Genomic DNA, 227,537 nt, shown 5'->3' with positions numbered 1-227,537 from the left:
TCAACAACAGCTGGGCGACGGCGTCGTCCGTACCATTTGTCTGGGTGCATCGGACGGTCTGCGCCGCGGTACGACGGTGAAGAACACCGGCAAGCCGATCAGCGTGCCGGTCGGCAAGCCGACCCTCGGCCGGATCATGGACGTGCTGGGTCGCCCGATCGACGAAGCCGGCCCGATCAACTCGGACGTGGTTCGCGGTATTCACCAGAAGGCTCCGGCGTTCGACGAACTGTCGCCGTCGACGGAACTGCTCGAAACCGGCATCAAGGTTATCGACTTGATCTGCCCGTTCGCGAAGGGCGGTAAGGTTGGCCTGTTCGGTGGCGCCGGCGTGGGCAAGACCGTGAACATGATGGAACTGATCAACAACATCGCTAAGGAACACGGTGGTTACTCCGTGTTCGCCGGTGTTGGCGAGCGTACCCGCGAAGGGAACGACTTCTATCACGAAATGAAGGACTCGAACGTTCTCGACAAGGTCGCGCTGGTGTACGGCCAGATGAACGAGCCGCCGGGCAACCGTCTGCGCGTCGCGCTGACCGGTCTGACGATGGCTGAGCACTTCCGTGACGAAGGTCTCGATGTGCTGTTCTTCGTCGACAACATCTACCGTTTCACGCTGGCAGGCACGGAAGTGTCGGCACTGCTCGGCCGTATGCCGTCGGCAGTGGGCTATCAGCCGACGCTGGCTGAAGAAATGGGTAAGCTGCAAGAGCGTATTACGTCGACCAAGACCGGCTCGATCACGTCGGTTCAGGCCGTGTACGTCCCTGCGGATGACTTGACCGACCCGTCGCCGGCCACGACTTTCGGCCACTTGGACGCAACGGTCGTGTTGTCGCGTGACATCGCTTCGCTGGGTATCTACCCGGCGGTCGACCCGCTCGATTCGACCTCGCGTCAGATCGACCCGAACGTGATTGGCGAAGAGCACTACGCAATCACGCGCGGCGTGCAGCAAACGCTGCAGCGCTACAAGGAACTGCGCGACATTATCGCGATTCTGGGCATGGACGAACTGGCGCCGGAAGACAAGCTCGCCGTGGCGCGCGCTCGTAAGATCCAGCGTTTCCTGTCGCAGCCGTTCCACGTCGCTGAAGTGTTTACGGGTTCGCCGGGCAAGTACGTGCCGCTGAAGGAAACGATTCGTGGCTTCAAGATGATCGTTGAGGGCGAGTGCGACCACCTGCCGGAACAAGCGTTCTACATGGTCGGCACGATCGACGAAGCCTTCGAAAAGGCCAAGAAGATCCAGTAAAGGTCGGGTGTAACGAAGCGGGCGCCGGCGTCTCGCGCGGAACGGATACCATCACGGTATTGAATCGCAAAACCGGCGCCTCTTACTACGCTCAACCCAGCCTTGCATGTGACGAGAGTAAGCACTAAAGCGCTAACTCTCGTCGAGCTTTGCATGGGACCAGAGTAAGCGCTAAAGCGCTAACTCTGATCGGCACAGGAGTCGACACTTATGGCAACAATCAAGGTAGACGTCGTCAGCGCGGAAGAGCAGATCTTCTCGGGCCAGGCGAAGTTCGTCGCGCTGCCGGGCGAAGCAGGTGAACTCGGCATTCTGCCGGGCCACACCCCGCTCATCACGCGGATTCGTCCGGGTGCGGTGCGCATCGAAGCTGAAAACGGTGAGGAAGAGTTTGTCTTCGTCGCCGGCGGCATCCTCGAAATCCAGCCGGGCGCTGTGACGGTTCTCGCCGACACGGCTATCCGCGGCAAGGATCTCGACGAAGCCAAGGCTGAAGATGCACGCAAGCGTGCGGAAGAGGCGCTGCAGAACACGGGTTCGAACCTCGAATACGCAACCGCGCAAGCGGAACTGGCGTACGCGACGGCTCAGCTCGCTGCGATTCAGCGTCTGCGCAAGCTGCGCGGTCAGAACTAGGCAATACGTATCAGAAAGAAAGCAGCCTTCACGGCTGCTTTTTTTTGACCTCGACTTGACGTTTACGGAAAGGTCAGCAAAATCGTGCTTTTGAATCGTTGGCGCCACGCCTTGGCAGTAGGGAAACGCGCTGCGGGTAAGACTTGATGCCGGACAGACACACGCCGGTGGCACAATCGATTTCAAATTCATTTCAATAGGCGAGCTTCTGCTCAGCTCACGGAGACAACACCATGGCAACGCACGTGTCAGGCGAAGGTGCACTCATCGAACCCAAAGACGGACTGTCGTATGTCCGTGGATCGACCGACATTCCGCTGAGCGAAGCGACGGTCGGCCAGTTTTTGCGCGATACGGCGGCGCGCTTTCCGGACCGTCCGGCCGTGGTGTTTCGCGAACAGCGTATTCGCTGGACATGGAAGGAGTTCGCCGAAGAAATCGACATATTGGCGGCCGGTCTGCTCACGCTCGGAATCGAGAAGGGCGACCGCGTCGGCATCTGGTCGCCGAATCGCGTGGAATGGTTGCTGACCCAGTTTGCGACCGCGCGCATCGGCGCCGTGCTGGTCAATATCAATCCGGCGTATCGGCTTGCGGAACTGGAGTACGCGCTGAACAAGGTCGGCTGCAAGGCAATCATCGCGGCCGAGCGCTTCAAGACTTCCATGTACTTGGAGATGTTGCAGGAACTCGCGCCCGAGCTGGCCACGCAAGCGCCCGGTGAACTGCACGCGGCAAGGTTTCCCGAATTGCGTTACGTGATTCGCATGTGCGACACGGAAACGCCGGGTATGTTGAGCTTTTCCGACGTGATCGAGCAGGGGCGCGTGTCGCTCGACGTGGCGAAGCTCGACGCTATCGGTGCCACGCTCTCGTGCCACGAGCCGATCAATATCCAGTTCACCAGCGGTACGACAGGCAATCCGAAGGGCGCGACGCTGACCCACCGCAACGTGGTGAATAACGCGCGTTATATCGCGATGGCGATGCGGCTGACCGAGCAGGACGGCTTATGCATCCCCGTCCCGCTGTACCACTGCTTCGGCATGGTGCTGGCGGTGCTGGCATGCGTGTCGGTCGGCGCCAATATGGTGTTTCCGGGCGAGGGCTTCGACCCGGCTTCAACGCTGGCCGCGGTCGCGGAAGAGCAGTGCACCGCGTTGCATGGCGTGCCGACCATGTTCATCGCCGAACTCGATCATCCCAACTTCGCCACCTACGACTTCTCGCGCTTGCGCACCGGCATCATGGCCGGCTCGCCTTGCCCGATCGAGACCATGAAGAAGGTCGTTTCCAGAATGCATTTGAGCGAAATCACCATCGCCTACGGCATGACGGAAACCAGCCCAGTCTCGTTCCAGAGCTCGACGACCGATCCGCTCGACAAGCGCACGACAACGGTCGGCCGCATCCAGCCGCATCTGGAAGTGAAAATCGTCGATCCCCTCGGCGAGATCGTGCCGGTGGGCGAAACCGGCGAGCTGTGCACGCGCGGCTATTCAGTGATGCAGGGCTATTGGGGCGACGAGGCGAAGACGCGCGAAAGCGTTGTCGACGGTTGGATGCATACCGGCGATCTGGCGACGCTCGATGCGGAAGGCTACTGCAACATCGTCGGCCGTCTAAAGGACATGCTGATTCGCGGCGGCGAGAACATCTATCCGCGTGAGATTGAAGAGTTTCTGTTCCGCCACCCGAAGATCCAGAGCGTGCAGGTGTTCGGCGTGCCCGACGCGAAGTACGGCGAAGAGGTGTGTGCGTGGGTCGTATTGCGCTCCGGCGAGCAGGCAACGGCTGAACAGATCCAACAGTTCTGCCAAGGGCAGATTGCGCACTATAAGGTGCCGAAGTACATCCGCTTCGTCGACGAACTGCCCATGACGGTGACCGGCAAGGTGCAGAAGTTCATCATGCGCGAGCAGATGATTAGAGAATTGAAGCTGCGAGAAGATAAGACGGCGTGACGCTCAATGGCTGGTCCGCGCCGGCAAATCATTGCGCAACGCGGGCCAGCCAATAAGGCACAAAGGATAAAACCAGAAGGACGAACCGTTTGCCGTGCAAGTCGCTAAAAGACCGCGAACGTGCCCGAAACAGCGCGCGACCGAACCGCGCAAACGTTTGGCCAGACGAAAAAAAAGCGGGCCTGGAGCCCGCTAAAAACCACACGCTACGGGGTTAGCGCGAGGAGACCAAAGAAGGAACCGACTGAGACGACGACCCTGCGTCGACTACGGCCCCAGCAGGGATGCCCCTTCACAGGGCTTCGGCATACGCCGACCGGCAAGTGCATCGTATCCGCTCACACCACGCACCCAGCCACATCCGTGTTGAAACCGTTGAGGGCATTGTGGGCGAATTAATCTACGAGCGCGGTAACAAAGTGTTTCAGGTTGTAACGCCCGCCAGATAAGGCGCTGCAGGATATATTGCCAAAAAGAAACGATTGAAACGTAATTTTTACCGATGACTCGCTCGCAATTTCATACGCGTGATTGATGCTATTCGCGACGCATAATGCGGCGTAATCCGTTAAGTCGATTCCGCATGAAATGGTTGCACGTTCATCTTTTGGACCAAGCACCCCCGTGTCACAGGTGCTTGCCCGCCGTCACAAACTTCCACAATCCAAATCACGCAGTCGCATTGCGTCGCAACATCCGTCCGGATGCGCAATTGGGGCGCAAAGAACGGGTTCACCGACTGTTGCGGCGGCATTATTGTTCAGGTGTTACTTAACAGCGCCCCGTGCCGTTACATGATTGGCGCGTGAACGAGGGCATTTGGCGTTTCTCGACCGCCGCCGCCTCACAGTGAAAATGAAGAAACGAGGCGGCCTAAAAAACGCATCACGCTACTTCAGCCACTTGTCCGAAATGGCTTGGTATTCGCCTGTTGCCCGCGCAAGGTGCAACCACTGGTCGACGTATTGCTGGAACGACACATCGCCGCGCGGCAGCAGCCAGGCCTTTTCACCATACTGGAAAGGTTTGTCCGGATGAACCGAGCAAAGGCCGGGATTCAGCTTCTGCTGCAACAGGGTTTCGGACGCGTCCGTCACCATCACATCCGCCTTGCCGGCGAGGATCTGCTTGAAGATCGTCACGTTATCCGGATAGACGGTCAGGTTCGCATGCGGAAAGTACTGTTTCGCGAAGCGCTCGTTGGTGCCACCCGGATTGACGATCGCGCGTGTCGCCGGCTGGTCGATCTGCGCGACGGTCTGATATTTGTTGACGTCGTCGCACCGAACGATCGGCGTCTTGCCGTCGACCATGTAGGCCTCCGTGAAAAACGCGCGCTTCTGCCGCTCCAGCGTCGGCGACACGCCGCCCACGCCGACGTCGCATTTAGCGACAAAGTCGTTCATCAGATTCGACCACGACGTCTTGACGTACTCCGTCTTCACGCCGAGCGACTTGGCGAGCGACTCCGTCATGTCGATATCGATGCCTTCGAACTGGCCGTCCGCCTTGTAAAACGAGTACGGTTTGTAGTCACCGGTCGTGCAGGCGCGCAGCGTGCCGCGCGCGAGGATTTCGTCGAGCCGCGAGGGCGTTGCGGTGGTGGCGCTGTTCTGTGCCCCGGCCACGCCTGCGTGCATCAAAACGCCGGCCAGCGCGCCGAGCAATGCGAGTGCTGCCTTGTTCATCGAGTCTCCTTGGTTGTATGTAATTGTTTGGTAAGTCCGTTGGATAATAGCCCGGCAATTCGCGCTTGAACATTGGCCGTTCAGCCAGGTCATGACGCCGCGGCGAGCCCACGGAAAACCCGCCGCGAGCGACGCGCACAACAGTTATTGGCCGGATCAAGCACGATGCGGCGAGCCGGGTCCGGTAAAATGCCCCTTTGCCCTCAGTCGTACGCAACGTGGCCCATAAACTCCTGAACGACACTTTCCTGCGCGCGCTGCTGCGCCAGCCGACCGACTACACGCCGATCTGGCTGATGCGGCAAGCTGGCCGCTACCTGCCCGAATACAACGCCACGCGTGGCCGCGCGGGCAGTTTCCTCGGTCTGGCGAAGAGCCCGGCGTACGCGACGGAAGTCACGTTGCAGCCGCTCGAGCGTTATCCGCTCGACGCCGCGATCCTGTTCTCCGACATCCTCACCGTGCCCGACGCCATGGGTCTCGGCCTCGAATTCGTGACCGGCGAGGGTCCTAAGTTTGTTCGCCCGGTTCGCACGGAAGACGACGTCGCGCGCCTCGCGGTGCCGGACATCGACGCCACGCTGCGCTACGTGACCGACGCCGTGCGCGAAATTCGCACCGCGCTGACCGACGCGCAAGGCCGTCAACGCGTACCGCTGATCGGCTTTTCGGGCAGTCCGTGGACGCTCGCGTGCTACATGGTCGAAGGCGGCGGTTCGGCGGATTTCCGTACGGTCAAGTCGATGCTCTACGCGCGGCCGGATCTGATGCACCGCATTCTCGACGTCAACGCGCGCTCGGTCGCGGCGTATCTGAACGCCCAGATCGAAGCCGGCGCGCAAGCCGTGATGATTTTCGACACGTGGGGCGGGGCGCTGGCGGACGGCGTGTATCAACGTTTCTCGCTGCACTACATCCAGCAGGTGGTGAGCCAGTTGAAGCGCGACCACGACGGCGAAAAAGTGCCGGTGATCACCTTCACGAAGGGTGGTGGCCTGTGGCTCGACGAGATCGCCGAGACCGGTGTGGATGCGGTCGGCCTCGACTGGACGGTGAACCTGAGCAAGGCGCGCGAGCGCGTGGGCGGGAAGGTGGCGTTACAGGGCAATATCGATCCCTCGGTGCTGTTCGCGCCGCCGGCTTCGATCCGCATGGAAGCGCGCGCGGTGCTCGACAGCTTCGGGAATCATCCGGGCCACGTGTTCAACCTCGGCCACGGCATTTCGCAGTTCACGCCACCGGAGAATGTCGCCGAACTGGTGGACGAGGTGCATCGTCACAGCCGGGCGATTCGCAGCGGCGCTCATGCACCGACATGACGCCGTAATCGTTACCATTTTTTGTTGCATTGCAGCGAACTGGGCTCTCGGCCTAAGGGAAAATTTGCAGCCAGCAGGCCGTCAGATGGCGGTCCTGCGAAAGTCAAGACTTGACTTATGCACATTCATCACGCTGCGGCGCGGTAGAAGCTTTAGTCGTGTCCTGGCCCTTGCACATTGCCGGCGCATTTGATCTAAGCCTTGTCTGGCAAGGGTTTCACGGGTCCAGTACAGACTGTGCGGAATCCCACAGAAGGCCGCTGTGGCGCGGTTCTCGGGCCGTCCGGGCAAAGTTCTCAACAAAGTTATCCACAGGCACGCGGACCGATTGCAATTGTTCAGCCGAATCCAAAACTTAGCGCCGAAATTGAAGTTTTACTTTAACTTCGACGGGTTCGCCGTCTGCGCAATGGGCACCACGATGTGGCATCGTGTCGCGCTCATTCCTCTGAACTCTGCAGACGCGTGAGCGACGTGTTCGTCCGCGTCGCGCTGGACCATCCGCTGCCGACCCTGTTCGACTACCGTTGCGACACGCCTGAGCCCGTCACGCCGGGCTTGCTGGTTAGCGTGCCGTTCGGTAAGCGCCATGTCGTAGGGCTCGTCTGCGAAGTGACCGCTCACAGCGACGTGCCGGCAGATCGGCTTCGCTCGGTGAGTGGCGTGTGCACCGCTTGTCCGCCGGTGTCGTCGGAATGGCTGAAGTTGGCCGCGTTCGCCGCCGACTACTACCAGCGTGGTCTCGGCGAAGTCGCGTTGCCCGCGTTGCCGCAGGCGCTGCGCGATGCGTCGCGCTGGTCGCGTCTGTTCGCGCCGGAAGAGCGCTACAGTCTCACGCCCGCGGGCCGCGCCGCGTTGCCCGATGCCCTGCCGGCTCGGGCGAGCGCCTTGCGGAAACTGGCGCAGGCGTTGGCCGAGACGGAGTTCCTGCTCGCCGCCGACGCTCGCGCGCTGCACCCCAAAGCGATTGCAACGCTCGACGCCTGGCAGGCGGAAGGCTGGGTCGCGCTGGACATCATCGAAGCCGCGGCGGCGCTGGCCACCGCCGCCTCGCCTGACGCGCCTGCGCCCACGCTGCCCACGCTCACCGACGAGCAGGCGGCCGCCGTCGAAGCGATCCGCGACGCCGACGGCTTTGCGCCTTTCCTGCTGCACGGCGTGACGGGCAGCGGCAAGACCGAAGTTTATCTGCGCGCACTCGCCGAGATTCTGGCCGCGAAGCCCGACGCCCAGGCGCTCGTCCTCGTACCTGAAATCAATCTGACGCCGCAGTTCGAAGCGGCCTTCCGCGCGCGCTTCGCCGCGCTCGAAGGCACGTCGATCGTCACGCTGCACAGCGGACTTGCGGAAGGCGAACGCGCCCGCAACTGGTTCGCCGCGCACACCGGCCGCGCGCGCATCGTGCTCGGCACGCGGTTGGCGGTGCTCGCGTCGCTGCCGAAGCTCGCGATCATCGTCGTCGACGAGGAGCACGATCCGGCTTACAAGCAGCAGGAAGGCTTGCGCTATTCGGCGCGCGATCTGGCGATCTATCGCGCCAAGCAACTCGGCTTGCCGGTCGTGCTCGGTTCGGCCACGCCGTCGCTGGAAAGCTGGTGGCAGGCCGACCAGGGGCGCTACAAGCGGCTCACGTTGTCGCGCCGTGCTGTCGCCGAGGCCGTGCTGCCCACCGTCAAACTGATCGATCTGGAAGAGGAGCGGCGACGCGGGCGGGCATCGGTGGAAGGTTTGTCGGGGCCGTTGATCGCCGCACTGAAGGCGCGGCTCGAACGCGGCGAGCAAAGCCTCGTGTTCCTGAACCGCCGCGGTTACGCGCCGCAGCTTGCCTGCGACGCCTGCGGCTGGGTTGCCGGCTGCCCACGTTGCAGCGCCTATGTCGTGTTGCATAAGCCCGAGCGTGCGCTGCGCTGCCACCACTGCGGCTGGGAGGCGCGCATCCCGCGTTCGTGCCCGGAGTGCGGTAACGTCGACATCGCGCCGATGGGCCGCGGCACGCAGCGGGTCGAAGAAACGCTGGCGAGCGCAGTGCCCGGCGCCCGCATCTTGCGTATCGACGCCGACAGCACGCGCCGTAAAGGCAGCGCGCAGGCGCTGTTCTCCGACGTCCACGCAGGCGAGGTCGACATCCTCGTCGGCACGCAGATGATAGCCAAGGGCCACGACTTCCAGCGCGTGTCGCTGGTCGGGGTGCTGAACGCCGACACGGCGCTGTTTTCTCACGACTTCCGGGCGAGCGAGCGGCTCTTCGCGCAACTGATGCAAGTGAGCGGGCGGGCAGGCCGCGGGGGTTTGCCCGGCGAAGTGCTGGTGCAAACACGCTATCAGCGCCACGCGCTCTACCACGCGCTGGGCCGCCACGACTATGTCGGCTTCGCCAACTCCACGTTGGCCGAGCGGCGTGACGCGCACTTGCCGCCGTTCGTCTATCAAGCTTTGCTGCGCGCCGAAGGCCGCACGCTTGAGGCAGCGCTCGCCTTCCTGCAACACGCGGCGGCCGAGTTGACCGGCATTGCGGCCGCCGAACGCGTGACCGTGTACGACGCCGTGCCGCTCACCATCGTCAAGGTGATGCACGTGCACCGTGCGCAATTGCTGATCGAGAGCGCGTCGCGGGCCGCCCTGCAGGCGACCTTGCGTGCGTGGCAGCCACTGCTGCGCGGTTTGAAAGGCGTACTGCGCTGGAATCTGGAAGTCGATCCGCTTGACATCTAAGGCGCGCCGCGAAGCCGTCGTCGCCGTTACTCCTTTCAGTCATATTCTTAGAGCGAATGGTCGTTTCGTTTTGCGACGCCGCTCGCCTATATTTCGCCGAATCGGCGCGCTTTCAAGCAAAACTCCAACATTCCCGCGCCGATGCACCTCAACTTCCTCGGGGCATGGCGATGAGCGATAGCAATCCGACGCTGCAAGCCGGCGCGGCGCCGACAAACCGGCAAAGCACGCACGGTGGCGGACTTTTTTCGACTGAAGACTGGTGGGCGGTGTGGGTCGGCCTGCTGGTGATCGTGGTCGCCTGGGCGCTGTTCGCGTCGGGTAGCAGCATCAAGTGGCTGGCGGTGGCGCCGGCCAAATGGTCGAGCGTGGCGCAGGCCGCGCAGGACGTCCGCAAGCATTTGCCGAACTATGCCGCGCTGTTTATCGCGTTCGCGTTGCTATTTGGCGTGAGCCTGGCAGCGCTCAAGCAACGGGTTGGCGCTTTCCTGGCGTCGTTCCTGATCCTGTTCATCGCGTCGGCGCTGATTTTCACGCTGGGCGCGTGGGTCAACGCGTCGAAGTACAACCTCGAGCCGCCGCTCGTCGCGCTGGCGCTGGGGCTGCTCATCTCGAACGTGTTCAAGCTGCCTGAATGGTTTTCGGCCGGCTTGCGCGTCGAGTTCTATATCAAGGTCGGCATCGTGCTACTCGGCGCGACGTTGCCGTTCACGTTGCTGGTGTGGGCGGGACCGGTGGCGGTCGGGCAGGCGACCATCGTCTCGCTCGTCACGTTCTTCGTGATCTTCTTTGCCGCGAAAGCGTTCGGCCTCGACCGGCGTTTTGCCGCTGTGCTCGGCGTCGGCGGCGCGGTGTGCGGCGTCTCGGCGGCCATCGCGATTGCTGGCGCAGTGCGGGCCAAGCGCGAACAGGCTTCGGTGGCGATCACGCTGGTGGTGCTATGGGCGATCGTGATGATCTTCGTGTTGCCGTTCGCATCCCGCTCGCTCGGACTGTCGACCGCGGTCGCCGGCGCCTGGATCGGCACGTCTGAATTCGCCGACGCCGCCGGCATCGCGGCCGCACAGGCCTATGGCGACTTCGCGAAGCACGCGGGCGGCGCGATCGCGGGTGCGCCGGAGGCGTCGTTGCAGGCGTTCACGCTGATGAAGGTGGTCGGCCGCGATATCTGGATCGGCATCTGGGCGTTCGTGCTGGCGATCGTCGCGACGACGCGCTGGGAATCGCAGGACAGCGGCGTCAAAGCCAAGGCCAACGCCGGCGAGATCTGGGCGCGCTTTCCGAAATTCGTGATCGGTTTCGTGATCGCGTCGGCGCTGGTGACGTGGATCGCCAGCCACTATTCACTGGCCGACTACCGCAAAGTCGTGACGCCCGAATTCGTCGCGCCGATCACGGCGTTGCGCACGTGGGCGTTCACCTTCTGCTTCCTGAGCATCGGGCTGACCACGCGCTTGCGCTCGCTCACTGCGACCGGTCTGAAGCCGTTCCTGGCGTTCACGGTGGGCGTGGTGGTCAATATCGCCATCGGTTACGCGCTGTCCGCGCACGTGTTCGCACCGTACTGGAATAGCTTGGGGCAGGGCTCGTGATGAGGCGCGCGGTCCGCATCGACAGTACGACGGATGCGCGCGAAGAGACGCGCGCGCGGTGCTGCGAGGGATGCCGGTACCGCGCGGAGAATCGGGATTCGTTGGAGCAGGACGTTCCGGGTCTCGCCGTGTTCGGTTCCGCATTCGGCGCGAGCGTAGCGGACAGCCGGCTTTGCCGGCTGCACGACCAACTCGTTTCGCCCGGCGACGCCTGCGCGCAGTTCGAGCCGATTCAGCGGCACTGACGCGACGCCTGCGCGCCGTTCAAGCCGAGTCGACAGCGCTGACGCGTCAGCTGCGCGCAGTTCGCGCCGATCCAACGGCGCCGACACGATACCCGTGCGCAGTTCGCACCGATCCAGTAGCGCTGACACGACACCCGCGCGCAGTTCAAACCGACCCACCGACATTGACGCGTGCCGACACCACGCCGCGGCATGAAGCCGGGCGTTGCATTCGTCCTGTCACTGAGTCAGCGGGAAGAGCGGCGCCGCTGCGGCCGGCACGGAACACCGGACGCTACCGTTCAACCGCTCAATCGTTCAATGCGGCCCGCGCGTCGCCCGCCGATGCGCGCGATGCGGCCGGCGTGCGTTCGTCGGCGAGCTCGCGCCTGCCCGGCCCGCTCGTCGCGCCGCGGATGAAGAGGATGGCGCAAGTCGCGCACATCGCCCAGATGCCCAATATCACCAGCCACTTTTCCATTTCGCCTGTCCTCTAAAACCCCGTACCGTTTTTTTGTGCGTGCCCGGAGGCCGCGTGCCGCATGTTCCGTATAACGGCGCGCCGACCTGTTCTGATAAGGGTAAAAGCAAAAAGAATCACGCCAGGGAAAGTACTAGGCGCAACCGCCGTGCCCGCGCCCAGCGCCATCTAGCGCAAACCCCCGCCGCACAAGGCTCTCAACAGGGTGCAACCATGCGCCGAACATGGTTGCACCTTTTTATTGGGAGGCGTACGATTCGCCCAACTTTTAGTCTTTCCCAGCGCATTCGTTTGGTATCCGAAGAAGGAAACATGGCTAGCACCACCCTTGGCGTCAAGGTCGACGACCTCCTGCGTTCCCGGCTGAAAGATGCCGCTACCCGTCTCGAACGCACTCCGCACTGGCTCATCAAGCAGGCCATCTTCGCGTACCTCGAAAAGATCGAGCACGGTCAGTTGCCGCCCGAACTGTCGGGCGTGGCGGGCTCGGCGGATCTCGCCGACGGCGCCACGGTCGAGCAGGAAGAAGACGGCGCGTCGCATCCGTTCCTCGAGTTCGCGCAAAACGTGCAACCGCAGTCGGTGCTGCGCGCGGCGATCACGGCCGCTTATCGTCGTCCTGAGCCGGAATGCATGCCGTTCCTGCTCGGTCAGGCGCGTTTGCCGGCCAACCTCGCGGGCGATGTGCAGGCGATGGCCGGCAAGCTCGTCGAAACGCTGCGCACCAAGAGCAAGGGCGGTGGCGTCGAAGGACTGATCCACGAGTTCTCGCTGTCGAGTCAGGAAGGCGTGGCGCTGATGTGCCTCGCCGAAGCGCTGCTGCGGATCCCCGATCGCGCGACCCGCGACGCGCTGATTCGCGACAAGATCAGCAAGGGCGACTGGAAATCGCACATGGGCCAGGCGCCGTCCATGTTCGTCAACGCCGCGACGTGGGGCTTGATGATCACCGGCAAGCTGGTGACTACCAATAGCGAAACGAGTCTCTCGTCGGCGCTCACGCGTCTGATCGGCAAGGGCGGCGAGCCGTTGATCCGCAAGGGCGTGGACATGGCGATGCGCCTGATGGGCGAGCAGTTCGTCACCGGCGAGAACATCTCCGAAGCGCTGGCCAACAGCCGCAAGTATGAAGCACGCGGCTTCCGCTACTCGTACGACATGCTCGGCGAAGCGGCCACCACCGAAGCCGACGCGCAGCGCTACTACGCGTCGTACGAACAGGCGATCCACGCGATCGGCAAGGCCGCCGGCGGCCGTGGCATCTACGAAGGCCCGGGCATTTCGATCAAGCTCTCCGCGCTGCACGCACGCTACTCGCGTTCGCAGCAGGAACGCACGATGAGCGAACTGCTGCCGCGCGTGCGCTCGCTCGCGATCCTCGCGCGCCGCTACGACATCGGCCTGAACATCGACGCTGAAGAAGCCGACCGCCTCGAAATCTCGCTCGATCTGCTCGAAGCGCTGTGCTTCGATCCGGAGCTGGCCGGCTGGAACGGCATCGGCTTTGTGGTGCAGGCGTATCAGAAACGTTGCCCGTTCGTGATCGACTACATCATCGATCTGGCGCGCCGCAGCCGTCACCGCATCATGGTGCGTCTCGTGAAGGGCGCGTACTGGGATACCGAAATCAAGCGTGCGCAAGTGGACGGCCTCGAAGGCTATCCGGTCTACACGCGCAAGATCTACACGGATGTGTCGTACGTCGCTTGCGCGAAAAAACTGCTGAGCGCGCCCGACGCGGTCTATCCGCAGTTCGCCACACACAACGCGCACACGCTGTCGGCGATCTATTACCTCGCGGGCAACAACTACTACCCCGGCCAGTACGAGTTCCAGTGCCTGCACGGCATGGGCGAGCCGCTATACGAGGAAGTCACCGGCCGCGACAAGCTGAACCGTCCGTGCCGCGTGTACGCGCCGGTCGGCACGCATGAAACGCTGCTCGCGTACCTCGTGCGCCGTCTGCTGGAAAACGGCGCGAACACGTCGTTCGTGAATCGCATTGCCGATGAAACCGTCGCGATCAAGGACCTGATCGCCGACCCCGTCGACGAAGCCTCGAAGATCGTGCCGCTCGGCGCGCCGCACGCGAAGATTCCGCTGCCGCGCAATCTGTTCGGCGCTGAGCGCCTCAACTCGATGGGCCTCGATCTGTCGAACGAGCATCGGTTGGCGTCGCTGTCGTCGGCGTTGCTGGCGAGCGCGCATCATCCGTGGCGCGCCGCGCCGATGCTCGAGGACAACGAAATCGCCGTGGGCGTCGCGCGCGACGTGCGCAATCCGGCCGATCATCGCGACCTCGTCGGCACGGTCGTCGAAGCGACCCCGGAACATGTGAGCGCCGCGTTGGCGCATGCCGTCGCCGCTGCGCCGATCTGGCAAGCCACGCCGGTCGATGCGCGCGCCGATTGCCTCGCGCGCGCCGCCGATCTGCTCGAAGCGCAGATGCATACGTTGATGGGTCTGGTGGTGCGTGAGGCCGGCAAGTCGCTGGCCAATGCGGTCGCGGAAATCCGCGAAGCGATCGACTTCCTGCGCTACTACTCCACGCAGATTCGCGACGAGTTCTCCAACGACACGCATCGCCCGCTCGGTCCGGTGGTTTGTATCAGCCCGTGGAATTTCCCGCTGGCGATTTTCATGGGCCAGGTGGCCGCGGCGCTTGCCGCCGGCAACACCGTGCTCGCGAAGCCGGCCGAACAGACGCCGCTGATCGCCGCGCAAGCCGTGCGCATTCTGCGCGAAGCCGGCGTGCCGGCAGGCGCGGTGCAACTGCTGCCGGGCAATGGTGAAACGGTCGGCGCTGCGTTGGTGGCCGATCCGCGCACTCGTGCCGTGATGTTCACCGGTTCGACCGAAGTCGCGCGCCTCATCAACAAGACGCTGTCGAGCCGCCTCGATCCGGACGGGAAGCCGATTCCGCTGATCGCCGAAACCGGCGGCCAGAACGCAATGATCGTCGACTCGTCGGCGCTCGCTGAACAGGTCGTGGCGGACGTGCTGCAATCGTCTTTCGACTCCGCCGGTCAACGGTGTTCCGCGCTGCGCGTTCTTTGTCTGCAGGACGATGTCGCTGACCGCACGCTGGAGATGCTAACGGGCGCGATGCGCGAACTGGCTGTGGGCAATCCGGACCGTCTGTCGATCGACGTCGGCCCGGTGATCGACCTCGACGCAAAGCGCGGTATCGACGCGCACGTCGCGGCGATGCGCGAAAAAGGTCGCAAGGTCGAACAGCTGCCGATGCCGGACGGTTGCGCGCAAGGCACCTTCGTTCCGCCGACGCTGATCGAACTCGACAGCATCGACGAACTGAAGCGCGAAGTGTTTGGCCCAGTGCTGCACGTGGTGCGTTATCGCCGCAGCCAGCTCGACAAGCTGCTCGAACAGATCCGCACAACCGGCTACGGCCTGACGCTCGGCATCCATACGCGGATCGATGAAACCATCGCTCACGTGATCAGCCGCGCGCACGTCGGCAACATTTATGTGAACCGGAATGTGATCGGCGCGGTGGTGGGTGTGCAGCCGTTCGGTGGCGAAGGTTTGTCGGGCACGGGTCCGAAAGCGGGCGGCGCACTGTACCTGCAGCGTTTGCTCGCCACGCGTCCGGCCGGTTTGCCGAAGTCGCTCGCCCAGGCACTGGTCGCGGATGTACCGCACGGAGCCGAAAACAGCGACAATCCGTCCGCTGCATTGACGGCTTACCGCGACTGGCTGATCGCCGAACAACAGCCGGTGCTGGCCGCGCGCTGCGATGGCTATTTGTCGCATGTGCCTGCCGGCGCCACGGCGGTATTGTCGGGACCGACGGGCGAGCGCAATACGTACACGCTGGGCGCGCGCGGCACGGTGCTGTGTATCGCGTCGACGGCAAGCGGCGCGCGCGTGCAGTTCGCCGCGGCGCTGGCTACGGGAAATCGCGCGTTGTTCGAAGGCGCCGCTGGTGAACAATTGGTGGCGCAGTTGCCCGCCACGCTCAAGTCGCATGCGAGCGTGAAGAAGAGCGCCGATACACCGTTCGACGCCGTGCTGTTCGAAGGCGATAGCGACGAATTGCTGGCGCTGGTGAAGGAAGTCGCGAAGCGTCCGGGCCCGATCGTTTCGGTGCAGGGCGTCGCGGCACGTGCACTGGAAAGCGGCGATGAAGATTACGCGCTCGAGCGTCTGTTGACGGAACGCTCGGTCAGCGTGAATACGGCAGCTGCAGGCGGTAATGCGAATTTGATGACGATCGGTTGAGCGAACCTCATTGATCTTTTCAAAAAAGAAGGAAGCGGTACGGCGACCCCGAAACCGCTCCATCCACACCTGGTACCAAGGAGAAGCTATGCAACACAAGATGAAACAGCTGGCAGGCGCTGCACTGGTTGCGGCGATGTCGCTGGCGGGGACGGCCAATGCTCAATCGACGGAAGATGTGAAGGTCGGCTTTGCCGGCCCGATGACAGGCGCGCAGGCGCACTACGGCAAGGACTTCCAGAACGGCATCACGCTGGCAGTGGAAGACATGAACGCGACCAAGCCGGTAATCGGCGGCAAGCAAGTTCGCTTCGTGCTGGATTCGGCCGACGACCAGGCTGACCCGCGCACCGGTACGACGGTTGCGCAGAAGCTGGTGGATGACGGCATCAAGGGCATGCTCGGCCACTTCAACTCGGGTACCACGATTCCGGCTTCGCGCATTTACGCGAACGCGGGCATCCCCGAAATCGCAATGGCGACGGCGCCGGAATACACGCAGCAAGGTTTCAAGACCACGTTCCGCATGATGACGTCCGACACGCAGCAAGGTTCGGTCGCCGGCACGTTCGCGGTCAAGACCTTGGGCATGAAGAAGATCGTGATCGTCGACGACCGCACGGCCTACGGCCAGGGTCTGGCGGATCAGTTCGAAAAGGCAGCGAAGGCAGCAGGTGGCCAGATCATCGATCGTGAATACACGAACGACAAGGCCGTCGACTTCAAGTCGATCCTGACCAAGCTGAAGTCGGTCCAACCGGATCTGATTTACTACGGCGGCGCGGATTCGCAAGCGGCACCGATGGTCAAGCAGATGAAGGCACTGGGCATCAAGGCGCCGTTGATGGGTGGCGAAATGGTCCACACGCCGACGTTCATCCAGATCGCGGGTGCAGCGGCGAATGGCACGGTGGCATCGCTCGCCGGCCTGCCGCTGGAAGAAATGCCGGGCGGCAAGGACTACGTCGCGAAGTACAAGAAGCGTTTCAACGAAGACGTGCAAACGTACTCGCCGTACGCCTACGACGGCGCAATGGCCATGTTCGACGCAATGAAGAAGGCGAACTCGACCGATCCGGCCAAGTACCTGCCGATGCTCGCGAAGACCTCGATGCCGGCGGTGACGGCGTCGAACCTCGCGTACGACAGCAAGGGCGACCTGAAGAACGGCGGCATCACGCTGTACAAGGTTGTCGATGGCAAGTGGACGACGCTGCAAAGCGTGGGTGGGAAGTAAGTAGCTTTCCTGCTAGTACACTCGGCTGCCGCGTGATGGTGTGACACGGCAACTGGCGCAAAAAAGCCCTGCGGTTTTCGAACACGCAGGGCTTTTTGTTTGATATTTCGCGACGTTGCGTGCCAATTGCACGACAACGCAATTACTCCCCTCGCATCTTCTTCCCCTGCTCACGAATCTGTTCCAACGTCGCGCCCGGCGTACTCGCTTCCTGCGGCATGCGAATCTCGATCACCGCCGCACGCTTCGCTTCAATCGAACGCTTGAGCGCAGGCAGAAACTCCTCAGTTCGTTCCACCGTTTCACCATGCGCGCCGAACGATCGCGCGAACGCCGCGAAGTCTGGATTGGTCAGTCCGGTGCCATATACCCGTCCAGGATAATGCCGTTCCTGATGCATGCGAATCGTGCCGAAGTGACTGTTATTTACCACGATGAAAAGCACGTGCAGGTCGTACTGCATCGCCGTCGCGAGTTCTTGCGCAGCCATCATGAAGCAGCCATCGCCGGCCAGCGCGACGACGGCGCGTTGCGGATACATCGACTTCGCCGCGATCGCCGCCGGCACGCCGTAGCCCATTGCACCACTCGTCGGCGCGAGTTGCGAACGGTAATGGCGATACGAGAAGTGCCGATGCAGCCACGTCGCGTAATTGCCCGCACCGTTGGTGAGAATCGCGTCGTCCGGCAGATGCGCGCGCAACTGCTGGATCACTTCGCCCATCTGCACGTCGCCGGGAATTTGACGCGGTTTGCGCCATTCGAGATACGCGCGATGCGCCTCGTCCGCGGCGCCCGACCAGGCGAGTTTGTCGGATGAAGGCTTCAGCTCCGCAAGCAGCGCTGCCAGCTCCGGCATACCGGACACAATCGGCAGATCCGCCGCATACACGCGACCTAATTCTTCCGCACCTTGATGCACATGCACGAGCATCTGCTTGGTCTTGGGAATGTCGAGCAACGTGTAGCCGTTGGTCGTCGCTTCGCCCAAACGCGGCCCGATTGCGAGCAGCACGTCGGCATCGCGGATGCGCTGCGCCAGCGCGGGATTGATGCCGAGGCCGACGTCGCCGGCATAATTCGGATGCTCGTTGTCGAGCGTATCCTGAAAGCGGAACGCGAGCCCGACCGGCAGTTGCCAGTTCTCGACGAAGCGCTGAAAGTCCGCGCACGCAGCCGACGTCCAACCGCTGCCGCCCGCGATCACCATCGGCCGTTGCGCGCCTTCCAGCAATACGCGCAGCTTCTCGATCTGCGCCGCCGACGGTGACGCCGCGACGCGCTGATAAGCCGGCGCGCCGGCCACCGCGTCGCATGCATCGCTCAACACATCTTCCGGTAACGACAACACCACGGGCCCGGGCCGTCCGGATGTCGCCGTGTGAAACGCATGGCTCAGATACTCGGGAATACGCTTCGGATCGTCGATTTGCGCGACCCATTTCGCCATCTGACCGAACATGCGCCGATAGTCGATCTCCTGAAACGCTTCGCGGTCGAGATGCTCGCGCGCGCATTGGCCGATCAGAAGGATCATCGGCGTGGAATCCTGAAACGCCGTGTGCACGCCGATCGACGCGTGCGTGGCGCCCGGTCCGCGCGTCACGAGCGCGACACCCGGTCGGCCGGTCAATTTGCCAACCGCCTCCGCCATATTCGCCGCGGCTGCTTCGTGACGGCAAACAATGGTCTGGATGCGTTCGGTTTCGTCGTGCAGCGAATCCAGTACAGCGAGAAAACTCTCGCCAGGCACACAGAAAACACGTTCGACACCGTGCGTGAGCAAAGCATCGACGACGAGACGCGCGCCGGTGGTTTGAGCGGCGGCAAATCCGGAAACGGGAGCATTCGGCTGCGACATTGCGATGAAGCCTCCAGGCAGTGCATGAGTGCGGTATGAGGATGCCGCATCGGCAGGACGCAAACCGACGCGGCGCTTCGACAGCTTACGCCGAGCGCGCCTGCGCTGTCACGGCGCAGCGCAACCGTAGTGCTCGCGCGTAACGTGGCACGCAAATAAAAAACGCGGGCCTGATAGCCCGCGTCGTCACTCGTCGTGAAGCCCGTAAAGCACGCGACTCAACACTCGACGATATTCACCGCCAACCCGCCGCGCGACGTTTCCTTGTACTTGGTCTTCATATCCGCGCCGGTTTCACGCATGGTCTTGATCACCGAATCGAGCGACACATAGTGGCTGCCGTCGCCGCGCAACGCCATGCGCGCCGCATTGACCGCCTTCACCGATGCCATCGCATTGCGTTCGATACACGGAATCTGCACCATGCCGCCGACCGGATCGCACGTCAGCCCGAGGTTGTGCTCCATGCCGATTTCCGCGGCGTTCTCGACCTGCCGCGGCGTGCCGCCCATGACTGCGGCGAGCGCGCCCGCCGCCATCGAACAGGCGACGCCCACTTCGCCCTGACAGCCCACTTCGGCGCCCGAAATCGACGCGTTCAGTTTGTACAGAATGCCGATCGCCGCGGCGGTCATCAGGAAGTCCATCACGCCTTGCTGATTCGAGCCCGGCATGAAGCGCGTGTAGTAATGCAGCACGGCCGGGATGATGCCGGCTGCGCCGTTGGTCGGCGCCGTCACCACGCGTGCGCCGGCGGCGTTTTCTTCGTTGACGGCGATCGCGTAGAGATTGATCCAGTCGATCATCGACAGCGGATCGCGCAACGCCAGCTCAGGATTGCCCGACAGCGCGCGATACAGCTGCGGCGCGCGACGCTTCACCTGGAACGGACCGGGCAAGTTACCGTCGGCATCCGGATTGTTGATGCCGCAACCCCGCGATACGCACGATTGCATCACGTCCCAGATCTTCAGCAAGCCCGCGCGCGTCTCCTCTTCCGTGTGCCAGACGCGCTCGTTTTCCCACATCAACTGGGCGATGCTCTTACCGGTCGATTCGCACAGCGCGAGCAACTCGTTGCCGCTGCGAAACGAGTACGGCAGTTGATCGACGGCGGCCAACACTTTCGTGTTCGGCGCGCCGGCGGTCACCACGAAACCGCCGCCCACCGACAGATAAGTCGACTCGCGCAACGTCTCGCCTTGCGCGTCGAACGCACGCAACTTCAGGCCGTTCGGATGCTCGGGCAGCGCCTGACGATAAAACGAAATGTGATCTTTCTGCACGAACGGCACCTCGTGCATGCCGAGCAGCGCCAGCTTGCGGGACACGCGCACGGTTTCGAGCCGCTCAACGATCGTGTCCGGGTCCACGGTGTCGGGCGCGTCGCCCATCAGGCCGAGCATGACGCCGCGATCGGTGCCGTGCCCTTTGCCCGTCGCGCCGAGCGAGCCATACAGATCCACTTTCACCGATGCGGTCGCAGCGAGCAGCCCGTCACGTTCGAGCCCTTGAGCGAACATCAGCGCCGCGCGCATCGGCCCGACCGTGTGCGAACTGGACGGACCAATGCCGATTTTGAAGAGGTCGAACACGCTGACTGCCATTTACTGCTCCCTGCTATTGATAAAGTTGGTTTACCGTGCCGGCAGCGGCAAACACACGGCGAGCCACGCGGGCGGCGTCGGTGCGAGCTGTAGCGCGATCGGCGTATAGCGCCCGTCGAGGCGCGCCGCCAGGTGAAACAGTTCCGTCGCGTTCTTCGGGTCCCACTGACCCGAATAGCCGGGCAAGCCGGCCTCGCGACGTCTTGCATCGAACGGAACGCTCGAATGCACGAATTCTTCATGCGTCTTGCTGCCGGCCGCATACGGCGCCAGCCAGTTGAGCGCGGCTTCCAGCGACGCGCCGTCCGCACCCCTCTCGGGCAGCCAGTTGCGGTTATGGCGACGCGCAGAGAGCGCGGCTGTCACGAGCGGCTGCAAGTCGTAGGTGACGTAATGCAAGGCGTCGCGTTCGCTGAAATCGATCGTCGAACCATCCGGCTCGATGTTGTCGCCGATATGTTCGACGAACAGACGCTGGGCCGCATTGATCATCTTGCGGTTGTCGAGCGTGAACGCGGCCATGGCAATCAGTTTGATCCGATGGCTCTGCCAGTTGTTCCTGAACGTCCCTTTGAGCGGGCGCGGCTGCGCGTCGATTTGCCCGATGTAGCCGTTCGCGAGTTTCGTCAGGAACGCCATCGACGCATTGCGCGTTTTCACCGGCAACGCGCTCGCCGTCATGTCGTACGCGAGAATCAGTCCCTCGAAACGGGTTTCGTCGATGGGATTGAAGCTCGGTTGATAGGTCGTGACCCAGGCGAACAGCAAGCGATCGACAAGCTTGAGATAGCGGTCGTCGCTGGTGGCGCGCCAGGCGAGCGCGGCGTCGCGTAATAGATCGAGATCTTTCTCCGCTTCCACGCTCTGGTCGTAAATGCCTTCGTGCGGCAGCGTGCCTTCGGTATGCAATTTCGCGACCGCATGCGGCTGGTCGTTCAGATGGGCTTGCACATTGCTCACCAGCGCTTTTACGCCGGGATCGGCGTTCGTGCGTTCGCTGGTTTGCAGCGCGGGCGCCGCACAAAAATTCATCGCGGCCTGCGCTTGCCCCAGCGGCAGCAGCACGGCTGCGCCAGCCAACAGCAGCGTGCAGGCTTGCCGCCACTTCGGCGCTCGCGTTGCTTCGGTCCGGCTTTGCATCAATCGCACCTTTCGCGCCATGCGAAACTCCTCGTTAGGCTGATTCGGTGTGTGATGTTAGCCGTTTGCGGCCAGGAGCGACAGAGAACTCAGGACTGAGCGCCGCACCGCCCTACCGCCTCTATTCAAGACAGTGGGCGATGCGCGGCAGTGAGCCTGCTTACTCGTAGTCGGCGATCGGCACGCAGGAGCAGAACAGATTGCGGTCGCCGTACACGTTGTCCGCGCGGCCGACCGGCGGCCAGTACTTCTTCGCGATCAGCGTGGGCAGCGGATAGGCCGCCGTTTCGCGCGCATACGCGTGCTTCCAGTCATTCGCGATGACCACCGCCGCCGTGTGCGGCGCGTGCTTCAGCGGATTGTCCTCGCGGTCCGAGCGGCCTTCTTCGACGGCGCGGATTTCCTCGCGGATCGCGATCATCGCTTCGATGAAACGGTCGAGCTCTTCCTTCGATTCCGATTCGGTCGGCTCGACCATCAGCGTGCCTGGCACCGGGAAGCTCATGGTCGGCGCGTGGAAGCCGTAGTCGGCGAGACGCTTGGCGACGTCGTCGACGGTGATGCCGCTGGTTTCCTTGATCGGACGCAGGTCGAGAATGCACTCGTGCGCGACCAGTCCGCCCGGGCCCGAATACAGCACCGGATAATGCGGCGCGAGTTTCTTCGCGACGTAGTTCGCGTTGAGGATCGCGGTTTCGGTGGCGGCGGTGAGGTTCTTCGCGCCCATCATCGCGATATACATCCACGAGATCGGGAGGATCGACGCCGAGCCGTACGGTGCGCCCGACACCGCGCCGATGCCGTTTGGCGCGCGTTCATAGCCCGACGAAATCTGGTTCGGCAGGAATTGCGCAAGATGCGCGCCGACCGCAACCGGACCGACGCCCGGTCCGCCGCCGCCGTGCGGAATGCAGAAGGTTTTGTGCAGATTCAGGTGCGACACGTCGCCGCCGAACTGGCCCGGCGCGGTCAGGCCGACCATCGCGTTCATGTTCGCGCCGTCCACGTACACCTGGCCGCCGTGCGCATGCACGATCTCGCAGATTTCGCGGACGTTCTGCTCGAACACGCCATGCGTGGACGGATACGTGATCATGATCGCCGCGAGTTTGTCGGCGTGCTGATCGGCTTTCTTCTTCAGGTCTTCGATATCGACGTTGCCTTGCGCGTCGCACGCCACCACGACGACCTGCATACCGGCCATCTGCGCCGACGCCGGATTCGTGCCGTGCGCCGAAGCGGGAATCAGGCAGACATTGCGATGCGCTTCGCCGCGCGACGCGTGATACGCGTGGATGATCAACAGGCCGGCGTATTCGCCTTGCGAGCCGGCATTCGGTTGCAGCGACACGGCCGCGTAGCCGGTGGCGGCGACCAGCATCTCTTCGAGCTGATCGATCATTTCGCGGTAACCGACGGTTTGCTCGGCCGGTGCAAACGGATGGATCTGGCCGAATTCAGGCCACGTGACGGGCAGCATTTCCGAGGTCGCGTTCAGCTTCATCGTGCACGAGCCGAGCGGGATCATCGAACGGTCGAGCGCGAGGTCCTTGTCCGACAGGCTGCGCAGATAGCGCAGCATTTCCGTTTCCGAATGATGACGGTTGAACACGTGATGCGTGAGGTACGCGCTGGTGCGTTCGAGCGCGGCCGGCACCGATGCGGTGTTCGACGCGGCGAGCTTTTCGTCGAGCGTGTCGACTTGCGGCACGTCTTTCGCGCCCGCGGCTTGCGCAAACACTTCGAGCAGATCGGCCAGATCGCGGCGCGTGGTGGATTCGTCGATCGACAGGCCGACTTGCGTGTCGCTCACGCGGCGCAGGTTGATGCGCTTTGCTTGAGCCGCGTCGTGCAGCGCTTGCGTGCGCGCGCCGGATTCGATCGTGAGCGTGTCGAAGAACGTTTCGTTGGTGAGCGTGTAGCCGAGCTGTTTCGCGCCTTCCGCCAGCAACGCGGCGATGCGGTTCACGCGCAGCGCGATGGTTTTCAGACCGTGCGGGCCGTGATAGACGGCGTACATGCTGGCCATGATCGCGAGCAGCGCTTGCGCGGTACACACGTTCGAGGTCGCCTTCTCGCGGCGAATATGTTGTTCGCGCGTTTGCAGCGCGAGACGCAGCGCGGGATTGCCTTGCGCGTCGACGGTCACGCCGACGAGGCGGCCCGGCATCTGACGCTTGAATTCGTCGCGCACGGCCAGATAAGCCGCATGCGGGCCGCCGAAGCCGACAGGCACGCCAAAGCGCTGCGTATTGCCGACGGCCACGTCCGCGCCCCATTCGCCCGGCGGCGTGAGCACGGTCAGCGCGAGCAGGTCGGCGGCGACCACCACGTGGCCGCCCGCTGCATGGATCGCTTCGGTGAGCGCGCGATAGTCGCGCACGTCGCCGTTCACGCCCGGGTATTGCAGCAGCACGCCGAACGCATTCGCGTTTGCCGCTTCAGCAGCCGGGCCCACTTTCACTTCGATGCCGACCGGCGTGGCGCGCGTCTTTACTACTTCGATGGTTTGCGGCAGCACGTCGTCGGCGACGTAAAACACGTTCGACTTCGGCTTGCCGATGCGTTGCAGCAGCGTCATCGCTTCGGCCGCAGCCGTGGCTTCGTCGAGCAGCGACGCATTCGAGATTGCCAGACCCGTCAGGTCGACGATCATCTGCTGGAAGTTCAGCAGCGCTTCCAGACGGCCTTGCGAGATTTCCGGCTGGTACGGCGTGTACGCGGTGTACCACGCCGGATTTTCCAGCACGTTACGCAGGATTACCGTCGGCGTGTGCGCGTTGTAATAGCCCTGCCCGATGTACGAGCGGAACACCTGGTTCTTGTCCGCGAGTTCGCGCAGCGCGGCGAGCGCCTCGGCTTCGCTTTTCGGTTGCGCGAAAGGGCCGAGCGGCAGCGTTTCGGTGCGGCGGATCGTCTTCGGAATAACGGCGTCGATCAGCGCGGCGCGCGACGCGAAGCCGAGGGCTTCGAGCATCGCGTGCTGGTCGGCCGCGTCCGGGCCGATATGCCGTTCGGCGAAGGCGTCATGCACTTCGAGCGCGGCGAGCGAGAGAGGAGTGCGGGTCATCAGACGATCCGGGTGTTCGAGCTTCATGGGTGTTCCTGGCGGTGCGGCGGTCCGTTCGAAAAGGAGGCCGCACCTGTCGGGTTAAACGTAAAGGTAAATCAGGCGCCGATTGACTTGGTGTACGCGTCGGCGTCGATCAGACGGTCCTGCGTGGCGTCCGCGGCCGGCTTGATCTTGAAGAGCCAGCTTTCGTACGGCGTGGTGTTGACCGAATCAGGCGTATCGGCCACGGCGGTGTTCGCTTCGATGATTTCGCCCGAGACCGGTGCGTAGATATCGGAAGCGGCTTTCACCGATTCGATGACGGCAACGGTGTCGCCTGCCGTGACGGTCTTGCCCAGTTCCTGGACTTCGAAGAAGACGATATCGCCGAGCGCTTCCTGCGCGTGGTCGGTAATGCCGACCGTCAGCGTGCCGTCCGCCTCGGTGCGGACCCATTCGTGCGATTCGGTGTATTTCAGATCGGCCGGGATGCTCATCGGATGCTCCTATGCGGTGTGATTCGGGAATAACTTAAAAGGGGCCCCCAAACCTGTCGCTTCGCGCCAGGTCCCCCCGAGGGGGAACAAGAAAACTTGGGGCGGCCCGGCGTTTTCTTGTGAAGGTTTGCGCACGCGCCGGTTTGCTTAAACCGCGAGCACTTTGCCGTTGCGCACGAACGGCAGTTTTACCACGCTTGCAGGTACGTTTTTGTCACGAATCTGAACGTGCACAGTGTCGCCCGGCTGCACGCCTTTCGGCACGCGCGCGAAGGCGATCGATTCCTGCATGGTCGGGGAAAACGTACCGCTGGTGATTTCGCCGTCGCCTTGCGGCGTGACGACTTTCTGGTGAGCACGCAGCACGCCTGCTGCCTTGCCGTTTTCCTTCAGCAGGATCAGGCCGACGAACGCAGCTTGCGAACCGTCCGCTTCCAGCTTGCCCTTGCCGACGAAGTCGCGCGGCGAGGTGAGGTCGACGGTCCAGGCGAGGCCGGCGTCGAGCGGCGAGACGTTGTCGTCCATATCCTGGCCGTACAGGTTCATGCCGGCTTCGAGGCGCAGCGTGTCGCGCGCGCCGAGACCGGCCGGGCGCACGCCTTGCGCTTGCAGCGCGTTCCACAGCGCGTCGACGTGATCCGCCGGCACGATGATTTCGAAGCCGTCTTCGCCGGTGTAGCCGGTGCGGGCGACGGTCAATTCGCCGAACGGCGTATCGTCGATGCGGGCGGCGTTGAAGGGCTTCAGCGCTTCCGTGGCGGCGCGCGCGGCCGGCACGGTTTGCCAGACTTTGTCGCGCGCGTTCGGACCTTGCACCGCGACGATCGCGTAATCGCGGCGCGGCGTGATGGTCAGGCCGAAGCCGCCTTCGGCGTTGAGCTGGCCGAACCAGGCGATGTCTTTATCGGCGGTGCCGGCGTTGACGACCACGCGGAAGTGTTCTTCACCGAAGTAATAGACAATCAGATCGTCGATCACACCGCCGTTCGGATTCAGCAGACAGGAGTACAGCGCACGGCCCGGCGTTTGCAGTTTGCCGACGTTGTTCGCCAGCGCATATTCGAAGAAAGCGCGCACGCGCTCGCCGGTGAAATCGACGACGCACATATGCGAGACGTCGAACATGCCGGCGTCGGTGCGCACGGCGCGGTGTTCGTCGATCTGCGAGCCGTAATTGACAGGCATGTCCCAGCCGCCGAAATCGACCATGCGGGCATTGAGCGCACGATGGGTGGCGTTGAGCGGGGTGTGTTTGAGTTCGGTCATGGGGCCTCGGGCATCTCGCGAAACAAAAAAGGCCATGCGGCGCTACGCCTCCCGGCCTGATGCCTGCGAGCGTGGTGCTGCATGACCCCTCTGTCCTCGATACCTGAGAGATTGCGCTGCCGTGAGAACGTGAGTCCGTCACGGTGAAACGCGCGCCCCTTCGGTGGGCAGCCTGCCCGATCTGCACGCGATTGACAACACGTGCGATGCAGACGGCTACTGCCGCTCTCCAGAGTGCGAAAAACCGGTGCCTCGATGTTGCCTGGACGCGGGTTCTTCGACGCGGTCGGTCCTTTTGCCTGAGAGTTTGCGGGTGTGCCCCTTCGGCGGCGCGGCCTGCGATTTTCTGCGGCCAGCACGCTCTCCCGACGCGTGCGGCGAATGTACGCGAGGGCTGGGGGCTTGTCAAATAAAGGCCTGCGAGCGGTGCGGCGGTTGACGGAGCGTCTCCGCACTTGTCAAAAAAAAAGCGCGGGACGTGATGCCCGCGCTCGTGCTGCTTAGGTGCTGAAGTTGGAATTGATTCTGGCGCGATTATTCGCCGATGGCGCGTGCCGCGTTGTCCAGTTCCTGATTCAGCACGCGCTGTTCGTCACCGGACAGACCGCCGCCATGTTGCGCGGCCATGTCGTGCGCTTCCTGACGAATCACGTCGAGGCGATGGTGCAGCGCGCCGCCTTGGGGCGGCGGGTAATAGCCCTGATTCACGCGGTTGTCGATCCGGCGGCTGAGATTGTCGATGCGGCCGTCGACCTGACGCAGGCGCTGATCCGCGATCTGCTGCGGGTTGGGACGAGGCGCTGGCTGGGGTTGAGGCGCCACCACACAGGCGGCGACGGAACTAAGCAAGGCGCACGCGGCGAGCGCGCGGATAGTACGGGGCATGGACACTCCGGAAGTCATTGTCGTTTTGTGGTGCTACCCGGGTAGCAACGGATGACTACCGGGCCGCGCTGACCGGCAGCGCGGCCTGATTTGTAACGTTATGTTCCTTTCGGGCTTGTCAGGGTTTCTGCCCCGTGTCGCGTGCACGGCGAGTGCTGTTTTAGGTACACAAGCCGTTTCGACGCGTAGGCCAAACCGTCAGCGAATCCGCTCGAACGGCAGCCGGACGCCTTCGTCCGAGCTTCGGCCGGCAAGCTCGATAACCGTCATTACGTCGACGGCGTCCTGTGCGCTCACCGGGAATTTCACGCCGTTCTGGATCGCGTCGGCCACCGCGACATAGAACCCGGTGTAGTCGCCATTGCGCGTCGGCAACTCGCGCTCGACTTCCTGATCGCCTTCCAGCACGCGCAGCACACCTGCGGCATTGCCCGCGCCGAAGCCGTCGTCGCCCGGACGCAGGCCCGCCTTCAACTGATCTTCCTGCGTGTCGAGGCCGCACTTCATATAACTGCCGCGCGTGCCGTGGAGGGCGAAGCGCGGTGCCACCAGCGCCGTCAACGCGCTGGCGTGCAGCACCACTTCAAAATCAACGTAGCCGAGCTGGATGTGCACGTAGTCGGGCGCGCCGGCGTCGTCGCGATGCGTGCGCACCGTTGCCGACACGGTTTGCGGTGTGCCGAACAGCGCCAGCGCCTGGTCGATCAGATGCGGTCCGAGGTCCAGCAGCAAGCCGCCGCCTCGCGACGCTTCTTCGCGCCAACGCTGCCGCACCTCCGGCCGGAAACGGTCGAAGTGCGATTCGTATTGCGTGATCCGTCCCAATTCGCCGCTCGCGAGCAGATCGCGCACGGTCAGAAAATCGCCGTCCCAGCGACGGTTGTGAAACGGCATGAAGAGCTTGCTTCGGGCGAGCGCGATGTTGGCCAGCGTGTGAGCGTCGGCGGCGTTCAGCGTGACCGGTTTGTCGACCACCACGTGCTTGCCCGCTTCCAGCGTGCGGCGCGCCAGGTCGAAGTGCGTGTCGTTCGGCGTGGCGATCACGATGCAGTCGAGTTCATCGAGTGCAAGCAGCGCGTCGAGGTCGGCCACCACCTTCGTATGCGGATAGTCGGCGAGCGCGCGCTCGGGCTGGCTCGTGGCAATGGCCGCGACGCTCGCGCGGCCGCAGTGCTCGATCATCGGCGCATGAAAGGTCGCGCCGGCGAAACCGTAGCCCATCAATCCAATCTTCAGCGATGCGGACATGCGTGTCTTCCTGCAAAAACGGCGCGCCGCTTTGCCACGGCGGCGACGGCGCGCAACACCGCAATTGTGGCATGTCCTGAAGGTGGACCGTCAGCGTCGTCGTGGGCGTGGGTCGCCGCTATCCGTCAGCACAATCGTGTTAACATCGCTCCTCTCGCGCGTTTGCCCAGCGGGGCGGAACACCCTCGCACCGCGCGGGGCGCCCGTTCCAGTCGCCGGGGCCGCGCAGCATGCCCCGAGCCTTCGGCCGGCGAAATTGCGCCGCCACGCCCTCAACCGCATTACCCATCCACAGACGATGTCCGCAGGCCTGAACCCCGCTCAAAATGAAGCGGTCCGTTATCTTGACGGTCCGTGTCTCGTGCTCGCCGGCGCAGGTAGCGGCAAGACGCGCGTGATCACGCAGAAGATCGCGCACCTGATCGAAGCCAAAGGCTTCGAGCCGCGCCACATCGCTGCCGTCACGTTCACGAACAAGGCCGCGCTGGAAATGCGCGAGCGCGTGGGCAAGCTGCTCGAAGGCAAGACGCTGACCACGCCCGGCAAGGAAGGCCGCAAAGTGCCCGTCAACCAGTTGACGGTCTGCACCTTCCACTCGCTCGGCGTGCAGATTCTGCGGCAGGAAGCGGAACATGTCGGTTTGAAGCCGCAGTTCTCGATCATGGATTCCGACGACTGCTTCGGCATGATCCAGGAGCAGGTCGGCTCGACGGACAAGGGCTTCATCCGCAAGATTCAGTCGATCATCTCGCTGTGGAAGAACGGCATGATCATGCCCGAGCAAGCGATCGCGATCGCCGCGAACGAGGATGAACATCAGGCCGCGATCGTCTACCGCAATTACGTGGCGACGCTGCACGCGTATCAGGCAGTCGATTTCGACGACCTGATCCGTCTGCCCGCCGAACTCTTCGAGAAGAACGAGCAGGTGCGCGACCGCTGGCAGAACAAGCTGCGTTATCTGCTGATCGACGAGTATCAGGACACCAACGCCTGTCAGTACGAACTGGTGAAGTTGCTGGCCGGCAAGCGCGCGGCATTCACGGCGGTCGGCGACGACGATCAGGCGATCTACGGCTGGCGCGGCGCGACGCTCGAAAATCTCGGCCAACTTAGCAAGGATTTTCCGAAGCTGCACCTGATCAAGCTGGAGCAGAACTACCGCTCGACCGTGCGCATTCTGACTGCCGCGAACAACGTGATCGCGAACAATCCGAAGCTGTTCGAAAAGAAGCTGTGGTCCGAACACGGCATGGGCGACACGATCACCGTCACGCCGTGCAACGACGAAGAGCACGAGGCCGAGTCCGTGGTGTTTCGCCTGTCGGCGCACAAGTTCGAGCGGCGCGCGAATTTCCGCGACTACGCGATTCTGTATCGCGGCAATTTCCAGGCGCGCATCTTCGAACAGGTGTTGCGGCGTGAACGCATTCCGTACGTGTTGTCGGGTGGCCAATCGTTCTTCGACAAAGCCGAGATCAAGGACATCTGCGCTTATCTGCGTCTGATCGCCAACGCGAACGACGACCCCGCGTTCATTCGCGCGATCACCACGCCTCGCCGCGGCGTCGGCAATACGACGCTCGAGGCGCTCGGCTCGTTCGCGGGCCAGGCCAAGGTGTCGTTGTTCGAGGCGGTGTACATGGGCGGCATCGAGGCGCGTCTGTCGCCGCGGCAGATCGAACCCATGCGCGTGTTCTGCGACTTCATGCAGCGCCTCACCGATCGCGCCGAGAAAGATGCCGCCGGCACGCTGCTCGACGAACTGATGGACGCGATCCACTACGAGGCGTATCTGTACGACGCGTTCGACGAGCGTCAGGCGCAGTCCAAGTGGCAAAACGTGCTGGAGTTCATGGAATGGCTCAAACGTAAAGGCACCAAGGCTGAGCCCGCGGGCGCGGCGAACGACGAAGCCACCGGCTACGACACCGCCGACGGTCTCGGCGACACCGGCAAGAGTCTGCTCGGCCTGATCCAGACCGTGGCGCTGATGTCGATGCTCGAAGGCCGCGAGGAAGATCCCGACGCGGTGCGGCTTTCGACGGTGCATGCGTCGAAGGGTCTGGAGTATCCGCACGTGTTTCTGGTGGGCGTCGAGGAAGGCATCATGCCGCATCGCGGCGGTCCAGACGACGAGCCGATCGACGATGCGCGCATCGAGGAAGAGCGTCGCCTGATGTACGTGGCGATTACGCGTGCGCAGCGCAGTCTGCATCTGAACTGGTGCAAGAAGCGCAAGCGCGCGAGAGAGACGGTGGTGTGCGAGCCGTCGCGCTTCATCCCCGAAATGCTGCTCGACGACGCGCCGCCGCCGACGCCCGAAGAAGCGCCGATGTCGCCGAAAGACCGGCTCGCGAGTTTGAAGGCGCTGTTGCAGAAGCCTTGAGCGGGCGCTGCGAACGTTGAGATCGAGTGGGCCTGTTTGCCAGCCGAAATATAAAAAAATCCCTGGACCGCGTCGCCGCAGTCCAGGGATTTTTTCTGATGCGGCAAACGCCGCGAGCGTTTTACTTCGCCGCGGTGACCATGTAGTCGACGGCGGCCTTCACGTCCGCGTCGGAAGCAGTCGAGCCGCCCTTCGGAGGCATCGCGCCCTTGCCGTGCAGCGCGTAGTTATAGACCGTGTCCATCGGCTCCTTCAGACGCGGCGCCCAGGCGTCCTTGTCGCCGAACTTCGGTGCGTTCAACACGCCGGCCGCATGACAGGCCTGGCAAACCTGCTGATACAACGCCTTGCCGGCTTGCGACGCGTCCGCGCTTTGCGTGCCGCCCGCTGCTGGCGCCGCCGCTTGCGGCACGCTGGCCATGGCGGCCATTGCTGCGGCGGCCTGAGCCGCACCCGCGTCGGAAGCGCCGGCCGGCGCCGCGGCTGCTACGCCGGATGCCGCCGCTGCTGCGCCCGCTGCCGGCTGAGCCGGTTCAGGGAAACTTCCGCCAGAATTGTTCGCCATGTAGGTGACCGCGCGGGCGATTTCGAAATCGCTGTAATCGTCCGGGCTGGTGCCGCCGCGCGGGGGCATCGCGCCTTTGCCGGAGAGCGCCGTGTGAAGCAGCATGTCGAAGCCCTGCGCGATGCGCGGCGCCCAGTCGGCGGTATTGGTGAATTTCGGCGCGCCTGCCGCACCCGACGCGTGACACGCGGAGCACACCGCCTTATAGACTTCCTCGCCGCTCTTGTAGACGCGCGGCGCGTTGGCGTCGCGAATGTCGACCTGGGCGAACGGCTTGATGCGGGCGGTCACCTCGGCTTCGGAGAGAGAGTCGGTGCCGGCGCCGGTGCGCGTCGAATTGTCGACGTAGATCACTAGCAGAACGATGATGACGATCGGTACCGCAAAACTGGCGATGATCGCGGCGACGAGCTGCCCGGGGGTTTTGATCGGGGCTCCGTGTGGTGCTTCGCTCATGCTTGTCTCGTCTCCGTGGGTATGTGAGCGGTACAGCGTGACGGCAACTTCTTGTTCTTTATTCAGCCACGGACGATTATAGACGGAACATTTCGACGGCGGCGAGGGGCGTGGCGAGGTGTTCAGCAGGCGTTTACCCGCATCGCGCGGGTTGTCCGAAAGACGCCGGATACCGCCGTTCAGGCCGTCCGGTGGACGGTATGGCGGAAACCGGGTATCCTTTCGGTCTCGCTTTGGCGTCGCATCCGTTCTGGTGCCGCGCTTTCGTGTGGAAGCGCCCGTAGCTCAATGGATAGAGTACTGCCCTCCGAAGGCAGGGGTTGCTGGTTCGATCCCAGCCGGGCGCACCATAAAGAGTCGATCTCGCTGAAGGGCTTACGCAATCTGCGCTAAGCCCTTTTGTTTTTTTACGGTCCTGTCGTGTTCAGACGAGCGCCGCCTAGGCTCCCACATTCCTGCAATTAGCTGTTCCGCGACGCACTACGTACGCTCGCGTGCGCTCTGCAAAAATCATCCTAAAACGTGCGCTTTATTTCTATTGAAAATTAAGAAGCAGACGTTTGAATGTCTGCATGCGGAAATTTCGCATTGCCCCATTCTATCCGATTAATTAGCATGTTTTGGTCATGCAACTTGCGTCGCGCGTGAATATCCCCGGAGCGGCATTTCGGCATCGCTTCACTGATTAATAAGGTGTCGCGCTTTATTCGCGCGCCAATCGTTTTATTGCAGGTCATGCACAAAATAACCCGGCTGATTTTAACTGCATCGATCATGATGCTATCCAATCTCGTCCACGCGCAATCGGTGGCGCCTCAAACGGGCGCAAGCGAGTTTGCCGGTCCCTATGTGGGTTTCAAGATGGGTGTGAATACCTCCGATGCCTCAGGCGTCGTCAATAAAGCATCGCATACCACGGTTTTTCCGGGTTTCACGGCGGGGTATAACTTCGACGTCGACCGCTTTGTCGTAGGCGCCGAAGTTTTTGCCGATCTGCATCATGGCTCAACAACCTATAAAGACGGCGGAATCGATGCGAAATTCGGCATGCCGTTCAATCAATTCATGCCATATGTACGCGTTGGATTGACCACGGATTGGCCGGATGTACGCGCCCACTGGGGTTTAGGCGTCGAATATAAATTCGCTAAACACGTGAGCACGGTGGGCGAATGGACAACCGACACCAGCAATCACGACGGCACCCGAAGAACAAATAACAGTTTCACAATCGGCTTGCAATATCACTTCAACTAACGCGCTGGATTCGCGACCGCGTAGCTAACCGATTGAGCTTGAACAACCGCCTTCACCGCAACAAGGTTGTTGAAAGCGCCCCCTGCCGTTAGAATCCCCCGGTCACTGGGGAGTAGCCTTCCTTCATCCTTTGAAGGAGAGCGCGTCAACATACTTGGCCTGCGGGTCATGGCGCGTTCGACCGGGTCGGTTTGGCGAGACCATTGACGCACTGCCTCGTTCTGGTCGGACGGGCGGCGGTGCGTCATTGGTTTGTTCATCTACGTCCGACCGCGGAGCAATCCTGTGGAACATCGTCGTACCCTCCGAGTCTCCCCTTCTGCCCGTCCGCCGCGCCGCTGCCTCTGCGTGGTTGCGGAGCGCCGCGCATGACCGGTCTTCTGTTAGAACTTGCCATCATGCTGGTCGTCATTCTGGTGGCGGCCGAGCTCTTCACGAATGCACTCGAGCATCTGGGCGAACGCCTCAAGATTTCCGAAGGTGTAACGGGTTCGCTATTCGCCGCCGTCGGCACCGCGTTGCCCGAGACGCTCGTGCCGCTGCTCGCGATCGCCGGCGGCACGGCCGATAGCGCAGTCAATCAGGAGATCGGCGTCGGCGCGATTCTCGGCGCGCCGCTGATGCTCTCCACCCTCTCCACTTTCCTCATGACGCTAGCGATTCTCGGCTCGCGCGGCGCGCGCGGCTGGGTCTCGCCGGAACGCACGGGCTTCACGCGCGACCTCAACTATTTCCTGTTTGCGTTCCTGCTGGCCGCCGCTGCGATGTACGTGCCGCATGAGCAGATGATCGTGCGCGCGCTCTTCAGCGTGGCGCTGGTCGGCGTGTACGTCACCTATGTGGTGATGACCTTCCGTGCATCGAATGAATTGGTCGATGCCGGCCACGGCACCGAAGCGCCGGGCAAGATGCTGATCTCGCGTCTCGGCGTGCCGACCAACCTCGCGACGATCGGCGTGCAACTGGCGCTCGCCGTCGCGTTGCTGGTGTGGGGCGCTGAAGGCTTCATCCACGGTGTGCGCGGCGTGTCGCAGGTGCTCGGCGTGTCGCCGCTGCTGCTCTCGCTGCTGATCATTCCGATCGCTACCGAGCTGCCCGAGAAGGTCAACAGCATTCTGTGGATTCGCCGCGGCAAGGACACGCTCGCGTTCGGCAACATCACCGGCGCGATGGTATTTCAGGGCACCTTGCTGCCCGCGATCGGCATTCTGCTGACGCCGTGGGTGCCGCGTATCGAAGTGGTGACCGGCATCGTGATCACGCTCGCCGCCGCGGCGTGGCTGCGGCTCAATGTGCGTGAGCGCGGCGTGCCGGTGTGGGCGTTGCTGGTTTGCGGCGTGCTCTATGCCACGTATCTGGCGATCACGCTGAGCCGCTAGACGAGCCATCGTCAACGGTAAAAACAGTCGCGGAAGGCCGCTTGCCCGACGGCCTTCTGCGTTTCAAGCTTAGTTCGCTGGGCTCTTCGTCGCCGCTGCGGCCGTTGTCGCGCTGTCCGGCTTGAACATGGTTCTCCAGTCATTTTTCATATCGACGACAAGCCAGCCTTTCGCGCCAGCCTCGTCCAGACCTTTATCGAGCTTGCCGCTTTTCGCCGCGCGGTCGTACGCGTATTCGCGTTCCGCGTCCGTGTGATGCACGAGCGCGGCGAGGCGTGGGCCATCGCCTGCCGAGGTCCATTCGAGCATCGGCGCGTCGCCATCCGCGTTACCGAATGCGATCACCGGACGTCTGCCGATCACTCGATCGATGGCAAGCGGTTTGGCCGAGCCGTCGACCAGCGTGTCGACCTGCGCGAGGCGCGTCAGCGAGACCGAACCGTTGCTCTGGCCGTACCGGTATTTGACGGTGCTGCCGGTCACCTGCTCGGGCGGAATGCCGTACATGCGCTGAGCCACGTCGCGGACGAACTCGACGTCGCCGCCCGTCACCAGATAGGTCTTGAAACCATTCGCGCGCAGATAGGCGAGCAACTCGAGCATGGGCTGATACGCGAGATCGGCGTAAGGCCGGTTGAAGCGCGGGTCACTCGCGGAATCGAACCATTCGTGCACGAGTGCGGCGAACTGATCGCCCGTCATGCCGGCGTGGGCCGCCGCCAACACCCGCATCGAGCCGGTGTCGCCGCTTGCCGCCACATTCCTGAGATTGCCTTTGAGGATCGAGCGGAACGGCTCCTGGTGCTTCCATTCCGGATGCCGTCCGGCCACCGTCTTCACACGTTGCAGCGCAAACACCAGTTGCACCGAGGCCGGTTGCTCGGGCCACAGTGTGCCGTCGTTATCGAATACGGCGATCCGGTCGGCTCGTGGGATGAAGTCCCTGGACTCGGGCGTCGTCACCAGCGTCACGAAGTCGACGATCGAGCGTTTGGTCTTCGTGTCGTTCCATGACGCCAACGCGGCGGCCGTCGATGCGCCGGTCTGCGACATGCCGTCCTGGCGCGGCGTCACGGAGCAAGCGGAAAGAAGGACAACGGTGAAGGCAATGCAATACCGGTGCAGCGTGCGAATCATGAAAGCCTCATCGAAAGCGGTGGGTCGAATTCAAGCGAGCGCCAGTCTAATGGGCCAAAGCGGTTATCGCAGCCGTTGTGGGATTTTTTCGACATTGACGGTCGAGCCTGTCTCGGCAAAACACAATGCCAATTGAATAAGCGGGCAAGTCGGTCGCGACTGACTAGGCTTTCGGCCGTGTTACAAATTTATCTCTGTAATTTCTGAAATCGTTGCTAGTATTCCCAACGATGCCAGCGTGGTGAATCTTCTCCTTTCCGCATGCTTCGTTTGATGCGGCGTCTCTCGTTTCAAGGAGCGCTCATGCAAGCCCCGTATTCAGCTGCGCCACTTTGCCAGATTGTTCGAGTGACATAACGCGCGTTATTTGTGTGATATCGCGTCCGGCTGCTCATGGCTGCCCGGACGCGCGAACACGCGCGTGAAATGAATTTGATTTAGATCGGTCGCCCGAACACCACTCCTTCGAAATGATTTTGCGTCAGGCAAAGGCAAGTGATCGCCTATAAGAAATACCCATAAAACGAGGCTCGATAATGGGGTACAGCTGCGCGTTTCGGTTGGGGGCGTTAAGCGCCTCCGCGTTCGTGTCGTCGCCGGTCTTCGGACAGGCATCTGCCGCCGACGCCAATAAAAGCAATAACCCGCTCAATCTCGCCGCCTCTTTCAATCTCCAGAATTACTACATGCCGAGCGTGTTCGGCACCATGCACGACGGCAGCTGGACGTTTCCGACACCCCAGAAGCGCTGAGGCTCGCATGGACGACCCGGACATCGACATGCACAAGAAAGCGGCGACATGGGTGACGGCGGCCGTGCTGGCGTCGGTCGCCGCGCCGATCCTTGCGAAGACGCAGCAGCGTCCGTGGTCTGCCGCGACGGCCGGCGCGGCGTTCGTACCCGGTCCGGTGGCCGGCGACGCAATCTCCGAGGAATACGCGCGGCTGGTGGCGCGCCAAACCTACTTCTGGGCGTGGCCGCTGGTGAACGTCTACAACCGTTTGCTGGCGATGCAGCGGGTGCCGCGGCCGGGGCTGAACGGCGGCGTCGCGCCGGTCGCACCGCCCAACCGCCTGGCGATGTTGCGTGACTACGTCCGGCCTCCCGCGCGTCATGTCACGTACCCGAATCGCGAATTGATCGACGGTTGCTCACTCCTCGACTTGCGCACCACGCCGGCGATCGTCCAGGTGCCGGATTTCGGCAGGCGCTTCTGGGTCTATCAGGCCATCGATCTGCGCACCGATAGTTTCGCGAGCCTCGGCAAAATGTACGGGTCGCGGCCGGGCTTTTATCTGTTGGCCGGTCCGGACTGGCACGGCCACGCGCCGAAGGGTATCCGCCAGATGTTCCGCTCGCCCACTCCGATAGGCATATTGATTCCGCGAGTGTTCATGGACGATACGCCGGAAGACCATGCGGCGGTGCAGTCGCTGATCAGCAAAATCGGCGTGTACCCGCTCGCGGACTACGACGGCGAGTTCAAGGAAACGGACTGGTCGGCACTGCCCGGTTTCGGCGCGGCCCACCGCGCCACGCATGCAAGCGCGGAAGAGATCAAATGGGTCGATCCAAACCGTTTCTGGGACCTATTGCCCGCCGTGCTCGACCAAGCGCCGCCGCAGCATGGCGAAGAGGCGCTCTATGCGCAGGCGCGCGCGCTGATCGCCGCCGCGCGCCACGACGAGGCACTCAGGAACGCCGTCATCGACGAAGCGGCGAGAGCCGAAGCGGATCTGATCGCACCGCTCTCCAACTTCAATCTGTTCGGCAAGCGGCTTCCGGGAAACTGGAACACCTTCAGCAACGGTGCAGCCTTTGGTACGGACTACTACTCCCGAACGGCAATAGCGGCGTCGCATATCTTTGTCAACAAGGCCAACGAGATAAAGTGTTTTTATTCGGATACCGATGCATCTGGCCAATTTCTTGATGGCGACGGCCGCTATACCGTGACTTTTCATAAAGACCGGTTGCCGCCTGTCAAAGGCTTCTGGTCGCTGACCTTATATGACTCGCACCACTTTCTTTCAACCAACACGCACAACCGCTACACGCTGGGCACCAGGAACAAACACCTGAAGTTCGACGCAGACGGCTCGCTCACGCTCCACGTGCACAACGCGAGACCCAGCGACGACAACTTCGCCAATTGGCTGCCGGCGCCGGCCAACGAGGTGTTCTCCCTGCACTTGCGCGCCTACTGGCCGCAGCAAGCGCTGCTGGATGGCAACTGGACGCCGCCGCCAATCGTGCGCGAAGCCTGACTGCCCAGATGCGGTTCCGGAGGACTGAGAATGCCGAATTTCCATTCGATGAGGACGACTATGAGTCAACCTAACTGTTTCTTCGCAGCCAGGCGGCTCGTTGCCGGATTGTGCAAAGGCGCGCTTCTGACCACCGTCGGCGTGAGTCTCTCCCAGACGGCGTGGGCGACGGAAGGCGGCATCGGCCGTCCGATCACCGGCCAGCAGGTCACGCCGTACGGCGGCGTCGTGCCGCCCACCGACGACTGGATCGTGTCAGCCGCCACGATCTATTACGAAGGCTCGCTGGGGGCGAGCAAATCGATCCCCATTGCCGGACAGGTGACGGCCGGCATCAATGCGACGGCCGAATACACCATCCTCGCCGCGGTCAAGACGTGGGGAATTACCGTGGGCGGTTGGAACTTTGCGTCGTCGTTCGGTGTGCCGGTTCAGTACACCAACATCTCGTCGTTTCACGGCCGCTTGCCGAACGACCACGGCACGCAGTTCGCCGATTTCTTCGTTACGCCAGTCATTGCCGGCTATCACCTGACCAAGACCGACCACGTCGCGTTGAGTGTGCAGATCTACGCGCCGACTGGTGCGTACAATCCGAACCGGCTCGCCAATGCCGGACAGAACACGTGGACCTTCACGCCGACGATCGCCTATACGAAATTGCTGCCGAAGGAGAACATCGAGTTGTCGTTGAATTACGGCCTCGAGTTCTACACGCCCAATAACGACACCCACTATCACAACGCGCCGGTCAGCGTGCTCGATCTGCTCGCGCTCAAGCGCTTCAGCAGCGGCTGGGGCGTCGGCGTGGTGGGCGGCTATATCCAGCAGATCGGCCATGACAGCGGCGGCATTGCGGACATCGTCGGCGGCAGTCAGGGCCATTCCGTGGGCCTCGGGCCGATGGTCACGTGGTCCGGCAAAGTGCAGAAAACCCCTGTGTCGGCTGCGCTGCGCTGGGTCAACGAATTCAACACCAGCAACCGGCCGAAGGGCAATGCCGTGCAACTGTCGGTCAATGCGACCTTTCAGTAACGCCGCTGCATGTGACGTGTGACAGGCGCGGTGCCGGACGAACCACGCAAAGAGATTGAGCTGTAAGAGAGACGGCGGCGTCGCCCGGCGTTTGTCATGACGCCGGGGCCGGCGCATCGGCAACGCGCGCGCGAGCGGGCCATTTCAGCCACAGCGCCGATTCGGCGGCGGGGGCGGGCGGTTCAGACGGTGAGAAGCGGGCATCCATGGGAGACCCTCCATCCGGACAAAAATCGATCAGTTGGCTATGCCGCGCTCGCATATCGCGTACACGCTGGAGCACAAGTCGGGATAAACGCGCCCCAGCTCAAAACAGCCATCAAGATACTCTCTGGATATGATGCCGGCCTGTAATGCCGCATCGATCTGGAAGTTGGCGAGACCCTTGAAAAAGACCCCGCCTTCGGTGACCGGGCGGAGCTTTGCCGCACGCAGATCGGCTCGCAGCGTGTCGATCGAATAGGTCACGCGATGACCGTGTGCGGCTTCAGCCGCCGTCACGGCTGCGTGATGGTCGATTAGCCCCATATTGACCGCGATTTGCCGGGATCCGGCGCGCGCATTCGGCGCAGCCACGAATAGGCGGCCGCCGTCCGATAGCCAGCTACCGATCCGGCTCAGGACTTCGATCGGATGATCGAGGTGTTCGAGCGTATGGATCAGGAAGATGTTGTCGTAGCGTCGCGCGGGTTCAAAAGTCTCGAACGTCGCGTGATGGAATTTGACGGCGCCTTTCGTCTTATCCGACGCAACGGCAATGCAGTCTGCCGATGCCTCGACCACTTCCAGTGAATCGAACCGCTGCGCCAGGAGTCGCGTGAAGTTACCTTCGAAGCATCCCAGTTCGAGCGCGTTGCCGCTCACGAGAAACGGTGCAAACGTCCGAAGCATGTATTCATGCATCAGGTAATCGAAGTCATAAGCGTAGCGATGTTCGGGATGATCTTTCGCTTCCGCGTTGTAGTCTCTGCTCATGGTCGTCAATCCTGTCCGCGTTGATAGAACCGCTGCTCCACCGGCACGTAAAACTCATCGAGCGATTCAGGCACCCGGGCGTTGAAGCCGAGCACCTGGCGCATCCATGCGTTGCAGCGGTCGAGATTGCGGTATCCGAATTGCCGCGCGTAGTCGAGCTGCGGCTTGAAGAAGGGGCTGGTGAACGTCAGTGTCAGCGCACGGCGCGGCGCATCGGTGGTGTTGCGGCCGGTGGCGTGCCACATGCGTGAATCGAACAGCAGAACCGAGCCGCGCTTTCCGGTAGCCCGCGACGCCTGCGCGTAAAAATGCTCATTGGCGGGTTGCTGCTGGAGGTTTTGCGAGTGCGAAAGAATATGCGTCGCGCCATTGTCCAGCGTGAAATCGTCGAGCATCACCAGCGCGTTCACCATGAAGCGTCGCGTGTCGGAGCCGAAGCGGATATCGCGATGCACGTTCTGCACGTAGGAGCGCGAGTCGCGCTCGTTGATCACGCCGCCGTAGGAATTCAGAACAAAGTTGCCGTCAAAGTATCCTTTGAAAACCGGCTCCAGCGCTGAGAGTTCCGCCAGCAATTCGACGTAGCACGGCTCATCCATCAGAAGATGATGCAAGGTGCCGGCGCTGTTTTCCAGCACGCCGTTGCGTCGCCTGATTTCGTCGCGCAACGCGAGCGAAGGACCGAGCGCCTCGACCAGCGAATCGAGCAGTTCGCTGCGAATCAGTCCGGGAAGCACCGTCCAGCCCGCCGTGGCGAGCGCGGTGTGGTGTTGAGCGTCAATCGTGTTCATGAGTGGAGCGAGGCAACGGCAAAAGTAAAAGGCTCAGCGTCGATCGGCAGCCAGGATGGCCATCGGCATGACGTCGAGATAGCGGCCGCCTTTGAAGGCGGCCTGGCGCGAAAGACCTTCGGCGCGAAAGCCCACTTTCTCGTAGAGCGCGATGGCGCGCGCATTGGACGCGAGCACGGTCAGCGAAATACGGTTGAGGTTGAGGTCGTCGAATGCATGTTCGAGCGTCTGGCGCGTGGCGGCCTCACCGATGCCCCGCCCGCGTGCCGTCTCCGCGCCAATCTGAATCGAGAACTCCGCGTTGCGGTTCACCCAGTCGATGCCTAGCAGATACGTCACGCCGACCACTTCCTGGGTAGACGCGAGGCACACGGCGAGACGCACGTTATTCGCCCGGGAGCCGAGATAGCTATCGAACCATTTGTTGTCGATCTCGGCACCCACGTACCGGAAGGCGCCGCCCAGCAGGCCGACCAGCGCCTTGTCGGCGCGCCACGCATTGATCGTCAGCAGGTCGCCGCGTTCGATCTCGCGCAGGAATATTGTGTTGTCGCTCATGCGAGCCGTTCCAGTAAGTGTTGCACCATCGGCGCCAGATCGTTGCGCGTCAGCCGCTGATCGCACGGCAGGCACAAGGTCGAATCAGGAAGATTGCGCTCGAAGTCCGGCGCGCCTTCAGCGGCCGCAACGTCCGGCCAGTAAGTGGGCGTATAGATGCGTTGTGCTCGAAAGGCCTCGCGTACGCCAGGCGGCGCACCGAAAAACGGGTAGCAGAGCGGCACCGCATCTTCGTCGTGACGAAACGTGAAGCGGTTATAGCGCTGCAATTTGTCGTGCAGGAAGGCGAAATTTTCGATTCGTCGCGCGCGGACGCTGTCGTAGTCGACGCCGGCGAGTAGCCGTTGAGTCAGTGCCGACATGCGCAATGGCTCCTGATGTTTCAGGCTCTCCTCGGCCGCGGCGTAGTCGGCGTAACCTGCTTCCGCGTCTTTCGCGAGCCGGGTCAGCAGATGCCCGCTGCGTTGCAACGAGGCGTCGTCGGTCGCTTCCGGCATCGCGATCGGCTGCTGTGTGACGAGGTATCCGCCATCCGGCACGCCAAGGAATTTGCGCGGCGAATACAGTGTGGCGAGGCAATCGGCGGGCTGCGCGAACAACGCCTGCGCATTGTCGATCACGACGCGCTCGCGTGGGAACCGGTTGAGCACGTCGTCGACCTGTCGAGCGCACAAGCCGAAATAGTTGACGTAAACGAGCCATTCATCGTGCGCGATATCGACAGATTGCACGCGCAATTCGGCGTCGAGCTGATAGCGTTTGACCAGCGTGCCGGTCATGCGCAGAGGCTCGATCATCGCGTCGCAAATGTACCAGGGCATCCAGACGGCAGCCGGTCGCATCGCGCGAAGCAGAGCAAGAAACGCCGCTCGCGACGACTGAAAACGCAGCGCGTCGTCGTGAAGCGTCGCTTCGGCCGGCGGCAGTTCGAGTTCGAAATAGCCGCCGATTGCGCGCGGCTCGCGCGGGATCATGCGTTCACCTCGACGCACAGCATCTCTCTGACGTTGTCTTTGCTATTGAACATGAGGACGTCGAGAATCGATAAAGCAGGGTGAAAAGCGTCGTTGAACTGCGCATAGGGACACAGGTTCGGTTCAATGAAGGCGAGCTCTACGCCGCGCGCTGAGAATGCCGCGCTATCGTAAAGTGCGCGGCCACCCGGCAGGTTCACGTAGGTGCTGGCCTGTTCTCTCGCGCAGATGTCGATAACCCGTTCGGCGCCTTTGAGTTGCGCATTGCCGTACTTCGTCGAAGACCGGACGAACTCGGTCTCGATCTCGAGGTACCTGCAGACCTCCATGACGGTGTGCGACGCGAGCAGCGAAACCGGCGCAAGAGGCTCCCCGAGGATCCGTTCGATCAATGCGCTGACCTGCGCGTAGTGAGGCGCTTTGGCATAGGCATGCCGCATCGATTCGAGCAGCTTGCGTAGCCAGCGCTCGCGCGGTTCGACCAGTACCTCATTAATCTTCAACGAAGGACTCGCACCGCTGAGCGGCACGGTGAGATAACGCACCTCGTCGCCCAGCAGCATCCGGTTGCGGTTGATCCAGCCATTCTTGATGAAATTCACATCGTCGTAAAAGACGAACTTGTCGACGGCCGCCGCCAGTTGGAAATACCCGATGTACGGAAACAGGTAGGGCTGCATGATCGCGAGCTTCATGACGTTCAGCTACCCGCGATGATCCCGACGATGCGATCGAGCATGCCGTCCGTCAGTGCCGGGAAAATCGGCAGGCACAGTATCTGTTGCGAAGCGGCGTGTGCGATCGGCAGGTTATCGGGGCGCGCGGAAGGCAGGCCGCGATAGATCGGAAAGTCCGAGATCAGCGGATAGAAATAGCGCCGTGCGTAAATGTTCTCGTCGCGGAACTTCTGATACAGCGCGTCGCGGCTGATCGGGTAGTCCGGGCCGACGAGAATCGGAAAGTACGAATGGTTCGCCACTTTCTCGCCCGCTTTCGGCACGCAACTAATACCACGCACGTCGCTCAGCCGTTCGCGATAAATCGCGTCGATCCGCGCGCGCCGTGCCAGCGCTTCATCGATGTGCTGTAGCTGAAGCAGCCCGAATGCCGCGTTGATCTCGCTCATCTTGCCGTTGATGCCGGATGCAACCACGGTCACTTCATCGACGAAACCGAAGTTCTTCAGATGGTCGATACGCTGCTTCGTCTTGGCGTCCTGACAGATGATCGCGCCGCCTTCGAACGTGTTGAAGACCTTGGTCGCGTGGAAGCTCAGAACGGCGAGGTCGCCGTGCTCGAGCACGCTGCCGGTTTCGGTCTGCACGCCGAAAGCATGGGCCGCGTCGTAGATCACCTTCAGATTGTAGTTGTCGGCGATCTTCTGGATCGCGTCGACGTCGCACGGCTTGCCGTAGCAATGCACCGGCATGATCGCGGTGGTCTGCGGCGTGATCGCTGCCTCGATCTTGGCAGGGTCGAGATTCAGCGTGTGCGGATCGACGTCGACGAATACCGGTTTAATGCCGTTCCAGACCAACGAGTGCGCGGTGGCAACGAACGAATAGGGCGTCGTGATCACTTCGCCGGTCACGCGCAGCGCTTGCAGTGCGGTGAGCAGCGCCAGCGTGCCGTTGGTGAACAGCGCAAGATGCTTGACGCCGAGATACTTGCACAGCGCCGCTTCGAACTGTTGGTGAAACGGACCGGCATTGGTCAGGATCTTGCTGTCCCAGATCTGTTGAAGATAGGGAATGAATTCTTCGAGCGGCGGGAGATGCGGCTGGGTAACGTAAATGCGCTCGTCGATCTGCGGCGCGACGGCCCCAAGCGGTAAGGCAGCGTTCATTGGCTTTCCCCTGTTTTGGACGGCACGGTGATGTCGCCCGTCGCGGCAATGGCTTCTTCCGCCGTGACTTCAAATGCGACGGGCGGCTGATCGTCGCACCAGCGTTGCCACATGATTCTCAACGCGCGTGACAAACCTGCAGCGACCACTTCAGGCCGGAATGCCGCCGACGCCATGCAGCGTTCGCGCAAACCCGTGCGCAGCGCGGCGAGCGTGGCGATATCGGAAGACAGCGCGACGCCCTTGGCGACGAAGTCCGCCTTATCTGTGGCGAGAAACTGTTCCAGTCCGACATGCGACATCCAGGTGGTGCCGGCGCGACTGGGCAATGTGTCGCCTGCAATCGTCAAGGTCGGCACGCCCATCCACAATGAGTTCAGCACGGTGGTCGAGCCCGTGTACGGGAACGTGTCGAGGCAAATGTCGACGTGGAAATGCTGTTGCAGGTAGACCGGAATACTCGAACGGCGGCGGAACATCAGGCGCTCGCGCGAGATGCCTGCGTTGGCAAACCAGTCGATCAGAAGCTGTTCGTCCTCGTCGGTTGCAATCGCGCCCAGCAACATTCGCGACGACGGTTGGGCCTGCAGCAATTCCGCCCAAAGAGCGATCACGTCGGGACGCAATTTGTTGAGACGGTTGAAGCTGCCGAACGTCACATAGCCGTTGTGCATGGCCGGCAGGATATTGACTGGCGGCGCGCTTTCTTCCGGCAGGAAGGGCGCGTTCGCCGGCAAATGCACGATCTTTTCGGAGAACATGCGTTCCGCGGGGCCGAACGGCACCCCGAACCGGTCCACGAGGTAATAGTCCATCGCACTTAGCCCGGTCGTGGCGGGATAGCCGAGCCAACTGACCTGGATCGGCGCGGGCTTGCGCACGAACGTGAGAAGGCGATTGCGGCCCGTATGACCGGACAGATCGAACAGAATGTCGATTCTGTCGTCGCGGATCCTGTTCGCCAACTGCGCGTCCGGCATGCCGGTGACCTGGTGCCACTCATGGGCGCATTTGCGTAGCAGATGGGTGTAGTCGTCTTCCGCGATGTGGTTGTTGTAGACATGCAGCGAGACGCCGGGATCGGTCGCGAGGCGCTCCATGATCGGCAGCAGATAGGAGGCGACCGCGTGACGGAACAGATCGCCGGAAACAAGGCCGATTTTCAGCTTGCGGTTAGGCGTGCGCTTGTTCACATGACGCGGCCATTGCGCGCGCACCGGCGCTTCGTGCTGTTGAGCGAATTTGACGTGTTCGGCGAACAGCGTGTCCTGCTTGACCGCGGGATTGTGAGTGAGCGAGAACAGATAGTTATCCGCCGCGATCGCATCTTTCGGCTCTTTCTCCAGCGCGGCGCGAAAGTTTTCCTCGGCCTCGGTCACCCGGCCCAGATCGAGCAGTAGCACGCCGAGCGTGTTGTGCATGCCGGACGTGTCCGGCGCCAGTTCGATCGCGCGCCGCGCAGCTGCCAGACCCTCGGCCACGCGTCCCTGGTGAACCAGCGACATGCCGTAGATCCGTTGCGCTTCGGCGTACGCCGGATTGATGGCGAGGATCGCGCGGCAGACTTCTTCGGCATCCTTGTGCAGGCCTTTCAGGCGCAGCGTATCCGCGAGGACGGTGCGGCTTTCCAGTTCCTCCGGCAGTAGTTCGGCAGCTTTGCGCAAGGGAATGAGCGCGTCGTCGTACCGCCCCAGACGATGCAGGGCAATCCCGAACCAGCGCCACGCGTTACCGTCGGCGGGAAACCGCTGAGTGAGCGTTCGTGCAAGTTTGACGGCGTCGGTGATTTGGCCTTTGTTGTACAGCGACGTGAATCGCGTCGTTTCCTGTTGGCTCACGCGACGTCCGGCCGCGATCGTGGATTTGCCCGTTTCCGCCGCCGTATTTGCCGCGCCGGTATCTGTCTCGACAGCGGCGCTGCCGCCGGCCTGCGAGTTCTGCACTGCCACAGGCAGCGTCGCGATGACCTTGCCGGGATTGGCCATTCGTACGATCAGGCCGTCTACCGCCGAACCCTTCAGACCCTGCTTCTGGCCCATTTCCAGTGAAAGCCACGCAGCGGCGCTTTCACCGGCGTCGATCAACGCACTGATATATGCCGCCCAATACTGGCCGTTCTGCGGCTGTTGGCCCAGCGCTAACTCGAGCACGGGCACGGCGTTTTTGGGGCGGCCCGTTTGACCGAGCAACACACCCAGGTCATACAGGGCATCCGCGTGCTGCGGTTTTGCGTCGAGGATCGCCCGGTAAAGCGCTTCGGCGTCGTCGAATTCGCCCTTGTGGTGATGGTCGAGCGCCGTTTGCAACACGAGCGCAATGTCCTGCTCGAGTTGTTGTTCGGGCGTCAGGGGTTCAGCAGGCGGCTGCTCGTACAGGAGAGTCATGGTCTCGGCGCAAAATGTTCTATAGAGGAAATTGTGCGACGAGGCCGGTCTTTCCGATGCGCGGAGATGACGGTAAAAAGGCCGCCTGTTTAGCGTATGGCGGAAGGGGGCGGAAAGCCGAAAGGCAAGAAAAAAGCCCGCACGAGGCGGGCTGAGGGAACGAGCGCGCCTCACTTCGGCACGTAGTTCTTATTATCGGGTCGGCCGGCTGAACCGGCTTCCTGGGAGTGGATGCCGCCTTGCGCGGCCCCGCTCTGGGTGATTTTTACAGGCGGGCCATCCGCTGATATTCGCCGGCGGCCTTGGTGCGTCCGATCGCCGCTTCGAACTCGACATGCAGTTCGTTCTGGGTGACTGCCGCGTCCGCGAGCAGCGCCGCGTCGATCGCCTGGATCTGGCGGATCATGTCCAGCGCCGCCGGTTCCTGATCCGCGGTGAGCGACATCAGCAGCGGCGAGCGCGTTTCGGTCAGGCGGGCGGCTTCCGGCCAGTCCGCCAGCAAGGCGGCCTGCTCGATTTCCCGCGTGACGGAAAGCACGCGTTCGACCAATTCCATCTGGGTCATGTTGTGCGCGTTCATGGCTTAGCTCTTGCCCGTGGCCAGCGCGCCCGCGCTGTTGGTGCCGCCGAACAGCGCGGTCAGGTATTGCGAATTGTTGTTCATGGTCGCCATCAACGTGTTCAGGGCGGTGAACTGTGCCTGATACTGGTTCGTCAATTGTGTCGTGTAATCGGCGAGCGCGGTTTGTTGTGTGGTGATGCTTTTCAGGTCGGCGTTCAGCGCGGTGTTGCGCGTGTCGATGATGCCGCCGGTCTGCGTGAACGTGGTGATGCTGGCGTTCAACTGCTCGGCAATGCCGTTGGTCGAGTTAAAGAGCGATGCGACCGTGGCCGGGCTGGTCGTCAGCGCCGTGTTCAGCGCGTTGTTGTCGACCACCATCGTGCCGTCGGCCGGATCGTCCTTCAGCGTGATGCCGATCGCCGCCAGCGTGGTGCCGGTGCTGCCCGAGCCGACCGCGCCGCCGACGATATTGGCTAGCGTGTTCTTGATGGTCTGCAGCGTGGAGTCGCCTAGCAGCGGACCTTGCGACGTCGAGCCGGAGCTGAACGACGTGAGCGTGCTCATCGTCGTGACGACGGTGTTGTACAGGCTCACGAAATTATTGATCGCGGTGTTCTGCGAGGTGGTGTCCTGCGCAATCGTCAGCGTCTGCGGGGTGCCCGCGGGCGTGCCCACGGCCGCGGCCGTCAGGTTGATCGTCACGCCCGAAATGGCGCCGGTTACCGCGTTGCTCGCGCTGCTGCCTGCGATTCCGCCGATCGTGTACTCCGCGTCCTGCGCGAAGCCGCTCTGCGTCCAGGCGCTGCTCGAATTGGCCGATGTAATGGACGACTGACCGCCGGTGGTGCTGGCGGTGGACGTCACGCCGAGGCTCGACAGGCCGGTGTCGCTGGTGATGTTGCTGGTCGAAACGTTGATGACGTTGGCCGCCCCTGTGTTCGCCGCGCGCAGCACAAGGTGGGCGCCGTCCGTGCCGGTCACGATGGTCGCCGTGACGCCGGGGTTGCTGCTGCTCGCGTTGATCGCCGACGCGATGCCCGAGAGCGTGTTGTTGGTGCTGTCGACGCTGATATCCATCGACTTGCTGCCCAGTGAGATGGACAGCGTGCCGGTGCCCAGTTGCGTCGTGGCGCCGAAGGCTGCCGACGACAAGGCTTGCGAGCTGGCGATCTGCGTCACCGCGACCGAGTAGCTGCCGGCCACGGCGCCGACGCCGGCTGTCGCGGTCAGCCCGGTGCCGCTCGTGGTCGCCGCGAAGGTTGCCAGCGTATTGCCGTTGGCGAGATTCGCGATGCCCGACTGCAGGGCGCCGAGCGCGGAGCTCAGTGCGCCGTACGCGGACAGCGTGGTGGTGTCGGTGGTTTGCTGTGCCGCCAGAGCCGAAGTTTGCCCGGCGACCTTCGCGTTCACGAGTGCCGTGACGAGCGTCGACACGTCCATCGACGAATTGCCCGTCGAGCCGCTGATGATCGATTGAGCAGCCGACTGCAGCGCGGCATTGGCGCTTGCTGTAGAAGACGAGGTTGAGATCGAGGACATGCAGAGGCTCCGGGCGTCTGGAAATCGGTATTAGGTGGTGCGCGATGCTACATCACTACGTGATGGAAATGCACAGCGGGAGGCATGCCTCCCGTCGCTTGAAACCCGGCGATGCGCCCCGCTTGCGCGCGACGCATCGCCGTTACCGCGTCAGCTCTTACTGCAGGAGCTTCAGAACTTGCTGCGGGTTCGAGTTAGCTTGCGCCAACACCGAGATACCAGCTTGTTGCAGCACTTGCGCCTTGCTCAGGTTCGCCGTTTCTTGTGCGAAGTTGGCGTCCGTGATTTGCGATTGTGCCGACGACAGGTCGGTCGATTCAGCTTGCTGCGCCGTCGAGATTGCCGTGAAACGGTTTTGCGCGGCGCCCAGTGCAGCTTGCAGCGTGTTGACCGTTTGCAGTGCGTTGTCGATGGAGACCATCGCTTCGTTCGCGCCCGTGACCGTGCTGATGTCGAGGCCCGAAACCGTCGGCGGTGCGTTGATCGCGTTGATCTGATTGACGGCGGCGATGGCGGCCCCGGAAGCTGCGCCGGTCGTCGGCAGAGCTGCCGCGGTGATGGCGAGGGAGGTGATGGCCGTGCCGGAGCCCGCGCCCGTGCCTGCGCTGAAGATTGCGTTTGCAACGCCCGACGTGATGGCGGTGTTGTTCTGGTCCGTGAAGGTGTAGCCGCCCTTGCCGTCGGACAGAACGTTGATAGACGTGATCGTCGCGCCCGTGCTGGTGTACGTGCCGGTCGCCGACAGGCTGACGGCGATCGTGCCGACCGTTTGACCCGTTTGCACCAGACCGCCGCCGATCTGCGCTGCCGACATCGATTGGCTCAGGTTCAGGCTGACCGTCTGACCGACGTTCGCGCCGACCTGGAACGACACGCTGCCTGCCGAGCCGTCCAGAATGTGCGTGCCGTTGTACGTCGTTTGCGAAGCGATACGGTTCACTTCAGCGATCTGCGCCGAAACTTCCGTCTGCAGCGCTGCCTGGTCGCTCGACGACAGCGAACCGGTCGATGCTTGCACCGCCAACTGACGGATACGTTGCAGGCTGGAGGTCAGCGAGGACAGTGCGCTCGATGCGGTTTGAATCATCGACACGCCGTCATTCGCATTCGACACGCCCTGGTTCAGGCCGTTGATCTGCGTTTGCATACGCGTCGAGATTGCCAGACCTGCTGCATCGTCAGCCGCGCTGTTGATGCGCTTGCCCGACGACAGGCGGGTGATGGCTTGCGAAAGGGCGCTTTGCGAGCCATTAAGGTTTTGCTGTGCAACCAGCGAGTTGATGTTGCTATTGATTCCGAGCATGGAAAATCTCCTAAATAAGCCTTGAGCCCAATACGCCACGTTGGCATCGGCGGAAGCACTCGTTCATTGCTGGCCGCCTCAGTGAAGGTTGACGGCCCCATTAAAAAAAACTTGAGGAACTTTGTGCAATGGCGATCCCAATGCTTTCCATGCCGGGCATATTGCAATGTGGCTGAAAGCCCCTTGCAGCCTTATTCGGCAGATGCACTGCAGGTATTGAAAAGACGGCGTATTCTCGTTTTTTCTTGTGACAAACCCTGGAGAAATCATGCAAAAGCGCAGGATTGGGCGTTCGGAATTAGAGGTCGCGCCGCTTATGTTCGGCGGCAATGTTTTCGGCTGGACCGCCGATGAAGCCACCTCGTTTTCGATTCTGGATGCGTTTGTCGACGCCGGTCTCGACTTTATCGATACCGCCGATGTCTATTCTGCGTGGGTGCCCGGCAACCAGGGCGGCGAATCGGAAACGATCATCGGCAAGTGGTTCCGTCAGAGCGGCAAGCGCGACAAGATCGTGATCGCCACCAAGGTTTCGAAGCATCCGCAGCGCAAGGGGCTGTCGGCGGCCAACATTCAGGCGGCCGTCGAGGATTCGCTGCGGCGCTTGCAGACCGACTACATCGACGTCTACTTTTCTCACGACGACGACACCGAAACGCCGCTCGCCGAAACACTCGGCGCGTATCAGAAGCTAATTGAGGCGGGCAAGGTGCGGGTGATCGGCGCGTCGAACTACAGCGGCGCGCGAGTTGAGGAAGCGCTGGCCGTATCCCGCCAGCACGGCCTGCCCGAATACCAGCTGCTGCAGCCGGAATACAACCTGTATGACCGCGCGGAATATGAGCGCGACATCGAACCGGTGGCGCTCGCCAATCAGCTCGGCGTGGTGGTGTACTACAGTCTGGCGAGTGGCTTTCTGTCCGGCAAGTACCGCTCACAGGCGGATCTGGCCAACAAGGCGCGCGGCAGCCGGGTCGAAAAATATCTGAATGAACGCGGGTTGCGCATTCTCGCTGCGCTAGACCGGGTTGCCGAGGCGCATGGCAGCACGCCGGCCACCGTCGCTCTGGCATGGCTGATCGCGCGGCCCAGTGTTACGGCGCCCATTGCCAGCGCGACGTCGGTCGAGCAGCTCAAAAGTCTCGCGGCGGCCGTTCATCTGATGCTGACGGGCGCCGATATCCGAGAACTGGACGAAGCGAGCGCCTGAGCGTGCAATAGGTGACCTGGCGCAATCCCTAAACCCCTGGTAGGATGGGGAGTTTCCTGATATCATCGGGAGTGAATTGAGATCTTTGCCTGTTTCGTCAATGTTTTTTCGTTGATGAAAGGTTGGCGAAACAGCAGCAGACGCGGCTTTTGCATTATGTCTGTCCGCGTTCCGCGGTGAACTCCCCACCTCTCTTTTCCGGCCTCCGTGGCCGCTTTGCCTCTCGTTTCATTCGTGGTTTGGCCGGGTTCTGCCCGCGTTTGCCTGTTACTGGCCATGAACTGAAACGACCGGAGGGCCGGCGCGTGAGCGGTATGCCGCCACGCAATTTACCCCCTATCAAGTGATTGAGTTAGGAATTAAATGACGACGATTCTTCTGAAAGAAAACGAGCCGTTCGAAGTGGCGATTCGCCGCTTTCGTCGCGCAATCGAAAAGAATGGCCTGATCGCTGAACTGCGTGAGCGCCAATCGTACGAAAAGCCGACGACGGCACGTAAGCGCAAGAAGGCTGCTGCTGTGAAGCGCCTGCACAAGCGCCTGCGCAGCCAGATGCTGCCGAAAAAGCTGCACTAAGCACGCTTTTCCCGCACGGCCGAACGGCGGTGTGAGCTTCGAAAGAAGCCACATCGCCGTTTTGCTTTTTGGGCGTCAGGTGGGAGCGCTCAGTCCTGAATGGGCCAATGCGAGCTACGCGCCTCGGGGCGCTGGCTTGTGGATCCGCTGGCGGTGCGCACCGCGACGTCGGAGTGCGGCCTTTGGTATCCAGGCGAGTTCTATCCTGCTTACGCCGCGCTCTTCAGCCGGTCAGCGGACAGACTGAACTGGCGGGCGATCGAGCCCAGACGCTCAAGCCATTCCCAGGTGCCGAATACGTCGTGCACGTTTTGCAGGCAGCTAAGCAGCTCCACGGTGGCCGCGTCGTACACATTGATGCGCGAGCGCAGCAACGCCTTCTTCAGCGCGGACACGCCGACGTCCATATACGCAGGCATCTCCGCAGGCGTTTTGCCGATGAAGCGCACCGGAATGCCTTCCATCGCGGTCATGTAGTCGCGCGGTTTGATGAAGCTGCCGACCGGGCAGCCGCCGCAGTAGCCGCGATAAGCCCCGCCGCCGCGCGGCAGCAGCGCGGCGCGCTTCTGGCCTAACAAGTGGCCCACGGCCTGATCGAAAATCTCCTGATGCATCAGGAAGCTAAGAGTTTTCATGGTTGGTCTCCCATGCGTTACGCAGCGGTTATTCGTTGTTCGAGCGCATGACTAGCAGTATCGAGCGTGCTCCATTCGGCGAATCCCGGACTAGCGCGGCGAAAAACCGCCAATTCCCGGATTTGGCTCGTTTTCCGCGATGCTCCCCATGCCGCAGGTTTCGCCGACTGCCGCAGCCGCAACTCATAACCGTATAACGACCGACATGCCTCGGAAGCGCAGCAGGGCTTTACCGGATGGGCCCATCGCGCCGAACCCGGCGTCGTGGCGCGTCGTGTTCCGGTCCTCCAGGCCTTGCGCCGCGAGGTGATGGCCGGACACGCGCTGTGGTGCCTGGGAGTTTCCCTGAGCCGCCGTCCTTTGTTAGAACTGCGGCACTAAGCGCGGACGAATACCGGGCCGCCTCAGCCCGCTTTGCGATTACGTCCTTTCTTGCCAAGCGCCGTGCATCGCGCGCGGCACATGCAACTCGCCTCGTGGTCGTTCACCATGCCGACCGCTTGCATGAACGCGTAACAGATCGTCGAGCCGACGAACTTGCAACCGTAGCGCTTCAGCCCCTTGCTCAGCGCGTCCGAAATGTCGGTCGACGCAGGCGCCTGTTTGTAAGAAGCCCAATCGTTCTGGATCGGCGTTTGGTCGACGAACGACCACACGAAGTTGGCGAGCGAGCCGTGTTCGGTCTGAATCTGCTGGACGGCGCGAGCGTTAGTAATGGCCGCTTCGATCTTGCCGCGATGACGCACGATACTTTCGTCCGTCACCAACGCCTCGACGTGCTTCGGCGTAAATCGCGCGACCTTGCCGATATCGAAGTCGGCAAAGGCGTGGCGATAGCCGGCCCGTTTGTTGAGAATCGTCGACCACGACAAGCCGGCCTGAGCGCTTTCCAGCACGAGCATCTCGAACAGATGCTGGTCGTCTCGCGAGGGGACGCCCCATTCGGTGTCGTGATACTGTGCGAGCGCTTCGCTCGATACCCAGTTGCATCGCTGTGTCACTGTCGCGCTCCTGCGTTGTGATGTCGCCCGCCAGCATAGCCGAAGCCGTGCGCACTGCAAGCTAGCCATTCGGCCGATTGCCGGATTTAAACTGACCTGCCACGCTATGCACTATTCATCCACGGAACTCATTCGATTCCATGAACAAAGACTTCCTTCTGATCGGCATTGACGGCGGCGGCAGCGGCACGCGGGTCGTGCTCGGCGACGCGCAAGGCCGCGAGCTGGCGCAGGCGGCAAGCGGGCCGTCGGGTTTGGGGCTCGGCGTCGAACGTGCGTGGCAGGCCATCGCGGCCGGCTGCGGCGAAGTATTTGCAAGTGCCGGCGTGGCGTTGGACTGGTCGCGCTGCGTGCTCGGCTGCGGACTGGCAGGCGTCAACAATCGCGACTGGCTGGCCGCGTTTCGCGCACAAGCGCCCGCGCTAGCGGGACTCGCCGTGGAAAGCGACGCCTACACCACCCTGCTGGGCGCACACGGCGGCGCGCATGGTGTGATCGTCGCGCTTGGCACCGGCAGCGTGGCGGCCGTGCTGGATGGCGAGGGCGAATGCCGCCAGGTCAGCGGCTATGGCTTCCCATCGGGCGACGAAGCGAGCGGCGCGTGGCTCGGACTGCGAGCCATCGTGCATGCCCAACATGCGCTGGACGGCCGCGGTCCCATCGACGACCTGGCGCAGGCCCTTGTCGCGCACACCGGCGCGCATGACCGCGACAGCCTCGTCGTCTGGCTCTGCGAAGCCAACCAGACGGCTTATGCGAGGCTCGCGCCGATTGTCATCGCCCACCGCACGCATCCGTTCGCGGCGCGCTTCCTCGGGGACGCTGGCGTGGAAGTGGGCAAGATGATTGCCGCGCTGGACCCGTCGGCGAGCCTGCCGGTCGCGTTGTGCGGCGGCCTCGGCGCGCCGTTGCGCGAGTACGTGCCGCAGATCTATCAGGCGCGTTTGCGCGAACCGCTGGCCGACTCGGCGCACGGTGGATTGCAGTTGGCGCAACGCGAAGCGGTCCGCGTCGGCGGCTGAAACGGCGAACCGCGGCATGCGCGAGTCGCGCGCTTGCGGTTGAGAATAGTCGTGCACGGCCAACGCGTTCCGGCGAATGCGGCCGACAACGGTAAAATACGCAGCTTCGACGCTGCCCGCCTGCTCAAACTATGTACAAAGTCATCGCCACGGATCTCGACGGCACGCTGCTCAACGCGGATCACCAAGTGGACCCGTTCACGGTCGCCACCGTGCGCAAACTTGAAAGCGACGGGCTACGGTTCGTGATTGCAACGGGCCGCCATTATTGCGATGTCGCCGGCATCCGCGACGTGCTGGGCATCAATCCGTATCTGATTACATCGAATGGCGCGCGCATCCACGCACCGGACAACACGGTGATCCACGCCGACGACCTGCCTCCAGCTATCGTGCAACGACTGGTACAGCCGGAAATCGCCGGCGCGCATGGCCGCGTGATCGTCAACCTGTTCGCCGATCAGGCGTGGCTGATCGACCGCGACGCGCCGGATCTGCTGAAGTTTCACCAGGACTCGGGCTTCACCTATGAAGTGACCGATTTGCCGAAACACGACGGCGTCGACATCGCGAAGGCTCTCTACATCGGCGAGCCCGCCGATCTCGCGCAGGTCGCGGCGAATCTCGCGCGCGAATTCGGCGACGCCCTGTACGTGACCTATTCGCTGCCGGACTGTCTGGAAGTGATGACGGCGAACGTATCGAAGGGCCGCGCGTTGCAGATCGTGCTCGAGCGCCTCGACGCGGATGCCTCGCAATGCGTCGCTTTCGGCGACAACATGAACGATATCGATCTGCTGGAAACGGCCGGCCATCCGTTCATGATGAACAACGCCAATCCCGACCTCATCACGCGCCTGCCGAACGTGCCGCGTATCGGCAACAACTTCGAAGCGGGCGTCGCGCACCATCTGCGCAAGCTTTTCTCGCTCGACGACGAACTGATGTCCTGAGCGGAAATGGAAACGGCCCGCATCCAGTTTCATGGATGCAGGCCGTTTCCTTTAAGTGAGCGCGCCGGTTGGTTCAGGCTACTAGTGACGGCGTTGCACGACCAAGGTCCATCAAGGTCGGCAATCCGCCCCATTCGCCGACGTCAGGCGCACCAGGAAGATTACCCGTGCCATCCGCCACGGCGGTCGCCATGGTCGCCCCCGTTATCGTGGCCCCAGCCACGCTCATTGTGGTTCCAGTTGCGATCATATCGATGGTCGCCACGGTAGTAGTCGCCGCGATCGTAGCGGTGGTCCCACCCGCCGTTGCCGTAGTAGACCGGCTGCGGCGCCGCATAGACCGGGGCTGGGCGGGCATAAACCGGTGCGCCGAGCGACAGGCCGATGTTCAGATCCGTATGCGCTTGCGCGACGCCGCATGCGCCCGCCGCGAGTCCTGCAGCAACCAGCAAGTGAGTGACGATGCGTTTCATGTTTGTTCTCCTGTGAGGCGACGTATGTGTGTCGCACAGGACCAATCTACGCATTCCCGTCGATGGGTACTGCGACGAGATGTTACGGACTGCAAGCATCGCCGCAGGGTTTGAACGTTGTGAGCAGCCGTACATAGGTACACCACTCGTCAAGCACCGCTCGGTCAAAGCCCCACCCGATAGGGATTCGCGGCCCATTGAGCCGCGCCGAATCGCGCCCGCCGTCACGCTGTGCCCAAATCACATGGCCGCGTGCGTAATTGCGGCTTACATCTGTATTACCCGATTAATCTGCCGCGCTCGACGAAACCGCCGACGCAGCCGCTGACGAAGCCCCTTGCAACTGCGCGCAAGGGCAATCGGTCGCACGTCCATCCAGCCCCTGACGATCATGTTTGAAGTTGGCGCGCGCGGTGCCGTTCTGCCAGTTGAGGCGAACAATATAAATACTGTCGAAGTCGTCGCTCTTCCAGTTCGGGACATCGGCGGCATTGCCGCCGTGCGCGCTCATCATCTGGCGCAATAGCTTCACGATCAGCTTGTGTTCCCACGCCACGACGATGAGCTTGTTGCGATTGGCGGGATTGACGAGCGCGGTGCCGAGCTGGTCGATCTGAGCGAAACCATAAGGCGTTTGCACCGGCATCTGGAACTGGATGGCGGTCGGCTCGATCGTCGCAAGCGGCCGGATGTAGTAGTAGGGCTTGCCGCTGTCGTCTTTTTGCTGGCCGGGATCGGGTGCGTAGATCGCATCCGGTTTGCCGAACTTGGCCGCGATCACTGCCGGCAACGCCAGCGCGCGGTTGAGTCCCTGGCAGTTGAGTTGCCCATAGCCTTGGGCGGGTTTCTCACCGTGCCGCACGAACACGAGCGTTTCCGTCTGGCCGTCGGCCGCATGCGCGGTGGGTAGCGCCAGCACACCCGCGCACAAGCCGCCGATGGAGAGTGCGACGCCATGCAGGAATCCGCGGAAACGCTTCATAGGGAGCACCTGTGCGAGCTTGGGAAGTCGCACGATTCTAGCAGCGGGCGCGAGTTAGCTAGCGCGGCGATATCGAGGTGCCGACGCCGTCCGCCGCAAAACAAAGCGGGCGCCGCAGCGCCCGCTTTGTTGCCTGAATGACAGCGCGCGAATTAGTCGAGCGCCAGCTTCTGCGAATTGCCGCTGCGGCTTTCAGCGATGACCGGGTACAACACGCCCGCGATCACTGCGCCGAGGATCGGCGCAACCCAGAACAGCCACAACTGATCCATGGCCGCGCCGCCGACAAAGAGCGCGGGGCCAGTGGAACGCGCCGGATTGACCGACGTGTTGGTGACCGGGATCGAAACCAGGTGAATCAGCGTGAGGCACAGGCCGATGGCGATCGGTGCGAAGCCGGCCGGCGCGCGCTTGTCGGTCGAGCCGAGAATGACGAAGAGGAAGAAGCCGGTCATCACCACTTCGCAGATGAATGCCGCGGCGAGCGAGTAGTGGCCCGGCGATCGCTCGCCATAGCCGTTGCTGGCAAAACCGCTGGCGACGAGATCGAAGCCGGGTTTGCCCGACGCGATGAGCGACAGCACCAGCGCACCCAGCACCGCGCCGATCACCTGGGCGACGATGTACGGCAGCAGGTCGCGCGCCGGAAAGCGCCCCGCGACGGTCAGGCCGACGCTCACCGCCGGATTCAGATGGCAGCCGGAGATGTGGCCGATCGCAAAAGCCATGGTCAGCACGGTCAGGCCGAACGCGAGCGACACGCCCACGAAGCCGATGCCCAGACCGTGAACCGGGCCGGCGAAGTTGGCGGCGAGGACAGCGCTGCCGCAGCCCCCGAGCACGAGCCAGAAAGTGCCGAACAATTCGGCAGCGAGGCGCTTTGACAACTGCATGATTGGTAATCCTAAAAAGATTGAGCCTTCCGCCAGCACACGCGGCTAAGTCCGTCCGCATGCCTTGAACGCGCAATTCTAGGGAAAGGCCGCCAAATCAGGTGTCAAGAATTGTCAATGTGGTGTCGCCTTTACCTTTTTATTGCGAGATAAAGATGCCGTTTTACAATTCACCGATCTTATTAATTATCAGAGGATATCTTGCTAAATCGGTATTCTTGTCCATTGCGAATTTTTATAATTGCAGTTAGTCTGCGAGCCAATGAGTTCTAGAAAAGGGGAGAACCGGAATGTCTCAATATGCAGACCTCAAGGCGCAGATCGCCAAATTGCAGGCACAAGCAGAAGAAGCGCGGCGTACTGAAATCGACAATGTGGTCGCCGACATCCGCCAAAAGATCGCTGAATACGGTCTGACGGCTCAAGACCTCGGCTTTGCGGTCGCCGCCAAGCGTGGCCGCCCGCCCAAGAAGGCACCGCTGCCGGCAAAATACCAGGATCCTAAGTCGGGCAATACGTGGAGCGGGCGCGGCAAACCGCCCAAGTGGATCGTCGGTAAGAATCGCGAGCGCTTTCTGATTGGCGCGGCTTGAGCCGATTGCCGGTCGAGGCGAAAGCCAACTGAAGGTTTATTGGCATTCGGTGTTTATTCGCTGAGTGCTAATCCGCGATGGAAGCGCATCCATACCCGTATTAAAAAAGCCGCCCTCGAGGGGCGGCTTTTCTGAACAAAGAAGCGGGATAACTTGGATTTTCCGCTCGCGCAAACGATTCACACGACAAATGATCTCACTATTGACCTGCAAATCGGAAACGCTGTGAGCGGCGGATTCCGATACTCAAGCGGCTGAGCAAAAAACTGCCACAGCCGCTTAAGCGCGGCGTTTAACCCACCGCGACTCGACGCAACACCGGGCGGCGCGTGGCTTCGATCAGTGCCGAATAGCCATCCACGTAATTCTGGGCCATCGTCTTCGAGCTGAAGCGGCGCTCGAACTGGGCGCGGATTTCGGTGCGCGACAGTTCATCCAGGCGTTGCAGTGCAGCGACCGCGCCTTGCACGTCCTCGACGATGTAACCCGTCACGCCGTGGTCGATCACTTCCGGCACCGAACCGCGGTTGAACGCGATCACCGGTGTACCGCACGCCATCGACTCGATCATCACGAGGCCGAACGGCTCCGACCAGTCGATCGGGAACAGCAGCGCCTTGGCGCCGGACAGGAATTCGGGCTTCTGCGCTTCATTGATCTCGCCGACGAATTCCACATGCGCCAGCGACAGCAGCGGCTCGATTTCGCGCTTGAAGTATTCCTGGTCGACCTTGTCCACCTTGGCGGCGATCTTCAGCGGCAAACCGCTTTGTGCAGCGATCTTGATAGCTGTATCGACGCGCTTCTCGGGACAAATACGGCCGAGGAACGCCAAATATTCCGGCTTCTTGTGGGTGTGCGGCGTGAGCAGTTGCTCCGGCAGACCGTGGTAAATCGTGTTGAGCCAGTTCGCTTGCGGCAGCGGTGCACGCTGCGAATCGGAGATCGAGACCACCGGCACGTTGGAGAACGCATCGAACACCGGTTGGAGTTCCGGCAGGTCGAGGCGGCCGTGCAGCGTCGTCACGAACGGCGTGTCCATCGTCGTGAAGAGCGGGAACGGCATGTAGTCGAGGTGGAAGTGCAGCACGTCGAACTCATGCGCGACCTTGCGCACCTTTTCCATCATCAGGACGTGCGGAGCCAGCGAATCGCGAATCGTCGGATCTAGACGCAGCGCACGAGGCCAGCAGGCGTCGAGGTTCGCGGAGGTGACCGAGTCGCCGCTGGCAAACAGCGTGACGTCGTGGCCGAGGTCGACCAAGGCTTCCGTCAGATACGACACGACGCGTTCGGTGCCACCGTAAAGTTTCGGCGGGACAGCTTCATACAACGGCGCAATTTGTGCGATTCGCATGCGTTTTCTCCTAATCAGAACGGCATCCCACAGCGACGCTCGAGTAGAGCGAGGAGCGAATGCCTGACGGACGGTTGGGCGCGGTAAGCCGCCGCCCGGGGGTGTTCCGAACCTGCATCGGGTAATCCCTTAGCTTCATTATCGGGATTGGCCGCGCTAATTCGAGTTATTTTTCAAACACTTAATGTTGTTACAGCGCGAAACATGGCGCGTTACAGGTCGTCTGGAAGCTCAGCTCCCTAATCGGGAAGCGCCGCCGGATGATTATTCGAACGCTGAGAAGCCATCAGCAAGGCGCGGGCCCGAAACGTGGAGCGCGGCGCCTACACGGTGCGCATTGCAGAGAAGTGAAAACGTCTTATAATTCTCGCTCACCGCTGTAACGGTGCGGGCCATGAGTCAATCAGACTCACCATCTGGTTCACATCGTTGAAAGCAGCGTGTTCAACGCGCATGGAAAATTCCAGATCGCGCGCCTCCGCTCCCCGCAAACCCGCTCTCCGACTCGCCTTTGTAGGAAAAATTCCTACACGAATGACGGATTAATCCGTCAACAAGGCTGGGTGTCTGTCCGATTTTCGTCCGCTCCCCCTTTCGACACAATGCTCGCAAGACCAGAAACGAGCCGTTTCGTGCGGTTTCAGTGCGCGCGTTCGAGCAAACGTTTCCGTAACGGCCTGACCAGCCAGATACACCCGGGGGAATCATGAGCGCGACAAGCGAAATGCTCAATGAGATCAGAGAAGTCAACCTGTCTTATCTCCTGCTCGCCCAGCGACTGCTGCGCGAAGACAAGCCGATGGGCATGTTTCGCATGGGGATTTCGGACCAGTTAGCCGATGTGCTTGCCAATCTGTCGTTGGCGCAGACCGTCAAGCTGGCGGCGTCCAATCAGGTGTTGTGCCGTTTCCGTTTCGACGACCATGCCGTACTGTCCGCTTTGGCGGACAAAGGCAAATCCAGCGCCGTAGCCCAGGCGCATTCCGCGATCCTGATGGCAAGCCAGCCAGTCGAACACCTCGGCTGATGGCACGTTGTAATTCAAACAAAGCGATCAGGACGGGGGAAACGCAAACGGATGGCCTATAAAAGTGTTGTGCTCGAAGTCAGGGAAATCACCCTGGCGATCGAGCTGATCGAGCTTGGCGCGCGTTTGCAATTGCTGGAAGCAGAAACCAGTCTGTCGCGCGACCGGCTCATCAAGCTATACAAAGAGCTGAAAGGGGTCTCGCCGCCCAAGGGCATGTTGCCGTTTTCGACCGACTGGTTCATGACCTGGCAGCCGAACTTTCACTCATCGCTGTTCTACAACATCTACCGGTTCATGGCCGATCATGGCGGCTGCCTGACGATCCAGTCGATCGTGAAAAGCTACCGGCTCTATCTGGAACACGTCCAGTTGCACGACGACGAGCCCGTGCTCAGTCTCACGCGCGCCTGGACGCTGGTGCGCTTTTTCGACTCTGGAATGCTGCAAATGACCGCCTGCTGCCGCTGCGGGGGACATTTTGTCGCGCATGCGCACGATCCGCAGCACGCGTTCGTCTGCGGCCTGTGCCAGCCGCCTTCGCGCGCCGGTAAGACAAAGAAATTTGCCGACGCCCGGGCCCGCGAGAGCCTCGCTGCTCTCGAAGCCTGACCTGGAAGGCGGCCGCCGGTGCGCGGCGCGCCTTCCATCGCCCATGCGGCGGGGCTTCCAGCCCGCCCGCGCTATGGCCGGTCCCGCCGGGCCAGCCGCATCCGCCTCTGGTTTACACCGGAGCGACGAGCCGCTTTTCCGCCAAAGTTTTCCGCTTCGTTGCCGTAAACCTTATTAACGACGGTCACCGTCGCTTCTTTGTGAGGGCTCGGCAGTGCTGATTTTCGTGGGAACACTCGTGACGCTTTTGTCCGTTTTCGGCGGTTACGCGCTGGAAGGCGGCCATCTCGGCGCGCTGCTGCAGCCCGTTGAAGTGCTGATGATCGTCGGCGCCGGTGTCGGCGCATTCATTCTGGGTAACGGAATGAAGACGATCAAGGCCACGCTGCGCGTCATTCCAACCCTGTTCAAGGGCGCGAAGTACAACAAGGACGTCTATATGGAGCTGATGGCGCTCCTCTACGTCCTGCTGGCCAAGGCGCGCAAGGAAGGCACGCTGACGCTGGAAGCGGACATCGACGATCCGTCGAAAAGTCCGATCTTCACCCAATATCCGAAGATTCTCGCGGACCATCACATCATCGAATTCCTGACCGACTACCTGCGTCTGATGGTGGGCGGCAACATGAACGCGTTCGAGATCGAAAGCCTGATGGACGAGGAAATCGAGACGCATCACCAGGAAGGCGAAGCGCCCGCTCACGCGCTGAACAAGGTCGGCGACGCAATGCCGGCGTTCGGTATCGTGGCCGCGGTGATGGGCGTGGTGCACACCATGGCCTCCGCCGACAAGCCGCCCGCGGTGCTCGGCGAGATGATCGCGCAGGCGCTGGTCGGCACCTTCCTCGGGATTCTGCTTTCGTACGGGCTGATCGGGCCGCTCGCGAGCGTCGCCGAACAGCGCGTGACCGAGTCGACCAAGATGTTCCAGTGCATCAAGGTGACGATTCTGGCCAGCCTGAACGGTTACGCGCCGGCGATTGCCGTCGAGTTCGGCCGCAAGGTGCTCTTCTCGACCGAACGCCCGTCGTTCGCCGAGCTGGAAGAGCACGTGCGCCGCGTGAAGGCCAAGTAAAGGTCAGATAAAGGGCACCGGGAACCGAACCGATGAGCAAGGACAAAGACCGCGCCATTATCGTCAAGCGCGCCGCGCCGAAGAAAGCCGGCCATCACGGCGGCGCCTGGAAGCTCGCGTATGCGGACTTCATGACCGCGATGATGGCGTTCTTCCTGCTGATGTGGCTGCTGAGTTCGGCCTCCACGGTGCAGTTAAAGGGGATTGCCGATTACTTCAACCAGCCGTTGAAGATCACGCTGTGGGGCGGCGACCGCAGCGCCGAGGACTCGAGCATTCTGAAGGGCGGCGGCCGCGATATCTCGACCGACGCGCAAGGCGTAACGCGCTCCACCGACGGTTCGAACAACCGCTCCGAGCGCAGCGTCTCGCACAACAACGAAGACTCGATGAAGCAGTTGCAGGGCGAGCTGGAGCGTCGTGAGCAGGTCCGCCTGCACGATCTGCAGGTCAAGCTGATGGCCGCGATCGAAGCGAATCCGGTGCTGCGCCAGTTCAAGCAGCAGATCCGCATCGACTCGACGCTGACCGGCCTGCGCATCGAAATCGTCGACTCGCAGAAGCGGCCCATGTTCGCGACCGCGAAAGACCAGGTCGAGCCGTATATGCGCGACATCCTGCGCGAAATCGGCCACACGCTGAACGACGTGCCGAACCGCATCATCGTGCAGGGCCACACCGACGCGGCGCAGTACGCCGGCGGCGAGAAGGGCTACAGCAACTGGGAACTGTCTGCGGACCGCGCCAATGCGTCGCGCCGCGAGCTGATCGGCGGCGGCATGGACGAGGCGAAGGTGATGCGCGTGCTCGGCCTCGCGTCGACGCAGAACCTGAACAAGGCGGATCCGATGGATCCGGAGAACCGCCGCATCAGCATCATCGTGTTGAACAGGAAGTCGGAGGAGGCGCTGAATCATGACGACTCCACCACGACCACCTTGTCGGACGATGCAGCCGGCTCCAAGCCGTTGCTGCAAAAGCTTGCGCAGCCGGTAACGGTTGCACCGAAGTTGCCGGCGGCAGTGCCGTCGGCCCAGTAACAGACAGCGATTGCCCCGCTGATTCGCGCGCCCTGCCGGCGCGGACGGCGGGACGATCCCTAGCGTACGTGCAGCGAGGTTTTCATGATCAGGCACATCCTGGCAATCGACGATTCGGCATCGATGCGGCAGATTCTCGCCGCCACGTTGACGACGGCAGGCTACGAGGTGACGCTCGCGGCGGACGGCAACGAAGGGCTCGAAAACGCGCTCGCCATGTCGTTCGACCTCGTGCTGACCGACCAGTACATGCCAGGCAAGACCGGCCTCGATCTGATCGCCGCGCTGCGCAACAACCCGGCTTACCAGGCGACACCCATCCTCGTCCTCACGACGGAATCGGGCGAGCCGTTCAAGGAAGCAGCACGGGCTGCGGGCGCGACCGGCTGGATCGAAAAGCCGCTCGACCCGGACATGCTGACCGAACTGGTGGCGGCGCTAGCCGAGCCAGACCACGCGTAAGCGCCACACATAGACCCAGTTATAGAAGCTCTCGACGCGGCGGCACGGCAGCCCAAGCCAAGACAGGAACTCTCGCGGTGACCCAGGCATGACACTCGACATCACTCAGTTCTATCAGACGTTCTTCGACGAAGCGGACGAACTGCTCGCGCAGATGGAGCAGTTGCTGCTCAATCTGGATATCGCTCACCCGGACCCCGAAGACCTCGCGGCAATTTTCCGCGCGGCGCATTCGATCAAGGGCGGCGCGGCGACGTTCGGTTTTACCGCGCTGACGGAAACGACGCACATTCTCGAATCGCTGCTCGACCGCGCGCGCAATAACGAACTCGTGCTGCGCAAGGACATGATCGACACGTTCCTCGAAACCAAGGACGTGTTGTCCGGCCAGCTCGCCGATTACCGCGCGAGCGCCGAGCCGGACGCGGCCACCGCGAAGGCGATTTGCGCGAAGCTCGAACGCCTGAACGCGGAGAGCCGCGACGGCGCGGCACCGGCTGCGGCTGCAGCACCCGTTGCCGCGAGCGTGGCATCCGTTGCAACACAGGCAGTACAAGGCGGTACCCCGCCGGAGCACGTCGTCGAACAGGCGGTGCAGGCGGCGGGTGAATGGATTGACGGCGAACCGGCACAGACCGGGCAAGCCGCGGGAGCCGGTGAAGATACCGGTCCCCATCTGAAAATTACGCTACGGGGCGTTGGTGAGAAGGACCAGGAACTGCTGGCCGAAGAGCTCGGCAACCTGGGCAACATCGTCGGGCAGGTCAAGAGCGGCGGCGATCTGACGCTGTGGCTCGCGACCGATGTGACCTCCGACGACATCATCGCCGTGTGCTGTTTCGTGATCGACGAAAGTCAGATCGTGATCGGCCGCGGCACCGCACCGGCGGACGACACGCAGCAAGGCGAACCTGGAACGCCCGACGCTGCCGATTCGTCCCCGGCGCAAGCAGTACAGGCAACTCAGGCGGACCACGCAGCATCGCCGGCACCGGCGGCCGGCACCGCTGCACCCGCATCAACAGCCACGCACGGCCTGTTCGACGCACCGGCCGCGCCGGCGCCAGCCGCGGCTCAACCCGCGGCGGCCACGAGCGCACCGGCGCCAGCGCAGGCGAGCGCAGCCGCACCCGCCGAACCGGACCGCAAGGCGGCACGTCCGGCTGTGGCAGCGGGCGGTGCAGAAGGCAGCTCGATTCGCGTCGGCGTCGAAAAGGTTGATCAGCTGATCAACCTGGTCGGCGAACTGGTGATCACGCAGGCCATGCTCGCGGAAACCACCAGCACGTTCGACCCGGCACTGCACGACCGGCTTTTCAACGGCATGGCGCAGCTCGAGCGCAATGCGCGCGATCTGCAGGAAGCGGTCATGTCGATCCGCATGATGCCGATGGATTACGTGTTCAGCCGCTTCCCGCGTCTGGTGCGCGATCTGGCGGCGAAACTCGGCAAGGAAGTGGAACTCGTCACCTTCGGTCAGGCGACCGAACTCGACAAGAGCCTCATCGAACGGATCATCGATCCGTTGACTCACCTCGTGCGCAACAGTCTCGACCACGGCATCGAAACCGTGGAAGCGCGGCGCGCGGCGGGCAAGGATTCGACCGGCCAGCTGGTGCTGTCGGCGGCGCATCACGGCGGCAACATCGTCATTGAAGTGAGCGACGACGGCGCGGGCCTGCGCCGCGACAAGATTCTCGCGAAGGCGGCCAAGCAGGGCATGCAGGTCAGCGAGACCATGAGCGACGAAGAAGTCTGGAACCTGATCTTCCTGCCGGGTTTCTCCACGGCGGAACAGGTCACCGACGTGTCGGGCCGCGGCGTCGGCATGGACGTGGTGAAGCGGAACATCCAGTCGATGGGTGGTCACGTGGAAATCACCTCGCACGCCGGCAAGGGCAGCACCACGCGCATCATGCTGCCGCTCACGCTGGCCATTCTCGACGGCATGTCGGTCAAGGTCGGCAACGAGATTTTCATTCTGCCGCTGAACTTCGTGATGGAGTCGCTGCAGCCGCAAGCCGAGGACATCTACACGGTAGCCAACGGCGAGCGCGTGGTGCGGGTGCGCGGTGAATATCTGCCGCTGGTGGCGTTGCACGAAGTGTTCAACGTCGAAGGCGCGAAGCAGGAACCGACGCAAGGCATCGTCACCATCATGCAAACCGAAGGGCGCCGCTTTGCGATGCTGATCGACGAACTGGTGGGCCAACAGCAGGTCGTCGTGAAGAACCTGGAAACGAACTACCGCAAGGTGCACGGCATTTCCGCCGCGACCATTCTCGGCGACGGCAGCGTCGCGCTGATCGTGGACGTCGCGGCGCTGAACCGCGAAACACGCCACGCGCATGGCGCGCTGAGCCTCGCATGATGTCCGTCACACTCGTCGTAACACTTACTCAACTCAATTCATCCCAACCGTTTGGGGGCTAACGTGGCAGAAGTCCAATCCATCAATTCGAGCGTCGCGAACGCGAGCGGTACGAATGGCCGCCGCGACGCGCAGCAGGCAGACGCCGGCGGTCAGGAGTTCCTCGTCTTCACGCTCGGCGCCGAAGAGTACGGCATCGACATTCTCAAGGTGCAGGAAATCCGCGGCTACGACAACGTGACGCGCATCGCCAACGCACCCGAGTTCATCAAGGGCGTGATCAATCTGCGCGGCATCATCGTGCCGATCGTCGACATGCGCATCAAGTTCCATCTGGGCCGTGTCGAGTACGACCACCAGACGGTGGTGATCATCCTGAACGTCGCGCATCGCGTGGTGGGGATGGTGGTGGACGGCGTGTCGGACGTGCTGACGCTCGCCACCGACCAGATCATGCCGGCGCCGGAATTCGGCGCCACGCTGACGACCGAGTACCTCACGGGTCTGGGCACCGTCGACGGCCGCATGCTGATCCTGATGGACATCGAGAAGCTCATGACCAGCCGCGAAATGGCGCTGATCGAAACGCTCGGCGCCTAACGGCGCCAGCTTTCACGAAACGATTGGGATAGGGAGCATCGAAATGCTGAGCAGGTGGTCGATTCGCGCGTCGTTGACGATGGTGGGGATCATTTTGGTCGCGCTGACCGTGGTGGTCGGCGTACTTGGGCTGACCGCGCTGAATCGCGCGAGCCAGTCGCTCGACCGCATTGCGCGCGGCGATCTGGTCGCCATTCATGCACTCGACGATGCCTCGGCGTACCTGCTGCGCTCGCGCGTGTCGCTGGACCGCTTCAATGCGTTGAGCGCGTCGGGCGACACGGAGCAGGCGAAGAAGGTGCTCGATCGCGCAGAGGAGTTGTACGGCAAGGGCAATCAGAGCTGGCAGACGTATCTCGACGCGCCCAAGAGCGGCGTGGAGCAGGCGCAGCTCGACGAACTGCTGGCGCGCCGCACGGCGGTGATGCGTGACGGCCTGGAGCCGGAGTTCGCCGCGCTGCACGCGAACGATCTGGCCGCGTATCACGCGATCGCGGATACGAAGATCAGCCCGATGTTCGTGTCTTACGACAACGCGGCATCGGCGGTCATCAACAGCTTGCAGCAGCAGGCCGTGGATCAGCAGGCGAGCACGCAATCGAACATCTCGCTGATGACGACGCTGATCATCGCCGTCACCGTGCTCGCGCTGCTGCTGGTGGTGGGTATCCGCTTCGCGCTGCGTGGCCTGATCGTGCAGCCGCTCGCCGACGCGACGGCGTGCTTCGAACGCATCGCCGCGGGCGATCTTTCCGAGACGATCAACGTCTTCAGCCGCAATGAAATCGGGCGGTTGTTCGCCGGCATCAAGCGCATGCAGGACAGCATGTCGACGATGGTGAGGGCGGTTCACAGCAGCACGGAATCGATTGACACCGGCGCGCGCGAAATCGCCATGGGCAACACCGACCTGTCGCAGCGCACGGAACAGCAGGCCGCCTCGCTGCAGGAAACCGCGTCGAGCATGGAGCAGTTGACCGGCACCGTGCGGCAGAACGCCGAGAACGCGCGTCAGGCGAGCCAACTGGCCGTCAACGCATCCGACATCGCCACGCGCGGCGGCGACGTGGTGAGCCAGGTCGTCACGACCATGCAGGACATCGCGAGCAGTTCGAACAAGGTCGTCGACATCATCGGCGTGATCGAAGGGATTGCCTTCCAGACCAATATTCTCGCGCTCAACGCGGCGGTCGAAGCCGCGCGCGCCGGCGAACAGGGCCGCGGCTTCGCGGTGGTGGCCGGTGAAGTGCGCAGCCTCGCGCAGCGCAGCGCGAGCGCCGCGAAGGAAATCAAGGAACTGATCGGCGACTCGGTCGACAAGGTGCAAAGCGGCTCCGCGCTAGTCGGCCGCGCCGGTACGACGATGGACGAGATCGTGCAGGCCGTGCGCCGTGTGACCGACATCATGGGCGAAATCAGCGCGGCGTCCGAAGAGCAGTCGGGCGGCATCGAACAGGTGAATCGCGCGGTCGTGCAGATGGACGAAGTCACGCAGCAGAACGCCGCGCTGGTCGAACAGGCGGCGGCTGCGGCGGCCTCGCTCGAAGACCAGACGCGTCAGTTGCAGGCCGTGGTGAACGGCTGGAAAGTGGCCGGCGGCACGGCGCACAGCAGCGCGGCGGCAACGCGCCCACATCCGGCGGCGTCCCGCGGGACGAGCAGCAAGAGCAAGCCGGCGGCCAAAGTTGCGCCGCATGCATCCGTGAACGGCGGCGCAGCGCACCCGGCGGCAGGCACAGCAGCAACGAACACTGCATCGGCGTCGGCCAATCACGACACAGGCGCTGCACGCGTCGAGCCGGCACTCAGGCCGAAGACGGCCCGCGCGGCATCCGAATCCGCAGCACGCCCGGCCGCGGTCAACGCGGCCACGGCGGGCTCGGATGCGGACTGGGAAACATTCTAGGAAGTGGCACAAAGACATGCAGTCATTCGGCATCTCGCTCCATGAGGGGCGAATCATCGAAGCACGCTTTATCAGCGTGTCGCGGGCCGACTGCATGGTGGCGGAACTCGCGGGCGGGCGCGACCCCGCGAACACAATCCCTTCTTCTCAGGACGATTCCCTGGGCGGAAAGCGGGATGGCTCGTATCGCAGGCAGGAACTCTCATGATGGCAACGCGCGCACAGCAACGTCCGGACCGGGCGGACCCGGTTAGATCCGGCGAACAGGCACGGGATTTCGAATTCACGTCGACGGACTTCGCTCGCATTCGCGAACTGATTCACCGCAGCGCGGGCATTTCGCTGTCGGATCACAAGCGCGACATGGCGTACAGCCGTCTGGCGCGCCGTCTGCGTGCCCGTGGGCTCGACACCTTCAAGCAATATCTCGATCTGCTCGAAGCGGAAAACGATCCCGCCGAGTGGGAAGCGTTCACCAATGCGCTGACCACCAACCTGACGGCGTTTTTCCGCGAGGCGCATCACTTTCCGATCCTCGCCGAATTCGTGCCGCGCCGCGCGCAGCCGGTTTCGGTCTGGTGCTCGGCGGCTTCGACCGGCGAAGAGCCGTATTCGATTGCGATGACGCTGATCGAAGCGCTCGGCGACAGTGGCGCGCGCCAGGCCTCGGTGCTCGCCACCGACATCGACACCCAGGTTCTGGCCAAAGCCGAAGCCGGCATGTACCAGTTCGACCAGGTCAAGCATCTCTCGCCCGAGCGGCTCAAGCGCTTCTTCCTGAAGGGCACCGGCGCGCATGCGGGCATGGTCAAGGTGCGCCCGGAAGTGCGCGCGCTGGTGCGCTTCGAGCAACTCAATCTCACTGACCGCGATTACCAGTTGCGCTCGCAGTTCGACGCGATCTTCTGCCGCAACGTGATGATCTATTTCGACAAGCCGACGCAAGCGCAAGTGCTCGCGCGCTTCGAGCCGCTGATGAAGTCGGGCGGCCTGCTGTTCGCCGGCCACTCGGAAAATTTCACGTATGTCACGCAGGCGTTCAAGCTGCGCGGCCAGACCGTCTACGAGCTGACGCGTGACGCGACCGGCGTGCGTACGCCGGCGCGCGCGACGGCAACGGCGTCGCATCACACGGCGAGCGGGGTCACGGTATGAGCAGCGCCCTGCCGATCGCCACCAATCTGTATTTCGACAACCACTTCCAGCGCCCCGGCGTGAAGTTGTTGCCGAACGAGTTCTACACCACGCACGAAGACATGGTGCTGGTCACCGTGCTCGGTTCCTGCGTCGCGGCCTGCATCCAGGATCGCACAGCCGGTATCGGCGGCATGAATCACTTCATGTTGCCCGACGATGGCGCGGACGTCGCGCAGGCCGCATCGGATTCGATGCGCTACGGCGCTTACGCGATGGAAGTGCTGATCAACGAACTGATCAAGGCCGGCGGCCGGCGCGAGCGTTTCGAAGCCAAGGTATTCGGCGGCGGCGCGGTGCTCGCCGGCATGACGACGATGAACATCGGCGACCGCAATTCGGAGTTCGTGCGTCGCTATCTGGCGCTGGAAAAGATCCGCATCGTCGCCGAGGACTTGCAGGGCTCGCATCCGCGCAAGGTGGCGTTCATGCCGCGCACGGGCCAGGTGATGGTGAAGAAGTTGCGCCTGCAGCAGGAAGCGGGCGTGGCCGAGCGCGAACAGGCGCTGATGCGGCAAAGCGCCGAAGCGCGCGCCGAGCGGCTCGCCGCGGCGCGCAAGCGGGTGGAACTGTTCTCGACGCCGGCCGCATCGAGAGCCAAGGTCGAACTGTTTTCGACTTCCGCAGGCGCACGCCCGAAGGTCGAACTGTTCGGCTCGTCTGCGGGCGGAACAGCGGCCACAGCAGCAGGCAGTCCGGGCGCGGCGAAGCCGCGCATCGAACTGTTCGGCGCAGGCACGCGCCCGATTAATTCAAACAACGCCAGAACTACAGAGGAGGCGTGAGCGCTGTGCAAAAGATCAAAGTACTGTGCGTCGACGATTCGGCGCTGATCCGCAGCCTGATGACGGAAATCATCAACGGCCAGCCGGATATGACGGTGGTGGCGACCGCACCTGACCCGCTGGTCGCGCGCGACCTCATCAAGCAGCACAATCCCGACGTGCTGACGCTCGACGTCGAAATGCCGCGCATGGATGGCCTCGACTTCCTCGAGAAGCTGATGCGCCTGCGGCCGATGCCGGTCGTGATGGTGTCGTCGCTGACCGAGCGCGGCAATGAAATCACGCTGCGCGCGCTGGAACTCGGCGCGGTCGACTTCGTCACCAAGCCGAAGGTCGGCATTCGCGACGGCATGCTCGATTACTCGGAAAAGCTCGCCGACAAGATTCGCGCCGCCGCTCGCGCACGCGTGCGCCAGGCCGCGCCGGCGCAGCACGCGGCGGCTCATGCGACGCATGCGCCGGTCGGCGCCGCGCCGCTCTTCAACAATCCGCTGCTCAGTACCGAGAAGCTGATCATCGTCGGTGCGTCGACGGGCGGCACGGAAGCGATCCGCGAAGTGCTGGTGCCGCTGCCGCCGGATGCGCCCGCGGTGCTGATCGCGCAGCATATGCCGCCGGGCTTCACAAAATCTTTTGCACAACGCCTCAATGGTTTGTGCCGGATTACCGTTAAAGAGGCAGAGCACGGCGAACGCGTGCTGCCGGGACATGCGTATATCGCGCCCGGCCACGCTCATCTGTTGCTTGCCCGCAGTGGTGCGAACTATATTGCTCACCTGTCGGACGAGCCGCCGGTCAACCGGCATCGTCCGTCGGTGGACGTGCTGTTCCGTTCGGCCGCGCAGCATGCGGGCAAGAACGCGGTCGGCGTGATTCTGACCGGGATGGGGCGCGACGGCGCAGCCGGACTGCTGGACATGAAAAAGGCAGGGGCATACACCCTTGCGCAGGACGAAGCGAGCTGTATTGTGTTCGGCATGCCGCGTGAAGCGATTGCGCTTGGCGCGGCGGACGAGATCGCAGCGTTGCCGGAAATGAGCCGACGTGTGATGGCGCGTCTCTCGGCAATGGGCGACCGCGTTCAGCGGGTATGATGCGGGCCGGTAGGATTTGAGGCGCTGGTTTGAGGCGCGAGTTGAGCGGTCAGGCGCCGCACCATGGATCAAGCAAAGGGAATGAAATGGATAAGGGAATGAAGATTCTGGTTGTTGACGACTTTCCGACGATGCGCCGGATCGTCCGCAACCTCCTCAAGGAGCTCGGCTACTCGAACATCGACGAGGCGGAAGACGGCCAGGCCGGTCTTGCGCGTCTGCGTGGCGGTACGTACGACTTCGTGATCTCCGACTGGAACATGCCGAACCTCGACGGTCTGGCCATGCTCAAGGAAATTCGCGCCGACGCCCACCTCACGCACCTGCCGGTGCTGATGGTGACGGCTGAGTCGAAGAAGGAAAACATCATCGCGGCGGCTCAGGCCGGCGCGAGCGGTTATGTCGTCAAGCCGTTCACGGCCGCGACGCTCGACGAGAAGCTCACCAAGATTCTCGAGAAGATGGCGAAAGCCGGGAGCTGATGTGAATCTGCCGACCAACGCGCAAGACGCCGAAGCGGGTAGCGAGAGCGGCGGCTTCGCGTCCGACCGTATCCTCGCCCGCATTGGGCAATTGACGCGCACGCTGCGCGACTCGATGCGCGAACTCGGGCTCGACAAGCATGTCGAGCGTGCGGCGGAAGCCGTGCCCGATGCCCGCGACCGTCTGAAGTACATCGCGAACATGACGGAGCAGGCCGCCGAGCGCGTCCTGTCCGCCATCGACGTCGCCAAGCCGATCCAGGAGCAGCTGCAGAAAGACGCGGGCGAACTCGACGCGCGTTGGGAGCAGTGGTATACGGCGCCGATCGAGCGCGAGGAAGTGCGCGCGTTGATGAACGACACGCGGACCTTCCTGCGCGGCGTGCCCGACGCGACCAGCGCGACCAACTCGCAGCTCATGGAGATCATGCTGGCGCAGGACTTCCAGGATCTGACCGGCCAGGTCATCAAGAAGATCACGGATGTCGTGTACCTGATCGAGCAACAGTTGCTCGGCGTGCTGGTCGAGAACATCGCGCTCGAACGGCGCGAGCAGTTCGCGGCGAACGCGGCGGCGCTGGCGGCCGAAGTCTCGCCGACCGGCAGCCCCGAACATCTGCTGAACGGTCCGCAAATCAATCCGGAAGGCAAAACGGACGTGGTGCAGGACCAGTCGCAAGTCGACGATCTGCTGGCAAGCCTCGGCTTCTGACCTGCCGGCGCGACACCACGTCGCGCCCGCCCGCTAGGGGCGTCGGGTCGAACCAGTCCGCATAGCAAGCCACGCGCCCGCGTGTGCTTGCTGTCTGCCGACACAAACCACAGGCATACTACGAACTCAAGCAGCGGCACGGCGCTCCGGTGAAGACACACGCCGGTCGGTGGCACGATGGGGAAAAACCCTCCGCAGTGCGACCGCAGCGGTGCCGTATGATCTGCATACATGCAGCCGGTTTGCACCACGTGCGAATCGAGCAGCAGCTCGGGAGGAGCCTTGTCATGTGGAGTCGTGTACGCCGCGCCGGGATCGTTACGGCGCTTGCCTTGCCCTGTTCGTTAATCGTCGTGCAGTCCGCTCATGCGGGACTGGGCGGCGCCCCCATGACACCGCCCACGGGCGCGTCAGTCTCGTCCCGTACCGTTCAGCCCGGCAGCAGCGCCGCCAACGCGGCGCAGGGCGTGATGCACTCCGCGTCCAACGCCGCGTCGTCCACTTCATCTTCCACGTCTTACACCGTGCGTGAGACGTCGCTCGGCAACGGCACTGTGGTCCGCGAATATCTTGCCTCGGACGGCTCCGTGTTCGGCATTGCATGGCGCGGCCCGCAAATGCCGGATCTGAACGATCTGCTCGGCAGCTATTTCCCGCAGTACGTGGCCGGCGTGAAGGCAGTGCGCGCGGCGCGCGGCGGCAGCCGTGGCCCGGTCGCGGTCGACCAGAGCAGCCTCGTGGTGCGCTCTGGCGGCCACATGGGCGCGTTCAATGGCCAGGCGTGGTTGCCCCCGGCGCTGCCCGCCGGCGTCAGCGGTTCAGACATCCAGTAATAGCGAGGACGAGACATGCGAACCAAGCATATTGCTGTGAAGCTCCAGGGCTGGATGCAGGCCGTCGTGGCCGTGGTGTTGGTGTCCGCGCTCGTCGCGTGCGGCGGCGGTGGCGGCTCCAATAACAATTCATTGAGCGCGCTGAACGGCGGCTCGCTGCCGCCCAGTCCCACCCAACAGCCGATCGCCGCGACCGCGTCAAATACCGTGCCCATCACGGTCGGCCAGGGCGTGAACGGCGTCATCAATATTCCGGCGGTCAGCGTCAGAATATGCGCGCCCGGCTCGACCTCGAATTGTCAGACTATTGACAATATCCAGGTCGATACCGGTTCGTACGGGCTACGCGTGGTTAGCTCGGTCCTGAACGCCTCGCTGCTCAATGCGTTGCCGGTCAGCACCATCAGCGGCAGCGGCGCGCAGCTCGCCGAGTGCGCGACCTTCGCGGACGGCTTCACGTGGGGCACGGTGCGCACTGCGACCATCGCCATCGGCGGCGAGACGACGACGGCGGCAATTCCGATGCAGATCATCGGCGACAAGGATTCGAGCACGGTGCCGACGCGCGGCTGCGGCAGCGGTTCGGCCGAAAATACCGTCAGCGATCTCGGCGCTAACGGCATTCTCGGCATCGGCACGTCGCCCACCGATTGCGGTTCGACCTGCGCGGACCCGTCGACGGCGGCCAACTTCAGCAATTACTTCGCCTGTCCGGGCGGCGTGTCGTGCGCCCGCACGGCGGTGCCGCTCGCGCAGCAGGTGGCCAATCCGGTCCCGTACTTCCCAGTCGACAACAACGGCGTGATCGTGCAGATGCCGCCGGTGTCGGATACCGGCGCACCGTCGGCCACCGGGACACTGGTGTTCGGCGTCGGCACGCAGGCGAACAATGCGCTCACCGGGGTCCAGCGCTTTACCACCGACGCCTTCGGCGACATGGACAACAGCGTGTTCAACGGCACGACGGTGCAAGCCTTCCTCGATTCGGGCTCGAACGCCTACTTCTTCGGCGATAGCTCCCTCGCGCAGTGCGGCAGCAACTTTGCGGGCTTTTACTGCCCGTCGTCGGCGCAAACGCGGACGCTGACGCTGGTCGGGCTGAACAACACCCAGGCGACCGCCAGCATCGGCATCCTGAGTGCGGCGACGTTGTTCAGCAACGGCGGAAACTACGCGTTCAATGACCTGGCAGGGCAGATCGGCGGCAACAGCAGCTTCGATCTCGGGTTGCCGTTCTTCTACGGGCGCCACGTGTATTACGGCATCGATCAGACCGCGAATGGCGGTCAGACGCCTTTCGTGGCGTTCTGAACGAAGCGCCGCACTGAAGCCTGAAGCCTGAGGCCGGACCGGCGCTCGCGCGCGACCGCGCGGGTGTCCGGCCCGGCCGCCGAGCGGCCATTTCGCGTCAGCAAGGCCGACCAGCCGGCTTCCCGGCTGTTCCATCCCTCGAAATACCCCCCTTTCTCCGCCCTTATCCGCCGATCGGTGCTTGCGTCGAGCGGGAATAATCGCTCTCACTGGAAAGAGGCGCCGTGCCTCAGCCGACTGGAGAGCGTTTGTGGCAGAGGATAGCGACCTCGAAAAAACCGAATCAGCCACTCCCCGGCGCCTGCAGAAGGCGCGCGAGGAAGGGCAGATCGTGCGTTCGCGGGAGCTGTCCACGTTTGCCCTGCTGGCGGCGGGGTTCTTCGGCGTGTGGGGCATGTCCGGCAGCATTGGCGAACATTTGCAGAGCATGCTGCGCGCGGCCTTCACGTTCGATCACGCCGGCGCGTTCGAAACCCGCCGCATGATGATCGGCGCGGGCGTGGCGAGCCGTGAAGGGTTCTACGCGCTGCTGCCGATTCTCGCTTTCACCGGCGTCGCCGCCTTGTTCGCGCCGATGGCGCTGGGCGGCTGGCAGTTGTCGGCGAAAGGGCTCGAGCCGAAGTTCAACCGCCTCAATCCGATCGCCGGCCTCGGCAAGATGTTCTCGATCAACGGACCGATCCAGCTCGGCATGTCGCTCGCGAAGACGCTGGTGGTGGGTGTGATCGGTGGCACGGCGATCTGGAATCGCCGAGAAGAGATTCTCGCGCTGGCGACCCAGCCGCTGCATCTCGCGCTCGCCAACACCGTGCATCTGATCGCCGTGTGCTGCGGCATGACGGTGGCGGGCATGTTCGTCGTCGCCGCGATGGATGTGCCGTATCAGCTATGGCAATTCCACAAGAAGCTGCGCATGACGAAGGAAGAAGTGAAGCGCGAACACCGCGAAAGCGAAGGCGATCCACACGTCAAAGGCCGGATTCGCCAGCAGCAGCGCGCGATGTCCCGCCGCCGCATGATGACCAACGTGCCGAAGGCCGACGTGGTGGTGACCAACCCGACGCACTTCGCCGTGGCGCTGCAATACACCGACGGCGAGATGCGCGCGCCGAAGGTCGTCGCCAAGGGCGTGAACCTGGTGGCGGCGCGAATTCGCGAAATCGCCGCCGAAAACAATGTGCCGTTGCTGGAAGCGCCGCCGCTCGCGCGGGCGCTGTATCACAACGTCGAACTGAACCGCGAGATTCCGGGCCCGCTGTATGGCGCGGTCGCCGAAGTGCTCGCGTGGGTGTATCAGTTGCGGCGCTTCAAGACCGAAGGCGGCGACGTGCCGCTTGCACCGACCGAACTCGACGTGCCCGCGGACCTCGACAAAGGGGGCGTATCCGACGACGAAGCCGATCAGGAAGCCGCCGACACGCTCAACCCCGCTGTTAATTCAGATAACGACGACGCTTCAGGAGCCTCCGCATGAACGCTCGCGCCGGTTTCCTCGCTCGACGGCCGGATGCCTTGAGCAGCACCAATTTGCGCGCCCTCGCCGGGCCGGTGCTGATCTGCATGATCCTCGGCATGATGATTTTGCCGTTGCCGCCGTTCCTGCTGGATCTGCTGTTCACCTTCAACATCGCGCTTTCGGTGATGGTGCTGCTCGTCAGCATGTACACGATGAAGCCGCTCGATTTCGCGGCGTTCCCGAGCGTGCTGCTGTTCTCGACCTTGCTGCGTCTCTCGCTGAACGTGGCGTCCACGCGGGTCGTGCTGCTCGAAGGCCACACCGGTCCGGACGCGGCCGGCCAGGTGATCGAGTCGTTCGGCCACTTCCTCGTGGGTGGCAACTTCGCGGTCGGTATCGTCGTCTTCATCATTTTGATGGTGATCAACTTCATGGTGATCACCAAGGGCGCGGGGCGGATCGCGGAAGTGTCCGCGCGCTTCACGCTCGATGCGATGCCCGGCAAGCAGATGGCGATCGACGCCGACCTGAACGCCGGCCTCATCAACGAAGAACAGGCCCGCAAGCGGCGCTCCGAAGTTTCGCAGGAAGCTGAGTTCTACGGCTCGATGGACGGCGCGAGCAAGTTCGTGCGCGGCGATGCGATTGCCGGTTTGCTGATCATGGTGATCAACATCGTCGGCGGCCTGATCGTCGGGATGGTTCAGCACGGCATGGACTTTGCGTCCGCGGGCAAGAACTACACGCTGCTGACGATCGGTGATGGTCTCGTCGCGCAAATCCCGTCGCTGGTGATTTCGACGGCGGCCGGTGTGATCGTGTCGCGCGTCGCGACCAACGAGGACATCGGCACGCAGCTCACCGGCCAGTTGTTCACGAATCCGCGCGTGCTGGCGATCACCGGCTGCATTCTCGTGCTGATGGGCCTGATTCCGGGCATGCCGCACTTCGCGTTTCTGATTCTCGGCGGCGGTCTGATCCAGCTCGGCCGCACGATGAAAAAGCGCGCCGAGGATCGCAAGAACACCACGGCGCTCGTCGATGTCGCACCGGCCGCGCTGACGCCGGTCGAAAACACCGAAGCGAGCTGGGACGACGTGACGATGATCGACACGCTCGGCCTCGAAGTCGGCTACCGGCTGATTCCGCTCGTCGACAAGAATTCGGACGGCGAACTGCTCAAGCGGATCAAGAGCATCCGCAAGAAGTTCGCGCAGGAAATCGGCTTTCTGCCGCCGGTCATTCATATTCGCGACAACCTGGAATTGCGGCCGAACGGTTACCGCATCGCGCTCAAGGGCGTCGAAGTGGGCGTCGGTGAAGCGTATCCGGGCCAATGGCTGGCGATCAATCCAGGCCAGGTGTCCGCCGCGCTGCCGGGCACGCCGACGCAAGACCCTGCCTTCGGTTTGCCGGCCATCTGGATCGATACGAACCTGCGTGAGCAGGCGCAGGTGTACGGCTACACGGTGGTCGATTCGAGCACGGTGGTGGCGACGCACCTGAATCACCTCGTGGTCACGCATGCGTCTGAACTACTCGGCCGCCGGGAAGTACAGGCATTGCTCGAACGGATGCAGAAGGACACGCCGTCGCTGGTCGACGACCTGGTGCCGAAGTCGCTGCCGCTCACCACGCTGCAAAAGGTGCTGCAAAATCTGCTGGAAGAAGGCGTGCCGATCCGCGACATGCGCACGATTCTCGAAGCGCTCTCCGAACACACGCCGAAGATCACCGACGCGCACGATCTCACCGCCGCCGTGCGCCTCGCGCTGGGTCGCGCGATCACGCAGCAGTGGTTCCCGGGCATCGGCGATATGCAGGTGATGGGCCTCGATTCGAATCTCGAACGGGTGCTCTCGCAGGCGCTCTCGACCGGCTCCAATCCGGGTCTCGAGCCAGGACTCGCGCACACGCTGCTGAACGAAACCCAGAAGGCGATGACGCGTCAGCAGAATCTCGGGCTCGCGCCTGTGCTGCTGGTGCAGCATGCGTTGCGGCCGATGCTCGCGCGCTTCCTGCGCCGCAGCCTGCCGCAGCTCAAGGTGCTGTCGTATGCGGAAGTGCCCGACACGCGCAATATCAAGGTGGTGAATCTGATCGGCGCGCACGGCTGACGCGCCTGGTTCATAACGGCCCGCTTCACGTCGGGCAGATGGCTTTTGCCGGCGCTCATCGAGCGCCGGTTTTCATTTCGGCGCCTAACTCTTGATACCGCAAGCGGACGGCGGAGTACATGCTGCGTCCGCGAAAGCGCCGTCGGACGCCGCCGCAGAGCGTGTTTCAAACCGGCGTGCGGGTGAATCGAAGCACGTTTCCATCGGCCGAATTGCCTACGTTTAACGGTCTTTATCCATCGATCGTGACTCGACGGGTTTCGCAATAATGATCTCAATGGGAAGCGGTATGTTGCCGGTCCGTTAGTCCGTTTACCTCATCGGGGGTCCAGCTTGAACATTCGTAAATTTGTCGGTGCTACCAGTCGTGATGCGCTGCGTCTCGTGCGCGAAGCGCTGGGCTCGGATGCCGTCGTACTGTCCAATCGCACGATGGACGACGGCAGCGTCGAGATCGTCGCGCTGGCCGACAGCGACCTCGCCGCCATCTCGCCGAAAGTCCCGCGCGCACCGCAGGCTGGATCGATGAATGCGATGGCTGGACGGCCCGCGCTGGCCGCACCGCGCGCCATGCCGGCTGCAGCGCCGATGCAGGCGAATCCGTATGCGAGCGGCATGCCCGATGTGTTCTCGTCGGTGTTCGGCGCAAGCCCGGAAGCCGGCGCGGAGAATCTGGGCAACAACGCTGGCAACCACGCTTCCAACTCCGACCACACCGACCACACCGACGATGACGCGAGCGACGCACCGGCCGCCGCCATGAAGCCGGCCGCGAGCGCGCCCAAAGCGCTGCCCGCCGCGCCGGTCAAGGCAGCGGCACCGATCAAGGCAGCCGCGGCGTCGCCGTCGAAACCGAACAGCCTCGAGCAACCGAGCGCCCGTGCTGCGGCCTCGCGTCTCACCGAAGACATCCGCGCCGATCTGCTGAAAGCGGCCGGCGTGCCGGCTGCGTCCGCCGCGCCGGGCGCCGACGCGCAGACGCCGCGTACGATGGCCGAATCGAATCCCTGGTTGATCGACCACGCTCGCCGCATCGCCGCCGAACAGCAGACGGAAGGCGCATACAGCGCGCGTCCCGCCGCGATGACGCCGGCTGCTGCGATGGCCAAGGGCCTTGGCGCCGCCGTCGAACCGGGCAAGGCCGCCGCGCCGCAAGCCGTCGACACGCCCGACTGGGCCCGCGAAGGCGCGCAAGCCGCCGCACGCCGCGCCGCGCAGAAAAACGCACCGCCGCCGTCGTCGAACGACGACGCCCGCACGCCCGCTTCGGTCGCCGAAGCGATCAAGGCGCGCATGGAGCAGGTCGTCAACGACACCGTGATGAGCGAGCTGTCGTCGATGCGCGGCATGATGGAAGAACACTTCGCCGGTCTGCTGTGGGGCGAGCGCCAGCGTCGCAACCCAGCGCGCGGCGCGCTCACCAAGCATCTGTTCGCCGCTGGTTTCTCCGCGCAGCTCGTGCAGATGATGGTCGACAACCTGCCGGACGACGTCGAGAACACGGAAGGCGGCATGGACTGGGTCCGCTCGGTGCTCGATTCGAACCTGCCGGTGATGGAAGACGAAGACGCGCTGATGGAGCGCGGCGGCGTGTTCGCGCTGATGGGCCCGACGGGCGTCGGCAAGACGACGACCACCGCCAAGCTCGCCGCGCGCTGCGTGATGCGCTTCGGCGCCAGCAAGGTCGCCTTGCTCACCACCGACAGCTACCGGATCGGCGGCCACGAACAACTGCGCATCTTCGGCAAGATTCTCGGCGTATCGGTGCACGCGGTGAAAGACGGCGCCGACCTGCAACTCGCGCTCTCCGAACTGCGCAACAAGCACATCGTGCTGATCGACACGATCGGCATGAGCCAGCGCGACCGCCTCGTCTCCGACCAGATCGCGATGCTGTGCCACGCCGGTCAGCCGGTGCAGCGCCTGTTGCTGCTCAACGCGACCAGCCATGGCGACACGCTCAACGAAGTCGTGCAGGCCTATCAGCGCGCGCCGGATCAACAGCCGCTCGCCGGCTGCATTCTGACCAAGCTCGACGAAGCCACCAATCTGGGCGGCGTGCTCGATACGGTGATCCGCTACAAGCTGCCGGTGCACTACGTGTCGACCGGGCAGAAGGTGCCGGAGAACCTGTACGTCGCGACGAAGAAATTCCTGATCAAGAGCGCCTTCTGCATACCGCGCGACAACTCGCCATTCGTGCCACACGACGACGACATTCCGGCGTTGCTGTCCGCATTGTCCGCACGTTCCACGGCCGAATTGCACGAGGTCCGCTTTGGATAAGCTCATCTCCGATCAGGCAGAAGGACTGCGGCGGATGTTGGCTCGCAGCGGCTCGCGTGTGATTGCGGTGACGAGCGGCTCGGCCGGCGTCGGCTCGACGACGACGGTGGTGAACCTCGCCGCCGCGCTGGCGCAGCAGGGTAAGGACGTGCTGGTGATCGACGAATGCCTCGGCGTGAAGTCGGTGAGCACGATGCTCGGCGGCGTGCGCGGCGCGGGCAATTTCGCCGCCGTGATGCGCGGCGAGATGACGCTCGACGACGCCGCTGCTCGGCACGCGCTCGGCTTCTCGGTGCTGGCTGCCTCGCGTCCGAACCGGGAAGGCCATACGGCCGCGGAGTTCGGCGTGGTGTTGCGCGGTTCCGCCGACGTCGTGCTGATCGACGCGGAACTCGATGCGCAAGGCCATCTCTCGGCGCTCGCCAGGCAGGCGCACGACGTGATGATCGTCACGCGCATGGCCGCGCACGCGATCACCGACGCGTACGCATGCATGAAGCGCCTGCACTACGCGCACGCCATCGCGCAGTTCCGCGTGCTGGTGAATCACGTGCAGAGCGTGAACGACGCGCATACCGCGTTTGCAAACCTGGCCGGCGTGGCCGGGCGCTACCTGACGGTGGCGCTGGAAGACGCCGGTTGTATTGCCGCCGATGCGCGGATGGCGCGAGCCCTGGAGTTGTCGCGTTGTGTCGTCGATGCGTTTCCATCGACACCGGCTGCGCGCGACTTCCGGCATCTCGCCGCCGAATTGCAGTACTGGCCGATGCGGCCAGCGATGTCGTCGCAAACGCCGTGGATGGCGCCTGCGACAGTTACAGCGGCGCAACACGCCGACCAACCGTCTGCGCAGCACGCCTGAGTGGCGGCACAAGGACAAGGGGAGCACGATGTATAACGCTCAGGGAAAGATTTCCCAAGCCGAAGTTTTGACGAAGTACGCACCGCTCGTGCGTCGCCTCGGCTTGCAGCTCGTCGCCAAGATGCCGGCGAGCGTCGATCTCGACGATCTGATCCAGGCCGGCATGATCGGACTGCTGGACGCGGCAGGCCGTTACAAGGAAGACCAGGGCGCGCAGTTCGAGACTTACGCCAGCCAGCGGATTCGCGGTGCGATGCTCGACGAGTTGCGCAGCAACGACTGGTTGCCGCGCAGCTTGCGGCGCACCTCGCGTGAAGTGGAAACGGCGGTGCACAAAGTGGAGCAGAATCTGGGCCGCTCGGCGAGCGAAACGGAGATTGCCGAGCACCTGCAAATGCCGCTCGACGAGTATCAGTCGATGCTGCAGGATCTGCACGGCAGCCAGCTGATCTATTACGAAGACTTCGACCGTTCGGCGGACGACGAGCCGTTCCTCGACCGCTACTGCGTCGATCACTCGGACCCGCTGTCGGCGCTGCTCGACGACAGCCTGCGCTCGGCGCTGGTGGAGGCGATCGACCGCCTGCCGGACCGCGAGAAGCTGCTGATGTCGCTGTACTACGAACGCGGCATGAACCTGCGCGAAATCGGCGCGGTGATGGAAGTCAGCGAATCGCGAGTCTGCCAGTTGCACAGCCAGGCCGTGGCCCGTTTGCGTACGCGCTTGCGCGAGATGGCCTGGGCGAACGCCGAGGCGACCTGAAGTACGAGTATTCGATGGTGTGAATCAGCGGTGAGCGGGGCGTCGCGCATCCGCTTTCCTCATACCTCGGCCATTTCATGTTCCGCGGCGAGCGCCAGAAAGGCCGAGCGCGACATGCCACGCGCCTGGGCGTAAGTGTCGATCTCCTGGACCAGCGCTTCGGGCAGCGAGATATTGATACGTACCGCCTTCTTCAAGGCGGGAATATTCCGGGTGGCGACAAGTCCCCACGTGAAATCCGCATAGTCGGGATTACGCCGGTGCTCTTCCAGCGTGAGTCGCCCGGGGATCGGCAAGCCCTCGTCGAGCAGCACGTCCAGATGCGCCTCGATAGCCTCCTTCGCATTGGCGTAGGCTTCTTCCAGCGTATCGCCCGCGGCATAACAGCCCGGAATGTCGGGCACGATTACGCCGAACGCGTGATCCGCGTCGCCCGGTTCAATGGCGATCGGGAAAGTCAGGTTTTTCATTTCAGGCCCGCCTGTTTCAGGATGCTGTTCAATGTGCCGGGAGGAAGATCTTTCTTCGGATGCGGGATGGTCACGAGACCGGCTCTTGCCGCGTGACGATAGTGATGGTGGCTGCCCGTTATGCGGACCAGCCGCCAACCCGCCGCTTGAATGAGTTTCACGACCTCGACGCTTTTCATGCTGCAGTCCTCGAATCATACACACGATTACACAACCTCGCTATTGGTTAGCACTCCGCTGATGCACGTCCGGATAGCCTTGAAAAAGCTCGGGACGGCGGAGCAACTCAGTAAGGGGGAAACCATGATTTCAACGCGGCTGGCGATTCCGCGCCACCTGGCCGGATGGCTAACGTGTGCGAGAAGGAGTGCGGCGCGCCCGAAACGGGATGCCTGAAAAGCAAAAAGGGCTCGTCAAAAGACGAGCCCTTTTCAATACATCTGTTTCAACCAGACCCGCGCGTCAGGCCATGCGGGTCCAGCGACAAACTTTACACGGCGGGACGCGCCGGAATCCGGCCATCCGGACCATAAAAACCGACCTTCTGGGGCACGGCCACCTGCAGCGCCGTCAGCGCCCGCTGGTTGTAGTCCATCCGCACGCGGATGAGTTCACCGTTGCTGGTATTGCAGCGTCGCGCACGTTCGGCGGCTTTCTGCAGCAGCAACCACTGCTCGGCGACGCGCGCGTCGGTGCTGGCCGCGAGCTCCATGCCGGGCCAGCCGGCCGGAAAGCCCATTTCGGCGAGCAGCCCGTCACGCGTGGCTTCGAGCTTGGCGAGCGCGCCGATCAGTTCGGTTTTCTTCTCGACGATCGGCGGCAGCAATTCCAGCGGCGACAAGGCAGTCAGCGCCTTGGTCTCGAGCGTCAGAATCGAGGCAAATGCCTCGACGGCCGAATATTCTTCGATGAGGGTGGCAAGCAGGGCGTCTTTCATCTCAACAACTCGCTGAACACGACGGCTCGCGCATGATCCGCGAGCCGGGTTTGTCGAACGCCGCCCGGCACTTCACCGTACTTCGATGCGTCGATTAGTTGCCGGTCGACGAGGTTTTGCTTTGCAACAGTTCGCGTGCGGTGTTCAGCACGCCGTCGGCGATCTTGCCGGAATCGATCTTCAGCGAGCCGTCCTTGATGGCCTGCTTGATCGACTCGACGTGCGCCGTGTCGATGTCGGCCGAGCCCGACGCCGCGAGGCTGCGCAGATGCTGCGACAGACCCGACAGGCTGACGCTGGCGTCGCCCGAACCGCTGGTGGTGGTCTGCGAGGCCGTGCCCGCACTCTGCGCGTTGCTGTTCGCGGTCGTCGCGTCGCTTTGTTGCGAACGGGACAGGGCGTCTTTCAACGTCGGCAGATTCGAATTGGTTGTGGAATCGACTTTCACGATTGGCTTCCTGAACGATTTGATCCTTATAACGGCTACCACTGATCAAAACTTTAGCGCAATCGATCAAGGCGTTACCTTTCCTTACATGTCTACCCGGCCCGTTGGCTGGCCTGATTTTGGTGCTGCCCGTCGCGCCGCTCGCGGCCGCCAGAACGGGCGTAGCGCAGGAATCCGTCATGGCGTGCGCGCCGTAGCGGTTCACAGCTGAATCTCCACGGTCGAGCCATCTTTCACGATGCCGGAAATGATCTGGCCGTTGGCCGTCTTGACCCGCACCTGCTGGCCCGGTGACGCGTTGTTCATCGCGCTGCCTTCCGCCGAAATCGCGAAACCGTCGCCGGCCGCCACGACCCGCACCGTCTGTCCGATCGATACCGCCGACGCGCTTTTCAGCATGTCGCGGCGCAGCGGCATGCCGCCGGCGACCCGCGTAAGCGTGACCGAGCCGACCGCCTGCGACGGGTCCGTGACGATGGCTTGCGGCAAGCCGGTCAGGTCGCCGTCACGCGCGACGAGGTCGGCGGCGGTGAGCACTTCGCCCGGCGCCATCGCACGGGCGGCCAGATAGTAGGTGGCATGCAGCGAGATGCGCGCCTGCAGATAAATGGTCCACGGACGCTCGCCCGCGCAGCGCACGCCGACGGTCATGCGGCCCCACAGGCGCGCGCCGCTCGGCATGAACGGTTCGAGCATCGTGCAGTCTGCGAGACCGCGCGGAAACGCCGGCGCCACGGTGATATCGACCTTGCCGGGCAAGCCGGCGGACTGCTGCTGCAGGAACGCAAGCGCGGCGCTGCGGATCGCTTCCGAATCCTGCTGGCCGGGTAGCGGTGCGGCTGGCGCGAGTGTCGCGGGGCGCAGATTCTGTTGCGCGACGGCCGGGGCGACTTGCCGCATGGTCGGCGTGCGGGCGATGGTGGCCGGCGCGGGCGTAGGCGCAGCCGTTGCAACTGGTGCGACAGCGGCACGGGTCACGACCGGCTTGCCGCTCGCGCCCAACTGCGGCGGCTCACCGCGCGACGCCAAACTGTCGAAACCTGCCACCGTGGATGCCCCAGCGGCTGCGTTGAGCGGCACATTGGCGGCCACCGGCTGAGCGCCTGCGGCTTGCCGAGCGCCATTGACCTGCGGCGCGGGCGTCACCACGACCGGAACCACCTGACGCGAACCCGGCACGACATTGGCCCGTACGACGCCGTCCATGGCGTTGGCATTGGCGCTGCCCGGCGCGGGAATCGTCACGACGCCGTTGGCGTCGGGCCTGAAATTGGTGCGGATCATTTGCGGCGCGGTCGGCGGTTCGCTCGCGCCCGGAATGACGATCGAGCCGCTTGCATTGGCGGCGCGCGTGAATGAATCGGCGTCGCGAGCCGTGGGATTCGGCGTGAGCGATTGCGCGGTGGCCGCGGCCAGCGTGGCGGCGGAGCCGGCGCGTTTCGCAGGCGCGGCTTGCATATGCTCGGCCAGATCGGCGAGCGCGGCCGGATTCTTTTCTCCCGGACCGGGAATCACGATCGGGCCGCCGGCTTCCTGGGCCTGCGTGCTGGCCGGCAGCAGCACGATACCGCCGGCAACCCACACCGCCAGGCTCACGACGAGGCGAGTCAGTAGACGTGAGGCCGCGCGCGCAACACGCCGTGCGACGCCAGCGCCCGCACCCACGCGATGCGCCGCCGCGCAATTCGCGCGGTGCGTCGGATCGAAAGTGGGCTGGTCCATCGTGTTTCTCCATCGAATGCATCGGTACGCCTTGCATTCTAGTGAGCGCCCCCTTTGCGCAAACGTTGAATAGAAGCCCCCTTTCCCGGTTATTCGTCCGATTGCCGCTTGCGTTCGGCCCATAAGATGCACCTCATGCAAAAAGGTCTTCCCGCCTGGTGCAGTCCTCACGCGAGGCATGCATGGGAAGCCTCGGGAACGTTCTCCGGAGATTCTTATGCTGGACAAACTCGATGCCGAATTCGCCTTTGGCCGTCAAGCGCTCGATGTGCGCGCCTACCGGCAGGAGCTGTTGTCGTCGAATATCGCCAACGCCGATACCCCTGGGTATAAGGCGCGCGACGTCGACTTCGCCTCGTCGCTCGCCGGCGCGCTGAAGAAGAGCGGCGGTGCCACCGGCACTGCGGCGTCGAACAACGCGACGCTGGCGATGACGCGGCCCGCGGGGGTGACGAGCGGCATGTCGATGGTGTCGACCGCGCCGGGCCACATGGCCGGCAAATCGACGCTGACGCCGACCGGCGGCCCGTCCGATGACTACGGCAATCTGCAATATCGCGTGCCGACGCAACCCGCGCTCGACGGCAATACGGTTGACATCGATACCGAGCGGGTGCAGTTCGCGGACAACACGCTGCATTTCGAATCGGGCATGACGGTGCTGTCCGGCCAGATCAAAACGATGATGTCGGCGATCCAGTCGGGCTCGTAAGAAGCCACGCCGACAGACTCAGCAGTACGCAAGAACAATCGCTACGGGATTAACACTTGAGCCGGATCAAACCGGTTAGGAGAGGTCAGGAAACATGCCATCCCTGATGAACATTTTTGGTGTTGCAGGCTCCGCGATGTCGGCGCAGTCGCAGCGGCTCAACGTGACGGCGTCGAATCTCGCCAACGCGGACAGCACGACCGGCCCGGACGGCCAGCCGTACAAGGCCAAGCAGGTCGTGTTCGCGGTCAGCCCGCTCGGCGGCGCGCGCACGGCTTCGGGCCAGCAGGTCGGCGGCGTGCAGGTCACCGGCGTGGTCGACGACCCGACCCCGATGAAGACCGCCTACGACCCCGGCAATCCGGCGGCGAATTCGGACGGCTACGTCACGTTGCCGAACGTCGATCCGGTGCAGGAGATGGTCAACATGATCTCGGCCTCGCGCTCGTACCAGGCCAACGTCGAGACCCTGAACACCGCCAAGACACTGATGCTGAAAACGCTCACGATCGGAACCTGAGGAGAGCTCCTTGACCACCAACACCACCATCGGCGGCAGCGGCACGAATGTGTCGCAAACGCTGCTCGATACGATGAACGGCACGAACAGTGCCTCGAGTTCCACGAGTTCGACAGGCAGCACGTCCGGCACCTCGGCAACCGATCTGCAGAACACCTTCCTGCAACTGCTCGTCGCGCAGTTGAAGAACCAGGACCCGACCAATCCGATGGACAGCTCGCAGATGACCTCGCAGCTGGCGCAGATCAACACGGTCTCGGGCATCAGCCAGTTGAACACGACGCTCAGCTCGCTCGCCACGCAGATGTCGGCGGGCCAGCAGTCGCAAGCCGCGCTGCTGATCGGCTCGACCGTGCTCGCCCCGGGCAGCTCGGTGGCGGTCGCGAGCGGCAAGGCCGGCGCGTTCGGCGTGCAGCTCGCCAACTCGGTGGGCGATCTGCAGGTGGTCGTGAAGAACTCGGCAGGTCAGATCGTCAACACGATCGACCTCGGCAAGCAGTCGGCCGGCACGATTCCGGTGGGCTGGACGCCGACCGACACGGCCGGCAATGCGCTGCCGGATGGCAACTACACGATCAGCGCGGTCGGCTCGATCAACGGTCAACAGGCCACGGCCACCACGCTCACGGGCGCCACGGTGCAAAGCGTCGTCATGCAGACCAACGGTACGCCGGGCCTCGTGCTCTCGAACGGCTCGACGGTCGGTTTGACCAGCGTCGCCGCGATCCTCTGATTCAGATTCTGTCAGTTACGACTTTCCAGATACGGAGACCGTCATGGGTTACCAACAAGGTTTGAGCGGTTTGTCAGCATCGTCGAGCGACCTCGACGTGATCGGCAACAACATTGCCAACGCGAATACGGTTGGCTTCAAGAGCGGCGCCGCGCAGTTCGCCGACATGTACGCCAATTCCGTGGCGACCGCGGTGGGCAACCAGATCGGCATCGGCACCAAGCTCGCCGACGTGCAGCAGCAGTTCTCGCAAGGCACGATCACCAGCACCAACCAGGCGCTCGACGTCGCGATCAACGGCAACGGCTTCTTCCAGCTGTCGAACAACGGCTCGCTGGTGTACTCGCGCAACGGCGTGTTCCAGCTCGACAAGAACGGCAACATCACCAATGCGCAAGGCCTGCAACTGATGGGCTACGCCGCCAACAGCTCGGGCATCATCAACACCGCGCAGACCGTGCCGCTCTCGGTGCCGACCGCGAACATCGCGCCGCAAGCGACCACCAAGATCACCGCCGGCCTGAACCTGAACGCGCAGGATCCGCTGATGCTCGGCACGCCGGCCGTGACGCCGACGCTCGTCGCCGGCAGCACGCTGACGACGCCCGGCGCGACCATCACGAACACCGCTTCGGGCACGAACAACGACAGCTATACCGTCAACTTCACGAGCCCCACGACCTACACCGTTACCGACACCACGCTCGGCACGACGACTGCCGCCGCGACGTACACGGCCGGCACGGCGGTCTCGCTCGGCAACGGCCAGACCATCACGCTCAATGGCGTGCCGGCGACCGGCGACAAGGTCGCGATCGCGCCGACGCCGGTGGCGTTCAACCAGAACAGCTCGACGACGTACAACTACTCGACCAGCACGACGGTCTATGACTCGCTAGGCGGCTCGCAGACGGTCAACATGTACTTCGCCAAGACCTCGGCCGGTACGTGGAACGTGTACGCCGGCACGTCGACGGGCACGGCGCAACTGGTCGGCCACGCGAACTTCAACTCGTCGGGCACGTTGCTCGGCACGACGGACGCAGCCGGTGTCGCCACCGCCACGCCGTTCGCCTACAACTTCTCGATCCCGACCACCGACGGTTCGTCGACACCGCAGAATCTGACGCTGAACATTGCCGGCACGACGCAATACGGTGGCAAGGACGGTGTGAACTCGCTGCAACCCGACGGCTACGCAGCCGGCACGCTGACGAGCTTCACGATCGGCGCCGACGGCACGCTGACCGGTAACTATTCGAACCAGCAAACCGCGGCCCTCGGCCAGATCGTGCTGGCGAACTTCTCGAACCAGAACGGTCTGGTGAACCTCGGCAACAACGAGTTCCAGCAGACCTCGCAATCGGGCGTCGCGCAGATTTCAGCGCCGGGCTCGACCAACCACGGCGTGCTGCAAGGCGGCGCGGTGGAAAACTCGAACGTCGATCTGACGAGCGAACTGGTGAACCTGATCACCGCGCAACGCAACTATCAAGCGAACGCGCAGACGATCAAGACGCAGCAGACCGTCGACCAGACGCTGATCAACCTGTAAGCGACCGGGACCACCCATCATGGATCGGCTGATCTACACCGCGATGTCGGGCAGTACGCAGGCGCTCGAACAGCAGGCAATCGTCGCGAATAACCTGGCCAACGCATCGACCACCGGTTTTCGCGCGCAACTGGCGACTTTTCGCGCCGTGCCGATGTCGTTCGGCGACGGCAGTTCGATCAACGACAACACCACGCGCACCTTCGTGCTGTCGTCGACGCCGGGCGCGGACTATACGCCCGGGCCGATCCAGCAGACGGGCAACCCGCTCGACGTGGCGATTCAGGGGCCGGGCTGGCTGGCGGTGCAAACCGCCGACGGCGGCGAAGCCTACACGCGCGCCGGCAATCTGCATGTCGATGAAAACGGCCAACTGGTGAACGCCACCAATCAGGTGGTGCTCGGCAACGGCGGCCCGGTGTCGGTGCCGCCGGGCGCGGAAATCACCATCGGCAAGGACGGCACGGTGTCCGCGCTGACGCCGGGCGATCCGCCGACGGCCGTGGTGACGGTCGATCAGCTGAAGCTGGTGAATCCGGATCCGCAAACCATGACGCGCGGCGATGACGGTCTCTTTCGCACCGCCGACGGCAATGCCGCCGACGCCGATCCGGCCGTCACGATCGCGCCGGCCTCGCTCGAAGGCAGCAACGTGAATCCGGTCAGCGCGATGGTCTCGATGATCACCAACGCGCGCCAGTTCCAGATGCAGACGAAGCTGCTGGAAAGCGCCGACAAGAACGACCAGTCGGCCAACCAGCTGCTGAGCTTTAGCTAACGGGTCGCTCGCGCGCCCAAAGGAAGAAACATGAATCGCTCACTCTACATCGCCGCGACCGGCATGAATGCGCAGCAGGCGCAGATGGACGTGATCTCGAACAACCTCGCGAACGTCAGCACCAACGGCTTCAAGGGCTCGCGCGCGGTGTTCGAGGATCTGCTGTATCAGACCGTCCGCCAGCCGGGCGCGAACTCGACGCAGAACACCGAACTGCCGTCCGGCATCCAGCTCGGCACGGGCGTGCAGCAGGTCGCCACCGAGCGTCTGTACACGCAGGGCAACCTGCAGCAGACCGGCAATTCGAAAGACGTCGCCATCAACGGCCAGGGCTTTTTCCAGGTGCAGATGCCCGACGGCACGACCGCCTATACCCGTGACGGTTCGTTCCAGACCAACGCGCAAGGCCAGCTCGTGACGTCGAGCGGCTACCAGGTGATCCCGGCGATCACGATCCCGAACAACGCGACCTCGCTCACCATCGGCAGCGATGGCGTGGTGTCGATCACGGTGGCGGGCTCGACCAACAGCCAGCAGCTCGGCTCGATGCAGATCGCGACTTTCATCAACCCGGCCGGTCTGGATGCGAAAGGTGAAAACCTGTTCTCGGAAACCGCTTCGTCGGGCGCGCCGAACGTCGCGCAGCCGGGCCTGAACGGCGCGGGCACGCTGAATCAGGGCTACGTGGAAGCATCGAACGTGAACGTGGTGCAGGAACTGGTGAACATGATCCAGACGCAACGCGCTTACGAAATCAACAGCAAGGCCGTGACGACCTCCGACCAGATGCTGCAGACCCTGAGCCAGATGCAGGTTTAAGGCGTAAGGGACTGGCAACAAACAGGTGGTCAATCAAGATGTCGCACTTCACTCGTAATCCGGTTCATTCGCGCACCGCTCAGGCGCTCGTGCAGCTCACGCTGCTCGCGGCCCTGGGTGGCTGCGGCCTCGTGCCGAAGCAGCCGATCACGCAGCAACCGATGACGGCGCTGCCGCCGATGCCGCCGTCGGTGCAGTCGCCGGGCTCGATCTTCAATCCTGGTTACGCGGGCCGTCCGCTGTTCGAAGACCAGCGGCCGCGCAATGTCGGCGACATCCTGACGATCGTGATCCAGGAAAACGTCAATGCGACCAAGTCTTCGGGAGCGGGCGTCAATCGCAGCGGCAACACGAACTTCGACGTGCCGACCGCAGGCTTTTTCCCCGGCCTGTTCGGCAAGATCAACCTGAGTGCGAACGGCGCCAACAAGTTCGCCGCGACGGGTGGCGCGAATGCGTCGAACACGTTCAGCGGCGTGATCACCGTGACGGTGACGGGCGTGCTGCCGAACGGCAACCTGATGGTCAGCGGCGAGAAGCAGATGCTGATCAACCAGGGCAATGAATTCGTGCGCTTTTCCGGTGTGGTGAATCCCAACACGATCTCCAACCTGAACGCCGTGTACTCGACCCAGGTGGCCGACGCGAAGATCGAATATTCCGCGAAGGGCTACATCGACGAATCCGAGAACATGGGCTTCCTGCAGCGCTTCTTCCTCAACGTGTCGCCGTGGTGATCATGCGTACCGTCCCCTTCCGTACACGCATCCGCACCCGCCTCGCGCGATTCGCCGCTTTCGGCCGTGTGCTGGCCTTCGTCGCGCTCGCCTGCGCGGCGCTGCCGGCGGCCACGCCTGCCCATGCCGAACGTCTGAAGGACCTCGTGCAGATCCAGGGCGTGCGCGACAATCCGCTGATCGGCTACGGCCTCGTCGTCGGCCTCGACGGGACGGGCGACCAGACCACGCAAACGCCGTTCACCACGCAGACGCTCGCCAACATGCTGGCGAACCTCGGCATCTCGATCAACAACCAGGCGGCGGGTTCGAGCAATTCGCAGTCGTCGCTGTCGAACATCCAGCTGAAGAACGTCGCCGCGGTGATGGTGACGGCGGTGCTGCCGCCGTTCGCGCGTCCGGGCGAAGCGATCGACGTGACCGTGTCGTCGCTCGGCAATGCCAAGAGCCTGCGCGGCGGCACGCTGCTGCTCACGCCGCTGAAGGGCGCCGACGGCCAGGTGTATGCGCTCGGCCAGGGCAATCTCGCGGTCGGCGGCGCCGGCGCGAGCGCCAACGGCAGCAAGGTGCAGGTGAACACGCTGGCCGCGGGCCGCATTTCCGGCGGCGCGATCGTCGAACGTGCGGTGCCGACCTCGGTGTCGCAAGCGGGCACGATGCAGATCGACCTCAACGAAATGGACTACGACACCACGCAGCGCGTGGTGGCCGCGGTGAACAACGCATTCGGCGGCGGTACGGCCACCGCGCTCGACGGCCGCACGATTCAACTGCGCGCACCGAGCGATCCGGAGCAGCAGGTCGCGTTCATGGCGCAATTGCAGAACCTCGACGTCAAGCCGGCCCAAGCCGCCGCGAAGGTGATCCTGAACGCGCGCACCGGCTCGATCGTGATGAATCAGATGGTCACGCTGCAGAACTGCGCGGTGGCGCACGGCAACCTCTCGGTCGTGATCAATACGCAGCCGGTGGTGAGCCAGCCGGGCGCGTTCTCGAACGGCCAGACCGTGGTGGCCAAGCAGTCGCAGATTCAGATGAAGCAGGACAACGGTGCACTGAAGCTGGTGACCGCCGGCGCCAATCTCGCCGACGTGGTGAAGGCGCTCAACGCATTGGGTGCGACGCCCGCGGATCTGATGTCGATCCTGCAGGCGATGAAAGCGGCGGGCGCTTTGCGCGCCGACCTGGAAATCATCTAAGGAAGACACAGGATGAATTCGGATACGACCAATTCCGCCGCTTCGGCGAACGACCTGACCCAGCGTTTCGCGCTCGACGTGCAGGGTTTCGCGAAGTTGAGCGCACAGGCCAAGGCGTCGCCGCAAGCCGGCATGAAGATGGCCGCGCAACAGTTCGACGCAGTCTTCACGCAGATGATGTTGAAGAGCATGCGCGACGCGACGCCGCAAGACGGTCCGTTCGATTCTCACGACAGCGCCACCTTCACGTCGATGATGGATCAGCAGTTGTCGCAACAGATGTCGCAAAAGGGCATTGGCGTGGCTGACGCCATGCTCAAGCAACTGATGCGCAATCAGGGCATGCAGGTAGGCGGCGGTGCGGGCGGCGCAGGCGGTCTCGCGGGCATGGCCAACGCGTTGGGCGGCGGCAGCGGCGGCAGCGGTGGCGACGAAGGCCAGACCGCGGCGCTGAACGCGCTCGCCAAAGCGTACGGCAATGCGCAAGCCAACGGCCAACTGGCGATGGGCAAAGGCTACTCGGCCAACAGCGCGCTGACTCCGCCGCTGAAGGGCGACGGCAGCTCGCCGAAGGTCGATGCTTTCGTCGACAAGCTTGCCGAACCGGCGCAGGCCGCCAGCGCGGCGACGGGCATTCCGGCGCGCTTCATCATCGGCCAGGCGGCGCTCGAATCGGGCTGGGGCAAGAGCGAGATCAAGAAGTCGGACGGCTCGAGCAGCCACAACGTGTTCGGCATCAAGGCGACCAAGGACTGGACCGGCAAGACCGTGTCGACGGTCACGACCGAATATGTGAACGGCAAGCCGCAGCGCACGGTAGAAAAATTCCGCGCGTACGACTCGTATCAGGAAGCGATGACCGACTACGCGAGCCTGCTCAAGGGCAATCCGCGTTACGCGCAGGTGATCAATTCGGCGCACGACGTGAACGGTTTTGCCAATGGCATGCAGCGCGCCGGTTACGCGACCGATCCGCATTACGCGAAAAAACTGATGTCCATCATGCAGAAGATGGGCTGACCTGCCGTGACCGCCGTTCGAATCAGCTGATCATTTAACCGAATCAAAACCATGCACGCGACGGGGCCAGGTGCATAACAGGACGGACGAGGCCGGCCGCCCACGGGCGGCCGGTCCACCCGCGAAAGAGACGACGCGTTTTAACGTTTGCGGCAAATAATTCATGGCAGGCCCCTAAATTTTGGCCGGATGCTGCCGCTAATCAGTTAGACCCAATACCGGAAAGCGTTGTAATGTCTGGTTGGGATGCGCGTGCTGCGGCTTCGATGAAGACCGCGCGAAAGCCCCGGCAGGAGCTCTGGCACGCGCCCGCAAGAACAAGCATACCGGCAAGCCCATGGATACTACCCAGTCGAACGGCCAGACCGACACACACGGCCAGCTGCACGCTGCGACAGACGAAGGCGGCAACGATTTTGGCCGTCGCAATCCGCTGGAGATCGGCGTTCAGTTGCGCAATCTCGTCAATCGCGGCGATTTCCTCACCGCTCAATACGCAGGCGGACAGCTCGTTACGCGTCTTCTCGACGTCGACGTGCGCGGCCGAACCTTCACGTTCGATTGGGGCGCCTTGTCCGATCAGAACAAAGGCTTGCTGGGCGCACCACGCTGCCAGTTCCACGCGCAGCCGGACGGCGTGCGCGTCGAATTCGCCACCGGCACGCCGCGCGAGACCCGTTTCGAAGGACTGCCCGCATTCGAGGCCGACTTCCCCGAGGTGCTGTTCTACGTGCAGCGCCGCGAGTACTTCCGCGTCGATGCACCGATTCTCGATCCGTACGTATGCTCCGGCCGTTTGCCGGCAGGCGACACGTTCCGTTTCGAGGTGCACGACCTGTCGCTCGGCGGCGTCGGCATGCGCACCACGGACGAACGCGTGGCCGAATTGCCGATGGGCACGCGCCTGCTCGATTGCGAGCTGGTGCTCGGCGCGCTCGGCCGACTCTCGCTCGATCTGCAGCTCGTGTCGCATCGCTCTACCGCGTTGCCGAACGGCACGCAGCGTTTCCAACTCGGCTTCCGTTTTCTGACGCTGCCGGGCAGCGCGGAAAACACGCTGCAACGTCTGATCACGCAGCTCGAGATGAAGCGCCGTTCGCTGGTTCGCTGATTGAACTGTTGGATCCTCGGTGCGTGAGCGGGGTTGCTCGCGCATCGTGTTCGCTTGCCGGTTCATCGTCACTTCCTTGTCACCTGTGTTCCGCACCGGCGCGCGTTCCTGCGCGATGAGTGACAAGCCCGGCAGGCAAGCCTCGCAAACGTTGAAACAAACGTCGAACACGCATCGGAATGACCTCAATTTTTTCTTGTTGAGGCCGTTAAACAAGATGTTCAAGTAACGCGGCGGCATGTGTACGGTGTCGCCCTTCAGGATGACGCATGTCCAATCTCATCAATCTCGGCCTCAGTGGACTGAACGCAGCCCAGTGGGGACTCACGACGACCGGCCAGAACATCAGCAACGCGTCGACGCCTGGCTACACGATCGAAACACCGGTGTATGCGGAAAGCGGCGGCCAGTACACGGGCTCGGGTTATCTGCCGCAAGGCGTCTCAACCACGACTGTGACGCGCCAGTACAGCCAGTATCTGACCACTGAGCTGAACAATGCGCAGTCGTCGGGCAGCTCGCTGTCGACGTACAACACGCTGATTTCGCAGCTGAACAATCTGATCGGCAGCCCGACCGCCGGGATTGCGAGCGCGATCACCAGCTATTTCACCGGCTTGCAGAACGTCTCGAATAGCGCGTCGAGCCTGGCCACGCGTCAAACCGCGATGAGCGGCGCGCAGACGCTGGTGAACCAGATCAACGCCGCGGGTCAGCAATACGATGCGCTGCGCCAGAGCGTCAATACGCAACTCACCAACACCGTTTCGCAGATCAACAGCTATACGCAGCAGATCGCGCAGTTGAACGGGCAGATCTCCCAGGCCAGCACGCAAGGTCAACCGCCGAACCAGTTGATGGATCAGCGCGATCTCGCCGTGTCGAATCTGTCGCAACTGATCGGCGTGAACGTGGTGAACAGCAACGGCAGCTACAGCGTCTTCATGAGCAACGGCCAGCCGCTGGTGTCTTCCACCAACAGCTATAACCTGGGCACGGCGCCTTCCACCGGCGACACCAGCGAATTGTCCGTTCAGTATCTCGGCCAGGCGGGTGCGAACCCGGCCGCCGCGCCGCAGAATCTGCCCGACAGCAAGATCGACGGCGGTACGCTCGGCGGCCTGCTCGCGTTCCGCAGCCAGACGCTCGATCCGGGCGAGGCGCAACTCGGTGCGATCGCCGTGAGCTTCTCCGCGCAGGTCAACGCGCAAAACGGGCAGGGCATCACGCTCGCCGGCGCCAAGGGTGGCGCGCTGTTCTCGGTGGGCGGCCCGACGGTCTATGCGAACACGCAGAACACGGGTAACGCGTCGCTGAACGTGTCGTTCGCGGATCCCACGCAACCGACCACCGGCGACTACACGCTGGCCTACAACGGCACCACCTACACGCTGACCGACAATTCGACCGGCAGCGTGGTGGGTTCGGCGACCAATCTGAGCCAGCCGATCAACGGCCTGAATTTCTCGACCACCGGCACGATGAACGCCGGCGACTCGTTCACGGTCGAGCCGACCCGCGGCGCGCTGAACAGCTTCGCGACCGCCACCACCGACGCATCGGCGATCGCCGCCGCCGCGCCCGTGCTGGGCGCCGCCGCGTCGAGCAACACCGGCACCGGCACGATCACGCAGGGCACGGTGACGGCCGGCTACACCATGCCGAATTCGACCACCACGCTGTCGTACGACGGCACGGGCCTGTCCGGCTTCCCGGTCGGTTCGACGGTGACGGTGGCCGGTTCGCCCGCCACCACGTATTCGATCGCCAGCGCGACGACCGTGGTGCCGTATTCGTCGGCCACCGGCGCCTCACTGACGATCAACAACGCGACCGCCGGCCAGATGAACAACGTGTCGGTGACGATTAGCGGCGCACCGGCTGCCGGCGACAAGTTCACCATCGGCCCGAACACCGGCGCGAACAACGACGGCCGCAACGCGCTGGCGCTATCGAATCTGTCCACCGCCAAATCGCTGTCGGGCGGCACGGTCACGCTGACAGGCGCGTATGCGAACTACGTCAACAATATCGGCAATCAGACCAACCAGATTCAGACGTCGAGCACCGCGCAAAGCTCGCTGGTGACGCAGATCACCACCGCGCAGCAGTCGGTTTCGGGCGTGAACATCAACGAAGAAGCAGCCAACCTGCTTCAGTATCAGCAGCTGTATCAGGCGAACAGCAAGGTCATCCAGACCGCGCAGACCCTGTTCCAGACGATACTCGGCATCTTCCAGTGAGGCGTTGACAATGCGCATCTCCAGCACGCAGTACTTCAACATGAACGTCGCGACGATGAGCGATCAGCAAGCTCAGTTGTCGCAGTTGTATGCCGAGATTTCGAGCGGCGTGAGCCTTTCCACGCCGTCGGACAATCCGCTCGGCGCGGCGCAGGCCGTGCAGTTGAGCTCGACGGCGACGACTCTGTCGCAATACACGACCAATCAGGGCACCGCGCTGGCTTCGCTGCAGCAGGAAGACACCACGCTCGGCAGCGTCAATACCGTGCTGCAAACCATTCATACGCTGGTGCTGCGGGCCGGCGACGGTTCGCTGAACAACGGCGACCGCGGTTCGATCGCGACGCAACTGCAAAGCTTGCGCAGCCAGCTGATGACGCTCGCCAATTCGACCGACCCGCAAGGCAACTACCTGTTCGCCGGTTATCAAAGCAGCGCGCAGCCGTACACCACGAATTCGGCCGGCGTCGTAACGTATTCCGGCGACACCGGCACGCCCGGCGTGCAGGTCACCGACTCGCACGTGGTGCAAACCGGCGACAACGGCATTGCGATCTTCGGCAGCGTTGCCCCGATCGGCACCAGCGCCGTGCCGGCCGCGACGACCGGCAACACCGGCACAGGCGTGATCAGCCAGGTGAGCCTGAACAACCCGACCGATCCGACCAACGCCGATAAGTTTTCGATCAACTTCTCGTCGGCGACCACCTATACCGTGAGCCAGACCGATCCGGCTACCGGCGCGGTGACCACGAGCGCGCCGCAGGCGTTCACGGCCGGTTCGGCGATCACGCTCGGCGGCCAGTCGGTGTCGATTACCGGCGCGCCGAACGCGGGCGACAGCTTCACGGTGACGCCGGCCACGCAAGGCAGCATGGACGTGTTCGCCAACTTGAGCCAGTTGATCACCACTTTGCAAACGCCGGTGTCGGGCGGAGCGTCGACGGCGAGCTTTCAGAGCGCGCTGACCACCAGCATGACTCAGCTCGAAAACACGATGAACAACGTCGTGACGGCGCAAGCGGCCGTTGGCGGTCGCGAGCAGGAAGTGCAGGCATTGCAGACGGTCACGCAGACCAACACGCTGCAGACGTCGAGCAACCTCGCGGATCTGACGCAAACCGACATGGTCAAGACGATCGGCAAGTACACGATGACGCAGGCCGCATTGCAAGCGGCGCAGCAGGCTTTCGCGAAGATTCAGAACATCTCGCTGTTTCAGTACCTGAGCTGATAGCACGAGCAGTCTGAAAAAAGAAGAAGGGCGGAAACCGGTGTGAGCCGGTTCCGCCCTTCTTCTTTTTCATTGCGCCGCGCGGTGAGAGAAGCGTGCTACTTAAACCCAGCCGCCACGCGCCCCATCTGATCGAGGCCGACGTCGAACAGCCGCATGAAGAACGGAATCATGTTCGGGACCATCAGTTGCAGAAGCAGCATGCCGATCAGCATGGTCAGCGGGAAGCCGATCTGGAACACGCCGATCTGCGGCGCGGCGCGATTCAGAATGCCGAGCGAGAGATTGGTGATGAGGAGCGCGGCGACCACCGGCAGCGACAACAGCAGGCCCGCGGAAAACACCGTACCGCCGAAGTTCGCCAGCGTGCGCCAGCCGGGCGCGCCGAGAATGTTCGCCGACACCGGCACCGACTGGAACGTGGCGAGCAGCGCGCTGATCATCTGCAAATGGCCGTCGATCACCAGAAACACCAGCATGGCGATGGTGTTCATGTAGCTCGACAGCACCTGACTCGAACTGGCCGCCTGCGCGTCGAAGAAGGTCGCAAAGCCGAGCCCCATGCCGAGACCGATGAAGTCGCCCGTCGCGCTGATCGCCTGAAACACGATCTGCATGGTCACGCCGAGCGCGATGCCGATCAGGAACTGGTTGACGATGATCCACACGCCTTCAGCGGAAAACACCGTGACTTGCGGCAGCGCGCCGAGCGTGGGCGCGACGATGATCGTAATGAAGGCCGCAAGGCCGACCTTCACGCGGATCGGCAGCGAGCGGTTGCCGAGCACCGGCGCGGTGGCGACCAGCGCGAGGATGCGCACGAACGGCCACAGGAACGCGGTAAGCCAGGCGTTCAGTTGCGCGTAGGTGACGGAAAACATCGTGGGTCGGAAGGGAAGGTGAAAACCGGCACGCTGCTCAGTTGACGAGCGTCGGAATGTTGGTGAGCGTCTGGCGCAAATAGTCGAGCATGGTCGTGAGCATCCACGGACCGGCGATCACCATCGTGACGGCGATCGCGAGCAGTTTCGGAATGAACGACAGCGTGCTTTCGTTGATCTGCGTGGCGGCCTGGAACAGGCTCACCACCAGACCGACCACCAGCGCGACCAGCAGCAACGGCGCGGCGAGCAGCAGGCCGACATACATGGCCTGGTGCGCGAGCGTCATGACGGATTCTTGATTCATGGCGAGGTGACCGGAAGCGTGAAGGGCGCGAAATGCGGTTATAAACGCTTGGGAGCAAGCGCGGTTAAACGAAGCTCTGTGCCAGCGAGCCGAGCAGCAACTGCCAGCCGTCGACCAGTACGAACAGCATCAGTTTGAACGGCAGCGAAATGGTCGCGGGCGACACCATCATCATACCCATCGACATCAGCACGCTCGCCACCACCATGTCGATGATGAGGAACGGGATGAAAATCGTGAAGCCGATCTGGAAGCCGGTTTTCAGTTCGCTCGTCACGAACGAGGGCACCAGCAGCGACAGCGGCACGTCTTCCGGACCTTGCATCGGCGCGGCGTGTGAGATGCGGGCGAACAACGCGAGATCGCTTTCGCGGGTCTGGCGCAGCATGAATGTCTTGAACGGGGCGAGGCCGCGGTTGACGGCGGTCTCCATCGGGATCGTGCCGTCGGAGAAAGGCTTGTAGCCGTCGGTATAGGCCTTGTCGAGCACCGGCGACATCACGAACAGTGTGAGGAACAGCGCGAGTCCGACGAGCACCTGGTTAGGCGGCGTCGTGGTCGTGCCGAGCGCCTGGCGCAGCAGCGAGAGCACGATGATGATGCGCGTGAAGCTGGTCATCATCAGCACCATCGCCGGCAGGAACGACAGCATCGTGAGCAGCAGCATTGTCTGCACGCTCAACGAGTAGGTCGTGCCGCCGTTCGGGCCGGGGCTCGTGTTGAAGGCCGGCAAGCCGGCGGCCTGCGCGAACGACAGGGTCGGCAGCGCGAGCATCAGCGCCGCTAGCGCGACCGGGACGACGGGTGCGACACGGCGCACAGCGTGAGCAAGCACGGAAATCACTTTCGAAGTGGTGCCGGACAGGCGAGCGGATTGCGCGTTACGCGCCGAAGAAAGACTGAACTGCATTACCGAACCCCGCCGCCTTGCCCGTTGAAACGTTTGCCTACTTCGCCTTTCAAAGCGTCGCGAAAGCGTTGGCCGAAAGTGCCCGGCAGTGCCGTGCCGCCAGCAGGCGCGCTTGCGGGACCGGCTAGCGTAGCGCCGAGCGAATCGACGGCGGCCGAACCTGCCGGCATCGTGTGAAGCAGACGGACATTGCCGGGTGCCGTGCCCAGCACGAGCCACGTATCGCCGATCTCGACCACCGCGACCCGCTCCTTGCCGCCGAGCGAGGCGCCACCGATCGTCTTCACGAGACCGCCGCGGTTCGCCGGCTGCAAGCCGAAGCGGCGAGCGAGCCATGCGCAACCGAATACCAGACCGATCACGACCAACAGGCCCACGATGGTTTGCAGCACCGCGCCGACGCCGAGCGCTGGAACTGCGGAGCCCGCGCCGACGCCCGAAGCGATCTTCGCGGCGTTGTTGACCGCGTTCATGTCCGCCGCGTGAGCGGCCGACGGTGCGAGCAGCGCGACCAGCGAAGCCGACGCCCATAAAGCCGTCGCCACGACGTTCGCCGCCCGTGCAGCGCGATTCAGAACAATGCGCAACACGGCGCGACCGGCAACGCGTTTCATCGATTCAACTTCCGGATACGTTCGGACGGCGTGATGATGTCGGTCAAACGGATGCCGAACTTGTCGTTCACCACCACCACTTCGCCCTGCGCGATCAGACAGCCGTTGACCAGCACGTCCATCGGTTCGCCGGCCATGCCGTCCAGTTCCACCACCGAACCCTGCGCGAGTTGCAGCAGGTTGCGGATCGCGATCTTGGTGCGGCCCAGCTCGACGGTCATCTGAACAGGAATGTCCAGAATCATGTCGATGTCGTTGCGCGTCGTGGTCGGCTCGACTTTCGACAGCGGCTGGAATACGCCCGCCGTCGTCGCGCTGACTTCCGAATTGTCGTTCTGCTCGGCCAGCGCGCTGGCCCAGTCCGCCATGGCCGCGTCGTCTTCGGCAGCGGCTGCGTCGGCGGCAAATTGCGGCGCGCCAGCGGCCAGTTCGGCCTCAGTCTTTGCGTTCAGGTCACTCATATCCACCTTCCTTCATCGTGTCGGCTGCGCTGATCATCTTCTGGACCCGCAACGCGTATTGACCATTGAAAATTCCGTAGCCGCATTCCATCACCGGCACGCCATCGACTTTCGCGGTGATGTGTTCGGGGATGTTGATCGGCAGAACATCGCCTTTGCGCATGTTCAGGATCTGTTCGAACGTGACCGGCACCTGCGCGAGGTCGGCGGTCAGTTCCACTTCTGCTGCCTGCACCTGCTGCGACAGCACGCGGACCCAGCGGCGGTCGACTTCGAGCGCCTCGCCCTGGATCGGCGACGAGAGAATGTCGCGGATCGGTTCGATCATCGAGTACGGCATGCAGATGTGCAGCGTGCCGCCCGTCGTGCCGAACTCGATCGAGAACTGCGTGACGATGACGATTTCGTTCGGCGTCGCCACGTTGGCGAATTGCGTGTGCATTTCCGAGCGCACGTATTCGAACTGCAGCGGACGCACGCTCTTCCACGACGCCGTGTAGTTGTCGAACACCAGGTTCAGCAGCTTGTTGATGATGCGCTGCTCGGTCTGCGTGAAATCGCGGCCTTCGACGCGGGTATGGAAACGCCCGTCGCCGCCGAACAGGTTGTCGACCACGAAGAACACCAGGTTCGGATCGAACACGAACAGCGAGGTGCCGCGCAACGGCTTCACGTGGACCAGGTTCAGGTTGGTCGGGATCGGCAGGTTGCGGGTGAATTCGCTGTACTTCTGCACCTTCACCGGGCCGACGGAGATTTCCGCCGAGCGCCGCATGAAGTTGAAAATACCGACGCGTAACAGACGCGCGAAGCGGTCGTTGATGATTTCGAGGCCGGGCATCCGGCCGCGGACGATGCGTTCCTGCGTCGCGATGTTGTAGGGCCGTACGCCTACACGGTCGCTTTGCTCGGCTTCCGAGTCTGTTTCGCCGGTTACGCCCTTGAGGAGGGCATCGACCTCCTCCTGGGACATGAACTCTTCGTGGCCCATTCCTTATTCCTCGTGCGTCCCGTGGCGGTTGATGATGGCAGCGCTGATTAACGTCACGACCGACGTCACTGCACGACGAATTCGGTGAACAGGACGTCCTGGACATGGATCGGCGCGGCGCCCTTGTCGGTCGGCTGCTCGATCAGCGTGCGCAGTTCCGTGGCGAGCGCGCGCTTGCCTTCGAGCGGCGCGAGTTCGTCAGGGTGTTTGTTCGATAGGGCGAGCAGGATGTGGCTGCGCACTTCGGGCATGTGGTCTGTCAGTTCTTGCTGGGTCTTTGCGTCGGTCAGTTTTAGCGTCAGGCCGATGCGCAGGAAATGCTGCTGGCCGTCGTCCGACTGCAGGTTCACCGTCATGGATTCGAGCGGGAAGAACAGCGGCGCTGGGGCTGACGGCGGCGCTGCTTCGGCCGAGGTTGCGGTCGGGGCGCGCTTCGACATGAAGAACCAGACGCCCGCTCCCGCTGCGCCCGCGGCAATGATCGCGATCAGCACGATCAGGATGATGCGCTTCATCGGGCCGGGGGATGCCGGCGCGGCTTGTTGAGGTGCGGTCGTGGTTGCCATGTGGTTTGCTTTGCTTGCCTTTAGTGCTGGTGATGGTGATTGTTGTTGATTTGCTCGCGGCGCGATGGGTCGAAAAGAAGGGGGATTGCGGGCTATCTCTTGTTTTTGGTTTTTTGGCCTTTTTGCCTTTTGGCCTTTTTGCCTTTTTGCCTTTTTGCCTTTCCTTGCCTTTCCTTGGTGGTGGTCTATTAGCGTTGCCCCTGTGCGGGGCGGCACCTACTTTCTTTGCCGCGGCAAAGAAAGTAGGCAAAGAAAGCCGCTTCACACCGCTAATTCTTAAGCGGAATCCTCGCGCAGTCACGGTAGTGGTGCATCTGGAATCTGTGTCCTCGCGCACTCCGCGTGAGTGACAAGGCGCTCATTCTTCCGGCGGCGCTCCGCGCGCCGTCGCGGTATTTCACTCGTCGCTAGACGCAAATCGGCGCCCTTTGGAGGGCGCCGATCACAAACCAACTGCAAATCAAGACGCGGCTTTTGCCCGGTGGCGCGCGGCGAATGTCGGCGCCTCCAAGGCGCCGACATCACGCGAACGTGTCGACCAAGCCGACCGTGCGGCGTACCGGTACGTTGACCGCCGTGTCGATCGCGTCCGTGCCGCTGCCGCCGAATGGTCCGCTCGCGCCGTTTGAGCGGCCGCCGGAACGGCCGGAGTCGGCGTTCTGCTGCTGGCTGCTCTGGCGCGCAAAGCCGTCGCTGACGCTCGCGCTTCCCAAGCCAATGCCGTTGGATTCCATCGCCTCGCGCAGCTTCGGCAACGCGGCTTCGACGGCTTCGCGCACGGACTGGTGCTGCGACACGAACAACGCATGGGCATGGTTATCGGCAACCTGCAAGACAACCTGTAGCGGCCCCAGATCCTTCGGGTTCAAGGTCAACTCGGCACTCTGTGAATGCGCATTCGATAAGAACACCACCTTCTGACTCAACGCGTCTTCCCAGTCAGTCGTGCCGACCTGCGGTGACAATGTATTCGCCGCCTCCGCCGCGCCGGCGTTGCCCGTGGTCTGGACGGCCGCCGTCGTGCTCGCTGCGCTCGCGGCGGCTTGCGAGGCGGCTAGCGCCGCTGTTGCCGCATCCGTCGCGCTTTTGAAGGACGCGAGATCGTCGGCTTGCGTGCCTCCGGCTGCCGTTGCCATCAATGCGTCAACCGACGCTTTTGCAGCCGCGGATGGGTCGGCCACGGTCGTCGTCGCCGTCGTCAGGGCGGTTTTCGATGCGGTCGATCCATTGCCGTCGCCGAACAGCCCGGCCGCCAGGGTCTTGCCGTCCGCGGTTCCGTTCAGCCCTCCGTTCGTGCCGGCCAAGCCATTTGCCGAGATCGCGGCGTTCGCGGCCGCGCCGCTCGCCAGCGCTTGCGCAGGCACGCCCTGGCCGTTCGCCAACGCGGCCAGCGCTGCCTGCAACGCGTCTTGCAATGACTTCGGATCGGTGGCGCTGGTCTTTTTTCCCGGCGTGCCGCCAGTCGTGGCGTCCGTGGTCGTGCCAGGCAGCGCGGTCGCGGCGTCGGTCAAAGCCGTGGCCGGGTCAGTGGTTGTCGGCGTATTGGCGGTGTTCGCGTCGGCTTGAGCTTGAGCTTGAGCCTGCGCTTGAGCGGCAGCGGCTGCCGCCGCAGTGCCCGCGTCGGTCTGGTTCACCGTGTTGCCGGTTTTCGCCGGCGTGGCGTTCGTCTTGTCCGTCGAAGCCTGTTGCGTATTGCCCGACGAAGCCGCGGACGATGCCGAACTGGTCGGCTTGCTGGTGTCTTTGCTGCTGCTCGCGTCGTCCGCGCTCTTCGGCGCGGGATCGGCCGGCGGCGGCGCATCGTGCACGCTCGACGAAGACGACGATCCGGAAGACGCCGCAGCCGCAGCCTGCTGCTGGCTCGCGCTCTGCGCAGCCGCGCTGTTCTGCTGGTCGATGCTCTGCTGCAAGGTTTGCGAGAACGGTTTGGCGTTCGCCGCAGCGGCCATGGCCGCGCTGGTCGACGTGCTGCTGGCGGAGCCGAGCAGCGAGCCGATCTGTGAAAGAAGCGACATAGGGAATCCTGTCAATCTGTCAAACGAGGTGTTCAGTCAATCGAGACGGCGCTCATGCGCCTGATGCACGTCACGCGCCTTCGGCGCGCATCCGCAGAATCCGGGCGGCGTGTTCGTCGGCGTCGCGCTGATCGCGCCGCGCCGTGGTCCTGGCTTCGGCTGCTTCGCCGCGTGCCTGCAGCACTTCGTACGAGCCGAGCTTCTGCTTCTGACGCTGCCAGTCGGGCTTGGCGGCCTCGACGCGCGCGTTGGCCGTCACCAGCAGGTTGCGCTGCTGTTCAATGGCGGCGTCGAGCGTGTCGATGAATGCCTGGAAATTGCGCATGTTGCCCGCGGGCATGCCGGCCTGGGCGGTCGCGGTGAAGCGCGCGTGATATTCGTCGCGGTACTGGACGAGGGCGTCGAGCTGCGACTGCACGTCGTTGCGCTCGCGCTGCGCGCGGCCCAGACGTTGCGCGGCGGCGTCCACATCGTCTTGGGCGAGGCCAATGAGGGTCTTGATCGGAAAGTGTTTCGCCATCGTCAGCCTCCTTGGGCAAACAGCGCGTCCAGCATTTCGAGACTCGGTTCAAAGTTCGCGCACTCGCGAAAACCTTGCTGCAAAAATGCTTCCATCCGCGGATACAGCGCGATGGCGCGGTCGAGCAGCGCGTCGCGCCCGCTCGAATACGCGCCGACGTTGATCAAATCGCGGTTGCGCTGATAGCGCGACAGCATCTGCTTGAACATACGCGTCTTGTCCAGATGGTTTTCGTCGATCAGCGCGGTCATTGCCCGGCTAATCGACGCTTCGATGTCGATGGCCGGATAGTGACCGGCCTCAGCCAGCGAGCGCGACAGCACGATGTGGCCGTCCAGAATCGCCCGCGCGGAGTCGGCGATCGGGTCCTGCTGGTCGTCGCCTTCAGTCAGCACCGTATAGAACGCGGTGATCGAGCCGCCGCCCGCCGGGCCATTGCCGGTCCGCTCGACGAGCGCCGGCAGCTTGGCGAACACCGAAGGCGGATAGCCCTTGGTGGCGGGCGGCTCGCCCACGGCGAGGGCGATCTCGCGCTGCGCCATCGCGTAGCGCGTCAGCGAGTCCATCAGCAGCAGCACGTGCTTGCCCTGGTCGCGGAAATACTCGGCAAGCGATGTCGAATACGATGCGGCCTGCATGCGCAGCAGCGGCGAGACGTCGGCGGGCGCGGCGATCACCACGGAGCGCGCCAGGCCTTCCTCGCCGAGAATCTGCTCGATGAATTCCTTCACTTCGCGGCCGCGTTCGCCGATCAGGCCGATCACGATCACTTCGGCGCTGGTGTAGCGCGCCATCGTGCCGAGCAGCACTGATTTACCGACGCCCGAACCGGCGAACAGCCCCATGCGCTGGCCACGGCCGACGGTCAACAGCGCGTTGATCGCGCGCACGCCGACGTCGAGCACCTTGTGAATCGGTTCGCGGTTCAGCGGATTGATGACCGGCGAGGACAGTGGGGCGTCGGCATGCGCGCCGAGCGGGCCGAGTCCGTCGAGCGGACGGCCGGAGGCATCCAGCACGCGGCCGAGCAATTCCCAACCGACCGGCAGACGTTTGGCGCCCGCCATCGGATCGGCGATCGGCGCGCTTTCGAGCGGAAAGACACGTGCGCCGGGCAGCAAGCCGATCACTTCGGTGGTCGGCATCAGAAACAGCTTGTCGCCGGAGAAGCCGACCACTTCGGCTTCGGCCATCGGCAGTGAACTGCCTTGCGGCAGTTCGATCATCACTTCGGCGCCCACGGAGAGACGCAGACCCACTGCTTCGAGCACCAGACCGGCCGCGCGCGTGAGACGTCCGCAGGCGCGCATCGGCTTGGCGATCGCGTTGCGCGCGCGCAGTGCGTCGAGGCGGCCGCGCCACGCTTGCATGTGCGGATTGCTGTCGAGCGCGGGATCGTACGGGGCGTGGGCGATCGCGGCGGAAGCAGGGCTTGCGGCAGCGGCATCGCGGCTCGCGGCGGCGCCCGTCGCCGGATGGGCATGCGCCGGATCGCGCAAGGCGGCTTCGATGGCCGCGACCGCAGCCGCGGCGGGTGTCACCGCAGCCGGTTCTTCCGCGAACGCCTCGGCGCCGAACGACGCCAGCGCCAGTTCGCGTTCGAGCGGCGTCAGGTCGCTGGCGCGGATCTCTTCGAGCGTCGGCTTCACCATGTGCTCACCTTGCCGAGTGCGGCAGCCACGCGCTCCCAGCGCGTGTCGATGCCGGCATCCACTTCGCCGGTGTTGGCTTGCGCGCGGCAACCGCCGCGTTCCACTGCCGGATCGGTACGCACGGTCCAGCCGCGCGTTTGCAGTTCTTCCATCAGATAGGCTTCGACGACCGGCAGATCGGCGGGACTCACGATCAAGGCCGGTGCGCCGACCAGCGTGGGCTCGGCGGCCAGCACCTCACGCGCGGCGGCGATCAGCGCGGTCGGGTCGTGCTGCACGTGCTGGCGCACCACCTGTTGCGCGATGTCGAGCGCCAGTGCGACCAGCGTCTCGGAAATCGCGCCCTGAGCGCCGTCGAGCGCGGCCTTGAAGGTTTCGGCCAATGCGGCGAGCCGCGCGGCTTCTTCACGCGCTTCGCTCTGGCCTTGCTCGAAACCCTGCGCGTGGCCCTGGTCGTAACCGGCTTGATAGCCGAGCGCCTGACCGGCCACGTGGCCGGACGCGATGCCCTGTGCATGAGCGGCGTCGCGCAGACGTTCGAGTTCGGCCTCGAACGCGCCGTCGTCGACTTCGGGTTCGGGCGGCGCCGGCGGCACTGGATCGAACGAGGCCATCTCCCAGCGCTGGTAGGCCGAGAGGCGTTCCTTCGCTGCGGAGTTCTGATCAGACATATGCATCTTCGGCCTTGCCGCCTAGAACGATCTGGCCGCCTTCGGCCAGGTTGCGCACGATCTGCAGGATGCGGCGTTGCTGCGTCTCGACTTCGGAGACGCGCACCGGACCGCGCGCGTCGAGGTCTTCGGCGAGCAGTTCGGCCGCACGCTGCGACATGTTCGACAGGAACTTCTGGCGCAGCGCGGGCGGCGCGCCCTTCAGCGAAATGATCAACGCCTCGGACTCGACTTCCTTCAGCAGCAGCTGGATCGCGCGGTCTTCCAGATCGAGCAGGTTCTCGAACACAAACATCTGATCAATGATCTTCTGCGCAAGTTCCGCGTCGTACTGGCGAACGTTCTCGATGACGCCTTCTTCATGATTGCTCGACATGAAGTTGAGAATTTCCGCTGCCGTGCGGATGCCGCCCATCGGGCTGCGCTTGAGATTGTCGCTACCGGACAGGAGGCCGGTCAGCACGTCGTCGAGTTCGCGCAGCGCGGCCGGCTGGATGCCGTCGAGCGTCGCGATCCGCAGCAGCACGTCGTTGCGCAGCCGCTCCGTGAAGCAGGCGACGATTTCCGACGCCTGATCGCGGTCCAGGTGAACGAGGATGGTCGCGATAATCTGCGGATGCTCGTTCTTGATGAGCTCGGCGACCGCCGCGGAATCCATCCACTTGAGGCCTTCGATACCGCTGGTATCGCTGCCCTGCAGAATCCGGTCGATGATCGCGCCGGCCTTGTCGTCGCCGAGCGCCTTGGTCAGCACCGAACGGATGTACTCGTTCGAATCCAGCGACATGCCGGTGTGCTGCTCGGCCTCGCGTACGAACTCCTGCAGGACTTCGTCGACCTGCTCGCGGGTCACGCTCTTCAGTGCGGCCATCGCGACGCCGATCTTCTGGACTTCGCGCGGCCCGAGGAACTTGAACACCTGCGCGGCTTCTTCCTCGCCGATCGACATCAGCAGGAGCGCGCTCTTCGTTACGCCTTCAGCGCTCATCGGACACCCAATTTTTCACGACGGTTGCAACGATCTTCGGATCCTGGCGCGCGATGTTGCGCGCGAATTCCAGGTTCCGCTCATATTTGTGCTTGGAGCTTTCGAGGGCGAGCAGTTCGCTGTCGGTTTCCAGTTCGGCGACCGAGCTGCCGTTCGCACCCATGCGCTCGGCGGCGGGAATGCCGTCCAGCAGGATCGGCTCGTCCGGCGACGCCAGCGCCGCGACGGCGGCCGGCTCCGGCGGCGGGAAGGCGCGGCGCAGCGCCGGTTTCACCATCACGAAGTAGAGGAACAGGGCGACCGCGCCGATGCCGAGATACGTGGCGATCTGCTTGGCGAGCGCGATCATGTCCGGCGTGCGCCACCATGGCAGGTCGGCGTTCGGGTCGACTTCGGTGCTGAACGGGCTGTTGACCACGTTGACCGAGTCGCCGCGCGCCTGGTCGAAGCCCATCGCGTCCTTCACCAACTGGTTGACCTGCGCGAGCTTGTCCGCGGTAACAGGCTGCATCGTGGCGTGGCCCTTGCCGTCGACCACGCGCAGGTAGTTCACCACCACCGCCACCGACAGACGCTTGATGCCGCCCATTGGCTGTTCGAGATGGCGCACGGTCTTGTCGAGTTCGTAGTTGGTGGTCGCGTCCTTGCGGTCGCTGACCGGCGTGGTCGTCACGCCGCTCGTGCCGTTCGGCGCATTGATCGGCGCCGACGCGGGCTGCGGCGGCTGGTTCGACAGCGCGCCCGGCACGCCCGAGGCCGCGCCTTGCGACATTTCGGTGGCGGTGCTCGATTGCTGGCTGCGGATCGCCGCCTGTTGCGGGTTGCCGTTCGGGCCGTAGTTTTCCGAGGTCTGCTCGCTGTGCGAGAAGTCGATGTCGGCGCTAACCTGCGAATGCGCGTTGCCCGAGCCGAACAGCGGCGACAGGATCGCGTCGATGCGCTGCTGGGTGCTGCGCTCGATCTGCTGACGGTACTTCAGTTGCGAGGCGTCGAGCCCGCTGCCGGTGGACGGCTGCGTCAACAGGTTGCCGTCCTGATCGAGAATGGTCACGCCCTTCACCGGCATATCCGGCACCGCCGACGACACCATGTGCGTGATCGCCATCACTTGGCCTTCGTCGAGCGCGCGGCCGGGGTAGAGGTTGACCAGCACGGAAGCGGACGGCGCTTCCTTGTCGCGCACGAACACGGACGGCTTCGGAATCGCCAGATGCACGCGCGCCGACTTCACCGACGAAATCGACTCGACCGTGCGCTCCAGTTCGCCTTCCAGCGCGCGCTGATAGTTGATCTGCTCGGCGAACTGGCTGATGCCGAACTTCTGGTTGTCCATCAGTTCGAAGCCGACCGAGCCGCTCTTGGGCAAGCCTTGCGACGCGAGGCGCAGACGCATTTCATGCACCTGTTCGCCTGGCACGAGGATCGCGCCACCGGCGTCGGAGAACTTATAGGGAATGTTGGCCGCCTGCAGCGCCGTGATGATGGCGCCGCCGTCGCGGTCCGACAGGTTGCTGTAGAGCACCTTGTAGTCCGGCGCCCGCGACCACAGGAACAGCCCCGCCACCACGGCGACCAGCAACGCGACCGCGAATATCAGCGGGGCGCGCGGGTTGCCGCGCATTTGCGCGAGGCCTGAGAGGCGCTGACCGAAGTTGCCACCGAGGTTGCTTCCCAGGCCGCCGAGGTCTGCTGCGCCGCCGGCCTGGCCGGCACCGGCCGCACCGGCGCCAGGCTGCGCGCCGGCGAGGCCCATGCGGGCGTCGGGGTTGATCAAAGAGTTGGCTGACGAATCCATGCGTCGGGTTTCTCCGGGATGCCTTTTGCGTTCTGCCCGCTACCGCACCGAGGGTCGGCGGGCGCACGGACAGAGACTTTCACCCTTGAAATTATCCGCAGCGCGGCTCAACCCGATTGCTTGAATAGAGCCGGGTTTCCCCCCTAGTTTCGGGGCTTTCCCGTATGGCCCGCTGCTATGCTTTCGTCCAGATCGGTACGGTTTGGCATGCCGGTCGTCATTCCCTGGAGAAAATATGGCTTTCCCCGTGAACGCGCTTTCGTCGGCGCTGCAACAGATGCAGTCGATGGCGGCGCAAGCGGCCGGCGGCAGCAATACGGTCACTGACACGTCCGGCGCGGCGACGCCCACCGGTTTTGCCTCGGCGCTGAAGGCCTCGCTGGACAAGATCAGCGGCGATCAGACCAAGGCGGTCGGCGAATCGCAGGCGTTCGAACTCGGCTCGTCGAACGTGTCGCTGAACGACGTGATGGTCGACATGCAAAAGGCCAACGTGGGCTTCCAGTTCGGCCTGCAGGTGCGCAACAAGCTGGTGTCCGCCTATAACGACATCATGCAGATGTCGGTGTGAACGCGGATCGGGCGGCAAGGCTGTTCCGCCCGCCCGAACGCGTGCATGCCGTGCGGCTCTCGAGGGCTGGGCCATTTGGCCCCTTAAACCTCCTTACACTGGCCTAAAGCTTTCCCGCTGCCTATCCGATAACCAGGTACAGGCAGAAATCGGGATGCGGCAACGTGCCCGGATGGGGTGCCACGACCAACCGCAGTGCAAGAGAGGAGGAGCGCCGATGTTTTCCCCAGGACACTCTGGAGCCAATGCGTACGCACGCGTCGGCGTCGAGACAGGGGTGATGGGCGCGAGTCCGCATCGTCTGATCGTGATGTTGTATCAGGGCGCCCGGCAGGCGATCGCGCAGGCGCGCATGCACTTGCAGCAGGGCAATGTGCCGGCTCGCGGAGAGGCGATCGGCAAGGCGATTCAGATCGTCGAAAGCGGGCTGCAGCAGTCGCTCAACGTCGAGGCGGGCGGAGAGATTGCGGAGCGGTTGAACGCGCTGTATAGCTATATGTCGCGCCGGCTGCTCGAAGCCAACATAAAACAAAGCGAGGCGATGCTGGTCGAGGTGGATGGCCTTCTGGCCACACTCGAAGAGGCATGGATCGGGATTGCCCCGGAGATCGCGCGGATGGCAGCCCAGCCCGCCGCGGAAAGCATGAGATGACATCGAACGCAGAATACTTCGCCCGTTATGAGGCGATTGCAGCGATTTCCTGCCGCATGCTGATGGCTGCCCGGCGCGCACTGTGGAACGATCTGGTCCACCTGCAAGAGGAATACCGCCATCTGGTGGAGGCGTTGAAAGACGCCGAAACGGGCGTGAAGCTCGACGAGGCGGAGCGTCTGCGCAAGTACGCGCTGATCCGTCAGATCCTCGCCGACGACGCTGCGATCCGCGATCTGGCGAATCCGCGCATGGCCAATCTGTCCGCGCTGTTCGCCGGACGGCCAACGCGCGTGCTCAAGGAGCTGTACGGAGCGCGCTGAGTTGTGCCGCGCGCGCCGAGAGGCGCCTCTAACCAACCGGCTGACTGACTTTATTTGAGCGCGACGCCGCCAATGTGACCAAGGAATCGGCATGAACGGGATCGACACGACTGTCGCTTCGGTGCTCGCGAGCCGGATCGATAGTCTGCTCAATATCGCGCCAGGGAGCGCGGCAGCGTCGCAGGCCGGCACGGCGGGCGTCGAAACCGCGCCGACCATGCCGGCGCTCATTGAGACGGCCGCGCCGCAGCCTTCCGCCCAGACCGCGCTGTCCGCTGTCGCGCTGACGCTCAATGCGATCGTGCGCTCGGGCGGCGAGGCGACGCCCGCCGTGATCGGCCAGACGCCGATCTGGCCGGCCGCGCCCGCGCTCGATGTCGAAGTCGGCGCGTTGCCGCTGTTCGACACGTCCTCTGCTGCAACGGCTTCCACTGCATCCGCCGCCAATCCGAATGCCGCTGCCACCGCGGCCACCGCCAATGTCGCGGCGGCCCAGGTGCCGGTCGCGGCGCTCGCCGCCGCGCTCGAACAGACCGTCGGCGATAGCGGCCTCTTTTACGAAGCGCATCTCGCGCAATGGCTGGCGGGCCAGCGTTCGCCCGCTTCGCTTGCCGGCGAAGCACAAAACAAACTGGTCGCTGCTGCCGCGCAACTGCCGCTCGACTGGGCGAACGACGGCGGCGAGGCATCTCCCGCCAATCCGTCCGCCCGGCAGGGCATGGGTGCGGCGCCGAATGGTTCATCGAACGGCGGCGCGCAAGACGCCGGCGCCGCCGCCGCGCGCGGGATGCCCTCAATACCCAACGCGCAAGCCGCGCGTTTCGTGGCCGGCGAGGTGCTGGCCAGTTCCCTGTCCGACCTGAACGGCCAGCCCGCGCGTGCGAGCCTGCACAGCGCGGCCGCGCAAACCGTCGACAGCGGCGCCTCGCAGAATTCGCAGTCGATGGCCGCCGCGGTTCATCCCGCGACCGTGCCGTTGGTGCGTCAGCAACTCGATCTGCTTGCGACCGGGCAGTTTCGCTGGACCGGCGAAGCATGGCCGGGCGCCAAGCTCGACTGGACCATCGAACAGGAAGGCGATGAATGGGACCGTAGCGGCGGCGGCACGGCGAGCGAGGACGACCAGCCGTGGCGCACCCGCCTGACGCTGTCGCTGCCGACGCTCGGCACTGTCGATGCGGAATTGACGCTGACCGGCACTCGGCTCGTCGCGCGCGTGCAGGCGAGTCCCGGCGGCGCCGCGCGTCTTGCGATGCAGGGCGAGAGCTTCCGTCAGCGGCTCGCGGCGGCGGGCATCCAATTGAACGGCTTGACGATTCGCGAGATTGGCGGCGGCGCGCCCGCCACCGCCGCGAATGCCGCGGGCGCGGCGGCCGCTCAGGCGGCGGCGTCGGCGTATGCTCGGTCGGCTTCGGCGGCCAGTTCGGCAGATGCGGGCGGTGCGGCCGGCTCGGCAGCGAGCCGAACTGCGGGCGTGCGCCGTCGCACCGCAGCCACGCCGCTCGACGATTTCGATTGGGACATGTGATGAGCCGCAAACATCGCCGCAGCGCGGCCGCGCTCGTCTACGACGCCCAAGGCGGCGATCCCGCGCCGCGCGTGATCGCCAAAGGCTACGGCATGCTGGCCGAGATGATCGTGCAACGGGCCAAGGAAGCCGGCCTGTACGTGCACGAAGCGCCCGAAATGGTCTCCCTGTTGATGCAGGTGGATCTCGACACGCGCATTCCACCGGAGCTTTATCAGGCGGTGGCGGAGATGCTCGCGTGGCTGCATCGGCTGGAAAGCGGCGCCGAGAACGAGCCGTCGCCAGCCGCGAACGCCGACGCGCAGGACGTCATCGACGTGGTGGCCACCGAAATCGAAGGCGGCCCGGCGGCGCGCTGAGCGTCAGAACCGCATCATCAGTTTCAGCAGCGCGTTCACCCGTTTGCCGTACGGCGGCGAAATCCATCCGCGGGCGTTCAGACGCGCCTGCGTCAGCACCGGCTTCATCTTCGAGAAGGTCACGAAGCCTTCGTAGCCGTGATATGCGCCCATTCCGCTCGCCCCGACTCCGCCGAACGGCAGGCTCTCGCACGCCAGATGCATCAGCGTTTCGTTGATCGCCATGCCGCCCGCGACGGTTTCGTGCGTCACGCGGTCGATGGTGGCGGCGTCGTCGGCGTAGAGGTACAGCGCGAGCGGACGCGGCCGGGCGTTGATCCACGCGATCGCGTCGTCGAGCGTGTCGTAGGACACGATGGGTAGCAGCGGGCCGAAGATTTCCTCCTGCATCAGCGCGCATTCGTCCGGCGCGTTGGTGATGGCGATCAGCGGGAAGCGGCGGCTTGTTGCATCGGGCGAACTGTCGGTGAGCGCGTGCAGTTGGCCGCCGGCGGTCTGGGCTTCGTCGGCTAGGCGCTCCAGCCGCGCGAAGTGGCGCGCCGAAATGATCGAGGTGTAATCCGGATTGTTGCAAAAGTCCGGGTACATCTTCGCCATTCGAGCACGCGCCCGTTCGACGAACGCCTGCTCCTTGCCGCGCGGCACCAGCACGTAGTCCGGCGCGACACAGGTTTGCCCCGCGTTGAGCGTCTTGCCGGCGATGAGGTTGTCCACCGCGTTGTCGAAGCGCGCATGCGCACCGATGATGGCCGGCGACTTGCCGCCCAGTTCGAGCGTGACCGGCGTCAGATGCTCGGCGGCGGCGCGCATCACTTCGTGGCCGACCTTGGTCGAGCCGGTGAACAGCAAGTGGTCGAAGGGCTGCGCGCTGAACGCGGCGGCGAGCGCGGCGTCGCCGTTCACCACCGCGACGTGATCGCGCGCGAAAGTCTGGCCGATCAACTGCTCGAACAGCGCCGACGTGCGCGGCGTCAGTTCGGACATTTTGATGATCGCGCGATTGCCGGCGGTCAACGCGCTGACGAGCGGCCCGACGGCGAGCAGCACCGGATAATTCCACGGCACGATGATGCCGACCACGCCGAGCGGCTGCGGCACGACTTTCGCGCGCGCCGGCAACAGCCATTTGTTGGTGCTGCGGCGCTGCGCTTTCATCCAGCGCTTGCCGTGCCGCAGCGCGCCGTCGATTTCCTCCTTCACCAGCAGGAATTCGGCGAGCAGCACTTCCTGTTTCGCGCGATTGCCGAAGTCGGCATTCATCGCGTCGGCGAGCGCGTCGCGATTGTCAAGCATGACTTTGCGCAGCGCTTTCAGATGCGCGGCGCGTGTCTCCCACGATGGATACGGCGCCCGTAAATAAGCGTGGCGCTGCTCGCGCAGCAGCGCTTCGAGCGCGGCGACTTCCGGCAGATCGTTCTTCATGTGTGTCCACTCCCTGATGGATTGCGTGCGCGTCGAGCCGCGCTTTTATTGGATTTGCTTTCTGCTGCTTCGCGGCATCACTCGAAGCGTGCGTGCCGAACGTCAGGCCGGAAAAGCCCGTTCGATGATCGCCGCGTGATCGAACGTGGCCGGCAGCGTGCCGTACACACGGCCGCTTTCGCCGCAACCGTCGGCAAGACGCGTGGCAATGAACGCCTCGGCCACTTCGGCGGGTGCGTGTTTGAGCAGCAAGGTGGCCTGCGCGATCAGCACGACCTGCTGCGCGATCCGCCGTGCCGACGCTTCGCGATGCTCGGCCGCTCCGTTGAGCGTGGCGGCGAATTTGCCGAGCGCCGCGCTCAATGCAGGATGCGCTTGCGCATCCGCCTGCCATGCGGCGAATAGCGCCTGCGCGGCTTCCGGCTCGCGCTCCATCGCGCGCAGCACGTCGAGGCACATCACGTTGCCGGAACCTTCCCAGATCGAATTCACCGGCGCTTCACGATAGAAGCGCGCCATCGGACCGGTTTCGACGTAGCCATTGCCGCCCCAGACTTCCATCGCCTCGCCGGTGAATTCCAGCGCGCGCTTGCAGACCCAGTACTTCGCCGCGGGCGTGACGATACGGCGCCACGCGCGCTCGGCCAGCGAGGTGGAGGCGGCGTCGGTGGACTCTTCGAAAGCGCGCGCGAGACGCATGAACAGCACCGTCGCCGCTTCCGATTCCAAAGCCAGGTCGGCGAGCACGTTGCGCATCAGCGGCTGATCGGCCAGATGGCGGCCGAACGCACTGCGATGACGCGCATGGTGAATCGCCTGCACGAGCGCCGCACGCATCAAGGCCGCGCTGCCGATCACGCAATCGAGCCGCGTGTAATTCGCCATTTCGATGATGGTCGGCACGCCGCGTCCTTCGTCGCCGATCATGATGCCGAACGCGTCGAGGAATTCGACTTCGCTGCTCGCATTCGAGCGGTTGCCGAGCTTGTCTTTCAGGCGCTGGATCTGCACGTTGTTTTTGCGGCCGTCCGGCGCGAAGCGCGGCACGAAGAAGCACGAGAGGCCTTCGTGTTCGTCGGTGCGGCCGAGCACGAGATGCGCGTCGCACTGCGGCGCCGAGAAAAACCATTTGTGACCGACGAGCCGGTAGGCGGCGCCGCGGCCGCTGCCGGCGGTGGAGTAGGCGCGGGTCTGATTGCTGCGCACGTCCGAGCCGCCTTGTTTTTCGGTCATGCCCATGCCGATCATTGCGGAGGTTTTCTGCTTGAGCGGCAGGTCGCGCGAATCGTGCTCGCGCGCGTAGAGCTTGTCGCGCAACGTCGCGAATAGCGCGGGTTCGCGTTGCAACACGGGGATGCTCGCGAAGGTCATCGTCAGCGGGCAGAGCGAACCGGATTCGATTTGCGCATGCAGAAAGTAACCGGCGCAGCGCGCCACCATCGCGCCGCGTTGCGGATCGGAAAACGGCAGCGCGTGCAGACCTTCACGGCGCAGGAGTGAAAGCAGCGTGTGCCACGAAGGATGAAATTCCAGCGCGTCGATGCGCTCGCCGCGCGGACTATGCGTGAAAAGCTCGGGCTCGTGACGGTTGGCCAGTTCGGCGAGCGCCAGCGTCTCGGGCGTGGTGAGCGCCGCGCCGTGCTGCAGCAACGCGCCACGATGCCACCCGGCGCCGTCACGTTCGAGGGCGGCGGACAACGCGACGTCGCTGGAAAACAGGTTGTAGTCCGCCAGCGGCGCAACCTGATTGGTCACCTCGTGAGTCTGGCCGAAGCTGTGCCGTTCCATCTGCTGTCTCCGTTCAACGCATGCTCGCCGGCGTTGGTCGGCAGTGGGCTGTTTAATCGCCGCGTGTCATGCCGCGCGCTGAGAGGACGGCGCGTGCAACGCCGTGTTTGAATGCTGTGCGCAGCCGCCCGGCGGGCGTTGGCGCGTCTTTCATCATAGGGGCGCGACGGCGCTTCCGTTTAGAGGAATCGCTCTGGCGCGAACCCGCCGCGGTGTCCGAACGCTCCCTACAATGCCGATGAAACACATGTAGACAAGTGTGCACGAGACAGGGTGCGCGAGCAACGCGGCCCATCAGGAGGAGCGGATGCAATACGACTACATCATCGTCGGTGCAGGGTCGGGCGGTTGCGCGCTGGCGAGCCGTCTCGCGGATAGCTGCCCGGACGCGACGATCGCCCTGATCGAAGCCGGCCCGCACACGGACCGCAATCTGTTCGTCAACATGCCGGTCGGCGTGGCGGCCGTGGTGCCGCACAAACTCAAGACCAATTACGGTTATCTGACCACGCCGCAGCCGGGGCTCGGCGGACGGCAAGGGTATCAGCCGCGCGGGCGCGGCTTCGGCGGGTCGAGTGCGATCAACGCGATGATCTACACGCGCGGCCATCCGCTCGATTACGACGAATGGGCGGGACTGGGTTGCGAAGGCTGGTCGTGGGCGGACGTGCTGCCGTATTTCCGCCGCGCCGAAGGCAATCAGCGCGGCGCCGATGCATGGCATGGCGACAGCGGCCCGTTGACCGTCTCCGATCTGCGCTATCAGAATCCATTTTCGCGGCGGTTCGTGCAGGCGGCGATGGAAGCCGGCTACAAGCCAAATAGCGACTTCAACGGCGCGGATCAGGAAGGGATCGGCTTCTATCAGGTGACGCAGCGCGACGGACGCCGTTGCAGCGTGGCGCGCGCCTATATCTACGACCGCGCGCGTCCCAACCTGCACACGATCGCCGACGCGACGGTGCTGCGCGTGGCCTTCAACGGCAAGCGTGCAAGCGGTGTGGAGATCGTGCGCGGCGGCCGCACGGAAACGCTCGAAGCACGCGCGGAGGTGGTGCTCGCGGCCGGCGCGTTCAATTCGCCACAACTGCTGATGTGCTCGGGCATCGGACCGGCGGCGCATCTGCAGTCTCTCGGTATTTCCGTGCTGCACGACGCGCCGGAAGTTGGCCAGAATCTGATCGACCACATCGACTTCACGATCAACAAGCGGGTTTCGTCGATCGAGCCGACCGGCTTTTCGATTCGCGGCATTGCGCGGATGCTGCCGCAGTTCGTTACTTTCGTGCGCCACGGGCGCGGCATGCTGTCGAGCAATGTCGCCGAGGCGGGCGGCTTTCTAAAGAGCAATCCGACGCTCGACCGGCCGGATCTGCAATTGCATTTTTGCGCGGCCATCGTCGACGATCACAACCGTCACATGCATTGGGGCCATGGTTATTCACTGCACGTGTGCGTGTTGCGGCCGCACAGCCGCGGCACCGTGACTCTCGCGAGTGCCGATGCGCGAATCGCGCCGGTAATCGATCCGCGTTTTTTCAGCGACTCGCGCGATCTCGATCTGCTAGTGGACGGCGCGCGGATGGCGCGGCGCATTCTCGATGCGCCCTCGCTCGCGCTGCATGGCGGCAGCGAGTTGTACACGCATCCGGGCCAGTCGGACGCGGAGTTGCGCCGCACGATCGCCGAGCATGCCGACACGATCTATCACCCGGTGGCCACGTGCCGGATGGGCGGCGACGCGCGCTCGGTGGTCGATCCGCAGTTGCGGGTGCGAGGCGTCACGGGGCTGCGGATCGTCGACGCCTCGGTGATGCCGACCCTGATCGGCGGCAACACCAATTCGCCGACGGTGATGATCGGTGAGCGCGCGGCCGACCTGATCGCGGCGGCCCGTCGCGAATCGCAAGCGGAGCTGAAGATGGCATCAATCGGCAGAGCCGGCGTGGCGACGAATACCGCCTGAGCTTTCGGTGATATTTCAGATTTTGCCGCCAAATATGAGACAACTTGAGCGAACGTCTGCCAATTCGTCATAAATTGTGCCGTTTCGTTTATGAGATTTCCTGAAACCTATAATCGCGCCGCAAAAAAGGAGCGCGTCAGGTGGCGCGTTCGGGAACTCGAGGAAGCGAAGCGATGAGCATCAACGCAATTCAATTGATTCAGTCCGCCATGACGGACGGTGTGGTGCGACAGCTAGCGGAGCGCTTCGGGCTGCCGGCGGACGCGACGCAAAAGGTGCTGGCCACCACGGCGCCGGCGCTCGTCGCCGGTCTGATGCAAAAGGGCGCGACGCTCGACGGTGCGCGTGCGCTTTTCGCCACGATCCTCTCGCCGGAAGTGAACGGCCATATCGCCGAACAGCTGCCGCACCTGATCGGCAGCACGAATGGTTTGAGCCAACTGGAAATGGCCGGGCGGCAGTTGCTCGAACGGACGCTGGACCGCCGCGTCGACGCGCTGAGCGACGAAGTCGCCTCGCAAACCGGTGTGCCGGCGCACGCCACGCATGCCATGACGGGCATCATCGGTGCAACGCTGCTCGGCTTGCTGAAGCGGCACTGTCTCGAAGGTCAGGGCAACGCCGGGCAATTGCCCACGCTGCTGGGCCATCAACTGCCGGCCATTGCGCCTTATATGAACGACCGCCTGATGGCCGCGCTCGGCCTGGGCGGGCTCGGCGTGTTTGCCGGCAACATTCTGGCGCAACTGAAGGCTGTTTCGTCGCATATCGACCATCCGACGCCCGCAGCGAAGCCGGTGGCCGAAGCGTTGTCGACTATCCAGGTGCCCGTGGGCGCCGTGGTGCGCGAAGAGCGCCGCTCGCACACGTGGCTGTGGTGGCTGCTCGCGGCAATCGCGGCGGTGCTGGCGTTTCTGTTTTTGCGTGGCTGCCAAGGTGAGCAGAACGCCAGCCGCGTCGGCGCACACAGCAGTCCCGAAGCGGCGGTTACCGCGCAACCGGCTTCGGCACCGCTTCAGGCTTCGGCCGCTGTGGTAGCTGCCAGCGATGCGGCAGCGTCGGCGCCCGCCGCCAGCGCCGCGACGCCCGCAAGTTCAGCAAGCGACGCGCAGCAACCGCCCGCCGCACTCGCGCCGACTCAAGACAGCCAGCTCAGCTTCACCGTCGACGCCGCGGGTAAACCGACGCTGACGGCCACCGTCGGCAGCGAAGCCGAAAAGGCGCAACTGGTGGATGCGCTGACGAAGCGCCTTGGTCAATACAACTTCGTGCCGGACATCACGGTCGATCCGGCCACGAAACCGGCCGACTGGCTGGCCCATTTCGACGGCCTGTTGCCGCTGCTGTCACTGCCCGGCGCGGAAGTCAAAGTGGTCGGCACGCACATCGAACTGAGCGGCACTGCCGCGGACAAGAAGCTCGGCTGGCTCGACAAGCTGAAGTCGCTGCTCGGCACGTCGTATCAGATCGGTTCGTTCGACGTCGCGCACGCCGTCGCCGATGCCAACGAGAACTTCCGCAGTGCGATCAAGAACCTGCTCACGCCGGATAGCTCGTGCGCGGCAGCGGACGTGGTCAGGGTGCTGAACCTGCAGGTGATCAACTTCGCGAGCGCCAGCGCGCATGTGCCGGCTTCGGCGGTGGATGATCTGAACCAGTCGGCGCGCGTGCTGAACGCCTGCGCGGGCAACGGCAAGACGACGCGGCTCGAAGTGGCGGGCTATTCGGACAACGTCGGCGGCGAACAGGCGAATCTGCAATTGTCGAAGCAACGTGCCGAAGCGGTGCGCGCCTATTTCGTCAAGACAGGCGTGCCTGCTGATTCGCTGATGGCGCAAGGCTATGGCCAGGCGCGGCCGGTGGCGAGCAACGACACGGCGAGCGGCCGCTTTGCCAACCGTCGCATCGAGTTCGTCGCGCAGCAGTAACTGCGCCCTGGAATCATCGCGCAAGACATGCCGCCCGGTTTGCGCCGGGCGGCATTGCATCATTCTGCGGGCCGAACCGGAAACGGCGTCGTGATACCGGTCACGCCGATGCCCGGCCCGAGCATGAAATCGTCGCCGGCCTGACCGGGCAGCGCCTCGCGCGCGACTTCGAGCCAGGCGCGCGCGGCGTGCGACAGATAACCATTGCGGCGCCAGCCGATCGCCATTTCCCACGGAATCTCCGGTTCCACCACCGGCCGGCAGGTGAACTGTGCAGGGTCGAGACGCCGGCAGTACGGCGCCGGCAACAGCGCAATGCCGACACCGGCCAGCACCAGCGCCGCCATGAAATCCCAATGCCCGCTGCGTCCGACGATGGTCGGCGCAAAGCCGGCGGTGCGGCACGCGTTCAAAACGACATCATTGAGAGCAAGACTCTCGCCGTAGAACACGAACGGCTCGTTGGCGAGTTGCACGAGCGGCACCTCGTGCAACTCGTCCCAGCGCGAGCCGGTGCGCGCGACGAGCCACAGCAGCTGACGCGTCATGGGCAGCACGTCGATATTTTCCGGATCGACCGGTTGCAGCACGCCGCCTAATTCCAGTTCGCCGTTGATCAGCGCCGTCTCGATGGCGCGTGAACCTTGCTCGAACAGCTTGAGTTCGATTTTCGGATAGCGTTGGCGAAACACGGCGATGGCCGGCGTGAAGAGCGAGCCGCCCATGGGCGGAATGCCGATGGTGAGTTGACCGCGGCCGAGCGTGTCGAGATCGTTCAGTTCTGCCTGCAATTGCGCGTGCGCCGCCAGCACGTCCTGACCGCGCTGGTAGACGATCCGGCCGGCATCGGTCAGCACCATTTGGCGCCCGTCCCGCAGCAACAGCGGGGAGCCGATTTCATCTTCCAGCGACTTGACCATTTTGCTGATGGTCGGCTGCGTGACGAACATCTGCTCGGCCGCGACGGTGAAACTCCGCTGACGCACCACTTCGACGAAATACCGCAGCGCACGTAGTTCCACGATCTCAGGCTCCAGAATTCCAAATTGGAATGGGTCGAGTGATTGTAAGTCATCGTGTTTATGTTGCGGGTAGCCGTTGGGACGGCGCTGGCAGTCGGCGTTACGGTGCGCGTTGTGGTTGCGGCCGCCGTCTTCGGCACGGTTTCACGCGACGCATGCCGTGGCTAGCGCAGATGCTGAGCCAGCTACCGATCTGAGCACGCCGCACCGATTTCAAGATGCGCTCAGCCGCAAGCGGAATAACATCAGAGGATCTCCACCGCCGAACTGCCCATCGCGCCCGTTCATCATGACGCCCATTTCGATCATCATTCCCTGCTACAACGGCGCAGCGACGCTCGCGCGTGCTTTGCAAAGTTGCCGGATCCAGCCTGAAGCCACGCAGATCATCGTGGTGGACGACGGCTCGGCCGATACCTCCGCGGACATCGTGGCGCAATGCGGTCGCCTCGACGCGCGCGTGGGTCTGCTGCGGATGCCGTACAACGGCGGCGCGGCGCGAGCGCGCAACTGGGGCGCGATGCATGCGTCGCACGACCTGATCGCCTTCCTTGACGCCGACGACGAATATCTGCCCGGCGCCCTCGCCGCCGCGAGCGCATTCCTCGCGCAAAACCCCAAGGAAGCGTCCGTGCGGCTCGACGTCGAGTACGCGGATTTTCCGCGCGACCTCACGGCTCACCCTGACTTCGCCGCGCATGCTGCGACGCTCAGCAATACGGTCCCGAGCGGCCTGTTCATTCGCCGGGCGGTTTATTTCGCGCTCGGCGGCTTTCCGATGGACGATGCGTTTCGCCGTATCGGCGGCGAAGACGGCGCGTTTTCGTGGGCGCTGCGCGATGTATTCGGCAACCCACGGCTGAGTGACGTGAAGCGCGTGCGCATGCATTACCACGCGGGCATTCACGCCGAACGCTACTTCCGCGTCGCACTCGGACTTCAGATTCCGGATCCCGCCGATGTCGCCGAAGCGTTCCGCGTTTCCAGACAGTTCCTCGACACCGCGCGCACCGGCATCGCGCAATTGCGCACGGCGAACGTGACGGCCGAGGCCGCCGCGTCGTAGGCCGCGCTACCCCTGCCAGGCGCCCATCGCGGCGGCTGCGCACACGCACGAAGCACACGAAACCCGCGTAGCCTGAAACCGGATCCGCGCCCCGAAGCCATCTCGTTTTGCTACAATCGCCGTTCGTCTTCGAGGAGCGTTGCGACGGGTACCGCGAATCAGCCTATTCGCCGGCCGCCCGCCAGGCTCGGAGACTTCAATCGGAGGGCTCGGATGCGCATAGCGCTGTCCTATCCACCGCATCGAACCGCGCTCACGTCAAATTTCTAGTCAATTTCTTAGAAAGGAGGGCGTGATGAACGCCGCAGTTATCGATTCCAAAAATTCCCAGGACTTCGTTGTTGCCGACATGTCGCTTGCCGACTGGGGCCGCAAGGAACTCAACATCGCCGAGACGGAAATGCCCGGTCTCGTGCAAACGCGCGAAGAGTACAAGGCGCAGCAGCCGCTGAAGGGTGCGCGCGTCGCAGGTTCGCTGCACATGACGATCCAGACCGGCGTGCTGATCGAGACGCTGACCGCGCTCGGCGCGGACGTGCGCTGGGCCTCGTGCAACATCTTCTCGACGCAAGATCACGCCGCTGCGGCAATCGCCAAGGCCGGCACGCCGGTGTTCGCGTTCAAGGGCGAATCGCTCGACGAGTACTGGGAATTCTCGCACCGCATTTTCGAATGGCCGAACGGCGAATTCGCCAACATGATCCTCGACGACGGCGGCGACGCCACGTTGCTGCTCATCCTCGGCTCGAAGGCTGAAAAAGACCGCTCGGTGATCTCGAAGCCGACCAACGAGGAAGAAGTCGCGCTGTACAAGTCGATCGCTTCGCACCTCGACGCGGACCCGACGTGGTACTCCACGCGCCTCGCGCACATTCAGGGCGTGACGGAAGAAACCACGACCGGCGTGCACCGTCTGTATCAGATGGAAAAAGAAGGCCGCCTGCCGTTCCCGGCGATCAACGTCAACGACTCGGTAACCAAGTCGAAGTTCGACAACCTGTACGGCTGCCGTGAGTCGCTGGTCGACGGTATCAAGCGCGCGACCGACGTGATGATCGCGGGCAAGATCGCGGTGGTCGCCGGTTACGGCGACGTGGGCAAGGGCTGCGCGCAATCGCTGCGCGGTCTGGGCGCGACCGTGTGGGTCACCGAAATCGATCCGATCTGCGCACTGCAGGCGGCGATGGAAGGCTACCGTGTCGTGACGATGGAGTACGCGGCGGACAAGGCCGACATCTTCGTGACGGCAACCGGCAACTACCACGTGATCGGCCACGACCATATGAAGGCGATGCGCAACAACGCGATCGTCTGCAACATCGGTCACTTCGACTCGGAAATCGACGTTGCGTCGACCCGTCAGTACGAGTGGGACAACATCAAGCCGCAAGTCGACCACATCATTTTCCCGGACGGCAAACGCGTGATCCTGCTGGCTGAAGGCCGCCTCGTGAACCTGGGTTGCGCGACGGGCCACCCGTCGTTCGTAATGTCGAACTCGTTCACGAACCAGACGCTCGCGCAGATCGAACTGTTCACGCAAGGCGAGAAGTACGAGAACAAGGTGTACGTGCTGCCGAAGCATCTGGACGAGAAGGTCGCACGCCTGCATCTGGCGCGCATCGGCGTGAACCTGACCGTGCTGTCGGACGATCAGGCCGGCTACATTGGCGTCGACAAGAACGGTCCGTTCAAGCCGAACCACTACCGCTATTAAGCGCGTCGCGGCGGTTTGACCGCATGACAGTTTGACGACAGGGCGGCGCATCATGCGCCGCTTTGTCCGCCAGGACCGCCTCGTTTCGCGCTTTTTCCCGTTATAGGACATCCTGCCAAAGGAGCTCTACATGACCTTGCTGCTGACCTGGCTGATCAACGCGCTTGCGCTCCTGATCATCACCTACCTCGTTCCGTCGATTCATATCCGCAGTTTCGGCACCGCATTGATCGTCGCGGTGGTGCTCGGGTTGATCAACACGATCCTGCGGCCGGTGCTGATCCTGCTGACGCTCCCCGTCACGATTCTCACGCTCGGAGTCTTCATTCTGGTAGTCAATGCGCTGTGCTTCTGGCTGTGCGCGTCGCTGCTGAAGGGCTTCGAAGTGTCGGGTTTCTGGTCGGCGTTCTTCGGCTCGATTCTGTACAGCATCGTTTCCTGGCTGCTGTCCGCGCTTATTTTCGGCAACCGCAGTCTCGGTTGATTTACTGAATCATGAACCCGATCGAACTTTCATTCGAATTCTTCCCGCCGAAAACGCAGGAAGGCGTCGACAAGCTGCGCGCCACGCGCGCCCAGCTCGCCACGCTCAAGCCCAAGTTCGTGTCCGTCACGTTCGGCGCCGGCGGCTCGACGCAACAGGGCACGCTCGATACCGTCGTCGATATGGCGAAGGACGGGCTCGACGCGGCGCCGCACGTGTCGTGCATCGGCTCGTCGAAAGAGAGCCTGCGCGCGATTCTCAACGAGTACCGCGCGCATGGCATCCGCCATATCGTCGCGCTGCGCGGCGATTTGCCGTCCGGCATGGGCGAGGTCGGCGAGTTGCGCTACGCGTCGGAACTGGTGAGCTTTATCCGCGCCGAGTTCGGCGACTGGTTCTGGATCGAGGTGGCCGGCTATCCGGAATACCATCCGCAGTCGCGCTCGCCGCGTCACGATCTGGACAACTTCGCCCGCAAGGTGAAGGCCGGCGCCAATTCGGCAATCACGCAGTACTTCTTCAACGCGGACGCCTACTTCCGTTTCGTCGACGACGCAAGGAAGCTCGGCGTGGATGTGCCGATCGTGCCGGGCATCATGCCGATCACGAACTTCTCGCAACTGATGCGTTTCTCGGAGATGTGCGGCGCTGAAGTGCCGCGCTGGATCGCGCGCCGGCTGGAAAGTTTCGGCGACGATCGCGAGTCGATTCGCGCATTCGGGCTGGATGTGGTGACGGACCTGTGCGGGCGTCTGATCGACGCCAAAGTGCCGGGCCTGCACTTCTACACGCTGAACGGCGCCGCGGCGACCAAGGCGATCTGCGAACGGCTGGGCACTTAAGGCCAAACCACGTTGTTGAGACGAAACCGCGCGGCTCATTCGGTCGCGCGGTTTTTTTCGCGCGGTGAGTGGGTGCCACGAATGGCGCGGAATGGGCGCCGCGGCTTGCACGCGAATGCTACGTGGCTGCCGCGCGAGCCGCGGGTGAATGAAGCAGGAACGACGATTCCGACGCGCGAAATCTGCCGCAACGACTGCTGCATCGCAACAAACGCGCCAGCCCGAGTGAAGCTTGCGGCGCGTAAGCCCGGATTGAACCCGATTTTTGTGCTGTCTATGATCAAAGCGCAGCTGACGTGGCTGCTGTGCGGAGAACGTGATGACGGTATCCAAGTTGCTGTTTGCAGTTCGCCAGACCTGCCTTCCAGCGCTGAGCGCGTGCGCGGTTCTGAGCGCCGGCCTTTCGCCCGCTGCCGCCGACGCGGCCAAGCTGCCCGACAAGACCCTCGTGTTCTGCTCCGAAGGCAGTCCGGCGGGCTTCGACAGTGCGCAATACACCACCAGCGTCGAGTTCAGCGCGGGGTCGTATACGGTCTACAACCGGCTGATCGAGTTTGCGCATGGCAGCACGGATATCGAACCGGGCCTCGCCGAAAAATGGGACGTGTCGCCGGACGGGCTGACCTATACGTTTCATTTGCGCCACGGCGTGAAATTCCAGACCACGTCGTTTTTCAAGCCGACGCGCGAATTTAACGCGGACGACGTCGTCTTCACGTATCAGCGCATGCTCGATCCGGAGCAGCCGTTCCGCAAGGCGTACTCGGTGCCGTTCCCGTATTTCACCGATCTGGGCCTCGCCAAGAACATCGCGAAGGTCGAAAAGGTCGATCCGTACACAGTCACGTTCACGTTGAAGGAAGTCGACGCACCATTTTTACAACAGATCGCGATGCCGTTCGCGTCGATTCTCTCGGCCGAATACGCCGATCAGTTATTGAAAGCAGGTAAAGCGTCGGATATCAATCAATATCCGGTCGGCACCGGCCCGTTCATTTTCCGCAGCTATACGAAGGACGACACGATTCGCTTCGACGGTAATCCCGATTACTGGAAGCCGGGCGTTGTCAAAGTCAGCAAGCTGATATTCGCGATTACCGTCGATCCGGCCGTGCGTTTGCAAAAACTGAAACGCGGTGAATGCCAGGTGATGTCGTATCCACGTCCCGCCGATGTGCCGACGGTGAAAACCGATGCGTCGCTCGTCATGCCGAACGAGGTGGGTTTCAACCTCGGCTATATCGCGTACAACACCACCAAGAAGCCCCTCGACAACGTGTTGGTGCGCCGCGCGCTCGATATGTCGATCAATAAGAAAGCGATTATCGAGTCGGTGTATCAGGGCGCCGGCCAGGCGGCGACCAACCCCATGCCGCCCACGCAGTGGGGCTACGACAAGAATCTGAAGGACGCTCCGTACGACACGGAAAAAGCCAAAGCGCTGCTGAAACAGGCGGGTTATCCGGACGGTTTCGACCTGACGCTGTGGGCCATGCCGGTTCAACGGCCTTATAACCCGAACGCGCGGCTGATGGCGGAAATGCTGCAATCCGATTGGGCGAAGATCGGCGTCAAGGTGAAGATCGCCACGTACGAATGGGGCGAATATATTCGCCGTGGGCATTCCGGCGAGCATGAAGCCATGCTGATTGGCTGGACCGGCGATTATGGTGATCCGGATAACTGGCTCGGCGTATTGCTGGGTTGCGACGCGGTCAACGGCAGTAACTTTTCCAAATGGTGCTACAAACCCTATGACGATCTGATCAGAAAGGGCCGTGGCACGACAGAAATGTCTGAGCGCACCAAGGCTTACACGGAAGCGCAGGAGATCTTCAAGGATCAGGTGCCGTTCACACCAATCGCCCACTCCACGGTCTATCAGCCGATCAGCAAGAACGTCACGGGGTTCAAGATCGACCCGTTCGGCCCGACGCAATTCATGAACGTGGGTCTGAAATAAGGGCGGCGGGCCGTTTTTTGCTGAGACGAGCTTCTAAAGCCGCATGCTCCGGCCAGCGCCGGCGTGCGGCTGCCCTTATGCCCGAATGGTTTCCGATCGTCAACATGGGGGATTTCCTCCGCTTGGTGCTGCGAGCCAAGCTCAAGTAATATCGCGCTACGCTGGCGGGAGCCGGCCACGAACCTGGAGGAAACATGAAGCAAAACAACCTGTTGCGCGCCGCGCGTGTTACGACGCTCGTCGCAGCTGCAGCGGCATCGATGGTGGGCGCAAGTGTCGCGCGCGCCGAGATCCCGAATAAAACCCTGGTCTACTGCTCAGAAGGCAGTCCCGCGGGTTTTGATCCGGCCCAATACACCACGGGCACCGATTTCACTGCTAATACGTTCACCGTCTACAACCGCCTCGTCGAATTCGAGCGCGGCGGCACCAAGGTCGAGCCGGGCCTCGCCGAAAAGTGGGATGTGTCCGCGGACGGCAAGACCTACACGTTCCATCTGCGTCATGGCGTGAAGTTCCAGACCACGTCGTTCTTCAAGCCGACGCGCGAATTCAACGCGGACGACGTCGTGTTCACGTTCCAGCGCATGCTGGATGCGAACTCGGCCTTTCATAAGGCTTACCCGGTCCAGTTCCCGTACTTCACGGATATGGGCCTCGACAAGCTGATCACTGGCGTCGAAAAGGTCGACCCGTACACGGTCAAGTTCACGCTGAAGGAAGTCAACGCGCCGTTCATCCAGAATCTGGCGATGGAATACGCGTCGATCCTCTCGGGTGAATACGGCGACCAGTTGATGAAAGCCGGCAAGGCCGCCGACATCAACCAGTTGCCGGTCGGCACGGGCCCGTTCATCTTCCGCAGCTACACGAAAGACGCGACGATCCGCTTCGACGGCAATCCGGATTACTGGAAGCCGAACACGGTGAAGATCTCCAAGCTGATCTTCTCGATCACGCCGGACGCCGGCGTGCGCGTGCAGAAGATCAAGCGCGACGAATGCCAGGTGATGAGCTATCCGCGTCCGGCCGACATCGCGCCGCTGAAGGCTGAAGCGAACATCGCGATGCCGTCGCAACCGGGCTTCAACCTCGGCTACCTCGCGTACAACGTGACGCACAAGCCGGTCGACAAGGTCGAAGTGCGTCAGGCGCTCGACCTGGCGATCAACAAGAAGGCGATCATCGACTCGGTGTACCAGGGCGCAGGCCAGGCTGCCACGAATCCGATGCCGCCGACCCAATGGTCGTACGACAAGAACCTGAAGAGCGCGTCCTACGATACGGAGAAGGCCAAGGCCTTGCTGGCGAAGGCCGGCTATGCGAACGGCTTCGACATCACGCTGTGGGCGATGCCGGTGCAGCGCGCGTACAACCCGAACGCCCGTCTGATGGCGGAAATGATCCAGGCCGATTGGGCCAAGATCGGCGTGAAGGCGAAGATCGTCACGTATGAGTGGGGCGAGTACATCAAGCGCGCTCACGCAGGTGAGGACGACACGATGCTGATCGGCTGGACCGGCGACAACGGCGATCCGGACAACTGGCTCGGCACGCTGCTCGGCTGCGAAGCGGTGAACGGCAACAACTTCTCGAAGTGGTGCTACAAGCCGTTTGACGAGCTGATCCAGAAGGGCCGTGTCACGTCCGATCTGGGCGCGCGCACGACGGCTTACATGCAGGCGCAACAGATCTTCGCGCAGCAACTGCCGTTCTCGCCGATCGCTCACTCCACCGTGTACCAGCCTGTCAGCAAGAAGGTGGTGGATATGCGCATCGAACCGCTCGGCTATGCGCGTTTCGACGGCGTCAGCGTCAAGTAATTCGGCAAGCAATTCGTAAAATTCGCGCAGTACGCTTTTCGCACGGTTAGAAAACTGGTCGAAATGGTCCGGCGACCGGGGTCACGAGCCCTCGTCGCCGGTTGCGTTTTTTCTTCACCAAGACCATAGGGACAAAACCATGTTCCGCTTTGTTTTGCGCCGCATCGGCATGGTGATTCCGACCTTCATCGGCATCACGATCCTCGCGTTTGCGCTGATTCACCTGATACCGGGCGACCCCATCGAAGTGATGATGGGCGAGCGCGGCGTCGATCCCGCCATGCACGCCGCGGCAATGCACCGGCTCGGGCTCGACGAATCCCTGCCGATGCAGTACGTCCATTACATCGGGCGCGCGGTGCACGGCGACCTCGGCACCTCGATCATCACCAACACCAGCGTGATGGGCGAATTCCTCGCACGCTTTCCCGCGACCGTCGAACTGTCGATCTGCGCGATGGCGTTCGCGCTGATCGTCGGCTTGCCGGCGGGCGTGTTCGCCGCGTTGCGGCGCGGCACGGTGGTCGATCACGGCGTGATGGGCACGGCCCTGACCGGCTACTCGATGCCGATCTTCTGGTGGGGCTTGATCCTCATCATGGTGTTCTCCGTGAAGCTCGGCTGGACGCCGGTGTCCGGCCGCATCGCGGTCGAATACGACATTCCGCACGTGACCGGCTTCATGCTGATCGACGCGATGATGTCCACCGACGAAGGCGCCTTCAAATCCGCGCTCAGCCATCTGATCCTGCCGGCCATCGTGCTCGGCACGATTCCGCTGGCGGTCGTCGCGCGCATGACGCGCTCGTCGATGCTCGAAGTGCTGCGCGAGGACTACATCCGCACCGCGCGCGCGAAGGGCTTGTCGCCGGGACGCGTGATCGTCGTGCATGCGTTGCGCAATGCGCTGATTCCGGTGGTCACGGTGATCGGCTTGCAAGTCGGCACGCTGCTGGCAGGCGCAGTGCTTACCGAGACGTTGTTCTCGTGGCCGGGTATCGGCAAGTGGCTGATCGACGCGATTGGCCGGCGCGACTATCCGGTGGTGCAGGGCGGTATCCTGATGATTGCCACGCTGGTGATCGTCGTGAACCTCGTCGTCGATTTGTTGTACGGCGTGCTGAATCCGCGCATCCGCCATACGAGGTGAGCTGAAAATGGCAGACATTCAAAATACAGTCCCCCAGTCGGTCACTCCTCCGAGTGGCCGCGCCATCGCCGCCCGTGAATTCTGGGCGAATTTCTCGCGTAACCGTGGCGCAGTCAGCGCGGGCATCATCGTGCTGGTCATCGTCTTCGTCGCGATCTTTGCGCCGTTGATCGCGCCGCACAGCCCGATCGAGCAATACCGCGATTTCGTGAAGATTCCGCCCGCATGGATCGAAGGCGGCAACTGGAAGTTCATTCTCGGTACCGACGAAGCGGGCCGCGACATCCTCTCGCGTCTGATGTACGGCGCGCGGCTGTCGTTCTGGATCGGCTTCGTCTCGGTGGTGCTCGCGCTGATTCCGGGCGTCGTGCTCGGTCTGATCGCGGCATTCTTCGAGAAGTGGGCCGACACGCCGATCATGCGCATCATGGACGTGCTGCTCGCATTGCCGTCGCTGCTGCTTGCCGTCGCGGTGGTGGCGATCATCGGTCCGGGTCTCGTCAACACGATGCTCGCGATCGCGATCGTCGCCTTGCCGGGCTATGTGCGTTTGACGCGCGCATCGGCGCAGGGCGAGTTGCAGAAAGAGTACGTGACGGCTTCACGCGTGGCGGGCGCCGGCACTATGCGCTTGATGTTCTCGCAAGTGCTGCCGAACTGCACCGCACCGCTGATCGTGCAGGCCACCTTGGGTTTTTCGTCGGCGATTCTCGACGCCGCGGCACTCGGCTTTCTCGGCCTCGGCGTGCAACCGCCGTCGGCGGAGTGGGGCGCGATGCTGGCCTCGGCGCGCGACTACATCGACAGCGCCTGGTGGATCGTCACCATGCCGGGTCTGTCCATCCTGATCTCGGTGCTCGCGATCAATCTGCTCGGCGACGGGCTGCGCGACGCACTCGATCCCAAACTGAAAAGGATGGCCTAAATGACTAGCTTATTGACCATCCGCAATCTGGCGGTGAACTTCAACGGCCTGCCCGCGGTCGACCGGATCAACCTCGATGTCGCGCCCGGCGAAGTGGTCGGCGTGGTCGGCGAATCGGGCTCGGGCAAGAGCGTGACGATGATGGCGCTGATGGGCCTGATCGACGCGCCGGGCAAAGTGACGGCCGACGAAATCACCTTCAACGGCAAGAACCTGCTGAAGGCATCGGCGAAGGAACGCCGCAAGGTCATCGGCAAAGACATCGCGATGGTGTTCCAGGACGCGCTCACCAGTCTGAACCCGAGTTATACCGTCGGCTATCAGATCAAGGAAGTGCTGAAGCTGCATGAAGGCTTGCGCGGCGGCGCGTTGGACAAACGCGCTTTGGAACTGCTGGATCAGGTCGGCATTCCCGACCCGAAAGGCCGCATCGGCTCGTTTCCGCATCAGATGTCGGGCGGCATGAACCAGCGCGTGATGATCGCCATGGCGATTGCCTGCAACCCGAAGCTGCTGATCGCCGACGAACCGACCACCGCGCTCGACGTGACGATCCAGGCGCAGATCATGGAACTGCTGATCAAGCTGCAGAAGGATCGCGGCATGGCGCTCGTGCTGATCTCGCACGATCTGGCGGTGGTGTCCGAGGTCGCGCAACGCGTCGCGGTCATGTACGCTGGCGAAGTGATCGAAACGAACAAAGTGCCGGACATTTTCGCCGCGCCGCATCATCCGTATACGGAAGCGTTGCTGGCGGCGATTCCCGAGCACAATGTCGGCGCCGTGCGGCTCGCTGCATTGCCGGGCATGGTGCCGGGTCGAGACGATCGTCCCAAAGGCTGTCTGTTCGCGCCGCGCTGCAAGTACGTCGTCGACGACTGCATGAAAGCGCGGCCCGCGCTCGCGCCGATGCAAGGTCACGCTGAAGTGGCGCGCGTGCGCTGCATCAAACCTTTGAACCTGAGCGGCGACGCCAACGTTCACACCCATGGAGGCGCACGATGAACGCAGTACTCGAAACGCGGCGCCAGTCGGACCATGCGGGCGACCACGTGCTGGTCGCGGAGCAACTGGCGCGCTACTACACGGTCAAGCGCGGCATGTTCGCGTCCGGCACCGTGAAGGCGCTCAACGGGGTTTCGTTCGCGCTCGATCGCGGCAAGACGCTGGCGGTGGTCGGCGAATCCGGCTGCGGCAAATCGACGCTTGCTCGTCAACTCACCATGATCGAAGCGCCCACCGCGGGCCGTTTGCTGATCGACGGTGAAGACGTGGCCGGCGCCGATCACGCGAAGATCGCGGCGCTGCGGCGGCGGGTGCAGATGGTGTTCCAGAACCCGTTTGCCTCACTGAATCCGCGCAAGACCGTCGAGCAGACGCTCGGCGAACCGCTCGCGATCAACACGCAACTGAGCGCGAGCGAGCGCGCCGAACGGATCGCGCAGATGATGCGCACGGTCGGCCTGCGTCCGGAGCATGCGAAGCGCTATCCGCATATGTTCTCCGGCGGTCAGCGGCAGCGCGTGGCGATTGCGCGCGCGATGATTCTCGACCCGCAGATCGTGGTCGCCGACGAACCCGTATCGGCGCTCGACGTGTCGATCCAGGCGCAGATTCTGAATCTGTTCATGGATCTGCAGGAGCAGTTCAAGACCAGCTACGTGTTCATCTCGCACAACCTCTCGGTGGTAGAGCATATCGCCGACGATGTGATGGTGATGTACTTCGGCGGCGTGGCGGAACTCGGCGACAAGACGCAGATTTTCTCGAAGCCGCGTCATCCGTACACGCGCGCGCTGATGTCGGCCACACCTTCGATCTTCGAGGCGGATCGCACGATCAAGATCAAGCTGCAAGGCGAAATGCCTTCGCCGCTGAATCCGCCGTCGGGTTGCACGTTTCATCAGCGCTGCCCGTACGTGATCGACCGCTGCCGCAGCGAAGAACCGAAGCTGCGTGAAGTGGATGGCCGCCAGGTGTCGTGTCACCGCGCCGAGGAGGTGGGGGACGTGGATGCCTGATGGGTTGGCGGCGCGTCGTCTTACGCGCCGCTTGCGTGACGGCGGCTTGAACGCCGCTTCAACGCGGCGCTGGAGGGCGCGTGCACTGGCTGGTGCCGCGCTCTTCGGCGTTTGTTCCGTATTTCATCTGGGCATGGGGCAGTTCGGCGTCGCGCATGCCGCCGGGGCGGCCGCCAATGCGCCCGCGCAGGCGGGGCGTCCGGCGCTGCCGGTGCCTAACATGCCGGCTCCGCCACGCGCCAGCTTGCCGGGCTCCAATCCGCCGCCCGCTTCACCGCCTGCGTTGCCGGGCACCACGGCGAGCGGCCCGGTGCGCGCGCAGCCGGCGCGCATGCCGTTCTATGTCGCGACACGCGGCACGACCACCATCTACGTGCTGGGCACACTGCATGTCGGAGATCCCGCCGACTACCCCGCCGATCAGCCTTTCCGCGCCCCGATCCTCGGCGCACTTGTCGCCTCGCCGACGCTGGCGCTCGAACTCTCACCCGACGAACTGCTGGTTTCACAAGACGACGTCTCGAAGTACGGCGTCTGCCGACGCGACTGTCTGCCGGGATTGCTGCCCGAGCCTTTGTGGCACAAGCTCGCCTTCCGGCTGCACGGCAACCCGGCGGCACTCGACGCCATCAAGAAGATGCGACCGTGGCTCGCTTCGTTGCTGGTCGAAACCTACGATTCGCTGAGTGCCGGCCTGCAGACCGAGTACGGCTCGGAAGCGCAACTGCAGAACGTGTATCTGCGCACGCGCGGCAAGATCGTCGGTCTGGAGACCTTGTCGCAGCAGATGCGTGCGTTCACGGGGCTGACGCTCGCGCAGCAGCGCGAGATGCTGGCGCAGGATCTGGTGCAGACGCCGGCGGAAAATGTCGCGGACGTGCGGACCTTGCATCGGCTGTGGCGCGTGGGCGATGCGGATGCGATCGCCGCCTGGCAGGTCGCGAAATCCGAAAAACTGGCCCGCGACAAGCGCATTTCCGATTCGATCGACAACAAGATCGTCTATGACCGCAACCGGCGCTTCGTTTCGCGGATGCTGATGATTGCCGCGCCGAACAAGCCGGTTTTCGTGGCGATCGGCGCGTTGCATCTGGGTGGCCGCAAGGGCGTGCTGCAGCTTTTGCGGCAGCACGGGTTTGTGGTGGAGGCGGGGTGAGGTTCATCAGAACCGAACACGAAACAACCGCAACGACTCAAACGTCCTAAACCGGATAGGCCGTTCGGCCACCATAGGAACCGGTATCTGAAGCACCCAGTCCGACGTACACGTATGCCGCAAACTGCTCGCGGCACACGCAGCCATAGCGGCTCCCAGCATGCTATGCTGTATGTACAAACGTCAATACAGGTGACGCGTGCTGTTTGAATGGGACGAAATCAAAAATCAGATCAACATTCGCAAACACGGGATCGATTTTCAGGATGCTATCGACGTGTTCAATCACCCGTTACTCACGGCGTTGGACCAACGGGAAGACTACGGCGAAGACCGCTGGGTCGCGATGGGCTGGATCGCAAGCATTGTGGGCATCGTGGTGTATGTCGAACGGGTTGAAGACGTGGTCCGGATTATTTCGGCACGCAAGGCAACGCGGCACGAGGTCAAGCACTACAAGCAGCGCGTCTGGCATTGACGGGCGCTGTGGCAATCAAGCATGAGCAGAGGTGAAATGATGGTTAAAGCATCGGGAACAGACTGGAAACGGCTCGCCAAAACGGACGACGCTCAAATCGATACGAGCGACGTGCCCGAGCTGGGCGACGATTTTTTTCAACGCGCCGAATTGCACGTTCCGCCGAAACAGGCCGTGACAATGCGTCTGGATGCGGACGTGTTGAACTGGTTCAAGGAGCAGGGGCAGGGTTATCAGACGCGCATCAACAAATTGTTGCGCGCCTATATGCTGGCGCAGCAGCGGCGGCGTCCTTAAGCCGCACTTCGTTTATGCCCGGTGTGTAAGCGATGCCGCGCGGAGGCGTCGGGCCTCAGCGCAGTGTGGCCATTAGAAACCGCCGTCGCGCAGTGCGTCGGTCAGGTCCTCGACCACCGGCGCCCAATCCCCCAGCATCGGCTGCCGGAACAGCCTCATGCGCGGATACCACGGTGAGTCGCTGCGTGCTTCCAGCCAGCGCCAGTCCGAATTGGCGGGCAACATCAACCATACCGGCTTGCCCAACGCTCCCGCCAGATGCGCGACGCCGGTGTCCACGGCGATCACCAGGTCGAGACTCATGATCAATGCGGCCGTGTCTTCGAAACTGTTCAGTTCGGCGGTGAAATCGTACGCACGGAAAGCCGGCGGCGCGTCGGCCAATTGCGCATGCGCCGGGCCTTTCTGCAACGCGTACCAGGCGACGTGCTCCAACTCGCTGAGCGCGCCCAGGTCGGTTAGCTGCATCGACCGATAGCGGTCGTTGCCGAATGTAGGACTGCCGGCCCAGACCAGTCCCACTTTGCGCTTCGATTTGTCGGTTGCACCGAGTCGTTTGCGCCATGCCTTGATCTTCGCTTTGTCGGCGAACAGGTAGGGCACCGCTGCGGGAATGCCGGCGAGATTCATGCCGATGCACGACGGCACGCTCATCATCGGCACCCAGAGATCGTATTCGCCATCGGGCTTGCCGTTGAATGCCCGATGCACGCCCGCGATCCGCTCGACCAAAGGCAGCAACGGCTCGCGCACGCACAGGTCGACCCTCGCGCCGCGCTGGGCGAGCACGCTCGCAAAGCGCAGGAACTGGAAGTGGTCGCCGAAACCCTGCTCGCCGACCAGCAGCAGACGACGCCCCTCGAGCGGCTCGCCACGCCATTCGGCGACGCCCGGTACCGCGATCGCGTCATAGTCGCTCTTACGCCAGCGCAGTGCGAATTCAGCCCAGCCCTGTCGATAGTCGCCGCGCTTGAGCAACAGCCACGCGAGATTCTGATGCGCGTCGGCGTAGTGCGGATCGAGTGCGAGCGCCCGGCGATAGAAGCCTTCCTCTTCGTCCAGCCGGCCTTGCGCACCGAGTGATCCGCCCAGACACACGAGGTGAGTCGGAATCGGTTTGAGTGCGACAGCGCGCCGGTAATGCGCTTCGGCGCCCGCATAGTCGCCGAGCTTGCCGATCAGGCTGCCCAGATTGACGTGCGCCTCCGCGTAATTCGCGTGCAGCGAAAGGGCTCGCTCAAAACTGCCGATCGCCGCGCCGTGATCGCCTCGCGCTTTGTGCGCATTGCCCGTGTTGAAGTGCGCCTCGGCCGATGTCGGGTCGAGCGACAAAACCTCGCGATAGCACGCCAAGGCTTCGTCGAAACGCGCGACCTTGCTGAGCGCCGTGCCGAGGTTCAGACGCGCATCGAGCAGCGTGGGGTTCGAGGCCAGTGCCAATCGATACTGTTCGATCGCTTCATCGAAGTCACCTTGCGCTTGCAGCGCGACGCCGAAGTTGTTGTGCGCATCGGCGAAATCAGGCTGGAGTTGCAGGGCCTGGTCGTAGCAGATCATCGCTTCGTCGAGTTGGCCGAGTGCGGCGGCCACGAGTCCCCGGTTGCTCCAGCAGGCGGCATCGTGACGGTCGAGTTTGAGCGCGCGGCTCATCAGGCTCACGGCCGTGTCGTGATCGCCGCGCTGGAATTGCAGCACGCCGAAGTAGTGCAGCGCCCCCGTATGGGCGGGATCGAGCACGAGGGCTTCGCGATAGAAGGATTCGGCGGCATCGAGCCGGCCGGCCTGATGCGCTTCGAGCGCGGCGTCGATCAATGAGGCAAGGTAAGTGGCGTGCGGCGGTTCGGCGCGCACGCGATCAGGCTGGGATCGATGTTCCATGGAAACCTGCGGGAGAGCGTCGGCGGCGCGCGCTGCGCGCACCGGCGCGTGTGGATGGGAGAGCGTCCAGCATCGTATGGTCGCCCCCATTTCCCGACGATCGGACGCATCCTAATTCGGTCGCATCCGTGCGTTGCAGTGAGTCCATTTCACCGACGGATCGCAGAGCGGTCCTGCGATACGTCGGTGTTTCTCAACATCAGAGATAAGAGTCCTACAGAAACATCAGGAAATTCAGCAGCAAAATATTCACGATCAGCAAGGTCAGCGCAGTGGGTATCTGCACCTTGATCACCGCGTTCTTATCCGGCAGCTCCAGCAGCGCGACCGGCACCATGTTGAAGTTCGCGGCCATCGGCGTCATCAGTGTGCCGCAGTAGCCGGAGAACATGCCGATCGCGACCATCACCGCCGGGTTGCCGTGAAACACGCCCACCAGAATCGGCACACCGACGCCGCCTGTCATCACCGGGAACGCGGCGAAGCCGTTGCCCATCACCATGGTGAAGAGCGCCATGCCGATGCAGTACACGGCCACCGCAATGAAGCGATAGTCCAGGCTGATGTACGCCGTGGTCACGTGCGCGACGGCCTTGCCGACACCCGCGTCCGAGAACACGAGGCCGAGCATGCCGAGCATCTGCGGCAGCACGGCGGCCCATGACAACGCGTCGACCAGGCGGCGCGTTTCCTTCATGGATTGGCCGACGGTGTCGCGCGTCATCACGCAGGCAATCGCCAGCGCGATCACGCAGCCGATGCCGAAGCCGATCAGCGTGACGTTGGCCTTCTCGATCAGCGGCACGCCGCCGAACACCAGATGGCTCGCCGACAGCGTGATGATCACGGTGACGACCGGAATCGTCAGCGCTGGCACGAACAGCTTGTTACGCAGACGCGCGGCGCTCGCCTTGCGCGCTTCGAGCGACAGCACCTTCGGCTTGCCGGCGGTCACGCCGCCGAAGCCGGCAATCAGCGCCATGACGATCACGAGCACGCCGACCACGGCGGGCGGCAGCTTGTCGCCGATCAGGAAGATCAGCGCGTAGAGAATCCAGAAACCGCCGGCGGTGAACCGGCGCGGGTGATCCTTGTCCATGACGATCATGCCGCCGACAACCAGCAGCACCACGCCCAGCAGCCAGAAAAGATAGGTGATCGTGAGCGTCATGCTTTGTCTCCTGCTGCGGATTGCGTCGACGAACCGGCGGCGTTGCTCGCCGCGGCATTGCCGCGCAGTTCGCGCTCGAGCTTGCGGTCGAGCAGATACAGACGGAAGCCGTGAACGAGAAACGCGCAGATGGCGGTCGGAATGCCCCACACGGCCACGTGAATCGGTTCGACGACGATCCCCGCTTCCTTCAGGAAAGTGGTCATCAGCACGATTGCGCCGAACGCGACGAAGATGTCCTCGCCGAAGAAGAGGCCCACGTTGTCGGTCGCCGCCGAGAACGCGCGCAACTTGAAACGCACCGCGTCGCTGATCTTGCCGAAGCGGGTTTCGGTGGCGCCTTCGGCCATCGGCGCGATCAGCGGACGCACCATCTGCGGATGGCCGCCGAGTCCGGTCAGGCCGACCGCGGCGGTCAGCTCGCGGACCAGCAGATAGACGATCAGAAGACGCCCGGCGGTCGCGGCCTTGATCCCGCCGATCCACGCTTGCGCGCGCTCACGCAGGCCATGTCGTTCGAGCAAACCGATCACGGCGAGCGGCAGAAGAATGATCAACGGGATATTGCGGGTCTTGATGAAACCGGTGCCGATCTCGGCAAGAATCCTTTCAGGCGGGAAGTGCGCGGCCAGACCCGTGATAATCGCGGCGACCGCCACGATCAGCATCGGATTGAACCGTAATAAAAAGCCGACGATGATGACGGCCACGCCAATGAGCGGCCATAGACTGACTGTTGTCTGCATCTGGATCTCCAAACAGGGTTTCAACCTCGCCGCTTGTGACGGCTAACGTGGGCCGGCGGCTGGTGGTCCAGACGCCGTCTTGTTGCTACGGCTCTTGATGGCCGCGTTTGCTTCGAACTACACCTGCATCTACGACTGCGCCTGCTGATCGACTGCGGGTACTGCAATGCTTCCTGTACCTGGCAAACGCCCCGCATGAAGCGGGGCGTTGCAAGGTGCACAAGGTTTGAATCGCGCTTTCCGGCTCGCGGTTCGGCCGGCGCTTCAGGCGCGCGCGGCGCCGGCCGCGTGGACCTCGATGCCCGCGTCCTGCAGCGCGCCGCGGATGCGCCGCGCGAAAGCCAGCGCATGCGGACCGTCGCCGTGCAGGCAGATGGTCTGCGCATTCAGCGACACCCATTGACCATCCACAGCTTGCACGCGTTGCTCGCGAATCATTGCGAGCGTGCGCGTCAGCACTTCGTCTTCGTCGTCGAGCAGCGCGCCGGGTTCTTTGCGCGGCACCAGCGAGCCGTCAGCGCGATAGCCGCGGTCGGCAAAGACTTCTTCGACGGCGACGAGACCCGCGTTGCGCGCGGCGGTCACGAGGCCGCTGTTGGCAAGCGCAAACACCGCCACCGACGGATCGAAATCGTGCACCGCCGAGACGATCGCGTCGGCGATCTTGTTGTCGCGCGCGGCCTGGTTGTAGAGCGCGCCGTGCGGCTTGACGTGCGCGATGCGCCCGCCCTCGGCCTGGGCAATCGCCGACAGCGCGCCGAGTTGATACAGCACGCCCGCGTAGATGTCGTTGGCCGGCAGATCCATTTCCTTGCGGCCGAAATTCTCCGGGTCGTTGAAGCTCGGATGCGCGCCGATCGACACGCCTTTCTGCACCGCCCAGCGCACGCAATCGCGCATCGCGTTGGCGCCGCCCGCGTGCCAGCCGCACGCGATGTTCGCTGAGCTAACCAGGTCGAGCAGTGCCTCGTCGGACCCGCAGCCTTCGCCGAGATCGGCGTTCAAATCGATTTCCATGGTGTTCCTCTACTTTTCAACAAAACGCCGGGCTGTCCCAGGTTTTCCTGGGCCCCCTCGGCGGCTGGCGCGAAGCGCCAGGTTGGGGACGCTCATCGTTACAGTGCCGCGACGGTCGACTGCCGCGCGCAGCGTTCTTCATGCATCGCGATCGCGGCGTCGATCTGCCGCAAATACGTACGTTCTTCCAGTAAAGCCTGGCGCGCCTCGTAGGGCGTCGTCGGGATGAAGCGGACCGTGGCGTTCAGGCGGACTTGCGCGAGTTTCCACAGATCGGCCTGGATCACCGCGCCTATCTTTGGATAGCCGCCGGTGGTTTGCGCATCGCTCATCAGCACGATCGGCTGGCCGTTCGGCGGCACCTGGATCGTGCCGGGCAGCACCGCGTGCGAAAGCAGATCGGCTTTGCGGGTGCGCTTGAGCTCGCTGCCCGCGAGGCGGTAGCCCATGCGGTTACTGTTCGGCGTGACGAGCCATTCATCGGACCAGAACGACTCGTGGGCTTCATCGGTGAAGCTCTCGTATTCCGGCCCGCGCAGCACGCGGATCGGCACGGCCCACGGTACGCCCGACGGATGACGGCCACGCCGCAGCGGCTCATGGACCAGCACGAACTTGCACCAGGCGGGCGCTTTCACGCCGAACTCCGGCGACTCGGGTGTAAAGCCGAGATGGCCGCGCTGCGGCGGCGCGCCGACCGGCAGGCGGTCGCCGTCGCGCAGCGCGCGGCCGCCGAGTCCGCCGAAATGACCGGCGAGATCGGTGCTGCGCGAGCCGAGCATCGGCAGGACGTCGACGCCGCCCGCCACGCACACGTAGCCACGCATGCCGCGCTTCGCCGCATTGAGCACCAGCTCCTGACCGGCCTGCACCGGCAGACTCCACCACGAGTAGACCGGCTTGCCGTCGAGCGTCGCGCCGAATTCGGTGCCGGTGATGGCGACCCGCGTGGCGCGCAGAAAGCGCAGCACGGTCGGGCCGAAAGTGATTTCCAGACCCGCCGCATCGGGCCGGTTGCCGACCAGCCGGTTGCCGACTTCGAGCGACAGACGATCGAGCGCGCCACCCATCGCGACGCCGAGATGCCGGTAGCCGTGACGGCCGAGGTCCTGAATCGTGGTCAACAGACCCGCGCGAATCACATCGATCATGCGTGTATCCCCGCGATGGTGAAGCGCACCCGGTCGCCCGGCTGCAACAGCGTGGGCGGCCGGCGCGCCGGGTCGAACAGCGGCAGCTCGGTGCGGCCGATCAACTGCCAGCCGCCGGGCGAAGTGGCCGGATAGATGCCGGTCTGTTCGCCGCCGATGCCGACCGACCCGGCCGGCACTTCGAGCCGCGGCGAAGCGCGGCGCGGCGTGTGCAGCGCGGCTTCGAGCCCGCCCATGTAGGCGAAGCCCGGCTGGAAGCCGAGGAAGAACACGACATAGTCGCCCTGCGAATGACGTTCGACGACTTCGCGCACGCTCAAGCCCGTGTGATTGGCGACCGTTTGCAGATCGGGGCCGAATTCGCCGCCGTACTGCACCGGAATCTCGACTTCGCGGCCGGGCGCGGGCGCGTCGCTCACCGCATCCCAGGCTGCTTGCAGATGGCTCACCAGCGCGTCGCGGTCGGCCTCGAGCGGATCGAAGACGAGCGTGAGGTTGTTCATGCCCGGCACCACCTCCAGCACATGCGGCCAGTCGCGCGCGGCCTCGGCGGCCGCCCACACGCGCCGCTGGCATTCCAGCGTGGCGGGCGGCGGCGCTTCGCAGACTAGCGCGGCATCGCCGAGCGGAAAGATTCTAGGTTGGCTCATGGATTAAGGGCCCAGGTCGAGTCGGAGGATTCGGGCACAGCACGCCCTTTGATCGGTTATCGGCATCTGGCAGGCGATGGTTGAAGCGTACATTATCAATAAAATATCAACAATTTATCAATAAGCGTTTTTGCCAGGCTCCCTGGGATAGGATGCGCGTCGTACACTCCCGACACCTTCCCAACCTGTCTCCCGAGAATCGTCACCATGTCGCGCCATCCCACCAAGATCGTCTCCTCGGAACATCTCGTGTCCGAGACCAGCGCGGAACTGTCCGAACTCGAGTACGCGCTCATCATGGCGGGCAATGCATTCAACCGATGGATGGTGCGCTGCATGTCGGCGGCAGGCGAAAAGGACATGACCGCCATCGAGGTCTCGCTGCTGCACCACGTCAGCCATCGCGAGCGCCGCAAGAAGTTGGCGGACATCTGCTTCGTGCTGAACATCGAGGACACGCACGTCGCCACCTACGCGTTGAAGAAGCTCGTAGCTAGAGGGTATGTAAAAAGCGAAAAGACCGGCAAGGAAGTGTTCTTCTCGGCGACCGATGCAGGCCGCGACCTCTGTCTGAAATATCGCGAGGTGCGTGAGAGTTGTCTGATTTCGACGCTGAAGGAAAGCGGCCTGACCAACGAGCAGATCGGCGAAGCGGCGCAACTGATGCGCAACGCCTCAGGCCTTTACGACACGGCCGCGCGAGCGGCGGCGTCTTTATAACAGCAGGTCTGTCTGTTTTGCCGCAGCGCGGCGCGGCGCGCCGCGCCGCCGCAAAAAAAGCGGCGCGCGCCAGATGCTCAGTCCACCGGGCGCGGGTAGAGCGCCGCCTCGGTGACGATCAGGTCGAGCGGAATGTCGTGGGCTTCGCGTAGAAATGCCTGCGTGCGGCATGCTTCATACGCGATGCCGACCGTGATCGGCTTGGTCTCTCCCGGCCACGCAGCCAGCGTGCGATCGTAATAGCCGCCGCCGTAACCGAGCCGGTAGCCGTGCGAATCGAACCCCACGCACGGCACGAACAGCAGTTGCGGAATCACAAGGCGCCCGGACGTGGGCTCACCGATCTTGTGGTGACCGATCCTCATCGGCGTGGTGGGGGTCCATGCGTGAAATTCAAGCGGGGCGCTGCGTTCCTTGACCACCGGCAGACTCGCCTCGCGTTGGGTGCTCGCCGCGAGCCAGACCGAGATCGCGGCGCGCGCGTCGAACTCGCCGGAGAGCGGCCAGTAGAATCCCACGCTATGCACGCCGTACTGCTTTAACGCATCGAGCAGGTGCCGGGCGAGCGCGGTATTGTGCGCCGGCTCGGAAGCGGCTTGTAGCCTTGCTTCCAATAGCATTTTCCGCAGCGCCTTTTTCGATTCCGCGGCAGGGTTGCATGCTATGCTTGGGTTCAATTCGCGCTCCAGAAACAACGATGTCAAAACGCCTTTACCGAGTATATCGCGCGGCCGGTCTTGCGCTTGCCGCTGCGGCACTCGTCGCTTGCAGCACGGCCTCCGCCGTCAAGCCCCTTCCCCTTTCGCAACTCACGAACGACGACCAGATCTTCGTCCAACTGCGCGAGGCCGCCCGCGGTAACGACGCGGCGCGCGCAGCGCAACTGGCCGCCATGATTCCGAGCTACCCGGCGCCTGCGTATCTGGAGTACTTCCAGGTCAAGCCGCAGCTGTTCGATTCGAGCGGTCACGCGCGGATCGACGCGCCGGACGCGCCGGTGCTGGCATTCCTGCAGAAGTACGACGGCCAGGCGATCGCCGACCGCATGCGCAACGACTACCTCACGGTGCTCGGCACGCGTCATGACTGGCGCAACTTCGATCAGCAATACGCCCGCTTCGTGCTGAACGACGACACGCAGGTGAAGTGCTACGCGCTCGAATCGCGCGCCTCGCGCGGCGAAAACGTCGCCGACGCGGCGCGCGCGCTGCTGGTCGATCCGAAGTGGTACGGCGACGGCTGCGTCGATCTGGTCAACTCGCTGGCCATCAACCAGCAGTTCAGTTCCGCCGACGTGTGGCAGCAGATCCGCCTCGCGTACGAACAGAACTACGCCAACACGGGCGCGAGGCTCGTCGACGCGCTCAGCAACCAGCCGCCCGATCCGGTGCTGTTCAATCAGGCCACCACCACGCCGCCGCTGTTGCTGGCGCGCGGCGTCGGTCCGGATACGCAGTCGCATCAACTGGCGTTGCTGGCCATCACGCGCATGGCGCGCAACGATCCGGCCATGGCTGCGGCCACGTTTGCGTCGGTGGCGCCGTCGCTGAGCTCGCCCGAGCGCGCCATCGGCTGGGGCACGATTGCCTATCAGGCGGCCACCAAGCAGATGCCGAGCGCGGTGGACTGGTATCGCCTGTCGGTGAATGCGCCGCTGTCGAATCCCGCGTATGAATGGCGCACCCGCACCGCCTTGCTCGCGGGCGACTGGACGATGGTGCGCTGGTCGATCGAACAGATGCCCGCTGCGCTGCGCAATCAGCCGTCGTGGGTGTATTGGCATGGCCGCGCGCTCAAGCAGGCCGGCGACACGACCACGGCCAACCAGGAATTCGAGTCGATCTCGCAGGGCTTCAACTTCTACGGCCAGCTGGCCGCGGAAGAACTGGGCCAGAAGATCACGGTTCCGCCGAAAACCACGGTGAGCGACGCCGAAGTGCAACAGGCCGGCAACACGCCCGGCTTCGATCTGGCGCAGCGTTTCTACGCGCTGAATCTGCGGCTCGAAGGCAATCGCGAATGGAACTGGCCGCTGCGCACCATGAGCGACCGGCAACTGATCGCGGCTGCCGAATACGCGCGCCGAATCGAACTGTACGATCGCACTGTCAACACGGCGGACCGGACGAAGAGCGAGCACGATTTCTCGCTGCGGTATCTGTCGCCGTTCAAGGATATCGTCGAGCGCGATTCGCAGTCGAACGGACTCGACGTGGAATGGGCCTATGGCCTGATTCGCCAGGAGTCGCGCTTCATCATGAACGCGCGCTCGGAAGTCGGCGCAAGTGGTTTGATGCAGTTGATGCCGGGCACCGCGCAACTGGTCGCGAAGAAGATCGGCCTCGGTCCGATCTCGCGCGAACAGATGAACGACATCAACACCAACATCCTGCTGGGCACGAACTATCTGTCGATGATCTACAATCAGTTCGATGGATCGGCGGTGCTGGCCACCGCGGGCTATAACGCAGGCCCCGGCCGTCCGCGCAACTGGCGGCAGTCCTTGCAGCATCCGGTGGAAGGTGCGATCTTCGCCGAGGCGATTCCGTTCCAGGAAACGCGCGACTACGTTAAGAATGTGTTGTCCAACACGGTCTACTACGCGGCATTGTTCGAAGGCCGTCCGCAATCGCTGAAGGCGCGTCTGGGTTATATCGCGCCGTAAAGCGCCGTGCCGCCGCCGCTCCATTAAGAGGCGGCGGCGCGCCACGCCAGCCGTTGCCGCGGCTTCCACCAGGGAGTCGAAAATGCGACATAAAGCCATTGCGATCATCGGCGGTTCCGGTTTTATCGGCAGCCATCTCGTCAACGCCCTCGTCGAAGTGGGCAAAGACGTGCGCATCGCCACCCGGCGGCGCTACAACGCCCGCCATCTCACCCTCTTGCCCATCGACGTGATCGAAGCGGACGTATTCGATCCGGTCCAGCTCGCGCGCTTCGTCGAAGGCGCCGATTGCGTGATCAACCTCGTGGCCACGCTGCACGGCAAACGCGGCACGCCGTATGGTCCGGAGTTCGCGCGGATGCACGTGGAACTGCCGACCAAAATCGTGGCCGCGTGCGAAGGCAAGGGCGTGCACCGGCTGCTTCATATCAGCGCGCTGGGCGCCGATACGAACGGTCCGAGCATGTACACGCGCTCGAAGGGCGACGGCGAGAAGGCCGTGCACGCGGCGAATCTGGCGTGGACGATTTTCCGGCCCTCCGTGGTGTTCGGCCCGGAGGATCAATTCCTCAACAAGTTCGCCGTTCTGCAACGGATGTTTCCGGTGATTCCGCTTGCCATGCCGGATGCGAAATTCCAGCCGGTCTATGTCGGCGATGTGGCGAAGGCGATCGTCAACGTGCTCGATCTCGATGCCGCCGGTGGCCGCACCTATGAACTGGGCGGCCCCACCGTTTACTCACTCGAAGATCTCGTCAAATATTGCGGCGATGTGATCGGCAAGCACGCACGCATCATCCGCTTGCCCGAGGCGTTCGCGCGCCTGCAGGCGCTGACCTTCGAAATGGCGCCTGGCGAACCGGTGATCTCGCGCGACAATCTCGATTCGATGAAAGTCGACAACGTGTTGAGCGGACCGCTTGCGCCTGAACTCGGCATCGAGCCGGCCAGCATCGAAACGATCGCGCCGATCTATCTGACCGGTGCGTCGACGCGTTCACGCTTCGACACATTCCGCGCCAGCGCGGGACGTTAAAATTTCCTCTCATTCCTTATACAAAGCATGAAGCTGCTTATTGGTGACAAAAATTACTCTTCATGGTCGATGCGGCCGTGGCTGCTATTCAAACACTTCGGCATTCCGTTCGAGGAAGTGCTGATTCATCTGAATCAGCCGGACACCAACGCGAAAGTGCTCGCCCTTGCGCCGTCGGGTCCGGGCAAGATCCCATGCGTGGTCAACGACGACGGGTCGGCCACGTGGGATTCGCTGGCGATCGCCGAAACGTTGGCTGAGCGTTTTCCTCAACATGCGCTGTGGCCGCGCGACGCGGCGGCACGCAGTCGCGCGCGCAGCGTGAGCGCGGAAATGCACTCGGGCTTCGGGGAGTTGCGCTCGAACATGTGGATGAACATTCGCGCGTCGTTTCCGGGCAGGAACGCGACGCCGGGCGCGCTGGCCGATATCGCGCGTATCGAGGCGATCTGGCGCGACTGTCTCGACACTTATGGCGGCCCGTTTTTATTCGGTGAATTCGGCATTGTCGACGCAATGTATGCACCGGTCGTGATGCGCTTCAACACGTGGCAACCGGCGTTGTCGGAAGTCTCCAAAGCTTATGTGCGGCGCGTGACGGAACTGCCGGCGGTGAGAGCGTGGATCGACGACGCGCTGAGCGAAACGCACGTGGCTCCATACCTAGACGTATGCCCATGAATATCTACGCAGTAGGCGGCGCGATCCGCGACGAGCTGTTGGGCGTACCAGTGCAGGACCGCGATTACGTGGTGGTCGGCGCGACGCCGGAGCAGATGGTGGCGCAGGGTTACCGTCCGGTGGGCAAGGACTTTCCGGTGTTCCTGCATCCGCAGACGCATGAGGAGTACGCGCTCGCCCGCACGGAGCGCAAGACGGCGGCCGGTTATCACGGCTTCCAGTTCTTCTATGCGCCGGATGTCACGCTCGAGGAAGACCTGGCGCGCCGCGACCTGACGATCAACGCCATGGCGCGCGAAGTGCGCCCGGACGGCGAGTTAACCGGTCCGGTGATCGACCCGTTCAACGGCCAGGGTGATTTGCAGGCGCGCCTGTTTCGCCACGTCAGCGATGCATTTCTCGAAGACCCCGTGCGGATTTTGCGGATCGCGCGGTTCGCGGCGCGCTTTGTGGATTTCACGGTCGCGCCGGAGACGCTGGCACTCATGCGAAAGATGGTGGCCGACGGCGAAGTGGACGCGCTGGTGGCCGAACGCGTGTGGCAGGAAGTGTCGCGCGGCCTGATGGAGAGGAAGCCATCGCGCATGTTCGAGGTGCTGGGCGAGTGCGGCGCGTTGGCGCGGATTCTGCCGGAAATCGACGCGCTATTCGGTGTGCCGCAGCGCGCCGACTATCACCCCGAAGTGGACACGGGCGTGCACGTGATGATGGTGGTCGATCATGCCGCGCAGCAGGGTTATGCGCTGCCGGTTCGATTTGCTGCGCTGGCGCATGATCTCGGCAAGGCGACCACGCCCGAAGACGTGTTGCCGGGGCATATCGGCCACGAGGGACGCAGCGTGAATCTGCTGAAGCCGTTATGCGAGCGGCTAAGGGTGCCGAACGATTGCCGCGATCTTGCGGTGCTGGTTGCGCGTGAGCACGGCAACATTCATCGCGTGATGGAGATGGGCGCTGCCGCGCTGGTGAGGTTGCTCGAGCGTAGCGATGCGATCCGCAAACCCGCGCGTTTTGCTGAAGCCTTGCAGGCATGCGAGGCGGATGCTCGCGGGCGGCTCGGGTTCGAGATGCGGGAGTATCCGCAGGCTGAGCGGTTGAGAGTCGCGCTGGTCGCCGCGCGGGGCGTTGATGCGGGCGCAGTGGCTAAGCGGCTTGCCGATGCGCCTGCTGGGATTAAGGATGCGGTGCATCAGGAGCGAGTGCGGGCGGTGGAAGCAGCTATTGGGTGAGGGTTTGGCCTGCTCGGCGGGTTTTTTGTTTCTGTGTGCTTAGGGTTTTGGCCTTTTCTTGCTTTGTTAGTGGTCTATTAGTGCCGCCCCGCACAGGGGCAACGCCAATAGACCACTAACAAATCAAGGAAAGGCCAAAAAAACACCACCGCCAAAGGCAAAAAAACCTCATTCATAAAACCCTGGCAAGAATCGACAACACCATAGAAAGCACCAACGTCGACATAAACGGAAACGGGTACTCCCGCCCAAAGATCCGCAATGTCACATCGCCGGGCAAACGCCCAATGCCGATCTTCCTGAGCCACGGCCAGCAAGACGACAGCACCGCCACGGCAATAAACGTAGTCAACAGCCAGCGAATCATGGCCAGCTCCTGAAACAAAAATTCACAGCGTATGCGACCGGTCGCCGCTCGAAAACGCTTGCAGCGTGTCATCCAGTCCGCGCGAAAACGCGATCACCTTGAACAGTTCGCCCATCTCCGCCTCCGACAACAACTTCTGCACCGCATTCGCCGCAGGCAAATATCTCGCCGAATCTGCAGGATCGATCTCGGATAACACCTCGGTAATCCCGGCATTCAGCAGAAACCGCGCTTGCGACGTAAAGCCCAGCAAGTCCGCGCCCGTCTCGACGCCGGCTTCGGCGATCCCGGTAAATTCCACGTGCGCCGTGATGTCCTGCAAACCCGGATAGAGGAACGGATCGCCATGCGCCCGGTGCCGGTAATGGCACATCAACGTGCCTTGCGCGCGCTGCGCATGGTAGTACTCATGACGCGGAAAACCATAGTCGATGAAGAACGCCGCGCCGCGCGCAAGCATCGTGCAGATGGTGCGTGTGAATGCGCTCGCGGCGTCGTGCGTTTCGGTCACGTAGTCTTCGCCGGCGGTTTCGATTTCCGACAGCAGTGTGAGGTCCGCAACGGCGGACACAGGCCGACCTTCGAAGGCGAACGCTTCATCGCGCCACACCACGCCGCGCTCTAGCCAAGTCCCACCGCTGAAGGCAAATAACCGCGCCGGCATTGCGTCCAATACCTCGTTGCCGATCACCACGCCCTCGAACCGCTCCGGCAAAGCATCCAGCCAGCGCACTTTGGCCGCGAGGGCGGGCGCGGTGGCTTCGATCGTCTCGCGTTGGCGTTCGCGGAGTTCGCCCGACAGATCCACGATCGAGTAGCTGTCGAATTCCGCGCCCAATGCGTCGAGCGCGTTCAGCACGCCGGAAGCGAGTTTGCCCGTGCCGGCGCCGAATTCCATTACGTCGCGCGTGCCGCTCGCCTGCAAGGCCTCGGCAACCGGGCGCGCCAGCGTCGCGGCGAACAGCGGCGACAGTTCCGGGGCGGTGACGAAGTCGCTGCCGTCATCGCCGCGCAGCCCGAATTTGCGGGCGCCGCCGCTGTAATAGCCGAGCCCCGGCGCGTACAGCGCTCGTTCCATGTAGCGGTCGAACGGCAGCCAGCCGCCCGCGGTGGCGAGCTCCGCGCGGATCTGCGCGACCAGCGCTTCGGACTGCGCAAGCGCGCTCGGGCCGGGAGCAGGTAAACTATCGGGTTGGTGAGCTTTCGGATTCATCCCCGCATTGTAAATGACCGCCTCTCTGGACACCGCCGCCCCCCGCGCGCCCGAAACGCCGCGCGTCGTGCTGATTACCGGCGCCGCCCGCCGTATCGGGCGGGCGCTCGCGCTCGGCTTTGCCGCGCGCGGCTGGGACGTGGCCGTCCATTACGGCGCCTCGCGGGAGGAAGCCGACGAACTGGTCGCGGAAATCGCCGCCCTGGGCCGCCGGGCGGTCGCCTTGCAGGCCGAATTGGGCGATGAGGCACAAGTCGAGCGGCTTTTGCCGGCTTGTATCGACGCCTTGGGCCGGCCGTCGTGTATCGTCAACAACGCGTCGCGCTTCGAAGAAGACACGGCGCAAACCGTCGGTTACGAGCTGCTGCTGAAGCTGACCGCGATGAACGTCGGCGCACCGCTGGTGCTGGCGCGGCGGCTATTCGAGGCGACGCCGGAAGCCGCGCGCACCGACGAAAGCCTGCGCAGCGTCGTCATCAACGTGCTGGATCAGAAGCTGTACAACATGAACCCGGACTACCTGTCCTACACGCTGACCAAGGCGGCGTTGCAGACAGCCACGGTCGCGCTGGCGCAGGCGTTGGCGCCGAAAGTGCGGGTGGTCGGGCTCGCGCCCGGTCTGACGATGCAATCCGGCGATCAAACGCCGGACGGTTTCGCGGCTGCTCACCGTACTACGCCTTTGGGCCGCGCGTCGCGGGCCGAGGATATTGTCGCCGCCGCGCTGTATCTCGCGGATGCAGCGGGCGTCACCGGAACGACGCTGGTGGTCGACGGCGGGCAGCACCTCGTGCCCCTGCCGCGCGACGTTATGTTTTTGACGGGCGCCTGAAGCGCGCGCGGCCGGCCGTGATAGCGGCGGCCGCCGCGCTGTGAAGCGCCCCTTTGCGTGCTCCGCACGCTTTTTTCGACTGGAACGAACATGTTTGCCGCTCTTTCGCATCCCCGGCTCGCCGATTGCCGCCGGCTCTTTCTGCGCAATTACGAAGTGCACATCAACATCGGCGTGCACGACTTCGAAAAGCGCGGCGAACAGCGCGTCGTGATCAACGTCGAACTGTTCGTGCCGCTCGCGCTGTCCACGCCGGTTCAGGACAAGCTGAATGAAGTCGTCGACTACGACTTCATGCGGTCGACCATTTCGCGCCGCGTCGAGCAAGGCCATATCCACTTGCAGGAAACGCTCTGCGACGACCTCGTCAAGACCATGCTCGAGCATCCGCAAGTGCGGGCCGCGCGCGTGTCCACGGAAAAGCCGGACGTTTATCCTGATTGCGACGCGGTGGGCGTCGAAGTCTTCCGTATCAAAGAGGATTGAGCCATGAATGCTCCGGAAATCCTGAACGGCGCCGCGACCGCCTCGACTGCTGATGCACCCGAGGCCACGCAAGCCGTCGCGCGCGCCAAGACGCCGCTCACGCGCCGCGAGCAGAAGGAAGCGTACGAGAACAACAAGCTGTTCAAGCGGCTCGCGCGCCAGGTCGGCGAGGCAATCGTCGACTTCAACATGATCGAGGACGGCGACAAGGTCATGGTGTGCCTGTCGGGCGGCAAGGACAGCTACGCGATGCTCGAAATTCTGATGCGGCTGCGCGAGCGCGCGCCGATCAACTTCGACATCGTCGCGGTGAACCTTGACCAGAAGCAGCCCGGCTTTCCCGAGCACGTGCTGCCCGAGTACCTGAAGCAACTCGACATTCCGTTTCACATCGAGAATCAGGACACGTACAGCATCGTCAAACGGCTGGTGCCGGAAGGCAAGACTACCTGCTCGCTGTGCTCACGGCTGCGCCGCGGCATTCTTTACCGCGTGGCCGGCGAGCTCGGCGCGACCAAGATCGCGCTCGGCCATCATCGCGACGACATTCTGCAAACGCTGCTGCTGAACATGTTCTACGGCGGCAAGCTGAAGGGCATGCCGCCCAAGCTGCAATCGGACGACGGCAAGAATATCGTGATTCGCCCGCTCGCCTACGTGAAGGAAACCGATCTGGAGAAGTACGCCGAACTGCGCGAATTCCCGATCATTCCGTGCAACCTGTGCGGCAGCCAGCCGAATCTGAAGCGCGCGGAAATGAAGGCGCTCGTGCGCGATTGGGAGAAGCGCTTCCCGGGCCGCATCGAAAATATGTTCAATGCACTGTCGAACGTCGTGCCCTCGCATTTGATGGATCACAAGCTGTTCCCGTTCGCGGGCCTGCGTGCGACCGGCGAGGCCGATCCGCAAGGCGATATCGCCTTCGACGAGGCGCCGTGTTCGACCGATGCCGGCGGCGGCGCGATGCCCAACGCAACAAAATCGATATCCATCGTCCAGTTCGACGATCTTTGACAAAAACGCTCGTCGTATGGGCGTTTCCGCACATTGCAGCACGCAGCAAGGCCGCCACAGCGGCCTTTTTCGCTAGAGGGTGCGTGTTAGAATCGTCGCCTCCAAACTCGTCTATTTGCCGTGCCATGAACATTGTGATTTTGGCGGCAGGCACCGGCAAGCGTATGCGGTCCGCGCTTCCCAAGGTGCTTCATCCCCTGGCTGGCCGGCCGCTCCTCGCTCACGTCATCGACACGGCTCGCACGCTCAAGCCCACGCATCTCGTGGTGGTGATCGGCCATGGCGCCGAAGCCGTGCGCAAAGCCGTTGCCGCGCCGGACGTCCAGTTCGCCGTGCAGGAACAGCAACTCGGCACGGGGCACGCGGTGCAGCAGGCGTTGCCGCTGCTCGATCCGTCGGCGCCCACGCTGGTGCTCTACGGCGACGTGCCGCTCACGCGCGCCGGCACGCTGCAGGCGCTGACCGAGCGCGCGGGGCAGGGCGGCTACGGCGTCCTCACCGTCACGCTCGCGGACCCGAGCGGCTATGGCCGGATCGTGCGTGACGCGCAAGGCAAGGTGGCGCGCATCGTCGAGCAGAAAGACGCGACGCCCGAGCAGCTTGAGATCGCCGAGATCAACACCGGCATCATCGTCGCGCCGACCGAGCGTCTGGGCGGCTGGCTTGCCGCGTTGAAGAACGACAATGCGCAAGGCGAGTTCTATCTGACCGACGCGGTCGAGATGGCGATCGAAGCCGGACTCGAAGTCGTCACCACGCAGCCGGACGACGAGTGGGAAACGCTCGGCGTGAACAGCAAGCAGCAGCTTGCCGAGCTCGAGCGGATTCATCAGCACAACGTGGCGGATGCGCTGCTGGTCGCCGGCGTGACGCTGGCCGATCCGGCGCGGCTGGATGTGCGCGGCACGCTCGAATGCGGCCGCGATGTCTCGATCGACGTGAACTGCGTATTCGAAGGCCGCGTGACGCTGGCTGACAACGTCACCATCGGGCCGAACTGCGTCATCCGCGATGCGAATATCGGCGCCGGTACGCGCGTCGACGCGTTCACGCACATCGAAGGCGCCGAAGTCGGCGCGAATGCCGTGCTCGGACCGTATGCACGGTTGCGCCCCGGCGCGTCGCTGCACGACGAGTCGCATGTCGGCAACTTCGTCGAGGTGAAGAACGCGGTGCTCGGCCGCGGTTCGAAAGCGAACCACCTCACGTATATCGGCGACGCGGATATCGGCGCGCGCGTGAATATCGGCGCGGGCACCATCACCTGCAACTACGACGGTGCGAACAAATTCCGCACGATCATCGAAGACGACGTGTTCGTCGGTTCGGATACGCAATTGGTTGCGCCGGTGCGTGTGAAGCGCGGCGCGACGATCGCGGCGGGCACCACGGTCTGGAAGGACGTCGAGGCGGACGCGCTGGTCCTGAACGACAAGACGCAAACGAGCAAAACGGGCTACGTGCGCCCGACCAAGAAAAAGAGCTGATGGGCATGGCGCGCGTACGAGGCGCGCTCCCTGAAACGCAGCACTAGCACTGAAAAGGAATGAGTCATGTGTGGCATTGTCGGCGCGGTAGCGCAACGTAACATCGTTCCCGTCCTGATCGAAGGACTGCGTCGCCTCGAGTATCGCGGCTACGATTCGTGCGGCGTGGCCGTGCTTGGCAAGGACGGTCCGCGCCGCGCACGCAGCGTGGCGCGTGTGGCCGATCTCGACGAGCAGGTGCGCGAGAACCATCTCGAAGGCATCACGGGTATCGCCCACACGCGTTGGGCGACGCACGGCGCGCCGGTCACGGACAACGCACACCCGATCTTCTCGAAAGATGCACTGGCGTTGGTACACAACGGCATCATCGAGAACTACGAATCGCTGCGTGAAATGCTGCGTGGCATGGGCTACACCTTCGTCTCGCAGACCGACACAGAGGTTATCGCGCATCTGATTCACAGCCTGTATCGCGGCGATCTGTTCGCGGCGGTGCGTGAAGCCGTCGGGCAATTGCACGGCGCGTATGCGATCGCCGTGTTGCACAAGGACCAGCCGCATACGGTGGTCGGCGCGCGCCAGGGTTCGCCGCTGGTGGTCGGGCTCGGCCAGGGCGAGAACTTCCTCGCCTCAGACGCGTTGGCGCTCGCGGGCAGCACGGAACGGTTCATCTTCCTCGAAGAAGGCGATGTGTGCGAACTGTCGCTCGAGGGCGTGCGAATCGCCGATCGCGACGGCAATGAAGCGCAGCGCGAAGTGCGTCAGGTGGCGGCGTATGGCGGCGCGGTCGAACTCGGCCCGTATCGCCACTTCATGCAGAAGGAAATTTTCGAGCAGCCGCGCGCGATCACCGACACGATTCCGCAAGCGGATTCGTTCGATGCGTCGCTGTTCGGCGAGGGCGCGGGCAAGGTGTTCGCGGAGATCGACAGCCTGCTGATCCTGGCGTGCGGCACCAGTTACTACTCGGGGCTGACCGCGAAGTATTGGCTCGAATCGATCGCGAAGATTCCGACTCAGGTGGAAATTGCCAGCGAGTATCGCTACCGTGAGTCGGTGGCGAATCCGAAGTCGCTAGTGGTGGTGATCTCCCAATCAGGCGAAACGGCGGACACGCTCGCGGCGCTCAAGCATGCGCAGGAACTCGGTCACAAACATACGCTGGCGGTCTGCAACGTCGGTACGAGCGCGATGGTGCGCCAGACCGAGTTGTCGTTCCTGACGCACGCGGGCCGCGAGATCGGTGTGGCGTCGACCAAGGCGTTCACCACGCAACTGGTTGCGCTGTTCGTGCTGGCGGCGACGCTGGGCAAGATGCGCGGCCGTGTGAGTGAAGAGCAGGAAGCGGGATACCTGAAGCAACTGCGCCACTTGCCGGCGGCGCTAAATAGCGTGCTGGCGCTGGAGCCGCAGATCATCGCGTGGTCGGAAGAGTTTTCGCGCAAGGAACATGCGCTTTTCCTCGGGCGTGGCCTGCACTATCCGATCGCTCTCGAAGGCGCGCTGAAGCTCAAGGAGATCTCGTATATTCACGCCGAGGCTTATCCGGCCGGCGAGTTGAAGCATGGGCCGCTCGCGCTGGTGACGGAAGCGATGCCGGTGGTGACGGTGGCGCCGAACGACGCGCTGCTGGAAAAGCTGAAGTCGAATATTCAGGAAGTGCGTGCGCGCGGCGGTGAGCTGTATGTGTTCGCGGATGCCGATACGAAGATCGTCAATGACGAAGGTCTGCATGTGATCCGGATGCCGGAGCACTATGGTTTGTTGTCGCCGATTTTGCACGTGGTGCCGCTGCAGTTGCTGGCGTATCACACGGCGTGTGCCCGGGGTACAGATGTGGACAAGCCGCGGAACCTGGCGAAGTCGGTGACGGTGGAGTGATTGCCGGGCTGGGTCGTTGACGGTTGTTCGTGTGTAATCGAAGCGCTTCTGCCCTGTAGGTAGAAGCGTTTCGCGCTTTACGGCATCGTATTCGTTGCTGGCGGCCCTTGAGCCCGTGGATTCAAATTCAATCGCGCAAGGAGTCTGACTTAGGTCCTTCTGCTGCCGTTAGTTTGAGCGGGCACGACGATGAATCCGCCGAGTTCATCGCCATACGCCACGACTTTCCGTTCATGCAGGAATTTTGCGGTCAACGCGCACAGCGCCGCATCCACTTCGTCGATAGACCTTAGCGAAGCTGCTTCAATTCCCGCATCTTTCAGAACCTCTGGGCGTTGCGTTCGTTTTTTCTTCGCAGAAGCGACTTCATTCTTGAGAAGCGCGCCGGTAATGGCGTGGGGAAACGTCTCGAAGCAGACTCGACCATTGGTTGCTCCTCTATTCTTGAAAAGAGGAAAATGCGGTGCGAATGCCTGATAGACACGCTCGCCGTTGAACATCCACCCGTAAAATCCGCTCTGACTGGCCAAGGCCAGTTCACGAGTCGGCGTGGCAAACGAAAAGATTCGTTGCCGGGCGAGTTCTTTCTCGGCTTGCCTGCCGGCTTCGCCAACTCGCCACAAACAGGGCGCATCAACACCTACCGCTGTCACCTCGAATTGGAGGCACTTTTCGAGCATATAAGCTGGCGGCTGCTTGCTGATGTTGCACACAATCTCGGTGCCACGGAGGATAACGAGGTGATTCCCCTTCCGGTCCCCGCCAATATCGATTCCAGCTACAGCTCGTTCCGACTTCATCGTGCAATGGCTCCTAAATTGAATCCCAGCGTCGGCGCGCGATTTTGTCCCGGCGGCGATTGTTGCAGGTGCGGTGCGGTTTTACTCAGCATCTTTTACTACATCGGAGGCGATTGAGCTCGCCTGAATGCCGTGTGAACTTTGGCCGGCATCAAGCTGCCAAATGGAATATGGCGACTCGGATTAATGGGTATGGCAAGCGTACTGCTGGTAGACGATGACGAGGAGGCATTGGCCGCATGGGGCGCCATTTGTGCCGCTGATGGATTTGAAGTAAGGAGCGCGAGCGACGGCCGGTCAGCCCTGGCCATGTTCATTGAAGCCCCTGTCGATATCGTGGTCGCAGATTGGCGGATGCCAGTCATGTCGGGTAGCGAGTTCTGCCATCGGTTGCGAACACTTCCCGGATTAGCCGACTTCGCTTTCATTCTGGTTTCCGGAGAGCCTAGTCCACCCGCTTTCGTCAGCTACGACGGGTTCCTTCGTAAGCCGGTAGATGGGCCAATTTTACTGGCCACGATGCATCGGCTGCTGGCCGACCACGTTACGCATCGACAACGGCAGCGGTAGGTGCTGCCAGAACCCTTCGCGAAACATAACCTGGACTTGCGCACTACAAGCGGCTCTGTCATCGTGAGTCGTCGAACTGCGGCATCTATAGCGAGCGCTACTCCCTCACCAGTTCCACCGCCGCCGCCGAAACAAATTCCGCGCGCACGCTATCGCCGACCTTCAACCGATCGAGCGAAATTCCGTTTGCGGCGCTGAGCACCTGCTGATGCTTCGGGCCACGCAGCGTCACCATGCGGTTCTTGCGATCGATCTTCATCACCGTCGCGACCACCTTCACGCTATGCGCCGACGACGCGTAGCCCGCTGAAGCCGGTATCGCCGCGGTCGTCTCCACGCGCTCGCGCACACCTTTGGTCGCAAGCTTGTCGATGTTGACCAGCAGCGCTTGCTGATAAGCAACGTTGAGCTTGTCGCCGACCCTGAGCCGACTGACATCGGCCAAGGCAGGATTGACGTCGATATCGGCGAGGTTGCCGCGCGGACCACGCAGCGTGACGCTATTCGTGACGGTGTTGATTGCGACCACGCGAACCTGCGCGTGAATCACCTCGGCGCGCCCGAGCGCCTGTTGTCCGGCGGGAGCTTCGGCGTCCTGCGCGAAGCTGGATTGACAGAGCGTGGCGGCGAGCACGCTCACGAGAGAGGCCGCACGCCACACGACCGCGGCCGATGAACCGACTTTGCGCGCACAGGTCATTTGCTGCTCCCAAAGTGATCACCATCGACGATGAACGCAAGCGATCAACGCAACACAGGCCACGCGCTCGCGCCTACAACTCCGGCCGCGCCAGATCGCTGGTGACAATATGTTCGCCGTACACCTGCGCCGCCGCGATGGCTTCCAGCTTGGTCGCGTACGGCCCGAGTTCGGGCGCGCCGTCGAACGGAAACAGCACGCGTCCGTCGGTGGTTCGAACCACTTTCAACACGCCGAAGAAACGCCGGTAGCCGGCCAGCTTCGACGCGGCCGAAATATCAAAATCGTCCTCCGACGTCGCGGGGACGCTGGGAATAAATACGGTCTTGCTCATACCTGAAAACATCTCTTGTTCGATGGGCCGGCACCGGCACGAAACGCCAAGCCTACACCCGGTTGTCCCGGGAAGATATTCGCCGGCGGGCTTCATTGTCTCAAATCCGGGCGGATTCAACCGGCGAGCCCGCACGCGAGCCGGGCGGTGGTCGGTGACAAGGCCGCCCGCAAGTCTGGTCAGGCCTCTTTGACTGCCGCCGCGTGCTCGGCCGCCAGCGCCACGTCCCGCTCGCTCACGCGCACGAAGCTCGGCCGCGAGCAGATGCGTTCGACGTACTCGAGCAGGACCGGCGTTTCGGGCACCAGCTTGAACATCATTCCCCAATGCAAGGCGATGCCCCACAAGATATCCGCCGCCGACATCGTGTCCCCGAGCAGGTAGGGCGCGGCTTGCAACTGGCTCGTCACCGTTCCGATCATCGAATCGAAATCGCCGTAGGGTGACGTGGCGGCCGGGGCGGGTTCTCGCTTCATCGCCTTGTCGACCAGCGCCGGTTCGTAGCACGCCGCGTAGTACACCAGCCAGCGCAAATACGGCCCGCGCAATGGATCGTCGAGCGCCGGCGCAAGACCGGCTTCAGGAAACAGGTCGGCCAGATAGATGAAGATGGCGACCTGTTCGGTGACCAGCGCGTCGCCGTGAAGAATCGCCGGAACTTTACCGAGCGGATTGACGGCGAGATAGGGTGCTTTGCGCTGCTCGCCGGCTTTCATGTTCAGCACCTTCAACTGGTACGGCGCGCCAAGCTCTTCGAGCAGCGTGAGCGCGCTGACGGAGCGGCATTGCGGCGAGTGGAACAGCGTGATCGTGCGATCTGTGGTCATGGCTTGAGCTTTCCCGAATGAGCGTGGTGGACGAAAAAACCGGACTTGAGGCAACGACGAGGCGCCGGGCATGCGTTCATCCTAAGCGTCCATACCTGTCAGTTTGTGTCAGGTATGTCTACACTTATCCGCATGAGAGCGAGCCGCCTTCTTTCCATCCTGATGACGCTGCAGGCGCGTGGCCGCGTCACCGCGCAGTTCCTCGCCGATGAATGCGCGGTGTCGTTGCGCACCATCTATCGCGACATCGACGCCCTGAGCGCCGCAGGCGTCCCTGTTCATAGCGAGCGCGGGGCGGAAGGCGGCTACCGGCTGCTCGACGGCTACCGCACACGGCTGAACGGCTTGTCCTCGCAGGAAGCGGAGTCGCTGTTTCTCGCCGGCCTGGCCGGCCCGATGCAGGCGCTCGGCCTAGGCGCGGTGATGGCAGGCGCGCAGACCAAGTTGCTGGCCGCGCTGCCGGTCGAATTACGCTCGACCGCGGAGCGCATGCGCTCGCGTTTTCATCTCGACGCCCCCGCCTGGTTTTCGGACGCGGACGAGCCCGCCCATCTGCCATCGATCGCGCGTGCGGTGTGGGAGCAGCATCCGCTGGAAATTCGCTATCAGAGCTGGAAAGCCGAGAAGTTTCGCCGGATCGAGCCGCTCGGCATCGTGCTGAAAAGCGGCGCGTGGTATGTGGTCGGGCGCGTCGAGCCGGATGTGCGCATCTACCGCATTTCGCGCATTCTCGAATTGAGCTTGCTGGACGAGACGTTCGAGCGCCCGCCCGCGTTCGATCTTGCCAGTTACTGGCAAGACAGCACGCAGCGTCTCTCCGAAGAAATACACGCGAGCGAAGCGACACTGCGTCTGTCGCCTTGGGGCGTGCGGATGCTCGACATTTTCACGTCGCCGTTCGCGCGTTCGGCGGCGATCATCGGCGAGCCGGATCCGATCGATGGTTGGCGCACCGTGACGCTGCCCGTCGGCTCAGTGAGGCAGGCGTGCGCGGAGTTGCTGCGCTTCGGCACCGAGGCCGAAGTGTTGGCGCCACCCGAGTTGCGCGCGCACATGTCGGAGGTTGCGGCGGCACTGCATCGCCGTTACGCGCAATGACGGCGCATCGGCACCCGTCGCACACGCGCTCATACGGTGCGTGAGATGACCGGCATACGGCAACAATGCGACTCGATTCACGGCGACGGCATACACGCTGCATACAGTTTGCCCGCGAATAAAACTCCAATTCCCAAGGGCAAAAAACATGTCACACGCTGCAGCCAGCAACCGGGTCCGAATCTACCGGCGTTGCCGCAGACCTCGTCGCTGACGTACAAGGGTTTGACGATCAACCTGACCAAGCAGAGCTTCGGCGGCGACCAGACCGGCGCGGTCATGATCTCGAAGTTCATCAAGCCGGGAACGGTGTCGACGGTGCAGTACAACCATTATTCGATGCTCAAGAGCATCGAAGACATCTTCCAGCTGGACCACCTCGGTTATGCGGGCCAGGCCGATCTCGTCGGGTTCGGCGGCGACATCTTCACGAACCTGTAAGCGACTCGATGCTGTTTCCTGCAATGCGATTGACCACGCTCTTCGGCGCGCAATGGGCGGGGCTCGCTGCGCTGCTTGCTGCAGCACTGCTGCCCGTTGCCGCGGTGGCTGCCGCTGCGGCCGACACGAAGCCTGTCTATAGCGATGCCGCCGCGCTCGGCAAGCTGATCTTCTTCGATGCTTCGTTGTCCGCCTCGGGCAAGATGTCGTGCGCGAGCTGCCATAGCCCGTCGCACGCGTATGGGCCGCCCAACGGGCTCGCGGCGCAGTCGGGTGGGGCGGACATGCACTCGCAAGGCACGCGCGCCGTGCCGAGCCTGCGCTACGTGCTGAACCGTACGCCGATGTGGAGCCACGCGCAGGCGGCGAGCCTGTCCGAGCGTCTGAGTGAGACGGACAACGCGCCGGTGGGCGGTTTCGGTTGGGATGGCCGCTTCAACCGTCTGCACGATCAGGCGAGTTTCCCGCTGTTCAATCCAAACGAGATGGCCAACAAGGACCCGGCGGCCGTGCTCGCGAAACTGGAGCAGGCGCCGTACGCGGCGCGCTTCAAGGAAGTGTTCGGCCAGAACATCTTCGTCGATCGCGCCAAGGCGTTCACCCAAGCCATGTATGCGATCGAGCGCTTCGAGCTCGAAGACCCGAGTTTTCATCCGTACAGCAGCAAGTTCGACTACTATCTGGAGGGTAAATTGCAACTAACGGCACAAGAATTGCGAGGCAAAAAACTGTTCGACAATCCGGCGGCCGGCAATTGCGCCTCCTGCCATATCGATCAGATGGGCGTCGACGGCTCTCATCCGCTGTTCACCGACTTCAATTTCCAGGCGCTCGGCGTGCCGCGCAATCCCGAGTTGCGGGCGAATGCCGATCCGAAGTACTTCGATATGGGCTTATGCGGTCCGCTGCGGACCGATCAGTCGAGCGACAAGAGCAATTGCGGGCTCTTCAAATCGGTGTCGCTGCGCAATACGGCGACGCGGCAGGTGTTCTTCCACAACGGCCGGTTCCATACGCTGAAGGACGCATTGCGCTTCTACGTGCAGCGCGACACCAATCCGGCGAAGTGGTATCCGAAAGACCCGCACGGCAAGGTCGACAAATTCAACGATTTGCCGGTCGCGCTGCGCGTCAACGTCGATACGACCGACGAGCCGCTCACACGCAAAGCCGGTGAACGCCCAGCCTGGTCGGAGCGCGATATCGACGACGTCGCCGCTTTCCTGGCGACGCTGAACGACGACTACGTGCTGAAGCCGAAGCCATCGCACTGAAGCGCAAAAGAAGAAGGGCCGGCCGCGATTCATAAGACGAATATCGGTCTTTCTGGGTCTAATTTGGGGGCAGAGCTATAATGGCCGGATCCCCTTTTTTTTCCCGTCCTCCGTTATGAGCCGGTTACTTTGCCTGATCGTGCTTTCGCTCGGCCTGATGCAGACCGCGACGGCCGACGAAAACACCGACCGAATGTCCGCGTATCTGACGCAAAAATTCGGTCTGGCAAAGGAAAAGGCTCAAAAGATTTCCGACGCGGTGCAATCGGCCGCCTCGAAGTATTCCCTCCCGCCTGCGCTCCTGCTGGCGATCATCTCGATCGAATCCCGCTTCAAGGAAAAGGCCAAGGGCGCCAACGGCGCGACCGGGCTGATGCAGGTCGTGCCGGACGCGCATCGGGGACTGTTGAGGAACGTCAAGGACCTCACCGAGCCGACCGCGAATATCGAGGTGGGCTCGGCGATTCTGTATGGCTATATGCGCTCGGCGAACGGCGACATGAACGCCGCGCTCAAGAGCTACGGCGGATCGCAAGCGTACGCGCAGAAAGTGAGCTTGCGTGTCGAAGACTTCGCGGCGGTCGCCCCGTCGCAAGACGCTGCCCAGCAAGCGGACGCGCAGTCCGGCATGTGCGCGGCGCGACCGACGTCGGACCGTTGCGCGGCGCCGGGCAATTGGGCCAATGCGTTCACCGTCCCGGCCGTCAATAGCGCCGGGTTGAACGGCGTAGCTACGTCGGCGACGGGACTTCCCGCGACATCACGCTAAGCGACATTCCGTCTCTTTTCCCGCCGCGGCGTCGCAGCTGCGGTCATGCATTGTCACGTCCCCTAAGCGCCCCGCTGCGCGCTTTTTACGCACAGTTGCCAACCGCTCTACAATGCATTCCCATTCGCGCTGACGCAGCGCCTCTTTCGATCGACCATGTTGACCTCGCTCTCCAGAATCACAGCCGCCGCGTGTGTCGGCCTGCTGACCCTTGCCGCCTGTAGCAGCACGCCGCAGCCGAAATTCCAGCAGGAATTGTTCGAAACGGGCGCGAGCCCGTACGCGCGCAATTTCAATTCGAGCACGACGGATAGCTGCGAGGCCGCGCGCCGCGCGCTGTTGAGCCAGGGCTATCTGACGACGATGACGCGCAACGACACCGTCGACGGCACCAAGAACTTCCAGCCGACCGGCGATACCCACGTGGTCGTCGAATTTCACGTGGTCTGCACGCCGGGAGAAGAGGCGAGCGACACAAGCATCGTCTACGTCAATGCGGTGCAGAACGGCTTTGCGCTGAAGAAAAGCGATACGTCGGCGAGTGTCGGGCTGAGCGTGCTGGGTTCGTTGTCGCTGCCGATCCGCTCGAACAGCGATGCGATGGTCAAGATTTCGAGCGAGACTATTCCGTCTGGAAAGTTCTACGACCGGTTCTTCGGGCTCGTCGGCCACTATCTGCAAACGGTGGTGCGCACGCAGCCAGTCGCCAATAACCGCATCGAGACGCGCCTCTTGCCGGTACCGGTCGAAGTGACGGCGCTGCCGCCCGTTCCCGAGATGCCCGACGCGATCGGCAAGGCGGCGTCCGTGCAACCGGCGAGCGGAGCTGCCGTAGCGCCCTGATCCATCCGCGGGAGTTCGCGCTGTCGAGGCTGGTCAAGACCCGATCAACCTTCGATCTCATCGCGATGCATCACTTATCCTATGTCTTTTACTTCAGATGTATACATATGTAGTAATAGTTAACAAGGGTTAACCCCTTCTGTGGATAACTCCCGAATGTTGTGTCACATCAACGTCATGCAAACTCCAAAACCCTGCGGATCACGTCTGTAGAAAAACTACCATGTCGGGATAACTTTGACGGGGCTTGCCTCGCGAGCGGTCTTATCAAGATTCCACCCACAGGCTGTTCCATGCGCTATCCCAAAGTTATTCATAGGGAAATGTGGATAACTCGCGTTTGAAGTCGTTTCTCCAACGGTTGCCGGGCAAATTATTCAACTCGTCCAAGCGCTCGCCAGCGTACAGACCGCCCCCCGCCAGACGCGCACATTGAAGACGGACGGTACAAAGATTGCGTCTCTCTTTTTGCAAGCGCAACTGTTGCTATTTAGTCAAAACCATTTCGACAACGCCCGATCCAGGCATAGAGTTAAAGTGTTTTCTGAAGTTATTGGTGCAGTGCGGGGGTGTGTAATGAAACGCAGAACAGCACGACAGCTTGTCCGTCTCCTCTCGGATATCCGACATGCCACCCATTGCAGCACGCTGCGGGCGGCAGCCACCAACCGGACCATCGCGCTAGCATCCTCTGAACACGAAGCGGACGTCGCCGACGGCGACGACAACACCGACGCCACGCGCGACGCGCATCAGGACAAGCCCGCCCGGAGCAGATCATGAGAACGGCAAGCGAACAGTCGCTGCGGTTTCTGGTCGAGAAATGGCTCGCGCCGGAGCCTTCAGCGCCGGTTCATGTCACCGAATTCAGCCGCACTCGCCTGGGAGGCCGGCGTTATGTGCGCGTCGAGACTTCGCTTCAGGCGGGCTCACGCGGGCTGTTCTTCTTTCGTCACGACGACGGCTGCTGGTGTGTGTTTCCGCCGACCGCCGATACATCGGCTTTGCTTGCGCATCCGCGGGCGGCCTGAGGGCGGTAGGCAGCCCGACGACACCGGCCGCCTGCGCAAATACCTCGCACGCTTCGGCGTCGAATGCGGCGACTGGCTCCGTCCTCAAGACGACGCGTGAGGCATGCATTCACGCCTGCGTCGCCACGCCGGCATCACCTGACACACGATCAAACCCGTGAGCATCAGCGCGCATCCGAACAGCGCGCGCGCCGTCAGTGTTTCGCCGAGCACGAGCCACGCCGCAAGCGCGGCGAACACGCCTTCCATGCTGAAGATCACCGCCGCGTGCGACGGCGCCGCATGTCTTTGCGCGACCACCTGAATCGTGTAAGCGACGCCGACCGACAGCGCCCCGCCGTACAGGATGGTCGGCGCGGCGCGGACGATCACCGCGAAGCTGATTGGTTCGATGGCGAGACCGACAACGAGGCATACGAGCCCGCACGTCACGAACTGCACGAGCGCGAGCATCAGCGTGTCGTGGCGCAGCGCGAAACGTCCGACCAGCATCATCTGAATGGAGATCACGAGCGCGCCGGCAAGCTGATACCAGTCGCCGTACAGCATCGAAAAATGTTCGTTGACGCTCAGGAAATACATGCCCACGGCCGCGAGCGCCGCACCGAGCAACGTGCTGATTCCCGTGCGATGTTTGAACAGCACGCCCAGCAGCGGCACGATCACGACGTACAGCGAACTGATGAAACCCGCGTTGGCGACCTTCGTGTATTGGAGACCGATCTGCTGCAGTGAAATCGAGGCGGCCAGCACTACACCGAGCAGCGCGCCCGCGCCGAGTAGCTCACGTGCGCCACCGGGTTCGCGCTTCGACAGTTCGGCGAGTGCGGAGCGCCGCACGCAAACGATCAGCGTCAGCACGACGAGCGCGCCGAGCAGGAAGCGCAGGCCGGTGAAGAGAAACGGTCCGATCGCATCGAGACTCAGGCGTTGCGCGACGAACGCGGAACCCCAGATTATCGCGGCAATCAGCATTAGCACATTGGCACGCAGGTGTTGGCGGGTTTCGGCTTTCAAAGGTGGTCTTTCTAATTCGGTTGTTGTGACGGGCAGGCGTCGATTTTATCCGCGTGCGCGGAAGTGGCTGGCGTCGTATCCGACCAAGGTGTTCACGCCCCACACCTATTCGACGATCGACGAGTTGCGCGATGTGCTCGGCGAAATTCGCCGCAATGGCTACGTGGTCACCGACCAGCAACTGGAGTTGGGCGTGCGCGGTGTCGCGGTGCCGCTGTGCGACCGGCATGGTTCGGTCGTGGCGGCGATCAGCGTCAGCATGCCGATCGGACAGGAGTCGGCCAATGCCGCGCTACACCGGGTGTTGCCGACCCTTTTGGAGAACGCCAGCCTGCTGCGCAACGTCGTTTGAGGCGGTCTAGGTGAATCCCCTGGTATGGGGTGCTTAATGGGTGAAAGCGGGCCGAAAGCAAGCTGTCTCCCGGAAAATACATATCGAGTTTTGGGCATGACAAACCGCCTACACTGGGTAATACTCTCCCGCGGGGAGCGGGAAGGCGCCTCAAGCCCTGTCTGCTTCACCGTGCAGCTTATTCATTCACATTGACTCAGTCGTCCAGGTTTGGGGAACAACACATGAAAAAAGTTATCGTCTCGCTCGCAGCCGCTTCGATCGCGCTGGTTTCTGTTCAAGCTTTCGCACAAGCGTCGGACGCAGCACCGGCTGCTGCAGCAAGCGCGCCGAAGAAGCATCACGTCAAGAAGCTGAACACGCACGGCAAGCGCGCTCCGGTTTCGGCAGCCGCTTCGGCAGCTGGCACGAACGACAAGGGCACGCAAAACTAAGCTGCCGCCCGATTCTTCGGGCCAGCTTCGCCGGTCGATCGCACGGCGCCGCTAGCCGGCGAGTGCAGCACGATCCGGATAAAGGCGTCGCAAGCAAAAAGGCCAGAGCACGAGCTCTGGCCTTTTTGCATTTCGGGCAGGTTTGTTGCGGCGATTAGCCGGCAAGGCCGCGCTTGATGACTTCGTTCAGCAGACCGGTCATCCCTTCGGGATGGGTCGCGGCGCGCTCTTTCAGTTCGGTCACCAGATCGCCGTTCAGCTTGCAAGCAAACGCGACGAGGCCTTGCGCCTGATCGAGCTTGCGCTGTTCGCGGCGATCGAGCTTCGGGTCGGCCGCGGCGGCTTTGCCGAAACGGTCGGCGGTCGACAGCTTCATTGCGTTGTTCAGCTTGAGTGCCTTGTTCTTTTCAAGGTCAGTCTTTTTCATCGACATACGGAAGGCCTCTGCCAGATAAGTAATCCCGCATTGTACGCACCGCGCCGGACGTCGCGCGAGCGCGCGACGTTTGGGTTCCGCGCGCACGGATTGGCACGCGCATCCAGAACCGGGATGAACCTCGAGCTAGGTTCGAACGGACTGGCCCGGCACGGCAGCCACGCTGTCCATCAGCGCGCGCATTCTTTGCCAATGGGTGCCTTCCCAGAACACGCGACGGCAAACGTCGCAGGTAACGAATTGCGCATGCCGTTCCAGCACACCGTCGGGCGCACGCGTGCCGACTTCTTCCTTGGGGATGCGCCGCAGCGGCACATTGCACATCAGGCATAAGCGGAACGGTTGCGCGCTGCCAGCCAGATCGAGCCGTTCAAACACTTCGCGCAATTGTTCGCGCGGCCTGAGCGTGCGAATGTAGCAGCCATGCGTGATGCTGCGGCGTTTCAATAACTCGCGGTCGCGTGTCAGGACGATGCGCTGCTGCGCGGCGGCGAGCGCTTCGATGTCGGCGTCGGGAAAGTGGTTGTCGTACAGCGTATCGAAGCCGGCGAGCCGCAGAAGCGGCGCTAGACCGCCCAGATGCGCGTCGGCGATGAAACGCACCACGCGCAGCGGACGTTCGCGCACGCGCAGGAGCGGCTGGATATCGAGCGCTTCAAACTTCGGATAGACGGCTATGCGATCGCCGTCCGCGAGAGGATGATTGAAACCGACCGACTCGCCGTTGACCAGAATCAGCTCGACCTCGGTGTGCGGCACGCCGAGCACTTCGATCATGTGCTTCGCGGTGGCGCCCGGCGCACAGGCGTAGCTGAACGCGCGCCGGCGCAGCGGCCGGGCGAGAAAATCGTTCAGCTCCTCGTAGAAGCGGAATGTCGCGGTCACCATCACCGCAGTATCGCACCGTGTTTCTTTGCGCGCTGTCCTGCACGTGTCGCATGGGTGTGTTTTACTTCCAGTTCTTTAGAAGACGGAGCGACAGATGGACATCGGTTTTATCGGTCTCGGCGAGATGGGCGCCGCGATGGTTGCAAACATGTTGAAAGCCGGGCATCAGGTGCGCGTGTGGAACCGCTCACCGGAGCGCGCGCAGCCGCTCGCCGACGCAGGCGCGCGGGTCGTCGCGACGCCGGCCGAAGCGTTTGCGGGCGACGCCGTGTTCTCCATGCTCGCCGACGATAGCGCCTTGCGCGAGGTCATCACCGCTTCGTTGCTGGAAAACGCTCCGCGCGGGCTGATCCACGTGAACATGGCGACGATCTCGGTGGCGCTGGCCGAGGAACTGGCGACGGCGCACGCGTCGCGCGGCGTCAACTACGTCGCCGCGCCGGTGCTGGGCCGGCCCGATGTCGCGGCGGCGGGCAAGCTGACCATCGTGGCGGGCGGACCGGCCGAATCGATCGACCGCGTTCAGCCGATTTTCGATGTGATCGGCCAGAAGACCTGGCGCATCGGTTCGCTGCCGCAGCAGGCGAATGTTATGAAGCTCGCCGCTAACTTCATGCTCGGCGCGGCGGTCGAGACGCTCGGCGAAGCGGCCACCCTGGTGACCGGGCACGGCGTCGCCATGCAGGATTTCCTCGACGTCATCACGAGCGGCCTGTTTCCGGGGCCGGTCTATTCCGGCTACGGCAAGCTGATCGCGGAGCAGCGCTACGAGCCGGCGCTGTTCAAGGCGCGTCTCGGTCTGAAAGACATTCGTCTCGCGCTGGCCGCTGCCGACGCCGTGACGACGCCGCTGCCGATCGCCAGCGTGGTGCGCGACAGCCTGATCGAAGCCGTGGCTCACGGCGACGGCGAGAAGGATTTCGCGGTGCTGGGCCAGGTTGCCGCACGGCGAGCCGGGCGCTAAGACCAACTGACAGGCGGCACTGAAGGACGAGGGCGGGCATAATAGCCGCCCGATCCCTTATCCCACCTGATTCCCATGAGTCTGCATACTTGGTGGCTATTCGTCGCCACTGTCTTCGTCGTTTCCGCGATTCCCGGTCCGAACATGCTGCTCGTGATGACGCACGGCGCCCAGCACGGCCTGCGCCGCTCCAGCGCGACCATGGCGGGTTGCCTGTCGGCGCTGGTGCTGATGCTGGCGGTGTCGGCGGCGGGTCTCGGCGTGTTTCTCGAGGCGTGGCCGACCATGTTCAACGCGCTGCGGATGATCGGCGCGGCTTACCTCGTGTATCTCGGCGTCAAGGCGTGGCGCGCGCCGGCTGACGAAGCCGCCGCCGGCGACGCCGACGAACTGGCCGCGAAGCCCGCGCGCTCGCGCTTCGCGCTGTTTCGCAACGGCTTTCTCGTCGCGGGCAGCAATCCGAAGGCGATTCTGTTCGCCGCGGCGCTGTTGCCGCAATTCATCGACGCCGCGCAGCCCAAGCTGCCGCAGTTCGGCGTGCTCGTCGCCACTTTCGCCGTGATCGAGGTGAGCTGGTATCTGGTCTACGCGGGATTCGGCACGCGCATCGGCGCGAAGTTGAAGAGCCGTAGCGTCGCCCGGATGTTCAATCGTCTGACGGGCGGCGTGTTCGTCGGCTTCGGCGCGATGATGGCGCTGATGCGCCACTGACCGCAAGGCACAGCGCCACGTCAACGGAGGCGGCGAGACATTTAGCGATGTGTTGCGTATTTGCAACATCGAGGGTCTACCCTAATTTGCATGTTGCGCCGCACCAAGCCGTTTGCTATAGTTTGTCTTGTCTCCTCCATGTCTCCTCTGATATGGATTCAGCCCGCCAACTTAGGCGGGCTTTTTTTTGCCTCGAATTTCCGGTTCCCAGAAAAGACAAAGGCGGCTGACCCTTGCGCGGGGCAGCCGGCTTTGTTGCGTCAGGACCGAACTTAGAACTTGTACGAGACGGCGAGGAACGAAATGATCGGGTCGGCCTTCAGCTCCGCCTTCGACACACCCAGTTCCGTGCCGTCCGCCGCCTTGATGATGACCGACGAGGTCGTCTTCAGCGGAATGTAGGTGACCGATGCCACGAGGCCCCAGTGATCGGTGGTGTTGTACGCGAGGCCGCGTTGAACACGGGCGCCCATGACGACGACGCTTTCGCCGACACCTGCGTCTGACCCGGTTTGCCCGCGCCGGCGGCCAGCACCGCGCCGAGGTTGTTCTGCGTCGACTGGATGAAGTTCTGGCTCAACTGAACGTCGGAGAACCAGTTGTACGACACGCCGATGCCGACAAACGGCCGAAAATGCGCCGTCGGCGCATTGAAGTAGTACTGGAACAGCAGCGCCGGGCTCCACTGGCGCACGCTCTTGACGATCGGATTGGCCTGCGGATCGCCCAGATCCTGCTGGCCGAGCGCGCCGGCCGGTCCCGGTGGTTTGATGGTGCCGTGCCCACAGATCTTGAAGACCGGCGGCACGCCCGCCACCGTCGTCACGGCGACTTGAGCCACTTCGGCGTGTACGTCATCGCTGTCGCGTCGATGTTCAGTTGCACCACTTCGCCGCTACCTCGCCACCCAGGAAGGAAATTTGAGGGGCGCGCATTTAAAACAAAAAGGCCGGTCTGCAAAGACCGGCCTTTCAATTTATTGACGGCGAATTGCCGTCCGTAATTTCAAGTGGGATTAGCGTTTCAAGCCGCTTTCTTCAGCGGTGCCGATTGCGAGGTTCATGCACTGGATCGCCGCGCCCGACGCGCCCTTGCCCAGGTTGTCCAGACGCGCGACGGTCACGAAGCGCTCTTCGTTGCCGAACACGAACAGGTCGACCCGGTTGGTATCGTTGTTCGCCTGCACGTCGAAGAAGCCGCTGTCGAGGTTCGCTTCCGCGTCGAACGGTGCGACGTGCACGAAGGCCTCGCCCGCGTAGTACTCGGCGAACAGCGCCTGCACGTCTTGCGGCGTGGCTTTCTTCGCCAACTGGTTCGGCGAGAAGAAGGTGGTGACCGCGAGACCCTTGTAGAAATCGCCGACGATCGGCGTAAAGATCGGCGCCGACTTCAGGCCCGTATGCGCGGCCATTTCCGGCAGATGCTTGTGCGTGAGACCGAGCGCGTACGGACGCGGGCTCTTGAGCTTGTCGTTACCGCCGGCTTCGTAGTCGGCAATCATTTTCTTGCCGCCGCCGCTGTAGCCGGTGATCGAGTAAGCGTGCGCGGCGAACTCGGGCGCCACCACGCCGGCTTCGACCAGCGGACGCATGGCGAGCACGAAGGCCGACGCATGGCAGCCCGGCACGGCAATGCGTTTCGCCGTGCGCAGACGCTCGCGTTGCGAGCGGGCCAGTTCGGGCAGGCCGTAAGCCCAGTCGGCGGATGTGCGAAACGCGGTGCTGGCATCGATCAGCACGGTGCGATCGTTCTCGACCAACGAAGCGGATTCGCGCGAGGCGACATCGGGCAGGCACAGGAATGTGACGTCCGACGCGTTGATGAGACGACGGCGCTCTTCGAGGTCTTTGCGCTTCGCTTCTTCGATACGCAGGATCTCAACGTCGGCGCGTTGCGACAGGTATTCAAAAATCTTCAGGCCGGTCGTGCCTTCCTGTCCGTCGACAAAAACTTTCGTGCTCATCTCGCTCTCACTGGCTTGCTGGAAACGGGGCGCGACACCGCGCCGGAACGTCATTTTAAGACGTGACGGCGCCAGACGTGCAAAAGGGGTGAAAAAACGACGATGCGCGCCGAATATGACATCGGCGTGACCCGTTATGCGGCAGATGCAAGCCGATGCCGGCCGATCGCGGCAATCCGCGCGTCAGCGGGCCGCGGCGATCCAGCGCGCCGTGACTGCGGCGACGCGCGCGCCGAACATCCGCGCTGTTTCGAGATCGCCGGCGGGCGGTGCTTCTTCCGGCGACGCGTCGGCCGGTGACTGCGTGAGCAGGCCGGTAGAGCCGCCCACATAGTTCAGGTCGTTGCGGGTCGCCGCCTTGGTGTTGGACGGCATCATGCCGGTGCCCGCCCAGATCATGCCGTGCTGCATGGCCAGCGTGACGAAGTACTGGATCGTCGAGAACTTGTCGCCGTTCATGGTCGCGGAGTTGGTGAAGCCGGCCGCGATCTTGTCCTTCCATGCCTGCTCGAGCCACGGCTTCGAACTCGCATCGGCGAATTTCTTGAAGTCGGCGGAGGGGCCGCCCATGTAGGTCGGCGCACCAAAAATGATGGCGTCGGCCGCGGCCAGTTCGGCCCAGGCTGCATCGTCGATCTCGCTGACCGGCATCAGTTTCGCATCCGCGCCGGCTTCGAGGGCGCCCGACAGCACGAACTCGGCGGCTTTCTTCGTGTGGCCGTAGCCGCTGTGATAAACGATGACGATCTTCGACATGAGACTCTCCAGCAAAGTGAAAAGACGATGGGTCGGGCACGGCAATGGTGCGCATCTGCCGGTGTGCGACGGCGGCAAGCATGTCGCACACTGCCAGGCCGCACATTAGCGTGCGCGGATGACAGAATTTCCGCGCGGGCGGCAATACGACGCAAGCCGTAAGCCAGCCACAGCGGCGCGGTTTGCACGCAACGCGCTGCGATGCGATGCGATGCGCGAGGCTAGCGCCCGTAATTGACCACCATTCGCGCAAAGCCGAGCGTGGCGGTGCCGATCTCATGATCGAACATCAGCGCGGGACGGCCTTGCGCGAGGCGCAGGTCGACGGTGCTGAGCGCGTAAACGGTGACGATGTAGCGATGCGGTTTCCCTGGCGGCGGACAGGGACCGCCATAGCCGTCGGTATCGAAATCGTTGCGCGCTTCGACCGCGCCGAGTTTGCTGAGGAAGCCGGAAGAACTCGCATTCTCCGGCAAGCTGCTGACCGTCGCCGGAATGCCTGCCACCGACCAGTGCCACCAGCCGCGGCCCGGCGCATCCTGATCGAACATGGTGACGGCGAAGCCGCGCGTGCCGGGCGGCGCGTCGTGCCACGAAAGTTGCGGTGAGCGGTTGCCGCCTTTGCAGTCGTCCTGATTGAAAACTTGAGCGTCCGCCACGCTGCCGCCCGCGCGGAAGCTGGTGCTGGTCAGCGCAAACGCGCCTTCGGCAAAAGCATGGGGGCCTTGCGCGGCCAGTAGCGCGAGGCCCAGCATGACGCAGGGAAACGACGGCAGACGGCGGAACGGCGAAGCAATCGAAACAACCAGGCAACGCGAGCGCATGTGCCGGTTCTCCTGTGAGGGCGCGAGGCGGTTGTCCTCGCGATGGTTATTGTCCCTATTTTGTGCCTCAAGGTCGATTCAAGTCTAACATTAGCTCTACGACGCATCATTGTTGCGGTCTGTTGGAATTTGCAGACCAGAATCGGCTATAGTCGGAGGAATTTTCCGCGCGGAGATAGGCCGCGCCCTCACCTGTTTCAGTAGCTAGAATCCATAAGACATGTCGGAAGTTTTGCAGAGTGGTTTATCTGTCGAGGGGAGGGCAATGCAAGATCCAGTTAGGGTCGTGGTCGCTGACGACCATCCGGTTATTCTGTTCGGCGCCGAACAGGCTTTGCTCAAGTTTCCCGGTCTGCAGGTCGTCGCGCGTGCGCGACAGTCAACCGAATTGATCAAGGTGCTGCAAACCATTGCCTGCGACGTGCTCGTCACGGATCTGGCAATGCCAGGCGGTCAATATGGCGACGGGTTGCCGCTGATCGGCTATCTGCGCCGCAATTTCCCCAAGCTTCCCATCGTCGTCCTGACGATGCTCGAGAACGCCGCGTTGCTCAAGCGGCTGAGCGAACTCGGCGTGACGTCCGTCGTCAACAAGTCGGACGATCTCAGCCACATTGGGCTCGCGGTGCAGCACGTCAGCCGCAATCTCGAATATATGAGCCCGTCGGTCAAGGCGTCGCTCGATACATTGCGCATGAATGCCGGTGGCAAGAACGACGAAGTGATGCTGTCGAAACGCGAACTGGAAGTGGTGCGCCTGTTCGTGTCGGGCATGACGATCAAGGAGATCTCGGAGCACCTTAACCGCAGCATCAAGACCATCAGCACGCAGAAGAACACCGCCATGCGCAAGCTCGGCATCGAACGGGATTCCGAGTTGTTCCAGTACGCACAGAGCAATGGCTTGCTGAACCTGTCGTCGCATTCAACCGAAGACAAAAGCGGAGTGTCTTAAAGTCGAACACAAGACTTAAGGCAAAAATAGAAAAGGGCGCCTGTCGATGAGACAGGCGCCCTTTTTATTCGATCCGTGCGAGGCGGAGAGGCTTACTGCGGCGTCGAGGTTGCGCCGCCGTGCGCCGCCGACCATTCAGCCGGTGCGTGCAGGAATTTTTCCACTTCGTCGAGCGTCTTGGTGTCGAAGTACTTGTTTTCCTTCGCGACGCGCAACACGTCCCACCACGTGGCAAGCGCGTGCAGATCGACGTCGATGTCTTTCAGCACCGACACGCTTTCCTTGAAGATGTTGTAGTGGAACAGCACGAAGCAGTGGTTCACCGTGGCGCCGGCGGTGCGCAGCGCGTTGATGAAGTTGATCTTGCTGCGGCTGTCCGTCGTCAGGTCTTCCACCAGCAGCACGCGTTGACCTTCGGTCAGCAGGCCTTCGATCTGCGCGTTACGGCCGAAACCCTTCGGCTTCTTGCGCACGTATTGCATCGGCACCATCAGGCGATCGGAGAGCCATGCCGCGAACGGGATGCCGGCGGTTTCGCCACCGGCGACGGCGTCGATCTGCTCATAGCCGACGTCGCGCAGAATCGTGGTCTCGGCCATTTCCATCAGGCCGCGGCGCACGCGCGGATACGAGATCAGCTTGCGGCAATCGATATAAACCGGGCTCGCCCAGCCGGACGTGAAAATGTACGGTTTCTCCGCGTTGAAGTGCACTGCTTGCACTTCCAGCAGCATTTTGGCGGTCGTGTCGGAGATCGTCTGGCGATCGAAGCCTGTCATGGGCGGGATCCTTGGGTGTGAGCGGGGAGAAGCGGGTGCGGGGCCCGGTGGCGCAGCTAGCGTGGTATGCCGCGCCATGTTGGGCGGAATACGCGGCTGGTCAGTGGAGTGCAGGCCGGTTTTTGCTGCGCGCGTAGGCCGACATTTTACCCGAAACGGACCATTCCGAGGAGGCTGTCGTGCGTGGCCGCGGTGAATGACGGTCATAACGGGCGCAGCGGGCGGGCTTGCCTCGGACCGAACGGTTGCGCCGGGCGCTCGCCTCGACGAGCGCTTTTTGGTTCGCTTGTGAGCCGTCAGGGACGCCTTTACACTCACGCGAATTTCTCGGGCGCTTGCCGCCGTTGCCGCCGATTCGACCTACGGAATGCTTTCAATGAACGCCGCTCCCGCCACCACCGACCCCCTCGCATCCGTGAGAAATGGCTATGCCGGCCGGGCGTTGATCGCCTCGGTGCTCGGCTACGCGATGGACGGTTTCGATCTGCTGATCCTCGGCTTCATGCTGCCGGTGATTGCCGCCGATCTGCATCTGAGTTCCGCACAGGCCGGCTCGCTCGTCACCTGGACGCTGATCGGCGCGGTGGCGGGCGGGTTGATCTTCGGCGTGCTGAGCGACTATTTCGGCCGCGTGAGCATGCTGACGTGGACGATCCTGATCTTCGCCGTGTTCACCGGCTTGTGTGCGCTGGCCCAAGGCTATGCCGATCTGCTGGCTTACCGGACCCTTGCCGGGATCGGTCTTGGCGGCGAGTTCGGCATCGGCATGACGCTGGTGGCCGAAGCGTGGCCGGCGTCGCAGCGGGCGCGCGTGTCGTCGTATGTCGGCTTGGGATGGCAAGTCGGCGTGTTGGCGGCGGCATTGCTGACGCCGCTGCTGTTGCCGGTGATCGGCTGGCGCGGCATGTTCGCGCTCGGCCTGTTGCCAGCGGTGGTGTCGTTCTTCGTGCGGCGCCGCGTCGAGGAACCGGCGCTCTTTACCGAGCGCGTGGCGCGCGGCATGCGCAAGCTGCCGCTGAAATTGCTGGTGGCGGACGGCCGCACCACGCGCGCCAGCATCGGCGTGGCGATTCTCTGTTCGGTCCAGAACTTCGGCTACTACGGTCTGATGATCTGGCTGCCGAGCTATCTGTCGAAAACCTTCGGCTATTCGCTGACCAAATCCGGACTGTGGACCGCCGCGACGGTTTGGGGCATGGCGTGCGGCATCTGGCTGTTCGGCATCGCCGCCGACCGCTTCGGCCGCAAACCGACCTTTCTGTTCTACCAGGCTGGCGCGGTGGTGATGGTGTTCGTCTACGCTCACCTGAGCACACCGATGGCGCTCCTGATCGGCGGCGCGGCGATGGGCGTGTTCGTCAACGGCATGATTGGCGGTTACGGTGCGCTGATCTCCGAGCTTTATCCGACCGATGCACGCGCCACTGCGCAGAACGTGCTGTTCAATGTCGGGCGCGCGGTGGGCGGTTTCGGGCCGGTGGTTGTAGGCGCTCTGGCCGCGCGCTACTCATTCGGCGCGGCGCTCGCTTTGCTCGCGTCGATCTACCTGCTCGACATCTTCGCGACGCTCTTCCTGATTCCCGAACGACGCGGCGCCGAACTCGAGTGAGCGCGAACGGCCCGTCCGTGACCTGCGGATGACAAACCGCAAGAAGGCCGCCGCATGCGGCGCTGCAGCATTGCCGGGGCGCGGTTTCGCCGATGGCGAGCAGTGTTAACCACTTAGTGCATCGACTCATCCGGGGTGTACACTAACCGCCCCGCGACGCACTCCGCATCGTCCTGTGCTCCAACGAGGTTCGACGCCGCGCTCAACAGGCGCATGCGCAAATCGCCTCGATCGAGTATCCATTCGATAGATGCACGCGACGTTGGCGATGCGGTGTGCCGGGCCCAATTACTTACGTCTCGCAGGCCAAAAAATGGACGAACAACTTAAGCAAAGCGCTCTCGCCTACCACCAGAATCCGAAACCCGGCAAGATATCGGTTACGCCCACCAAACCGCTATCGAACCAACTCGATCTTTCGCTGGCGTACTCGCCGGGCGTCGCCGCGGCTTGTATGGCGATCTACGAGGAGCCGCTCGACGCGCAGAAGTACACTTCGCGCGGCAACCTCGTCGGCGTGATCACGAACGGCACGGCCGTGCTCGGGCTCGGCAACATCGGCCCGCTGGCCGCGAAGCCGGTGATGGAAGGCAAGGGCTGTCTCTTCAAGAAGTTCGCGGGCATCGACGTGTTCGACATCGAACTTGCCGAGTCCGATCCGGACAAGCTGGTCGAAGCGATCGCCATGCTCGAGCCGACGCTCGGCGGCATCAACCTCGAAGACATCAAAGCGCCCGAGTGCTTCTACATCGAGAAGAAGCTGCGTGAGCGCATGAAGATTCCAGTCTTCCACGACGATCAGCACGGCACCGCGATTATCGCTTCGGCGGCGATCCTGAACGGCCTGAAAGTGGTGGGCAAGAAGCTCGACGAAGTGAAGCTGGTGTGTTCAGGCGCGGGTGCGGCTGCTATTGCCTGTCTGGACCTGCTGGTGAACCTGGGCCTGTCGAAGAAGAACGTTCTCGTCGCCGACTCCAAGGGCGTGATCTACGAAGGCCGTGGCAACCTCGATCCGTCGAAGGAACGTTACGCGGCGAACACCGAAGCCCGCACGCTTGCTGACGCGATCCGCGGCTCCGATGTGTTCCTCGGCTGCTCGAGCGCCGGCGTGCTGAAGCCGGAAATGGTCGCCGAAATGGGCACCCAGCCGTTGATTCTCGCGCTGGCGAATCCGGAACCGGAAATCCGCCCGGAAGACGCGAAGAAAGTGCGTCCGGACTGCATCATCGCGACCGGCCGTTCGGACTATCCGAACCAGGTCAACAACGTGCTGTGCTTCCCGTTCATCTTCCGCGGCGCGCTGGATGTCGGTGCGACCACGATCACGGAAGAAATGAAGCTCGCCTGCGTGCGCGCCATCGCCGAGCTGGCCGAAGAAACCGATCAGGGCGATGAAGTCGCGAAGGCGTACGAAGGCCACTCGCTGGAATTCGGCCCCGACTATCTGATTCCGAAGCCGTTCGATCCGCGCCTGATCATCAAGATCGCGCCGGCCGTCGCGCAAGCCGCGATGGATTCGGGCGTCGCGACCCGTCCGATCAAGGACATGGACGCGTACCGCGAAGAACTCGGCACGACGGTGTATCGCACGGGCATGGTGATGCGTCCGGTGTTCGCGGCCGCGAAGTCGGAGCCGGCGCGTATCGTGTTCGCCGAAGGTGAAGACGAGCGCGTGCTGCGCGCCGCGCAGTTCGTGCTGCTGGAAAAGATCGCCAAGCCGATTCTGGTCGGCCGTCCGTCGGTGATCGAAATGCGTCTGAAGAAGATGGGCTCGAAGCTCAAGTGCGGCGACGACTTCGAGATCGTCGATCCGGAAGACGATCCGCGCTATCAGAAATCCTGGCAGGCTTACCACGAACTTGGCGCGCGCGAAGGCGTGACGCCGGACGTGGCGAAGGCCGCGATGCGCAAGTTCAACACGCTGATCGGCGCGATCCTCGTGCGCCTTGGTGAAGCGGACGGCATGATCTGCGGCATGATCGGCCAGTACCACGCGCATCTGAAGTTCATCGAGCAGGTGCTGGGCAAGGCGGACAACGTGCAGAACTTCGCCGCGATGAATCTGCTGATGCTGCCGGGCCGCAATCTGTTCATCTGCGATACGTACGTGAACGAAACGCCGACCGCCGAGCAACTCGCCGACATGACGATGCTGGCTGCGGGTGAGATCGAGAAGTTCGGTATCACGCCGAAGGTGGCGTTGCTGTCGAACTCGAACTTCGGCAGTGCGCCGTCGTCGTCGTCGCAACGCATGGCCGCGGCTCGGAAGTTGATTATCGAACGCGCGCCGTCGCTTGAGATCGACGGTGAGATGCATGGCGATGCGGCGTTGTCGGAAGCCGTACGCAAGGCTGCGTTCCCGGGCACGACGTTGACCGGCGAAGCCAACCTGCTGATCATGCCGAATGTGGAAGCGGCGAACATCACGTACAACCTGCTGAAGATGATCGGCGGCGAAGGCGTGACGGTCGGCCCGTTCCTGCTGGGCGCGGAAAAGCCGGTGCACATCCTGACGCCGGCTGCGACCGTGCGCCGGATCATCAACATGACGGCGGTGGCTTCGGCCAACGCACGCAAGGCAGTGAACGCGAAGTAATGCGGATGCTTTGAGATTTGGAGCGGCGCCTCGTCGAGGCGTTCGCGACGAGTCTGCGAACAAGCCACGGATGTTGTTTCCGTGGCTTTTTTACTGACGCATTCGTTGCACATGCGTCGTGCGTCCCGTCTCACAGCACGTAAAAAAGGCGGCCGTCCGTGAGGACAGCCGCCTTTTGTTTCAGACCGGCGAGCCGGTCAAGCCAGTCCGATCAAGCCGCGTGTTGCGTCTTTCCGGCCTCAGGCGAACGCCACCGCGCGAGCAACTCGTTCCATTTGACGCGCACGCCCTTCAGGTTGTTTTCCTTCACGTGACCGTACCCGCGGATGCCGTCCGGCAGATTCGCCAATTCGATGGCCAGCTCGCGCTTCTGCGCGGTCAGGCCGGCGATCAGTTCGCGCACCAGCGCTTCATACTCCCCGATCAACGCACGCTCGGTACGACGCTCTTCCGTCTTGCCGAACACATCGAGCGCGGTGCCGCGCAGGAACTTGAAGCGGGCCAGCACGTGCATCGCGCTGAAGACCCACGGGCCGTACTTCTTCTTCACCAGATGACCCTTGGCATCCTTCTTCGAGAACGTCGGCGGCGCGAGGTGAATGTGCAGCTTCCAGTCGCCTTCGAAATTCGACTTCAGTTTTTCGATGAACGCCGGATCGCTGTATAGACGGGCGACTTCGTACTCGTCCTTGTAGGCCATCAGCTTGTGCAGGTTTTTGGCAACCGCTTCGGTCAACGGCAACTGGCTGTCGATCGAATCGAGCGCTGACTCCGCCGCACGCACTTGCGACACCAACGCGCGATAACGGTCGGCATACGCGCTGTTCTGCCACGCGGTCAGGTACTCCGCACGCTTGTCGATCAGCGTGTCGAGCGCCTTCGGCGTGTGCAGCGAGATGATCTTGCTGCTCGCCGTTTCCGCAGCGGCACCACGTCCTTGCGATTGCGCGAGCTTGCGAACGCCGGCCAGATCGTGCGCGGCACGGCGGCCCCATTCGAACGCCGCGCGGTTTTTCTCGACCTGCACGTTGTTCAACTCGATGGCGCGCATCAACGACTGATACGTGAGCGGCACCCAGCCGCGTTGCCATGCGTAGCCGAGCACGAACGGATTCGTATAAATCGCATCGCCGAGCAGCGCGACCGCGAAGTGATTCGCGTCGACCGTATCGACACCGTCGTCGCCCGCGGCGGCGCGCACGTCAGCTTCCGTGCTAGTGCCCGGGAAGCGCCAGTTCGGGTTCTTGATGAGTTCGGCAGTCGGCGTATGCGCGCTGTTCAGCACGACGCGTGTGCGGCCCGCCTGCATGCGCGACACGCATTCGTCGCTGGCCGTGACGATCGCATCGCAGCCGATCACGAGACTCGCTTCGCCCATGGCGATACGGGTCGCGTGGATGTCGGCCGGATTCTTCGCGATCTGCACGTGGCTCATCACGGCACCGCCTTTCTGCGCGAGGCCGGTGACGTCGAGCACGGTGACGCCCTTGCTCTCCAGATGCGCGGCCATGCCGAGCAGCGCGCCGATCGTCACGACGCCCGTGCCGCCGACGCCTGTCACCAGCACGCCATACGGCCGCTCCATGGACGGTAAGTCGGGTTCCGGCACCGGCGGCATCGCGTCGCCGGCGAGGCCGGAAGCGGCCTTCGGCTTGCGCAACTGACCGCCCTCAACCGATACGAAGCTCGGGCAGAAACCGTTCACGCACGAGAAGTCCTTGTTGCAGGTGGACTGATTGATCTGGCGCTTCGTGCCGTACTCGGTGTCGAGCGGCTCGACCGACAGGCAGTTCGACTTCACCGAGCAATCGCCGCAGCCTTCGCACACGGCCTCGTTGATCACGACGCGGCGCGCCGGATCCGGATACGTGCCGCGTTTCCTGCGGCGGCGCTTCTCCGTCGCACAAGTCTGGTCGTAGATCAGGATCGTCGTGCCGGACACTTCGCGAAGTTGACGCTGCACCTCGTCGAGCTTGTCGCGATGATGGATGTCGATGCCCGGCGCGAGGCCGACGTTCGCCGAGTACTTCTCCGGCTCGTCGGTGACGATCACGATCTTCGTCGCGCCTTCGGCGGCGAGCTGGTGCGTGATCTGCGGCACGGTCAGCACGCCGTCGACCGGCTGGCCGCCGGTCATGGCGACCGCGTCGTTATAGAGAATCTTGTAAGTGATGTTGGCCTTCGACGCGATCGCCGCGCGAATCGCCAACAGCCCTGAGTGGAAGTAGGTGCCGTCGCCGAGATTGGCGAACACGTGCTTGTCGTTGGTGAACGGCGCCTGGCCGATCCACGCGACGCCTTCGCCGCCCATCTGGCTGAAGGTGCTGGTGCTGCGGTCCATCCAGACCGTCATGTAATGGCAGCCGATGCCGGCCATCGCGCGCGAGCCTTCCGGCACATTGGTCGACGTGTTGTGCGGGCAGCCCGAGCAGAACCACGGCTTGCGTTCGGCTTCGACGCGCGGCCGTGCCAGCGCCTTTTCCTTCGCTTCGATCACCGCGATGCGCGTGGCGATGCGAGCGCGGACATCGGACGGCAGATCGAATTTGTCGAGCCGCGTGGCGATGGCCTTGGCGATGATCGCCGGCGAGAGTTCGTAGTGCGCCGGCAGCAGCCACTTGCCCATTGGCACTGACCATTCGCCGCCCGCACCGTCTTTCTCGTCGAACTTGCCGAACACACGCGGACGTTGCGCGTCGGGCCAGTTGTACAGTTCTTCCTTGATCGCGTATTCGAGAATCTGGCGCTTTTCCTCGACCACCAGAATTTCGTCAAGGCCGCGCGCGAAAGCCTGCGCGCCTTGCGCTTCGAGCGGCCACACGCAGCCGACCTTGTACAGACGGATGCCGATGCGCGAGCAGGTTTCGTCGTCGAGACCGATGTCGGTCAGCGCCTGACGCACGTCGAGATACGCCTTGCCGCCGGTCATGATGCCGAAGCGCGCATGCGGCGAATCGATTTCGACGCGGTCCAGTTTGTTGGCGCGCACATAGGCGAGCGCTGCGTACCACTTGTAGTCGAGCAGACGCGCTTCCTGCACCAGCGGCGGATCCGGCCAGCGGATATTCAGGCCGCCTTCGGGCATCGCGAAGTCTTCCGGCAGGATGATCTTCGTGCGATGCGGATCGATGTCGACCGATGCCGACGACTCGACCACGTCGGTCACGCATTTCATGGCGACCCACAGGCCGGAATAGCGGCTCATCGCCCAGCCGTGCAGACCGAAGTCGAGATATTCCTGCACGTTCGACGGGAACAGAACCGGCAGGCCGCACGCCTTAAAAATGTGTTCGGACTGATGCGCGAGCGTGGACGATTTCGCGGCGTGGTCGTCGCCGGCGAGGACGAGAACGCCGCCGTTGCGCGCCGAACCGGCCGAGTTGCCATGTTTGAAGACGTCGCCGGAACGGTCGACGCCCGGGCCTTTGCCGTACCACATCGAGAACACGCCGTCGTATTTGGCGCTCGGGTACAGATTGACCTGCTGCGAACCCCAGACGGCAGTGGCCGCGAGGTCTTCGTTGACGCCGGGCTGAAACACGACCTGATGCGCGGCGAGATGCTGTTTCGCCTTCCACAGGGATTGGTCGAGTCCGCCGAGTGGCGATCCACGGTAACCGGAGATGAAGCCGGCGGTGTTGAGCCCGGCGGCCCGGTCGCGCTCCTGCTGCAGCATCGGCAGACGCACCAGCGCCTGGATGCCGCTCATGTACGCGCGGCCGCGTTCGAGGGTGTATTTGTCGTCGAGCGTGACGGAAGACAACGCGGCTTCGAGCGAGGCTCGCTGACCTGCGTCTAGCGGGGCATTCATTATGTGTACTCCTCCAACCAGTTTGGGATCACCAAAACTTTTTTGGGCCGCGGCATCTTGTGAATGCGTAGGGCCGGGCCGCCATATTGACGTGTTTTAAGTGATGGTAGCACTGGTGAAAACCCGCCGCCGCCCCCGAAAGAACGGGGCGTTGCACTGATATGGCGGATGTCGGCGCGCTCGCTCGCTGTTCGCCCGCGCGCCGTTCCCGCGCGACGGCCTGTAACAAGCTGTAAAAACTACAAATCTGCGGAACCGCGGTTGAAATGTCTGTCTAATCCCCAACCTGTGAGCAATGTCCGCGCAACGCTCCGCATTCGGTGGAGCTTCACGACAACAGGGCAGTCAGAAAAGGAGTACGCATGAACACGAGAAACATCCAGACCTTCCTGATGGTTTCGGCCGCATTTTTCGCCATGAGCGCACCGGTGCGCTCGAACTCGGGCAGTGCAGGGGCGCTGTCGAACGCGGTAACCCGTGCGGCGCAGGTCGCGCCCGCACGCATTGCCATGAACCGCGTCACGCGATCCACCAAGTCCGACGAGGAAGACCAGAATTCGTGATGCGCCGCGCATGCGGTGTGTCGGTTGAATAACCAGCCGTTGTCGCATCAAGCCAGCAAGGTTTCGCTTGAGACAACGGCGCCAATGAAAAGGGCGAGGATCGTGAGATCTTCGCCCTTTTCATTTGGGTCTATGCGCCCGCTCTCGTGAAGCGGCGCAAGCCGTCAGACTTTGTCTTGCACCACACCACGGCGAATCTGATCCAGTTCGATCGATTCGAACAGTGCCTTGAAGTTGCCCTCGCCGAAACCCTGATTCCCCTTACGCTGAATGATTTCGAAGAAGATCGGGCCGATCTGGTTTTCGGTGAAGATCTGCAGCAGCAAATCATCGGGCGCGCCGTCGATCAGAATCTTGCGTTTGCGCAGTTCGTCGAGCGGCTCGCCGTGATTCGGCACGCGGCGGTCGACCAGCTCGTAATACGTGTCGATCGTGTCGAGCAGCGAGATGTTCGCGGCGCGCAAGCCGTCCACCGTGCGGTAGATGTCGTTGCTGCCCAAGGCAATGTGCTGAATGCCTTCACCGTGGTATGCGTCGAGATATTCCTGAATCTGGCCGGCGGTTTCCGAACCTTCTTCGTTGATCGGGATGCGGATCTTGCCGCACGGCGAGGTCATCGCTTTCGACTTCACGCCCGTCACTTTGCCTTCGATGTCGAAATAACGCACTTCGCGGAAGTTGAACAGACGCTCGTAGAACTCCGCCCATTCCTGCATCCGGCCGCGATGCACGTTGTGCGTCAGGTGGTCGATGTAGGTCAGGCCGTGGCCGACCGGATTCGGGTTCGCACCCGGAATGGGTTCGAAGTCCACATCGTAAATGTCGATGTTGCCGATGCTGGTCGGCTCGGCGCCGTTCTTGCCGCGCCACCGATCGACGAAATAAATCAGCGAGTCGCCAATACCCTTGATCGCCGGGATGTTCAATTCCATTGGGCCGGTTTTGTTGTCGAAGCCCCAGGCGCCTTTTTCCAGCGCTTCCTTGTACGCCTTGGCGGCGTCCTGAACACGGAAAGCGATCGCGCAGATCGAAGGGCCGTGCAGACGCGTGAAGCGTTGCGCGAACGAATCCGGCTCCCCGTTGACAATGAAGTTGATTTCCCCCTGGCGATACAGCGTCACGTCTTTATGACGATGCCGGGCAACGGCAGTGAAGCCCATCTGTTCGAACAGTTTGCCGAGCGCCTTTGGATCCGGTGCGGTGTATTCGATGAACTCGAAGCCGTCGGTGCCGAGCGGATTTTCCCAAGTTGAAACCTGCATTGTCTGTCTCCTGATGTGCGCGAGCCGGATGGGCGATTGCGCGCGACTGAATGACCCAAGTGTAAAGGCCTGTCTGCGGCGAAAACTTGCTAACTTAATCGCACATCGATACGCTGGCGCTAGTTTCTAGCTCAACATTTCGAATGGACGGCAGAAAATGGCCAATATAGAGATAGACGCCATCGACAGGCGGATTCTGGCGATTCTTCAGGAGAACGGCCGGCTGTCGAATCAGGAGATCGCCGAGCGCATCAATCTTTCGCCGAGTCCGTGTCTGCGGCGTATCCGTCGGCTGGAAGAGAGCGGCGTGATCCGCGGCTACGTGGCGCTGCTCGATGCGCAGCAGCTCGGGCTCGATTTGCTTGCCTATGTGAATGTGCGACTGGAAAAGCGCGGCGGTCCGGCGCTCAGTTCGCGCGGCGATGCCACGCATGCGGATCTGTTTCGCGCGGCGGTGCAGACGTGGCCGGAAGTGGTGGCATGCCACGCAATGACCGGCGACATGGATTATTTGCTGCGCGTCCAGGTAAAAGACATGGCGCACTTTTCACGCTTCGTGCAGGACCAGTTGCTACATCACCCGTCGGTGATCGACGTGAAATCGAGCTTCTCGCTGGAAAAGTTTAAGGAGACGACCGCGCTGCCGATCTTGTGAGGCGAGCGTCGCGCGCGAGGTGGAAGGCGGAGGGCAAACAAAAAGGGCAGCCACTGGGCTGCCCTTTGTTCTTGCTGAAGCTCAGTGCTCTCAGGCTGCGACAGCCGTCGGCATGAACGACTCGAACAGCTTCGACGCCTGACGCGCTTGCCGCTTGAGCGCGTAGTCGAACACGGCGGCCTGCTCCTGCAGCATTTCAGCGATGATGCTCGATTGATCCGCCGGCGGCAGCGTGAGGTAAGCGTCTGCCTCTCCGTAGGCGTATTCGATCTTCATGCCGGCCTTCTTTGCGATGTGCATCATGGTCGAATTGCGCGACAGGCAGTGCATGTACAGCATGGTGACGCGCGTATTGCGGCTGCGAATGGCGGCACGCTCGAACAGCTTCGAGCCGATGCCCTGGCCGCGGACGCTTTCCAGCACGGACACGCCGAACTCGGCCGTACGCTTGTCGCCTTCGGCCGGCAGATAGGCCAGGTGGCCGACGCCGGTCAACTGCAATTGATCGTTGAAGACGCCGAAGACGGTGTCGCGCTTGAAGTCGATCGCGCGAACATAGTTTTCGATGACGTGGTCCGGCACGATCTGGCCGAAGCGCAGGAGTCGGTCGTCTTCGTCGAGCGCGAGGAAGTGGCTGAGCAGGCGTTCGCGGTCGACAGCGGTGAGCTCGCGGACCAGAGCAGGCGCACGACCGGCTGGCTGCATCAAACGATCGTGCGCGACGATCGGCTCAGCGGCGCGGGGTGTAATCAAGTTCATGGTCGGGTTCTCCTTTTAGTCGAGCGGTGTGGTGCACCGCAAAAGCAATTTTAGCGGAGATCCAGACCTCGCACTAGGGAAAACCCGTATCAATATTTGAAGGGAGCGCCTAAAAAGTTTGCGCCCTATTTATACGCGATTGATTTTAAAGAATAAATAAATGAGACGAGCGTTCGTGACACGATGTCGCACATCGATCACTCTGGCCCATTATTTCGTCTGAATATTGCTGCAATGCGGAATCAGGCCGGGTTTGAGCTCAATCCGTGGTCCACCATGCCGACCACTTGTTCGGCGAATTCACGGTAACCCATCCGGCCGTCCGGCTTCAGCCAGGTGAAAGTCCAGTTGATCATGCCGAACACCATCATGGTGAGCGCGGTCTGGTTGTCGCGCGTGGCGCGCTCGGGATAGGCGCGGGCCAATTGCCGCGCAAAAGCAGCCACCACGTCACGCTGGCGGTTCAGGATCACTTCGCGCTGGGTATCGACCAGATACTTCACGTCGTTCAACAGCGCGACGTGCCGGCTGTGCGACGTCTCATACTCCGACAGAAACGCCCGGATCAGTTCAGCGAAGGTTTCCCGCTCCGACAAGCCGCGCCGCTGACTCGCGCCTTCCACCTCCGCGATGATCAACATGAGCCGCTTGGTGTAACGGTCCAGCAGATCGAACAGGATCGCCTCCTTGCTCGCGTAGTAGTGGTAGAGGCGCGCTTTCGAGGTGCCGCTCGCGGCGGCGAGGTCGGCCATCGAGGTGCTGGGGTAGCTAGTCTGGGCGAACTTTGCCGCGGCGAGTTCGAGAATCTGCTCGCGCTGGGTTTCGTGGTCGGGCGCTCGGGTGCGGGCCATGGTCGTCTGTTCTATTAGTGTGGACAGGGGGCGAACGCCGCGCACAATTCGAGCGTGCGCCATGTGCTCGCGTCGCCGCGCAGCTTGATGCGCCGGGTTGCGGCCAGTTCGCGGAAGCGCCACAGCACAATGCTGTCGCTGACCAGGAATCCGAGCTCGGCGGCCATCAATTCGGCGGCAACGCGCGCGGCGGGCTGCCAGTCTTCAGTGACGTGCTCGAGAATCAGCGCGTCCAGTTCCGCGAAGCTACCGCTCGTAAACGTATTGTCGCGCCAGCGCCGCGTCTCGCCGTTCGCGTATTTGACTTCCTGCCATTCGAGCGCAAGCCGGCTGATGCGCAGCACGGAAATCGGTGCGGTGTCCGGCAGCCGCGATTGCAACACGGCCGGCGCGAACATGCCGACCGACGTCGCGCGGTCTTTGCGGCTGTGCGCCCACGCGCCCGGATCGGTGAGATCGCGAATCGACAGACGCACTTCGTTCAGACGCTGCGGGCTGTTGCGTAAGTGGTAGCAGACGCGGCGCAGCATCAATTGATCCGACGCGCTTTCGCCGTGCCAGACCACCAGATTCGCTTCGCCGCGCGCGATATTCCCGAGCGCTGCAGCCTGCTCGCGGAGTTCCCGAAGGAAATCGCGCTTCGTGTCGGCGCTCACGCGATCCCAAAAGTCCGCGCGCACATCGGGCGCGTCGTCGACGCCGCGCAGCGGGCCGACCGCGAGATCGTCGCGCAGTGCGTGCACGCGATCATCGCGGCCCGAATCCCGCAACGCGGCGCGCAGTGACTCGGCGGCGACATCGCCGTTGGTGAGGTGGATCGTGCTCATCGGCAGTGGCGTAGGGCGGTTGACAACACTAGGGGCCGCTCACCGACCGGAACAGGTGTCCGATTGCGAGCGGCCCCTAGTGTAAGCGGATCGCGGAACTGCTGAAAGCGCGACGGACGTCCTGTCGCCTCGCCCGCCGCATGCGGCTCAACGCTCGTCGTAGCTCACCACCACGCGGTCGCTGATCGGATGGCATTGGCACGTCAGCACGAAACCGTCGCGGATTTCGTGTTCTTCGAGCGTGTAGTTCTTTTCCATCTTCACTTCGCCTTCCAGCACCTTCGCGCGACAGGTGCAGCAGACGCCGCCCTTGCACGCATAAGGCAGCGCGAGGCCGGCGCGCAGGCCGACGTCGAGCACGCTCACGCCCTGATACGGCAGGCGCAGCTTGCGGCGTTTCCCGTCGAGGACGATTTCGAGGTCGGCAGTTGGCGTGTCGTCGGTGATTTCGACCGGCGGCACGCCCGCTTGCGGCAACGGTGAACCGAAGCGCTCCACGTGCACCTTTTCCGACGGCACACCAGCGGCCTTCAGGGCGGCTTCGGCGGCGTCCATCATCGGACCGGGGCCGCAAATGAAGGCTTCGTCGATCGCCTCGGCCGGCAGCAGATTCTCGATAAAGGCCGCGCACTTATCCTGATCGAGCACGCCGTTGAACAGCTCGACGTCCTGCAGATCGTCGGACAGCACGTGATAGAGCACGAAGCGGCTCATGAAGCGGTTCTTCAGATCCTCGAGCTCTTCCGCGAACATGATCTGATCGACGCTGCGGTTGCCGTACACGAGCGTGAAGGTGCTGCGCGGTTCGATTTCGAGCGTCGTCTTGATGATTGCCAGCACCGGCGTAATGCCCGAACCGCCCGAGAACGCCAGGTACTGCTGACCCTGATCGGCATTCAGATGGGTGAAGAAACGACCGTCGGGTGTCATCACATCGATCGTATGACCCGGCTGCAGCGTGTCGAAGGCGAAGTTCGAGAAACGCCCGCCGCGTACGCGCTTGATGCCGATGCGCAGTTCGCCGTCGCGGTCGTAATCGGTGACGCCGACGCAGATCGAATACGAACGGCGCGTTTCCTCACCGTCGATATGCGTCTTCAGCGTGACGAACTGGCCTTGCGTAAAGCGATAGTGGTCGCGCAGTTCGGCGGGGACTTCGAAGGCGACCGAAACCGAATCGGCGGTTTCGGGCCGCACTTCGCGGATACGCAGCGGATGAAATTGCGGAGTGGCCATATCAGTATGGTTTGAAGTAGTCGAAGGGCTCGCGGCAGTCGAGGCAGCGGTACAAGGCTTTGCAGGCGGTCGAGCCGAATTGCGCGAGACGCTCGGTGTGCGCCGAGCCGCATCGCGGGCACGACGGCGCGGGCAGCGCGCGGGGCACGAAGCGCATCACTTTTTCCTGCACGGGCGCGGTGGAACCGCAATTACCCGTGGGCGGCGCGATGCCGTAGGCGCGCAGCTTTTCGCGCGCGTCGGCGGTCATCCAGTCGGTCGTCCAGGCCGGCGCGAGCACCGTGGCGATCCGATAGGGCTTGAGCTCCGCCTCGTCGAGCGCGTGCGCGACGTCCTCGGCAATCTGCGACATGGCCGGGCATCCGGAGTAGGTCGGCGTGATCACGACTTCGAGCGTGCCGTCCGCAGCGCGCCGCACGTCGCGCAGAATGCCGAGCTCGCGAATCGACACCACCGGAATCTCCGGATCAGGCACCGTTTCGAGCGCGGCCCATGCGCGTGCGAGGGTGGGGTCGGTCGTGTCGCTTATGTCGGTCGTGCGAAGGGCAGTCGAAGTCGTCATCATCGGATTACCAGGTGGCGCCGGGGTGTTGGCGTGCAAGGCTTTGCATTTCGGCCAGCACGAAGCCCATGTGCTCGGAATGCTCGCCGTGCTTGCCGGACGTGATGTGCTTGACCGGTTCGGGCAGCGTCAAGGTGGCTTCGTCGAGCGTGGTGCGTACGTCGTCGAGCCACGCTGCTTCGAGGTCCGACGTCAGCGGGCCGATGCCGGCTGCCGCGATGGTCCCCTCGATGGCGTCCGTGCTGAAGAACTCCCGCGTGTATGGCACGAGATGGTCCACTGCGGCTTGCGCGCGGCGATGCGATTCCTCGGTGCCGTCGCCGAAACGGATCAGCCACTCGCGTGCGTGATGCACGTGGTAACTGGTTTCCTTGATCGACTTCGATGCGATCGCCGCCAACTGCTCGTCGGTGGATGCCGTGAGCGCCGTCCACAGATGCGCCATCAGCGTCGAGTAGAGGAAATTGCGCACGATCGTGACCGCGTAATCCTTCTCGGCTTTCGCGGTGGCCGACAGCGGGCCGACATGCGGCAATTCGGCGAGCGTGTAGTTGGCGAACTCGCGCTCGGCGCGAAAGTACGCGTAGTCGTCTTCCGTGCGGTTTTTGCCGGTGAGTTGCTGTTCAAGCGAAGCGGCATGCGTGTACAGCAGGCGCGCCTGGCCGATCAGGTCGAGGCTCATGTTTGACAGCGCGATATCCTCTTCGAGGATCGGGCCGTGGCCGCACCATTCGGTATTGCGCTGACCGAGGATCAGCGCGGTGTCCGCGAGGCGCAGCACGTATTGGAGATGTTGGGGCGTGATGTCCATGGCCGCGCTTACATGTGGTTGACTTCGTCGGGGAGCGTGTAGAACGTCGGGTGGCGGTAAATCTTGTCGCCAGCCGGTTCGAACAGCTCCGCCTTGTCTTCCGGCGAGGACGCCGTAATCGCCGACGACGGCACCACCCAGATGCTGACGCCTTCCTGGCGGCGCGTGTAGACGTCGCGCGCCATGCGCAGCGCCATCGGCGCGTCGGCGGCGTGCAGGCTGCCGCAGTGTTTGTGGTCGAGTCCCTGCTTGCTACGCACGAAGACTTCCCAAATCGGCCATTCCTTGTTCATTGCAGATCTCCTGAGATTCTTTGTCTGGCATGCCGCGCTGTTTAGGCGGCGTGCTGCTGTGCGCGCTGGCGCTGTTTTTCCGCGTGGGCGAGGGCGGCTTCGCGAACCCAGGCGCCGTCGTCGTGGGCTTTGACCCGGGTGGCGAGACGCTCGCGGTTGCACGGGCCGTCGCCATTCACCACGCGCCAGAATTCTTCCCAGTCGATGTCGCCGTAATCGTGATGGCCGCGCGCTTCGTTCCATTTCAGGTCCGGATCGGGCAGCGTGACGCCGAGCACCTTGGCCTGGTCGACGGTGGCGTCGACGAATTTCTGGCGCAGATCGTCGTTCGAGATGCGCTTGATGCCCCATTTCGACGACTGGTTGCTGTGGATCGAATCCTTGTCGCTCGGGCCGAACATCATCAGAACCGGCCACCACCAGCGATTCACGGCCTGCTGGACCAGTTCACGCTGGGCTTCGGTGCCGGCCATCATCGACATGAGCGCGTCGAAACCCTGGCGTTGGTGGAACGACTCTTCTTTGCAGATGCGGATCATGGCGCGCGCGTACGGACCGTACGTGCAACGGCACAGCGGAATCTGATTCATGATCGCCGCGCCGTCGACCAGCCAGCCGATCACGCCGACGTCCGCCCAGGTGGGCGTCGGGTAATTGAAGATGCTCGAATATTTGGCTTTGCCCGAGTGCAGCGCGGCGATCAACTGATCGCGCGATACGCCGAGCGTTTCCGCTGCGCTATATAGATAGAGGCCGTGGCCTGCCTCGTCCTGCGCTTTGGCCAGCAGAATCGCCTTGCGCTTCAGGCTGGGCGCGCGCGTGATCCAGTTACCCTCCGGCAGCATGCCGACGATTTCCGAATGTGCGTGCTGCGAAATTTGCCGGACCAGCGTCTTGCGGTAGGCCTCCGGCATCCAGTCCTGAGCTTCGATCTTGCCGTCGGCGGCCATGACCGCGTCGAACTGCACCTGCTCGGACGAGTCTGCGCCCGCGTCCAGCGGTGCGACGTTGCCGGGAATATCCAGGGATTGCGTGTACATGGGGACGCTCTCTGCGGAAGTTGTCTGTGTGCGCACAGTATAAACCAACCGACCGGTCGGTTAATAAATTTTTTGAGATGAGTCGATCGGGCCGATAGGGACTTGGGCGGTGCCCTTGGAAAGCGTTTCGTCGGTGTCGCCGCCCCGTCCCCACACTAAACCTATAAAATTGCGAATTGGCCGCGATTTGCGGCCTTCCTGCATCCCCCGGTACTCATGTTACGTCTAAGCGAAATCAAACTCCCGCTCGATCATCCCGAGAGCGCCCTCGAAGCCGCCGTGCGTGCGCGCCTCGCGGAACTCGGCGTGGCCGCGGACGGGCTCATCCGATACACCGTGTTTCGCCGCGCGCACGATGCGCGCAAGCGCGCCGACATCAAGCTCACGTACATCGTCGATGTCGAGGTTACGGATGAAGCGGCTGCGCTCAAGCGACTCGCCGAGGTGCCGCACTGCGGCTTGACGCCCGACATGACCTACCGGTTCGTCGCCAAGGCGCCGGCGCAGATGACCGCGCTGCGCCCCGTCGTGATCGGCATGGGGCCGTGCGGCTTGTTCGCCGGCCTGATCCTCGCGCAGATGGGCTTCCGGCCAATCATCCTCGAGCGCGGCAAGGCCGTGCGCGAACGCACGAAGGACACTTTTGGTCTGTGGCGTAAATCGGTGCTCAATCCCGAATCGAATGTGCAATTCGGCGAAGGCGGCGCGGGCACTTTCTCGGACGGCAAGCTGTACAGCCAGATCAAGGATCCGAAGCACTACGGCCGCAAGGTGCTCGAAGAATTCGTGCGGGCCGGCGCGCCGGAAGACATTCTGTTTCTGAGCCGGCCCCATATCGGCACGTTCCGGTTGGTGAGCATGGTCGAAAAAATGCGCGCGACCATTCACGAGTTGGGCGGCGAGGTGCGTTTCGAAACCCGCGTCGACGACATTGAGATCGATCAGGGGAAGGTGCGCGGGTTGAAGCTGTCGACGGGCGAAACGCTGCGTTGCGATCATGTGGTGCTGGCAGTCGGCCATAGCGCGCGCGATACCTTTCAGATGTTGAACGACCGCGGCGTCTATCTTGAGGCGAAGCCGTTTTCACTCGGTTTTCGCATTGAGCATCCGCAAGGTTTGATCGACCGCAGCCGGTTCGGCAAGTTTGCGGGTCACAAACAGTTGGGCGCCGCCGACTATAAGGTGGTGCATCACTGCAGCAACGGCCGCGCCGTCTACAGTTTCTGCATGTGCCCGGGCGGTACCGTGGTGGCGGCGACCTCCGAGCCGGGCCGCGTGGTGACCAACGGCATGAGCCAGTATTCGCGGGCCGAGCGAAATGCCAATGCGGGGATCGTGGTCGGCATCACGCCGGACGACTATCCGGGCGGCCCGCTTGCCGGCATTGCTTTCCAGCGCAAATGGGAAGAGCGGGCTTTCGAGCTCGGCGGCGGTAACTATATGGCGCCGGGTCAGCTGGTCGGCGACTTTATCGCCGGGCGGCCGTCCACGTCGCTGGGTTCGGTGGTGCCGTCGTACAAACCCGGCGTGCATCCGACCGATCTCAGCACCGCGCTTCCCGACTACGTGATCGAGGCCATTCGCGAAGCGTTGCCGCAGATGGACAAGAAGATCGCCGGGTTCGCGATGCACGACGCGGTGTTGACGGGCGTCGAGACGAGAACGTCGTCGCCGATTCGCGTGCGTCGGCGGGACGACTTTCAGAGCATGAACGTCGAAGGTCTGTATCCGGCCGGCGAAGGCGCTGGCTATGCCGGCGGGATCTACTCGGCGGCCATCGACGGGATCGAAGTCGCCGAAGCGCTCGCGTTGAAGATGGCCGGGGCGCAGACGGCCTGAGTCGGGCGCGCGGGAATGCCGTCGCGGAGACCCGCGACGGCTGGAGCGATCGGGCACAATGCACGTTTCGCCTCGAACCGACCACCCGAATGACCATTCGCACCCTGGCCGCCGCATGCGGCGCGGCGCTGCTTGCCCAATTTGCCGCTTCCCCGACCGTTTTCGCAGCCGACGCCCCGGCACATTGGGTCACCGCCTGGGCGACAGCGCTGCAACCCGTCCCGCAACGGGCGGACTTGCCGCCGCTCTATCGCGCACCGGAAGTTGCCGGGCGCACGGTGCGCCAGATCGTCTATCCGACGCTGTCCGGAAAGTCGACGCGGGTCCACCTTAGCAACCGGTACGGCAAAACTCCGCTCGTCATCGAAGATCTGCGCATCGCACGCTCGGCGGGCGGCGCGGCGGCGGCTGGTGAGGGCGCGACGCGCGTGACGTTCGGCGGCAACGGTACGGTCTCGATTCCGCCGGGTGGTGAGTTGGACAGCGATCCGGTCGCTATCGATGTCGCCGAAGGTGCCCCCTACGCCGTCAGCGCGTTTATGGGGCCGGAGCAGCGTATCGTGGCCTGGCATCGTGTGTCGAACCAGGTGAACTACGTTTCGGCGCCGGGTAATCACGCGGCGGACGCCTCCGCGGAAGCGTTTCGCGGCCGGTTTACGCAATATGTGTGGATAACCGGGTTGTCAGTGGACGCGGCACCTGCATCCGCCGCCGTTGCCGCGATCGGCGACTCGATCACGGACGGCATGCGCTCCAGCCTGAATCAGAATCACCGCTGGCCGGACGCGTTGGCGCGCCGGTTTGCCGCGAGCGGCGACCGGTCGACCGCGATCGTCAATCTGGGGATCAGCGGCAACCGCTTGCTGAGCGACTCCCCTTGCTACGGCGACGCGCTCGCGACGCGCTTCGAGCACGACGTGCTCGCGCGCCCGGGCGTCAAGACGGCGATTCTGCTGATCGGCATCAATGACATCAACTTCGCGGCAATGCCGCCGCGTAATGGTCTCGACTGCGACTTTCCGCACACTTCGGCGACGGCTGCCGATCTGATTGCCGGGTACCAGCGGTTGATCACCGCCGCTCGGCACGCCGGCGTGAAGGTGTTCGGTGCGACGCTGACGCCGGCGTCGCTTCCGCCGCCGCGAGAAAGCATTCGGCTCGCCGTCAACCAGTGGATTCGGACCAGCCATGCCTTCGACGGCGTCGTGGACTTCGACGCCGCGCTGCGTGACCCGGCGCAATTGGATCGCCTGCAGCGCAACTTTGACAGCGGCGATCACATCCATCCAAGCGACGCCGGCTATGCGGCAATGGCGGACGCAGTCCCGATGGACGCGGTAGTGAAATCGACTCGCAAGTGAGCCGCCAAAAAAAGATTTCGGTCAAACCCTTGTCATATGGCTGATGTTCGCCTAAGATTCGCTTCCTCGTTTGCGAACGAGCGCCGCGGCAGAAACCAGCGGCCGTAGCGTCAACAAGGTTTTAAGCGAAAGCGAAAAAATGTTGTTGACGAAACGAAAAAGAGCCTCCATAATCTCGTTTCTCTGCTGCTGATGCAGCGACGCAGAACGAAGCGGTGCCGGGTAGTTGAAGTGCGGTGCCGGTTCGGTAGTGAATGCGGACTCGATCTTTAAAAATTAACAGCCGATAAGTGTGGGCGCTTGATGCGCGACGCGCGGTGGATCTTTCGGGATCTGCCGAACAAGCGAAAGTATCAAGTCTCACACAGTAATGAAAGGAAGGTTTGACTGTCGCAAGATGGTTGGATCATTCGTCAGTACGTTGAGTGAGCGACCGGTCTCGGAAGAGACCGAAAAACAGTAACAGGTTTGAACTGAAGAGTTTGATCCTGGCTCAGATTGAACGCTGGCGGCATGCCTTACACATGCAAGTCGAACGGCAGCACGGGGGCAACCCTGGTGGCGAGTGGCGAACGGGTGAGTAATACATCGGAACGTGTCCTGTAGTGGGGGATAGCCCGGCGAAAGCCGGATTAATACCGCATACGATCTGCGGATGAAAGCGGGGGCTCCTTCGGGACCTCGCGCTGCAGGGGCGGCCGATGGCAGATTAGCTAGTTGGTGGGGTAAAGGCCTACCAAGGCGACGATCTGTAGCTGGTCTGAGAGGACGACCAGCCACACTGGGACTGAGACACGGCCCAGACTCCTACGGGAGGCAGCAGTGGGGAATTTTGGACAATGGGGGAAACCCTGATCCAGCAATGCCGCGTGTGTGAAGAAGGCCTTCGGGTTGTAAAGCACTTTTGTCCGGAAAGAAAACCTCCTGGTTAATACCTGGGGGGGATGACGGTACCGGAAGAATAAGCACCGGCTAACTACGTGCCAGCAGCCGCGGTAATACGTAGGGTGCAAGCGTTAATCGGAATTACTGGGCGTAAAGCGTGCGCAGGCGGTTCGCTAAGACAGATGTGAAATCCCCGGGCTTAACCTGGGAACTGCATTTGTGACTGGCGGGCTAGAGTATGGCAGAGGGGGGTAGAATTCCACGTGTAGCAGTGAAATGCGTAGAGATGTGGAGGAATACCGATGGCGAAGGCAGCCCCCTGGGCCAATACTGACGCTCATGCACGAAAGCGTGGGGAGCAAACAGGATTAGATACCCTGGTAGTCCACGCCCTAAACGATGTCAACTAGTTGTCGGGTCTTCATTGACTTGGTAACGTAGCTAACGCGTGAAGTTGACCGCCTGGGGAGTACGGTCGCAAGATTAAAACTCAAAGGAATTGACGGGGACCCGCACAAGCGGTGGATGATGTGGATTAATTCGATGCAACGCGAAAAACCTTACCTACCCTTGACATGTATGGAAGTCTGCTGAGAGGTGGATGTGCCCGAAAGGGAGCCATAACACAGGTGCTGCATGGCTGTCGTCAGCTCGTGTCGTGAGATGTTGGGTTAAGTCCCGCAACGAGCGCAACCCTTGTCCCTAGTTGCTACGCAAGAGCACTCTAGGGAGACTGCCGGTGACAAACCGGAGGAAGGTGGGGATGACGTCAAGTCCTCATGGCCCTTATGGGTAGGGCTTCACACGTCATACAATGGTCGGAACAGAGGGTCGCCAACCCGCGAGGGGGAGCCAATCCCAGAAAACCGATCGTAGTCCGGATCGCACTCTGCAACTCGAGTGCGTGAAGCTGGAATCGCTAGTAATCGCGGATCAGCATGCCGCGGTGAATACGTTCCCGGGTCTTGTACACACCGCCCGTCACACCATGGGAGTGGGTTTTACCAGAAGTGGCTAGTCTAACCGCAAGGAGGACGGTCACCACGGTAGGATTCATGACTGGGGTGAAGTCGTAACAAGGTAGCCGTATCGGAAGGTGCGGCTGGATCACCTCCTTTCTCGAGCTAGACGTGTCGAACGTTGAGCGCTCACGCTTATCGGCTGTGAAAATGGACAGACTCAGGGGTCTGTAGCTCAGTTGGTTAGAGCACCGTCTTGATAAGGCGGGGGTCGATGGTTCGAATCCATCCAGACCCACCACTGTTTCTGCGGTGGCTGCGCTAATTGATCAACCCCTGGGGTATCCGTACAGATAGCGATATCTGTGTATGACTGGGGGATTAGCTCAGCTGGGAGAGCACCTGCTTTGCAAGCAGGGGGTCGTCGGTTCGATCCCGTCATCCTCCACCAATCCTCAATGCGTAGCGTTGCTGTGAGAAGCAGAGCGTTGTGCATTGGCGATTGAGCCAGTCAGAGTGATACGCGGTTATAGCAACCGCGATATCGGCTGTCGTTCTTTAACAATCAGGAAGAAGTAGTAAAGAGATTCACGAAAGGACATCTAGAGATGGGTGTGTGAGTAGGTGAATCAGGGTTGTGATTGTATCAATGTATGAAAAGAGAGATCGAAAGATCGCTTTTGGAATACGGCGCAACACGAATACTCAACCTGTAGCGACTGTTGAACTGCTGCTGTGGCAACACAGGGGTGGCGAGACACACTCGTTATAGGGTCAAGCGAACAAGTGCATGTGGTGGATGCCTTGGCGATCACAGGCGATGAAGGACGCGGTAGCCTGCGAAAAGCGGTGGGGAGCTGGCAAACGAGCTTTGATCCACCGATATCCGAATGGGGAAACCCACTCCGTATGGAGTATCCGTAGCTGAATACATAGGCTACGTGAAGCGAACGCGGTGAACTGAAACATCTAAGTAACCGCAGGAAAAGAAATCAACCGAGATTCCCAGAGTAGTGGCGAGCGAAATGGGACCAGCCTGTACTCTTTATCTTCATTGTTAGTCGAACGCTCTGGAAAGTGCGGCCATAGCAGGTGATAGCCCTGTAGACGAAAACAGCGAGGAAGAACTAGGTGTACGGAAAGTAGGGCGGGACACGTGAAATCCTGTCTGAAGATGGGGGGACCATCCTCCAAGGCTAAATACTCGTGATCGACCGATAGTGAACCAGTACCGTGAGGGAAAGGCGAAAAGAACCCCGGGAGGGGAGTGAAATAGATCCTGAAACCGCATGCATACAAACAGTCGGAGCCTTTGAAAGAGGGTGACGGCGTACCTTTTGTATAATGGGTCAGCGACTTACATTCAGTGGCAAGCTTAACCGATTAGGGCAGGCGTAGCGAAAGCGAGTCCGAACAGGGCGATTCAGTCGCTGGGTGTAGACCCGAAACCAGGTGATCTATCCATGGCCAGGATGAAGGTGCGGTAACACGTACTGGAGGTCCGAACCCACTAACGTTGAAAAGTTAGGGGATGAGCTGTGGATAGGGGTGAAAGGCTAAACAAACCTGGAAATAGCTGGTTCTCTCCGAAAACTATTTAGGTAGTGCCTCGTGTATCACCTTCGGGGGTAGAGCACTGTCATGGTTGTGGGGTCCATTGCGGATTACTACGCCATAGCAAACTCCGAATACCGAAGAGTGCAATCACGGGAGACAGACATCGGGTGCTAACGTCCGGTGTCAAGAGGGAAACAACCCAGACCGCCAGCTAAGGTCCCCAAATATTGCTAAGTGGGAAACGAAGTGGGAAGGCTAAAACAGTCAGGAGGTTGGCTTAGAAGCAGCCATCCTTTAAAGAAAGCGTAATAGCTCACTGATCGAGTCGTCCTGCGCGGAAGATGTAACGGGGCTAAGCAATATACCGAAGCTGCGGATGCACATTTATGTGCATGGTAGGAGAGCGTTCCGTAAGCCTGCGAAGGTGCATTGAAAAGTGCGCTGGAGGTATCGGAAGTGCGAATGCTGACATGAGTAGCGATAAAGGGGGTGAAAGGCCCCCTCGCCGTAAGCCCAAGGTTTCCTACGCAACGTTCATCGGCGTAGGGTGAGTCGGCCCCTAAGGCGAGGCAGAAATGCGTAGCTGATGGGAAGCAGGTTAATATTCCTGCACCATTGTTAAATGCGATGGGGGGACGGATCGCGGAAGGTTGTCCGGGTGTTGGAAGTCCCGGTTTCTGTGTTGGAGAAGGCACTCAGGCAAATCCGGGTGCGCAATTCAAGGGCATGGGACGAGCCGCTTAGGCGGTGAAGCAACTGGAAGTGGTTCCAAGAAAAGCCTCTAAGCTTCAGTTTAACAAGACCGTACCGCAAACCGACACAGGTGGGCGAGATGAGTATTCTAAGGCGCTTGAGAGAACTCGGGAGAAGGAACTCGGCAAATTGGTACCGTAACTTCGGGATAAGGTACGCCCCTGTAGCTTGACTGGCCTGCGCCAGAAGGGTGAAGGGGTTGCAATAAACTGGTGGCTGCGACTGTTTAATAAAAACACAGCACTCTGCAAACACGAAAGTGGACGTATAGGGTGTGACGCCTGCCCGGTGCCGGAAGATTAAATGATGGGGTGCAAGCTCTTGATTGAAGTCCCGGTAAACGGCGGCCGTAACTATAACGGTCCTAAGGTAGCGAAATTCCTTGTCGGGTAAGTTCCGACCTGCACGAATGGCGTAACGATGGCCACACTGTCTCCTCCCGAGACTCAGCGAAGTTGAAGTGTTTGTGATGATGCAATCTCCCCGCGGCTAGACGGAAAGACCCCATGAACCTTTACTGTAGCTTTGCATTGGACTTTGAACCGGTCTGTGTAGGATAGGTGGGAGGCTTTGAAGCGTGGACGCCAGTCTGCGTGGAGCCGCCCTTGAAATACCACCCTGGTTTGTTTGAGGTTCTAACCTTGGTCCGTAATCCGGATCGGGGACAGTGCATGGTAGGCAGTTTGACTGGGGCGGTCTCCTCCCAAAGTGTAACGGAGGAGTACGAAGGTACGCTAGGTACGGTCGGAAATCGTGCTGATAGTGCAATGGCATAAGCGTGCTTAACTGCGAGACCGACAAGTCGAGCAGGTGCGAAAGCAGGTCATAGTGATCCGGTGGTTCTGTATGGAAGGGCCATCGCTCAACGGATAAAAGGTACTCTGGGGATAACAGGCTGATACCGCCCAAGAGTTCATATCGACGGCGGTGTTTGGCACCTCGATGTCGGCTCATCTCATCCTGGGGCTGTAGCCGGTCCCAAGGGTATGGCTGTTCGCCATTTAAAGAGGTACGTGAGCTGGGTTTAAAACGTCGTGAGACAGTTTGGTCCCTATCTGCCGTGGGCGCTGGATATTTGAAGGGGGCTGCTCCTAGTACGAGAGGACCGGAGTGGACGAACCTCTGGTGTACCGGTTGTCACGCCAGTGGCATCGCCGGGTAGCTATGTTCGGAAGAGATAACCGCTGAAAGCATCTAAGCGGGAAACTCGCCTTAAGATGAGATATCCCCGGGGCTTCGAGCCCCTTGAAGGGTCGTTCAAGACCAGGACGTTGATAGGTCAGGTGTGGAAGCGCAGTAATGCGTTAAGCTAACTGATACTAATTGCCCGTAAGGCTTGATCCTATAACCGGTGTGTCTTGCGCACGGTTGAGTGATCGTTTGTTGTGCCTCGAACAACACAGCCCAACGCTTTAGCTCTGGTGAGCATCACCAGAAACTACTTCTTCCAGATTGGCGGTACTGCCCCACCGGCAGTACGGCAACAAGTCATGCCTGATGATCATAGCGAGTCGGTCCCACCCCTTCCCATCCCGAACAGGACCGTGAAACGACTCCACGCCGATGATAGTGCGGATTACCCGTGTGAAAGTAGGTAATCGTCAGGCTCCCTAGCAGCAACAGAAACCCCACCCCGCAAAGGTGGGGTTTCTGCGTTTAAAGAAGTGCTGAAATCACTATATAAGTGAGAGCCTTGGGTTTGGAACGGTCAGTCAAGTCTTGACAACAAGCGGTTGTTCCCCCATAATCATCAGTTCTCTGCGGAGGGGTGCCCGAGTGGCTAAAGGGGGCAGACTGTAAATCTGTTGGCTTACGCCTACGTTGGTTCGAATCCAACCTCCTCCACCAGAATGCAAGTTGTAGTAGTTGTTGGGAATCCATGGATCCTTGCGGGTGTAGCTCAATGGTAGAGCAGAAGCCTTCCAAGCTTACGACGAGGGTTCGATTCCCTTCACCCGCTCCAGCAATACAGAAGTAGCGCCCATGTGGCTCAGTGGTAGAGCACTCCCTTGGTAAGGGAGAGGTCGGCAGTTCGATCCTGCCCATGGGCACCAGAAGTCTCGGTGATTGTTTGCGCCCGGCGCAACGTACGGAAAAATCCTCTTAGGAGTCGAAAATGGCCAAGGGTAAGTTTGAGCGGACCAAGCCGCACGTGAACGTCGGCACGATCGGTCACGTTGACCACGGCAAGACCACGCTGACGGCAGCGATCACGACGGTGCTGACCAAGAAGTTTGGCGGCGAAGCAAAGGCGTACGACCAGATCGACGCGGCGCCGGAAGAAAAGGCACGTGGTATCACGATCAACACGGCACACGTCGAGTACGAAACGGCTAACCGCCACTACGCCCACGTCGACTGCCCGGGCCACGCTGACTATGTGAAGAACATGATCACGGGCGCAGCGCAGATGGACGGCGCGATCCTGGTGTGCTCGGCTGCTGACGGCCCGATGCCGCAAACGCGTGAGCACATCCTGCTGGCGCGTCAGGTTGGTGTGCCGTACATCATCGTGTTCCTGAACAAGTGCGACATGGTGGACGACGCCGAGCTGCTCGAGCTGGTGGAAATGGAAGTGCGCGAGCTTCTGTCGAAGTACGACTTCCCGGGCGACGACACGCCAATCATCAAGGGTTCGGCCAAGCTGGCGCTGGAAGGCGACACGGGCGAGCTGGGCGAAGTGGCGATCATGAACCTGGCCGACGCGCTGGACACGTACATCCCGACGCCGGAGCGCGCGATCGACGGTGCGTTCCTGATGCCGGTGGAAGACGTGTTCTCGATCTCGGGTCGCGGCACGGTGGTGACGGGTCGTATCGAGCGCGGCGTCGTGAAGGTTGGCGAGGAAATCGAAATCATCGGCATCAAGCCGACGGTGAAGACGACCTGCACGGGCGTGGAAATGTTCCGCAAGCTGCTGGACCAGGGTCAGGCAGGCGACAACGTGGGTATCCTGCTGCGCGGCACGAAGCGTGAAGACGTGGAGCGTGGCCAGGTGCTGGCGAAGCCGGGTTCGATCAACCCGCACACGCACTTCACGGCTGAAGTGTACGTGCTGAGCAAGGACGAAGGTGGCCGTCATACGCCGTTCTTCAACAACTATCGTCCGCAGTTCTACTTCCGTACGACGGACGTGACGGGCTCGATCGAGTTGCCGAAGGACAAGGAAATGGTCATGCCGGGCGACAACGTGTCGATCACGGTGAAGCTGATCAACCCGATCGCGATGGAAGAAGGTCTGCGTTTCGCTATCCGCGAAGGCGGCCGTACGGTCGGCGCAGGTGTGGTTGCCAAGATTCTCGAGTAACGCCAGATAGTTCTCGTTAATCGGTAGTTTCGGGGTTGGCGGTGTCGTCAACCCCAAATGGTTTAGGGGTATAGCTCAACTGGCAGAGCGTCGGTCTCCAAAACCGAAGGTTGGGGGTTCGATTCCCTCTGCCCCTGCCAACTCTCGCGCCGTATGCGGCGCTTCGTTAAGGTGTTATGGCGAATCCTTCCGTCGAAACTGTAAATACATCCGGCGACAAGCTGATGCTCGTCGCGGGCGTATTGTTAGTCTTGGCCGGGTTCGTGGGGTTCTTCTGGCTCAGCGGCCAGGAATGGTACGTCCGCGGAGCCGCCTTGGCTGTTGGTGCGATCGCGGGTGTTGCGGTCGGTCTTCTCTCCGCGCCTGGCAAGGGTTTCATCGCTTTCGCCAAAGATTCGTACAAGGAAGTCCGTAAGGTTGTTTGGCCGACTCGCAAAGAGGCTACCCAGACAACCCTCGTAGTGTTCGGCTTCGTGTTCGTCATGGCGATTTTTCTTTGGATTAGTGATAAGTCCATCGAATGGGCGATTTTCTCGGTGATTCTGGGTTGGAAATGATATGAGCGATACTCCGGCATCCCCGAGCGGCAAACGTTGGTACGTCGTGCACGCCTACTCCGGCATGGAGAAGAGCGTGCAACGTGCGCTCCAAGAGCGCATCGAACGTGCTGGCATGCAAGACCAGTTTGGTCAAATCCTTGTTCCGACTGAAGAAGTGGTCGAGGTGAAAGGCGGTCACAAATCGGTGACCGAGCGTCGTTTCTTCCCGGGCTATGTGCTCGTCGAAATGGAAATGACTGACGAGACGTGGCACCTCGTGAAAAACACGGCAAAGGTGACGGGTTTCGTAGGCGGTGCACGAAATCGTCCGAGTCCGATTTCCCCGCGGGAAGTTGAGAAGATCATGTCGCAAATGCAGGAGGGCGTGGAGAAGCCGCGTCCAAAAACCCTGTTCGAAGTCGGCGAGATGGTGCGGGTGAAGGACGGTCCGTTCACGGATTTCAACGGCAGCGTCGAAGAAGTGAACTACGAAAAGTCGCGCGTCCGTGTTTCCGTTACAATCTTCGGCCGCGCAACGCCGGTCGAGCTGGAATTCGGCCAGGTCGAAAAGCTGTAATCCAGAATTCTACGGAGCGCACCAGTCGGTGCGTTCCGTATTTCGCGCTTACGGTCCGCGTAATGGCCGTTGAGGAGCGTAAGTACCCAATTTTTCGGCGAACGCGCGCTACTACTCACTGAACGCCCGCATGTACCCGTGCGGTGTTCCAAAGAGGTTTTTTCAACATGGCAAAGAAAATCATCGGCTTTATCAAGCTGCAGATTCCTGCAGGTAAAGCCAATCCGTCGCCGCCGGTCGGTCCGGCACTGGGCCAACGCGGCCTGAACATCATGGAGTTCTGCAAGGCGTTCAACGCGCAGACTCAAGCACTGGAGCCGGGTCTGCCGACTCCGGTCGTGATCACCGCGTTCGCGGACAAGAGCTTCACGTTCGTTCTGAAGACGCCGCCGGCAACGGTTCTGATTAAGAAGGCAGCGAAGATCGACAAGGGTTCGAGCAAGCCGCATACCGACAAGGTCGGCAAGATCACCCGCGCTCAAGCTGAAGACATCGCCAAGACCAAGATGCCCGATCTGACGGCAGCTGATCTGGACGCAGCGGTTCGTACGATCGCTGGTAGCGCCCGCTCGATGGGCATCACCGTGGAGGGCGTGTAAATGGCTAAGCTTTCAAAACGTCTGCAAGCATTTGCAGCCAAGGTTGATCGTCAAAAGCTGTACGCAATCGACGAAGCTCTGTCGCTCGTGAAGGAATGCGCAAGCGCGAAGTTCGACGAGTCGATCGACGTCGCCGTGCAACTCGGCATCGACGCGAAGAAGTCGGACCAAGTGGTTCGTGGCTCGGTCGTGCTGCCGGCTGGTACGGGTAAGTCGGTTCGCGTCGCAGTGTTCGCACAGGGCGAAAAAGCTGAGCAAGCTCGTGCAGCGGGCGCTGAAGTCGTCGGTATGGAAGACCTGGCTGAACAAGTTAAGGCCGGCAAGCTGGACTTCGACATTGTGATCGCTTCGCCGGACACGATGCGCGTTGTCGGTACGCTCGGTCAAATCCTCGGCCCGCGCGGCCTGATGCCGAACCCGAAGGTCGGTACGGTTACGCCGGACGTCGCGACTGCCGTGAAGAACGCCAAGGCTGGTCAGGTGCAATTCCGTGTCGACAAGGGCGGTATCATCCACGCCACCATCGGCCGTGCTTCGTTCGAGCCGACGGCTCTGCGTAGCAACCTGAACGCTCTCGTCGACGCGCTGCAAAAAGCGAAGCCGGCAACGAGCAAGGGTGTCTACCTGCGCAAGGTTGCGCTGTCGAGCACGATGGGTGTTGGCGTTCGCGTCGACCAGGCATCGATCGCAGCACAGTGATAGATTTCATCGCCTCGGCGTAAGTCGGGGCGGTTTTATGGGCTTTGGGCGGTCGTAAGGTGGCAGTCTGCATCGAGCGACCGGTTGTCAAAGACCGTTGGCGGGCACGCAGCAGGTAGGCGAGTCCTTAATGTAAAGCCAACGCAGATGGCGAACCCGAAAAGGTTTTGTAGTGATGAAGCCGGTTGATATCCGCAGCAATGTGGGTATCAGGCGGTCGAAATACTCCTGACTGGTCGGACGCCGTTATTGAACGCGGTACACAAGGCGCACGCTGCGTGTATCGAATCTGGAGGTTAACCGTGCCACTTAACAAAGAAAGCAAGCAGGCCGTCGTCGCTGAGGTTGCCGCGCAAGTCGCGAAAGCCCAGACCGTGGTTCTGGCTGAGTATCGTGGAATCGCGGTTGGCGATCTGACCAAGCTGCGCGCGAAAGCGCGTGAGCAACAGGTTTACCTTCGCGTGTTGAAAAACACGTTGGCGCGTCGCGCTGTCGAAGGTACCCCGTTTGCTCCGCTGGCAGAGCAGATGACTGGTCCGCTGATCTACGGCATCTCGGAAGATGCAATTGCTGCTGCTAAGGTCGTCAACGACTTTGGCAAAACCAATGACAAGTTGATCATCAAGGCCGGTTCCTACGAAGGCAAGGTGATGGACAAGGCTGGCGTGCAAGCGCTGGCAAACATCCCGAGCCGCGAAGAACTGCTCGCCAAGCTGTTGTACGTTATGCAAGCACCTGTTTCCGGCTTTGCGCGCGCTCTGGCCGCGCTGGCAGAAAAGAAACAAGGCGAAGAAACCGCTGCGTAACGCACTTCAGTCGAGCGTGATTGATCGCTGGCTGTATCCGAATTCAATTTAGGAGTATTTCAAATGGCAATCGCAAAAGAAGACATCCTCGAGGCAGTAAGCTCGATGTCGGTTCTGGAACTGAACGAACTGGTCAAGGCGTTCGAAGAAAAGTTTGGCGTGTCGGCAGCGGCTGTTGCAGTGGCAGGCCCGGCAGGCGCAGCTGCAGCTGTTGCTGAAGAGCAAACCGAATTCACGGTCAACCTGACGGAAGTCGGCGCGAACAAGGTTTCGGTCATTAAGGCTGTTCGTGAACTGACGGGTCTCGGCCTGAAGGAAGCGAAGGATCTGGTCGACGGCGCACCGAAGCCTGTTAAGGAAGCGGTGCCGAAGGCTGCTGCTGAAGAAGCCAAGAAGAAGCTGGAAGAAGCCGGCGCGAAAGCTGAAATCAAGTAAGTTTCAGCGCGCTGTGCGAAGGCTGGCGGTTTTCCACCGCCGGCCTTTTTGTGCTTTGTGGGGGACGCGTTTTTGCCTAGCCTTTTCGGCAAGAATGTGGCTCCCAGAGGCCAAAGAAAACCGCCATTCGGCAACATTGACCGGCGTTTCTCTTTGTCTTCTGAAGCGACTGCAGAAGGCAAGTTTGGTCGGGTAGCGGGCAACATAGGCATCCGCTGCCGTCAGCCAGCGGTTGGTAGCGGCCAACCACCAAGCTTCTAGGCTCGTTCAGGCCATCGGACGGCCATCGGGTCTCAGTCGGTGAACACTCGGGTTGTCTCATCAAGGTATCCTGCCTCGACAACAATGCCCGCCGTGATTCGGAGATCGTATGCAATATTCCTTCACCGAGAAGAAGCGTATTCGCAAGAGTTTTGCGAAGCGCCCCATCGTTCACCAAGTACCTTTCCTGCTGGCTACCCAGCTTGAATCATTCAGCACGTTTCTGCAAGCAGACACGTCGTCCACGCAACGCAAGCCGGAAGGCCTGCAAGCTGCGTTTACTTCCGTTTTCCCGATTGTTTCGCATAACGGGTTCGCTCGTCTAGAGTTCGTCAGCTACATGCTGTCGCCGCCGGCATTCAACATCAAGGAATGTCAGCAGCGCGGTTTGACGTACTGCTCGGCCCTGCGCGCGAAAGTGCGCCTGGTGCTGCTCGACAAGGAATCGCCGAGCAAGCCGGTCGTCAAGGAAGTGAAGGAACAGGAAGTGTACATGGGCGAAATTCCGCTCATGACGCCGACCGGTTCGTTCGTCATCAACGGCACGGAACGTGTGATCGTTTCGCAGCTGCACCGTTCGCCGGGCGTGTTTTTCGAACACGACAAGGGCAAGACGCACAGCTCGGGCAAGCTCCTGTTCTCGGCACGTATCATTCCTTACCGCGGTTCGTGGCTCGATTTCGAGTTCGACCCGAAGGACGTGCTGTACTTCCGCGTCGATCGTCGCCGTAAGATGCCGGTCACGATCCTGCTGAAGGCAATCGGGCTCACGCCGGAACAGATCCTCGCAAACTTCTTCGTGTTCGACAATTTCACGCTGATGCCGGAAGGCGCACAGATGGAATTCGTGCCGGAGCGTCTGCGTGGTGAAGTCGCGCGTTTCGACATCACGGACCGTGATGGCAACGTGATCGTCCAGAAGGACAAGCGGATCAACGCGAAGCACATTCGCGACCTCGACAACGCGAAGACCAAGTTCATCTCGGTCCCGGAAGACTATCTGCTCGGCCGCGTGCTGGCGAAGAACGTCGTCGACGGCGACACCGGTGAAGTCATCGCCAACGCGAACGACGAAATCACGGAAACCGTCCTCGAGAAGCTGCGCGAGTCGAAGATCAAAGACATCCAGACGCTCTACACGAACGATCTGGATCAAGGTCCGTACATCTCGTCGACGCTGCGTATCGACGAAACCGCGGACAAGATGGCCGCACGCATCGCGATCTACCGCATGATGCGTCCGGGCGAACCGCCGACCGAAGAAGCGGTCGAGGCGCTGTTCAACCGTCTGTTCTACAGCGAAGACGCATACGACCTGTCCAAGGTGGGTCGTATGAAGTTCAATCGCCGTGTCGGCCGCGACGAAATCGTCGGACCGATGACGCTGCAAGACGACGACATCCTCGCCACGATCAAGATCCTGGTCGAGTTGCGTAACGGCAAGGGCGAAGTGGACGACATCGACCACTTGGGCAATCGTCGTGTGCGTTGCGTCGGCGAACTGGCGGAAAACCAGTTCCGCGCAGGTCTCGTGCGTGTCGAACGTGCTGTGAAGGAACGCCTCGGTCAGGCCGAAAGCGAAAACCTGATGCCGCACGACCTGATCAACTCGAAGCCGATTTCGTCGGCGATTCGCGAGTTCTTCGGTTCGTCGCAGCTGTCGCAGTTCATGGACCAAACGAACCCGCTGTCGGAAATCACCCACAAGCGCCGTGTTTCGGCTCTTGGCCCGGGCGGTTTGACGCGTGAGCGCGCTGGCTTTGAAGTCCGCGACGTGCACCCGACTCACTACGGTCGTGTGTGCCCGATTGAAACGCCGGAAGGTCCGAACATCGGCCTGATCAACTCGCTCGCTCTGTACGCGCACCTGAACGAATACGGCTTCCTCGAAACGCCGTATCGCAAGGTCGTGGACAGCAAGGTGACCGATCAGATCGACTATCTGTCGGCGATCGAAGAAGGCCGTTACGTGATCGCTCAGGCGAACGCGGCGGTTGCTGCTGACGGCTCGCTGACCGACGAACTGGTGTCGTCACGTGAAGCAGGCGAAACGCTGATGGTCACGCCGGACCGCATCCAGTACATGGACGTGGCGCCGTCGCAGATCGTGTCGGTGGCAGCATCGCTGATTCCGTTCCTCGAGCACGATGACGCGAACCGCGCATTGATGGGTTCGAACATGCAGCGTCAGGCTGTGCCGTGTCTGCGTCCTGAAAAGGCCGTGGTCGGTACGGGTATCGAGCGCACGGTGGCAGTCGACTCGGGTACGACGGTTCAGGCATTCCGCGGTGGCGTGGTGGACTACGTCGACGCAGGCCGTATGGTGATCCGCGTGAACGACGATGAAGCGGTTGCTGGCGACGTCGGCGTGGACATCTACAACCTGATCAAGTACACGCGTTCGAACCAGAACACGAACATCAACCAGCGCCCGATCGTGAAGGTCGGCGACATCGTGTCGCGTGGCGACGTGCTGGCTGACGGCGCATCGACCGACCTCGGTGAACTGGCTCTCGGCCAGAACATGCTGGTCGCGTTCATGCCGTGGAACGGCTACAACTTCGAAGACTCGATTTTGATCTCGGAGAAGGTGGTTGCTGACGACCGTTACACGTCGATCCATATCGAAGAACTGAACGTCGTTGCTCGCGATACGAAGCTCGGACCGGAAGAAATCACGCGCGACATCTCGAACCTGGCTGAAGTGCAACTCGGCCGTCTCGATGAGTCGGGCATCGTCTACATCGGCGCTGAAGTCGAAGCAGGCGACGTGCTGGTCGGCAAGGTCACGCCGAAGGGCGAAACCCAACTGACGCCGGAAGAAAAGTTGCTGCGCGCGATCTTCGGTGAAAAGGCTTCGGACGTGAAGGACACGTCGCTGCGCGTGCCGTCGGGCATGAGCGGCACGGTGATCGACGTCCAGGTGTTCACGCGTGAAGGCATTCAGCGCGACAAGCGTGCGCAACAGATCATCGACGATGAACTGAAGCGCTATCGCCTCGACCTGAACGACCAGTTGCGTATCGTGGAAGGCGACGCGTTCCAGCGTCTCGCACGTATGCTCGACGGCAAGGTCGCGAACGGCGGTCCGAAGAAGCTGGCCAAGGGCACGAAGATCGAACAGGCTTACCTGCAAGATCTGGATCACTACCACTGGTTCGACATCCGCCTCGCGGACGAAGAAGCAGCGGCACAGCTCGAAGCCATCAAGGACTCGATCGAACAGAAGCGTCACCAGTTCGATCTGGCGTTCGAAGAAAAGCGCAAGAAGCTCACGCAAGGCGACGAACTGCCGCCGGGCGTGTTGAAGATGGTCAAGGTATATCTGGCAGTCAAGCGCCGCCTGCAGCCTGGCGACAAGATGGCCGGCCGTCACGGTAACAAGGGTGTGGTGTCGAAGATCGTTCCGATCGAAGACATGCCGTACATGGCCGACGGCCGTCCGGCTGACGTCGTTCTGAACCCGCTCGGCGTGCCGTCGCGGATGAACGTGGGTCAGGTTCTCGAAGTGCATCTGGGTTGGGCCGCGAAGGGTCTCGGCTGGCGTATCGGCGAAATGCTGCAGCGTCAGGCGAAGATCACTGAACTGCGCGAATTCCTGACCAAGATCTACAACGAGTCGGGCCGCGCCGAAGAGCTGGACAGCTTCACGGACGACGAGATCGTCGAACTGGCGAAGAACCTGCGCGAAGGCGTGCCGTTCGCGACGCCGGTGTTCGACGGCGCGACGGAAGAAGAAATGTCGCGCGCGCTGGACCTGGCATTCCCGGACGACATCGCGAAGAACCTCGGCATGACGCCGTCGAAGAATCAGGTGCGTCTGTACGACGGCCGCACGGGCGAAATGTTCGAACGTACGGTGACGGTCGGCTACATGCACTACCTGAAACTGCACCACTTGGTCGACGACAAGATGCACGCGCGTTCCACGGGCCCGTACTCGCTCGTGACGCAGCAGCCGTTGGGCGGTAAGGCGCAATTCGGTGGCCAGCGTTTCGGTGAAATGGAAGTGTGGGCGCTCGAAGCGTACGGCGCATCGTACGTGCTGCAGGAAATGCTGACGGTGAAGTCGGACGACGTGGCAGGCCGGACCAAGGTTTATGAAAACCTGGTCAAGGGCGATCACGTGATCGACGCCGGCATGCCGGAATCCTTCAACGTGTTGGTGAAGGAAATCCGCTCGCTCGGTATCGACATCGACCTCGACCGCAACTAATCGGACTACGGAGAGAAAGCAATGAAAGCTCTGCTCGATCTATTCAAGCAAGTCCAACAGCCTGAAGTTTTTGACGCGATCAAGATCGGTCTGGCTTCGCCGGACAAGATCCGTTCGTGGTCGTTCGGTGAAGTGAAGAAGCCGGAAACCATCAACTACCGGACGTTCAAGCCGGAACGCGATGGTTTGTTCTGCGCGAAGATCTTCGGGCCGATCAAAGACTACGAATGCCTGTGCGGCAAGTACAAGCGCCTGAAGCACCGTGGCGTGATCTGCGAGAAGTGCGGCGTCGAAGTGACGCTGGCGAAGGTGCGTCGCGAACGGATGGGCCACATTGAACTGGCCTCGCCGGTTGCGCACATCTGGTTCCTGAAGTCGCTGCCGTCGCGTCTGGGCATGGTGCTCGACATGACGCTGCGCGATATCGAACGCGTGCTGTACTTCGAAGCATACGTGGTGATCGATCCGGGCATGACGCCGCTGAAAGCGCGGCAGATCATGACGGAAGAGGATTACTACAACAAGGTCGAAGAATACGGCGACGAATTCCGCGCCGAGATGGGTGCGGAAGGCGTGCGCGAACTGCTGCGCGCGATCAACATCGACGAACAGGTCGAGATGCTGCGCACCGAACTCAAGAACACGGGTTCGGAAGCGAAGATCAAGAAGTACGCGAAGCGCCTGAAGGTGCTCGAGGCTTTCCAGCGTTCGGGCATCAAGCCTGACTGGATGGTGCTCGAAGTGCTGCCGGTGCTGCCGCCGGAACTGCGTCCGCTGGTGCCGCTGGACGGCGGCCGTTTCGCGACGTCGGACCTGAACGACCTGTATCGCCGGGTGATCAACCGTAACAACCGGTTGAAGCGTCTGCTCGAACTGAAGGCGCCTGAAATCATCGTCCGCAACGAAAAGCGGATGCTGCAGGAAGCCGTCGATTCGCTGCTCGACAACGGTCGTCGCGGTAAGGCCATGACCGGCGCGAACAAGCGTCCGCTGAAGTCGCTTGCTGACATGATCAAGGGTAAGGGCGGTCGTTTCCGTCAGAACTTGCTCGGTAAGCGCGTCGACTACTCGGGCCGTTCGGTGATCGTGGTCGGCCCGACGCTCAAGCTGCATCAGTGCGGTCTGCCGAAGCTGATGGCGCTCGAACTGTTCAAGCCGTTCATCTTCAACAAGCTCGAAGTGATGGGTGTTGCTACCACCATCAAGGCTGCGAAGAAGGAAGTCGAGAACCAGACGGCGGTGGTGTGGGACATTCTCGAAGAAGTCATTCGCGAACATCCGGTCATGCTGAACCGTGCGCCTACTCTTCACCGTCTTGGCATTCAGGCTTTCGAGCCGGTGCTGATCGAAGGTAAGGCAATTCAGCTGCATCCGCTCGTTTGCGCGGCGTTCAACGCCGACTTCGACGGTGACCAGATGGCTGTTCACGTGCCGCTGTCGCTCGAAGCGCAGATGGAAGCGCGCACGCTGATGCTGGCGTCGAACAACGTTCTGTTCCCGGCCAACGGCGATCCGTCGATCGTGCCGTCGCAGGATATCGTGCTCGGTTTGTACTACGCGACTCGTGAAGCAGTGAACGCCAAGGGCGAAGGCCTGACGTTCACGGGCGTCTCGGAAGCGCTGCGTGCGTACGAGAACAAGGAAGTCGAGCTCGTCTCGCGCGTCAACGTGCGGATCACCGAAATGGTCCATAACGAAGACAAGTCGGAAGGTGCGCCAGCGTTCGTGCCGAAGATCACGCTGTACGCGACGACCGTCGGCCGTTCGATCCTGTCGGAAATTCTGCCGCCGGGCCTGCCGTTCTCGGTGCTGAACAAGCCGCTGAAGAAGAAGGAAATCTCGCGCCTCATCAACACCGCATTCCGCAAGTGCGGTCTGCGTGAAACGGTGATTTTTGCCGATCAGTTGATGCAGTCGGGTTTCCGTCTGGCAACGCGCGCTGGTATCTCGATCTGCGTCGACGACATGCTCGTGCCGCCGCAGAAGGAAACCATCGTCGGCGACGCCGCGAAGAAGGTGAAGGAATACGACCGTCAGTACATGTCGGGTCTCGTCACCTCGCAAGAACGCTACAACAACGTGGTCGACATCTGGTCGGCAACGTCGGAAGCGGTCGGCAAGGCGATGATGGAACAGCTGTCGACGGAACCGGTCACGGATCGCGACGGCAACGAAACGCGTCAGGAATCGTTCAACTCGATTTACATGATGGCGGACTCGGGTGCTCGTGGTTCCGCGGTTCAGATTCGTCAGCTGGCTGGTATGCGTGGCCTGATGGCGAAGCCGGACGGCTCGATCATCGAGACGCCGATTACGGCGAACTTCCGTGAAGGCCTGAACGTGTTGCAGTACTTCATCTCGACCCACGGCGCACGTAAGGGTCTGGCTGATACGGCACTGAAGACGGCAAACTCGGGTTACCTGACGCGTCGTCTCGTCGACGTGACGCAAGATCTGGTGGTGGTCGAGGACGATTGCGGTACGTCCAACGGCGTCGCCATGAAGGCGTTGGTCGAAGGCGGTGAAGTCGTCGAAGCGCTGCGTGACCGTATCCTTGGTCGCGTGACGGTGGCTGACGTCGTTAATCCGGAATCGCAGGAAACGCTGTACGAAACGGGCACGTTGCTCGACGAAGACGCGGTCGAAGAAATCGAACGCCTCGGTATCGACGAAGTGCGCGTGCGTACGCCGCTGACTTGCGAAACGCGTTACGGTCTGTGCGCAGCCTGCTACGGCCGCGACCTGGGCCGCGGCTCGTCGGTCAACGTCGGTGAAGCAGTCGGCGTGATCGCTGCGCAGTCGATCGGTGAACCGGGCACGCAGCTCACGATGCGTACGTTCCACATCGGTGGTGCGGCGTCGCGTGCGGCAGTGGCTTCGTCGGTTGAAGCGAAGTCGAACGGCACGGTGCGTTTCACGGCGACGATGCGTTACGTCACCAACGCGAAGGGCGAGCAGATCGTCATCTCGCGTTCGGGCGAAGCGATGATCACCGACGACCACGGTCGCGAGCGCGAACGTCACAAGGTGCCGTACGGCGCGACGCTGTTGCAACTGGACGGCGCGCAGATCAAGGCCGGTACGCAACTGGCAACGTGGGATCCGCTGACGCGTCCGATCATCACCGAGTGGGGCGGTACGGTGAAGTTCGAAAACGTCGAAGAAGGCGTGACCGTTGCGAAGCAGATCGACGATGTGACGGGTCTGTCCACGCTGGTCGTGATCGACGTGAAGCGTCGTGGCTCGCAAGCCGCGAAGACGGTGCGTCCGCAGGTCAAGCTGCTCGATGCGAACGGCGAAGAAGTCAAGATCCCGAACACCGAGCACTCGGTGCAGATCGGCTTCCAGGTCGGCGCTCTGATCACCGTGAAGGATGGTCAGCAGGTGCAGGTCGGTGAAGTGCTGGCACGTATTCCGGTTGAATCGCAGAAAACGCGTGACATTACCGGTGGTCTGCCGCGTGTGGCCGAACTGTTCGAAGCACGTTCGCCTAAGGACGCAGGTATCCTGGCGGAAGTCACGGGTACGACATCGTTCGGTAAGGACACGAAGGGCAAGCAGCGTCTCGTTATCACGGACCTCGAAGGCAATCAGCACGAGTTCCTGATCGCGAAGGAAAAGCAGGTTCTGGTGCACGATGGTCAGGTCGTCAACAAGGGCGAAATGATTGTCGACGGTCCTGCCGATCCGCACGACATCTTGCGTCTGCAAGGTATCGAAGCGCTGTCGCGTTACATCGTGGACGAAGTGCAGGACGTGTACCGTCTGCAAGGCGTGAAGATCAACGACAAGCACATTGAAGTGATTGTTCGTCAGATGCTGCGTCGCGTGCAGATTTCGGATAACGGCGATACGCGCTTCATCCCGGGCGAACAGGTCGAGCGGTCGGATATGCTCGACGAGAACGACCGTATGATCGCGGAAGACAAGCGTCCGGCAACGTACGAAAACGTCTTGCTCGGTATCACGAAGGCCTCGTTGTCGACCGATTCGTTCATCTCGGCGGCGTCGTTCCAGGAAACGACCCGCGTGCTGACCGAAGCGGCGATCATGGGCAAGCGCGACGACCTGCGTGGTCTGAAAGAAAACGTGATCGTCGGCCGCCTGATTCCGGCCGGTACGGGTCTCGCGTTCCACAAGGCACGCAAGAGCAAGGAACTGTCGGACCGCGAGCGTTTCGATCAGATCGCAGCGGAAGAGTCGTTCGAATTTGGTACGCCGGAAACCCCGGCCGCCGAACAGCAGCACTCAGGCGAGTAAGTCCTGGCGGCGCAAGCCGCTTGGGGCTCACCGGCCAGCGAAGCCGCTCAGTTTCGACTGAGCGGCTTTTTTTATGCGCTTTTCTTTTTGCGTTTTTTTGCGGATTGGTAGGCCGAACGGCTAACGCTGCATCAAAGCGCAGGCGCAGCACGAATGCGTTGGTAAAATTCGTGTCACCGGCATCACGCTGCTTCTCTCAAATTCATGTCCCGTCCGCTCGAAATCCTCAACGAAGTCTTCGGTTACCCCGCGTTCAGAGGACAGCAGGGCGAAATTGTCGAGCACGTCGCCGGCGGCGGCGATTGTCTCGTGCTGATGCCGACGGGCGGAGGCAAGTCCCTCTGCTATCAGATTCCGTCGCTGGTGCGCCGGGAAGGCGGCTTCGGCGCCGGCATCGTCGTTTCTCCGCTGATCGCGCTGATGCAGGACCAGGTCGCCGCGCTCACCGAAGTGGGCGTGCGTGCGGCGTATCTGAATTCGACGCTGTCGAGCGCCGAGGCGATGGCGACCGAGCGCGCATTGCGCGAAGGCGAAATCGATCTGCTCTACGTGGCGCCAGAACGTTTGATGACACCCCGTTTCCAGGAACTGCTGGAGCGCACGCGCATCGGATTGTTCGCCATCGACGAAGCGCATTGCGTGTCGCAATGGGGGCACGATTTCCGACCGGAATACATTCAATTGTCGGTGCTGCACGAGCGATTCCCGAACGTGCCGCGAATTGCGCTGACGGCCACCGCTGATGCAATCACGCGCGACGAGATCATCCACCGCCTCGCGTTGGACGACGCGCGCATTTTCGTGTCGAGCTTCGACCGGCCGAACATCCGTTATCGCATCGTCGAGAAGGACAATGCGCGTACGCAGTTGCTGGACTTCATCCGCGCGGAGCATTCGAAGCCGGACGGCACGACCGACGCCGGCGTCGTCTATTGCCTGTCGCGTCGCAAGGTCGAAGAGACGGCGGAGTGGCTGAAGGAAAAAGGGATGCGCGCGCTGCCGTATCACGCCGGCATGGAATTCGAAATCCGCCAGAAGCATCAGGAGATGTTTCAGCGCGAGGAAGGGATCGTGATGTGCGCGACGATCGCATTCGGCATGGGCATCGACAAACCGGACGTGCGTTTCGTCGCTCACCTCGACTTGCCGAAGAGCGTCGAAGGCTACTACCAGGAAACGGGTCGCGCGGGCCGCGACGGCATGCCGGCGAACGCATGGATGGCCTACGGTCTCGGCGACGTCGTGCAGCAGCGCAAGATGATCGACGAGTCCGACGCTGACGACGCGCACAAACGCGTACAGACCGGCAAACTGGATGCGTTGCTCGGACTGTGCGAGGCGGCGACCTGCCGGAGAGTGCGACTGCTCGCGTATTTCGGTGAGTCGAGCAAGCCTTGCGGCAACTGCGACAACTGCCTTGAACCGCCGGACACATGGGATGCGACACGTGAGTCGCGGATGGCGCTGTCGTGCGTGTTTCGCGCGCAGCGGGCGAGCGGCTTTCACTTCGGCGCCGGCCATCTGATCGACATCCTGCGTGGTAGCAGCAGCGAGAAAATCGTGCAGCGTGGTCACGAGAAGCTGACCACGTTCGGCATCGGTTCGGCGTTGGGCGAGCCGGAGTGGCGCGCGGTATTTCGCCAACTGGTCGCGTTCGGCTATCTAACGGTCGACCATGAGGGATTTGGCTCGCTTGTCCTGACCGAGGCAAGCAAGCCGGTGCTCAAGGGCGAGCAGAACGTCACGATGCGCCGCTACGTGAAGCCTACGCGCACGCGTCAATCGTCCGGCCGCACCAGTGAGCGTGCCGACCCGACGATCGGCATGGGCCCGCGCGAACGCGCGCGCTGGGAGCGGCTGCGCGCATGGCGCACCGAAACCGCGAAGAGCGACGGCGTGCCGGCGTACGTGATTTTCCACGATGCGACCTTGGCGGAAATTGCCCGCAACGGCCCCGACTCGATCGAGGATTTGCGCGGCATTCCGGGTATGGGCGCGCGCAAACTAGACCGTTTCGGCGACGAATTGCTGGAAGTCGTCGCCGCGGACTAAGCTCTCAGCGAGTGCCTGAGCGGGTCGACAGGGGTACGAAACATCGCAACCTGTTGACTCCCTTAGTAATTTCGGAATATTATGCTAGGTTCCGGTTCTTGGAGTGCCTGCGCGCGAAGTCAATTCGTACGCTGACTACCCTGTCCGGAAGTTCGATGCGCAATCGTTTCTGCTTTGCCCGGAAACAGATGCGTCGATTTTGTTCAATTTCAGGAATAAACAATGCCAACCATCAATCAACTGGTTCGCAAAGGCCGCGCGTCGGAAACGACGAAGAGCAAGAGCCCGGCTTTGCAGGACTGCCCCCAGCGTCGCGGCGTGTGCACCCGTGTGTACACCACGACGCCGAAGAAGCCTAACTCGGCACTGCGTAAGGTTGCCAAGGTTCGTCTGACGAACGGCTTCGAAGTCATTTCGTACATCGGTGGTGAAGGCCACAACCTGCAGGAACACTCGGTCGTGCTGATTCGCGGCGGCCGTGTGAAAGACTTGCCTGGTGTGCGTTACCACATGGTTCGCGGCTCGCTGGATACCCAGGGCGTCAAGGATCGCAAGCAGGCTCGCTCGAAGTACGGTGCGAAGCGTGCCAAGGCTGGCAAGTAATTAGCCGGTCAGTAGTTTCAGGTCGCCTGCAAAGGCGGTAATAGCGGTGGTGCCGGAATCGCCGGTGCTGTCGAGTAAGTGGTCACCCGACCAGGCTGGTAAGTCGTTAGAGATGAATCGGGTTAGTTGGTGGCCGAGGGGCTAAAAGTAGCTCCAACTGAAAAGTTAAAGGAAGAAACATGCCGCGTCGTCGCGAAGTCCCCAAGCGGGAAGTGTTGCCGGATCCGAAGTTCGGTAACGTTGATGTAGCTAAGTTCATGAACGTGCTGATGCTCTCCGGCAAGAAGTCGGTTGCCGAGCGTATCGTGTACGGCGCTTTCGAACAGATCCAGACCAAGGGTGGCAAGGACCCGCTGGAAGTGTTCACGGTAGCGCTCAACAACGTCAAGCCGGTGGTCGAAGTGAAGAGCCGCCGCGTTGGTGGTGCGAACTATCAGGTTCCGGTCGAAGTGCGCCCGTCGCGTCGTATGGCATTGGCGATGCGTTGGCTGCGTGAAGCCGCGAAGAAGCGCAGCGAGAAGTCGATGGCCCTGCGTCTGGCAGGTGAACTCTCCGAAGCGGCCGAAGGCCGTGGCGGCGCAATGAAGAAGCGCGACGAAGTTCACCGGATGGCAGAAGCCAACAAGGCGTTCTCGCACTTCCGTTTCTAAGCTTCCCGAACCCGGGTTTAGCAGAAAAAGCGGAAAGAAATTCCGGGCGGGTGCGCTTACAAAGCGCCTCGCCCGTTTGTGTTACAGCGCGATGGGCATTTTCTCGCATCGCGTCATCCCAATAGAGGATCAAAGTGGCTCGCAAGACACCTATCGAGCGCTACCGTAACATCGGTATTAGCGCTCACATCGACGCCGGCAAAACGACGACGACCGAGCGCATCTTGTTCTACACCGGCGTGAACCACAAGATTGGTGAAGTTCACGACGGCGCTGCCACCATGGACTGGATGGAGCAGGAACAGGAACGCGGCATTACGATCACGTCCGCTGCTACCACGGCGTTCTGGAAAGGCATGGCCGGCGACCGCGCTGAGCACCGCATCAACATCATCGACACCCCGGGCCACGTCGACTTCACGATTGAAGTTGAGCGCTCGATGCGCGTGCTCGACGGCGCGTGCATGGTGTACTGCGCCGTGGGCGGCGTTCAGCCCCAGTCGGAAACCGTGTGGCGTCAGGCTAACAAGTACAAGGTTCCCCGTCTCGCGTTCATCAACAAGATGGACCGTACCGGCGCGAACTTCTTCAAGGTTTACGAACAGCTCAAGCTGCGTCTGAAGGCGAACCCCGTTCCGGTCGTGGTGCCTATCGGCGCGGAAGAAAACTTCACGGGTGTCGTCGATCTGCTGAAGATGAAAGCGATCATTTGGGACGAGGCGTCCCAAGGCACGAAGTTCTCGTACGAAGAAATCCCGGCTGAGCTCGTTGACACGTGCAACGAATGGCGCGAGAAGATGGTCGAAGCTGCGGCTGAGTCGAACGAAGAGCTGATGAACAAGTACCTCGAGTCGGGCGAACTGACGGAAGCGGAAATCACCAAGGGTCTGCGCGACCGTACGATCGCTTGCGAAATCCAGCCGATGCTGTGCGGCACCGCGTTCAAGAACAAGGGCGTGCAACGGATGCTGGACGCCGTGCTCGACTTCCTGCCGTCGCCTGTCGACATTCCGCCGGTTACGGGTGAACTCGAAAACGGTGAGAAGGCTGAGCGCCGCGCGGCCGACGACGAGAAGTTCTCGTCGCTCGCATTCAAGATCATGACCGATCCGTTTGTCGGCCAGTTGATCTTCTTCCGTGTGTACTCAGGTACGACGAAGTCGGGCGACACCCTGCTGAACGCGACCAAGGACAAGAAGGAACGTCTCGGTCGTATTCTGCTGATGCACGCAAACCAGCGTGAAGAAATCAAGGAAGTGCACGCAGGCGACATCGCTGCTGCTGTTGGCCTGAAAGATGCCACCACGGGCGATACGCTGTGCGATCCGCTGCACCCGATCGTGCTCGAACGCATGATTTTCCCGGAGCCGGTGATTTCGCAGGCTGTTGAGCCGAAGACGAAGCCCGACCAGGAAAAAATGGGTCTGGCATTGAACCGTCTGGCACAGGAAGATCCGTCGTTCCGCGTTCAAACGGACGAAGAATCGGGCCAAACCATTATTTCGGGCATGGGCGAACTCCACCTGGAAATTCTGGTTGACCGGATGAAGCGCGAATTCGGCGTGGAAGCGACCGTCGGCAAGCCGCAGGTTGCATACCGCGAAACGATTCGCGGCAAGGCGGAAGACGTTGACGGCAAGTTCGTCAAGCAGTCGGGTGGTCGTGGCCAATACGGTCACGCGGTCATCACGCTCGAGCCGAATGAGCAGGGCAAGGGCTACGAGTTCCTCGACGAGATCAAGGGCGGTGTGATTCCGCGCGAATACATCCCGGCGGTGGACAAGGGCATCCAGGAAACGCTGAAGGCAGGCGTGCTGGCAGGCTTCCCGGTCGTCGACGTCAAGGTTCACCTGACGTTCGGTTCGTACCACGACGTTGACTCGAACGAAAATGCGTTCCGGATGGCCGGTTCGATGGCGTTCAAGGAAGCAATGCGCAAGGCTCAGCCGGTCATCCTCGAACCGATGATGGCCGTCGAAGTCGAAACGCCGGAAGACTACATGGGCAACGTGATGGGCGACCTGTCGGGCCGTCGCGGTATCGTTCAGGGCATGGACGACATGGTTGGCGGCGGCAAGATTGTTCGCGCTGAAGTGCCGCTGTCGGAAATGTTCGGCTACTCGACGTCGCTGCGTTCGCTGACCCAAGGTCGTGCAACGTACACGATGGAGTTCAAGCACTACTCCGAAGCACCGCGTAACGTGTCCGAAGCGATCATCAACGCGAAGTCGAAGTAATCGCGCGGCAAGTCATTCAACGATTAACTTTTTGAAAGAAGAGAAACATGGCTAAAGGTAAATTCGAACGGACCAAGCCGCACGTGAACGTCGGCACGATCGGTCACGTTGACCACGGCAAGACCACGCTGACGGCAGCGATCACGACGGTGCTGACCAAGAAGTTTGGCGGCGAAGCAAAGGCGTACGACCAGATCGACGCGGCGCCGGAAGAAAAGGCACGTGGTATCACGATCAACACGGCACACGTCGAGTACGAAACGGCTAACCGCCACTACGCCCACGTCGACTGCCCGGGCCACGCTGACTATGTGAAGAACATGATCACGGGCGCAGCGCAGATGGACGGCGCGATCCTGGTGTGCTCGGCTGCTGACGGCCCGATGCCGCAAACGCGTGAGCACATCCTGCTGGCGCGTCAGGTTGGTGTGCCGTACATCATCGTGTTCCTGAACAAGTGCGACATGGTGGACGACGCCGAGCTGCTCGAGCTGGTGGAAATGGAAGTGCGCGAGCTTCTGTCGAAGTACGACTTCCCGGGCGACGACACGCCAATCATCAAGGGTTCGGCCAAGCTGGCGCTGGAAGGCGACACGGGCGAGCTGGGCGAAGTGGCGATCATGAACCTGGCCGACGCGCTGGACACGTACATCCCGACGCCGGAGCGCGCGATCGACGGTGCGTTCCTGATGCCGGTGGAAGACGTGTTCTCGATCTCGGGTCGCGGCACGGTGGTGACGGGTCGTATCGAGCGCGGCGTCGTGAAGGTTGGCGAGGAAATCGAAATCATCGGCATCAAGCCGACGGTGAAGACGACCTGCACGGGCGTGGAAATGTTCCGCAAGCTGCTGGACCAGGGTCAGGCAGGCGACAACGTGGGTATCCTGCTGCGCGGCACGAAGCGTGAAGACGTGGAGCGTGGCCAGGTGCTGGCGAAGCCGGGTTCGATCAACCCGCACACGCACTTCACGGCTGAAGTGTACGTGCTGAGCAAGGACGAAGGTGGCCGTCATACGCCGTTCTTCAACAACTATCGTCCGCAGTTCTACTTCCGTACGACGGACGTGACGGGCTCGATCGAGTTGCCGAAGGACAAGGAAATGGTCATGCCGGGCGACAACGTGTCGATCACGGTGAAGCTGATCAACCCGATCGCGATGGAAGAAGGTCTGCGTTTCGCAATCCGCGAAGGCGGCCGTACGGTCGGCGCAGGTGTGGTTGCCAAGATTCTCGAGTAAAATCGCGGATTGAACTTGCAGTAAGTGGTGCCCGGAGCCGGGTGCCGGCCCTCAGCGGGCGCCCGGCTCTACGTTCTTTTATTGTCTGGCGGTGCAATACCGCCTCGCTCTTTTCCAAGGAATTGTCATGCAGAACCAGAAAATCCGTATTCGCCTGAAGGCTTTCGACTATCGCCTGATCGATCAATCGGCAGCTGAAATCGTCGACACGGCAAAGCGGACTGGCGCAATCGTTCGTGGTCCGGTGCCCCTGCCGACCCGCATTCAACGCTTCGACATCCTGCGGTCGCCGCACGTCAACAAGACGTCGCGCGATCAGCTCGAAATCCGTACGCACCAACGCCTCATGGACATCGTCGATCCGACGGACAAGACCGTTGACGCACTGATGAAGCTGGATCTGCCGGCTGGCGTGGACGTGGAAATCAAGCTGCAATAAGGCTTCCAGCGGTTGTCCGGCCTGTCGGGCAACGCTAAGTCATTGATTGCTTGCGGAAAACGAAAGGCCTCGCTATAATGCAAGGCTTTTCGCGCATTGGCGCAAAAAAGTCGGTGTGCTGCAGCATGAATTCATGCCCGAAACGGCACCGGCATTTTGTAAATTAGCCCCGACCAATCGCAGTCGGGAATGGAGAAAACGATGAGCCTTGGACTCGTAGGTCGCAAGGTTGGCATGACCCGTATCTTCACGGCAGAAGGGGATTCGATTCCCGTTACCGTGCTGGACGTGTCCGACAACCGCGTGACGCAGATCAAGACTGTTGAAACCGACGGCTACACGGCCGTGCAGGTTGCATTCGGTACGCGCCGTGCATCGCGTGTGACGAAGCCGTTGGCCGGTCATCTCGCCAAAGCCGGTGTTCAAGCCGGTGAAATCCTCAAAGAATTCCAGATCGATGCTGCCAAGGCTGCCGAGTTGTCGAGCGGCACCGTGGTCGGTCCCGACCTGTTCGAAGTAGGCCAAAAGGTCGACGTGCAAGGCGTGTCGATCGGTAAGGGCTACGCCGGTACCATCAAGCGTTACAACTTCGCATCCGGCCGTGCATCGCACGGTAACTCGCGCTCGCACAACGTGCCGGGCTCGATCGGTATGGCGCAGGATCCGGGTCGTGTTTTCCCGGGTAAGCGCATGACCGGTCACATGGGTGACGATACGGTAACCGTGCAAAACCTCGAAATCGCTCGTATCGACGCTGACCGCAAGCTGTTGCTGGTCAAGGGCGCCGTTCCGGGTGCGAAGGGTGGCAAGGTATTCGTTACGCCGGCCGTGAAGACGCGTGCCGTGAAAGGAGCGAAATAATGGAACTTAAGCTCCTGAATGCCAATGGTCAGGAAGGTGCAGGCGTTAGCGCGTCGGACGTCGTGTTCGGCCGCGATTACAACGAAGCCCTGATTCACCAGGTTGTGGTGGCGTATCAAGCGAATGCCCGTAGCGGCAACCGCGCGCAGAAGGACCGTGAGCAAGTCAAGCACACGACCAAGAAGCCGTGGCGCCAGAAGGGTACGGGCCGCGCCCGCGCCGGTATGTCGTCGAGCCCGCTGTGGCGCGGCGGTGGCCGGATCTTCCCAAATTCGCCGGAAGAAAACTTTTCGCACAAGGTCAACAAGAAGATGCATCGCGCAGGTCTCTGCTCGATCTTCTCGCAGCTGGCCCGCGAAGGCCGCATCTCGGTGGTCGACGAGCTGACGCTCGAAGCGCCGAAGACGAAGCTGCTGGCCGAAAAATTCAAGGCGATGGGTCTCGACTCCGTGCTGGTGATTACCGACACGGTTGACGAAAACCTGTACCTCGCGTCGCGCAACTTGGCCCATGTGGCAGTTGTCGAGCCGCGTTACGCCGACCCGCTGTCGCTGATCTACTTCAAGAAGATCCTGATCACGAAGGCTGCGGTCGCCCAGATCGAGGAGTTGCTGTCATGAGCGAGATTCGCAAGAACGATCATCGTTTGATGCAGGTCCTGCTCGCGCCGGTGATCTCCGAAAAGGCGACGCTGGTGGCCGACAAGAACGAACAAGTCGTGTTCGAAGTCGCGCCCGATGCCACGAAGCAGGAAGTGAAAGCTGCAGTCGAGCTGCTGTTCAAGGTGGAAGTCAATTCCGTCAACGTGCTGGTCTCGAAGGGCAAAGCCAAGCGCTTTGGTCGCTTCATGGGCAAGCGCAAGGACGTGAAGAAGGCGTACGTCTGCCTGAAGCCCGGCCAGGAAATCAACTTTGAAGCGGAGGCCAAGTAATCATGGCAATCGTTAAAGTTAAGCCGACTTCGCCGGGTCGCCGTGCGATGGTCAAGGTGGTCAACAAGGATCTGCATAAGGGCAAGCCGTACGCACCGCTGCTCGACTCGCAATCCTCGACCGCCGGCCGTAACAACAACGGTCACATCACCACGCGCCATAAGGGTGGTGGTCACAAGCATCACTATCGTGTCGTCGATTTCCGTCGCAACAAAGACGGCATTCCGGCGAAGGTCGAACGTCTTGAGTACGATCCGAACCGTAGCGCGAACATCGCGCTGGTTCTGTACGCGGACGGCGAGCGCAAGTACATCATCGCTCCGAAGGGCGTGACGGTTGGTCAGCAGCTGATGTCGGGTTCGGAAGCTCCGATCCGCGCGGGTAACACGCTGCCGATCCGCAACATTCCGGTCGGTACGACGATTCACTGCATCGAAATGCTGCCGGGCAAGGGCGCGCAAATGGCGCGTTCGGCTGGTACGTCGGCGATGCTGTTGGCTCGTGAAGGCATCTACGCACAGGTCCGCTTGCGTTCGGGTGAAATCCGCCGCGTGCACGTTGAGTGCCGCGCGACGATTGGTGAAGTTGGCAACGAAGAGCATAGCCTCCGTCAAATCGGTAAGGCTGGCGCAAACCGCTGGCGCGGTATCCGCCCGACGGTGCGTGGCGTTGCAATGAACCCGGTCGATCACCCGCACGGTGGTGGTGAAGGCAAGACGGCTGCAGGTCGCGATCCGGTGAGCCCGTGGGGCACGCCTGCTAAGGGTTATCGCACCCGCAGCAACAAGCGCACGACGAGCATGATCGTCCAGCGCCGTCACAAGCGTTAAGGAGTAGGCAATGGCACGTTCTGTAAAAAAAGGTCCGTTCTGCGACGCCCATTTGCTGAAGAAAGTTGAGTCGGCAGCCGCTGCGCGTGACAAAAAGCCGATCAAAACCTGGTCGCGTCGTTCGACGATTCTGCCGGATTTCATCGGTCTGACGATTGCCGTGCATAACGGCCGTCAACACGTCCCGGTGTACATCTCGGAAAACATGGTCGGCCACAAGCTTGGCGAGTTTGCATTGACCCGGACGTTCAAGGGTCATGCAGCCGACAAGAAGGCTAAGAAATAAGGGGCTCATGATGGAAGTGAAAGCAATTCATCGCGGTGCCCGCATCTCGGCGCAGAAAACGCGCCTTGTGGCTGACCAGATCCGCGGTTTGCCGGTCGACAAGGCGCTGAACGTCCTGACGTTCTCGCCGAAGAAGGCTGCGGGAATCGTGAAAAAGGTCGTGCTGTCGGCGATCGCGAATGCGGAGCATAACGAAGGCGCGGATATCGACGAGCTCAAGGTAACGAGCATCATGGTCGACAAGGCTGCCTCGCTCAAGCGTTTTACCGCGCGCGCTAAAGGCCGCGGTAACCGCATCGAGAAGCAATCCTGTCACATCACTGTGACGGTCGGGAATTAAGGGGTCATACGATGGGACAGAAAATTCATCCGACTGGCTTCCGTTTGGCCGTCAGCCGCAATTGGGCGTCGCGTTGGTACGCGAACAACAACAATTTCGCGGCGATGTTGCAGGAAGACATCGGTGTTCGTGAATACCTGAAGAAGAAGCTGAAGAACGCTTCGGTTGGCCGCGTCGTTATCGAGCGTCCGGCGAAAAACGCGCGCATTACGATTTATAGCTCGCGTCCGGGTGTCGTTATCGGTAAGAAGGGCGAAGATATCGAACTGCTGAAGTCGGAACTGCAACGCCGCATGGGCGTTCCGGTCCACGTCAACATCGAAGAAATCCGCAAGCCGGAAACCGATGCGCAACTGATCGCGGATTCGATCACGCAACAGCTCGAGCGCCGGATTATGTTCCGCCGCGCGATGAAGCGTGCGATGCAAAACGCAATGCGTCTGGGTGCTCAAGGCATCAAGATCATGAGCGCGGGCCGCCTGAACGGTATCGAAATCGCTCGTACGGAATGGTATCGCGAAGGTCGCGTGCCGCTTCATACGCTGCGTGCTGATATCGACTACGCAACTTCGGAAGCGAAGACGACGTACGGCATCATCGGTGTGAAGGTGTGGGTCTACAAGGGCGACACGCTCGGCCGCAACGACGCACCGGTGGTCGAAGAAGTCGCCGAAGAAAAGCGTCCGCGCCGCAACGCACGTCCGGGTGGCGATCGCCGTCCGCGTCGCGATGGTGAGGGTGGTGGCCCGGCAGGTGCACGCCGTGGCGCTCCTCGTCGTGCTGGCGGTGCCGGCGGCGACGGGAAGACTGGAGAATAACGATGCTGCAACCGAAACGCAGAAAGTATCGCAAAGAGCAGAAGGGTCGTAACACCGGTGTCGCTACCCGTGGCAACGCGGTGTCGTTCGGTGAGTTCGGCCTGAAGGCTATCGGTCGTGGTCGCTTGACCGCGCGCCAGATTGAAGCGGCACGTCGTGCAATGACGCGTCACATCAAGCGTGGTGGCCGCATCTGGATCCGCATCTTCCCGGACAAGCCGATCTCGCACA

Annotated in this window: 204 protein-coding genes, 7 tRNA genes, 3 rRNA genes, 2 pseudogenes and 4 riboswitches (2 of these 220 running past the window's edge); of the genes and pseudogenes, 136 read left to right on the top strand and 80 right to left on the bottom strand. The window is 62.5% G+C overall.

Features of this window, described 5'->3' with window-relative positions; translation table 11 throughout:
- The 3 genes from atpD to HF916_RS48490 form a co-directional block, all read left to right on the top strand.
- Nucleotides 1–1,258, top strand: the 3' portion of a protein-coding gene (gene atpD, locus HF916_RS48500; RefSeq protein ID WP_168795599.1) for a F0F1 ATP synthase subunit beta. It extends 137 nt beyond the left edge of the window; the window shows 1,258 of its 1,395 coding nt (coding positions 138–1,395); its start codon lies beyond the left edge, outside the window; the stop codon is at nt 1,256–1,258.
- Nucleotides 1,259–1,468: 210 nt separating this feature from the next.
- Entirely contained in the window at nt 1,469–1,894 is a 426-nt protein-coding gene (locus HF916_RS48495; protein WP_012434800.1) for a F0F1 ATP synthase subunit epsilon, read from the top strand.
- Between the two features lie 233 nt (nt 1,895–2,127).
- Complete coding sequence (locus tag HF916_RS48490; protein ID WP_168795598.1) at nt 2,128–3,858, top strand: AMP-binding protein; 1,731 nt, start codon at nt 2,128–2,130, stop codon at nt 3,856–3,858.
- Between the two features lie 890 nt (nt 3,859–4,748).
- Here the strand turns inward: HF916_RS48490 and HF916_RS48485 are convergent.
- Nucleotides 4,749–5,546 (bottom strand): transporter substrate-binding domain-containing protein, encoded by a 798-nt coding sequence (locus HF916_RS48485; protein ID WP_168795597.1) that lies wholly within the window; start codon nt 5,544–5,546, stop codon nt 4,749–4,751.
- A 218-nt stretch (nt 5,547–5,764) separates the two neighbouring features.
- Between HF916_RS48485 and hemE the strand changes: the two genes are divergently transcribed.
- The 4 genes from hemE (at nt 5,765) to HF916_RS51320 (ending at nt 11,414) form a co-directional block, all read left to right on the top strand.
- Entirely contained in the window at nt 5,765–6,865 is a 1,101-nt protein-coding gene (gene hemE, locus HF916_RS48480; RefSeq protein ID WP_168795596.1) for a uroporphyrinogen decarboxylase, read from the top strand.
- Between the two features lie 465 nt (nt 6,866–7,330).
- Nucleotides 7,331–9,577 (top strand): primosomal protein N', encoded by a 2,247-nt coding sequence (locus tag HF916_RS48475; protein ID WP_206001997.1) that lies wholly within the window; start codon nt 7,331–7,333, stop codon nt 9,575–9,577.
- A gap of 170 nt (nt 9,578–9,747) precedes the next feature.
- On the top strand, nt 9,748–11,169 hold the full coding sequence (locus HF916_RS48470; protein WP_168795595.1) for a YeiH family protein: 1,422 nt from the start codon (nt 9,748–9,750) through the stop codon (nt 11,167–11,169).
- A gap of 101 nt (nt 11,170–11,270) precedes the next feature.
- Nucleotides 11,271–11,414: a hypothetical protein gene (locus HF916_RS51320; protein ID WP_240975741.1), complete on the top strand. Its 144-nt coding sequence runs from the start codon at nt 11,271–11,273 to the stop codon at nt 11,412–11,414.
- Between the two features lie 289 nt (nt 11,415–11,703).
- Here the strand turns inward: HF916_RS51320 and HF916_RS48460 are convergent, their stop codons facing one another.
- The gene (locus HF916_RS48460; protein WP_168795593.1) at nt 11,704–11,874 is read right to left on the bottom strand and encodes a hypothetical protein; all 171 of its coding nucleotides are present in this window, start codon (nt 11,872–11,874) and stop codon (nt 11,704–11,706) included.
- A 312-nt stretch (nt 11,875–12,186) separates the two neighbouring features.
- On the opposite strand from HF916_RS48460, the gene putA reads away from it, so the two are divergent.
- Nucleotides 12,187–16,116: a trifunctional transcriptional regulator/proline dehydrogenase/L-glutamate gamma-semialdehyde dehydrogenase gene (gene putA / locus HF916_RS48455; protein WP_168795592.1), complete on the top strand. Its 3,930-nt coding sequence runs from the start codon at nt 12,187–12,189 to the stop codon at nt 16,114–16,116.
- 88 nt (nt 16,117–16,204) lie between these two features.
- On the top strand, nt 16,205–17,353 hold the full coding sequence (locus HF916_RS48450) for a branched-chain amino acid ABC transporter substrate-binding protein (protein WP_168795591.1): 1,149 nt from the start codon (nt 16,205–16,207) through the stop codon (nt 17,351–17,353).
- 142 nt (nt 17,354–17,495) lie between these two features.
- On the opposite strand, the gene HF916_RS48445 is transcribed toward HF916_RS48450, so the two are convergent.
- The 8 genes from HF916_RS48445 to HF916_RS48410 form a co-directional block, all read right to left on the bottom strand.
- The gene (locus HF916_RS48445; protein WP_168795590.1) at nt 17,496–19,214 is read right to left on the bottom strand and encodes a thiamine pyrophosphate-binding protein; all 1,719 of its coding nucleotides are present in this window, start codon (nt 19,212–19,214) and stop codon (nt 17,496–17,498) included.
- Nucleotides 19,215–19,432: 218 nt separating this feature from the next.
- On the bottom strand, nt 19,433–20,821 hold the full coding sequence (locus tag HF916_RS48440) for an L-serine ammonia-lyase (protein ID WP_168795589.1): 1,389 nt from the start codon (nt 20,819–20,821) through the stop codon (nt 19,433–19,435).
- Nucleotides 20,822–20,851: 30 nt separating this feature from the next.
- A complete protein-coding gene (locus HF916_RS48435) occupies nt 20,852–21,982 on the bottom strand; it encodes an alginate lyase family protein (RefSeq protein ID WP_168795588.1) in 1,131 nt (376 codons plus the stop codon).
- Nucleotides 21,983–22,121: 139 nt separating this feature from the next.
- The gene (gcvP, locus tag HF916_RS48430) at nt 22,122–25,058 is read right to left on the bottom strand and encodes an aminomethyl-transferring glycine dehydrogenase (RefSeq protein ID WP_168795587.1); all 2,937 of its coding nucleotides are present in this window, start codon (nt 25,056–25,058) and stop codon (nt 22,122–22,124) included.
- 71 nt (nt 25,059–25,129) lie between these two features.
- On the bottom strand, nt 25,130–25,510 hold the full coding sequence (gcvH, locus tag HF916_RS48425) for a glycine cleavage system protein GcvH (RefSeq protein ID WP_091797895.1): 381 nt from the start codon (nt 25,508–25,510) through the stop codon (nt 25,130–25,132).
- A 147-nt stretch (nt 25,511–25,657) separates the two neighbouring features.
- Entirely contained in the window at nt 25,658–26,776 is a 1,119-nt protein-coding gene (gene gcvT / locus HF916_RS48420; RefSeq protein WP_168795586.1) for a glycine cleavage system aminomethyltransferase GcvT, read from the bottom strand.
- 80 nt (nt 26,777–26,856) lie between these two features.
- Nucleotides 26,857–27,019: riboswitch (glycine riboswitch) on the bottom strand.
- Nucleotides 27,020–27,053: 34 nt separating this feature from the next.
- A riboswitch (glycine riboswitch) is annotated at nt 27,054–27,154 on the bottom strand.
- A 156-nt stretch (nt 27,155–27,310) separates the two neighbouring features.
- On the bottom strand, nt 27,311–27,661 hold the full coding sequence (locus tag HF916_RS48415; RefSeq protein ID WP_168795585.1) for a hypothetical protein: 351 nt from the start codon (nt 27,659–27,661) through the stop codon (nt 27,311–27,313).
- A 198-nt stretch (nt 27,662–27,859) separates the two neighbouring features.
- Nucleotides 27,860–28,909, bottom strand: coding sequence for an oxidoreductase (locus HF916_RS48410; protein WP_168795584.1), 1,050 nt, complete (start codon nt 28,907–28,909; stop codon nt 27,860–27,862).
- Between the two features lie 298 nt (nt 28,910–29,207).
- On the opposite strand from HF916_RS48410, the gene HF916_RS48405 reads away from it, so the two are divergent.
- Nucleotides 29,208–31,298, top strand: coding sequence for a UvrD-helicase domain-containing protein (locus HF916_RS48405; RefSeq protein WP_168795583.1), 2,091 nt, complete (start codon nt 29,208–29,210; stop codon nt 31,296–31,298).
- A gap of 121 nt (nt 31,299–31,419) precedes the next feature.
- Here HF916_RS48405 and HF916_RS48400 read toward each other — a convergent pair whose 3' ends face one another.
- The gene (locus tag HF916_RS48400) at nt 31,420–32,319 is read right to left on the bottom strand and encodes a c-type cytochrome (RefSeq protein WP_168795582.1); all 900 of its coding nucleotides are present in this window, start codon (nt 32,317–32,319) and stop codon (nt 31,420–31,422) included.
- 274 nt (nt 32,320–32,593) lie between these two features.
- Here HF916_RS48400 and HF916_RS48395 point away from each other — a divergent pair.
- The 3 genes from HF916_RS48395 to HF916_RS48380 all read left to right on the top strand — a co-directional run bounded on the left by HF916_RS48395 (nt 32,594) and on the right by HF916_RS48380 (nt 34,955).
- Nucleotides 32,594–32,669: transfer RNA gene (locus tag HF916_RS48395), tRNA-Arg, on the top strand.
- 385 nt (nt 32,670–33,054) lie between these two features.
- The gene (locus HF916_RS48385; protein ID WP_168795878.1) at nt 33,055–33,576 is read left to right on the top strand and encodes an outer membrane beta-barrel protein; all 522 of its coding nucleotides are present in this window, start codon (nt 33,055–33,057) and stop codon (nt 33,574–33,576) included.
- A 95-nt stretch (nt 33,577–33,671) separates the two neighbouring features.
- Nucleotides 33,672–33,848, top strand: a riboswitch (yybP-ykoY riboswitch).
- A gap of 96 nt (nt 33,849–33,944) precedes the next feature.
- Nucleotides 33,945–34,955 carry a sodium:calcium antiporter gene (locus HF916_RS48380; RefSeq protein WP_168795581.1) on the top strand — a complete coding sequence of 337 codons (1,011 nt, stop codon included), beginning with the start codon at nt 33,945–33,947 and terminating at the stop codon, nt 34,953–34,955.
- A 69-nt stretch (nt 34,956–35,024) separates the two neighbouring features.
- Here the strand turns inward: HF916_RS48380 and HF916_RS48375 are convergent, their stop codons facing one another.
- On the bottom strand, nt 35,025–36,092 hold the full coding sequence (locus HF916_RS48375) for an HAD family hydrolase (protein ID WP_168795580.1): 1,068 nt from the start codon (nt 36,090–36,092) through the stop codon (nt 35,025–35,027).
- A 536-nt stretch (nt 36,093–36,628) separates the two neighbouring features.
- Here HF916_RS48375 and HF916_RS48370 point away from each other — a divergent pair.
- The 3 genes from HF916_RS48370 to HF916_RS48360 are packed head-to-tail and all read left to right on the top strand — an operon-like array spanning nt 36,629 to nt 39,395.
- The gene (locus HF916_RS48370) at nt 36,629–36,844 is read left to right on the top strand and encodes a hypothetical protein (protein ID WP_168792184.1); all 216 of its coding nucleotides are present in this window, start codon (nt 36,629–36,631) and stop codon (nt 36,842–36,844) included.
- Nucleotides 36,845–36,851: 7 nt separating this feature from the next.
- Nucleotides 36,852–38,360, top strand: coding sequence for a DUF1254 domain-containing protein (locus tag HF916_RS48365; protein ID WP_206001996.1), 1,509 nt, complete (start codon nt 36,852–36,854; stop codon nt 38,358–38,360).
- A 60-nt stretch (nt 38,361–38,420) separates the two neighbouring features.
- Nucleotides 38,421–39,395, top strand: coding sequence for a SphA family protein (locus HF916_RS48360; RefSeq protein WP_240975739.1), 975 nt, complete (start codon nt 38,421–38,423; stop codon nt 39,393–39,395).
- A gap of 237 nt (nt 39,396–39,632) precedes the next feature.
- Here HF916_RS48360 and HF916_RS48355 read toward each other — a convergent pair whose 3' ends face one another.
- From HF916_RS48355 to HF916_RS48310, 10 genes are all read right to left on the bottom strand, one after another.
- Nucleotides 39,633–40,370 carry a class I SAM-dependent methyltransferase gene (locus HF916_RS48355; protein ID WP_168795578.1) on the bottom strand — a complete coding sequence of 246 codons (738 nt, stop codon included), beginning with the start codon at nt 40,368–40,370 and terminating at the stop codon, nt 39,633–39,635.
- 5 nt (nt 40,371–40,375) lie between these two features.
- The gene (locus tag HF916_RS48350) at nt 40,376–41,161 is read right to left on the bottom strand and encodes a phytanoyl-CoA dioxygenase family protein (RefSeq protein ID WP_168795577.1); all 786 of its coding nucleotides are present in this window, start codon (nt 41,159–41,161) and stop codon (nt 40,376–40,378) included.
- A 33-nt stretch (nt 41,162–41,194) separates the two neighbouring features.
- A complete protein-coding gene (locus HF916_RS48345) occupies nt 41,195–41,719 on the bottom strand; it encodes a GNAT family N-acetyltransferase (protein ID WP_168795576.1) in 525 nt (174 codons plus the stop codon).
- Nucleotides 41,716–42,693, bottom strand: a complete 978-nt coding sequence (locus HF916_RS48340) for a hypothetical protein (protein ID WP_168795575.1) — start codon at nt 42,691–42,693, stop codon at nt 41,716–41,718. Before HF916_RS48340 ends, HF916_RS48345 begins: the two co-directional genes overlap by 4 nt.
- Nucleotides 42,690–43,388 carry a WbqC family protein gene (locus tag HF916_RS48335; protein WP_168795574.1) on the bottom strand — a complete coding sequence of 233 codons (699 nt, stop codon included), beginning with the start codon at nt 43,386–43,388 and terminating at the stop codon, nt 42,690–42,692. Before HF916_RS48335 ends, HF916_RS48340 begins: the two co-directional genes overlap by 4 nt.
- A gap of 5 nt (nt 43,389–43,393) precedes the next feature.
- Complete coding sequence (gene vioA / locus HF916_RS48330) at nt 43,394–44,539, bottom strand: dTDP-4-amino-4,6-dideoxy-D-glucose aminotransferase VioA (RefSeq protein WP_168795573.1); 1,146 nt, start codon at nt 44,537–44,539, stop codon at nt 43,394–43,396.
- On the bottom strand, nt 44,536–46,923 hold the full coding sequence (locus HF916_RS48325; protein WP_168795572.1) for a tetratricopeptide repeat protein: 2,388 nt from the start codon (nt 46,921–46,923) through the stop codon (nt 44,536–44,538). The genes vioA and HF916_RS48325 overlap by 4 nt, the downstream gene beginning before the upstream one ends.
- Before the next feature lie 265 nt (nt 46,924–47,188).
- The gene (locus tag HF916_RS48320) at nt 47,189–47,503 is read right to left on the bottom strand and encodes a flagellar protein FliT (protein ID WP_168795571.1); all 315 of its coding nucleotides are present in this window, start codon (nt 47,501–47,503) and stop codon (nt 47,189–47,191) included.
- A 3-nt stretch (nt 47,504–47,506) separates the two neighbouring features.
- Nucleotides 47,507–49,024 carry a flagellar filament capping protein FliD gene (gene fliD, locus HF916_RS48315; protein ID WP_168795570.1) on the bottom strand — a complete coding sequence of 506 codons (1,518 nt, stop codon included), beginning with the start codon at nt 49,022–49,024 and terminating at the stop codon, nt 47,507–47,509.
- Nucleotides 49,025–49,181: 157 nt separating this feature from the next.
- On the bottom strand, nt 49,182–50,327 hold the full coding sequence (locus tag HF916_RS48310; RefSeq protein WP_168795569.1) for a flagellin: 1,146 nt from the start codon (nt 50,325–50,327) through the stop codon (nt 49,182–49,184).
- A gap of 268 nt (nt 50,328–50,595) precedes the next feature.
- Here HF916_RS48310 and HF916_RS48305 point away from each other — a divergent pair, with 268 nt between their 5' ends.
- Together HF916_RS48305 and rpsU are read left to right on the top strand one after the other, a co-directional pair.
- Nucleotides 50,596–51,537, top strand: a complete 942-nt coding sequence (locus HF916_RS48305; protein WP_168795568.1) for an aldo/keto reductase — start codon at nt 50,596–50,598, stop codon at nt 51,535–51,537.
- A 363-nt stretch (nt 51,538–51,900) separates the two neighbouring features.
- On the top strand, nt 51,901–52,113 hold the full coding sequence (rpsU, locus tag HF916_RS48300; RefSeq protein ID WP_006050883.1) for a 30S ribosomal protein S21: 213 nt from the start codon (nt 51,901–51,903) through the stop codon (nt 52,111–52,113).
- Between the two features lie 209 nt (nt 52,114–52,322).
- Here the strand turns inward: rpsU and HF916_RS48295 are convergent, their stop codons facing one another.
- Nucleotides 52,323–52,748, bottom strand: coding sequence for a hypothetical protein (locus HF916_RS48295; RefSeq protein WP_168795567.1), 426 nt, complete (start codon nt 52,746–52,748; stop codon nt 52,323–52,325).
- 404 nt (nt 52,749–53,152) lie between these two features.
- The gene (locus HF916_RS48290; RefSeq protein ID WP_168795566.1) at nt 53,153–53,749 is read right to left on the bottom strand and encodes a DNA-3-methyladenine glycosylase I; all 597 of its coding nucleotides are present in this window, start codon (nt 53,747–53,749) and stop codon (nt 53,153–53,155) included.
- Nucleotides 53,750–53,889: 140 nt separating this feature from the next.
- On the opposite strand from HF916_RS48290, the gene HF916_RS48285 reads away from it, so the two are divergent.
- The gene (locus HF916_RS48285; RefSeq protein WP_168795565.1) at nt 53,890–54,771 is read left to right on the top strand and encodes a BadF/BadG/BcrA/BcrD ATPase family protein; all 882 of its coding nucleotides are present in this window, start codon (nt 53,890–53,892) and stop codon (nt 54,769–54,771) included.
- A gap of 131 nt (nt 54,772–54,902) precedes the next feature.
- Nucleotides 54,903–55,724, top strand: coding sequence for a Cof-type HAD-IIB family hydrolase (locus tag HF916_RS48280; RefSeq protein WP_168795564.1), 822 nt, complete (start codon nt 54,903–54,905; stop codon nt 55,722–55,724).
- A gap of 161 nt (nt 55,725–55,885) precedes the next feature.
- On the opposite strand, the gene HF916_RS48275 is transcribed toward HF916_RS48280, so the two are convergent.
- From HF916_RS48275 to aqpZ, 3 genes are all read right to left on the bottom strand, one after another.
- Complete coding sequence (locus HF916_RS48275; RefSeq protein WP_168795563.1) at nt 55,886–56,197, bottom strand: PXPV repeat protein; 312 nt, start codon at nt 56,195–56,197, stop codon at nt 55,886–55,888.
- 286 nt (nt 56,198–56,483) lie between these two features.
- Nucleotides 56,484–57,179 carry a histidine phosphatase family protein gene (locus HF916_RS48270; RefSeq protein ID WP_168795562.1) on the bottom strand — a complete coding sequence of 232 codons (696 nt, stop codon included), beginning with the start codon at nt 57,177–57,179 and terminating at the stop codon, nt 56,484–56,486.
- A 152-nt stretch (nt 57,180–57,331) separates the two neighbouring features.
- Nucleotides 57,332–58,072, bottom strand: a complete 741-nt coding sequence (gene aqpZ, locus HF916_RS48265; protein WP_168795561.1) for an aquaporin Z — start codon at nt 58,070–58,072, stop codon at nt 57,332–57,334.
- 290 nt (nt 58,073–58,362) lie between these two features.
- On the opposite strand from aqpZ, the gene HF916_RS48260 reads away from it, so the two are divergent.
- Nucleotides 58,363–58,665: an H-NS family nucleoid-associated regulatory protein gene (locus tag HF916_RS48260; protein ID WP_007179981.1), complete on the top strand. Its 303-nt coding sequence runs from the start codon at nt 58,363–58,365 to the stop codon at nt 58,663–58,665.
- A gap of 292 nt (nt 58,666–58,957) precedes the next feature.
- On the opposite strand, the gene HF916_RS48255 is transcribed toward HF916_RS48260, so the two are convergent.
- Nucleotides 58,958–60,022, bottom strand: a complete 1,065-nt coding sequence (locus tag HF916_RS48255) for a glycosyltransferase family 4 protein (protein ID WP_168795560.1) — start codon at nt 60,020–60,022, stop codon at nt 58,958–58,960.
- A 706-nt stretch (nt 60,023–60,728) separates the two neighbouring features.
- Here HF916_RS48255 and flhD point away from each other — a divergent pair.
- The 21 genes from flhD (at nt 60,729) to HF916_RS48150 (ending at nt 83,010) form a co-directional block, all read left to right on the top strand.
- A complete protein-coding gene (flhD, locus tag HF916_RS48250; RefSeq protein ID WP_168795559.1) occupies nt 60,729–61,049 on the top strand; it encodes a flagellar transcriptional regulator FlhD in 321 nt (106 codons plus the stop codon).
- 51 nt (nt 61,050–61,100) lie between these two features.
- On the top strand, nt 61,101–61,661 hold the full coding sequence (gene flhC, locus HF916_RS48245) for a flagellar transcriptional regulator FlhC (protein WP_132376579.1): 561 nt from the start codon (nt 61,101–61,103) through the stop codon (nt 61,659–61,661).
- Nucleotides 61,662–61,875: 214 nt separating this feature from the next.
- Nucleotides 61,876–62,736: a flagellar motor stator protein MotA gene (motA, locus tag HF916_RS48240; RefSeq protein WP_006050895.1), complete on the top strand. Its 861-nt coding sequence runs from the start codon at nt 61,876–61,878 to the stop codon at nt 62,734–62,736.
- 32 nt (nt 62,737–62,768) lie between these two features.
- Complete coding sequence (gene motB, locus HF916_RS48235) at nt 62,769–63,776, top strand: flagellar motor protein MotB (protein WP_168795558.1); 1,008 nt, start codon at nt 62,769–62,771, stop codon at nt 63,774–63,776.
- Nucleotides 63,777–63,860: 84 nt separating this feature from the next.
- Complete coding sequence (locus HF916_RS48230) at nt 63,861–64,238, top strand: response regulator (RefSeq protein ID WP_007179975.1); 378 nt, start codon at nt 63,861–63,863, stop codon at nt 64,236–64,238.
- 88 nt (nt 64,239–64,326) lie between these two features.
- The gene (gene cheA / locus HF916_RS48225; RefSeq protein ID WP_168795557.1) at nt 64,327–66,609 is read left to right on the top strand and encodes a chemotaxis protein CheA; all 2,283 of its coding nucleotides are present in this window, start codon (nt 64,327–64,329) and stop codon (nt 66,607–66,609) included.
- 63 nt (nt 66,610–66,672) lie between these two features.
- Nucleotides 66,673–67,209: a chemotaxis protein CheW gene (locus tag HF916_RS48220; protein ID WP_168795556.1), complete on the top strand. Its 537-nt coding sequence runs from the start codon at nt 66,673–66,675 to the stop codon at nt 67,207–67,209.
- 43 nt (nt 67,210–67,252) lie between these two features.
- Nucleotides 67,253–69,115, top strand: a complete 1,863-nt coding sequence (locus HF916_RS48215; protein ID WP_168795555.1) for a methyl-accepting chemotaxis protein — start codon at nt 67,253–67,255, stop codon at nt 69,113–69,115.
- A gap of 16 nt (nt 69,116–69,131) precedes the next feature.
- On the top strand, nt 69,132–69,323 hold the full coding sequence (locus tag HF916_RS48210) for a hypothetical protein (protein ID WP_168795554.1): 192 nt from the start codon (nt 69,132–69,134) through the stop codon (nt 69,321–69,323).
- Nucleotides 69,320–70,270, top strand: coding sequence for a CheR family methyltransferase (locus tag HF916_RS48205; protein WP_168795553.1), 951 nt, complete (start codon nt 69,320–69,322; stop codon nt 70,268–70,270). Before HF916_RS48210 ends, HF916_RS48205 begins: the two co-directional genes overlap by 4 nt.
- Entirely contained in the window at nt 70,267–71,094 is an 828-nt protein-coding gene (gene cheD / locus HF916_RS48200) for a chemoreceptor glutamine deamidase CheD (RefSeq protein WP_168795552.1), read from the top strand. The genes HF916_RS48205 and cheD overlap by 4 nt, the downstream gene beginning before the upstream one ends.
- 5 nt (nt 71,095–71,099) lie before the next feature.
- Entirely contained in the window at nt 71,100–72,188 is a 1,089-nt protein-coding gene (locus HF916_RS48195) for a protein-glutamate methylesterase/protein-glutamine glutaminase (RefSeq protein WP_168795551.1), read from the top strand.
- Between the two features lie 86 nt (nt 72,189–72,274).
- A complete protein-coding gene (gene cheY, locus HF916_RS48190; RefSeq protein WP_168795550.1) occupies nt 72,275–72,670 on the top strand; it encodes a chemotaxis response regulator CheY in 396 nt (131 codons plus the stop codon).
- Between the two features lies 1 nt (nt 72,671).
- Nucleotides 72,672–73,382 (top strand): protein phosphatase CheZ, encoded by a 711-nt coding sequence (gene cheZ / locus HF916_RS48185; RefSeq protein ID WP_168795549.1) that lies wholly within the window; start codon nt 72,672–72,674, stop codon nt 73,380–73,382.
- 287 nt (nt 73,383–73,669) lie between these two features.
- The gene (locus tag HF916_RS48180) at nt 73,670–74,215 is read left to right on the top strand and encodes a DUF2844 domain-containing protein (RefSeq protein WP_168795548.1); all 546 of its coding nucleotides are present in this window, start codon (nt 73,670–73,672) and stop codon (nt 74,213–74,215) included.
- Between the two features lie 15 nt (nt 74,216–74,230).
- Entirely contained in the window at nt 74,231–75,526 is a 1,296-nt protein-coding gene (locus HF916_RS48175) for a DUF3443 domain-containing protein (protein ID WP_168795547.1), read from the top strand.
- A 250-nt stretch (nt 75,527–75,776) separates the two neighbouring features.
- On the top strand, nt 75,777–77,000 hold the full coding sequence (flhB, locus tag HF916_RS48170) for a flagellar biosynthesis protein FlhB (protein ID WP_168795546.1): 1,224 nt from the start codon (nt 75,777–75,779) through the stop codon (nt 76,998–77,000).
- Complete coding sequence (gene flhA / locus HF916_RS48165; RefSeq protein WP_168795545.1) at nt 76,997–79,099, top strand: flagellar biosynthesis protein FlhA; 2,103 nt, start codon at nt 76,997–76,999, stop codon at nt 79,097–79,099. The genes flhB and flhA overlap by 4 nt, the downstream gene beginning before the upstream one ends.
- A 333-nt stretch (nt 79,100–79,432) precedes the next feature.
- The gene (gene flhF / locus HF916_RS48160) at nt 79,433–81,385 is read left to right on the top strand and encodes a flagellar biosynthesis protein FlhF (protein WP_168795544.1); all 1,953 of its coding nucleotides are present in this window, start codon (nt 79,433–79,435) and stop codon (nt 81,383–81,385) included.
- Complete coding sequence (locus tag HF916_RS48155; RefSeq protein WP_168795543.1) at nt 81,378–82,247, top strand: AAA family ATPase; 870 nt, start codon at nt 81,378–81,380, stop codon at nt 82,245–82,247. The genes flhF and HF916_RS48155 overlap by 8 nt, the downstream gene beginning before the upstream one ends.
- Nucleotides 82,248–82,275: 28 nt before the next feature.
- Nucleotides 82,276–83,010, top strand: coding sequence for an RNA polymerase sigma factor FliA (locus HF916_RS48150; protein WP_012434714.1), 735 nt, complete (start codon nt 82,276–82,278; stop codon nt 83,008–83,010).
- 59 nt (nt 83,011–83,069) lie between these two features.
- Here the strand turns inward: HF916_RS48150 and HF916_RS48145 are convergent, their stop codons facing one another.
- From HF916_RS48145 to flgA, 5 genes are all read right to left on the bottom strand, one after another.
- On the bottom strand, nt 83,070–83,480 hold the full coding sequence (locus HF916_RS48145) for a type II toxin-antitoxin system HicB family antitoxin (protein WP_168795542.1): 411 nt from the start codon (nt 83,478–83,480) through the stop codon (nt 83,070–83,072).
- Nucleotides 83,477–83,659, bottom strand: a complete 183-nt coding sequence (locus HF916_RS48140) for a type II toxin-antitoxin system HicA family toxin (RefSeq protein ID WP_168795541.1) — start codon at nt 83,657–83,659, stop codon at nt 83,477–83,479. The genes HF916_RS48145 and HF916_RS48140 overlap by 4 nt, the downstream gene beginning before the upstream one ends.
- 311 nt (nt 83,660–83,970) lie before the next feature.
- The gene (locus HF916_RS48135) at nt 83,971–84,417 is read right to left on the bottom strand and encodes a flagella synthesis protein FlgN (RefSeq protein ID WP_168795540.1); all 447 of its coding nucleotides are present in this window, start codon (nt 84,415–84,417) and stop codon (nt 83,971–83,973) included.
- Between the two features lie 94 nt (nt 84,418–84,511).
- Nucleotides 84,512–84,865: a flagellar biosynthesis anti-sigma factor FlgM gene (flgM, locus tag HF916_RS48130; RefSeq protein ID WP_168795539.1), complete on the bottom strand. Its 354-nt coding sequence runs from the start codon at nt 84,863–84,865 to the stop codon at nt 84,512–84,514.
- Between the two features lie 201 nt (nt 84,866–85,066).
- Entirely contained in the window at nt 85,067–86,587 is a 1,521-nt protein-coding gene (gene flgA / locus HF916_RS48125; protein WP_168795538.1) for a flagellar basal body P-ring formation chaperone FlgA, read from the bottom strand.
- A 217-nt stretch (nt 86,588–86,804) separates the two neighbouring features.
- Here flgA and flgB point away from each other — a divergent pair, with 217 nt between their 5' ends.
- The 12 genes from flgB (at nt 86,805) to flgL (ending at nt 99,248) form a co-directional block, all read left to right on the top strand.
- Nucleotides 86,805–87,299, top strand: a complete 495-nt coding sequence (flgB, locus tag HF916_RS48120) for a flagellar basal body rod protein FlgB (protein ID WP_168795537.1) — start codon at nt 86,805–86,807, stop codon at nt 87,297–87,299.
- A 94-nt stretch (nt 87,300–87,393) separates the two neighbouring features.
- Nucleotides 87,394–87,819 carry a flagellar basal body rod protein FlgC gene (flgC, locus tag HF916_RS48115; protein WP_012434707.1) on the top strand — a complete coding sequence of 142 codons (426 nt, stop codon included), beginning with the start codon at nt 87,394–87,396 and terminating at the stop codon, nt 87,817–87,819.
- A gap of 10 nt (nt 87,820–87,829) precedes the next feature.
- A complete protein-coding gene (gene flgD, locus HF916_RS48110; RefSeq protein WP_168795536.1) occupies nt 87,830–88,552 on the top strand; it encodes a flagellar hook assembly protein FlgD in 723 nt (240 codons plus the stop codon).
- 43 nt (nt 88,553–88,595) lie between these two features.
- Nucleotides 88,596–90,107 carry a flagellar hook protein FlgE gene (locus tag HF916_RS48105; protein WP_168795535.1) on the top strand — a complete coding sequence of 504 codons (1,512 nt, stop codon included), beginning with the start codon at nt 88,596–88,598 and terminating at the stop codon, nt 90,105–90,107.
- Nucleotides 90,108–90,126: 19 nt separating this feature from the next.
- On the top strand, nt 90,127–90,885 hold the full coding sequence (flgF, locus tag HF916_RS48100; RefSeq protein ID WP_168795534.1) for a flagellar basal-body rod protein FlgF: 759 nt from the start codon (nt 90,127–90,129) through the stop codon (nt 90,883–90,885).
- Nucleotides 90,886–90,915: 30 nt separating this feature from the next.
- Entirely contained in the window at nt 90,916–91,704 is a 789-nt protein-coding gene (gene flgG, locus HF916_RS48095; RefSeq protein WP_168795533.1) for a flagellar basal-body rod protein FlgG, read from the top strand.
- A 38-nt stretch (nt 91,705–91,742) separates the two neighbouring features.
- Nucleotides 91,743–92,441 carry a flagellar basal body L-ring protein FlgH gene (gene flgH / locus HF916_RS48090; RefSeq protein WP_168795532.1) on the top strand — a complete coding sequence of 233 codons (699 nt, stop codon included), beginning with the start codon at nt 91,743–91,745 and terminating at the stop codon, nt 92,439–92,441.
- A 2-nt stretch (nt 92,442–92,443) separates the two neighbouring features.
- On the top strand, nt 92,444–93,640 hold the full coding sequence (locus HF916_RS48085; protein ID WP_168795531.1) for a flagellar basal body P-ring protein FlgI: 1,197 nt from the start codon (nt 92,444–92,446) through the stop codon (nt 93,638–93,640).
- A 12-nt stretch (nt 93,641–93,652) separates the two neighbouring features.
- Nucleotides 93,653–94,660, top strand: coding sequence for a flagellar assembly peptidoglycan hydrolase FlgJ (gene flgJ / locus HF916_RS48080; RefSeq protein WP_168795530.1), 1,008 nt, complete (start codon nt 93,653–93,655; stop codon nt 94,658–94,660).
- A gap of 337 nt (nt 94,661–94,997) precedes the next feature.
- On the top strand, nt 94,998–95,771 hold the full coding sequence (locus HF916_RS48075; protein WP_168795529.1) for a flagellar brake protein: 774 nt from the start codon (nt 94,998–95,000) through the stop codon (nt 95,769–95,771).
- A gap of 269 nt (nt 95,772–96,040) precedes the next feature.
- Complete coding sequence (flgK, locus tag HF916_RS48070) at nt 96,041–98,014, top strand: flagellar hook-associated protein FlgK (RefSeq protein ID WP_168795528.1); 1,974 nt, start codon at nt 96,041–96,043, stop codon at nt 98,012–98,014.
- A gap of 10 nt (nt 98,015–98,024) precedes the next feature.
- Nucleotides 98,025–99,248 carry a flagellar hook-associated protein FlgL gene (gene flgL / locus HF916_RS48065; protein ID WP_168795527.1) on the top strand — a complete coding sequence of 408 codons (1,224 nt, stop codon included), beginning with the start codon at nt 98,025–98,027 and terminating at the stop codon, nt 99,246–99,248.
- A gap of 98 nt (nt 99,249–99,346) precedes the next feature.
- On the opposite strand, the gene fliR is transcribed toward flgL, so the two are convergent.
- The 7 genes from fliR to fliL all read right to left on the bottom strand — a co-directional run bounded on the left by fliR (nt 99,347) and on the right by fliL (nt 103,978).
- On the bottom strand, nt 99,347–100,129 hold the full coding sequence (gene fliR / locus HF916_RS48060) for a flagellar biosynthetic protein FliR (protein WP_168795526.1): 783 nt from the start codon (nt 100,127–100,129) through the stop codon (nt 99,347–99,349).
- Nucleotides 100,130–100,166: 37 nt separating this feature from the next.
- Nucleotides 100,167–100,436 carry a flagellar biosynthesis protein FliQ gene (fliQ, locus tag HF916_RS48055; RefSeq protein ID WP_011490196.1) on the bottom strand — a complete coding sequence of 90 codons (270 nt, stop codon included), beginning with the start codon at nt 100,434–100,436 and terminating at the stop codon, nt 100,167–100,169.
- Between the two features lie 64 nt (nt 100,437–100,500).
- Complete coding sequence (fliP, locus tag HF916_RS48050; RefSeq protein ID WP_168795525.1) at nt 100,501–101,346, bottom strand: flagellar type III secretion system pore protein FliP; 846 nt, start codon at nt 101,344–101,346, stop codon at nt 100,501–100,503.
- Nucleotides 101,346–101,960 (bottom strand): flagellar biosynthetic protein FliO, encoded by a 615-nt coding sequence (fliO, locus tag HF916_RS48045; RefSeq protein ID WP_206001995.1) that lies wholly within the window; start codon nt 101,958–101,960, stop codon nt 101,346–101,348. The genes fliP and fliO overlap by 1 nt, the downstream gene beginning before the upstream one ends.
- Nucleotides 101,957–102,421: a flagellar motor switch protein FliN gene (fliN, locus tag HF916_RS48040; RefSeq protein WP_168795524.1), complete on the bottom strand. Its 465-nt coding sequence runs from the start codon at nt 102,419–102,421 to the stop codon at nt 101,957–101,959. The genes fliO and fliN overlap by 4 nt, the downstream gene beginning before the upstream one ends.
- Nucleotides 102,414–103,412, bottom strand: coding sequence for a flagellar motor switch protein FliM (gene fliM, locus HF916_RS48035; protein ID WP_168795523.1), 999 nt, complete (start codon nt 103,410–103,412; stop codon nt 102,414–102,416). Before fliM ends, fliN begins: the two co-directional genes overlap by 8 nt.
- Before the next feature lie 65 nt (nt 103,413–103,477).
- On the bottom strand, nt 103,478–103,978 hold the full coding sequence (gene fliL, locus HF916_RS48030; RefSeq protein ID WP_168795522.1) for a flagellar basal body-associated protein FliL: 501 nt from the start codon (nt 103,976–103,978) through the stop codon (nt 103,478–103,480).
- A gap of 14 nt (nt 103,979–103,992) precedes the next feature.
- Here fliL and HF916_RS48025 point away from each other — a divergent pair, with 14 nt between their 5' ends.
- Nucleotides 103,993–104,328 carry a hypothetical protein gene (locus HF916_RS48025; protein WP_168795521.1) on the top strand — a complete coding sequence of 112 codons (336 nt, stop codon included), beginning with the start codon at nt 103,993–103,995 and terminating at the stop codon, nt 104,326–104,328.
- A gap of 171 nt (nt 104,329–104,499) precedes the next feature.
- Here the strand turns inward: HF916_RS48025 and HF916_RS48020 are convergent, their stop codons facing one another.
- The 6 genes from HF916_RS48020 to fliF form a co-directional block, all read right to left on the bottom strand.
- On the bottom strand, nt 104,500–105,993 hold the full coding sequence (locus HF916_RS48020) for a flagellar hook-length control protein FliK (protein ID WP_168795520.1): 1,494 nt from the start codon (nt 105,991–105,993) through the stop codon (nt 104,500–104,502).
- Between the two features lie 70 nt (nt 105,994–106,063).
- Nucleotides 106,064–106,513, bottom strand: a complete 450-nt coding sequence (gene fliJ, locus HF916_RS48015) for a flagellar export protein FliJ (RefSeq protein ID WP_168795519.1) — start codon at nt 106,511–106,513, stop codon at nt 106,064–106,066.
- Nucleotides 106,514–106,515: 2 nt separating this feature from the next.
- Nucleotides 106,516–108,165, bottom strand: a complete 1,650-nt coding sequence (gene fliI / locus HF916_RS48010; RefSeq protein WP_168795518.1) for a flagellar protein export ATPase FliI — start codon at nt 108,163–108,165, stop codon at nt 106,516–106,518.
- Nucleotides 108,159–108,842 (bottom strand): flagellar assembly protein FliH, encoded by a 684-nt coding sequence (fliH, locus tag HF916_RS48005; RefSeq protein ID WP_012434687.1) that lies wholly within the window; start codon nt 108,840–108,842, stop codon nt 108,159–108,161. The genes fliI and fliH overlap by 7 nt, the downstream gene beginning before the upstream one ends.
- Complete coding sequence (fliG, locus tag HF916_RS48000) at nt 108,829–109,824, bottom strand: flagellar motor switch protein FliG (RefSeq protein WP_168795517.1); 996 nt, start codon at nt 109,822–109,824, stop codon at nt 108,829–108,831. Before fliG ends, fliH begins: the two co-directional genes overlap by 14 nt.
- A complete protein-coding gene (gene fliF, locus HF916_RS47995; protein WP_168795516.1) occupies nt 109,814–111,619 on the bottom strand; it encodes a flagellar basal-body MS-ring/collar protein FliF in 1,806 nt (601 codons plus the stop codon). The genes fliG and fliF overlap by 11 nt, the downstream gene beginning before the upstream one ends.
- Nucleotides 111,620–111,854: 235 nt before the next feature.
- On the opposite strand from fliF, the gene fliE reads away from it, so the two are divergent.
- The 5 genes from fliE to HF916_RS47970 all read left to right on the top strand — a co-directional run bounded on the left by fliE (nt 111,855) and on the right by HF916_RS47970 (nt 115,052).
- Nucleotides 111,855–112,190 (top strand): flagellar hook-basal body complex protein FliE, encoded by a 336-nt coding sequence (gene fliE / locus HF916_RS47990; RefSeq protein WP_168795515.1) that lies wholly within the window; start codon nt 111,855–111,857, stop codon nt 112,188–112,190.
- 217 nt (nt 112,191–112,407) lie between these two features.
- Nucleotides 112,408–112,842 carry a flagellar export chaperone FliS gene (gene fliS, locus HF916_RS47985; protein WP_168795514.1) on the top strand — a complete coding sequence of 145 codons (435 nt, stop codon included), beginning with the start codon at nt 112,408–112,410 and terminating at the stop codon, nt 112,840–112,842.
- Complete coding sequence (locus tag HF916_RS47980; protein ID WP_168795513.1) at nt 112,839–113,165, top strand: flagellar protein FliT; 327 nt, start codon at nt 112,839–112,841, stop codon at nt 113,163–113,165. Before fliS ends, HF916_RS47980 begins: the two co-directional genes overlap by 4 nt.
- A 91-nt stretch (nt 113,166–113,256) precedes the next feature.
- Nucleotides 113,257–114,693, top strand: a complete 1,437-nt coding sequence (locus HF916_RS47975; protein WP_168795512.1) for a flagellar hook-length control protein FliK — start codon at nt 113,257–113,259, stop codon at nt 114,691–114,693.
- Nucleotides 114,693–115,052: an EscU/YscU/HrcU family type III secretion system export apparatus switch protein gene (locus tag HF916_RS47970; RefSeq protein ID WP_168795511.1), complete on the top strand. Its 360-nt coding sequence runs from the start codon at nt 114,693–114,695 to the stop codon at nt 115,050–115,052. The genes HF916_RS47975 and HF916_RS47970 overlap by 1 nt, the downstream gene beginning before the upstream one ends.
- Nucleotides 115,053–115,055: 3 nt before the next feature.
- Here HF916_RS47970 and HF916_RS47965 read toward each other — a convergent pair whose 3' ends face one another.
- Nucleotides 115,056–116,474: a coniferyl aldehyde dehydrogenase gene (locus tag HF916_RS47965; protein WP_168795510.1), complete on the bottom strand. Its 1,419-nt coding sequence runs from the start codon at nt 116,472–116,474 to the stop codon at nt 115,056–115,058.
- Between the two features lie 102 nt (nt 116,475–116,576).
- Nucleotides 116,577–118,262 carry an isovaleryl-CoA dehydrogenase gene (locus HF916_RS47960; protein ID WP_168795509.1) on the bottom strand — a complete coding sequence of 562 codons (1,686 nt, stop codon included), beginning with the start codon at nt 118,260–118,262 and terminating at the stop codon, nt 116,577–116,579.
- A gap of 307 nt (nt 118,263–118,569) precedes the next feature.
- On the opposite strand from HF916_RS47960, the gene HF916_RS47955 reads away from it, so the two are divergent.
- Together HF916_RS47955 and HF916_RS47950 are read left to right on the top strand one after the other, a co-directional pair.
- Entirely contained in the window at nt 118,570–120,228 is a 1,659-nt protein-coding gene (locus HF916_RS47955) for a GMC family oxidoreductase (protein ID WP_168795508.1), read from the top strand.
- Between the two features lie 173 nt (nt 120,229–120,401).
- Nucleotides 120,402–122,156 carry an OmpA family protein gene (locus tag HF916_RS47950; RefSeq protein WP_168795507.1) on the top strand — a complete coding sequence of 585 codons (1,755 nt, stop codon included), beginning with the start codon at nt 120,402–120,404 and terminating at the stop codon, nt 122,154–122,156.
- Between the two features lie 59 nt (nt 122,157–122,215).
- Here HF916_RS47950 and HF916_RS47945 read toward each other — a convergent pair whose 3' ends face one another.
- Entirely contained in the window at nt 122,216–123,178 is a 963-nt protein-coding gene (locus tag HF916_RS47945; protein WP_168795506.1) for a LysR family transcriptional regulator, read from the bottom strand.
- Nucleotides 123,179–123,467: 289 nt separating this feature from the next.
- Here HF916_RS47945 and HF916_RS47940 point away from each other — a divergent pair, with 289 nt between their 5' ends.
- The 13 genes from HF916_RS47940 (at nt 123,468) to HF916_RS47880 (ending at nt 137,100) form a co-directional block, all read left to right on the top strand.
- Nucleotides 123,468–124,244 carry a glycosyltransferase family 2 protein gene (locus HF916_RS47940; RefSeq protein ID WP_168795505.1) on the top strand — a complete coding sequence of 259 codons (777 nt, stop codon included), beginning with the start codon at nt 123,468–123,470 and terminating at the stop codon, nt 124,242–124,244.
- A gap of 125 nt (nt 124,245–124,369) precedes the next feature.
- Nucleotides 124,370–124,506: riboswitch (S-adenosyl-L-homocysteine riboswitch) on the top strand.
- Nucleotides 124,507–124,539: 33 nt separating this feature from the next.
- The gene (gene ahcY / locus HF916_RS47935) at nt 124,540–125,961 is read left to right on the top strand and encodes an adenosylhomocysteinase (RefSeq protein ID WP_168795504.1); all 1,422 of its coding nucleotides are present in this window, start codon (nt 124,540–124,542) and stop codon (nt 125,959–125,961) included.
- A 130-nt stretch (nt 125,962–126,091) separates the two neighbouring features.
- Nucleotides 126,092–126,445 (top strand): phage holin family protein, encoded by a 354-nt coding sequence (locus HF916_RS47930; RefSeq protein WP_168795503.1) that lies wholly within the window; start codon nt 126,092–126,094, stop codon nt 126,443–126,445.
- An 11-nt stretch (nt 126,446–126,456) separates the two neighbouring features.
- The gene (gene metF, locus HF916_RS47925; RefSeq protein WP_168795502.1) at nt 126,457–127,287 is read left to right on the top strand and encodes a methylenetetrahydrofolate reductase [NAD(P)H]; all 831 of its coding nucleotides are present in this window, start codon (nt 126,457–126,459) and stop codon (nt 127,285–127,287) included.
- A gap of 319 nt (nt 127,288–127,606) precedes the next feature.
- Nucleotides 127,607–129,250, top strand: coding sequence for an ABC transporter substrate-binding protein (locus HF916_RS47920; RefSeq protein WP_168795501.1), 1,644 nt, complete (start codon nt 127,607–127,609; stop codon nt 129,248–129,250).
- Between the two features lie 194 nt (nt 129,251–129,444).
- Nucleotides 129,445–131,073: an ABC transporter substrate-binding protein gene (locus tag HF916_RS47915; protein WP_168795500.1), complete on the top strand. Its 1,629-nt coding sequence runs from the start codon at nt 129,445–129,447 to the stop codon at nt 131,071–131,073.
- 139 nt (nt 131,074–131,212) lie between these two features.
- Nucleotides 131,213–132,223: an ABC transporter permease subunit gene (locus HF916_RS47910; RefSeq protein WP_168795499.1), complete on the top strand. Its 1,011-nt coding sequence runs from the start codon at nt 131,213–131,215 to the stop codon at nt 132,221–132,223.
- A gap of 7 nt (nt 132,224–132,230) precedes the next feature.
- Nucleotides 132,231–133,148, top strand: a complete 918-nt coding sequence (locus HF916_RS47905) for an ABC transporter permease subunit (RefSeq protein WP_168795498.1) — start codon at nt 132,231–132,233, stop codon at nt 133,146–133,148.
- The gene (locus HF916_RS47900) at nt 133,149–134,153 is read left to right on the top strand and encodes an ABC transporter ATP-binding protein (protein WP_168795497.1); all 1,005 of its coding nucleotides are present in this window, start codon (nt 133,149–133,151) and stop codon (nt 134,151–134,153) included.
- A complete protein-coding gene (locus HF916_RS47895; protein ID WP_168795496.1) occupies nt 134,150–135,169 on the top strand; it encodes a peptide ABC transporter ATP-binding protein in 1,020 nt (339 codons plus the stop codon). The genes HF916_RS47900 and HF916_RS47895 overlap by 4 nt, the downstream gene beginning before the upstream one ends.
- Nucleotides 135,162–136,325: a TraB/GumN family protein gene (locus HF916_RS47890; RefSeq protein ID WP_168795495.1), complete on the top strand. Its 1,164-nt coding sequence runs from the start codon at nt 135,162–135,164 to the stop codon at nt 136,323–136,325. Before HF916_RS47895 ends, HF916_RS47890 begins: the two co-directional genes overlap by 8 nt.
- Nucleotides 136,326–136,524: 199 nt before the next feature.
- Nucleotides 136,525–136,803, top strand: coding sequence for a BrnT family toxin (locus HF916_RS47885; protein WP_168795494.1), 279 nt, complete (start codon nt 136,525–136,527; stop codon nt 136,801–136,803).
- A gap of 21 nt (nt 136,804–136,824) precedes the next feature.
- Complete coding sequence (locus HF916_RS47880; RefSeq protein ID WP_431311446.1) at nt 136,825–137,100, top strand: BrnA antitoxin family protein; 276 nt, start codon at nt 136,825–136,827, stop codon at nt 137,098–137,100.
- Nucleotides 137,101–137,172: 72 nt separating this feature from the next.
- Here HF916_RS47880 and HF916_RS47875 read toward each other — a convergent pair whose 3' ends face one another.
- The 6 genes from HF916_RS47875 to pxpB all read right to left on the bottom strand — a co-directional run bounded on the left by HF916_RS47875 (nt 137,173) and on the right by pxpB (nt 143,713).
- Nucleotides 137,173–138,978 carry a tetratricopeptide repeat protein gene (locus HF916_RS47875; RefSeq protein ID WP_168795493.1) on the bottom strand — a complete coding sequence of 602 codons (1,806 nt, stop codon included), beginning with the start codon at nt 138,976–138,978 and terminating at the stop codon, nt 137,173–137,175.
- Nucleotides 138,979–139,192: 214 nt separating this feature from the next.
- Nucleotides 139,193–140,149 carry a DUF979 domain-containing protein gene (locus HF916_RS47870; RefSeq protein WP_168795492.1) on the bottom strand — a complete coding sequence of 319 codons (957 nt, stop codon included), beginning with the start codon at nt 140,147–140,149 and terminating at the stop codon, nt 139,193–139,195.
- Nucleotides 140,146–140,895 (bottom strand): DUF969 domain-containing protein, encoded by a 750-nt coding sequence (locus tag HF916_RS47865; protein WP_168795491.1) that lies wholly within the window; start codon nt 140,893–140,895, stop codon nt 140,146–140,148. The genes HF916_RS47870 and HF916_RS47865 overlap by 4 nt, the downstream gene beginning before the upstream one ends.
- 264 nt (nt 140,896–141,159) lie before the next feature.
- Nucleotides 141,160–141,912 carry a 5-oxoprolinase subunit PxpA gene (gene pxpA, locus HF916_RS47860; RefSeq protein ID WP_168795490.1) on the bottom strand — a complete coding sequence of 251 codons (753 nt, stop codon included), beginning with the start codon at nt 141,910–141,912 and terminating at the stop codon, nt 141,160–141,162.
- A gap of 98 nt (nt 141,913–142,010) precedes the next feature.
- Nucleotides 142,011–143,063 carry a biotin-dependent carboxyltransferase family protein gene (locus tag HF916_RS47855; protein ID WP_168795489.1) on the bottom strand — a complete coding sequence of 351 codons (1,053 nt, stop codon included), beginning with the start codon at nt 143,061–143,063 and terminating at the stop codon, nt 142,011–142,013.
- Nucleotides 143,060–143,713, bottom strand: coding sequence for a 5-oxoprolinase subunit PxpB (gene pxpB / locus HF916_RS47850; RefSeq protein WP_168795488.1), 654 nt, complete (start codon nt 143,711–143,713; stop codon nt 143,060–143,062). Before pxpB ends, HF916_RS47855 begins: the two co-directional genes overlap by 4 nt.
- A gap of 207 nt (nt 143,714–143,920) precedes the next feature.
- Between pxpB and HF916_RS47845 the strand changes: the two genes are divergently transcribed.
- Nucleotides 143,921–144,433: a winged helix DNA-binding protein gene (locus HF916_RS47845; protein ID WP_168795487.1), complete on the top strand. Its 513-nt coding sequence runs from the start codon at nt 143,921–143,923 to the stop codon at nt 144,431–144,433.
- Nucleotides 144,434–144,510: 77 nt separating this feature from the next.
- Here HF916_RS47845 and HF916_RS47840 read toward each other — a convergent pair whose 3' ends face one another.
- Entirely contained in the window at nt 144,511–145,053 is a 543-nt protein-coding gene (locus tag HF916_RS47840; RefSeq protein ID WP_240975738.1) for a 5-formyltetrahydrofolate cyclo-ligase, read from the bottom strand.
- A 77-nt stretch (nt 145,054–145,130) separates the two neighbouring features.
- Here HF916_RS47840 and HF916_RS47835 point away from each other — a divergent pair, with 77 nt between their 5' ends.
- The 4 genes from HF916_RS47835 (at nt 145,131) to HF916_RS47820 (ending at nt 150,044) form a co-directional block, all read left to right on the top strand.
- On the top strand, nt 145,131–147,098 hold the full coding sequence (locus HF916_RS47835) for a lytic transglycosylase domain-containing protein (protein WP_168795486.1): 1,968 nt from the start codon (nt 145,131–145,133) through the stop codon (nt 147,096–147,098).
- Nucleotides 147,099–147,180: 82 nt separating this feature from the next.
- A complete protein-coding gene (locus tag HF916_RS47830; protein WP_168795485.1) occupies nt 147,181–148,134 on the top strand; it encodes a complex I NDUFA9 subunit family protein in 954 nt (317 codons plus the stop codon).
- A gap of 27 nt (nt 148,135–148,161) precedes the next feature.
- Nucleotides 148,162–148,815 (top strand): glutathione S-transferase family protein, encoded by a 654-nt coding sequence (locus tag HF916_RS47825; protein ID WP_168795484.1) that lies wholly within the window; start codon nt 148,162–148,164, stop codon nt 148,813–148,815.
- Complete coding sequence (locus tag HF916_RS47820) at nt 148,812–150,044, top strand: multifunctional CCA addition/repair protein (RefSeq protein ID WP_168795483.1); 1,233 nt, start codon at nt 148,812–148,814, stop codon at nt 150,042–150,044. The genes HF916_RS47825 and HF916_RS47820 overlap by 4 nt, the downstream gene beginning before the upstream one ends.
- Before the next feature lie 172 nt (nt 150,045–150,216).
- Here the strand turns inward: HF916_RS47820 and HF916_RS47815 are convergent, their stop codons facing one another.
- A complete protein-coding gene (locus tag HF916_RS47815) occupies nt 150,217–150,411 on the bottom strand; it encodes a DUF2905 domain-containing protein (protein ID WP_168795482.1) in 195 nt (64 codons plus the stop codon).
- A 22-nt stretch (nt 150,412–150,433) separates the two neighbouring features.
- Nucleotides 150,434–151,624, bottom strand: a complete 1,191-nt coding sequence (locus HF916_RS47810; RefSeq protein WP_168795481.1) for a class I SAM-dependent methyltransferase — start codon at nt 151,622–151,624, stop codon at nt 150,434–150,436.
- Nucleotides 151,625–151,637: 13 nt separating this feature from the next.
- Between HF916_RS47810 and HF916_RS47805 the strand changes: the two genes are divergently transcribed.
- From HF916_RS47805 to glmS, 5 genes are all read left to right on the top strand, one after another.
- Entirely contained in the window at nt 151,638–152,456 is an 819-nt protein-coding gene (locus tag HF916_RS47805) for an SDR family oxidoreductase (protein WP_168795480.1), read from the top strand.
- Between the two features lie 90 nt (nt 152,457–152,546).
- Complete coding sequence (locus HF916_RS47800; RefSeq protein WP_012434647.1) at nt 152,547–152,942, top strand: dihydroneopterin aldolase; 396 nt, start codon at nt 152,547–152,549, stop codon at nt 152,940–152,942.
- A 3-nt stretch (nt 152,943–152,945) separates the two neighbouring features.
- On the top strand, nt 152,946–153,956 hold the full coding sequence (gene ttcA / locus HF916_RS47795) for a tRNA 2-thiocytidine(32) synthetase TtcA (RefSeq protein ID WP_168795479.1): 1,011 nt from the start codon (nt 152,946–152,948) through the stop codon (nt 153,954–153,956).
- Nucleotides 153,957–154,081: 125 nt separating this feature from the next.
- Entirely contained in the window at nt 154,082–155,443 is a 1,362-nt protein-coding gene (gene glmU, locus HF916_RS47790) for a bifunctional UDP-N-acetylglucosamine diphosphorylase/glucosamine-1-phosphate N-acetyltransferase GlmU (RefSeq protein WP_168795478.1), read from the top strand.
- 66 nt (nt 155,444–155,509) lie between these two features.
- Nucleotides 155,510–157,327 carry a glutamine--fructose-6-phosphate transaminase (isomerizing) gene (gene glmS / locus HF916_RS47785; RefSeq protein ID WP_168795477.1) on the top strand — a complete coding sequence of 606 codons (1,818 nt, stop codon included), beginning with the start codon at nt 155,510–155,512 and terminating at the stop codon, nt 157,325–157,327.
- 149 nt (nt 157,328–157,476) lie between these two features.
- Here the strand turns inward: glmS and HF916_RS47780 are convergent, their stop codons facing one another.
- Nucleotides 157,477–158,127, bottom strand: a complete 651-nt coding sequence (locus HF916_RS47780; RefSeq protein ID WP_168795476.1) for a DUF429 domain-containing protein — start codon at nt 158,125–158,127, stop codon at nt 157,477–157,479.
- Between the two features lie 192 nt (nt 158,128–158,319).
- Between HF916_RS47780 and HF916_RS47775 the strand changes: the two genes are divergently transcribed.
- A complete protein-coding gene (locus HF916_RS47775; RefSeq protein WP_106303752.1) occupies nt 158,320–158,697 on the top strand; it encodes a response regulator in 378 nt (125 codons plus the stop codon).
- Between the two features lie 97 nt (nt 158,698–158,794).
- On the opposite strand, the gene HF916_RS47770 is transcribed toward HF916_RS47775, so the two are convergent.
- The 3 genes from HF916_RS47770 to HF916_RS47760 all read right to left on the bottom strand — a co-directional run bounded on the left by HF916_RS47770 (nt 158,795) and on the right by HF916_RS47760 (nt 160,558).
- On the bottom strand, nt 158,795–159,397 hold the full coding sequence (locus tag HF916_RS47770; protein WP_168795475.1) for a copper-binding protein: 603 nt from the start codon (nt 159,395–159,397) through the stop codon (nt 158,795–158,797).
- Nucleotides 159,398–159,470: 73 nt separating this feature from the next.
- Entirely contained in the window at nt 159,471–159,731 is a 261-nt protein-coding gene (locus HF916_RS47765; protein WP_168795474.1) for a DUF6723 family protein, read from the bottom strand.
- A gap of 179 nt (nt 159,732–159,910) precedes the next feature.
- A complete protein-coding gene (locus tag HF916_RS47760) occupies nt 159,911–160,558 on the bottom strand; it encodes a glutathione S-transferase family protein (RefSeq protein ID WP_168795473.1) in 648 nt (215 codons plus the stop codon).
- Nucleotides 160,559–160,672: 114 nt separating this feature from the next.
- Between HF916_RS47760 and HF916_RS47755 the strand changes: the two genes are divergently transcribed.
- The 7 genes and pseudogenes from HF916_RS47755 (at nt 160,673) to HF916_RS47725 (ending at nt 166,014) form a co-directional block, all read left to right on the top strand.
- On the top strand, nt 160,673–161,656 hold the full coding sequence (locus HF916_RS47755; protein ID WP_240975735.1) for a helix-turn-helix transcriptional regulator: 984 nt from the start codon (nt 160,673–160,675) through the stop codon (nt 161,654–161,656).
- Between the two features lie 153 nt (nt 161,657–161,809).
- Nucleotides 161,810–162,097: pseudogene (locus tag HF916_RS47750) on the top strand (alkaline phosphatase family protein); the annotation flags it as partial.
- Between the two features lie 8 nt (nt 162,098–162,105).
- Nucleotides 162,106–163,371 carry a cytochrome-c peroxidase gene (locus HF916_RS47745; RefSeq protein WP_431311445.1) on the top strand — a complete coding sequence of 422 codons (1,266 nt, stop codon included), beginning with the start codon at nt 162,106–162,108 and terminating at the stop codon, nt 163,369–163,371.
- A gap of 115 nt (nt 163,372–163,486) precedes the next feature.
- Nucleotides 163,487–164,140: a lytic transglycosylase domain-containing protein gene (locus HF916_RS47740; RefSeq protein WP_168795472.1), complete on the top strand. Its 654-nt coding sequence runs from the start codon at nt 163,487–163,489 to the stop codon at nt 164,138–164,140.
- A 156-nt stretch (nt 164,141–164,296) separates the two neighbouring features.
- Nucleotides 164,297–164,983, top strand: a complete 687-nt coding sequence (locus HF916_RS47735; protein WP_168795471.1) for a DUF2242 domain-containing protein — start codon at nt 164,297–164,299, stop codon at nt 164,981–164,983.
- Nucleotides 164,984–165,559: 576 nt separating this feature from the next.
- Nucleotides 165,560–165,766 (top strand): hypothetical protein, encoded by a 207-nt coding sequence (locus tag HF916_RS47730; protein ID WP_168795470.1) that lies wholly within the window; start codon nt 165,560–165,562, stop codon nt 165,764–165,766.
- Complete coding sequence (locus HF916_RS47725; RefSeq protein WP_168795469.1) at nt 165,763–166,014, top strand: hypothetical protein; 252 nt, start codon at nt 165,763–165,765, stop codon at nt 166,012–166,014. The genes HF916_RS47730 and HF916_RS47725 overlap by 4 nt, the downstream gene beginning before the upstream one ends.
- Nucleotides 166,015–166,098: 84 nt before the next feature.
- Here the strand turns inward: HF916_RS47725 and HF916_RS47720 are convergent, their stop codons facing one another.
- Complete coding sequence (locus HF916_RS47720) at nt 166,099–167,031, bottom strand: DMT family transporter (RefSeq protein WP_168795468.1); 933 nt, start codon at nt 167,029–167,031, stop codon at nt 166,099–166,101.
- Nucleotides 167,032–167,119: 88 nt separating this feature from the next.
- Between HF916_RS47720 and HF916_RS47715 the strand changes: the two genes are divergently transcribed.
- Entirely contained in the window at nt 167,120–167,383 is a 264-nt protein-coding gene (locus HF916_RS47715; protein ID WP_240975733.1) for an IclR family transcriptional regulator C-terminal domain-containing protein, read from the top strand.
- A 224-nt stretch (nt 167,384–167,607) separates the two neighbouring features.
- A complete protein-coding gene (locus tag HF916_RS47710) occupies nt 167,608–167,817 on the top strand; it encodes a hypothetical protein (protein ID WP_106286059.1) in 210 nt (69 codons plus the stop codon).
- Between the two features lie 154 nt (nt 167,818–167,971).
- Here the strand turns inward: HF916_RS47710 and HF916_RS47705 are convergent, their stop codons facing one another.
- Nucleotides 167,972–168,250 carry a hypothetical protein gene (locus tag HF916_RS47705; RefSeq protein ID WP_168795467.1) on the bottom strand — a complete coding sequence of 93 codons (279 nt, stop codon included), beginning with the start codon at nt 168,248–168,250 and terminating at the stop codon, nt 167,972–167,974.
- Between the two features lie 129 nt (nt 168,251–168,379).
- On the bottom strand, nt 168,380–169,141 hold the full coding sequence (locus tag HF916_RS47700; RefSeq protein ID WP_168795466.1) for a Mut7-C RNAse domain-containing protein: 762 nt from the start codon (nt 169,139–169,141) through the stop codon (nt 168,380–168,382).
- Between the two features lie 94 nt (nt 169,142–169,235).
- On the opposite strand from HF916_RS47700, the gene HF916_RS47695 reads away from it, so the two are divergent.
- Both HF916_RS47695 and HF916_RS47690 read left to right on the top strand, forming a co-directional pair.
- Complete coding sequence (locus tag HF916_RS47695) at nt 169,236–170,105, top strand: NAD(P)-dependent oxidoreductase (protein ID WP_168795465.1); 870 nt, start codon at nt 169,236–169,238, stop codon at nt 170,103–170,105.
- A gap of 75 nt (nt 170,106–170,180) precedes the next feature.
- Nucleotides 170,181–170,816 (top strand): LysE family translocator, encoded by a 636-nt coding sequence (locus HF916_RS47690; RefSeq protein WP_168795464.1) that lies wholly within the window; start codon nt 170,181–170,183, stop codon nt 170,814–170,816.
- A gap of 272 nt (nt 170,817–171,088) precedes the next feature.
- Here the strand turns inward: HF916_RS47690 and HF916_RS47685 are convergent.
- The 4 genes and pseudogenes from HF916_RS47685 to HF916_RS47670 form a co-directional block, all read right to left on the bottom strand.
- Nucleotides 171,089–171,648 (bottom strand): annotated as a pseudogene (locus HF916_RS47685) (OmpW/AlkL family protein); the annotation flags it as partial.
- Nucleotides 171,649–171,831: 183 nt separating this feature from the next.
- Nucleotides 171,832–172,779, bottom strand: coding sequence for an N-acetyl-gamma-glutamyl-phosphate reductase (gene argC, locus HF916_RS47680; protein ID WP_168795463.1), 948 nt, complete (start codon nt 172,777–172,779; stop codon nt 171,832–171,834).
- Between the two features lie 183 nt (nt 172,780–172,962).
- A complete protein-coding gene (locus tag HF916_RS47675; protein ID WP_168795462.1) occupies nt 172,963–173,535 on the bottom strand; it encodes a flavodoxin family protein in 573 nt (190 codons plus the stop codon).
- Between the two features lie 221 nt (nt 173,536–173,756).
- Nucleotides 173,757–174,359: a YbhB/YbcL family Raf kinase inhibitor-like protein gene (locus HF916_RS47670; protein ID WP_168795461.1), complete on the bottom strand. Its 603-nt coding sequence runs from the start codon at nt 174,357–174,359 to the stop codon at nt 173,757–173,759.
- Between the two features lie 265 nt (nt 174,360–174,624).
- On the opposite strand from HF916_RS47670, the gene HF916_RS47665 reads away from it, so the two are divergent.
- Nucleotides 174,625–175,314: a response regulator gene (locus HF916_RS47665; protein WP_168795460.1), complete on the top strand. Its 690-nt coding sequence runs from the start codon at nt 174,625–174,627 to the stop codon at nt 175,312–175,314.
- A 92-nt stretch (nt 175,315–175,406) separates the two neighbouring features.
- On the opposite strand, the gene HF916_RS47660 is transcribed toward HF916_RS47665, so the two are convergent.
- The gene (locus HF916_RS47660; RefSeq protein ID WP_007179868.1) at nt 175,407–176,093 is read right to left on the bottom strand and encodes an orotate phosphoribosyltransferase; all 687 of its coding nucleotides are present in this window, start codon (nt 176,091–176,093) and stop codon (nt 175,407–175,409) included.
- A 376-nt stretch (nt 176,094–176,469) separates the two neighbouring features.
- On the opposite strand from HF916_RS47660, the gene HF916_RS47655 reads away from it, so the two are divergent.
- Together HF916_RS47655 and HF916_RS47650 are read left to right on the top strand one after the other, a co-directional pair.
- Nucleotides 176,470–177,702, top strand: coding sequence for an MFS transporter (locus HF916_RS47655; protein WP_168795459.1), 1,233 nt, complete (start codon nt 176,470–176,472; stop codon nt 177,700–177,702).
- 313 nt (nt 177,703–178,015) lie between these two features.
- Nucleotides 178,016–180,298, top strand: a complete 2,283-nt coding sequence (locus tag HF916_RS47650; RefSeq protein ID WP_168795458.1) for an NADP-dependent malic enzyme — start codon at nt 178,016–178,018, stop codon at nt 180,296–180,298.
- 211 nt (nt 180,299–180,509) lie between these two features.
- Here the strand turns inward: HF916_RS47650 and HF916_RS47645 are convergent, their stop codons facing one another.
- Nucleotides 180,510–184,109, bottom strand: a complete 3,600-nt coding sequence (locus HF916_RS47645) for an indolepyruvate ferredoxin oxidoreductase family protein (protein WP_168795457.1) — start codon at nt 184,107–184,109, stop codon at nt 180,510–180,512.
- Nucleotides 184,110–184,471: 362 nt separating this feature from the next.
- Here HF916_RS47645 and HF916_RS47640 point away from each other — a divergent pair, with 362 nt between their 5' ends.
- A complete protein-coding gene (locus HF916_RS47640; RefSeq protein WP_168795456.1) occupies nt 184,472–184,672 on the top strand; it encodes a hypothetical protein in 201 nt (66 codons plus the stop codon).
- A gap of 164 nt (nt 184,673–184,836) precedes the next feature.
- On the opposite strand, the gene hppD is transcribed toward HF916_RS47640, so the two are convergent.
- Entirely contained in the window at nt 184,837–185,934 is a 1,098-nt protein-coding gene (gene hppD, locus HF916_RS47635) for a 4-hydroxyphenylpyruvate dioxygenase (RefSeq protein ID WP_168795455.1), read from the bottom strand.
- A gap of 157 nt (nt 185,935–186,091) precedes the next feature.
- Between hppD and HF916_RS47630 the strand changes: the two genes are divergently transcribed.
- Nucleotides 186,092–186,589 carry an Lrp/AsnC family transcriptional regulator gene (locus HF916_RS47630; protein ID WP_116143819.1) on the top strand — a complete coding sequence of 166 codons (498 nt, stop codon included), beginning with the start codon at nt 186,092–186,094 and terminating at the stop codon, nt 186,587–186,589.
- Nucleotides 186,590–186,679: 90 nt separating this feature from the next.
- On the opposite strand, the gene HF916_RS47625 is transcribed toward HF916_RS47630, so the two are convergent.
- The 8 genes from HF916_RS47625 to paaA form a co-directional block, all read right to left on the bottom strand.
- Nucleotides 186,680–187,348, bottom strand: coding sequence for a GNAT family N-acetyltransferase (locus tag HF916_RS47625; protein ID WP_168795454.1), 669 nt, complete (start codon nt 187,346–187,348; stop codon nt 186,680–186,682).
- Between the two features lie 242 nt (nt 187,349–187,590).
- Nucleotides 187,591–188,199: a TetR/AcrR family transcriptional regulator gene (locus HF916_RS47620; protein WP_132376682.1), complete on the bottom strand. Its 609-nt coding sequence runs from the start codon at nt 188,197–188,199 to the stop codon at nt 187,591–187,593.
- A 14-nt stretch (nt 188,200–188,213) separates the two neighbouring features.
- The gene (locus tag HF916_RS47615) at nt 188,214–189,026 is read right to left on the bottom strand and encodes a DUF1835 domain-containing protein (RefSeq protein ID WP_168795453.1); all 813 of its coding nucleotides are present in this window, start codon (nt 189,024–189,026) and stop codon (nt 188,214–188,216) included.
- Between the two features lie 147 nt (nt 189,027–189,173).
- Nucleotides 189,174–190,262 carry a 1,2-phenylacetyl-CoA epoxidase subunit PaaE gene (gene paaE, locus HF916_RS47610; protein WP_168795452.1) on the bottom strand — a complete coding sequence of 363 codons (1,089 nt, stop codon included), beginning with the start codon at nt 190,260–190,262 and terminating at the stop codon, nt 189,174–189,176.
- 1 nt (nt 190,263) lies between these two features.
- Nucleotides 190,264–190,824, bottom strand: coding sequence for a 1,2-phenylacetyl-CoA epoxidase subunit PaaD (gene paaD / locus HF916_RS47605; RefSeq protein ID WP_168795451.1), 561 nt, complete (start codon nt 190,822–190,824; stop codon nt 190,264–190,266).
- Between the two features lie 7 nt (nt 190,825–190,831).
- Nucleotides 190,832–191,635, bottom strand: coding sequence for a 1,2-phenylacetyl-CoA epoxidase subunit PaaC (gene paaC, locus HF916_RS47600; RefSeq protein WP_168795450.1), 804 nt, complete (start codon nt 191,633–191,635; stop codon nt 190,832–190,834).
- 8 nt (nt 191,636–191,643) lie between these two features.
- Entirely contained in the window at nt 191,644–191,928 is a 285-nt protein-coding gene (paaB, locus tag HF916_RS47595) for a 1,2-phenylacetyl-CoA epoxidase subunit PaaB (protein ID WP_168795449.1), read from the bottom strand.
- A 41-nt stretch (nt 191,929–191,969) separates the two neighbouring features.
- On the bottom strand, nt 191,970–192,968 hold the full coding sequence (gene paaA / locus HF916_RS47590) for a 1,2-phenylacetyl-CoA epoxidase subunit PaaA (protein ID WP_168795448.1): 999 nt from the start codon (nt 192,966–192,968) through the stop codon (nt 191,970–191,972).
- Between the two features lie 216 nt (nt 192,969–193,184).
- On the opposite strand from paaA, the gene HF916_RS47585 reads away from it, so the two are divergent.
- From HF916_RS47585 to rplP, 34 genes are all read left to right on the top strand, one after another.
- The gene (locus HF916_RS47585) at nt 193,185–194,807 is read left to right on the top strand and encodes an NAD(P)/FAD-dependent oxidoreductase (protein ID WP_168795447.1); all 1,623 of its coding nucleotides are present in this window, start codon (nt 193,185–193,187) and stop codon (nt 194,805–194,807) included.
- 89 nt (nt 194,808–194,896) lie between these two features.
- The gene (locus HF916_RS47580) at nt 194,897–196,168 is read left to right on the top strand and encodes an SGNH/GDSL hydrolase family protein (RefSeq protein ID WP_168795446.1); all 1,272 of its coding nucleotides are present in this window, start codon (nt 194,897–194,899) and stop codon (nt 196,166–196,168) included.
- A gap of 470 nt (nt 196,169–196,638) precedes the next feature.
- Nucleotides 196,639–198,171 (top strand): 16S ribosomal RNA (locus tag HF916_RS47575).
- A gap of 65 nt (nt 198,172–198,236) precedes the next feature.
- Nucleotides 198,237–198,313: transfer RNA gene (locus HF916_RS47570), tRNA-Ile, on the top strand.
- Between the two features lie 74 nt (nt 198,314–198,387).
- A tRNA-Ala gene (locus HF916_RS47565) sits at nt 198,388–198,463 on the top strand.
- A 321-nt stretch (nt 198,464–198,784) separates the two neighbouring features.
- Nucleotides 198,785–201,666, top strand: a 23S ribosomal RNA gene (locus HF916_RS47560).
- Nucleotides 201,667–201,815: 149 nt separating this feature from the next.
- A 5S ribosomal RNA gene (gene rrf, locus HF916_RS47555) occupies nt 201,816–201,929 on the top strand.
- Together the 16S, 23S and 5S rRNA genes with 5 tRNA genes alongside form the textbook arrangement of a ribosomal RNA operon.
- A 155-nt stretch (nt 201,930–202,084) precedes the next feature.
- A tRNA-Tyr gene (locus HF916_RS47550) sits at nt 202,085–202,170 on the top strand.
- A gap of 41 nt (nt 202,171–202,211) precedes the next feature.
- Nucleotides 202,212–202,285 (top strand) — tRNA-Gly (locus HF916_RS47545).
- Between the two features lie 16 nt (nt 202,286–202,301).
- Nucleotides 202,302–202,376 (top strand) — tRNA-Thr (locus tag HF916_RS47540).
- A 62-nt stretch (nt 202,377–202,438) separates the two neighbouring features.
- Nucleotides 202,439–203,629 (top strand): elongation factor Tu, encoded by a 1,191-nt coding sequence (gene tuf / locus HF916_RS47535; RefSeq protein ID WP_168795439.1) that lies wholly within the window; start codon nt 202,439–202,441, stop codon nt 203,627–203,629.
- Between the two features lie 64 nt (nt 203,630–203,693).
- Nucleotides 203,694–203,769: transfer RNA gene (locus tag HF916_RS47530), tRNA-Trp, on the top strand.
- Between the two features lie 36 nt (nt 203,770–203,805).
- Nucleotides 203,806–204,186 (top strand): preprotein translocase subunit SecE, encoded by a 381-nt coding sequence (secE, locus tag HF916_RS47525; RefSeq protein ID WP_046567533.1) that lies wholly within the window; start codon nt 203,806–203,808, stop codon nt 204,184–204,186.
- Between the two features lies 1 nt (nt 204,187).
- The gene (gene nusG / locus HF916_RS47520) at nt 204,188–204,745 is read left to right on the top strand and encodes a transcription termination/antitermination protein NusG (RefSeq protein WP_007180147.1); all 558 of its coding nucleotides are present in this window, start codon (nt 204,188–204,190) and stop codon (nt 204,743–204,745) included.
- A gap of 167 nt (nt 204,746–204,912) precedes the next feature.
- Nucleotides 204,913–205,344, top strand: a complete 432-nt coding sequence (gene rplK / locus HF916_RS47515) for a 50S ribosomal protein L11 (RefSeq protein ID WP_012434578.1) — start codon at nt 204,913–204,915, stop codon at nt 205,342–205,344.
- Complete coding sequence (gene rplA / locus HF916_RS47510; protein WP_168795445.1) at nt 205,345–206,043, top strand: 50S ribosomal protein L1; 699 nt, start codon at nt 205,345–205,347, stop codon at nt 206,041–206,043.
- Nucleotides 206,044–206,345: 302 nt separating this feature from the next.
- Nucleotides 206,346–206,849 carry a 50S ribosomal protein L10 gene (gene rplJ, locus HF916_RS47505; protein WP_168795444.1) on the top strand — a complete coding sequence of 168 codons (504 nt, stop codon included), beginning with the start codon at nt 206,346–206,348 and terminating at the stop codon, nt 206,847–206,849.
- Between the two features lie 63 nt (nt 206,850–206,912).
- Entirely contained in the window at nt 206,913–207,284 is a 372-nt protein-coding gene (gene rplL, locus HF916_RS47500) for a 50S ribosomal protein L7/L12 (protein WP_035554731.1), read from the top strand.
- 370 nt (nt 207,285–207,654) lie between these two features.
- On the top strand, nt 207,655–211,761 hold the full coding sequence (rpoB, locus tag HF916_RS47495) for a DNA-directed RNA polymerase subunit beta (RefSeq protein WP_168795443.1): 4,107 nt from the start codon (nt 207,655–207,657) through the stop codon (nt 211,759–211,761).
- Between the two features lie 21 nt (nt 211,762–211,782).
- Entirely contained in the window at nt 211,783–216,021 is a 4,239-nt protein-coding gene (rpoC, locus tag HF916_RS47490) for a DNA-directed RNA polymerase subunit beta' (RefSeq protein WP_168795442.1), read from the top strand.
- Nucleotides 216,022–216,225: 204 nt separating this feature from the next.
- Nucleotides 216,226–218,073: a DNA helicase RecQ gene (recQ, locus tag HF916_RS47485; RefSeq protein WP_168795441.1), complete on the top strand. Its 1,848-nt coding sequence runs from the start codon at nt 216,226–216,228 to the stop codon at nt 218,071–218,073.
- 222 nt (nt 218,074–218,295) lie between these two features.
- The gene (gene rpsL / locus HF916_RS47480) at nt 218,296–218,676 is read left to right on the top strand and encodes a 30S ribosomal protein S12 (RefSeq protein WP_006998493.1); all 381 of its coding nucleotides are present in this window, start codon (nt 218,296–218,298) and stop codon (nt 218,674–218,676) included.
- A 179-nt stretch (nt 218,677–218,855) separates the two neighbouring features.
- Complete coding sequence (rpsG, locus tag HF916_RS47475; protein ID WP_006053291.1) at nt 218,856–219,326, top strand: 30S ribosomal protein S7; 471 nt, start codon at nt 218,856–218,858, stop codon at nt 219,324–219,326.
- 134 nt (nt 219,327–219,460) lie between these two features.
- On the top strand, nt 219,461–221,563 hold the full coding sequence (fusA, locus tag HF916_RS47470) for an elongation factor G (RefSeq protein ID WP_168795440.1): 2,103 nt from the start codon (nt 219,461–219,463) through the stop codon (nt 221,561–221,563).
- A 47-nt stretch (nt 221,564–221,610) separates the two neighbouring features.
- On the top strand, nt 221,611–222,801 hold the full coding sequence (gene tuf / locus HF916_RS47465) for an elongation factor Tu (protein WP_168795439.1): 1,191 nt from the start codon (nt 221,611–221,613) through the stop codon (nt 222,799–222,801).
- Nucleotides 222,802–222,928: 127 nt separating this feature from the next.
- Nucleotides 222,929–223,240 (top strand): 30S ribosomal protein S10, encoded by a 312-nt coding sequence (rpsJ, locus tag HF916_RS47460; RefSeq protein ID WP_006998489.1) that lies wholly within the window; start codon nt 222,929–222,931, stop codon nt 223,238–223,240.
- Between the two features lie 201 nt (nt 223,241–223,441).
- The gene (gene rplC / locus HF916_RS47455) at nt 223,442–224,101 is read left to right on the top strand and encodes a 50S ribosomal protein L3 (RefSeq protein WP_027800367.1); all 660 of its coding nucleotides are present in this window, start codon (nt 223,442–223,444) and stop codon (nt 224,099–224,101) included.
- Nucleotides 224,101–224,721 carry a 50S ribosomal protein L4 gene (gene rplD / locus HF916_RS47450; RefSeq protein WP_007180136.1) on the top strand — a complete coding sequence of 207 codons (621 nt, stop codon included), beginning with the start codon at nt 224,101–224,103 and terminating at the stop codon, nt 224,719–224,721. The genes rplC and rplD overlap by 1 nt, the downstream gene beginning before the upstream one ends.
- Nucleotides 224,718–225,032 carry a 50S ribosomal protein L23 gene (rplW, locus tag HF916_RS47445; RefSeq protein ID WP_007180135.1) on the top strand — a complete coding sequence of 105 codons (315 nt, stop codon included), beginning with the start codon at nt 224,718–224,720 and terminating at the stop codon, nt 225,030–225,032. Before rplD ends, rplW begins: the two co-directional genes overlap by 4 nt.
- A 2-nt stretch (nt 225,033–225,034) precedes the next feature.
- The gene (gene rplB, locus HF916_RS47440) at nt 225,035–225,862 is read left to right on the top strand and encodes a 50S ribosomal protein L2 (RefSeq protein ID WP_028199568.1); all 828 of its coding nucleotides are present in this window, start codon (nt 225,035–225,037) and stop codon (nt 225,860–225,862) included.
- 10 nt (nt 225,863–225,872) lie between these two features.
- Nucleotides 225,873–226,148, top strand: coding sequence for a 30S ribosomal protein S19 (rpsS, locus tag HF916_RS47435; protein WP_054036552.1), 276 nt, complete (start codon nt 225,873–225,875; stop codon nt 226,146–226,148).
- Between the two features lie 7 nt (nt 226,149–226,155).
- Nucleotides 226,156–226,488: a 50S ribosomal protein L22 gene (rplV, locus tag HF916_RS47430; protein WP_197070230.1), complete on the top strand. Its 333-nt coding sequence runs from the start codon at nt 226,156–226,158 to the stop codon at nt 226,486–226,488.
- A gap of 11 nt (nt 226,489–226,499) precedes the next feature.
- On the top strand, nt 226,500–227,306 hold the full coding sequence (gene rpsC, locus HF916_RS47425) for a 30S ribosomal protein S3 (RefSeq protein WP_020070582.1): 807 nt from the start codon (nt 226,500–226,502) through the stop codon (nt 227,304–227,306).
- Between the two features lie 2 nt (nt 227,307–227,308).
- Nucleotides 227,309–227,537, top strand: partial view of a 50S ribosomal protein L16 gene (gene rplP, locus HF916_RS47420; protein ID WP_013340739.1) — the 5' portion only. The gene runs 188 nt beyond the window's last position; only the first 229 of its 417 coding nucleotides appear in the window; the start codon lies at nt 227,309–227,311; its stop codon lies beyond the right edge, outside the window.

Origin of the sequence: Paraburkholderia aromaticivorans (assembly GCF_012689525.1) — a bacterium.
In the GTDB taxonomy this organism is placed as follows: Bacteria; Pseudomonadota; Gammaproteobacteria; order Burkholderiales; family Burkholderiaceae; genus Paraburkholderia; species Paraburkholderia aromaticivorans_A.
This window is presented reverse-complemented; position numbering and strand designations above follow the sequence as displayed.

What these genes read in the sequence shown, in the direction of transcription:
- tuf (WP_168795439.1), top strand. Translation starts at nt 202,439, where the DNA reads ATGGCCAAGGGTAAGTTTGAGCGGACCAAGCCGCACGTGAACGTCGGC.
- gcvP (WP_168795587.1), bottom strand. Translation starts at nt 25,058, where the DNA reads ATGAAGCTCGAACACCCGGATCGTCTGATGACCCGCACTCCTCTCTCG.
- putA (WP_168795592.1), top strand. Translation starts at nt 12,187, where the DNA reads ATGGCTAGCACCACCCTTGGCGTCAAGGTCGACGACCTCCTGCGTTCC.
- HF916_RS48360 (WP_240975739.1), top strand. Translation starts at nt 38,421, where the DNA reads ATGAGTCAACCTAACTGTTTCTTCGCAGCCAGGCGGCTCGTTGCCGGA.
- HF916_RS47620 (WP_132376682.1), bottom strand. Translation starts at nt 188,199, where the DNA reads ATGGCCCGCACCCGAGCGCCCGACCACGAAACCCAGCGCGAGCAGATT.
- HF916_RS48305 (WP_168795568.1), top strand. Translation starts at nt 50,596, where the DNA reads ATGCAAAAGCGCAGGATTGGGCGTTCGGAATTAGAGGTCGCGCCGCTT.
- HF916_RS48275 (WP_168795563.1), bottom strand. Translation starts at nt 56,197, where the DNA reads ATGAAACGCATCGTCACTCACTTGCTGGTTGCTGCAGGACTCGCGGCG.
- HF916_RS47675 (WP_168795462.1), bottom strand. Translation starts at nt 173,535, where the DNA reads ATGTCGAAGATCGTCATCGTTTATCACAGCGGCTACGGCCACACGAAG.
- HF916_RS48495 (WP_012434800.1), top strand. Translation starts at nt 1,469, where the DNA reads ATGGCAACAATCAAGGTAGACGTCGTCAGCGCGGAAGAGCAGATCTTC.
- HF916_RS47765 (WP_168795474.1), bottom strand. Translation starts at nt 159,731, where the DNA reads ATGAGCAAGACCGTATTTATTCCCAGCGTCCCCGCGACGTCGGAGGAC.
- fliR (WP_168795526.1), bottom strand. Translation starts at nt 100,129, where the DNA reads ATGTTTTCCGTCACCTACGCGCAACTGAACGCCTGGCTTACCGCGTTC.
- HF916_RS48340 (WP_168795575.1), bottom strand. Translation starts at nt 42,693, where the DNA reads ATGATCCCGCGCGAGCCGCGCGCAATCGGCGGCTATTTCGAACTCGAA.
- HF916_RS47835 (WP_168795486.1), top strand. Translation starts at nt 145,131, where the DNA reads ATGTCAAAACGCCTTTACCGAGTATATCGCGCGGCCGGTCTTGCGCTT.
- HF916_RS48255 (WP_168795560.1), bottom strand. Translation starts at nt 60,022, where the DNA reads ATGCGAATCGCACAAATTGCGCCGTTGTATGAAGCTGTCCCGCCGAAA.
- flgG (WP_168795533.1), top strand. Translation starts at nt 90,916, where the DNA reads ATGAATCGCTCACTCTACATCGCCGCGACCGGCATGAATGCGCAGCAG.
- paaD (WP_168795451.1), bottom strand. Translation starts at nt 190,824, where the DNA reads ATGACGACTTCGACTGCCCTTCGCACGACCGACATAAGCGACACGACC.
- fliE (WP_168795515.1), top strand. Translation starts at nt 111,855, where the DNA reads ATGGCTTTCCCCGTGAACGCGCTTTCGTCGGCGCTGCAACAGATGCAG.
- ttcA (WP_168795479.1), top strand. Translation starts at nt 152,946, where the DNA reads ATGAATGCTCCGGAAATCCTGAACGGCGCCGCGACCGCCTCGACTGCT.
- rpsC (WP_020070582.1), top strand. Translation starts at nt 226,500, where the DNA reads ATGGGACAGAAAATTCATCCGACTGGCTTCCGTTTGGCCGTCAGCCGC.
- HF916_RS47745 (WP_431311445.1), top strand. Translation starts at nt 162,106, where the DNA reads ATGCTGTTTCCTGCAATGCGATTGACCACGCTCTTCGGCGCGCAATGG.
- rplA (WP_168795445.1), top strand. Translation starts at nt 205,345, where the DNA reads ATGGCTAAGCTTTCAAAACGTCTGCAAGCATTTGCAGCCAAGGTTGAT.
- HF916_RS47730 (WP_168795470.1), top strand. Translation starts at nt 165,560, where the DNA reads ATGAAACGCAGAACAGCACGACAGCTTGTCCGTCTCCTCTCGGATATC.
- fliD (WP_168795570.1), bottom strand. Translation starts at nt 49,024, where the DNA reads ATGTCCTCGATCTCAACCTCGTCTTCTACAGCAAGCGCCAATGCCGCG.
- HF916_RS47950 (WP_168795507.1), top strand. Translation starts at nt 120,402, where the DNA reads ATGAGCATCAACGCAATTCAATTGATTCAGTCCGCCATGACGGACGGT.
- HF916_RS47830 (WP_168795485.1), top strand. Translation starts at nt 147,181, where the DNA reads ATGCGACATAAAGCCATTGCGATCATCGGCGGTTCCGGTTTTATCGGC.
- HF916_RS47670 (WP_168795461.1), bottom strand. Translation starts at nt 174,359, where the DNA reads ATGCGCTCGCGTTGCCTGGTTGTTTCGATTGCTTCGCCGTTCCGCCGT.
- secE (WP_046567533.1), top strand. Translation starts at nt 203,806, where the DNA reads ATGGCGAATCCTTCCGTCGAAACTGTAAATACATCCGGCGACAAGCTG.
- HF916_RS48435 (WP_168795588.1), bottom strand. Translation starts at nt 21,982, where the DNA reads ATGGCGCGAAAGGTGCGATTGATGCAAAGCCGGACCGAAGCAACGCGA.
- HF916_RS47965 (WP_168795510.1), bottom strand. Translation starts at nt 116,474, where the DNA reads ATGAAGAACGATCTGCCGGAAGTCGCCGCGCTCGAAGCGCTGCTGCGC.
- HF916_RS47640 (WP_168795456.1), top strand. Translation starts at nt 184,472, where the DNA reads ATGAACACGAGAAACATCCAGACCTTCCTGATGGTTTCGGCCGCATTT.
- glmU (WP_168795478.1), top strand. Translation starts at nt 154,082, where the DNA reads ATGAACATTGTGATTTTGGCGGCAGGCACCGGCAAGCGTATGCGGTCC.
- rplW (WP_007180135.1), top strand. Translation starts at nt 224,718, where the DNA reads ATGAGCGAGATTCGCAAGAACGATCATCGTTTGATGCAGGTCCTGCTC.
- HF916_RS48350 (WP_168795577.1), bottom strand. Translation starts at nt 41,161, where the DNA reads ATGAACACGATTGACGCTCAACACCACACCGCGCTCGCCACGGCGGGC.
- fliJ (WP_168795519.1), bottom strand. Translation starts at nt 106,513, where the DNA reads ATGGCGAAACACTTTCCGATCAAGACCCTCATTGGCCTCGCCCAAGAC.
- flhA (WP_168795545.1), top strand. Translation starts at nt 76,997, where the DNA reads ATGAACGCTCGCGCCGGTTTCCTCGCTCGACGGCCGGATGCCTTGAGC.
- HF916_RS48215 (WP_168795555.1), top strand. Translation starts at nt 67,253, where the DNA reads ATGCTGAGCAGGTGGTCGATTCGCGCGTCGTTGACGATGGTGGGGATC.
- HF916_RS48400 (WP_168795582.1), bottom strand. Translation starts at nt 32,319, where the DNA reads ATGAGCGAAGCACCACACGGAGCCCCGATCAAAACCCCCGGGCAGCTC.
- HF916_RS47655 (WP_168795459.1), top strand. Translation starts at nt 176,470, where the DNA reads ATGAACGCCGCTCCCGCCACCACCGACCCCCTCGCATCCGTGAGAAAT.
- HF916_RS47805 (WP_168795480.1), top strand. Translation starts at nt 151,638, where the DNA reads ATGACCGCCTCTCTGGACACCGCCGCCCCCCGCGCGCCCGAAACGCCG.
- HF916_RS47905 (WP_168795498.1), top strand. Translation starts at nt 132,231, where the DNA reads ATGGCAGACATTCAAAATACAGTCCCCCAGTCGGTCACTCCTCCGAGT.
- fliF (WP_168795516.1), bottom strand. Translation starts at nt 111,619, where the DNA reads ATGGATTCGTCAGCCAACTCTTTGATCAACCCCGACGCCCGCATGGGC.
- HF916_RS47690 (WP_168795464.1), top strand. Translation starts at nt 170,181, where the DNA reads ATGAGTCTGCATACTTGGTGGCTATTCGTCGCCACTGTCTTCGTCGTT.
- paaE (WP_168795452.1), bottom strand. Translation starts at nt 190,262, where the DNA reads ATGGCCACTCCGCAATTTCATCCGCTGCGTATCCGCGAAGTGCGGCCC.
- HF916_RS47695 (WP_168795465.1), top strand. Translation starts at nt 169,236, where the DNA reads ATGGACATCGGTTTTATCGGTCTCGGCGAGATGGGCGCCGCGATGGTT.
- fliM (WP_168795523.1), bottom strand. Translation starts at nt 103,412, where the DNA reads ATGGGCCACGAAGAGTTCATGTCCCAGGAGGAGGTCGATGCCCTCCTC.
- glmS (WP_168795477.1), top strand. Translation starts at nt 155,510, where the DNA reads ATGTGTGGCATTGTCGGCGCGGTAGCGCAACGTAACATCGTTCCCGTC.
- metF (WP_168795502.1), top strand. Translation starts at nt 126,457, where the DNA reads ATGAACCCGATCGAACTTTCATTCGAATTCTTCCCGCCGAAAACGCAG.
- paaB (WP_168795449.1), bottom strand. Translation starts at nt 191,928, where the DNA reads ATGAACAAGGAATGGCCGATTTGGGAAGTCTTCGTGCGTAGCAAGCAG.
- rplK (WP_012434578.1), top strand. Translation starts at nt 204,913, where the DNA reads ATGGCAAAGAAAATCATCGGCTTTATCAAGCTGCAGATTCCTGCAGGT.
- HF916_RS47910 (WP_168795499.1), top strand. Translation starts at nt 131,213, where the DNA reads ATGTTCCGCTTTGTTTTGCGCCGCATCGGCATGGTGATTCCGACCTTC.
- rplV (WP_197070230.1), top strand. Translation starts at nt 226,156, where the DNA reads ATGATGGAAGTGAAAGCAATTCATCGCGGTGCCCGCATCTCGGCGCAG.
- fliO (WP_206001995.1), bottom strand. Translation starts at nt 101,960, where the DNA reads ATGAAACGCGTTGCCGGTCGCGCCGTGTTGCGCATTGTTCTGAATCGC.
- gcvH (WP_091797895.1), bottom strand. Translation starts at nt 25,510, where the DNA reads ATGAGCATCCCGGCCGATCTGAAATACACCGAATCGCACGAATGGGTC.
- fliI (WP_168795518.1), bottom strand. Translation starts at nt 108,165, where the DNA reads ATGGTGAAGCCGACGCTCGAAGAGATCCGCGCCAGCGACCTGACGCCG.
- HF916_RS47825 (WP_168795484.1), top strand. Translation starts at nt 148,162, where the DNA reads ATGAAGCTGCTTATTGGTGACAAAAATTACTCTTCATGGTCGATGCGG.
- HF916_RS47815 (WP_168795482.1), bottom strand. Translation starts at nt 150,411, where the DNA reads ATGATTCGCTGGCTGTTGACTACGTTTATTGCCGTGGCGGTGCTGTCG.
- HF916_RS48310 (WP_168795569.1), bottom strand. Translation starts at nt 50,327, where the DNA reads ATGCTCGGAATCAATAGCAACATCAACTCGCTGGTTGCACAGCAAAAC.
- HF916_RS48150 (WP_012434714.1), top strand. Translation starts at nt 82,276, where the DNA reads ATGTATAACGCTCAGGGAAAGATTTCCCAAGCCGAAGTTTTGACGAAG.
- HF916_RS47975 (WP_168795512.1), top strand. Translation starts at nt 113,257, where the DNA reads ATGAACGGGATCGACACGACTGTCGCTTCGGTGCTCGCGAGCCGGATC.
- HF916_RS47810 (WP_168795481.1), bottom strand. Translation starts at nt 151,624, where the DNA reads ATGAATCCGAAAGCTCACCAACCCGATAGTTTACCTGCTCCCGGCCCG.
- HF916_RS48450 (WP_168795591.1), top strand. Translation starts at nt 16,205, where the DNA reads ATGCAACACAAGATGAAACAGCTGGCAGGCGCTGCACTGGTTGCGGCG.
- fliN (WP_168795524.1), bottom strand. Translation starts at nt 102,421, where the DNA reads ATGAGTGACCTGAACGCAAAGACTGAGGCCGAACTGGCCGCTGGCGCG.
- flgJ (WP_168795530.1), top strand. Translation starts at nt 93,653, where the DNA reads ATGAATTCGGATACGACCAATTCCGCCGCTTCGGCGAACGACCTGACC.
- HF916_RS48295 (WP_168795567.1), bottom strand. Translation starts at nt 52,748, where the DNA reads ATGAAAACTCTTAGCTTCCTGATGCATCAGGAGATTTTCGATCAGGCC.
- HF916_RS47855 (WP_168795489.1), bottom strand. Translation starts at nt 143,063, where the DNA reads ATGATCGATGTGATTCGCGCGGGTCTGTTGACCACGATTCAGGACCTC.
- vioA (WP_168795573.1), bottom strand. Translation starts at nt 44,539, where the DNA reads ATGAACGCTGCCTTACCGCTTGGGGCCGTCGCGCCGCAGATCGACGAG.
- HF916_RS48320 (WP_168795571.1), bottom strand. Translation starts at nt 47,503, where the DNA reads ATGAACGCGCACAACATGACCCAGATGGAATTGGTCGAACGCGTGCTT.
- HF916_RS47895 (WP_168795496.1), top strand. Translation starts at nt 134,150, where the DNA reads ATGAACGCAGTACTCGAAACGCGGCGCCAGTCGGACCATGCGGGCGAC.
- HF916_RS48285 (WP_168795565.1), top strand. Translation starts at nt 53,890, where the DNA reads ATGAACAAAGACTTCCTTCTGATCGGCATTGACGGCGGCGGCAGCGGC.
- HF916_RS47645 (WP_168795457.1), bottom strand. Translation starts at nt 184,109, where the DNA reads ATGAATGCCCCGCTAGACGCAGGTCAGCGAGCCTCGCTCGAAGCCGCG.
- HF916_RS47615 (WP_168795453.1), bottom strand. Translation starts at nt 189,026, where the DNA reads ATGAGCACGATCCACCTCACCAACGGCGATGTCGCCGCCGAGTCACTG.
- pxpB (WP_168795488.1), bottom strand. Translation starts at nt 143,713, where the DNA reads ATGAGCCAACCTAGAATCTTTCCGCTCGGCGATGCCGCGCTAGTCTGC.
- HF916_RS48085 (WP_168795531.1), top strand. Translation starts at nt 92,444, where the DNA reads ATGCGTACCGTCCCCTTCCGTACACGCATCCGCACCCGCCTCGCGCGA.
- flgA (WP_168795538.1), bottom strand. Translation starts at nt 86,587, where the DNA reads ATGGACCAGCCCACTTTCGATCCGACGCACCGCGCGAATTGCGCGGCG.
- HF916_RS48375 (WP_168795580.1), bottom strand. Translation starts at nt 36,092, where the DNA reads ATGATTCGCACGCTGCACCGGTATTGCATTGCCTTCACCGTTGTCCTT.
- hppD (WP_168795455.1), bottom strand. Translation starts at nt 185,934, where the DNA reads ATGCAGGTTTCAACTTGGGAAAATCCGCTCGGCACCGACGGCTTCGAG.
- HF916_RS47820 (WP_168795483.1), top strand. Translation starts at nt 148,812, where the DNA reads ATGAATATCTACGCAGTAGGCGGCGCGATCCGCGACGAGCTGTTGGGC.
- rpoB (WP_168795443.1), top strand. Translation starts at nt 207,655, where the DNA reads ATGCAATATTCCTTCACCGAGAAGAAGCGTATTCGCAAGAGTTTTGCG.
- HF916_RS48020 (WP_168795520.1), bottom strand. Translation starts at nt 105,993, where the DNA reads ATGTCGCTTCTTTCACAGATCGGCTCGCTGCTCGGCTCCGCCAGCAGC.
- HF916_RS47865 (WP_168795491.1), bottom strand. Translation starts at nt 140,895, where the DNA reads ATGCAGACAACAGTCAGTCTATGGCCGCTCATTGGCGTGGCCGTCATC.
- HF916_RS48280 (WP_168795564.1), top strand. Translation starts at nt 54,903, where the DNA reads ATGTACAAAGTCATCGCCACGGATCTCGACGGCACGCTGCTCAACGCG.
- HF916_RS48210 (WP_168795554.1), top strand. Translation starts at nt 69,132, where the DNA reads ATGCAGTCATTCGGCATCTCGCTCCATGAGGGGCGAATCATCGAAGCA.
- HF916_RS47770 (WP_168795475.1), bottom strand. Translation starts at nt 159,397, where the DNA reads ATGACCTGTGCGCGCAAAGTCGGTTCATCGGCCGCGGTCGTGTGGCGT.
- pxpA (WP_168795490.1), bottom strand. Translation starts at nt 141,912, where the DNA reads ATGGAAATCGATTTGAACGCCGATCTCGGCGAAGGCTGCGGGTCCGAC.
- flhD (WP_168795559.1), top strand. Translation starts at nt 60,729, where the DNA reads ATGAGCGCGACAAGCGAAATGCTCAATGAGATCAGAGAAGTCAACCTG.
- flgB (WP_168795537.1), top strand. Translation starts at nt 86,805, where the DNA reads ATGCTGGACAAACTCGATGCCGAATTCGCCTTTGGCCGTCAAGCGCTC.
- rplD (WP_007180136.1), top strand. Translation starts at nt 224,101, where the DNA reads ATGGAACTTAAGCTCCTGAATGCCAATGGTCAGGAAGGTGCAGGCGTT.
- fliS (WP_168795514.1), top strand. Translation starts at nt 112,408, where the DNA reads ATGTTTTCCCCAGGACACTCTGGAGCCAATGCGTACGCACGCGTCGGC.
- HF916_RS48370 (WP_168792184.1), top strand. Translation starts at nt 36,629, where the DNA reads ATGGGGTACAGCTGCGCGTTTCGGTTGGGGGCGTTAAGCGCCTCCGCG.
- rpsG (WP_006053291.1), top strand. Translation starts at nt 218,856, where the DNA reads ATGCCGCGTCGTCGCGAAGTCCCCAAGCGGGAAGTGTTGCCGGATCCG.
- paaA (WP_168795448.1), bottom strand. Translation starts at nt 192,968, where the DNA reads ATGTACACGCAATCCCTGGATATTCCCGGCAACGTCGCACCGCTGGAC.
- HF916_RS48075 (WP_168795529.1), top strand. Translation starts at nt 94,998, where the DNA reads ATGGATACTACCCAGTCGAACGGCCAGACCGACACACACGGCCAGCTG.
- HF916_RS47880 (WP_431311446.1), top strand. Translation starts at nt 136,825, where the DNA reads ATGAGCAGAGGTGAAATGATGGTTAAAGCATCGGGAACAGACTGGAAA.
- HF916_RS47900 (WP_168795497.1), top strand. Translation starts at nt 133,149, where the DNA reads ATGACTAGCTTATTGACCATCCGCAATCTGGCGGTGAACTTCAACGGC.
- HF916_RS47870 (WP_168795492.1), bottom strand. Translation starts at nt 140,149, where the DNA reads ATGACGCTCACGATCACCTATCTTTTCTGGCTGCTGGGCGTGGTGCTG.
- HF916_RS47940 (WP_168795505.1), top strand. Translation starts at nt 123,468, where the DNA reads ATGACGCCCATTTCGATCATCATTCCCTGCTACAACGGCGCAGCGACG.
- rpsJ (WP_006998489.1), top strand. Translation starts at nt 222,929, where the DNA reads ATGCAGAACCAGAAAATCCGTATTCGCCTGAAGGCTTTCGACTATCGC.
- rpsL (WP_006998493.1), top strand. Translation starts at nt 218,296, where the DNA reads ATGCCAACCATCAATCAACTGGTTCGCAAAGGCCGCGCGTCGGAAACG.
- HF916_RS47625 (WP_168795454.1), bottom strand. Translation starts at nt 187,348, where the DNA reads ATGAACTTGATTACACCCCGCGCCGCTGAGCCGATCGTCGCGCACGAT.
- HF916_RS48355 (WP_168795578.1), bottom strand. Translation starts at nt 40,370, where the DNA reads ATGAGCAGAGACTACAACGCGGAAGCGAAAGATCATCCCGAACATCGC.
- HF916_RS48230 (WP_007179975.1), top strand. Translation starts at nt 63,861, where the DNA reads ATGATCAGGCACATCCTGGCAATCGACGATTCGGCATCGATGCGGCAG.
- HF916_RS47915 (WP_168795500.1), top strand. Translation starts at nt 129,445, where the DNA reads ATGAAGCAAAACAACCTGTTGCGCGCCGCGCGTGTTACGACGCTCGTC.
- fliG (WP_168795517.1), bottom strand. Translation starts at nt 109,824, where the DNA reads ATGAGCGCTGAAGGCGTAACGAAGAGCGCGCTCCTGCTGATGTCGATC.
- HF916_RS47760 (WP_168795473.1), bottom strand. Translation starts at nt 160,558, where the DNA reads ATGACCACAGATCGCACGATCACGCTGTTCCACTCGCCGCAATGCCGC.
- HF916_RS47710 (WP_106286059.1), top strand. Translation starts at nt 167,608, where the DNA reads ATGAAAAAAGTTATCGTCTCGCTCGCAGCCGCTTCGATCGCGCTGGTT.
- HF916_RS48180 (WP_168795548.1), top strand. Translation starts at nt 73,670, where the DNA reads ATGTGGAGTCGTGTACGCCGCGCCGGGATCGTTACGGCGCTTGCCTTG.
- HF916_RS48410 (WP_168795584.1), bottom strand. Translation starts at nt 28,909, where the DNA reads ATGTCCGCATCGCTGAAGATTGGATTGATGGGCTACGGTTTCGCCGGC.
- HF916_RS47970 (WP_168795511.1), top strand. Translation starts at nt 114,693, where the DNA reads ATGAGCCGCAAACATCGCCGCAGCGCGGCCGCGCTCGTCTACGACGCC.
- HF916_RS47890 (WP_168795495.1), top strand. Translation starts at nt 135,162, where the DNA reads ATGCCTGATGGGTTGGCGGCGCGTCGTCTTACGCGCCGCTTGCGTGAC.
- HF916_RS48385 (WP_168795878.1), top strand. Translation starts at nt 33,055, where the DNA reads ATGCACAAAATAACCCGGCTGATTTTAACTGCATCGATCATGATGCTA.
- HF916_RS47875 (WP_168795493.1), bottom strand. Translation starts at nt 138,978, where the DNA reads ATGGAACATCGATCCCAGCCTGATCGCGTGCGCGCCGAACCGCCGCAC.
- HF916_RS48405 (WP_168795583.1), top strand. Translation starts at nt 29,208, where the DNA reads ATGTCCGCAGGCCTGAACCCCGCTCAAAATGAAGCGGTCCGTTATCTT.
- motB (WP_168795558.1), top strand. Translation starts at nt 62,769, where the DNA reads ATGAGCAAGGACAAAGACCGCGCCATTATCGTCAAGCGCGCCGCGCCG.
- HF916_RS47630 (WP_116143819.1), top strand. Translation starts at nt 186,092, where the DNA reads ATGGCCAATATAGAGATAGACGCCATCGACAGGCGGATTCTGGCGATT.
- HF916_RS48415 (WP_168795585.1), bottom strand. Translation starts at nt 27,661, where the DNA reads ATGCCCCGTACTATCCGCGCGCTCGCCGCGTGCGCCTTGCTTAGTTCC.
- HF916_RS48260 (WP_007179981.1), top strand. Translation starts at nt 58,363, where the DNA reads ATGTCTCAATATGCAGACCTCAAGGCGCAGATCGCCAAATTGCAGGCA.
- argC (WP_168795463.1), bottom strand. Translation starts at nt 172,779, where the DNA reads ATGAGCACGAAAGTTTTTGTCGACGGACAGGAAGGCACGACCGGCCTG.
- HF916_RS48485 (WP_168795597.1), bottom strand. Translation starts at nt 5,546, where the DNA reads ATGAACAAGGCAGCACTCGCATTGCTCGGCGCGCTGGCCGGCGTTTTG.
- fliQ (WP_011490196.1), bottom strand. Translation starts at nt 100,436, where the DNA reads ATGAATCAAGAATCCGTCATGACGCTCGCGCACCAGGCCATGTATGTC.
- HF916_RS48140 (WP_168795541.1), bottom strand. Translation starts at nt 83,659, where the DNA reads ATGAAAAGCGTCGAGGTCGTGAAACTCATTCAAGCGGCGGGTTGGCGG.
- rpsS (WP_054036552.1), top strand. Translation starts at nt 225,873, where the DNA reads ATGGCACGTTCTGTAAAAAAAGGTCCGTTCTGCGACGCCCATTTGCTG.
- flgK (WP_168795528.1), top strand. Translation starts at nt 96,041, where the DNA reads ATGTCCAATCTCATCAATCTCGGCCTCAGTGGACTGAACGCAGCCCAG.
- rplL (WP_035554731.1), top strand. Translation starts at nt 206,913, where the DNA reads ATGGCAATCGCAAAAGAAGACATCCTCGAGGCAGTAAGCTCGATGTCG.
- HF916_RS47700 (WP_168795466.1), bottom strand. Translation starts at nt 169,141, where the DNA reads ATGGTGACCGCGACATTCCGCTTCTACGAGGAGCTGAACGATTTTCTC.
- HF916_RS47930 (WP_168795503.1), top strand. Translation starts at nt 126,092, where the DNA reads ATGACCTTGCTGCTGACCTGGCTGATCAACGCGCTTGCGCTCCTGATC.
- flgH (WP_168795532.1), top strand. Translation starts at nt 91,743, where the DNA reads ATGTCGCACTTCACTCGTAATCCGGTTCATTCGCGCACCGCTCAGGCG.
- paaC (WP_168795450.1), bottom strand. Translation starts at nt 191,635, where the DNA reads ATGGACATCACGCCCCAACATCTCCAATACGTGCTGCGCCTCGCGGAC.
- HF916_RS48365 (WP_206001996.1), top strand. Translation starts at nt 36,852, where the DNA reads ATGGACGACCCGGACATCGACATGCACAAGAAAGCGGCGACATGGGTG.
- HF916_RS47775 (WP_106303752.1), top strand. Translation starts at nt 158,320, where the DNA reads ATGGCAAGCGTACTGCTGGTAGACGATGACGAGGAGGCATTGGCCGCA.
- HF916_RS48345 (WP_168795576.1), bottom strand. Translation starts at nt 41,719, where the DNA reads ATGAGCGACAACACAATATTCCTGCGCGAGATCGAACGCGGCGACCTG.
- HF916_RS47960 (WP_168795509.1), bottom strand. Translation starts at nt 118,262, where the DNA reads ATGGAACGGCACAGCTTCGGCCAGACTCACGAGGTGACCAATCAGGTT.
- gcvT (WP_168795586.1), bottom strand. Translation starts at nt 26,776, where the DNA reads ATGACCGAACTCAAACACACCCCGCTCAACGCCACCCATCGTGCGCTC.
- HF916_RS48490 (WP_168795598.1), top strand. Translation starts at nt 2,128, where the DNA reads ATGGCAACGCACGTGTCAGGCGAAGGTGCACTCATCGAACCCAAAGAC.
- rplC (WP_027800367.1), top strand. Translation starts at nt 223,442, where the DNA reads ATGAGCCTTGGACTCGTAGGTCGCAAGGTTGGCATGACCCGTATCTTC.
- cheA (WP_168795557.1), top strand. Translation starts at nt 64,327, where the DNA reads ATGACACTCGACATCACTCAGTTCTATCAGACGTTCTTCGACGAAGCG.
- HF916_RS47725 (WP_168795469.1), top strand. Translation starts at nt 165,763, where the DNA reads ATGAGAACGGCAAGCGAACAGTCGCTGCGGTTTCTGGTCGAGAAATGG.
- rplB (WP_028199568.1), top strand. Translation starts at nt 225,035, where the DNA reads ATGGCAATCGTTAAAGTTAAGCCGACTTCGCCGGGTCGCCGTGCGATG.
- HF916_RS47780 (WP_168795476.1), bottom strand. Translation starts at nt 158,127, where the DNA reads ATGAAGTCGGAACGAGCTGTAGCTGGAATCGATATTGGCGGGGACCGG.
- cheY (WP_168795550.1), top strand. Translation starts at nt 72,275, where the DNA reads ATGGATAAGGGAATGAAGATTCTGGTTGTTGACGACTTTCCGACGATG.
- HF916_RS48270 (WP_168795562.1), bottom strand. Translation starts at nt 57,179, where the DNA reads ATGAAGCGTTTCCGCGGATTCCTGCATGGCGTCGCACTCTCCATCGGC.
- rpoC (WP_168795442.1), top strand. Translation starts at nt 211,783, where the DNA reads ATGAAAGCTCTGCTCGATCTATTCAAGCAAGTCCAACAGCCTGAAGTT.
- tuf (WP_168795439.1), top strand. Translation starts at nt 221,611, where the DNA reads ATGGCTAAAGGTAAATTCGAACGGACCAAGCCGCACGTGAACGTCGGC.
- aqpZ (WP_168795561.1), bottom strand. Translation starts at nt 58,072, where the DNA reads ATGCAGTTGTCAAAGCGCCTCGCTGCCGAATTGTTCGGCACTTTCTGG.
- HF916_RS47660 (WP_007179868.1), bottom strand. Translation starts at nt 176,093, where the DNA reads ATGACAGGCTTCGATCGCCAGACGATCTCCGACACGACCGCCAAAATG.
- HF916_RS48175 (WP_168795547.1), top strand. Translation starts at nt 74,231, where the DNA reads ATGCGAACCAAGCATATTGCTGTGAAGCTCCAGGGCTGGATGCAGGCC.
- HF916_RS47665 (WP_168795460.1), top strand. Translation starts at nt 174,625, where the DNA reads ATGCAAGATCCAGTTAGGGTCGTGGTCGCTGACGACCATCCGGTTATT.
- flgL (WP_168795527.1), top strand. Translation starts at nt 98,025, where the DNA reads ATGCGCATCTCCAGCACGCAGTACTTCAACATGAACGTCGCGACGATG.
- HF916_RS47755 (WP_240975735.1), top strand. Translation starts at nt 160,673, where the DNA reads ATGTCTACACTTATCCGCATGAGAGCGAGCCGCCTTCTTTCCATCCTG.
- HF916_RS47800 (WP_012434647.1), top strand. Translation starts at nt 152,547, where the DNA reads ATGTTTGCCGCTCTTTCGCATCCCCGGCTCGCCGATTGCCGCCGGCTC.
- ahcY (WP_168795504.1), top strand. Translation starts at nt 124,540, where the DNA reads ATGAACGCCGCAGTTATCGATTCCAAAAATTCCCAGGACTTCGTTGTT.
- flgC (WP_012434707.1), top strand. Translation starts at nt 87,394, where the DNA reads ATGCCATCCCTGATGAACATTTTTGGTGTTGCAGGCTCCGCGATGTCG.
- HF916_RS48135 (WP_168795540.1), bottom strand. Translation starts at nt 84,417, where the DNA reads ATGAAAGACGCCCTGCTTGCCACCCTCATCGAAGAATATTCGGCCGTC.
- HF916_RS47920 (WP_168795501.1), top strand. Translation starts at nt 127,607, where the DNA reads ATGACGGTATCCAAGTTGCTGTTTGCAGTTCGCCAGACCTGCCTTCCA.
- flgF (WP_168795534.1), top strand. Translation starts at nt 90,127, where the DNA reads ATGGATCGGCTGATCTACACCGCGATGTCGGGCAGTACGCAGGCGCTC.
- HF916_RS48325 (WP_168795572.1), bottom strand. Translation starts at nt 46,923, where the DNA reads ATGACTCTCCTGTACGAGCAGCCGCCTGCTGAACCCCTGACGCCCGAA.
- HF916_RS48205 (WP_168795553.1), top strand. Translation starts at nt 69,320, where the DNA reads ATGATGGCAACGCGCGCACAGCAACGTCCGGACCGGGCGGACCCGGTT.
- rpsU (WP_006050883.1), top strand. Translation starts at nt 51,901, where the DNA reads ATGACGACGATTCTTCTGAAAGAAAACGAGCCGTTCGAAGTGGCGATT.
- HF916_RS48380 (WP_168795581.1), top strand. Translation starts at nt 33,945, where the DNA reads ATGACCGGTCTTCTGTTAGAACTTGCCATCATGCTGGTCGTCATTCTG.
- HF916_RS48460 (WP_168795593.1), bottom strand. Translation starts at nt 11,874, where the DNA reads ATGGAAAAGTGGCTGGTGATATTGGGCATCTGGGCGATGTGCGCGACT.
- HF916_RS47705 (WP_168795467.1), bottom strand. Translation starts at nt 168,250, where the DNA reads ATGTCGATGAAAAAGACTGACCTTGAAAAGAACAAGGCACTCAAGCTG.
- HF916_RS48145 (WP_168795542.1), bottom strand. Translation starts at nt 83,480, where the DNA reads ATGAAAAACCTGACTTTCCCGATCGCCATTGAACCGGGCGACGCGGAT.
- nusG (WP_007180147.1), top strand. Translation starts at nt 204,188, where the DNA reads ATGAGCGATACTCCGGCATCCCCGAGCGGCAAACGTTGGTACGTCGTG.
- HF916_RS47955 (WP_168795508.1), top strand. Translation starts at nt 118,570, where the DNA reads ATGCAATACGACTACATCATCGTCGGTGCAGGGTCGGGCGGTTGCGCG.
- fliH (WP_012434687.1), bottom strand. Translation starts at nt 108,842, where the DNA reads ATGCATATGTCTGATCAGAACTCCGCAGCGAAGGAACGCCTCTCGGCC.
- HF916_RS47840 (WP_240975738.1), bottom strand. Translation starts at nt 145,053, where the DNA reads ATGCTATTGGAAGCAAGGCTACAAGCCGCTTCCGAGCCGGCGCACAAT.
- HF916_RS47845 (WP_168795487.1), top strand. Translation starts at nt 143,921, where the DNA reads ATGTCGCGCCATCCCACCAAGATCGTCTCCTCGGAACATCTCGTGTCC.
- HF916_RS48440 (WP_168795589.1), bottom strand. Translation starts at nt 20,821, where the DNA reads ATGGCAGTCAGCGTGTTCGACCTCTTCAAAATCGGCATTGGTCCGTCC.
- flhC (WP_132376579.1), top strand. Translation starts at nt 61,101, where the DNA reads ATGGCCTATAAAAGTGTTGTGCTCGAAGTCAGGGAAATCACCCTGGCG.
- HF916_RS47740 (WP_168795472.1), top strand. Translation starts at nt 163,487, where the DNA reads ATGAGCCGGTTACTTTGCCTGATCGTGCTTTCGCTCGGCCTGATGCAG.
- recQ (WP_168795441.1), top strand. Translation starts at nt 216,226, where the DNA reads ATGTCCCGTCCGCTCGAAATCCTCAACGAAGTCTTCGGTTACCCCGCG.
- HF916_RS48470 (WP_168795595.1), top strand. Translation starts at nt 9,748, where the DNA reads ATGAGCGATAGCAATCCGACGCTGCAAGCCGGCGCGGCGCCGACAAAC.
- HF916_RS47650 (WP_168795458.1), top strand. Translation starts at nt 178,016, where the DNA reads ATGGACGAACAACTTAAGCAAAGCGCTCTCGCCTACCACCAGAATCCG.
- fliP (WP_168795525.1), bottom strand. Translation starts at nt 101,346, where the DNA reads ATGCAGTTCAGTCTTTCTTCGGCGCGTAACGCGCAATCCGCTCGCCTG.
- HF916_RS48445 (WP_168795590.1), bottom strand. Translation starts at nt 19,214, where the DNA reads ATGTCGCAGCCGAATGCTCCCGTTTCCGGATTTGCCGCCGCTCAAACC.
- HF916_RS47585 (WP_168795447.1), top strand. Translation starts at nt 193,185, where the DNA reads ATGTTACGTCTAAGCGAAATCAAACTCCCGCTCGATCATCCCGAGAGC.
- HF916_RS47980 (WP_168795513.1), top strand. Translation starts at nt 112,839, where the DNA reads ATGACATCGAACGCAGAATACTTCGCCCGTTATGAGGCGATTGCAGCG.
- HF916_RS47735 (WP_168795471.1), top strand. Translation starts at nt 164,297, where the DNA reads ATGTTGACCTCGCTCTCCAGAATCACAGCCGCCGCGTGTGTCGGCCTG.
- cheD (WP_168795552.1), top strand. Translation starts at nt 70,267, where the DNA reads ATGAGCAGCGCCCTGCCGATCGCCACCAATCTGTATTTCGACAACCAC.
- fliL (WP_168795522.1), bottom strand. Translation starts at nt 103,978, where the DNA reads ATGGCAACCACGACCGCACCTCAACAAGCCGCGCCGGCATCCCCCGGC.
- HF916_RS48335 (WP_168795574.1), bottom strand. Translation starts at nt 43,388, where the DNA reads ATGAAGCTCGCGATCATGCAGCCCTACCTGTTTCCGTACATCGGGTAT.
- HF916_RS48105 (WP_168795535.1), top strand. Translation starts at nt 88,596, where the DNA reads ATGGGTTACCAACAAGGTTTGAGCGGTTTGTCAGCATCGTCGAGCGAC.
- HF916_RS47580 (WP_168795446.1), top strand. Translation starts at nt 194,897, where the DNA reads ATGACCATTCGCACCCTGGCCGCCGCATGCGGCGCGGCGCTGCTTGCC.